Annotated in this window: 227 protein-coding genes and 3 pseudogenes (2 of these 230 only partly in view); 104 read left to right on the forward strand and 126 right to left on the reverse strand. The window is 71.7% G+C overall.

What is annotated here, in order from left to right:
• Together ACIBK5_RS08430 and ACIBK5_RS08435 are read right to left on the reverse strand one after the other, a co-directional pair.
• A protein-coding gene (locus tag ACIBK5_RS08430) for a DUF2267 domain-containing protein (RefSeq protein WP_399017500.1) crosses the window boundary here: on the reverse strand, window position 1 shows a 1-nt sliver of it. It extends 395 nt beyond the left edge of the window; just 1 of its 396 coding nucleotides falls inside the window; its start codon straddles the left edge of the window (only 1 of its three bases is visible, at window position 1); the stop codon falls past the left edge of the window.
• A 105-nt stretch (window positions 2-106) separates the two neighbouring features.
• The gene (locus ACIBK5_RS08435; RefSeq protein WP_399017502.1) at window positions 107-538 is read right to left on the reverse strand and encodes an Hsp20/alpha crystallin family protein; all 432 of its coding nucleotides are present in this window, start codon (window positions 536-538) and stop codon (window positions 107-109) included.
• Between the two features lie 125 nt (window positions 539-663).
• On the opposite strand from ACIBK5_RS08435, the gene ACIBK5_RS08440 reads away from it, so the two are divergent.
• A complete protein-coding gene (locus ACIBK5_RS08440; protein WP_399017504.1) occupies window positions 664-1,296 on the forward strand; it encodes a type III effector protein in 633 nt (210 codons plus the stop codon).
• Between the two features lie 338 nt (window positions 1,297-1,634).
• On the opposite strand, the pseudogene ACIBK5_RS08445 reads toward ACIBK5_RS08440, so the two are convergent.
• Both ACIBK5_RS08445 and ACIBK5_RS08450 read right to left on the reverse strand, forming a co-directional pair.
• Window positions 1,635-2,345, reverse strand: a pseudogene (locus ACIBK5_RS08445) (MFS transporter); the annotation flags it as partial.
• Between the two features lie 251 nt (window positions 2,346-2,596).
• The gene (locus tag ACIBK5_RS08450; RefSeq protein ID WP_399017505.1) at window positions 2,597-3,379 is read right to left on the reverse strand and encodes a TetR/AcrR family transcriptional regulator; all 783 of its coding nucleotides are present in this window, start codon (window positions 3,377-3,379) and stop codon (window positions 2,597-2,599) included.
• Between the two features lie 105 nt (window positions 3,380-3,484).
• Between ACIBK5_RS08450 and ACIBK5_RS08455 the strand changes: the two genes are divergently transcribed.
• The 3 genes from ACIBK5_RS08455 (at window position 3,485) to ACIBK5_RS08465 (ending at window position 6,825) form a co-directional block, all read left to right on the forward strand.
• Window positions 3,485-4,444: an ATP-binding cassette domain-containing protein gene (locus ACIBK5_RS08455; RefSeq protein ID WP_399017506.1), complete on the forward strand. Its 960-nt coding sequence runs from the start codon at window positions 3,485-3,487 to the stop codon at window positions 4,442-4,444.
• Entirely contained in the window at window positions 4,441-5,259 is an 819-nt protein-coding gene (locus ACIBK5_RS08460; protein ID WP_399017508.1) for an ABC transporter permease, read from the forward strand. Before ACIBK5_RS08455 ends, ACIBK5_RS08460 begins: the two co-directional genes overlap by 4 nt.
• 192 nt (window positions 5,260-5,451) lie before the next feature.
• On the forward strand, window positions 5,452-6,825 hold the full coding sequence (locus tag ACIBK5_RS08465; RefSeq protein WP_399017510.1) for a cellulase family glycosylhydrolase: 1,374 nt from the start codon (window positions 5,452-5,454) through the stop codon (window positions 6,823-6,825).
• A 13-nt stretch (window positions 6,826-6,838) separates the two neighbouring features.
• Here ACIBK5_RS08465 and ACIBK5_RS08470 read toward each other — a convergent pair whose 3' ends face one another.
• Entirely contained in the window at window positions 6,839-8,185 is a 1,347-nt protein-coding gene (locus ACIBK5_RS08470) for an RNA-guided endonuclease InsQ/TnpB family protein (protein ID WP_399017512.1), read from the reverse strand.
• Between the two features lie 479 nt (window positions 8,186-8,664).
• Between ACIBK5_RS08470 and ACIBK5_RS08475 the strand changes: the two genes are divergently transcribed.
• The 4 genes from ACIBK5_RS08475 (at window position 8,665) to ACIBK5_RS08490 (ending at window position 13,750) form a co-directional block, all read left to right on the forward strand.
• Window positions 8,665-9,324, forward strand: a complete 660-nt coding sequence (locus ACIBK5_RS08475) for a hypothetical protein (RefSeq protein ID WP_399017513.1) — start codon at window positions 8,665-8,667, stop codon at window positions 9,322-9,324.
• Window positions 9,324-11,507 (forward strand): bifunctional polysaccharide deacetylase/glycosyltransferase family 2 protein, encoded by a 2,184-nt coding sequence (locus ACIBK5_RS08480; protein ID WP_399017515.1) that lies wholly within the window; start codon window positions 9,324-9,326, stop codon window positions 11,505-11,507. Before ACIBK5_RS08475 ends, ACIBK5_RS08480 begins: the two co-directional genes overlap by 1 nt.
• A 101-nt stretch (window positions 11,508-11,608) precedes the next feature.
• Window positions 11,609-11,935, forward strand: a complete 327-nt coding sequence (locus tag ACIBK5_RS08485) for a hypothetical protein (RefSeq protein WP_399017517.1) — start codon at window positions 11,609-11,611, stop codon at window positions 11,933-11,935.
• A 216-nt stretch (window positions 11,936-12,151) separates the two neighbouring features.
• The gene (locus ACIBK5_RS08490) at window positions 12,152-13,750 is read left to right on the forward strand and encodes an alpha/beta hydrolase (RefSeq protein WP_399017519.1); all 1,599 of its coding nucleotides are present in this window, start codon (window positions 12,152-12,154) and stop codon (window positions 13,748-13,750) included.
• A 114-nt stretch (window positions 13,751-13,864) separates the two neighbouring features.
• Here ACIBK5_RS08490 and ACIBK5_RS08495 read toward each other — a convergent pair whose 3' ends face one another.
• A complete protein-coding gene (locus tag ACIBK5_RS08495; RefSeq protein ID WP_399017521.1) occupies window positions 13,865-14,461 on the reverse strand; it encodes a TetR/AcrR family transcriptional regulator in 597 nt (198 codons plus the stop codon).
• Window positions 14,462-14,552: 91 nt separating this feature from the next.
• Between ACIBK5_RS08495 and ACIBK5_RS08500 the strand changes: the two genes are divergently transcribed.
• Window positions 14,553-15,443 (forward strand): NAD(P)-dependent oxidoreductase, encoded by an 891-nt coding sequence (locus tag ACIBK5_RS08500; RefSeq protein WP_399018303.1) that lies wholly within the window; start codon window positions 14,553-14,555, stop codon window positions 15,441-15,443.
• Window positions 15,444-15,518: 75 nt separating this feature from the next.
• Here the strand turns inward: ACIBK5_RS08500 and serC are convergent, their stop codons facing one another.
• Window positions 15,519-16,637, reverse strand: a complete 1,119-nt coding sequence (gene serC, locus ACIBK5_RS08505; protein ID WP_399017523.1) for a phosphoserine transaminase — start codon at window positions 16,635-16,637, stop codon at window positions 15,519-15,521.
• 85 nt (window positions 16,638-16,722) lie between these two features.
• On the opposite strand from serC, the gene ACIBK5_RS08510 reads away from it, so the two are divergent.
• The 3 genes from ACIBK5_RS08510 (at window position 16,723) to ACIBK5_RS08520 (ending at window position 22,017) form a co-directional block, all read left to right on the forward strand.
• A complete protein-coding gene (locus ACIBK5_RS08510; protein WP_399017525.1) occupies window positions 16,723-19,635 on the forward strand; it encodes an FAD-binding and (Fe-S)-binding domain-containing protein in 2,913 nt (970 codons plus the stop codon).
• A 100-nt stretch (window positions 19,636-19,735) separates the two neighbouring features.
• Window positions 19,736-20,872 (forward strand): lipid II:glycine glycyltransferase FemX, encoded by a 1,137-nt coding sequence (locus tag ACIBK5_RS08515; RefSeq protein ID WP_399017527.1) that lies wholly within the window; start codon window positions 19,736-19,738, stop codon window positions 20,870-20,872.
• A 149-nt stretch (window positions 20,873-21,021) separates the two neighbouring features.
• The gene (locus tag ACIBK5_RS08520) at window positions 21,022-22,017 is read left to right on the forward strand and encodes an EamA family transporter (protein WP_399017528.1); all 996 of its coding nucleotides are present in this window, start codon (window positions 21,022-21,024) and stop codon (window positions 22,015-22,017) included.
• A 45-nt stretch (window positions 22,018-22,062) separates the two neighbouring features.
• On the opposite strand, the gene ACIBK5_RS08525 is transcribed toward ACIBK5_RS08520, so the two are convergent.
• From ACIBK5_RS08525 to ACIBK5_RS08540, 4 genes are all read right to left on the reverse strand, one after another.
• Complete coding sequence (locus ACIBK5_RS08525; RefSeq protein ID WP_399017530.1) at window positions 22,063-22,893, reverse strand: phosphotransferase enzyme family protein; 831 nt, start codon at window positions 22,891-22,893, stop codon at window positions 22,063-22,065.
• A gap of 93 nt (window positions 22,894-22,986) precedes the next feature.
• Window positions 22,987-23,667: a formylglycine-generating enzyme family protein gene (locus ACIBK5_RS08530; RefSeq protein ID WP_399017532.1), complete on the reverse strand. Its 681-nt coding sequence runs from the start codon at window positions 23,665-23,667 to the stop codon at window positions 22,987-22,989.
• Window positions 23,668-23,689: 22 nt separating this feature from the next.
• The gene (locus tag ACIBK5_RS08535; protein WP_399017534.1) at window positions 23,690-23,986 is read right to left on the reverse strand and encodes a DUF6415 family natural product biosynthesis protein; all 297 of its coding nucleotides are present in this window, start codon (window positions 23,984-23,986) and stop codon (window positions 23,690-23,692) included.
• On the reverse strand, window positions 23,983-24,126 hold the full coding sequence (locus ACIBK5_RS08540) for a hypothetical protein (RefSeq protein ID WP_399017536.1): 144 nt from the start codon (window positions 24,124-24,126) through the stop codon (window positions 23,983-23,985). The genes ACIBK5_RS08535 and ACIBK5_RS08540 overlap by 4 nt, the downstream gene beginning before the upstream one ends.
• A 48-nt stretch (window positions 24,127-24,174) precedes the next feature.
• On the opposite strand from ACIBK5_RS08540, the gene ACIBK5_RS08545 reads away from it, so the two are divergent.
• Both ACIBK5_RS08545 and ACIBK5_RS08550 read left to right on the forward strand, forming a co-directional pair.
• Window positions 24,175-24,396 carry a hypothetical protein gene (locus ACIBK5_RS08545; RefSeq protein ID WP_399017538.1) on the forward strand — a complete coding sequence of 74 codons (222 nt, stop codon included), beginning with the start codon at window positions 24,175-24,177 and terminating at the stop codon, window positions 24,394-24,396.
• 33 nt (window positions 24,397-24,429) lie between these two features.
• Window positions 24,430-24,888 carry a pyridoxamine 5'-phosphate oxidase family protein gene (locus ACIBK5_RS08550; protein ID WP_399017539.1) on the forward strand — a complete coding sequence of 153 codons (459 nt, stop codon included), beginning with the start codon at window positions 24,430-24,432 and terminating at the stop codon, window positions 24,886-24,888.
• Window positions 24,889-24,912: 24 nt separating this feature from the next.
• Here ACIBK5_RS08550 and ACIBK5_RS08555 read toward each other — a convergent pair whose 3' ends face one another.
• The gene (locus tag ACIBK5_RS08555; protein WP_399017540.1) at window positions 24,913-25,845 is read right to left on the reverse strand and encodes a DUF3824 domain-containing protein; all 933 of its coding nucleotides are present in this window, start codon (window positions 25,843-25,845) and stop codon (window positions 24,913-24,915) included.
• Window positions 25,846-26,045: 200 nt separating this feature from the next.
• On the opposite strand from ACIBK5_RS08555, the gene ACIBK5_RS08560 reads away from it, so the two are divergent.
• The 6 genes and pseudogenes from ACIBK5_RS08560 to ACIBK5_RS08585 form a co-directional block, all read left to right on the forward strand.
• On the forward strand, window positions 26,046-26,864 hold the full coding sequence (locus ACIBK5_RS08560) for a TIGR03084 family metal-binding protein (protein WP_399017542.1): 819 nt from the start codon (window positions 26,046-26,048) through the stop codon (window positions 26,862-26,864).
• The gene (locus ACIBK5_RS08565; RefSeq protein ID WP_399017544.1) at window positions 26,861-28,537 is read left to right on the forward strand and encodes an acyclic terpene utilization AtuA family protein; all 1,677 of its coding nucleotides are present in this window, start codon (window positions 26,861-26,863) and stop codon (window positions 28,535-28,537) included. The genes ACIBK5_RS08560 and ACIBK5_RS08565 overlap by 4 nt, the downstream gene beginning before the upstream one ends.
• Window positions 28,534-30,132 (forward strand): acyl-CoA carboxylase subunit beta, encoded by a 1,599-nt coding sequence (locus ACIBK5_RS08570; protein WP_399017546.1) that lies wholly within the window; start codon window positions 28,534-28,536, stop codon window positions 30,130-30,132. Before ACIBK5_RS08565 ends, ACIBK5_RS08570 begins: the two co-directional genes overlap by 4 nt.
• A gap of 4 nt (window positions 30,133-30,136) precedes the next feature.
• Entirely contained in the window at window positions 30,137-31,981 is a 1,845-nt protein-coding gene (locus ACIBK5_RS08575) for a biotin carboxylase N-terminal domain-containing protein (protein WP_399017548.1), read from the forward strand.
• Window positions 31,982-32,024: 43 nt separating this feature from the next.
• Complete coding sequence (locus tag ACIBK5_RS08580) at window positions 32,025-33,155, forward strand: acyl-CoA dehydrogenase family protein (protein ID WP_399017550.1); 1,131 nt, start codon at window positions 32,025-32,027, stop codon at window positions 33,153-33,155.
• A 33-nt stretch (window positions 33,156-33,188) separates the two neighbouring features.
• Window positions 33,189-33,866: pseudogene (locus ACIBK5_RS08585) on the forward strand (AMP-binding protein); the annotation flags it as partial.
• Window positions 33,867-33,948: 82 nt separating this feature from the next.
• Here ACIBK5_RS08585 and hemC read toward each other — a convergent pair.
• From hemC to ACIBK5_RS08610, 5 genes are read right to left on the reverse strand one after another with little or no spacing between them, the layout of a single operon-like run.
• Complete coding sequence (hemC, locus tag ACIBK5_RS08590; RefSeq protein ID WP_399017552.1) at window positions 33,949-34,923, reverse strand: hydroxymethylbilane synthase; 975 nt, start codon at window positions 34,921-34,923, stop codon at window positions 33,949-33,951.
• Entirely contained in the window at window positions 34,920-35,393 is a 474-nt protein-coding gene (locus ACIBK5_RS08595) for an NUDIX domain-containing protein (RefSeq protein WP_399017553.1), read from the reverse strand. Before ACIBK5_RS08595 ends, hemC begins: the two co-directional genes overlap by 4 nt.
• A 25-nt stretch (window positions 35,394-35,418) precedes the next feature.
• The gene (locus ACIBK5_RS08600; RefSeq protein ID WP_399017555.1) at window positions 35,419-35,733 is read right to left on the reverse strand and encodes a hypothetical protein; all 315 of its coding nucleotides are present in this window, start codon (window positions 35,731-35,733) and stop codon (window positions 35,419-35,421) included.
• Entirely contained in the window at window positions 35,733-36,212 is a 480-nt protein-coding gene (locus ACIBK5_RS08605) for a hypothetical protein (protein WP_399017557.1), read from the reverse strand. The genes ACIBK5_RS08600 and ACIBK5_RS08605 overlap by 1 nt, the downstream gene beginning before the upstream one ends.
• Window positions 36,209-36,577 carry an ATP-binding protein gene (locus tag ACIBK5_RS08610; protein ID WP_399017559.1) on the reverse strand — a complete coding sequence of 123 codons (369 nt, stop codon included), beginning with the start codon at window positions 36,575-36,577 and terminating at the stop codon, window positions 36,209-36,211. Before ACIBK5_RS08610 ends, ACIBK5_RS08605 begins: the two co-directional genes overlap by 4 nt.
• A 226-nt stretch (window positions 36,578-36,803) precedes the next feature.
• Here ACIBK5_RS08610 and ACIBK5_RS08615 point away from each other — a divergent pair, with 226 nt between their 5' ends.
• Window positions 36,804-38,153 carry a transcriptional regulator gene (locus tag ACIBK5_RS08615; RefSeq protein ID WP_399017561.1) on the forward strand — a complete coding sequence of 450 codons (1,350 nt, stop codon included), beginning with the start codon at window positions 36,804-36,806 and terminating at the stop codon, window positions 38,151-38,153.
• Between the two features lie 60 nt (window positions 38,154-38,213).
• On the opposite strand, the gene ACIBK5_RS08620 is transcribed toward ACIBK5_RS08615, so the two are convergent.
• The 47 genes from ACIBK5_RS08620 to ACIBK5_RS08850 all read right to left on the reverse strand — a co-directional run bounded on the left by ACIBK5_RS08620 (window position 38,214) and on the right by ACIBK5_RS08850 (window position 71,417).
• A complete protein-coding gene (locus tag ACIBK5_RS08620; RefSeq protein WP_359251885.1) occupies window positions 38,214-38,558 on the reverse strand; it encodes a hypothetical protein in 345 nt (114 codons plus the stop codon).
• Window positions 38,555-38,809, reverse strand: coding sequence for a hypothetical protein (locus ACIBK5_RS08625; protein ID WP_399017564.1), 255 nt, complete (start codon window positions 38,807-38,809; stop codon window positions 38,555-38,557). Before ACIBK5_RS08625 ends, ACIBK5_RS08620 begins: the two co-directional genes overlap by 4 nt.
• A gap of 80 nt (window positions 38,810-38,889) precedes the next feature.
• Window positions 38,890-39,834: an N-acetylmuramoyl-L-alanine amidase gene (locus ACIBK5_RS08630; protein ID WP_399017566.1), complete on the reverse strand. Its 945-nt coding sequence runs from the start codon at window positions 39,832-39,834 to the stop codon at window positions 38,890-38,892.
• A 69-nt stretch (window positions 39,835-39,903) separates the two neighbouring features.
• Window positions 39,904-41,520 (reverse strand): collagen-like protein, encoded by a 1,617-nt coding sequence (locus tag ACIBK5_RS08635; RefSeq protein ID WP_399017567.1) that lies wholly within the window; start codon window positions 41,518-41,520, stop codon window positions 39,904-39,906.
• A 183-nt stretch (window positions 41,521-41,703) separates the two neighbouring features.
• Complete coding sequence (locus ACIBK5_RS08640; protein ID WP_399017568.1) at window positions 41,704-42,444, reverse strand: hypothetical protein; 741 nt, start codon at window positions 42,442-42,444, stop codon at window positions 41,704-41,706.
• Window positions 42,444-43,541 carry a hypothetical protein gene (locus ACIBK5_RS08645; RefSeq protein ID WP_399017570.1) on the reverse strand — a complete coding sequence of 366 codons (1,098 nt, stop codon included), beginning with the start codon at window positions 43,539-43,541 and terminating at the stop codon, window positions 42,444-42,446. The genes ACIBK5_RS08640 and ACIBK5_RS08645 overlap by 1 nt, the downstream gene beginning before the upstream one ends.
• Before the next feature lie 11 nt (window positions 43,542-43,552).
• Window positions 43,553-44,560 carry a hypothetical protein gene (locus ACIBK5_RS08650; RefSeq protein ID WP_399017572.1) on the reverse strand — a complete coding sequence of 336 codons (1,008 nt, stop codon included), beginning with the start codon at window positions 44,558-44,560 and terminating at the stop codon, window positions 43,553-43,555.
• Window positions 44,561-44,573: 13 nt separating this feature from the next.
• Window positions 44,574-45,911, reverse strand: coding sequence for a phage distal tail protein (locus tag ACIBK5_RS08655; RefSeq protein WP_399017574.1), 1,338 nt, complete (start codon window positions 45,909-45,911; stop codon window positions 44,574-44,576).
• Window positions 45,912-45,913: 2 nt separating this feature from the next.
• Window positions 45,914-48,142 (reverse strand): phage tail tape measure protein, encoded by a 2,229-nt coding sequence (locus ACIBK5_RS08660; protein WP_399017576.1) that lies wholly within the window; start codon window positions 48,140-48,142, stop codon window positions 45,914-45,916.
• A 49-nt stretch (window positions 48,143-48,191) separates the two neighbouring features.
• Window positions 48,192-48,329, reverse strand: a complete 138-nt coding sequence (locus ACIBK5_RS08665; RefSeq protein WP_318319413.1) for a hypothetical protein — start codon at window positions 48,327-48,329, stop codon at window positions 48,192-48,194.
• 71 nt (window positions 48,330-48,400) lie between these two features.
• Window positions 48,401-48,886, reverse strand: coding sequence for a hypothetical protein (locus ACIBK5_RS08670; RefSeq protein ID WP_399017578.1), 486 nt, complete (start codon window positions 48,884-48,886; stop codon window positions 48,401-48,403).
• On the reverse strand, window positions 48,886-49,356 hold the full coding sequence (locus tag ACIBK5_RS08675) for a phage tail tube protein (RefSeq protein WP_399017579.1): 471 nt from the start codon (window positions 49,354-49,356) through the stop codon (window positions 48,886-48,888). Before ACIBK5_RS08675 ends, ACIBK5_RS08670 begins: the two co-directional genes overlap by 1 nt.
• A 13-nt stretch (window positions 49,357-49,369) precedes the next feature.
• Entirely contained in the window at window positions 49,370-49,786 is a 417-nt protein-coding gene (locus ACIBK5_RS08680) for a minor capsid protein (RefSeq protein WP_399017581.1), read from the reverse strand.
• Window positions 49,779-50,132 carry a hypothetical protein gene (locus tag ACIBK5_RS08685; RefSeq protein ID WP_359251908.1) on the reverse strand — a complete coding sequence of 118 codons (354 nt, stop codon included), beginning with the start codon at window positions 50,130-50,132 and terminating at the stop codon, window positions 49,779-49,781. The genes ACIBK5_RS08680 and ACIBK5_RS08685 overlap by 8 nt, the downstream gene beginning before the upstream one ends.
• Entirely contained in the window at window positions 50,129-50,446 is a 318-nt protein-coding gene (locus ACIBK5_RS08690) for a hypothetical protein (RefSeq protein ID WP_399017583.1), read from the reverse strand. Before ACIBK5_RS08690 ends, ACIBK5_RS08685 begins: the two co-directional genes overlap by 4 nt.
• On the reverse strand, window positions 50,443-50,832 hold the full coding sequence (locus ACIBK5_RS08695) for a hypothetical protein (protein WP_399017585.1): 390 nt from the start codon (window positions 50,830-50,832) through the stop codon (window positions 50,443-50,445). The genes ACIBK5_RS08690 and ACIBK5_RS08695 overlap by 4 nt, the downstream gene beginning before the upstream one ends.
• A 3-nt stretch (window positions 50,833-50,835) precedes the next feature.
• Entirely contained in the window at window positions 50,836-50,961 is a 126-nt protein-coding gene (locus ACIBK5_RS08700) for a hypothetical protein (RefSeq protein WP_388381402.1), read from the reverse strand.
• Between the two features lie 20 nt (window positions 50,962-50,981).
• Window positions 50,982-51,839, reverse strand: a complete 858-nt coding sequence (locus ACIBK5_RS08705) for a phage head protein (protein WP_359251914.1) — start codon at window positions 51,837-51,839, stop codon at window positions 50,982-50,984.
• Window positions 51,840-51,909: 70 nt separating this feature from the next.
• The gene (locus tag ACIBK5_RS08710) at window positions 51,910-52,665 is read right to left on the reverse strand and encodes a hypothetical protein (RefSeq protein WP_399017588.1); all 756 of its coding nucleotides are present in this window, start codon (window positions 52,663-52,665) and stop codon (window positions 51,910-51,912) included.
• A gap of 116 nt (window positions 52,666-52,781) precedes the next feature.
• A complete protein-coding gene (locus ACIBK5_RS08715) occupies window positions 52,782-52,961 on the reverse strand; it encodes an Rmf/CrpP fold protein (protein WP_399017590.1) in 180 nt (59 codons plus the stop codon).
• A gap of 4 nt (window positions 52,962-52,965) precedes the next feature.
• On the reverse strand, window positions 52,966-55,206 hold the full coding sequence (locus ACIBK5_RS08720; RefSeq protein ID WP_399017592.1) for a phage minor capsid protein: 2,241 nt from the start codon (window positions 55,204-55,206) through the stop codon (window positions 52,966-52,968).
• Between the two features lie 19 nt (window positions 55,207-55,225).
• Complete coding sequence (locus ACIBK5_RS08725; RefSeq protein ID WP_399017594.1) at window positions 55,226-56,701, reverse strand: phage portal protein; 1,476 nt, start codon at window positions 56,699-56,701, stop codon at window positions 55,226-55,228.
• On the reverse strand, window positions 56,688-56,912 hold the full coding sequence (locus ACIBK5_RS08730; RefSeq protein WP_399017596.1) for a hypothetical protein: 225 nt from the start codon (window positions 56,910-56,912) through the stop codon (window positions 56,688-56,690). Before ACIBK5_RS08730 ends, ACIBK5_RS08725 begins: the two co-directional genes overlap by 14 nt.
• 12 nt (window positions 56,913-56,924) lie before the next feature.
• Window positions 56,925-58,196: a PBSX family phage terminase large subunit gene (locus ACIBK5_RS08735; RefSeq protein WP_399017598.1), complete on the reverse strand. Its 1,272-nt coding sequence runs from the start codon at window positions 58,194-58,196 to the stop codon at window positions 56,925-56,927.
• Window positions 58,197-58,202: 6 nt separating this feature from the next.
• Complete coding sequence (locus ACIBK5_RS08740; protein WP_399017600.1) at window positions 58,203-58,736, reverse strand: helix-turn-helix domain-containing protein; 534 nt, start codon at window positions 58,734-58,736, stop codon at window positions 58,203-58,205.
• Between the two features lie 19 nt (window positions 58,737-58,755).
• The gene (locus tag ACIBK5_RS08745; protein WP_365127216.1) at window positions 58,756-58,947 is read right to left on the reverse strand and encodes a hypothetical protein; all 192 of its coding nucleotides are present in this window, start codon (window positions 58,945-58,947) and stop codon (window positions 58,756-58,758) included.
• Window positions 58,948-59,184: 237 nt separating this feature from the next.
• A complete protein-coding gene (locus ACIBK5_RS08750; RefSeq protein WP_399017601.1) occupies window positions 59,185-59,589 on the reverse strand; it encodes a hypothetical protein in 405 nt (134 codons plus the stop codon).
• Window positions 59,590-59,676: 87 nt separating this feature from the next.
• Window positions 59,677-60,120 carry a hypothetical protein gene (locus ACIBK5_RS08755; protein WP_399017603.1) on the reverse strand — a complete coding sequence of 148 codons (444 nt, stop codon included), beginning with the start codon at window positions 60,118-60,120 and terminating at the stop codon, window positions 59,677-59,679.
• A 59-nt stretch (window positions 60,121-60,179) separates the two neighbouring features.
• Window positions 60,180-61,379 carry a hypothetical protein gene (locus tag ACIBK5_RS08760; RefSeq protein ID WP_399017605.1) on the reverse strand — a complete coding sequence of 400 codons (1,200 nt, stop codon included), beginning with the start codon at window positions 61,377-61,379 and terminating at the stop codon, window positions 60,180-60,182.
• Window positions 61,380-61,583: 204 nt separating this feature from the next.
• Window positions 61,584-62,372 (reverse strand): hypothetical protein, encoded by a 789-nt coding sequence (locus ACIBK5_RS08765; protein WP_399017606.1) that lies wholly within the window; start codon window positions 62,370-62,372, stop codon window positions 61,584-61,586.
• Window positions 62,369-63,229 carry a hypothetical protein gene (locus tag ACIBK5_RS08770; protein ID WP_399017608.1) on the reverse strand — a complete coding sequence of 287 codons (861 nt, stop codon included), beginning with the start codon at window positions 63,227-63,229 and terminating at the stop codon, window positions 62,369-62,371. The genes ACIBK5_RS08765 and ACIBK5_RS08770 overlap by 4 nt, the downstream gene beginning before the upstream one ends.
• Window positions 63,226-63,369, reverse strand: a complete 144-nt coding sequence (locus tag ACIBK5_RS08775) for a hypothetical protein (RefSeq protein ID WP_399017610.1) — start codon at window positions 63,367-63,369, stop codon at window positions 63,226-63,228. The genes ACIBK5_RS08770 and ACIBK5_RS08775 overlap by 4 nt, the downstream gene beginning before the upstream one ends.
• Window positions 63,366-63,971, reverse strand: coding sequence for a hypothetical protein (locus tag ACIBK5_RS08780; protein ID WP_399017612.1), 606 nt, complete (start codon window positions 63,969-63,971; stop codon window positions 63,366-63,368). Before ACIBK5_RS08780 ends, ACIBK5_RS08775 begins: the two co-directional genes overlap by 4 nt.
• An 88-nt stretch (window positions 63,972-64,059) precedes the next feature.
• A complete protein-coding gene (locus ACIBK5_RS08785) occupies window positions 64,060-64,587 on the reverse strand; it encodes a single-stranded DNA-binding protein (protein ID WP_399017614.1) in 528 nt (175 codons plus the stop codon).
• A complete protein-coding gene (locus ACIBK5_RS08790) occupies window positions 64,587-65,099 on the reverse strand; it encodes an HNH endonuclease (protein WP_399017616.1) in 513 nt (170 codons plus the stop codon). The genes ACIBK5_RS08785 and ACIBK5_RS08790 overlap by 1 nt, the downstream gene beginning before the upstream one ends.
• Window positions 65,100-65,228: 129 nt before the next feature.
• A complete protein-coding gene (locus tag ACIBK5_RS08795) occupies window positions 65,229-65,369 on the reverse strand; it encodes a hypothetical protein (protein WP_359251943.1) in 141 nt (46 codons plus the stop codon).
• Complete coding sequence (locus ACIBK5_RS08800) at window positions 65,366-65,926, reverse strand: hypothetical protein (RefSeq protein WP_399017618.1); 561 nt, start codon at window positions 65,924-65,926, stop codon at window positions 65,366-65,368. The genes ACIBK5_RS08795 and ACIBK5_RS08800 overlap by 4 nt, the downstream gene beginning before the upstream one ends.
• A complete protein-coding gene (locus ACIBK5_RS08805) occupies window positions 65,923-66,645 on the reverse strand; it encodes a cell surface glycoprotein (RefSeq protein ID WP_399017619.1) in 723 nt (240 codons plus the stop codon). The genes ACIBK5_RS08800 and ACIBK5_RS08805 overlap by 4 nt, the downstream gene beginning before the upstream one ends.
• Window positions 66,642-67,538 (reverse strand): hypothetical protein, encoded by an 897-nt coding sequence (locus ACIBK5_RS08810; RefSeq protein WP_399017621.1) that lies wholly within the window; start codon window positions 67,536-67,538, stop codon window positions 66,642-66,644. Before ACIBK5_RS08810 ends, ACIBK5_RS08805 begins: the two co-directional genes overlap by 4 nt.
• A 70-nt stretch (window positions 67,539-67,608) precedes the next feature.
• A complete protein-coding gene (locus tag ACIBK5_RS08815) occupies window positions 67,609-67,755 on the reverse strand; it encodes a hypothetical protein (RefSeq protein ID WP_399017623.1) in 147 nt (48 codons plus the stop codon).
• On the reverse strand, window positions 67,752-68,507 hold the full coding sequence (locus tag ACIBK5_RS08820) for an SAM-dependent methyltransferase (RefSeq protein WP_399017625.1): 756 nt from the start codon (window positions 68,505-68,507) through the stop codon (window positions 67,752-67,754). The genes ACIBK5_RS08815 and ACIBK5_RS08820 overlap by 4 nt, the downstream gene beginning before the upstream one ends.
• The gene (locus ACIBK5_RS08825; RefSeq protein WP_399017628.1) at window positions 68,504-69,142 is read right to left on the reverse strand and encodes a hypothetical protein; all 639 of its coding nucleotides are present in this window, start codon (window positions 69,140-69,142) and stop codon (window positions 68,504-68,506) included. The genes ACIBK5_RS08820 and ACIBK5_RS08825 overlap by 4 nt, the downstream gene beginning before the upstream one ends.
• Window positions 69,139-70,185: an ERF family protein gene (locus ACIBK5_RS08830; protein ID WP_399017629.1), complete on the reverse strand. Its 1,047-nt coding sequence runs from the start codon at window positions 70,183-70,185 to the stop codon at window positions 69,139-69,141. The genes ACIBK5_RS08825 and ACIBK5_RS08830 overlap by 4 nt, the downstream gene beginning before the upstream one ends.
• The gene (locus ACIBK5_RS08835) at window positions 70,182-70,556 is read right to left on the reverse strand and encodes a hypothetical protein (protein ID WP_399017631.1); all 375 of its coding nucleotides are present in this window, start codon (window positions 70,554-70,556) and stop codon (window positions 70,182-70,184) included. The genes ACIBK5_RS08830 and ACIBK5_RS08835 overlap by 4 nt, the downstream gene beginning before the upstream one ends.
• Entirely contained in the window at window positions 70,553-70,939 is a 387-nt protein-coding gene (locus ACIBK5_RS08840; protein WP_399017633.1) for a hypothetical protein, read from the reverse strand. Before ACIBK5_RS08840 ends, ACIBK5_RS08835 begins: the two co-directional genes overlap by 4 nt.
• A gap of 68 nt (window positions 70,940-71,007) precedes the next feature.
• Window positions 71,008-71,199, reverse strand: coding sequence for a hypothetical protein (locus ACIBK5_RS08845; protein ID WP_399017634.1), 192 nt, complete (start codon window positions 71,197-71,199; stop codon window positions 71,008-71,010).
• Entirely contained in the window at window positions 71,196-71,417 is a 222-nt protein-coding gene (locus tag ACIBK5_RS08850) for a helix-turn-helix domain-containing protein (protein WP_399017636.1), read from the reverse strand. Before ACIBK5_RS08850 ends, ACIBK5_RS08845 begins: the two co-directional genes overlap by 4 nt.
• A gap of 266 nt (window positions 71,418-71,683) precedes the next feature.
• Here ACIBK5_RS08850 and ACIBK5_RS08855 point away from each other — a divergent pair, with 266 nt between their 5' ends.
• From ACIBK5_RS08855 to ACIBK5_RS08890, 8 genes and pseudogenes are all read left to right on the forward strand, one after another.
• Window positions 71,684-72,151, forward strand: a complete 468-nt coding sequence (locus tag ACIBK5_RS08855; protein WP_399017638.1) for a helix-turn-helix domain-containing protein — start codon at window positions 71,684-71,686, stop codon at window positions 72,149-72,151.
• 26 nt (window positions 72,152-72,177) lie between these two features.
• Window positions 72,178-72,585, forward strand: coding sequence for a hypothetical protein (locus tag ACIBK5_RS08860; protein WP_399017640.1), 408 nt, complete (start codon window positions 72,178-72,180; stop codon window positions 72,583-72,585).
• Window positions 72,582-74,237 carry a recombinase family protein gene (locus tag ACIBK5_RS08865; protein ID WP_399017641.1) on the forward strand — a complete coding sequence of 552 codons (1,656 nt, stop codon included), beginning with the start codon at window positions 72,582-72,584 and terminating at the stop codon, window positions 74,235-74,237. Before ACIBK5_RS08860 ends, ACIBK5_RS08865 begins: the two co-directional genes overlap by 4 nt.
• A 119-nt stretch (window positions 74,238-74,356) precedes the next feature.
• Window positions 74,357-75,259 (forward strand): annotated as a pseudogene (locus ACIBK5_RS08870) (AMP-binding protein); the annotation flags it as partial.
• Window positions 75,256-75,990: an enoyl-CoA hydratase family protein gene (locus tag ACIBK5_RS08875; protein WP_399017643.1), complete on the forward strand. Its 735-nt coding sequence runs from the start codon at window positions 75,256-75,258 to the stop codon at window positions 75,988-75,990. The pseudogene ACIBK5_RS08870 and the gene ACIBK5_RS08875, both read left to right, overlap by 4 nt.
• Window positions 75,978-76,589, forward strand: a complete 612-nt coding sequence (locus tag ACIBK5_RS08880) for a TetR/AcrR family transcriptional regulator (protein WP_399017644.1) — start codon at window positions 75,978-75,980, stop codon at window positions 76,587-76,589. The genes ACIBK5_RS08875 and ACIBK5_RS08880 overlap by 13 nt, the downstream gene beginning before the upstream one ends.
• Window positions 76,590-76,876: 287 nt before the next feature.
• The gene (locus tag ACIBK5_RS08885) at window positions 76,877-77,662 is read left to right on the forward strand and encodes an ABC transporter ATP-binding protein (protein WP_399017645.1); all 786 of its coding nucleotides are present in this window, start codon (window positions 76,877-76,879) and stop codon (window positions 77,660-77,662) included.
• Entirely contained in the window at window positions 77,638-79,206 is a 1,569-nt protein-coding gene (locus tag ACIBK5_RS08890; RefSeq protein WP_399017647.1) for a transporter, read from the forward strand. Before ACIBK5_RS08885 ends, ACIBK5_RS08890 begins: the two co-directional genes overlap by 25 nt.
• Window positions 79,207-79,304: 98 nt before the next feature.
• Here ACIBK5_RS08890 and pdxH read toward each other — a convergent pair whose 3' ends face one another.
• On the reverse strand, window positions 79,305-79,973 hold the full coding sequence (gene pdxH / locus ACIBK5_RS08895; protein WP_399017649.1) for a pyridoxamine 5'-phosphate oxidase: 669 nt from the start codon (window positions 79,971-79,973) through the stop codon (window positions 79,305-79,307).
• A gap of 284 nt (window positions 79,974-80,257) precedes the next feature.
• On the opposite strand from pdxH, the gene ACIBK5_RS08900 reads away from it, so the two are divergent.
• Both ACIBK5_RS08900 and ACIBK5_RS08905 read left to right on the forward strand, forming a co-directional pair.
• Window positions 80,258-81,358, forward strand: a complete 1,101-nt coding sequence (locus tag ACIBK5_RS08900) for a citrate synthase 2 (protein ID WP_399017651.1) — start codon at window positions 80,258-80,260, stop codon at window positions 81,356-81,358.
• Window positions 81,359-81,767: 409 nt separating this feature from the next.
• Window positions 81,768-83,228 carry a PAS domain-containing protein gene (locus ACIBK5_RS08905; protein WP_399017653.1) on the forward strand — a complete coding sequence of 487 codons (1,461 nt, stop codon included), beginning with the start codon at window positions 81,768-81,770 and terminating at the stop codon, window positions 83,226-83,228.
• 24 nt (window positions 83,229-83,252) lie between these two features.
• On the opposite strand, the gene ACIBK5_RS08910 is transcribed toward ACIBK5_RS08905, so the two are convergent.
• On the reverse strand, window positions 83,253-84,008 hold the full coding sequence (locus ACIBK5_RS08910; RefSeq protein ID WP_399017655.1) for an SIS domain-containing protein: 756 nt from the start codon (window positions 84,006-84,008) through the stop codon (window positions 83,253-83,255).
• 283 nt (window positions 84,009-84,291) lie between these two features.
• Between ACIBK5_RS08910 and ACIBK5_RS08915 the strand changes: the two genes are divergently transcribed.
• Both ACIBK5_RS08915 and ACIBK5_RS08920 read left to right on the forward strand, forming a co-directional pair.
• Window positions 84,292-84,984, forward strand: coding sequence for a metal-dependent transcriptional regulator (locus ACIBK5_RS08915; protein WP_399017657.1), 693 nt, complete (start codon window positions 84,292-84,294; stop codon window positions 84,982-84,984).
• Between the two features lie 526 nt (window positions 84,985-85,510).
• Entirely contained in the window at window positions 85,511-86,455 is a 945-nt protein-coding gene (locus tag ACIBK5_RS08920; protein WP_399017659.1) for an alpha/beta fold hydrolase, read from the forward strand.
• A 43-nt stretch (window positions 86,456-86,498) separates the two neighbouring features.
• Here ACIBK5_RS08920 and ACIBK5_RS08925 read toward each other — a convergent pair whose 3' ends face one another.
• The 3 genes from ACIBK5_RS08925 to ACIBK5_RS08935 form a co-directional block, all read right to left on the reverse strand.
• Window positions 86,499-88,091 carry a transporter gene (locus tag ACIBK5_RS08925; protein WP_399017661.1) on the reverse strand — a complete coding sequence of 531 codons (1,593 nt, stop codon included), beginning with the start codon at window positions 88,089-88,091 and terminating at the stop codon, window positions 86,499-86,501.
• Window positions 88,088-88,879: an ABC transporter ATP-binding protein gene (locus ACIBK5_RS08930; RefSeq protein ID WP_399017662.1), complete on the reverse strand. Its 792-nt coding sequence runs from the start codon at window positions 88,877-88,879 to the stop codon at window positions 88,088-88,090. Before ACIBK5_RS08930 ends, ACIBK5_RS08925 begins: the two co-directional genes overlap by 4 nt.
• Before the next feature lie 104 nt (window positions 88,880-88,983).
• On the reverse strand, window positions 88,984-89,646 hold the full coding sequence (locus ACIBK5_RS08935; RefSeq protein WP_097217294.1) for a bifunctional DNA primase/polymerase: 663 nt from the start codon (window positions 89,644-89,646) through the stop codon (window positions 88,984-88,986).
• 307 nt (window positions 89,647-89,953) lie between these two features.
• On the opposite strand from ACIBK5_RS08935, the gene ACIBK5_RS08940 reads away from it, so the two are divergent.
• Window positions 89,954-91,339: a transcriptional regulator gene (locus ACIBK5_RS08940; RefSeq protein WP_399017664.1), complete on the forward strand. Its 1,386-nt coding sequence runs from the start codon at window positions 89,954-89,956 to the stop codon at window positions 91,337-91,339.
• A gap of 201 nt (window positions 91,340-91,540) precedes the next feature.
• A complete protein-coding gene (locus ACIBK5_RS08945) occupies window positions 91,541-93,553 on the forward strand; it encodes a hypothetical protein (protein WP_399017666.1) in 2,013 nt (670 codons plus the stop codon).
• A gap of 46 nt (window positions 93,554-93,599) precedes the next feature.
• On the opposite strand, the gene ACIBK5_RS08950 is transcribed toward ACIBK5_RS08945, so the two are convergent.
• Window positions 93,600-94,910 (reverse strand): ABC transporter substrate-binding protein, encoded by a 1,311-nt coding sequence (locus ACIBK5_RS08950; RefSeq protein ID WP_399017668.1) that lies wholly within the window; start codon window positions 94,908-94,910, stop codon window positions 93,600-93,602.
• A gap of 117 nt (window positions 94,911-95,027) precedes the next feature.
• Here ACIBK5_RS08950 and ACIBK5_RS08955 point away from each other — a divergent pair, with 117 nt between their 5' ends.
• Window positions 95,028-95,528 (forward strand): hypothetical protein, encoded by a 501-nt coding sequence (locus tag ACIBK5_RS08955; RefSeq protein ID WP_399017670.1) that lies wholly within the window; start codon window positions 95,028-95,030, stop codon window positions 95,526-95,528.
• A 71-nt stretch (window positions 95,529-95,599) separates the two neighbouring features.
• Window positions 95,600-96,481, forward strand: a complete 882-nt coding sequence (gene purU, locus ACIBK5_RS08960) for a formyltetrahydrofolate deformylase (RefSeq protein WP_399017672.1) — start codon at window positions 95,600-95,602, stop codon at window positions 96,479-96,481.
• Between the two features lie 95 nt (window positions 96,482-96,576).
• Here the strand turns inward: purU and ACIBK5_RS08965 are convergent, their stop codons facing one another.
• Window positions 96,577-97,866 (reverse strand): zf-HC2 domain-containing protein, encoded by a 1,290-nt coding sequence (locus tag ACIBK5_RS08965; protein WP_399017674.1) that lies wholly within the window; start codon window positions 97,864-97,866, stop codon window positions 96,577-96,579.
• Complete coding sequence (locus ACIBK5_RS08970) at window positions 97,863-98,444, reverse strand: sigma-70 family RNA polymerase sigma factor (protein ID WP_399017676.1); 582 nt, start codon at window positions 98,442-98,444, stop codon at window positions 97,863-97,865. Before ACIBK5_RS08970 ends, ACIBK5_RS08965 begins: the two co-directional genes overlap by 4 nt.
• A gap of 327 nt (window positions 98,445-98,771) precedes the next feature.
• Between ACIBK5_RS08970 and ACIBK5_RS08975 the strand changes: the two genes are divergently transcribed.
• On the forward strand, window positions 98,772-99,152 hold the full coding sequence (locus ACIBK5_RS08975; protein WP_399017678.1) for an STAS domain-containing protein: 381 nt from the start codon (window positions 98,772-98,774) through the stop codon (window positions 99,150-99,152).
• 168 nt (window positions 99,153-99,320) lie between these two features.
• Window positions 99,321-99,833, forward strand: a complete 513-nt coding sequence (locus ACIBK5_RS08980) for an EF-hand domain-containing protein (protein WP_399017680.1) — start codon at window positions 99,321-99,323, stop codon at window positions 99,831-99,833.
• Window positions 99,834-99,963: 130 nt separating this feature from the next.
• On the opposite strand, the gene ACIBK5_RS08985 is transcribed toward ACIBK5_RS08980, so the two are convergent.
• On the reverse strand, window positions 99,964-101,466 hold the full coding sequence (locus tag ACIBK5_RS08985; RefSeq protein WP_399017682.1) for a class I adenylate-forming enzyme family protein: 1,503 nt from the start codon (window positions 101,464-101,466) through the stop codon (window positions 99,964-99,966).
• A gap of 90 nt (window positions 101,467-101,556) precedes the next feature.
• Between ACIBK5_RS08985 and ACIBK5_RS08990 the strand changes: the two genes are divergently transcribed.
• The 4 genes from ACIBK5_RS08990 (at window position 101,557) to ACIBK5_RS09005 (ending at window position 105,760) form a co-directional block, all read left to right on the forward strand.
• The gene (locus ACIBK5_RS08990; RefSeq protein WP_399017684.1) at window positions 101,557-102,753 is read left to right on the forward strand and encodes an amidohydrolase family protein; all 1,197 of its coding nucleotides are present in this window, start codon (window positions 101,557-101,559) and stop codon (window positions 102,751-102,753) included.
• Window positions 102,754-103,887: an acyl-CoA dehydrogenase family protein gene (locus ACIBK5_RS08995; RefSeq protein ID WP_399017686.1), complete on the forward strand. Its 1,134-nt coding sequence runs from the start codon at window positions 102,754-102,756 to the stop codon at window positions 103,885-103,887.
• Between the two features lie 2 nt (window positions 103,888-103,889).
• Window positions 103,890-104,771 carry an acyl-CoA dehydrogenase family protein gene (locus tag ACIBK5_RS09000; RefSeq protein ID WP_399018305.1) on the forward strand — a complete coding sequence of 294 codons (882 nt, stop codon included), beginning with the start codon at window positions 103,890-103,892 and terminating at the stop codon, window positions 104,769-104,771.
• A gap of 509 nt (window positions 104,772-105,280) precedes the next feature.
• Complete coding sequence (locus tag ACIBK5_RS09005) at window positions 105,281-105,760, forward strand: ATP-binding protein (RefSeq protein WP_399018308.1); 480 nt, start codon at window positions 105,281-105,283, stop codon at window positions 105,758-105,760.
• Between the two features lie 505 nt (window positions 105,761-106,265).
• Here the strand turns inward: ACIBK5_RS09005 and ACIBK5_RS09010 are convergent.
• A complete protein-coding gene (locus tag ACIBK5_RS09010; protein WP_399017688.1) occupies window positions 106,266-107,192 on the reverse strand; it encodes a cyclase family protein in 927 nt (308 codons plus the stop codon).
• A 104-nt stretch (window positions 107,193-107,296) separates the two neighbouring features.
• On the opposite strand from ACIBK5_RS09010, the gene ACIBK5_RS09015 reads away from it, so the two are divergent.
• The 3 genes from ACIBK5_RS09015 (at window position 107,297) to ACIBK5_RS09025 (ending at window position 110,511) form a co-directional block, all read left to right on the forward strand.
• Window positions 107,297-108,211 (forward strand): SDR family oxidoreductase, encoded by a 915-nt coding sequence (locus ACIBK5_RS09015; protein ID WP_399017690.1) that lies wholly within the window; start codon window positions 107,297-107,299, stop codon window positions 108,209-108,211.
• A 108-nt stretch (window positions 108,212-108,319) separates the two neighbouring features.
• Window positions 108,320-109,462, forward strand: coding sequence for an acyl-CoA dehydrogenase family protein (locus tag ACIBK5_RS09020; protein WP_399017692.1), 1,143 nt, complete (start codon window positions 108,320-108,322; stop codon window positions 109,460-109,462).
• Window positions 109,462-110,511, forward strand: a complete 1,050-nt coding sequence (locus ACIBK5_RS09025; protein WP_399017693.1) for a Zn-dependent alcohol dehydrogenase — start codon at window positions 109,462-109,464, stop codon at window positions 110,509-110,511. The genes ACIBK5_RS09020 and ACIBK5_RS09025 overlap by 1 nt, the downstream gene beginning before the upstream one ends.
• Here the strand turns inward: ACIBK5_RS09025 and ACIBK5_RS09030 are convergent.
• On the reverse strand, window positions 110,501-111,523 hold the full coding sequence (locus ACIBK5_RS09030) for a GlxA family transcriptional regulator (RefSeq protein ID WP_399017694.1): 1,023 nt from the start codon (window positions 111,521-111,523) through the stop codon (window positions 110,501-110,503). The genes ACIBK5_RS09025 and ACIBK5_RS09030 overlap by 11 nt on opposite strands.
• Window positions 111,524-111,595: 72 nt before the next feature.
• Between ACIBK5_RS09030 and ACIBK5_RS09035 the strand changes: the two genes are divergently transcribed.
• From ACIBK5_RS09035 to ACIBK5_RS09045, 3 genes are all read left to right on the forward strand, one after another.
• Window positions 111,596-112,897, forward strand: coding sequence for an MFS transporter (locus ACIBK5_RS09035; protein ID WP_399017695.1), 1,302 nt, complete (start codon window positions 111,596-111,598; stop codon window positions 112,895-112,897).
• A gap of 134 nt (window positions 112,898-113,031) precedes the next feature.
• Window positions 113,032-113,439 carry a YciI family protein gene (locus ACIBK5_RS09040; RefSeq protein WP_399017696.1) on the forward strand — a complete coding sequence of 136 codons (408 nt, stop codon included), beginning with the start codon at window positions 113,032-113,034 and terminating at the stop codon, window positions 113,437-113,439.
• A complete protein-coding gene (locus ACIBK5_RS09045) occupies window positions 113,436-114,602 on the forward strand; it encodes an RNA polymerase sigma factor (RefSeq protein ID WP_399017698.1) in 1,167 nt (388 codons plus the stop codon). The genes ACIBK5_RS09040 and ACIBK5_RS09045 overlap by 4 nt, the downstream gene beginning before the upstream one ends.
• Here ACIBK5_RS09045 and ACIBK5_RS09050 read toward each other — a convergent pair.
• Together ACIBK5_RS09050 and ACIBK5_RS09055 are read right to left on the reverse strand one after the other, a co-directional pair.
• The gene (locus ACIBK5_RS09050) at window positions 114,580-114,957 is read right to left on the reverse strand and encodes a hypothetical protein (protein ID WP_399017699.1); all 378 of its coding nucleotides are present in this window, start codon (window positions 114,955-114,957) and stop codon (window positions 114,580-114,582) included. The genes ACIBK5_RS09045 and ACIBK5_RS09050 overlap by 23 nt on opposite strands.
• The gene (locus tag ACIBK5_RS09055; protein ID WP_399017700.1) at window positions 114,954-115,475 is read right to left on the reverse strand and encodes a hypothetical protein; all 522 of its coding nucleotides are present in this window, start codon (window positions 115,473-115,475) and stop codon (window positions 114,954-114,956) included. The genes ACIBK5_RS09050 and ACIBK5_RS09055 overlap by 4 nt, the downstream gene beginning before the upstream one ends.
• Before the next feature lie 165 nt (window positions 115,476-115,640).
• Here ACIBK5_RS09055 and ACIBK5_RS09060 point away from each other — a divergent pair, with 165 nt between their 5' ends.
• From ACIBK5_RS09060 to ACIBK5_RS09075, 4 genes are all read left to right on the forward strand, one after another.
• A complete protein-coding gene (locus tag ACIBK5_RS09060; RefSeq protein WP_399017702.1) occupies window positions 115,641-116,855 on the forward strand; it encodes a helix-turn-helix domain-containing protein in 1,215 nt (404 codons plus the stop codon).
• Window positions 116,852-117,394, forward strand: a complete 543-nt coding sequence (locus ACIBK5_RS09065) for a flavoprotein (protein WP_399017704.1) — start codon at window positions 116,852-116,854, stop codon at window positions 117,392-117,394. Before ACIBK5_RS09060 ends, ACIBK5_RS09065 begins: the two co-directional genes overlap by 4 nt.
• Before the next feature lie 385 nt (window positions 117,395-117,779).
• Entirely contained in the window at window positions 117,780-118,634 is an 855-nt protein-coding gene (locus ACIBK5_RS09070) for an alpha/beta fold hydrolase (RefSeq protein ID WP_399017708.1), read from the forward strand.
• A 124-nt stretch (window positions 118,635-118,758) separates the two neighbouring features.
• A complete protein-coding gene (locus ACIBK5_RS09075) occupies window positions 118,759-119,880 on the forward strand; it encodes a methyltransferase (protein ID WP_399017710.1) in 1,122 nt (373 codons plus the stop codon).
• On the opposite strand, the gene ACIBK5_RS09080 is transcribed toward ACIBK5_RS09075, so the two are convergent.
• The 5 genes from ACIBK5_RS09080 to ACIBK5_RS09100 form a co-directional block, all read right to left on the reverse strand.
• Window positions 119,877-120,497, reverse strand: a complete 621-nt coding sequence (locus ACIBK5_RS09080; RefSeq protein WP_399017712.1) for a flavin reductase family protein — start codon at window positions 120,495-120,497, stop codon at window positions 119,877-119,879. The two genes, ACIBK5_RS09075 and ACIBK5_RS09080, sit on opposite strands and share 4 nt — an antisense overlap.
• Window positions 120,498-120,541: 44 nt before the next feature.
• Window positions 120,542-121,327 (reverse strand): enoyl-CoA hydratase/isomerase family protein, encoded by a 786-nt coding sequence (locus ACIBK5_RS09085; protein WP_399017714.1) that lies wholly within the window; start codon window positions 121,325-121,327, stop codon window positions 120,542-120,544.
• Complete coding sequence (locus ACIBK5_RS09090; protein WP_399017716.1) at window positions 121,327-123,552, reverse strand: acetate--CoA ligase family protein; 2,226 nt, start codon at window positions 123,550-123,552, stop codon at window positions 121,327-121,329. The genes ACIBK5_RS09085 and ACIBK5_RS09090 overlap by 1 nt, the downstream gene beginning before the upstream one ends.
• Before the next feature lie 142 nt (window positions 123,553-123,694).
• Window positions 123,695-124,879 (reverse strand): flavin-containing monooxygenase, encoded by a 1,185-nt coding sequence (locus ACIBK5_RS09095; RefSeq protein ID WP_399017718.1) that lies wholly within the window; start codon window positions 124,877-124,879, stop codon window positions 123,695-123,697.
• 229 nt (window positions 124,880-125,108) lie between these two features.
• On the reverse strand, window positions 125,109-126,653 hold the full coding sequence (locus ACIBK5_RS09100; RefSeq protein ID WP_399017720.1) for a subtype B tannase: 1,545 nt from the start codon (window positions 126,651-126,653) through the stop codon (window positions 125,109-125,111).
• Between the two features lie 153 nt (window positions 126,654-126,806).
• On the opposite strand from ACIBK5_RS09100, the gene ACIBK5_RS09105 reads away from it, so the two are divergent.
• From ACIBK5_RS09105 to ACIBK5_RS09135, 7 genes are all read left to right on the forward strand, one after another.
• Window positions 126,807-127,256, forward strand: a complete 450-nt coding sequence (locus ACIBK5_RS09105) for a DoxX family protein (RefSeq protein ID WP_399017721.1) — start codon at window positions 126,807-126,809, stop codon at window positions 127,254-127,256.
• Window positions 127,256-127,726 (forward strand): Zn-ribbon domain-containing OB-fold protein, encoded by a 471-nt coding sequence (locus tag ACIBK5_RS09110; RefSeq protein WP_399017723.1) that lies wholly within the window; start codon window positions 127,256-127,258, stop codon window positions 127,724-127,726. Before ACIBK5_RS09105 ends, ACIBK5_RS09110 begins: the two co-directional genes overlap by 1 nt.
• A 168-nt stretch (window positions 127,727-127,894) precedes the next feature.
• A complete protein-coding gene (locus tag ACIBK5_RS09115; RefSeq protein ID WP_399017725.1) occupies window positions 127,895-128,419 on the forward strand; it encodes a PadR family transcriptional regulator in 525 nt (174 codons plus the stop codon).
• Window positions 128,416-129,108 (forward strand): ABC transporter ATP-binding protein, encoded by a 693-nt coding sequence (locus tag ACIBK5_RS09120; protein ID WP_399017727.1) that lies wholly within the window; start codon window positions 128,416-128,418, stop codon window positions 129,106-129,108. Before ACIBK5_RS09115 ends, ACIBK5_RS09120 begins: the two co-directional genes overlap by 4 nt.
• Window positions 129,105-131,459 (forward strand): ABC transporter permease, encoded by a 2,355-nt coding sequence (locus ACIBK5_RS09125; RefSeq protein ID WP_399017729.1) that lies wholly within the window; start codon window positions 129,105-129,107, stop codon window positions 131,457-131,459. Before ACIBK5_RS09120 ends, ACIBK5_RS09125 begins: the two co-directional genes overlap by 4 nt.
• Before the next feature lie 126 nt (window positions 131,460-131,585).
• Entirely contained in the window at window positions 131,586-132,200 is a 615-nt protein-coding gene (locus tag ACIBK5_RS09130) for a GNAT family N-acetyltransferase (RefSeq protein ID WP_399017731.1), read from the forward strand.
• A gap of 40 nt (window positions 132,201-132,240) precedes the next feature.
• Window positions 132,241-133,098 (forward strand): GNAT family N-acetyltransferase, encoded by an 858-nt coding sequence (locus ACIBK5_RS09135; protein ID WP_399017732.1) that lies wholly within the window; start codon window positions 132,241-132,243, stop codon window positions 133,096-133,098.
• 11 nt (window positions 133,099-133,109) lie between these two features.
• Here ACIBK5_RS09135 and ACIBK5_RS09140 read toward each other — a convergent pair whose 3' ends face one another.
• Entirely contained in the window at window positions 133,110-134,210 is a 1,101-nt protein-coding gene (locus ACIBK5_RS09140) for a hypothetical protein (RefSeq protein ID WP_399017734.1), read from the reverse strand.
• Window positions 134,211-134,243: 33 nt separating this feature from the next.
• Between ACIBK5_RS09140 and ACIBK5_RS09145 the strand changes: the two genes are divergently transcribed.
• The gene (locus ACIBK5_RS09145) at window positions 134,244-134,921 is read left to right on the forward strand and encodes a hypothetical protein (RefSeq protein WP_399017736.1); all 678 of its coding nucleotides are present in this window, start codon (window positions 134,244-134,246) and stop codon (window positions 134,919-134,921) included.
• Between the two features lie 19 nt (window positions 134,922-134,940).
• Here the strand turns inward: ACIBK5_RS09145 and ACIBK5_RS09150 are convergent, their stop codons facing one another.
• The 3 genes from ACIBK5_RS09150 to ACIBK5_RS09160 all read right to left on the reverse strand — a co-directional run bounded on the left by ACIBK5_RS09150 (window position 134,941) and on the right by ACIBK5_RS09160 (window position 137,332).
• Complete coding sequence (locus ACIBK5_RS09150) at window positions 134,941-135,612, reverse strand: pyridoxal 5'-phosphate synthase (RefSeq protein ID WP_399017738.1); 672 nt, start codon at window positions 135,610-135,612, stop codon at window positions 134,941-134,943.
• Between the two features lie 47 nt (window positions 135,613-135,659).
• The gene (locus ACIBK5_RS09155; RefSeq protein ID WP_399017740.1) at window positions 135,660-136,085 is read right to left on the reverse strand and encodes a pyridoxamine 5'-phosphate oxidase family protein; all 426 of its coding nucleotides are present in this window, start codon (window positions 136,083-136,085) and stop codon (window positions 135,660-135,662) included.
• A gap of 77 nt (window positions 136,086-136,162) precedes the next feature.
• On the reverse strand, window positions 136,163-137,332 hold the full coding sequence (locus ACIBK5_RS09160) for a thiolase C-terminal domain-containing protein (RefSeq protein ID WP_399017741.1): 1,170 nt from the start codon (window positions 137,330-137,332) through the stop codon (window positions 136,163-136,165).
• Between the two features lie 109 nt (window positions 137,333-137,441).
• Here ACIBK5_RS09160 and ACIBK5_RS09165 point away from each other — a divergent pair, with 109 nt between their 5' ends.
• Complete coding sequence (locus ACIBK5_RS09165) at window positions 137,442-138,623, forward strand: acyl-CoA dehydrogenase family protein (protein ID WP_399017743.1); 1,182 nt, start codon at window positions 137,442-137,444, stop codon at window positions 138,621-138,623.
• The gene (locus ACIBK5_RS09170; protein WP_399017745.1) at window positions 138,620-139,093 is read left to right on the forward strand and encodes a nitroreductase family deazaflavin-dependent oxidoreductase; all 474 of its coding nucleotides are present in this window, start codon (window positions 138,620-138,622) and stop codon (window positions 139,091-139,093) included. Before ACIBK5_RS09165 ends, ACIBK5_RS09170 begins: the two co-directional genes overlap by 4 nt.
• A gap of 133 nt (window positions 139,094-139,226) precedes the next feature.
• Here ACIBK5_RS09170 and ACIBK5_RS09175 read toward each other — a convergent pair whose 3' ends face one another.
• The gene (locus ACIBK5_RS09175; RefSeq protein ID WP_376390461.1) at window positions 139,227-139,874 is read right to left on the reverse strand and encodes a TetR family transcriptional regulator; all 648 of its coding nucleotides are present in this window, start codon (window positions 139,872-139,874) and stop codon (window positions 139,227-139,229) included.
• Between the two features lie 122 nt (window positions 139,875-139,996).
• Here ACIBK5_RS09175 and ACIBK5_RS09180 point away from each other — a divergent pair, with 122 nt between their 5' ends.
• Together ACIBK5_RS09180 and ACIBK5_RS09185 are read left to right on the forward strand one after the other, a co-directional pair.
• Window positions 139,997-140,722: a VOC family protein gene (locus tag ACIBK5_RS09180; protein ID WP_399017746.1), complete on the forward strand. Its 726-nt coding sequence runs from the start codon at window positions 139,997-139,999 to the stop codon at window positions 140,720-140,722.
• 202 nt (window positions 140,723-140,924) lie between these two features.
• Complete coding sequence (locus ACIBK5_RS09185; RefSeq protein ID WP_399017748.1) at window positions 140,925-143,339, forward strand: PQQ-binding-like beta-propeller repeat protein; 2,415 nt, start codon at window positions 140,925-140,927, stop codon at window positions 143,337-143,339.
• 224 nt (window positions 143,340-143,563) lie between these two features.
• Here the strand turns inward: ACIBK5_RS09185 and ACIBK5_RS09190 are convergent, their stop codons facing one another.
• From ACIBK5_RS09190 to ACIBK5_RS09205, 4 genes are read right to left on the reverse strand one after another with little or no spacing between them, the layout of a single operon-like run.
• A complete protein-coding gene (locus ACIBK5_RS09190) occupies window positions 143,564-144,517 on the reverse strand; it encodes an alpha/beta fold hydrolase (protein WP_399018310.1) in 954 nt (317 codons plus the stop codon).
• A 52-nt stretch (window positions 144,518-144,569) separates the two neighbouring features.
• Window positions 144,570-145,343 (reverse strand): enoyl-CoA hydratase/isomerase family protein, encoded by a 774-nt coding sequence (locus ACIBK5_RS09195; RefSeq protein ID WP_399017750.1) that lies wholly within the window; start codon window positions 145,341-145,343, stop codon window positions 144,570-144,572.
• Window positions 145,340-145,753, reverse strand: coding sequence for a Zn-ribbon domain-containing OB-fold protein (locus tag ACIBK5_RS09200; protein WP_399017752.1), 414 nt, complete (start codon window positions 145,751-145,753; stop codon window positions 145,340-145,342). The genes ACIBK5_RS09195 and ACIBK5_RS09200 overlap by 4 nt, the downstream gene beginning before the upstream one ends.
• Window positions 145,754-145,763: 10 nt before the next feature.
• Window positions 145,764-146,924, reverse strand: coding sequence for a lipid-transfer protein (locus ACIBK5_RS09205; protein WP_399017754.1), 1,161 nt, complete (start codon window positions 146,922-146,924; stop codon window positions 145,764-145,766).
• A gap of 96 nt (window positions 146,925-147,020) precedes the next feature.
• Here ACIBK5_RS09205 and ACIBK5_RS09210 point away from each other — a divergent pair, with 96 nt between their 5' ends.
• Window positions 147,021-148,670, forward strand: coding sequence for a FadD3 family acyl-CoA ligase (locus ACIBK5_RS09210; RefSeq protein WP_399017756.1), 1,650 nt, complete (start codon window positions 147,021-147,023; stop codon window positions 148,668-148,670).
• On the opposite strand, the gene ACIBK5_RS09215 is transcribed toward ACIBK5_RS09210, so the two are convergent.
• On the reverse strand, window positions 148,613-149,542 hold the full coding sequence (locus ACIBK5_RS09215) for an SMP-30/gluconolactonase/LRE family protein (RefSeq protein ID WP_399017758.1): 930 nt from the start codon (window positions 149,540-149,542) through the stop codon (window positions 148,613-148,615). The two genes, ACIBK5_RS09210 and ACIBK5_RS09215, sit on opposite strands and share 58 nt — an antisense overlap.
• A gap of 330 nt (window positions 149,543-149,872) precedes the next feature.
• Between ACIBK5_RS09215 and ACIBK5_RS09220 the strand changes: the two genes are divergently transcribed.
• Both ACIBK5_RS09220 and ACIBK5_RS09225 read left to right on the forward strand, forming a co-directional pair.
• Entirely contained in the window at window positions 149,873-152,857 is a 2,985-nt protein-coding gene (locus ACIBK5_RS09220; protein ID WP_399017759.1) for a BTAD domain-containing putative transcriptional regulator, read from the forward strand.
• Between the two features lie 230 nt (window positions 152,858-153,087).
• The gene (locus ACIBK5_RS09225) at window positions 153,088-153,264 is read left to right on the forward strand and encodes a hypothetical protein (protein WP_399017761.1); all 177 of its coding nucleotides are present in this window, start codon (window positions 153,088-153,090) and stop codon (window positions 153,262-153,264) included.
• Between the two features lie 76 nt (window positions 153,265-153,340).
• On the opposite strand, the gene ACIBK5_RS09230 is transcribed toward ACIBK5_RS09225, so the two are convergent.
• The gene (locus tag ACIBK5_RS09230; RefSeq protein ID WP_399017762.1) at window positions 153,341-153,988 is read right to left on the reverse strand and encodes an ATP-binding protein; all 648 of its coding nucleotides are present in this window, start codon (window positions 153,986-153,988) and stop codon (window positions 153,341-153,343) included.
• Between the two features lie 122 nt (window positions 153,989-154,110).
• Here ACIBK5_RS09230 and ACIBK5_RS09235 point away from each other — a divergent pair, with 122 nt between their 5' ends.
• The 3 genes from ACIBK5_RS09235 to ACIBK5_RS09245 are packed head-to-tail and all read left to right on the forward strand — an operon-like array spanning window position 154,111 to window position 156,130.
• Window positions 154,111-154,962: a helix-turn-helix domain-containing protein gene (locus tag ACIBK5_RS09235; RefSeq protein ID WP_399017764.1), complete on the forward strand. Its 852-nt coding sequence runs from the start codon at window positions 154,111-154,113 to the stop codon at window positions 154,960-154,962.
• Window positions 154,943-155,146, forward strand: a complete 204-nt coding sequence (locus ACIBK5_RS09240; protein WP_399017765.1) for a DUF397 domain-containing protein — start codon at window positions 154,943-154,945, stop codon at window positions 155,144-155,146. The genes ACIBK5_RS09235 and ACIBK5_RS09240 overlap by 20 nt, the downstream gene beginning before the upstream one ends.
• A 57-nt stretch (window positions 155,147-155,203) precedes the next feature.
• Window positions 155,204-156,130: a hypothetical protein gene (locus ACIBK5_RS09245; protein ID WP_399017767.1), complete on the forward strand. Its 927-nt coding sequence runs from the start codon at window positions 155,204-155,206 to the stop codon at window positions 156,128-156,130.
• A gap of 264 nt (window positions 156,131-156,394) precedes the next feature.
• On the opposite strand, the gene ACIBK5_RS09250 is transcribed toward ACIBK5_RS09245, so the two are convergent.
• Window positions 156,395-156,802 carry a RidA family protein gene (locus tag ACIBK5_RS09250; protein ID WP_399017769.1) on the reverse strand — a complete coding sequence of 136 codons (408 nt, stop codon included), beginning with the start codon at window positions 156,800-156,802 and terminating at the stop codon, window positions 156,395-156,397.
• Between the two features lie 80 nt (window positions 156,803-156,882).
• On the opposite strand from ACIBK5_RS09250, the gene ACIBK5_RS09255 reads away from it, so the two are divergent.
• From ACIBK5_RS09255 to ACIBK5_RS09285, 7 genes are all read left to right on the forward strand, one after another.
• Window positions 156,883-157,536 (forward strand): TetR/AcrR family transcriptional regulator, encoded by a 654-nt coding sequence (locus ACIBK5_RS09255; protein ID WP_399017771.1) that lies wholly within the window; start codon window positions 156,883-156,885, stop codon window positions 157,534-157,536.
• 32 nt (window positions 157,537-157,568) lie between these two features.
• Window positions 157,569-158,816: an amidohydrolase family protein gene (locus ACIBK5_RS09260; protein ID WP_399017772.1), complete on the forward strand. Its 1,248-nt coding sequence runs from the start codon at window positions 157,569-157,571 to the stop codon at window positions 158,814-158,816.
• Window positions 158,817-158,830: 14 nt separating this feature from the next.
• Window positions 158,831-159,733, forward strand: a complete 903-nt coding sequence (locus tag ACIBK5_RS09265) for an LLM class F420-dependent oxidoreductase (protein ID WP_399017774.1) — start codon at window positions 158,831-158,833, stop codon at window positions 159,731-159,733.
• A gap of 8 nt (window positions 159,734-159,741) precedes the next feature.
• Complete coding sequence (locus ACIBK5_RS09270; RefSeq protein ID WP_399017776.1) at window positions 159,742-160,512, forward strand: SDR family NAD(P)-dependent oxidoreductase; 771 nt, start codon at window positions 159,742-159,744, stop codon at window positions 160,510-160,512.
• A 97-nt stretch (window positions 160,513-160,609) separates the two neighbouring features.
• A complete protein-coding gene (locus ACIBK5_RS09275; RefSeq protein ID WP_399017778.1) occupies window positions 160,610-161,728 on the forward strand; it encodes an LLM class flavin-dependent oxidoreductase in 1,119 nt (372 codons plus the stop codon).
• Window positions 161,729-161,818: 90 nt separating this feature from the next.
• A complete protein-coding gene (locus ACIBK5_RS09280) occupies window positions 161,819-163,549 on the forward strand; it encodes an amidohydrolase family protein (RefSeq protein WP_399017780.1) in 1,731 nt (576 codons plus the stop codon).
• Complete coding sequence (locus ACIBK5_RS09285) at window positions 163,546-165,009, forward strand: aldehyde dehydrogenase family protein (RefSeq protein ID WP_399017782.1); 1,464 nt, start codon at window positions 163,546-163,548, stop codon at window positions 165,007-165,009. Before ACIBK5_RS09280 ends, ACIBK5_RS09285 begins: the two co-directional genes overlap by 4 nt.
• A gap of 6 nt (window positions 165,010-165,015) precedes the next feature.
• On the opposite strand, the gene ACIBK5_RS09290 is transcribed toward ACIBK5_RS09285, so the two are convergent.
• The 4 genes from ACIBK5_RS09290 to ACIBK5_RS09305 form a co-directional block, all read right to left on the reverse strand.
• Window positions 165,016-165,408, reverse strand: coding sequence for a nitroreductase/quinone reductase family protein (locus tag ACIBK5_RS09290; RefSeq protein WP_399017784.1), 393 nt, complete (start codon window positions 165,406-165,408; stop codon window positions 165,016-165,018).
• 118 nt (window positions 165,409-165,526) lie between these two features.
• Entirely contained in the window at window positions 165,527-167,068 is a 1,542-nt protein-coding gene (locus ACIBK5_RS09295) for a CehA/McbA family metallohydrolase (RefSeq protein WP_399017786.1), read from the reverse strand.
• 137 nt (window positions 167,069-167,205) lie between these two features.
• A complete protein-coding gene (locus ACIBK5_RS09300; protein ID WP_399017787.1) occupies window positions 167,206-167,856 on the reverse strand; it encodes a response regulator in 651 nt (216 codons plus the stop codon).
• On the reverse strand, window positions 167,853-169,094 hold the full coding sequence (locus tag ACIBK5_RS09305; protein ID WP_399017789.1) for a sensor histidine kinase: 1,242 nt from the start codon (window positions 169,092-169,094) through the stop codon (window positions 167,853-167,855). Before ACIBK5_RS09305 ends, ACIBK5_RS09300 begins: the two co-directional genes overlap by 4 nt.
• 132 nt (window positions 169,095-169,226) lie before the next feature.
• Here ACIBK5_RS09305 and ACIBK5_RS09310 point away from each other — a divergent pair, with 132 nt between their 5' ends.
• The 6 genes from ACIBK5_RS09310 (at window position 169,227) to ACIBK5_RS09335 (ending at window position 174,886) form a co-directional block, all read left to right on the forward strand.
• Window positions 169,227-169,925: a class I SAM-dependent methyltransferase gene (locus tag ACIBK5_RS09310; protein ID WP_399017791.1), complete on the forward strand. Its 699-nt coding sequence runs from the start codon at window positions 169,227-169,229 to the stop codon at window positions 169,923-169,925.
• Window positions 169,922-170,428 (forward strand): DedA family protein, encoded by a 507-nt coding sequence (locus ACIBK5_RS09315; RefSeq protein ID WP_399017793.1) that lies wholly within the window; start codon window positions 169,922-169,924, stop codon window positions 170,426-170,428. Before ACIBK5_RS09310 ends, ACIBK5_RS09315 begins: the two co-directional genes overlap by 4 nt.
• A gap of 66 nt (window positions 170,429-170,494) precedes the next feature.
• Window positions 170,495-171,340 carry an LLM class F420-dependent oxidoreductase gene (locus tag ACIBK5_RS09320; protein ID WP_399017795.1) on the forward strand — a complete coding sequence of 282 codons (846 nt, stop codon included), beginning with the start codon at window positions 170,495-170,497 and terminating at the stop codon, window positions 171,338-171,340.
• Window positions 171,341-171,466: 126 nt separating this feature from the next.
• On the forward strand, window positions 171,467-171,925 hold the full coding sequence (locus ACIBK5_RS09325) for an RICIN domain-containing protein (RefSeq protein WP_399017797.1): 459 nt from the start codon (window positions 171,467-171,469) through the stop codon (window positions 171,923-171,925).
• A gap of 125 nt (window positions 171,926-172,050) precedes the next feature.
• Window positions 172,051-172,257, forward strand: a complete 207-nt coding sequence (locus ACIBK5_RS09330) for a hypothetical protein (protein WP_399017798.1) — start codon at window positions 172,051-172,053, stop codon at window positions 172,255-172,257.
• 43 nt (window positions 172,258-172,300) lie between these two features.
• Window positions 172,301-174,886, forward strand: a complete 2,586-nt coding sequence (locus ACIBK5_RS09335; RefSeq protein WP_399017800.1) for a bifunctional FO biosynthesis protein CofGH — start codon at window positions 172,301-172,303, stop codon at window positions 174,884-174,886.
• 4 nt (window positions 174,887-174,890) lie between these two features.
• Here ACIBK5_RS09335 and ACIBK5_RS09340 read toward each other — a convergent pair whose 3' ends face one another.
• Complete coding sequence (locus tag ACIBK5_RS09340; protein WP_399017802.1) at window positions 174,891-176,303, reverse strand: hypothetical protein; 1,413 nt, start codon at window positions 176,301-176,303, stop codon at window positions 174,891-174,893.
• An 18-nt stretch (window positions 176,304-176,321) separates the two neighbouring features.
• Window positions 176,322-176,792 carry a GtrA family protein gene (locus tag ACIBK5_RS09345; protein WP_399017803.1) on the reverse strand — a complete coding sequence of 157 codons (471 nt, stop codon included), beginning with the start codon at window positions 176,790-176,792 and terminating at the stop codon, window positions 176,322-176,324.
• Window positions 176,793-176,888: 96 nt separating this feature from the next.
• On the opposite strand from ACIBK5_RS09345, the gene ACIBK5_RS09350 reads away from it, so the two are divergent.
• Both ACIBK5_RS09350 and ACIBK5_RS09355 read left to right on the forward strand, forming a co-directional pair.
• On the forward strand, window positions 176,889-177,872 hold the full coding sequence (locus ACIBK5_RS09350; protein WP_399017805.1) for a glycosyltransferase family 2 protein: 984 nt from the start codon (window positions 176,889-176,891) through the stop codon (window positions 177,870-177,872).
• Between the two features lie 87 nt (window positions 177,873-177,959).
• The gene (locus ACIBK5_RS09355) at window positions 177,960-178,520 is read left to right on the forward strand and encodes a hypothetical protein (protein WP_399017807.1); all 561 of its coding nucleotides are present in this window, start codon (window positions 177,960-177,962) and stop codon (window positions 178,518-178,520) included.
• A 9-nt stretch (window positions 178,521-178,529) separates the two neighbouring features.
• On the opposite strand, the gene ACIBK5_RS09360 is transcribed toward ACIBK5_RS09355, so the two are convergent.
• The gene (locus ACIBK5_RS09360; protein WP_399017809.1) at window positions 178,530-179,042 is read right to left on the reverse strand and encodes a DUF2165 domain-containing protein; all 513 of its coding nucleotides are present in this window, start codon (window positions 179,040-179,042) and stop codon (window positions 178,530-178,532) included.
• A gap of 164 nt (window positions 179,043-179,206) precedes the next feature.
• On the opposite strand from ACIBK5_RS09360, the gene ACIBK5_RS09365 reads away from it, so the two are divergent.
• The 3 genes from ACIBK5_RS09365 to ACIBK5_RS09375 all read left to right on the forward strand — a co-directional run bounded on the left by ACIBK5_RS09365 (window position 179,207) and on the right by ACIBK5_RS09375 (window position 182,360).
• Window positions 179,207-180,136 (forward strand): ABC transporter ATP-binding protein, encoded by a 930-nt coding sequence (locus ACIBK5_RS09365; protein WP_399017811.1) that lies wholly within the window; start codon window positions 179,207-179,209, stop codon window positions 180,134-180,136.
• A complete protein-coding gene (locus tag ACIBK5_RS09370; RefSeq protein ID WP_399017813.1) occupies window positions 180,133-180,984 on the forward strand; it encodes an ABC transporter permease in 852 nt (283 codons plus the stop codon). The genes ACIBK5_RS09365 and ACIBK5_RS09370 overlap by 4 nt, the downstream gene beginning before the upstream one ends.
• Window positions 180,985-181,100: 116 nt before the next feature.
• A complete protein-coding gene (locus ACIBK5_RS09375; protein ID WP_399017815.1) occupies window positions 181,101-182,360 on the forward strand; it encodes a serine hydrolase domain-containing protein in 1,260 nt (419 codons plus the stop codon).
• On the opposite strand, the gene ACIBK5_RS09380 is transcribed toward ACIBK5_RS09375, so the two are convergent.
• The 3 genes from ACIBK5_RS09380 to ACIBK5_RS09390 are packed head-to-tail and all read right to left on the reverse strand — an operon-like array spanning window position 182,251 to window position 183,949.
• Window positions 182,251-182,937, reverse strand: a complete 687-nt coding sequence (locus ACIBK5_RS09380) for a hypothetical protein (RefSeq protein WP_399017816.1) — start codon at window positions 182,935-182,937, stop codon at window positions 182,251-182,253. The genes ACIBK5_RS09375 and ACIBK5_RS09380 overlap by 110 nt on opposite strands.
• On the reverse strand, window positions 182,934-183,140 hold the full coding sequence (locus tag ACIBK5_RS09385) for a DUF397 domain-containing protein (RefSeq protein WP_399017818.1): 207 nt from the start codon (window positions 183,138-183,140) through the stop codon (window positions 182,934-182,936). The genes ACIBK5_RS09380 and ACIBK5_RS09385 overlap by 4 nt, the downstream gene beginning before the upstream one ends.
• The gene (locus ACIBK5_RS09390; protein ID WP_399017820.1) at window positions 183,137-183,949 is read right to left on the reverse strand and encodes a Scr1 family TA system antitoxin-like transcriptional regulator; all 813 of its coding nucleotides are present in this window, start codon (window positions 183,947-183,949) and stop codon (window positions 183,137-183,139) included. The genes ACIBK5_RS09385 and ACIBK5_RS09390 overlap by 4 nt, the downstream gene beginning before the upstream one ends.
• A gap of 113 nt (window positions 183,950-184,062) precedes the next feature.
• Here ACIBK5_RS09390 and ACIBK5_RS09395 point away from each other — a divergent pair, with 113 nt between their 5' ends.
• The 4 genes from ACIBK5_RS09395 to ACIBK5_RS09410 all read left to right on the forward strand — a co-directional run bounded on the left by ACIBK5_RS09395 (window position 184,063) and on the right by ACIBK5_RS09410 (window position 186,427).
• Complete coding sequence (locus tag ACIBK5_RS09395) at window positions 184,063-184,497, forward strand: ATP-binding protein (protein WP_399017822.1); 435 nt, start codon at window positions 184,063-184,065, stop codon at window positions 184,495-184,497.
• A complete protein-coding gene (locus ACIBK5_RS09400) occupies window positions 184,497-185,093 on the forward strand; it encodes a hypothetical protein (protein WP_399017823.1) in 597 nt (198 codons plus the stop codon). The genes ACIBK5_RS09395 and ACIBK5_RS09400 overlap by 1 nt, the downstream gene beginning before the upstream one ends.
• Window positions 185,094-185,318: 225 nt before the next feature.
• Window positions 185,319-186,101 carry a helix-turn-helix domain-containing protein gene (locus ACIBK5_RS09405; protein WP_399017825.1) on the forward strand — a complete coding sequence of 261 codons (783 nt, stop codon included), beginning with the start codon at window positions 185,319-185,321 and terminating at the stop codon, window positions 186,099-186,101.
• A 20-nt stretch (window positions 186,102-186,121) separates the two neighbouring features.
• Window positions 186,122-186,427: a hypothetical protein gene (locus tag ACIBK5_RS09410; RefSeq protein ID WP_399017827.1), complete on the forward strand. Its 306-nt coding sequence runs from the start codon at window positions 186,122-186,124 to the stop codon at window positions 186,425-186,427.
• Between the two features lie 15 nt (window positions 186,428-186,442).
• On the opposite strand, the gene ACIBK5_RS09415 is transcribed toward ACIBK5_RS09410, so the two are convergent.
• On the reverse strand, window positions 186,443-186,958 hold the full coding sequence (locus tag ACIBK5_RS09415; RefSeq protein ID WP_399017829.1) for a GNAT family N-acetyltransferase: 516 nt from the start codon (window positions 186,956-186,958) through the stop codon (window positions 186,443-186,445).
• Between the two features lie 156 nt (window positions 186,959-187,114).
• Between ACIBK5_RS09415 and ACIBK5_RS09420 the strand changes: the two genes are divergently transcribed.
• Complete coding sequence (locus ACIBK5_RS09420) at window positions 187,115-188,230, forward strand: ADP-ribosylglycohydrolase family protein (RefSeq protein WP_399017831.1); 1,116 nt, start codon at window positions 187,115-187,117, stop codon at window positions 188,228-188,230.
• A 9-nt stretch (window positions 188,231-188,239) separates the two neighbouring features.
• On the opposite strand, the gene ACIBK5_RS09425 is transcribed toward ACIBK5_RS09420, so the two are convergent.
• Complete coding sequence (locus ACIBK5_RS09425) at window positions 188,240-189,811, reverse strand: sodium:solute symporter family protein (RefSeq protein ID WP_399017832.1); 1,572 nt, start codon at window positions 189,809-189,811, stop codon at window positions 188,240-188,242.
• Window positions 189,812-189,949: 138 nt separating this feature from the next.
• A complete protein-coding gene (locus tag ACIBK5_RS09430) occupies window positions 189,950-190,735 on the reverse strand; it encodes an SDR family oxidoreductase (protein ID WP_399017834.1) in 786 nt (261 codons plus the stop codon).
• A gap of 78 nt (window positions 190,736-190,813) precedes the next feature.
• On the opposite strand from ACIBK5_RS09430, the gene ACIBK5_RS09435 reads away from it, so the two are divergent.
• Window positions 190,814-191,674 (forward strand): hypothetical protein, encoded by an 861-nt coding sequence (locus tag ACIBK5_RS09435; protein WP_399017836.1) that lies wholly within the window; start codon window positions 190,814-190,816, stop codon window positions 191,672-191,674.
• A 12-nt stretch (window positions 191,675-191,686) separates the two neighbouring features.
• Here ACIBK5_RS09435 and ACIBK5_RS09440 read toward each other — a convergent pair whose 3' ends face one another.
• Both ACIBK5_RS09440 and ACIBK5_RS09445 read right to left on the reverse strand, forming a co-directional pair.
• Window positions 191,687-193,552 carry an MFS transporter gene (locus ACIBK5_RS09440; RefSeq protein ID WP_399017838.1) on the reverse strand — a complete coding sequence of 622 codons (1,866 nt, stop codon included), beginning with the start codon at window positions 193,550-193,552 and terminating at the stop codon, window positions 191,687-191,689.
• A 196-nt stretch (window positions 193,553-193,748) separates the two neighbouring features.
• Window positions 193,749-196,661, reverse strand: coding sequence for a D-alanyl-D-alanine carboxypeptidase (locus ACIBK5_RS09445; protein WP_399017840.1), 2,913 nt, complete (start codon window positions 196,659-196,661; stop codon window positions 193,749-193,751).
• Between the two features lie 236 nt (window positions 196,662-196,897).
• Here ACIBK5_RS09445 and ACIBK5_RS09450 point away from each other — a divergent pair, with 236 nt between their 5' ends.
• The 3 genes from ACIBK5_RS09450 to ACIBK5_RS09460 all read left to right on the forward strand — a co-directional run bounded on the left by ACIBK5_RS09450 (window position 196,898) and on the right by ACIBK5_RS09460 (window position 199,169).
• Entirely contained in the window at window positions 196,898-197,653 is a 756-nt protein-coding gene (locus ACIBK5_RS09450; protein WP_399017842.1) for a GPP34 family phosphoprotein, read from the forward strand.
• Between the two features lie 269 nt (window positions 197,654-197,922).
• A complete protein-coding gene (locus tag ACIBK5_RS09455) occupies window positions 197,923-198,798 on the forward strand; it encodes a helix-turn-helix domain-containing protein (RefSeq protein WP_382495483.1) in 876 nt (291 codons plus the stop codon).
• Between the two features lie 179 nt (window positions 198,799-198,977).
• Window positions 198,978-199,169, forward strand: coding sequence for a DUF397 domain-containing protein (locus ACIBK5_RS09460; protein WP_382495485.1), 192 nt, complete (start codon window positions 198,978-198,980; stop codon window positions 199,167-199,169).
• A 102-nt stretch (window positions 199,170-199,271) separates the two neighbouring features.
• On the opposite strand, the gene ACIBK5_RS09465 is transcribed toward ACIBK5_RS09460, so the two are convergent.
• The 3 genes from ACIBK5_RS09465 to ACIBK5_RS09475 all read right to left on the reverse strand — a co-directional run bounded on the left by ACIBK5_RS09465 (window position 199,272) and on the right by ACIBK5_RS09475 (window position 201,738).
• Window positions 199,272-200,153: a MerR family transcriptional regulator gene (locus ACIBK5_RS09465; RefSeq protein WP_399017844.1), complete on the reverse strand. Its 882-nt coding sequence runs from the start codon at window positions 200,151-200,153 to the stop codon at window positions 199,272-199,274.
• A 70-nt stretch (window positions 200,154-200,223) separates the two neighbouring features.
• A complete protein-coding gene (locus ACIBK5_RS09470; RefSeq protein WP_399017846.1) occupies window positions 200,224-200,736 on the reverse strand; it encodes a glutathione peroxidase in 513 nt (170 codons plus the stop codon).
• A gap of 9 nt (window positions 200,737-200,745) precedes the next feature.
• Window positions 200,746-201,738, reverse strand: a complete 993-nt coding sequence (locus ACIBK5_RS09475; RefSeq protein ID WP_399017848.1) for an ArsR family transcriptional regulator — start codon at window positions 201,736-201,738, stop codon at window positions 200,746-200,748.
• 79 nt (window positions 201,739-201,817) lie between these two features.
• Here ACIBK5_RS09475 and ACIBK5_RS09480 point away from each other — a divergent pair, with 79 nt between their 5' ends.
• Window positions 201,818-203,008 carry an MFS transporter gene (locus ACIBK5_RS09480; RefSeq protein WP_399017850.1) on the forward strand — a complete coding sequence of 397 codons (1,191 nt, stop codon included), beginning with the start codon at window positions 201,818-201,820 and terminating at the stop codon, window positions 203,006-203,008.
• A 16-nt stretch (window positions 203,009-203,024) separates the two neighbouring features.
• Here ACIBK5_RS09480 and ACIBK5_RS09485 read toward each other — a convergent pair whose 3' ends face one another.
• From ACIBK5_RS09485 to ACIBK5_RS09500, 4 genes are all read right to left on the reverse strand, one after another.
• Entirely contained in the window at window positions 203,025-203,498 is a 474-nt protein-coding gene (locus tag ACIBK5_RS09485; protein WP_399017853.1) for a MarR family winged helix-turn-helix transcriptional regulator, read from the reverse strand.
• Window positions 203,499-203,553: 55 nt separating this feature from the next.
• Window positions 203,554-204,237: a nucleotidyl transferase AbiEii/AbiGii toxin family protein gene (locus ACIBK5_RS09490; RefSeq protein WP_399017855.1), complete on the reverse strand. Its 684-nt coding sequence runs from the start codon at window positions 204,235-204,237 to the stop codon at window positions 203,554-203,556.
• A gap of 142 nt (window positions 204,238-204,379) precedes the next feature.
• Window positions 204,380-205,174: an SAM-dependent methyltransferase gene (locus ACIBK5_RS09495; RefSeq protein WP_399017857.1), complete on the reverse strand. Its 795-nt coding sequence runs from the start codon at window positions 205,172-205,174 to the stop codon at window positions 204,380-204,382.
• Window positions 205,175-205,305: 131 nt separating this feature from the next.
• Window positions 205,306-205,782: a hypothetical protein gene (locus ACIBK5_RS09500; protein WP_399017859.1), complete on the reverse strand. Its 477-nt coding sequence runs from the start codon at window positions 205,780-205,782 to the stop codon at window positions 205,306-205,308.
• A gap of 202 nt (window positions 205,783-205,984) precedes the next feature.
• Here ACIBK5_RS09500 and ACIBK5_RS09505 point away from each other — a divergent pair, with 202 nt between their 5' ends.
• Complete coding sequence (locus ACIBK5_RS09505; RefSeq protein WP_399018312.1) at window positions 205,985-206,614, forward strand: class I SAM-dependent methyltransferase; 630 nt, start codon at window positions 205,985-205,987, stop codon at window positions 206,612-206,614.
• 110 nt (window positions 206,615-206,724) lie between these two features.
• Here the strand turns inward: ACIBK5_RS09505 and ACIBK5_RS09510 are convergent, their stop codons facing one another.
• The 6 genes from ACIBK5_RS09510 to ACIBK5_RS09535 form a co-directional block, all read right to left on the reverse strand.
• Window positions 206,725-207,210, reverse strand: a complete 486-nt coding sequence (locus ACIBK5_RS09510; RefSeq protein ID WP_399017861.1) for an integrase — start codon at window positions 207,208-207,210, stop codon at window positions 206,725-206,727.
• 146 nt (window positions 207,211-207,356) lie between these two features.
• On the reverse strand, window positions 207,357-208,031 hold the full coding sequence (locus ACIBK5_RS09515; protein ID WP_399017863.1) for a glycoside hydrolase family 11 protein: 675 nt from the start codon (window positions 208,029-208,031) through the stop codon (window positions 207,357-207,359).
• 279 nt (window positions 208,032-208,310) lie between these two features.
• Complete coding sequence (locus tag ACIBK5_RS09520) at window positions 208,311-209,657, reverse strand: DUF4407 domain-containing protein (protein WP_399017865.1); 1,347 nt, start codon at window positions 209,655-209,657, stop codon at window positions 208,311-208,313.
• Window positions 209,647-211,143 (reverse strand): hypothetical protein, encoded by a 1,497-nt coding sequence (locus tag ACIBK5_RS09525; RefSeq protein WP_399017867.1) that lies wholly within the window; start codon window positions 211,141-211,143, stop codon window positions 209,647-209,649. The genes ACIBK5_RS09520 and ACIBK5_RS09525 overlap by 11 nt, the downstream gene beginning before the upstream one ends.
• Before the next feature lie 5 nt (window positions 211,144-211,148).
• Window positions 211,149-213,263, reverse strand: a complete 2,115-nt coding sequence (locus ACIBK5_RS09530) for a hypothetical protein (RefSeq protein WP_399017868.1) — start codon at window positions 213,261-213,263, stop codon at window positions 211,149-211,151.
• Window positions 213,264-213,281: 18 nt separating this feature from the next.
• On the reverse strand, window positions 213,282-214,049 hold the full coding sequence (locus ACIBK5_RS09535) for a hypothetical protein (RefSeq protein ID WP_399017870.1): 768 nt from the start codon (window positions 214,047-214,049) through the stop codon (window positions 213,282-213,284).
• 331 nt (window positions 214,050-214,380) lie between these two features.
• Here ACIBK5_RS09535 and ACIBK5_RS09540 point away from each other — a divergent pair, with 331 nt between their 5' ends.
• Complete coding sequence (locus ACIBK5_RS09540) at window positions 214,381-214,905, forward strand: Pycsar system effector family protein (protein ID WP_399017872.1); 525 nt, start codon at window positions 214,381-214,383, stop codon at window positions 214,903-214,905.
• Between the two features lie 62 nt (window positions 214,906-214,967).
• On the opposite strand, the gene ACIBK5_RS09545 is transcribed toward ACIBK5_RS09540, so the two are convergent.
• Window positions 214,968-215,666: a Crp/Fnr family transcriptional regulator gene (locus tag ACIBK5_RS09545; protein WP_399017874.1), complete on the reverse strand. Its 699-nt coding sequence runs from the start codon at window positions 215,664-215,666 to the stop codon at window positions 214,968-214,970.
• A gap of 160 nt (window positions 215,667-215,826) precedes the next feature.
• On the opposite strand from ACIBK5_RS09545, the gene ACIBK5_RS09550 reads away from it, so the two are divergent.
• Window positions 215,827-216,411, forward strand: a complete 585-nt coding sequence (locus ACIBK5_RS09550; protein ID WP_399017876.1) for a DUF7010 family protein — start codon at window positions 215,827-215,829, stop codon at window positions 216,409-216,411.
• A gap of 14 nt (window positions 216,412-216,425) precedes the next feature.
• Here the strand turns inward: ACIBK5_RS09550 and ACIBK5_RS09555 are convergent, their stop codons facing one another.
• Entirely contained in the window at window positions 216,426-217,385 is a 960-nt protein-coding gene (locus ACIBK5_RS09555) for an aminoglycoside phosphotransferase family protein (protein WP_399017878.1), read from the reverse strand.
• Between the two features lie 332 nt (window positions 217,386-217,717).
• Here ACIBK5_RS09555 and ACIBK5_RS09560 point away from each other — a divergent pair, with 332 nt between their 5' ends.
• Window positions 217,718-218,899: a M20 family metallopeptidase gene (locus ACIBK5_RS09560; RefSeq protein ID WP_399017879.1), complete on the forward strand. Its 1,182-nt coding sequence runs from the start codon at window positions 217,718-217,720 to the stop codon at window positions 218,897-218,899.
• On the opposite strand, the gene ACIBK5_RS09565 is transcribed toward ACIBK5_RS09560, so the two are convergent.
• Entirely contained in the window at window positions 218,874-219,494 is a 621-nt protein-coding gene (locus ACIBK5_RS09565) for a LysE family translocator (RefSeq protein ID WP_399017881.1), read from the reverse strand. The genes ACIBK5_RS09560 and ACIBK5_RS09565 overlap by 26 nt on opposite strands.
• 54 nt (window positions 219,495-219,548) lie before the next feature.
• Window positions 219,549-221,249, reverse strand: a complete 1,701-nt coding sequence (locus ACIBK5_RS09570; RefSeq protein ID WP_399018314.1) for a CocE/NonD family hydrolase — start codon at window positions 221,247-221,249, stop codon at window positions 219,549-219,551.
• A 189-nt stretch (window positions 221,250-221,438) separates the two neighbouring features.
• Here ACIBK5_RS09570 and ACIBK5_RS09575 point away from each other — a divergent pair, with 189 nt between their 5' ends.
• Window positions 221,439-222,106, forward strand: the 5' portion of a protein-coding gene (locus ACIBK5_RS09575; protein WP_399018316.1) for a TetR/AcrR family transcriptional regulator. 49 nt of this gene lie beyond the right edge of the window; 668 of the gene's 717 nt are visible here — the first part of the coding sequence; the start codon lies at window positions 221,439-221,441; its stop codon lies beyond the right edge, outside the window.

Consider the following 222,106-nt stretch of genomic DNA (forward strand, 5'->3'; position numbering starts at 1 on the left):
TCACGGCGGCCCCCTTATTCATCATTCATCGGACTGTCCGCGGGGGTGCGGAGAGCGGGGTGAGGGGGAGACCAGGTGCCCACCCTCCGCACCCGTCCGGCCGGTGTCAGCCGGAGATCTCCTTGTGGCCGGATCCGACGCCGATGGAGATCTTGCGGGGCTTGGCGCGCTCGGCGATCGGGATGCGCAGGGTGAGCACGCCCGCGTCGTAGTCGGCCTGGATGTGCTCGGTGTCGAGGGTGTCGGCGAGCACGATCTGGCGGGAGAAGACGCCCAGCGGCCGCTCGGACAGTTCCATCTGCACGTTGTCGGCCTTCGTCACCGGCCGGCGCTCGGCCTTGACAGTGAGCATGTTCCGCTCGACGTCGATGTCGATCGCGTCCGCGGTGACACCGGGAAGGTCGAAGGCCACTACGTACTCGTCGCCCTCGCGGTAGGCGTCCATCGGCATCGCCGACGGACGAGACCAGGTACCCGGGCCCATCAGCTGCTGCGTCAGCCGGTCCAGCTCACGGAAGGGGTCAGTGCGCATCAACATCGTGAAAACACCTCCAGCAGGTTTCAGGCAGTTGCTGCCAATGCGCTCACTGACACCGTTGTAGCATGTCATCCAATGGATGACAAACACGGTGTCGTCTACATGATGACGACCAGGAGGTGTCAGTGACTGCAGCCGACCAGCCGTCCACGACCAGCGCGAACGCCCATAGCCCGGAGTCGTTCCTCGCCGCCGTGGCGGCCCTGAACGCCATAGACGACGCCCTGCGCGGCGCCCAGCTGGACTCTCCGGACCTGCCTGACAGTCCGGGTCCCGGGCCGGAGCAGGCGCTGGCTTCCCTGATGCTGCTGCGGCAGGTGCGCGAGCAGCTCGCGGGATGGGAGACCGGCCTGATCGAAACCGCCCGCGATGCGGGCGCCAGCTGGGCCGACCTCGCCCACCCCCTCGGTGTCGCCAGCCGTCAGGCAGCCGAACGCCGCTATCTACGCGGCCGCCCCGGCCCCGCCGGGACCACCGGCGAGCAGCGCGTGACGGCCACCCGCCAGGCCCGGGCCGCCGAACGCACCACCGCCACCTGGGCCCGCGCCAACGCCGCCGACCTACGCCGCATCGCGGGCCAGATCACCGCCCTCACCGACCTGCCCGCCGCCGCCCGCCACCCGCTCAACAAGCTCCACGCGGCCCTCGCCCATGACGACCCCGCCGACCTCATCGTCCCCCTGGCCGCCACCCGCCCCTACCTGGCCGTCACCCACCCCACCCTCGCCGCCCGGCTCGACACCCTCACACCCCCCTGAATCCACCCACCCTGGACGTCGCGGAGAATCGGCGACGCGGCTGTGCACCTGCCGACTGCGCCCAGGAACTCACGCCCCTGCTGCGCCGCTTCGACTCACGGCCCTTGGCCTCCGGGCCGCCCCGGGGCTCTCCTCCGGGGCGGCCCGGAGGCCAAAGACGGTGAGGTCTTCCGGTAGAGGATCCGCGTGGTCGTGGACCGTGGACCACGCTCCCGCCCTGCGCTTCTCGCGCCGCCGGGGCTCCTGCCCGACGCGCCTGGCGGGCGATCCGGCGGAGGCCGGTGCCCGTCGCTCCGGCGGGGCGTCCCCGGCGATCCAGTGGGCGCCCCGCCGGCGATCTAGCGGGTGGACCCGGTGTGCTCCCGCGCAGTCGCCGCCTCGCTCGCCGTTGTCACGGCCCCCAGCTCGGCGCTCTGCTTCGCGAACCCGCGCCGGCCCGGCAGGACCGCGAGGACGATCAGGGTTCCGGCGGCCATGATGATCCCGCCGATGAGGCTGGTCTGGGCGACTTCGTGGGCGAAGGCCTGGTGGACGGCGTCCACGGCGGCCTGGGCCTGCTGGGGCCCGGCGGAGGGATCCTGCGCGACCCGCTCCGCGACGGCCAGGCCGGCGCCGACCGAGTCCTTGGCGATGTCCATCGCCTCCACCGGGAGCCGGTTGCCCACCAGGTCGGTCAGCTCGTCGCGGTAGGCCGTGCCCAGCAGCGAGCCCAGCGCCGCGATGCCCAGCGCCCCGCCCAGCTCCAGCGCGGTGTCGTTGACACCGCCGCCGACGCCCAACTCGGACTCGGGGAAAGAGCCCATGATCGTGTGGGTCGCCGGGGAGATACTCAGCCCGAGCGCGAGGCCCAGCATCATCAGCGGCGCCAGGAAGTCCCCGTACGTCGACCCCTTGTCGATCTGGGTGAGCAGGAACATGCCCGCCGTGCCGACGGCCATGCCGGTCACGACCATCACCCTCACCCCCAGCTTCGGGGCGAGCACCCCGGTCACCGCGGACCCGAGGAACACCGCACCGCCCAGCGGCAGCAGCCGTACACCCGTGTCCAGCCACGTTCGCCAGTGGTGGTGTGGCGATCGCCTGCGGCCCACGGGAGTGGATGGACGCCACGCCACGTGCCCGGCAGGCCGACCGCCATCAGGGTGACCCATTGCATCCGGTCCCGGCCCTCGGACCTTGACACCTCTGATCGGCCGTGGTGCTGACGCCGACGAGTAGAACGTCGGCGAGCGATACGGCGAAGCCCGTGGACGCTCGGTTTCCGTCGCAAAGTCCTGCCCGATGATTCGAACGAGATGCTCTAGGGGGCCGACTCGCCGCGCCGCTCCACCAGGACTTCGAGCCCGTCCAGGATCCGCTGGAGCCCGAACTCGAAGTGGTCGAAGTCGGACCCGAAGCTGTCCTCCGAGAGCGAGGCCATGACCGGGTAGCGGCCCGAAGCCATGGCCTTCTCCAGGACCGGGAACTGCGCCTGCCAGAACTCGGCGTCCGTCAGGCCCGTCCGGCGCTCCGCCTCCCGCTCGTACAGCTGCGTGCGCGCGGCTCCGACGACGTACCCGTCGATCATGAGGACCGCGGAGACCAGCTCGGGGTGGGTCAGCCCCATCGGGAGGATCCGGGTGAGGATCTTCTCCATGCCGTCGACGGCGCTCGGGCCGAGCACCGGGCGGGACTGGTTGACGTGGAGCAGCCAGGGGTGGCGGCGGTAGAGGGCGAGGGTCGTGCGGCCCAGGGCCTCCAGGGCGGCGCGCCAGCCGCCGTCGCCGAGGTCGGACGGGTCGTCGGAGCGGCGCTGCACCCGGTCCAGCATGAGATCGAGCAGCTCGCCCTTGCCGGGGACGTACCGGTACAGCGACATGGTGCCCATGCCGAGTTCGGCGGCGACGCGGCGCATGGACAGTCCGCCGAGTCCCTCCGCGTCCGCGACCTGGACGGCGGCTTCCACGATCCGGTCCAGGGTCAGGGTCGGCTTGGGGCCCCGGCTGGGGCGCCGGCCGGTGTCCCACAGCAGTTCGAGGGTGCGGGCGATATCGCCGCTGCCGCTGGTCTCCGTACTGCCCGCACCACTCGTCCCGCTCGTCATGGGCCCAGCTTAGAGGCCGCGGCAAAAACTGGGTACTGTGTACGCGTAATCGGGTACGCTGTACTCAGTTCAAGGTCGGCGAAGGACGGGCACGGGAGGGGCGGCATGGACGGATACGCGGTACGGGCCGAGGGGCTGGAGAAGCGGTACGGCGAGAAACGCGCTCTCGACGGCTTCGACCTGGCCGTGCGGGAGGGCACGGTGCACGGCCTGCTCGGGCCGAACGGGGCGGGCAAGACCACCGCCGTGCGCATCCTGTCCACGCTGATCCGGCTGGACGGGGGCAGCGCGACGGTCGCCGGTCTCGACGTGGCCCGGCCGCCGCGCGAGGTCCGGGCCCGGATCGGGCTCACCGGGCAGTACGCGGCGGTGGACGAGGTGCTCACCGGCCGGCAGAACCTGGAGATGTTCGGCCGGCTGTTCCACCTGGGCGGCAAGCGGGCCAGGGTCCGGGCCGGTGAACTGCTGGAACAGTTCGACCTGGCCGACGCCGCCGACAAGGGCGTGGGCAAGTACAGCGGCGGCATGCGGCGCCGCCTCGACCTCGCCGCGTCGATGATCCTCGCCCCGGCCGTGCTCTTCCTGGACGAGCCGACGACGGGCCTGGATCCCCGCAGCCGGGGCGAGGTCTGGGAGTCCGTACGGGCGCTGGTGGCGGGCGGTACGACGGTGCTGCTGACCACGCAGTATCTGGAGGAGGCCGACAAGCTGGCCTCGCGCATCACCGTCATCGACCAGGGGCGGGCCATCGCCGACGACACCCCGGACGGGCTGAAGAACCTGGTCGGCGGCGACCGGATCGAGGTCGTGGTCGCCGAGCGGGCCGAGATCCCACGGGTGGTGAAGGTGGTCGCCCGGGTCACGGACGGCGAACCCGAGGCGGACGAGACCGAGTTGCGGGTGCACGCCCCGGTCACCGACCGGGTCACGGCGCTCACCGAGGTGGCGCGGACCCTTCAGGACGAGGGCGTCCGCGTCGAGGACATCGGGCTGCGCAGGCCGAGCCTCGACGACGTGTTCCTGCGCCTGACCGGACACCGCACCGAGAAGGAGGCCACGGCGTGAGCGCCATCGACCTGAGTACGCCGAGCACCCGGAGCGGTACGTACTGGCTGCTCTCCGACTGCTGGAACATCGTCCGCCGCGGCCTGACCCACTACCAGCGCCAGCCCGTCAACATCGCCTGGCAGCTGGGCTTCCCGATCCTGTCGGTGCTGCTCTACGGCTATGTCTTCGGCAGCGCCATGAAGGTCCCGGGCGGCGGGGACTACCAGGACTTCCTGATGCCCGGCATGTTCGCGATGACCATGGCGTTCGGCTTCATCAACACGGCGACCGTCGTGGTCTACGACTCCACCAAGGGCGTCATCGACCGCTTCCGCTCCATGCCGATGTCGTCCTCGGCGGTGGTGGCCGGACGTGGCGTCACCGATCTGATCATCGCCTGCGCCGAGTTGGCGATCATGATGCTCACCGCGCTCGCCATGGGCTGGCGTCCGGACGGCGGCCTGGGCTTCCTCGGCGCGTTCGGGCTGCTGCTGTGGCTGCGTTTCTCGCTGATCTGGATCGGTGTGTGGCTCGGCCTGATCGTGCCCAACCCGGAGGCGGCCGGTGGCCTCTTCGCGGTCGCCTTCCCCTTCACGATGATCTCCAGCATCTTCGTCGCGCCGCAGCTGATGCCCGACTGGCTGGGCTGGGTGGCGATGTGGAACCCGATCTCCTCCACGGCGGCGGCGACCCGCGAGCTGTTCGGCACGCCGGTCGGCGGTGACACCTGGGTCGAGCAGCACGCGCTGCTGATGGCCGGGGTGTGGCCGGTGATCCTGACGGTGATCTTCCTGCCGCTCGCGGTACGGCGGTTCAAGAAGCTGAGCCGGTAGGGGTGCGGCGGCGGTTCGAGAAGCTCGGCCGGTAGCGCGGGCGACGCGCACCTCCCGAGGGCTTGACGTGTTCATGGTGCGTCAGTTTCCTGGGAGGTGCGCGGCGTTATGGGAGCGCTCCCATTCTGCTCTCGTTCGGTTCCGGGGCCGCGCCTCCCCCCCTCCCAGAGGAACCCGAGAGGAAGCAGCCACATGTTCCGCACTCTGCGCAGAGCGCTGTGTGTTGCCGCGGCGCTCCTGTTACCGCTGGCCGGCACCGCGTCGGCCCGCGTCGATGCCGACACCGAGGTGAAGGCCGGCGCCGGCTACTGGCACACCAGCGGGCGTCAGATCCTGGACGCGGCCGGAGCGCCCGTCCGGATCGCCGGCGTCAACTGGTTCGGCTTCGAGACCGCCAACCACGTCGTCCACGGCCTGTGGGCCCGCGACTACAAGAGCATGATCGACCAGATGAAGTCGCTGGGCTACAACACCATCCGGATGCCCTACAGCGACGACATCCTCAAGTCCGGCACCATGCCCGACAGCATCAACCACGACGGCAAGAACACCGACCTGCGCGGGCTGACCTCGCTCCAGGTCCTGGACAGGATCGTGGCGTACGCCGGACAGGCCGGACTCAAGATCGTCCTCGACCGGCACCGCCCGGACGCGGCCGGACAGTCGGCCCTCTGGTACACGGCGTCGGTCCCCGAGTCGACCTGGATCGCCAACCTCAAGGCCCTGGCCACGCGCTACAAGGGCAACTCCACGGTCGTCGGCATCGACCTGCACAACGAGCCCCACGACCCGGCCTGCTGGGGCTGCGGCGACACCGCCCGCGACTGGCGCCTGGCCGCCCAGCGCGCGGGCAACGCCGTGCTGTCGGTCAACCCCGAGCTGCTGATCATGGTCGAGGGCGTGCAGTCGTACAACGGCACGAACGGCTGGTGGGGCGGCAACCTCATGGGCGTGGCCCAGTACCCGGTCCAGCTCGACGTGCCGAACCGGCTGGTGTACTCGGCCCACGACTACGCCACGTCGGTGGCCCAGCAGCCGTGGTTCAGCGACCCGTCCTTCCCCGCCAACATGCCGGGGATCTGGGACAAGTACTGGGGCTACATCTTCAAGCAGAACATCGCCCCGGTGTGGCTCGGCGAGTTCGGTACGACGCTCCAGTCGACGGTGGACCAGCGGTGGCTGTCCGCGCTGGTGACGTACCTGCGGTCGACGTCGGCGAACGGCGCCGACAGCTTCCACTGGACGTTCTGGTCCTGGAACCCCAACTCCGGCGACACGGGCGGCATCCTGAAGGACGACTGGCAGACCGTGGACACCGCGAAGGACGGCTACCTCAAGGCGATCAAGGCGCCGGGCTTCGCGGGAGGCGGTTCCGGGCCGGACCCCGGCGGGCCGGGTGAACCCGGTGGCGGGGCCGCCTGTACCGCCGCCTACACGGTGAGCAGCGACTGGGGCGGCGGCTTCAACGCCGAGGTGAAGGTGACCAACACGGGCGGCACGCCGCTGACCTCGTGGAAGGTCACCTGGACGTGGAGCGGGGCGTCGCAGAAGGTCACCAGCATTTGACATCCTCCCCCTCTCAAGAGAGGGGGATTCCAGCCCATGTGGGCTGAGGTTCACGGGCGCTCGAACGGCGGGTGGCCGTTGTCACCCCTCCGGCACCGGCTGACTGCCGGGGGCGGGGAATCCCGCCCTGTCCTGCCGCGACGTTGATACTCGCGTTGGTGTCCGCGTTGCAGGTGAAGCCGCAGGAGGAACAGACGAACTCGGCTTGGCTCTTGCGCGAGTTCTTGTCGATCCATCCGCAGGCACTGCACCGCAGAGACGTGTAGGGAGCGGGGACGTCTTCGACCCGGCCGGGGGCCTTGTGCCCGGTGCGCTGCCGCAGCAGGCCCCACCCCTGGGCGAGGATGCCCCGGTTCAGCCCGGCCTTGGCCGCCCGGCCGTTCTTGAGGTACTGGCCGGGCTGGCCGGGGTCGGGCTTCGCCTTCGCCCTGGCGGTCATCGTCTTGATGTTCAGCTTCTCGAACCGCACCAGGTCATAGGAGCGGGCGAGCATGGTCGAGGTCTTCTCGCACCAGTCCTTACGCCGGTTCGCCTCACTGGCCTTGAGCCTGGCCATCTTCGCGTATTCGGCCGTCTTGCGCTCGCTGCCCTTGGGGGCGCGGGCGGCGCGGCGCTGGTGCTTGCGGACTTGGGCCCGTTCCCGGGTGGTGAGCTGCGGGCAGGTGAGGGTGCGGCCGTCGGAGAGCGCGGCGGTGATGGTCACGCCCCGGTCGATGCCGATGGCCTCGCCCGTGCCCGGCTTGTCGATCGGGTCGGGGATGACAGCGAACGCGGCGTGCCACTGGCCGTTCTTGAGGGTGACGCGGTACGTCTTCGCCGCGGGAAGCCGGGCACCCTTGCCCTTGGCACTGAGGCGGAAGCGGACCCATCCACATCCCGGTACCTTCACCTGCGCCCAGCGACGGTTGAGTTTCTGCACGGTGACGGCGCGGCCCATGACCTGCTTGCCGGTCTTGGGGTTGATAAGCGGCCGGCCGTCCGGCTCGTACTCGGGTACACGGTCGTCGCCGATGACACGGAAGCCCTCGTGCACGAACTTCTTGCGCCAGGTCGGTTCACCGAAACCGGACGTGAAACGCGCGGCCTTGGCCTTGGCGAAGTCCTTCAGCGCCTGTGCCTGGACGGTCTGGTTCCCGGCGCGCAGCCACTCGCTGGCCGCGCGGGCCTCGGTGAGCTGACGGCACTGCTCAGCGAACGAGGGAGCTCCGTTGCGCTTGCCGTCGGGGCGGTGGTGCGCCTTGTCCCGGCGCCAGTGCGCGTGCTGCTCGACCGCGAGGTTCCACACGTACCGGGCATGCGCGCAGTGCAGCAGCATCTGCTGCTCCTGCCCGCTCGTCGGATACATCCGAAACCGTGCCACACCGCGAACCTAGACCACACATTCCCCCACCGCGCACACCATCGATCACACTCACCCGCACGAGTGACCACACCACGCCGGGACCAGCAACCAACCCCAGGACCCCCAACCCCGTCACCATCACCGGTCCAGGGGACGGCCTCGGGATCTGGAAAATGGAACGCCTCGTACACGCACAGCGGGGCGAGTGTGACGGCGGTGAACGCCGCGCACAACGGAGCCTGCCGCTGGGAGGTTCGGCGAGCCTCGGCCTGGGCGGAGCGACCGGGGGGCGAGGCGGTGCCGACTGCGAGCTGTACGGCGACCTGAGGGTTGTGTGATAGGGGCGCCCGGTGCTCGCCGGGCGCCCCTCCTGACCGACGGCCCGGTGGCGGTGTCGGGTGTGTGCCTTGTGGCTGCCTGAGGGGGCGACGGTGGTGCCCGTCGAGACCGGGCGCCTCGTCCGACCGGCGGCCCCGTAGCGGCGTACGCTGACATTTATGGCGCCTGACCGTGCCAATGGAGGGCACACAGGGCAGGAACCGTCGAGCGATCCGCGCCTTCCGGTGTTCGTCGACTCCTCCGGCCGACGTGCGCGCAATCTCCGGCGGGCCGGCTACGGACTGGCCGGCTGTGCGGCGGCCTATATGGCCGTGCTGGGGCTGAGTCTGATGGGCGCGACGCCCTTCGCCCCGGGGGCGCTGCTCCCCGGGGACGTGGCGGCGCCCGCCGCGCCGCAGGACCGGACCCCGGGCAGGGCGCCCCTGGCACCGCCCGGCGACGCCTCGGACGCCGCCGGCCCCAGCGCCCTGCTCGTCCCGGGGCTCACCGGGCCCGGCCCCTCCCTGGACCCGTCTCTGGTGCCAGGGAGCCCACAGGCACCGTCCGACACCGGCGCACCTGAACCGCAGGCCCCGGCATCTCAGGAGCCACCCGCACCGGAAGAGCCCGCGGACCCCGACGATCCCGCCGCTCCGACCGCTGAACCGGACCCGGACACCACCGCGCCCCCGGACCCGCCCTCGCCCGCTCCGCCCACCACTGACCCATCCGCCCCTCCGGCACCTGAGCCCCCAGATCCGGCGCCCAGCCCCTCGGCACCGTCCGGTGTCGCGGAGCCGCCCCCGCCCGCCGACCCCACGGTGGCCGAGGCCCCCTGATGCGGCGGCGCCCCGACCGGTCACCCGACCGCTCATCGAGGTCGCCCGGTCCGCGGCGGACCCGAGCGCCCCTGGCGCCGCGGCATCGCTTCCGCGTCGTCGTCCCCCTGGTCCTGCTGGCCTTCGTCGCCTCGGTCCTCCTGGTCGAGGGCTACACCACCAGGGGCTTCGCCGGTGACCAGGAGGGGCGCGACCGGCGACCGGCCACCGGCGTCCCCCGCTCGATCTCGGGCGGCGGCCCGGTCGTCGACACCACCGACGACCACCTGCGCACCTATCGCACGCCGGACAAGACCGTCGTCCTGACCTTCGACGACGGCCCCGACCCCACCTGGACGCCCCGCATCCAGGCCGTCCTCGACCGCTACGGCACGCCCGGAACCTTCTTCGTCACCGGGCAGCAGACCGCCCGGTACCCGGACGTGCTGCGCCGGGTGGTGCGCTCCGGGCACGAGATCGGCGTGCACACCTTCTCCCACCCGGACCTGACCACCCGGTCCGCGAGTGACCTCGACCGTGAGCTGTCCCTGACCCAGCTCGCCCTCGCCGGGGCCGCGGGCATCCACACCTCACTGATGCGGATGCCCTACTCCTCGACCCCCGCCGCCCTGGACGCCCCGGAGTGGTCCCTGGTCCGGAGCCTGGGCGACAAGGGCTACGTCCTGGCGTTCATCGACCGGGACACCAACGACTGGCGGCGGCCGGGTGCCCGGGAGATCGCCGACGCGGCCACCCCGACCGCGGGCAGGGGCGCGGTGGTCCTCCTGCACGACGCGGGAGGGGACAGGTCGCAGACGGTCGAGGCCCTCAATACCCTGATCCCCCGGCTGCAGGCCCAGGGCTATCGCTTCACCACGCTCGCCGAGCTGGTCGGCGCCGAGACCTTGAGCAGCCCCGTCGGCACGGTGGACCGGTGGAGCGGCCGCGTCTTCGTGGCCGCCGTCGCCGTGTCGTCGACAGCGGTCACGGCCGTCAGCGCGCTGCTGCTGGTGGTCGGTTCGCTCGTCCTCGCCCGGTGTGTGCTGCTGCTCTTCCTGGCCCGTCACCACGCCCGCCGCCGGCGGCGCCCCGGCACCGGCGGGCCAGGGCCCGTGACCCGGCCCGTCAGCGTCGTCATCCCCGCCTACAACGAGAAGCTGTGCATCCCCAAGACGCTCCGGTCCCTCGCCGCGAGCGACCACCCCGTCGAGATCATCGTCGTGGACGACGGTTCCCGCGACGGCACCGCCGACCTCGCGGAGTCACTCGCCCTCGACAACGTCACCGTCGTCCGGCAGCCCAACAGCGGCAAGCCCGCCGCCCTCAACACCGGTGTCCTGCGGGCCTCCCACGACCTCGTCGTCATGCTGGACGCCGACACCGTCTTCGCCCCCTCGACGATCGGCCGCCTCGTCCAGCCGTTCGCCGACCCCCGCGTCGGCGCGGTCGCCGGCAACGCCAAGGTCGGCAACCGGCGGCGGCTGCTCGGCCGGTGGCAGCACATCGAGTACGTCATGGGCTTCAACCTCGACCGCCGCATGTACGACCTGCTGCACTGCATGCCCACCATTCCCGGTGCCGTCGGGGCGTTCCGCGCCGGGGCCCTGCGGGACGCCGGGATGGTGAGCGCGGACACCCTCGCCGAGGACACCGACCTCACCATGGCCCTGCACCGGGCCGGGTGGGAGATCCGCTACGTGCCGGACGCGCTCGCCTGGACCGAGGCGCCGTCCTCGCTGCGGGAACTGTGGCGCCAGCGCTACCGATGGAGCTACGGCACGATGCAGGCCGCGTGGAAGCACCGGCACGCGCTGGTCGAACGCGGCACCGCGGGCCGCTTCGGCCGCCGCGGTCTGCCCCTGCTGGCCGTCTTCCAGATCCTCACCCCGCTGCTCGCCCCGCTGATCGACATCCTGGCCCTCTACGGCCTGGTGTTCGGGAACCCGCTCACCACCGTGCTCGCGTGGTGCGGTGTGCTGGCGGTGCAGGCCGTCTGTGCCGCGTACGCCTTCCATCTCGACGGCGAGCGGCTCCGGCCCCTGTGGGCGCTCCCCCTTCAGCAGGTCGTCTATCGCCAGGTGATGTACCTGGTCCTCACCCAGGCCTGCCTGACCGCGATCAACGGCTACCGGCTGCCCTGGCAGCGGCTCAAGCGCAGCGGCGATGTGATGCTGCCTCCGCAGCCCTCGACCCGCCGGACGTGAGCGGTGGCGGCGTGCGGTTGCGGGCGGCCGTTCGGGTTCAGTTGCCCGGCCGAGGGGCCGTCAGCCTTCCTCCTGGGCGCTTTTCCGCTCAAGGTGTGATCATGAAAAATCAGCGTTTGTACCGTATGCCTCGATCCCTGGCGCACTCGGCCGGTGCTGCCGTCATCATCCTCGCGGCGGCCCTGACTTCCGCCGCGCCCGTCGCGGCCCAGAGCGCTGCGCCGTCTGACGGCGGCAAGAACCAGAGTTACTCGTGCAAGACGTCCAACACGCAGAGGCAGGGGCTCGAGACCATCGTCTGGTCCGTCCTGTTCGGCCCCCAGAACAATACGACGGAGACCCGGTGCGACGGCGACGGCGACGGCGACGAAGCGAAGGAGGAGCAGGAGGAGGCGCCCGGCTTCCTTCGCTCCCTTCCCGGCTCCTGACCTGCTCCTTGTAAGTCCTGACCCGCGCGGCGGGAGGGGTGTTTGGGCGTTGATGGCCCAAACTCCCCTCTTTTAAGGTGTTTTGAGCGCAGGGAATGACTCGATTCGGTCAAGTCTCGGTCGAATATGTATGTGCATGGCGTGCTCTTCCGAAACGATGCGGCACGGCCCGTGTTGACGCGGGCCTGACCCCCCTCACCGTTCTGAGAGAACTCCATGAGAAGAAGCGCAGCCGTACTGTGCGGTGCGACCGTCGTCCTGGCCGGGACCCTCACCGCCGCTCCCGCCAGCGCCGAGGCGCCGCACTCCGCGACCACCGCCCAGGCCGCGAAGGTCACTTGGAAGAAGTGCGCCACGGACGACTCCCCGACGATGCAGTGCGCGTCGGTGAAGGTGCCGCTCGACTACGCGAAGCCGCAGGGGAAGCAGATCACGCTGGCGCTCTCCCGCGTGCCGCACACCGCCTCGACGTACCAGGGCCCGCTGCTGGTCAACCCCGGCGGCCCCGGCGGCAGCGGTCTGTCGCTGGCCGGTTTCGTCGCCTCCTCCCTGCCCAAGGAGGTCGCGGCCCAGTACGACGTCATCGGCTTCGACCCCCGCGGCGTGGGCGAGAGCAAGCCCGCCCTGGACTGCAAGCCGGGCCACTTCGACCCGGTGCGCCCCGACTCCGTGCCCAGCACGCCCGCGATCGAGAAGGCCAACCTCGCCCGCGCCAAGGCGTTCGCCCAGGCCTGCGGCACCAAGTACAAGGACGTCCTGCCGTACATCAACACGGTCAGCGCCGTGAAGGACATGGACTCCATCCGCAAGGCCCTCGGCGCGAAGAAGATCAACTACTTCGGCTACTCGTACGGCACCTACCTCGGCGCGGTCTACGCCAAGCTGTACCCCGAGCGGGTGCGGCGCCTGGTGCTGGACTCCATCGTCGACCCGACCGGGGTCTGGTACGACGCCAACATCAAGCAGGACTACGCCTTCGACAAGCGCCACAAGGCGCTGATGGCCTGGATAGCCAAGTACGACTCCACGTACAAGCTCGGCACCGATCCGAAGAAGATCGAGGCCAAGTGGTACGCCATGCGGGCGGCCCTCGCCAAGAAGCCGGCCGGCGGAAAGGTGGGCGCCTCCGAACTGGAGGACATCTTCATACCCGGCGGCTACAACAACGCCTACTGGCCCACCCTGGCCCAGACGTTCGCGGCCTACGTCAACAAGAAGGACACCGCCGCGCTGGTCAAGGCGTACGACGACATCGCGGCCATCGACGCCTCCGGCGACAACGGCTACAGCGTCTACACCTCCGTGCAGTGCCGTGACGCCTCCTGGCCGCGCGACTGGAAGCAGTGGCGCAAGGACAACTGGGCCGTGTACGAGAAGGCCCCCTTCATGGCCTGGAACAACGCCTGGTACAACGCACCGTGCGCGTTCTGGCCGACGAAGACGCTGAAGCCGGTGAACGTCGCCAACTCCAAGCTCCCGCCGGTCCTGCTGTTCCAGGCGACGGACGACGCGGCCACCCCGTACCAGGGCGGCGTCACCATGCACCGTCTGCTGAAGGGCTCCAGCCTGGTCGTCGAGCAGGGCGGCGGCAACCACGGCATCTCGCTGGGCGGCAACGCCTGCCTCGACAAGCACCTGGCGACCTACCTCACCAACGGCAAGGTGCCGCACGGCAGCGGCACGGCCGACGCCGTCTGCAAGAAGCTGGCCGACCCGAAGCCGCAGGCCACGGCGGAGAAGACCCCGGGCACGGCCAAGTCGACCGTCGCGACGGTCGGCAAGACCCTGAGCGGGATCCTGGGCTACGGCGGCTGAACACGCCCGCCTGAGCCTCGGACCGTGTGAGAAGAAGGGCGCCCGGTGCTCGTCACCGGGCGCCCTTCGGCGTCCGGGCGCGGCCGGATGCCGGGGTCCCCGGCCACCCGAGGGTCATCGGTACGACGCGATCAAGCGCGCCAGATGACGCCCCGCCGCCTCCAGAGGTACCTCGCTGCGGGCGACCTGGGACGCCAGTTCGGCACCCTCCAGGGTGGCGATCACCGTGTGGGCCAGATCCTCGGCGTCCGTCTCGGCGAAGCCCGCCGCGACCAGGTTCTCGGCGACCACCGTCCGCCAGCGTGCGAACGCCTCGGCGGCCGCCTGCTGGATGCCGGGGGCGCTGGCCGCCGTGCCCACGACGGTGGACGTGACCGGGCAGCCGTCGAGCCAGTCGGAGTCGCGCAGGCCCTCGGCCAGGGACGCGGTGAGGGCGAGAAGGGCCTTCTCCGGTTCCGGCTCCGCGCCGAGCGCCTCGCGCAGCAGCTCGGTGAACTCCTCGTCGCCGAGCCGTACGGCGGCCGTGCCGAGCTCCTGCTTGCCGCCCGGGAAGAAGTGGTAGAGGGAGCCGAGCGTCGCCCCGGCCTCGAGGGAGATCTGCTTGATGCCGGTGCCCTCGTAGCCCTGGCGCTGCATCAGGCGTGAGGCCGTACGGACGATCCGCTCACGGGTGCCGGCGGTCTCGAGGTCGTGCGGGGCCTTGGTCTTCACGCCGCCACTGTACCGAGCTGGAGCGATCGCTCTAGACGCTGTGCTAGATTCCTCACTGGATAGAGCGTTCGTTCTAGTCCTCGCCTCAGAGATCTTAGGGGAGATATCTGTGAGCACTTCCGTCACTGTCATCGGTCTCGGGCCCATGGGCCGCGCGATGGCCGGTGCCTACCTGGACGCCGGCTACCGGGTCACCGTCTGGAACCGCACCGCGAGCCGCGCCGACGAACTGGTGGCCGCCGGCGCGGTTCGCGCCGCCACCGTCGAGGAGGCGCTGGCGGCCAACGAGGTCGTCCTGCTGAGCCTCACCGACTACGACGCGATGTACGCCGTACTGGAGTCCGCCACCGCGGCGCTGGAGGGCCGCGTCCTGGTCAACCTCAGCTCGGACACCCCGGGCCGGGCCCGCGAGGGGGCCGCCTGGGCGGCGAAGCACGGGGCACACCATCTCACCGGCGGCGTGCAGACACCGCCGTCCGGCATCGGGTCGCAGGAGTTCGACACCTTCTACAGCGGTCCCCGGGACCTCTTCGAGCAGTACGAGGATGTCCTGAAGGTCATCACGGGCACCGACTACCGTGGTGCGGACCCGGGCCTGGCCGCGCTCTACTACCAGCTCCAGATGGACCTGTTCTGGACGACGCTGACCGCCTGGCTGCACATGCTGGCGCTGGCGGACGCGAACGGCATCAGGGCCTCGGAGATCACGCCGTACGCGGCCGGAACGCTGGGCGGGATGGGCCAGTTCCTCGACTTCTACACGCCACGGATCGAGGCCGGGCGGCACTCCGGTGACGTCGAGCGGATCTCGATGGCCGTGGCGAGCCTGGACCACGTCGTGCACACGACGCGCGACTCGGGCGTGGACCCGGCGCTGCCCGCCGCGGTGCTGGAGACGTTCCGGCGCGGGGCGGCGGAAGGCTTCGAAGAGGACAGCCTGACCCGGCTGTTCGAGGTGTTCGGGCGGGGCGCGGCCGCCTGAGCACGAGAGAGGGCGCCCCGCGGTGATCCGCCGGGCGCCCCTCGATGACGTACGGGACTCACGTACGCGAGAAGGTCAGAGCTTCTCGATCACGTAGTCGACGCACTTCGTGAGCGCCTCGACGTCCGCCGGGTCGATCGCCGGGAACATCGCGACGCGCAGCTGGTTGCGGCCGAGCTTGCGGTAGGGCTCGGTGTCGACGATGCCGTTGGCGCGCAGGACCTTGGCGACGGCGGCCGCGTCGACCTCGTCGCTGAAGTCGATCGTGCCGATGACCTGCGAGCGCTTGGCCGGGTCGGTGACGAACGGGTTCGCGAACTTGACGTCCTCGGCCCAGCCGTACAGCGTCCGCGCGGACGTGGCCGTGCGGCGGACCGACCAGTCCAGGCCGCCCTGGCCGTTGATCCACTCCAGCTGGTCGTTGAGGAGGAACAGCGTGGCGAGGCCCGGGGTGTTGTACGTCTGGTTCTTGCGGGAGTTGTCGATCGCCGTGGGCAGCGAGAAGAACTCCGGAACGTGCCGGCCGGACGCGTGGATACGCTCCGCGCGCTCGATCGCCGCCGGGGAGAAGACGCCGATCCACAGGCCGCCGTCGGAGGCGAAGGACTTCTGCGGGGCGAAGTAGTAGACGTCCGTCTCGGCGATGTCGACGGGCAGGCCGCCGGCGCCGGAGGTGGCGTCGACCAGGACGAGGGAACCCTCGTCGGCACCCGGCACCCGCTTGATGGGGGCGGCGACACCCGTGGAGGTCTCGTTGTGCGTGAACGCGTACACGTCGACGCCCGCCTCGGCCTGCGGCTCCGGGTGCGTGCCGGGGTCGGAGGAGATGACGGTGGGCTCGGCGAGCCAGGGGGCGAGCTTGGACGCCTTGGCGAACTTGGAGGAGAACTCGCCGAAGCTGAGGTGCTGCGACTTGTTCTCGATCAGGCCGTGCGTCGCGACGTCCCAGAACGCGGTGGAGCCGCCGTTGCCGAGGATCACCTCGTAGCCGTCGGGGAGCTGGAACAGCTCGCGGACGCCCTCGCGCACCTTGCCGACCAGGTTCTTGACCGGGGCCTGCCGGTGGGAGGTGCCAATGAGGGAGGTGCCGGTCGCGGCGAGCGCGTCCAGCGCTTCCGTCCGCACCTTGGAGGGGCCCGCGCCGAAACGTCCGTCGGCGGGCTTGATGTCAGCGGGAATCTGGATCTCAGCCACGGACGGAGCGTAGCCGTTTCCAGAAACCTGGGCGAAACCTCGTCCGTCGGGTGAGACGGGGTCGCTCTGGGTATGGGATGGACGCATGTCGAAGTTTGAGGCGGATCTTCGCGGGGCCGTCCGCGGCGAGGTCGGGTTCGATGTCACCTCCCGGGCGCTGGTCACCATGGACGCGTCCAACTACCGGCGGGTCCCCCGCGGCGTCGTCGCGCCCGTGGACGCCGGCGACGTGGCCGCCGCCCTGGCCGTCTGCCGGGAGCACGGCGTGCCCGTCGTGGCCCGCGGCGGGGGTACCTCCATCGCCGGGCAGGCCACCGGCACGGGCGTGGTCCTGGACTTCACCCGGCACATGAACCGGCTGGTGTCGCTGGACCCCGAGGCGCGTACGGCCGTCGTGCAGCCGGGGCTGGTGCTCGACCGGCTCCAGGAGGCCGCCGCTCCGCACGGGCTGCGGTTCGGCCCTGATCCGTCCACGCACAGCCGGTGCACGCTCGGCGGCATGATCGGCAACAACTCGTGCGGCTCCCACTCGGTGGCGTGGGGGACCACCGCGGACAGCGTGCGCGAGCTGGACGTGGTCACGGCGCGGGGGCGGCGGCTGCGGCTCGGGCAGGACTGGGCGGGGGCGCCGGACGGGCTGCGGACCCTGGTGGAGGGCGAGCTGTCCCGGTTGCGTACGGGCTTCCCTGAGCTGCCCCGCCGCATCTCCGGGTATGCGCTGGACGCCCTGCTGCCCGAGCGGGGCGCCGACGTGGCCCGCTCCTTCTGCGGCTCCGAGGGCACGCTGGGGGTGCTGACGGAGGCGGTCGTACGACTGGTCGAAGCACCACGCGCGCGTGCGCTGGCCGTGCTGGGCTACGCCGACGAGGGCGCGGCGGCGGAAGCGGCCGCCGGGCTGCTGCCGTTCGGGCCGCTGACGGTGGAGGGGATGGCGGCGGATCTGGTGCCGTCCGCCGCGGCCCTGCCGAAGGGCGCGGCCTGGCTCTTCGTGGAGACCGGCGGGGAGTCGGCGGGGGAGGCACGCGCGCGTGCGGAGGCGATCGTGCGGGCGGCCGATGTCGTGGACGCCCTGGTGGTCACCGACCCGGCGGGGCAGCGGGCGCTGTGGCGGATCCGGGAGGACGCGAGCGGTACGGCGACGCGGATGCCGGACGGCAGAGAGGCCTGGCCGGGGTGGGAGGACTGCGCGGTGCCGCCCGCCCGGCTCGGGGCGTATCTGCGGGACTTCCGGGCGCTGCTCACCGCGCACGGGCTGCGCGGCACGCCGTACGGGCACTTCGGGGACGGCTGCATCCACGTCCGGATCGACTTCGACCTGCTGACCGAGCCCGGAGTCGCCCGCTTCCGCCGCTTCTCGGAGGAGCTCGCGGAGCTGGTGGTGGCGCACGGCGGATCGCTGTCCGGGGAGCACGGCGACGGGCAGGCGAGGGCGGAGCTGCTGCCCCGGATGTACGGCGAGGAGATGGTGGGCCTCTTCGAGCGCGCGAAGGGCGTCTGGGACCCCGACGACCTGCTCAACCCCGGCATGCTCGTACGCCCCGCGCCCCTCGACACCGGCCTGCGTTTCTCCGTCCTGCCCCGCGAACCGGTCGACGTCGCCTTCGGCTACCCCTCCGACGGCGGCGACTTCTCGGCGGCGGTACGGCGCTGCGTGGGTGTCGCCAAGTGCCGTACGACATCGGTGTCCGGCTCCTCCGTGATGTGCCCGTCCTTCCGGGCGACCGGCGCGGAGGAGCACTCCACGCGCGGACGGGCCCGGCTGCTGCACGAGATGCTCGCGGGTGAGGTCGTGACCGACGGCTGGCGCTCCACCGAGGTACGGGACGCGCTGGACCTGTGTCTGTCCTGCAAGGGCTGCCGCTCGGACTGCCCGGTCGGGGTCGACATGGCCACGTACAAGGCGGAGTTCCTCCACCACCACTACGCGGGGCGCCGCCGGCCCGCCGCGCACCACTCGATGGGACGGCTCCCGGTGTGGCTCCGGGCGGTGTCCCGCACGCGCACGGCATGGCTGGCCAACGCGCTCTCGGGGATACGGCCCCTGGCACGGGCGGCGAAACGGCTGGGCGGGATCGCGCCCGAACGTGACATCCCGCGGGTGGCGAGGAGGACGTTCAGCCGGTGGTGGGAGCGGCGCCGGGGACAGGTGGTTCCCGGTTCGGGCGACCTGGTCATCCTGTGGCCCGACACCTTCACCGAGCACCTCTCGCCCTCCGTCGGACAGGCCGCCGTGCGGGTGCTGGAGGCGGCCGGGCTGCGGGTGGGGCTGCCGCCGACGCTGCGGCTGGTGAGACCGCCGGTGGGTGACGGCAGGACGGTCGCTCTCGACCCCCTGTCCCTGCTGCGGGGCCGGGGGCGGGTCTGCTGCGGGCTGACGTATGTGTCGACGGGCCAGCTGGACCGCGCCCGAACCGTCATGCGCCGCACGCTCGACCTGATGGAACCGGTGCTGGAGACCGGCGCCCCGGTCGTGGTCCTGGAGCCGAGCTGCGCCGCCGCCCTGCGCACCGACGTCCCCGAGCTGCTGCACGACGACCCGCGTGCGGCCCGCCTCGCCGCGAAGGTCCTCACCTTCGCGGAGACACTGGAACGCCACGCCCCCGACTGGACGCCGCCGCGCCTGGACCGCCCGGTGGCCGGGCAGACCCACTGCCACCAGCACGCGGTGCTGGGCGACGCGGCCGACCGCCGGCTGCGTCAAGCCGCTCTGCTCTCCGGCGAACTGAGCGGCGGCTGCTGCGGACTCGCGGGAAACTTCGGTTTCGAGAAGGGCCACTACGAGGTGTCCGCCGCGTGCGCGGAGGAACACCTCCTGCCGTCGGTGCGGGACGCCCCGGACGGCACGGTGGTCCTGGCGGACGGCTTCTCCTGCCGCACGCAGCTCGAACAGCTGGCGGGGGTGCGGGGGAGGCATCTGGCGGAAGTGCTGGCGGCGGCGCTGGAGGGGGATCAGGAAGGAGGGGGAGCCGCCCCCAGGGACGAACGTGGACGCCCTTGAGGCGTTCGGGCCACGCGGCGGGCGGACCCGAGTGTCTGAGCCGGAGGAGGGCCGGGGCCGCTCCTAGGCTCGCGGGACAGCCACTCGAAGGAGCCCGCGTATGAGCGTCCGCGTCAAGCCGATCACCCGTGAGGAGCACCTCGCGTTCGTCGCGGCCCGCCCCTCCGCCAGCCACACCCAGGTCCCGTCCTGGGGCGAGGTGAAGCCCGACTGGCGGGCGGAGAGCCTGGGTTGGTTCGACGCGGTCGGGCGGCTCGTCGGCGCGGGGCTCGTCCTGCTGCGCCCGCTGCCCGGGCCGCACCTGCCCGGGCTGCGGAGATACCTCGCGTATCTGCCCGAGGGCCCGCTCGTCGACTGGCACGAGCCCGGCCTTGAGCGGCTGCTGGAGCCGATGCTGGCGCATCTGAGACGGCGGGGCGCCTTCGCTGTGCGGATGGGGCCGCCGGTCGTGGTGCGCCGCTGGAGCGCCGAGGCGGTCAAGGCGGGGATCGCGGACCCGGCCGCAGCGCGGCTGCGGGACGTGCGGGCGACGTCGTACGACCCACGGGCCGGCCGGATCGCGGGCGATCTGTGCCGCATGGGCTGGCGGCAGACCGAGGCCGGCGGCGAGGGCGGCTTCGCCGCGGGGCAGCCCCGGTACGTCTTCCAGGTGCCGTTCGCGGGCCGGTCACTGGACGACATCCACAGCGGCCTGAACCAGCAGTGGCGGCGCAACATCAAGAAGGCGGAGAAGGCCGGCGTGAAGGTCGTACGCGGCGACCTCGAGGATCTGCCGGCCTTCCACGAGCTCTACGGCGAGACCGCCGAGCGGGACCGGTTCATCCCGCGCCCGCTGTCCTACTTCCAGGGCATGTGGAGGGCGCTCACCGCCGAACACCCCGACCGTATGCGGCTCTACCTCGCCTACCACGACGGTGAGGTGCTCGCCGCCGCGACCATGCTGACCGTCGGCGACCACGTCTGGTACTCCTACGGCGCCTCCACCAGCCGCCGGCGCGAGGTCCAGCCGAGCAGCGCCGTGCAGTGGCGCATGATGACCGACGCCCATGAACTCGGCGCGGCCGTCTACGACCTGCGCGGCATCACCGACACCCTGGAGGAGTCCAGCGACCTGCTGGGCCTGCTCCGCTTCAAGGTGGGCACCGGCGGCGAGGCCGTCGAGTATCTCGGCGAATGGGAGTACCCCCTCAACCGGCTGCTGTACAAGGCGTTCAACCTCTATCTGTCCCGGCGCTGACGTCTCAGAGCCCGAGACAGAGGCAAAAGGGCTTCACGCACCTGACTGAGTCCATTACTCTGGACTGGCAAGTACATCAGGATGCACGCGGAGTGCAGGCCGGTGTACGCACAGCCCGCACCCGGAGCCCGACCAGCACAGGACCGCCCGTGACCACCCCCGCCAGCTCTGCCAGCCCTGCCAGCGCCATCACGCCCCAGTCCGCGACGGCCGCCACGCCCTCCCCGTCCGGCGGCCTTGGCGGTCCCGGCCGTTTCGGGTCCCTCGGGCCCGTGGGGCTGGTGCTCGCGGGCGGTGTCTCCGTGCAGTTCGGCGGCGCGCTGGCGGTGACCCTGATGCCGAGGGCGGGTGCCCTCGGGGTGGTGGCGCTGCGCCTGCTCGTGGCGGCGGTCGTCCTGCTGCTGGTCTGCCGCCCGCGACTGCGTGGCCACTCGCGCACCGACTGGGGCACGGTCGTCGTCTTCGGCATCACCATGGCCGCGATGAACGGCCTCTTCTACCAGGCCGTCGCCCGTATCCCGCTGGGCCCCGCGGTCACGCTGGAGGTCCTCGGCCCGCTCGCCCTCTCGGTCCTGGCATCCCGCCGCGCGATCAACTTCGTCTGGGCGGGCCTCGCCCTCGCCGGTGTCTTCCTCCTCGGCGGCGGGGGCTTCAGCGGCCTCGACCCCGCGGGAGCGGCCTTCGCCCTGGGTGCCGGCGCCATGTGGGCGGCGTACATCGTCTTCAGTGCCCGCACGGGCCGCCGCTTCCCGCAGGCGGACGGGCTGGCCCTGGCGATGGCGGTCGGCGCGGTGCTGTTCCTGCCGTTGGGCATCGCCGAGGCGGGTACGAAGCTGCTGGACCCGGTGACGCTGGGGCTGGGCGCGGCGGTGGCCCTGCTCTCCTCGGTCCTGCCCTACACCCTCGAACTCCTCGCCCTGCGCCGCCTGCCCGCCTCCACCTTCGCGATCCTGATGAGCCTGGAGCCGGCCATCGCCGCGACGGCCGGCTTCCTCATCCTCGACCAGGCCCTCTCCGCCATGGAGGCCGCCGCGATCGCCCTCGTCGTCGCGGCGAGCATGGGCGCGGTGCGCACACAGGTGGGCCGGGGGCGCCGCGGGCGCGAGAAGACGGCGGCGCTGGAGAGCACGGGGCTTGAGGGCTAGAGCTAGAGCTAGAGCTAGAGCTAGAGCTAGAGCTAGGGCTGGAGGCTAAGGCTCGAGCGTTGCCCGGAGCTGGCCGAGCCACTCCTCACCCAGCCGACGCCCGTTCGGGAGCTGATCGTCTCGATCCCAGCGCCATGTCGTGATCACCGCCAGCACGAGGATCCGGCACTGGCGCAGCAACTCCTTGTCGACCCCCGGGTAATGCTCGGCGACGTCCTCGGGCGCATGGGCGAGGTCCCATTCGACGGGCCCACGGCAGCACGTCTCCAGGTCGATGAACAGCAGCCCGTTCCCCGTGCTGAGCAGATTCCCCGGATGCGGCTCGCCGTGCAGCAACTGCTCGGCGCCGCCACGCTCGCCGATCACGCGCCTCATACGTCGTAACGTGTCGCTGAGCAGCTCCCGGTCCGCGTCGGCGAGGGCCGGAGTGCGGTCGCGGTCCGCCACGAGACGCTGAGCCTGCTCGACCCGGTCCGTGAAGTGCGGCGTCGGGACGCCGAGTTCGCGCATGCCGGCATGCAGCCGCGCGAGCGCGTGGGCGTAGTCGACCGGTGAGACCTCGCTCGGCGTCACGGGTTCGTAGTAGGTCCACAGCGTGATGACGAAGCCGTCACGCTCATACGGCCGTGGCTCCACTCGCGGCTCCAGAGCAGCGACCGGGCACCCGGCTCCGGCGAACCGCTGAGCCAGCTCGACCTCGACCCCGGCGATCTGATCCGCCACCGGCGCCACCCGGGCCAGGACGTCGCAGGGCAGCAGACGCAGGGTGAGCTTGTTCGAGTCATGAAGAACGACCGCGTCGTCGGCGGCCAGGCCGAGTGCTGAGGCGGTCGACATGGCCGCGGCCATCGCACGCCGCACCTCTGCTGCCTGCATAGTCGCTTGCTCCTTCTCCTCTGGGCGTGACCGAGCACCACACACCGAACCACTGCTCGGCGCCGTACTCCTGCGCACCTGCGTCCCCCCGGCTCACGCCACCGCCGACCGCGCGACGCGGAACCCCACATCGTCGATCCGGAACGTCGGATGGCTACGGCGCCGCACCGAGGCCCGGCAGCTCCAGTGTTCGTCGGACCAGCCGCCGCCCCGCAACACCCGGTACGTGCCGTAGACCTCGGCGTCGTAGAGGTCCCAGCACCAGTCCCAGACGTTGCCCAGCATGTCGTACAGGCCCCAGGCGTTGGCCTGCTTGCCGCCCACGGTGTGGATCCGCTCGTCCGAGTTCCCCCGGTACCAGGCGACCTCGTCGAGCGGGCCGTAACGCGGCCCGGCACTGCCGGCGCGGCAGGCGTACTCCCACTCGGCCTCGGTCGGCAGCCGGTACCCGTCGGCGGAGGCGTCCCACTCGACGGCCTCGGCCTCGACGCCGATGCGATACGCGGGTGTCAGACCCTCCGCCACCGAGAGGGCGTTGCAGAAGGCGACCGCGTCCCACCACGACACACCCTCGACAGGCAGCCGCTCTCCCCGAGCGGTACCGGGCCGCTCACCGGTGACCTGGGCGTACCACTCCTGAGTGACGTGGAACGCCGACATCCGGAACGCCGCGACATCGACGGTCCAACTGCGCTGCGTCCGCCGGTCGGACAGCGTCACGGTCCCGGCCGGGACGGCGACCATCTCGTTTCCCACGTCTACGCCAACTCCCATGCGGGGGAAGCCTATCCGCAGATCACTGCCGCCGTACTGACGGCGTTCCTCCTGCGGCGTGCTCGGCGCCACTCCTCGTACAGCCGCTCGGCGGCGCGGCATTCAGAGGGGGCCGAGGGGCGACATGCCTGGCATCCGGGCGGATGAGTTCCTCGACCGCGGGGGCGAGCAGCTCGATGTGTTCACGCAGTCGGCGGATGAGCGCGGGCAGTTCCTGGTCCGAGGGTGTCCCGGTGTCGGAGGCGAGGAGGAGGTCCGCTGTCGCGCGCATCGCCACCGTGTCCGCCGGCGGTGGAAGGCGGGTGACGGTCGCGGTCACGATGCGTCCTCCTCGTCACCGGACCGGCAGCCGCCAGCCAGCACGAGGGCCAGGACATCCGCGGCCTTGCAGCCTTCGCGCACCTCCACAAGGAGCCCCTGCGGCAGAGCCTCGCCGGCATCCTGGCCACGCAGATCCATGACGGGAAGAAGGCCTTCACCGCCGCCTGCTTCCACAGCGGCGAGCAGTTGCGTGACGAGGTGGCCGCGGCCGGTTTCGACGGCGCAGAGGTGTACGGCATCGAAGGCCCGGCCTGGTCCATGCTCGCAGCGGCCGAGCGCAACACCGGCCAGTCGTTCGGCGATACGGCACTGTTCGAGTCGGCGCTGACGGCGGCACGCATGGCCGAGGCCTATCCGGAGCTGCTGGCAGCGAGTTCCCACCTGCTCGCGATCGGGCGCCGTCCCTGAAATATCCGAGCGGACACCACAGTTGACCCGTCCATGACTCAACGCCCCGGCCCCCGCCCCCTGTCCGACGAAGCCCTCTCCGACCTCCTCGGCAAGCAGCAGTTCGGCACGCTCGCCAGTGTCAAGCGTGATGGCCGGCCCCATCTGACGACCATGGTCTACAGCTGGGACCCCGAAGCTCGTATCGTGCGATTCTCGACGACCGCCGAGCGCGTCAAGGTCAAGCACCTGAGACGCGACCCGCGTGCGGCACTGCATGTGCAGGGCGGCGACGTGTGGTCGTTCGCCGTCGCGGAGGGCGAGGCCGAGGTCTCCGAGGTCACGGCGATTCCCGGTGACGCGGTCGGGCGGGAACTGCTCGGGATGATCCCGCAGGGCGCGAAGCCGGAGGACGAGGACGCCTTCCTGGAGGAACTGGTCGCCGAACGCCGGGTGGTCGTCCGGCTGCGGGTGGACCGGCTGTACGGGACGGCGCTCGACATCACCGGATAGACGGGCCGGGCCCCCGAGCCGCCCTCAGCGCGCGCGGATCCCGCCCACGGTGATCCCGTACCGCACCCGCAGTCGGCGCAGCTCCCACAACCCGACCGCCGTCACGGACACCGGGGCCCCGAGCAGGAACACCAACCGCACCGGCCCCGGCACGCCCGCGTACGCCCCCGTGAACACGTCGATCAGGGTCATCTCCCACACCAGCGTCATCGCGAGCAGCGGCGGAATGGTCTGGTGGATGTCGGCGGTGCGGAACACGTGCAGCAGCGCCAGGCCGACGCCCCAGGCGATGAAGGGCAGCACCCACACCATGACGAGCGCGACGACCACCCAGGTGACCACGGTCATCGCCGGGTTGGTGGCGAACCGCCCGTCGACGAAGCCGGTGAGCACCATCAGTGGGAACACGAAGACCGCGGCGATCAGGGCCACCATCGCCCCGAACGGCTTCGCGGCCCGGCGCAGCAGGTCCCGCCGGGCCGACGGGGCGGTCAGCGCCACCAGGACGCCCACGACCACCGGGAACGTCACCGACAGCACCAGCACGCTGTTCCACGACTGGTCGAGACGGTCGTCGGCGACGTCCCGCAAGGAGCTGCTGACCTTGTAGCTCACCGACACCCACACCACCGCGCACAGTCCCACCAGCGTGCGGATCTTCTGCATTCGGGCTACGAAGGCGTCCTCGACGAGGTCCGGCCGGGACGGCTTGAAGACCCTGCGCGCGGTGTGGATGGGACCGATCCGCCGCCGCAGGCGCGTGAAGGGGCCGGGCGGTGGTGCCTGCGGTGGCATCGGGTGGGGGACGTGGGGTGTGTAGGGGTGGGGGATGTGGGGCGGATAGCCACCCTGGGGCGGGTAACCGGCCCCCTGTGGGGGATACCCGGCGCCCGGCGGCTGCGGAGGCCGGCCGTGTGGGTCGTACGGCGGCTGCCCGCCCGGATTCCAGGTGCTCATTCTGGTTTCTCCCCCGATGGCCGACCAATGGAACGAGCGCGACTGGGAGTGTAGTGATCGCGCCGCTGGAGGGCACGCTTTCAGCCATCACACATTCTCATGCAAGCATGCTTGATTGTTTCTGACCCCGCTGCCATGCTCCTCAGCACGCCGCACGACTTCGCACCACCCCGCACACCGCCGTGCCCCAGGGAGCGCCCGTGTCCGATCCGACGTCCGTGATCGACGACCTGCGCGAGGAGAGCGAGGAACTCGACCGACTCGTCGCCGGGGCGGGCCCGCAGCGCTGGGCGCTGGCCACCCCCGCCCCCGGCTGGACCGTCGCGCACCAGATCGCTCACCTCGCCTGGACCGACCGCTCGTCCCTGCTCGCCGTCACGGACGCCGAAGGCTTCCGCGCCCTGGTCGAGAAGGCCCTCACCGCACCGGGCTCCTTCGTCGACGAGGGCGCCGAGGAGGGCGCCGTGCTCCCGCCAGCCGAACTGCTCGCCCGCTGGCGTGCGGGCCGTACGGCGCTGGAGAAGGCGCTGCGGGCCGCCCCGCCCAAGGCGCGCTTCCCCTGGTACGGCCCGCCTATGTCGGCCGCATCCATGGCGACGGCCCGTCTTATGGAGACCTGGGCCCACGGCCAGGACGTGGCCGAGGCCCTGGGTGTGGTGCGCCCACCCACCGACCGGCTGCGGCATGTGGCCTGGCTCGGGGTACGGACCCGGGACTTCGCCTACGGCGCGCACGGGCTGACCCCGCCGGCCGACCCCTTCCGCGTAGAACTCCGCTCACCAGCCGACGACTTGTGGGCGTACGGCCCCGAGGACGCCCCGCAACGCGTCACCGGCCCCGCCCTCGACTTCTGCCTCCTGGTCACCCAGCGCGCCCACCGCGCCGACCTCGCCCTGCGTGCCGAAGGACCCGACGCCGACCGCTGGCTGGACCTCGCCCAGGCCTTCGCCGGACCGCCGGGCAGTGGACGCCCGCCGAAGAGGGCTGCCCAGGGCCCCTCGGACGAGGCCTCCTCATGACGGCCCTGCGCATCGGCAACGCCTCCGGCTTCTACGGCGACCGCTTCGACGCCCTGCGCGAGATGCTCACCGGCGGCGAACTGAACGTCCTCACCGGTGACTACCTCGCCGAACTGACGATGCTGATCCTCGGCCGCGACCGGCTGAAGGACCCGGCCGCGGGATACGCCCGCACGTTCCTGCGGCAGTTGGAGGACTGCCTGGGGATCGCCCACGAGCGGGGCGTGAAGATCGTCACCAACGCCGGCGGGCTCAACCCGGCCGGACTCGCCGACGCCGTACGGCACTTGGCCGACCGGCTCGGCATCCCCGTACGCGTCGCGCATGTGGAAGGCGACGATCTCACCTCCCACCACCCGGGCAGTCTCGCCGCCCACGCCTACCTCGGCGGGTTCGGTATCGCGGAGTGTCTGCGAGCGGGGGCCGATGTCGTCGTCACCGGGCGGGTGACGGACGCGGCCCTCGTCACCGGGCCCGCCGCCGCCCACTTCGGGTGGAGCGGAACGGACTACGACCGGCTCGCGGGTGCCGTCGTCGCCGGGCACGTCCTGGAGTGCGGAGCGCAGGCCACCGGCGGCAACTACGCCTTCTTCCATGAGAACGGCGCCGATCTGAGACGCCCCGGCTTCCCGCTCGCCGAGCTGCACGAGGACGGCAGCTGCGTCATCACCAAGCACCCCGGCACCGGCGGCTTCGTCGACATCGGCACCGTCACCGCCCAGTTGCTGTACGAGACGGCCGGTGCCCGGTACGCGGGGCCCGACGTCACCACCCGGTTGGACACCGTACGGCTCGGCCAGGACGGGCCCGACCGGGTGCGGATCGACGGCGTGCGCGGAGAGGCGCCCCCGCCCACCCTCAAGGTCGGGCTCAACAAGCTCGGCGGCTTCCGCAACGAGGTCGTCTTCGTGCTCACAGGCCTCGATATCGAGGCCAAGGCCGCGCTGGTGCGGGAGCAGCTGGAACCCGCCCTGGGCAAGGCCGCCGACGTGCGCTGGGAACTGGTCCGCACCGACCGGCCCGACGCTCCGAGCGAAGAGACGGCGAGCGCGCTGCTGCGGCTCGTCGTACGGGACCCGGACCAGGGAGTCGTCGGGCGGGAGCTGAGCGGGGCGGCCGTGGAGCTGGCGCTCGCCAGTTATCCCGGCTTCCATGTGCTCGCACCACCTGGAAAGGGCTCGCCCTATGGGGTCTTCGAGGATGTGTACGTCCCCCATGGCGGAGTCGACCATGTGGCTGTCCTCCACGACGGACGCCGCATCCCCGTGCCCCCGGCCCACGACACCGCCGTACTCGACGCCGTACCGGAACCGCCTCTGCCGGAGCCGCCGGCGCCCGGGCCCACCCGGCGCGCCCCTCTCGGCCTTGTCGCGGGTGCCCGCAGCGGCGACAAGGGCGGCAACGCCAACGTCGGGGTGTGGGCCCGCACGGACGACGCCTGGCGGTGGCTCGCACACGAGCTGACAACTGACAGATTCCAGCAGTTGATCCCCGAGAGCCGCGAGCTGAAGGTCACCCGGCACCTCCTGCCCCGGCTCCGCGCCCTCAACTTCGTCGTCGAGGGCATCCTCGGCGCGGGCGTCGCCGACCGGCACCGCTTCGACCCGCAGGCCAAGGCCCTCGGCGAATGGCTGCGCTCCCGCCACCTGGACATACCGGAGGCCCTCCTGTGACCGTCCTGACCTCCGCGCTCGACCCCAACAGCCCCGACCACCGGGACAACCGCGAGGCGATGCTCGCCAAGCTGGACGAGCTGACCGCCGAGCACGCCAAGGCCCTCGCGGGAGGCGGCGAGAAGTACGTGGCGCGGCACCGCAAACGCGGCAAGCTCCTCGCCCGCGAGCGCATCGAGCTGCTCCTCGACCCGGACACGCCGTTCCTGGAGCTGTCCCCGCTGGCCGCCTGGGGCAGTGAGTACGCCGTCGGCGCCTCCCTCGTCACCGGCATCGGTGTCGTCGAGGGCGTGGAGTGCCTGATCACCGCCAACGACCCGACCGTGCGCGGGGGAGCGAGCAACCCCTGGTCGCTGAAGAAGGCCCTGCGCGCGAACGACATCGCCCTCGCCAACCGGCTGCCCTGCATCAGCCTGGTGGAGTCCGGCGGAGCCGATCTGCCGTCCCAGAAGGAGATCTTCATCCCCGGCGGCGCGATCTTCCGGGACCTGACCCGGCTGTCGGCGGCCGGCATCCCGACCGTCGCCGTCGTCTTCGGCAACTCCACCGCTGGTGGCGCCTACATCCCCGGCATGTCCGACCACGTGATCATGGTCAAGGAGCGGGCGAAGGTGTTCCTCGGCGGCCCGCCGCTGGTGAAGATGGCCACGGGGGAGGAGAGCGACGACGAGTCCCTGGGCGGCGCCGAGATGCACGCGCGCACCTCCGGCCTCGCCGACCACTTCGCCGTCGACGAGCCCGACGCGCTCCGCCAGGCCCGGCGCGTGGTCGCCCGCCTCAACCACCGCAAGGCGTACGGCGATCCGGGCCCGGCCGAGCCCCCCAAGTACTCCGCCGACGAACTCCTCGGCATCGTCCCCGGCGACCTGAAGAGCCCCTTCGACCCGCGCGAGGTCATCGCCCGTATCGTCGACGCCTCCGACTTCGACGAGTTCAAGCCGCTCTACGGCACCAGCCTGACCACCGGCTGGGCCGCCCTGCACGGCTATCCGGTCGGCATCCTGGCGAACGCCCAGGGCGTGCTGTTCAGCGAGGAGTCCCAGAAGGCCGCCCAGTTCATCCAGCTCGCCAACCAGCGCGACATCCCGCTGCTCTTCCTGCACAACACCACCGGCTACATGGTCGGCAGGGAGTACGAGCAGGGCGGCATCATCAAGCACGGCGCGATGATGATCAACGCCGTCAGCAACAGCCGCGTCCCTCACCTCTCCGTCCTGCTGGGCGCCTCCTACGGCGCCGGCCACTACGGCATGTGCGGACGGGCCTACGACCCCCGCTTCCTCTTCGCCTGGCCCAGCGCCAAGTCGGCCGTCATGGGCCCGCAGCAGCTCGCGGGCGTGCTGTCGATCGTCGCCCGGCAGTCCGCGGCCGCGAAGGGACAGCCGTACGACGAGGAGGCGGACGCGGCGCTGCGCGCCATGGTGGAGCAGCAGATCGAGTCGGAGTCGCTGCCGATGTTCCTGTCGGGGCGGCTGTACGACGACGGCGTCATCGACCCGCGCGACACCCGCACCGTCCTCGGTATGTGCCTGTCCGCCATCCACACGGCCCCCTACGAGGGCGCACGCGGTGGCTTCGGCGTCTTCCGGATGTGAGGCAATGATTACTTCTGTTCTGGTGGCGAACCGGGGCGAGATCGCCTGCCGCGTCTTCCGCACCTGCCGTGAGCTGGGAATCCGGACGGTGGCCGTGCACTCGGACGCCGACGCGAACGCCCTCCACGCGCGCGTGGCCGACGCGAGCGTACGACTTCCGGGGGAGGCGCCAGCCGACACCTATCTGCGCGGCGACCTGATCGTGAAGGCCGCCGTCGCGTCCGGCGCGGACGCCGTGCACCCCGGATACGGCTTCCTCTCCGAGAACGCCGACTTCGCCCGGGCCGTCCGGGACGCGGGCCTTCTCTGGATCGGCCCGCCGCCCGAGGCCATCGAGGCGATGGCGTCCAAGACCCGCGCCAAGCAGCTCATGGGCATCCAGCCCCTCACCCACGTCACCGAAGCCGACCTGCCCGTGCTGGTGAAGGCGGCGGCGGGCGGCGGCGGACGCGGCATGCGCGTCGTACGGCATCTGGCGGACCTGGACGCCGAACTGGCCTCCGCGCGCGCCGAAGCCGCGAGCGCCTTCGGCGACGGCGAGGTCTTCGTCGAGCCGTACGTCGAGAACGGCCGCCATGTCGAGGTCCAGATCCTCGCCGACACCCACGGCACGGTCCTGCCGCTCGGCACCCGCGACTGCTCCCTCCAGCGCCGCCACCAGAAGGTCGTGGAGGAGGCCCCGGCACCCGGACTCCCCGAGGAACTCCAGGAGGAGCTGAGCACCCTCGCCGTACGGGCCGCCCGAGCCGTCGATTATGTGGGCGCCGGCACGGTCGAGTTCCTCGTCGCCGACGGCAGGGCGCACTTCCTGGAGATGAACACCCGCCTCCAGGTCGAGCACCCCGTGACGGAGGCGGTGTTCGGCCTCGACCTGGTCGCCGAGCAGATCCGCGTCGCCGAAGGCCACCCCCTCGACGACGCGCCTCCACGCGCGCGTGGCCACGCCGTCGAGGCCCGCCTGTATGCCGAGGACCCCTCCCGCGACTGGGCCCCGCAGACCGGCCGTCTGCACCGGCTGTCCGTACCGGAGGGCGTCCGCCTGGACACCGGCTACACCGACGGCGACGACATCGGCGTCCACTACGACCCCATGCTCGCCAAGGTCGTGGCCCACGCCCCCACGCGCGCGGAGGCCCTCCGCAAGCTCGCCTCCGCTCTGGAACGAGCCGTGATCCACGGCCCCGTCACCAACCGCGGCCTCCTGGTCCGCTCACTGCGCCACCCCGAGTTCACCGCGGCTCGCATGGACACCGGCTTCTACGACCGCCACCTGCCGGAACTGACCGCCCCCGCCACCGACAGGCACGCCCCGCTCGCCGCGGCCCTCGCCGACGCCCGCACCGGCTCCCGCTTCGGCGGCTGGCGCAACGTCCCCTCGCAGCCGCAGGTCAAGCGCTACGAGATGGCGGGCGAGGAACACGAGGTCCACTACCAGTACACGAGGCAGGGCCTGGAGGCGGAGGGGGTGCGGGTGGTGCACTCCGACCCGGGTCTGGTCGTACTCGAAGTGGACGGAGTGCGGCGCCGGTTCACCGTGACCCGCCACGACGACCACGTCTACGTCAACAACACGGCCCTGACGGCCCTGCCCCGCTTCCCCGACCCGACGGCCCAGCACGCCCCGGGCTCCCTCCTGGCCCCCATGCCCGGCACGGTCGTCCGAGTGGCCGACGGCCTCACCACAGGGACCCCCGTCAAGGCCGGCGACCCCCTCCTCTGGCTGGAGGCGATGAAGATGCAGCACAAGATCACAGCGCCCGTGACGGGAACGCTGAGCGAGCTGCACGCCGTACCCGGCCAGCAGGTGGAGCCGGGGATGCTCCTGGCAGTGGTGAAGGAGACCTCCTAAGGGGCGCGGGGAACTGCGCGACCAGCCACGACGAAGGAGTCACATGCCCACGATCGAAACCGATGAGCACAAGGCCCTCCGCTCGGCCGTAGCGGCACTGGGCAAACGCCACGGCCGCACCTACGACCGGGAGGCACTCTGGTCCGAGGCGGGCAAACTCGGCTACCTCGGCGTCAACCTGCCGGAGGCGTACGGCGGCGGAGGCGGCGGAATCGCCGAACTCTCCGTCGTGCTCGAAGAACTGGGCGCTGCCGGCTGCCCGCTCCTGATGATGGTCGTCTCACCCGCCATCTGCGGCACGGTCATCGCCCGCTTCGGCACGGCAGAACAGAAACAGCACTGGCTCCCGGGCCTCGCCGACGGCACCCGCACCATGGCCTTCGGTATCACCGAGCCCGACGCCGGCTCCAATGCGCACCGCATCACGACCACGGCTCACCGTGACGGAGCCGACTGGATCCTCACCGGCCGCAAGGTCTTCATCTCCGGCGTGGACATCGCGGACGCGACCCTCATCGTCGGCCGCACCGAGGACGCCCGCACCGGCACCCTCAAACCCTGCCTGTTCATCGTCCCGCGCGACACCCTCGGGTTCGAACGCCGCCCCATCGACATGGAACTCAACGCCGCCGAGAAGCAGTTCGAGCTGACCCTCGACGACGTACGGCTGCCCGCCGACGCCCTGGTCGGCGACGAGGACGCGGGCCTGCTGCAACTCTTCGCCGGCCTCAACCCCGAGCGCGTCATGACGGCCGCCTTCGCGATCGGCATGGGCCGCTACGCGCTCGCGCGGGCCATCGAGTACGCCCGCGACCGGCAGGTCTGGAAGACCCCCATCGGCGCCCACCAGGCCATCGCCCACCCCCTGGCCCAGGCGCACATCGAGCTCGAACTCGCCCGCCTGATGACGCAGAAGGCCGCCCACCTCTACGACGCGGGCGACGACACCGGCGCCGGAGAGGCCGCCAACATGGCGAAGTACGCCGCCGGGGAGGCCTGCGTGAGGGCCGTGGACCAGGCCGTGCACACCCTCGGCGGCAACGGTCTCACCCGCGAGTACGGCCTGGCCCAGCTGATAACGGCCGCGCGCGTGGCTCGTATCGCACCGGTGAGCCGGGAGATGATTCTCAACTACGTCTCCCACCAGACCCTGGGCCTGCCCAAGTCGTACTGAGACGGCCGAAGACGGCCCGCGCGAGGAGGAACCATGTTCCGCAGCGAGTACGCAGACGTCCCGCCCGTCGACCTGCCCATCCACGACGCGGTCCTGGCCCGGGCCGCGGAGTTCGGCGGCATCCCGGCGCTGATCGACGGCACCGACGGCACCACCCTCTCCTACGAGCAGGTCGACCGCTTCCACCGGCGCGTCGCCGCCGGACTCGCCGAGGCCGGGGTGCGCAAGGGCGACGTCCTCGCGCTGCACAGCCCCAACACCATCGCCTTCCCCACCGCCTTCTACGCCGCCACGCGCGCGGGCGCCACCGTCACCACCGTGCACCCGCTCGCCACCGCCCAGGAGTTCGCCAAGCAGCTCACGGACTCGGCGGCCCGCTGGATCGTCACCGTCTCACCGCTGCTCGACATCGCCCGCCGGGCCGCCGAGCTCGCCGGCGGCGTACGCGAGATCTTCGTGTGCGACAGCGCCACCGGCCACCGGTCCCTGATCGACATGCTGGCCTCCGCCGCCCCCGAGCCGGTGATCGACATCGACCCCGCCGAGGACGTGGCGGCCCTCCCGTACTCCTCCGGGACCACCGGCACACCCAAGGGCGTGCTGCTCACCCACCGGCAGATCGCCACCAACCTCGCCCAGCTCGACGGGGCGATACCCGCGGGCCCCGGCGACCGCATCCTCGCCGTCCTGCCGTTCTTCCACGACAGTGGCTCTAAAGGACAGCGAGCAGAGAACGGCCCCGGTACCTCACGGTAGGTACCGGGGCCGTTCCGCTCGGCCGACGTGGTGCCTGTTAGTGCGGGATGCCGTCGATGATCCCGCGGGCCCCCTGCCGAAGCAGTTCGGCACCCACACGGGCGCCGAGTACCGCCGGATCGTTCAGGGACTCGCCCCAGAACTGCGCGTGAACGAATTTGGAACCGTCGCGCGAGAAGACCATGCCGCGCAAGCTGAGCTGTCCGTCGGGGTCCGTGATGCAGTGACCCGCAATGGGGCTGTTGCAGTGCCCTCGCAGGTTGTGCAACATCACGCGCTCGGCCGTGATCTCGGTCATGGTGCGTTCGTGGTTGACCTGCTGGAGCAGGTAGGCGACTGCGTCGTCGTCCTTCTTGCATTCGAGGCCGAGCGCGCCCGCGCCGACGGCCGGCAGCATCTCGCCGACCTCGAACACCTGCCGAGCGCGGTCGCCGAGGTCGAGGCGTTCCAGTCCTGCCAGGGCGAGGACCATCGCGTCGAGCTTGTGGTCGATGGGCTTACGTCCGTCGAGCTTGTCGATACGCGTACCGACCAGACCGCGGACACGCACGACGTTGAGGTCAGGGCGCACGCGGTTGATCTGGGCCTTACGGCGCACGGCGGACGTGGCGACGGACGCGCCGGACGGGAGATCGGCGAGCGTCTGCACGTCGGACCCCTCGGGTACGAGCAGGACGTCGCGCACGTCGTCGCGGGGGAGGTAGGCGGCGAAGATCAGGCCGCGCGGCATGGGGACGTCGCCCGGCACGTCCTTGATGCAGTGGACGGCCATGTCTACCTGTCCGCGCTGCAACATCTGATCGATTTCCCGGACGAACAGGCCCTTCCCGCCGAGCTGGGCCAAGTCACCCTGCCAGTGGTCCGCCTCGGTGGTGACCGGCACGACCTCGATATCGAGGTCAGGCTCGATCTTGCGCAGCAGGCCCGACACCTGCTCGACCTGGGCAAGGGCAAGCGGTGAGCTACGCGTACCGATGCGCAGCTTTCGGGCGGGGAAGTCGTTGGAGGTCATAACGTCCCTTCGTGTCTGGTTTCACGGTAGACCGTGCTGCCGGGGGTCTGGAGCGGCCCCACGATCCGCACGGCTATTGCGGGGTGCAGCAGCTCTTGAGCCTCAGCGCGGGGCGCCCAGCGCCACGCGTCGAGTTCGGCGCGCTGCAAGGTGATGCGGTCGGTGTCGGCCTTGGTGAAAACGGGGCCGGCGAACAGGAACGCCAACCGGTCGCGGCGACCGGGGCGGGTGGCTTGCAGCCACTCGACGGCGAACAGGTCGTGTTCCGTAACGTCGAGGTCGTCGAGGCCGAGTTCTTCGCGCACCTCTCGGCGAACGGCGTCGACGGGGGATTCGCCCTGCTCGACGATGCCGCCGGGCAGATGCCACGGGGCGCCGGCCTTGGCCGGGTGAACGATGAACAGGTCGTCGTCTGGATTGGTGATCAGAACTGAGGCTGTCACCGGGTGGCCGGGGGCCAGTGGTGGCATGGCGCGTCCCTTCGGCGTAGGTGGCTCACAACAGGCGGGCGATCGAGGGCGGCATGAACAGGTCGCGTGCCCGGTGCTGGGCCCATACGAGGGCCGCGTCGCCGTCGTCCCGGCGGGCGTACTCCGTGCACAGCTCGCAGCCGTCGAGGTGCTGGTGTGGCACGTCCTCGGGGTGGTCCGCGGCTATGTGGCGGGCCACCTGCAACTGTTCCCAGAAACACCCCTCGGGGGCGTCCCAGGTGCGTGCGAGCCTTAGCAGCCACCGTACGCACTCGCGGCACGCCCACATGAACGGCGGCGGTATGGGCCGTTCGCCGACGTCGCTCCGGTCCTCGTACATCAGCGAGTCCGGAGGGTTGTCGCGCCCATGTACGCCCGATTGGTGGCGACGACGCGTTCGAGGTACTGCTCGACCATGTCGGGGCCGGCGCCCGGCGGGACAGGGTCAAGGCCGATCGTCACGCACGCGGGACGTCCGGCGGCGACGTGCCGGCGCCACGGGTCGCCCGGGGTCGGCAACCGCATGACGAATGAGGGGTGCCCGTAGTCGAGGGCGACGAAGGGGCCGCGGATCAGCAGACGTGCGCCGACGATCGGCACGCGCTCGGCGGCCGGGCGTAAGTTCATGGCGTCGACCATGCCCATCAGGCCGTCCTCGACCGTCTCGGCCGTCTCCCCGGGGCGCCGCGGGGGTGCGTGGCCGATCAGGACGTACGCGACGGGGGGCGCGAGGGCGCCCGCGTGCACCCAGGTTGACACCGTGCAGCCGGCGGCGAATCCGGGGCCGGGCACGGCCCGGAACGATACTTCGGTCGTCACCTGTCTACCTCCGCCCATACGGCTTTCCCGAACGGTCTGTCGTCGACGTTCCACCGCGCCGCGAGGGCGTCGACGATGTGCAGGCCCCGGCCGCGGGCCCGCGCCCCCGATTCGTTGCGCATGTGGGGGCGCCTGCGGCGGGGGTCGTGCACCTCGATACGCACGAGCTTCGGGGTCGTCAGGACGGCGACGAGTAGCTTCTCGTCTGGTTCCGTTCCGTAGCGGTAGGCGTTCGTGACCAGCTCCGCGACGATCAATAAGACGTCGTCGCGCTTCGCCTCGACGAGTGGTTCGTCGTCGCGCGCCAGGACCTCGCGCACATATGCGCGGGCCTGCGCCGACGATTCGGGGCGCGCGGGGAACATCGCTTGCGCTGGGGGCGCGCTAGGTGATGGGGCGCAGGGGGCCAGCTCCCGCGGTGGTTCGGTCATGCCTAACCCCTTCGGGCAGCCGCGACGGGGGTTTCGCGGCTGCTTCACGAGCGAATGAGTTTGCCTGACTAGGCAACACGCGTAACGAAACCGGGGGTACCGTCGAGGGGGGTGTCGAAGGGTGTCGCTTTCGTCGCCCACGGTCGCGGAGGTGCGGGGAATGAAGACGCCGAACGACGAACTTGCGTACTGGGTCGGACGCTCGGGCATCAGCCGTAAGGAACTGGCGCGGCGCGTGCAATCGAAGGCGCGGGAGTGGGGGCAACCGAACATCGCCCCGAACGCGACCAGCGTCCGCCGCTGGTTGGAAGGTGAAACGCCCCGCGCCCCGGTTCCCGACATTCTGGCCGGGGTGTTCTCCGATCACTTCGGATGGCGCATCACGACGTACGACCTTGGCCTCGGGGAGGGAAGTTCGGCCGAGGCCGGCCTCGCCTACGACCCATCGTTCGCGGCTACCGTGGAAGTAGTCGCCGACCTTGGGAGGGCCGACGTGGACCGTCGACAGTTCCTTGCAGCAGCGCCGTTCGCCGCGGTGGCCGGTGTCGGTCCCTCGCGGGACTGGCTGTTGAACACCCTCGACCAGGAACCGGAACCGGGCCCGCGGGTGAGGCTGGAAGACGTCTTGGCCGTGAAGAACATGTTCGGGACGTTCCAGAAAATGGACGTCCTACAGGGCGGCGGGTCCGGGCGCCTGGTGCTCGCCGAGTACATGAACCATCACGTCTACCCGCTGTTGCGGCGGTCGCATGACGACCAAGTGCGGCGCGCACTGTGCGAGGCTGCGGCCGAACAGACGTACCTACTCGGCTGGATGGCCTATGACAACGGCGAACACTCCGTCGCGCAGCGCTACTTGATTCAGTCGCTACGCCTCGCCGAGGAGTCGCACAATCCGGCGCTTGGCGCGCACGTTCTCGCGGGCATGGCCGATCAGGCGACGCTACTCGGCGACCCTGCCGAGGGGCGTCGCCTGGCACAGGCCGGCCGTCAAGGTCTGGCGCGAGCACACTCGCCGGCCTGCCTCGCGGACCTGTGGTGTCTGGAGGCGCGCGCGCTCGCCCTGCTCGGCGACAAGTCGGCGGCGACGCGGGCGGTCGTTCAGTCGGAACGGGCGTACGCGCGGGCAGACCTCGCCGAGGAACCCGACTGGGCGGCGTTCATCGACCCTGCGTACCTGCACGGCGAGCACGCCAACACCATGCGCGACCTGGGCGACGCTGCGGCGGCCGAGGAACACGCGGCCCGCTCGATCGAACATGCGAAGATGCAGAACCGGGCCCGCCGGGGCGCCATGTCTCACGCTGCGCTCGCCGTGTCCCACCTGCAACGGAAGGATCTCGACCAGGCGTATTCGGTCGGTCTGCGGACGCTGAAGCTGTCCGGACAGGTGCGGTCCTCGCGGGCGGTCGAGGCCGTGCAAGACCTGCAACGGCGGATGCAGCCCTTCGGCGGGCGCCTAGTCGCCGACTTCTCCGAACGGGCCCGCGAGCTGGTCGCCGCGGCGTAGGCGCCGGAACGCAGAGAACGCCCCCCGCAACGGCCACAGACGGCCGTGCGGGGGGCGTTCTCACGTGCGGGTGGCGAGCTGCCACAGGGAGATGATGAGGCCGCACAGGGCGACCAGGGCGGCGAGGGACGGGAGCGGCCACCGTGCCCGTTCGAGGTCGGCGAGGCGGGTGTCGTTGCGCTTCTGCCGCTCGGTGTCGCCCCGTTCGAGGGTGTCGAGCCGGCCGTCGTGGGCGTCGAGCCGCGTCGAGTGGTCCTTGATCTGCATGTCGGTCTGGTCGTGGCGCTGCATGAGCAGGGCGAGGGCGCCGTCGGTGCGGGTGAACCCGACCTCGATCGTGCGCCGGATGCGTTCCAGCTCGACGGCGACCGCGGCCGGGTCCGACGGCGGCGGATTGGTGGTCACTCGGCGGTGCCTCCGTCGTCGACCAGGCCGAGACCGAACCGGTCGAGCAGGGCCTCGACGGCGGGGCTCGCCATGATCCGGGCCACGATGCCGGCGACGCCCGCGGCGGACACGGCGGCGCCCACGATCCACGGGGCGGCGACGGCGAGGTCGGAGTCGGCGAGCAGGGCGGCGAGGGCGGGGAGGACGGCGGCGACCGCGGCGAGGGTCTGGAGCGCGGTACGGATGGCGCGCTTGTTCTTGACGTTCATGGGGGGTGCTCCTGTTCGTGCGGGCCCGCCCCGCGGCGCGGTGCCGCGGGGCGGGGCGGGATGGGGGTGTCGAGCGGGGCCTACTTGTCGTAGGCGAGGCGGTGCAGGTACGCCCACCCCTGCGGGCCGATGGCCGGGTCGGACGTCTTACCGGCGGCGCGGTACTTCGGGTAGGCGTTGTGGAACTTGACGACCGCGGCCTCGGTCTTCGGGCCGTAGTTGTCTGCCTCGACGACCGACTTCGCCATGAATCCCGCGGCCTTGAGCGCGCGCTGAAGCGGCTTCGCCGACGGCGAGGTCTTGCCCGGGGCGAGGCCGGCCGGGAACGCGGGCGGGCTGTACGGCTTCGGCGTGGTCGCGGCCTTGAGCTTGAGGACTTCGCCGGCGCGGATGACGTACGGGGCCTTGATGCCGTTCAGCGTGGCGAGGGTCTGCCACGCGACGCCCACCTTCGCCCCGATGCCGGACAGGGTGTCGCCGTCCTTCACGGTGTACGTGCTCGACGTGCTGCCTCCGCCGGTGCTGGCGCCGGTGAGCTTCTTCGCGCGGGCGACGATCTCGGCGAGCTGGGCGACGATCCGCGTACCGGGGCAGGACGTGTGTCCGCCCCACGCGCTACCGCCCATCGCGTGGTACCCGAGACCCTTGCCCGACGGGGAGTTCGTCACCTGGAGAGGGACGCCGTAGGTCTTGTGGGCCCATGCCAGCACTTCGGCGACGCGGTCGAGCTGGGCGTCGGTGAGGGAGTCGCCCCCCTGCCCCTCGTTCTCGACGCTGAGCCAGGACGTGTTGCCGCTGGCCTGCGCCCATGCGCGGTCGCTGGTGTCGACCCACTGGCGGAGCTTGCCGGTCTTGCTGGTGCCGAAGTGGCTCGACGCTCGGGCCTTGCTGTTGCGGAACCAACTGTCGGTCCCCTCGAACGTGCCGGCCATGATGTGGACGACGACGCCCCGCACTTCGGCCTGCCCGTTGTTGGTGAAGTTGACGGCGATCGGGCGCCACTCGGCGCCGGGCATACGTGCCATGGGTGGTGTCTCCAGACATGAAAAAACGCCCGCGGCGCGGTGCCGGGGCGTACGGGTGGTGTGGGGTGATCAGGCGGCGAGTGCCACGATCGGGATGTCGTGGTCGGCGAGCGCGGTCGAGGCCGTCGGGCTGACGGTGGTGGGGAGCGTGCTCTGTGCCGCGATGTACCAGGCGCGCGGGAAGAAACTCGTCGTCATAGCGAAGTTGGCCGTAGCGACCGGGGACTCGTTCTGCACGTGGAAGAACGAGAAATCGGCCGTGCCGCCCACGGTCATCAGCCACGCCACCCAGTACCGGCCGGGGGTGAGCGTGGTCGAGGTGAAGCTGAGCGGGACGGCTCCGATGTGGTTCGAGACCATGGCGGGGAGCGATCCGGTCTCCTGGCCGGCCTGGTTGAGGGCGACAGCACTCGATGCGACGACGCGTGTTCCGTCCTCGCGGTAGATGCCGGCCATGTACCGGTTGGTGGACACTCCGCCGTACCCGCGGGCGAACATCACGGCCTTGGTGACCGTGGTCGACTCCGTGATGTTGATGCCGGTCAGGTACAGGCGCTGCGGGCTGAGGTACTTCGCGGCCGGGTTGGCGACGGCGTACGGGTCGCACGACCAGGCGGCGAACCCGAGGGCCTGCGGCGTCCATACGTTTTTGGGGACCGCGGTCGGCATCTGCGTGATGGGGAGTCGCGTCGTCGCGTCGAGGCTGGCAACGCCGGATGCGGCGCCGCGCGCGGTGGTGGCGAGGGCGCCAACGTCGGCGGCAGCAAGGACGACGGCCCCGGTCTTGGTGTTGACGGACGTTACCGGCGCGGTGCCTCCGCCGGCGCCGAGGGTGAATGCCGTTCCGTCGGACTGCCGTACCCGCAACGTGCCGCCCTCGGACCACAGCAGGGCGCCCGCGGGGTTCGTCGTGGGCGGGGTGGTGGCGTTGGCGAACGCGAGGACTCCGCCGGCTCCTCCGCCGAGCGTGGCGCCCGTGCCGCCGATTCGCGCGTCGGTGAACGTGGCGGTCGCGTTGGTGACTAGTTCCGCGTTCTTGTTGACGGCGGTGTACTTCGCCTGTGCCGCATCCGACGCCTTGAAAACGTCGGCCTGAGTGCCGGCGTAGACGACGTGCAACGTGCCGTCCATGCGGCTGTATCCGCCGTTGTTGGCCACGGCTCCCACGTCCGCGGCGGCGAGGACGACCGCGGCCTGAGACTTGCCGTTGACGGACTGCACGACTCCCGGGGCGCCGGTCGGGCCCTGGGCTCCGGTGTCGCCCTTGACGCCCTGGGCGCCGGCCGGGCCGGTCGCTCCTGTGTCGCCCTTGACGCCCTGGGCGCCGACAAGGGACGCGAGCCACTGGGCGACCGTGCCGACGAAACCGGCCTTCACCGCGACCTCGTACGCGGAGTCACCGCGCACGGCGACGTAGGTCGGCGTCGTCGGGTCGGTGGGCGCGATGTCGGCGATGTCGACGGCCGGGGATTCCGCGGGTAGCAACACCTGATAGACGCGGTTCATCTGTACGCCGGCGAGCTGTTCGGCCACGCTGTACGACCAGCCGGTCGGGTTCATGCCGGGGGCGTTGGTGGCTGGGATGGTGACGGCGAACGCGCCCTGAGCGTCGAGGGGCGCGGTAACGGGCCCGCCGAGGATCACGTCGGAGTCGGGGAAGGTGATCAGGCTGGGGGCCCGGAACACGACTTGCCCACTGAGGGGGGTTCCGTCAGGGAGGAGATACCGGCCCGTCACCCGGACTGTGGGAATCGACTCGGGCAGGGGCATCGGTGGCGGCCTCCAACTTCGGCGGGGTCATGGTCATGGGGTCGCGGCCCGGAGCGGGCAGGAAGCCGCTCGACTCCGGGTCCGGGGCGGTGGGTGTGCTCACTGGGGGGCCTCCGACGCGCTGAAGGTGTTCCGGGTGTAGACACCGAGACAGTTCGTGCGGATGGCGCCGGAACCGGTCTTGACGTTGTGCTTCAACCGGTAGTTGCGGTGGTCGAAGAACTTGCCGCGCACGGGCTTGGTGATCTCGTGAGCGGTCCAGCCGTTCGAGGTGTTGGCCGTCCATGACTCGATCACGCCGTCGTTGTCCTCGAACTGCACAGTGGCGGTGACGCCCGCGGGGGTGTACGTCTCGAACGAGGCATACAGGACGGCATTCATCAGGCGCGTTGCGCCGGTCCATGCGGTCGTCAGGGCGGTGTTACTGGTCTCTTGGCCGGCGGTCGACTGCATCGGGATCGGCATGGACGGCCGGCCGAGGAACTGGTCGGCGAAACCGTCGTCCATCACGATCACGTCGGACTCGTTGCCTTCGGCGCGGTTCCACATGCGGATCATTTGGCCGGCGACGCCGGACTCGTCGCCCACGGTCAGGGCGGGGGTGCCTCCGGTGGCGCGGGCCATGCCGACGGCCCAGTCGCCTTCCGGTGTCTGGCCGGTCATGAAGATGCGCGTTCCGTCGGGGGCCTCGCAGATCAGGCGCCCGCCCTCGCCGATCCGGACGTCGCCGGCGAGGATCTGGTTCATGGCGGGGCGTATCTGCGCTCGGCCACGGAGGGTGCGCACCTCGCGTTCGAGGGCGGCGAGGCGGTCGAGGACGTCTTGCGGGACGTACGCCATCAGGCGGCTACCTCCAAGTAGAGCTTGGCCGTCTCGGGGCGGCCTCGCTCGGGCGGGTTGATGGACATGCCGACGACGCGGTATCGGGCGTCGAGGACGTCGGGGTGCCACAGGTCGCGGATGCGGACGCGGACGGTCGCGCCGAGCAGGGCGGGCGTGATGTTGCTGCCGAGCAACACCTCGACCTCGGGGATTTGCACGGGGCGCCGGGCGGCGTTCCAGTCGGCGCGCGCGTGCTCGTCGAGGGTGGTCTGTTGCTCCACGGTGGTGTAGTCGGACGATCCGTCGAGGCGCGGCCACCCTGCGGCGAGGTCGTCGTCGGCGACCAGGCGCTCGGAAATGAGCGGGTACGACTCGGCGGCCTGGTTGCCGTTGATGGTCGCGCCGCGGGACTGCCATCCGTTGGCGAGGCCGGACGCGTCGTGCGGCCACGTGTACGTGAGGATCGGGCCCGGGTGGTCGAGCACGATCTCGGCGGCCCCGGTGCGGATGACGGGGTGTCCCAGGATCAGGCGCTTGACTCGGCGTCCGTCGTTGTCGCGGTAGCTGGCGATACGCCACTCGAAACCGCCCTCGACGGCGGCGAGCTGGTCGACCAGGTCGCCGACCCATGGCAGGTCGAACCGGGAGAACTCGCGGTCGCGGGCGACGCCGGACGGCTCGCCGTCGTACGTGATCCCGATGTTCCCGCCGGGGGTCGACTGCACGTAGTCGAGCAGGCCGCGCACGATGTCGAACTGGTCGACTTGCTGGGCGACTTGGGTGTCGAGCAACAGGCGACGGTACAGGTAGGACTCCCACCCGCCGCACTGGATGGCGGCGGTAAGGAATCCCCGGGGCGAGCTGGACAGGGACAGTGTCCACAGGATGCCGCCCCACCAGATCTCGCGCCCGCGCTCGACCCACACCCCGGTACGGCCGGGGAGCAGGGCGCGGCGGGCACGCTCGGCGATCTCGCGGTTCGGTATGGGGATGTTGCCGGTGAGCCGGCCGGTCTTGCCTATGTAGTCGTCGAGGGCGACGCCCTGGACGTGCAGCGCGTCGACGACCTGGTCGGACCGTAGGTCGGTGAACAGGAACCGGTACGGGGTCTGCACGCGCGGCCCCCCTACTGCACGAACGTCGCGGAGATCCGCAAGTTCGTGTCCTTTTCGAGGGCGTTGTCGGTGCGGGTCGGTCCGCCTCCGGCCCATGAACGTATGGTCATCAGGCCGTCGGCCCCGACGGCGCACGCGCCGACGCCGTACCCGTTCGCGGCGGTCGCCTCGACCAGCAGGACCGGGCGCCACCCGGTGGGCAGCGTGGCGACCAGGGTGTCGGCGAGGTTGGGGTTTGCGAGCAGGGTCGCCCCGGTGCGCGACCACGTGCCGAGGATCTGCACCACCCCGTTCCGGCGGCGGGCGTTGAAGGAACTGAGCGACCAGCCGCTCGCCGTGGTCAGTCCGCCGCTGGTCGTCTCGACGGCGCGCTCGGGCGGCCGGTAGGTCTCCCATACGTCGGTGGTGGCGTTCCAGCGTTCGAGGGTGCCGTCGGCGTCCCGGAACTGCCCCTCGTACGCGCCGTCGAACGACAGTCCCCAACCCTGCGGCAGGATGCCGCCCACGGCGGCGGTGAACCGTCGCCGGTCGGCGAGGGCGCTTGTCCAGTTGATCCCGCCCACGCCCGCGGACGCGCCGGCGGGCACGGTGACGTCCCACAGGCGCAGCGAGCAGGCGGGCAGGGTCGGCGCGGTCGGGGTGGCGGTGGCTTCGCCCTGCACGATCTCGATGCGGGCGAGGGCGTTGTCGCTCTGGTCGAACAGGCCGTCGTACACGCGCAGGATCACGGAGTCGATTCGCGCGAACTGGGCGCTCCCGTCGGTGAACGTGACGGTCTCGGGGGCGTCGACGGCGACGGGGTACGCGCCCTGCGCGGTCGTGCCCTGTACGGCGGCGCGGCCGATACCCACCTGTAGGGACATGGCGCCGGCGCCGGTTGCGGCGAACGGGTTCCCGCCGGGGATCACTCCGTCGCGGGTGCGTATCTCGTTCTCGGGCGACCACGTGCCGACGGGCGCGAGCCGCGTGTCTTCTCTGGTCTGCCCCAGGGGCAGCAGCCATGCGGGGCGCACGGTCACGGGCGGTGTCTCCTTACCAGTAGGCGGCGCGGTAGCGCACGGCGACGGACGCGGCCGGGTCGTTGCTGCCGGGCGCGGCGCGGAACATCAGGGGGGTGGTGCCGGGCGGGAACGTGAACGTCTGCTCGGGGACCGACCTGCTCGTCGCGGTGTAGAGCCGCGAGGCGGTGCTGTTGAGCGTCACCGTGCCGGCCTGCGTGTCGACGACCAGGACGTCGCCGGCGGCGAGGGGAAGGTCGTATTCGAGAACGTCGCCGGTCGTGATGTTCGTCAGGCTCGGCATGGCGACCGGGCCCCGGAACTCGACGACCGGGTGAGTCTCCGCGGTGCCGGTGTTGACGGCGGACAGGCGGCCGGTGCTGCCTGGGGTGCCGAAGTTGAGCGGCCACGCGAGCACACCCGCCGTGGTGCTGATGCGTAGCGAGGACGTTCCGACCGTGACCGGTGCGGCGAGGGCGGCGGGGAAGGTGACGACCGGTTGTACGAACGCGGCGCCGGGCGGGGCGGCGGCGGTGAACACTGCGGCGCCCGACGCGCTGGTCGAGTCGGCGACGTGCGCGCCGGCCGCGGTCCACCACCGAAGGGTGATCAGGGCGGCCGTCCGGGCGGCGAGGTCCGCGGCGAACGTCACCTCTTGCCCGGCGGCGACGGCCCATCCGTAGTTGCTGGCCTCCGCGGACCACACCAGTTCGCCGGCGGCGGTGAGCGGCTGCACGGACACGGGGCCCGTGCCGTTCCCGGTGATGACCGGATCGCCGTCGGACCACCATCGCCAGACCTCGCCGATACCGTCGGCCTGGTCGTCGGGCAGTACCTCGACCTCCGCGGCCTCCCACTTCAGGCCGTCCTCGGACACGGGGAGCATGGCCCGTACGGACTGCTCGGCGAGGGCGTACCGGCGGGGGTCGGTGGCGACCCACTCGATCGCCCCGCCCGTGATCGTCCCGACCCGGTATCCGAGCGTCGTTGGGACGGCCCGCCGGGTCGCTCGGGCGAACGCGAGCAGGGGCCCGCGCTCGTCGAGCCACGCCACGAGAGGGATCTCGTCGAGGCGCGGCGCGGTCGCCGCGGACAGGGCGCCGACGACCTCGCCGATCTGCGCGCGCGGGGCGCGCACCATCAGGCCGTCGACGCCCACCGTGCGGGACTGAGCGAGCAACTGCCCGGGGAACGCCCCGTGCGCGTCGGCCCGCTCGACCGTGCCTGAGTCGAGCGGCGGGAGGTCTTCCCACCCGGTGAGCGTCTTCCACCGGTACGGCGTGCCGGGGCCGAGCAGCAGGTCGCCGTACTGGACATGGCCGGGGCGGGTGACCAGGGCGCCCGCGGCGCTGAACGCTGCAAGTTCAGCCATGGTCACCCCCTTGCCTTGGCGAGCCACGCAAGGGCCTTCGCGTTGTCGTCCGGTGAGCCGTTCTCGGCGGCGTGCCAGTGCTCGATGTGCACTCCGCTCGACGGCGCGGCGAGGGCGCCCGCGGGGGCGCCGGCGAGGGCCGGGACGGCGGGCGGGGTGATCAGGTTGGACATGGTCCGGTCGAGGGCGGCCTGTCCCCACCGGATGCCCTTGACGACGCCGGCGGGAATCCAGCGGCCAACGCTCTTGGCCATGACCTTGGACGGCGAGTGAATTCCGAGTGCCTTTGCAATCGGCCCCGGAATCAGGTCCTTAGCCCAACTGATCAACGTGGATTTGAGCCACGATCCCATGGACTTAATGCCGTTCCATAGGCCGCGTACGACGTCGGTTCCCTTGTCGTACAGCAGTTGCTTTAGCGATCCGATTCCGTCGGAAATCCGCTTCGGCAGACCGCGCACCCACGTGACCATTTCCCCGGCCTTATTGACCGTGGCCGTTTTGATCGCGGACCAATGCTTGATGATCAGGCCGAGCAACGTCCAGTTGAGGAAGGCGTTATACAGCCACCCCGGAACGCCCTTGACCCAATTCACTACGGCATTCCATCCGGCAATGGCGCCGGATTTGATAGTCGCCCAATGCTTGATCAGTAGACCGATAAGCGTGAAGTTCAGGAAGGCGTTAATCGCCATATCCTTAGCCCAAACGATCTTATCGACGAACCAATCCCACAGGGCGAGCGTCCACTTTTTGACGTCGTCCCAATAGGCGACGATCAGGACGACCAGGGCGGCGATAGCGAGGCCGACCCATCCGATCGGGCCCATGGCGACGATCCACGCTTGCGCCATCTGCGCGCCCGCAATGAGCGACTGAATTCCGAGTGCGGTGATCACCGGAATCACAACGGCGGCGATTACCGCGGCGAGGGCGGTAAAAACCCCTGAGTGCTCGCTCACGAACGAGAACAGGGAGGACAGGACAGGCAGAACGGTGCCACCGATGAACTCGGTGAGCGTCTGCATGGCGCCCCGTTTGAACGCCTCGATCTTGGCGCCCGCGTTGTCGCGCAGGCTGTCGCCCATCTTGCCCGCGGCGCCCCCGACCTGCCCCAGGGTGTCGACTGCCTTGGACGGGTCCAGCGCGTACAGCGCTGCTTGCATGTCCTCGGACTTGGTCTTGAAAAGCGATACGGCAAGGGCGTTGCGCTCGGCCGGGTCCTTGATCTGCCGCATGGCGTCAAAGACCTTGTCGAGCGCTGCCGACGCTTTCGGCCCGCCCTCCGTAAAGGCGGCCTGCATTTCCTTGCCGTTCAGGCCGATGGACGCGAAAGCCTTATCGACGTCCGGCCCGCCGGCCTGAACGGTCAGCAGGAATTCTTTAAGGCTGTCCGCGACGACGTCGGTATCGCGCGCGCCCGCCTGTAGACCCTGCGACATAAGGCCCGTGGCCGTTGTCGCGTCAAGGCCGATGTTCCGGAAAATCGTCGAATACTCGTTGAACGTATCCGCGATATCGTCGGCCCGCGGGCCCATGTTTTGCAGACCCTTGGTCAGTACGTCAAGGGCCTCCGTGCCGTTCTTCGCAAGTCCGGTCTTGAGCATCTGCCCGACCGCATTCGCGGTCTGGCCGAGATCCAGCTCGAACGTGCTCGAAAGGTCACTGACCTTCGTTGCGATGCTCTGGATTTGCGCATTGGTCGCGCCCGGCGGGGCGATACCCGCGCGCATGGTCGCCGATATCGCGTCGGCTGCACCCTGGAAATCCTCGGTGACGGCGTCGGCGTACATCGCGCCGGCTATCTCGCCGTACTTCTTGGCCTCCGCCGGGGTGGCGCCGAGCTGGGCGCCGAGTCGGCCGGTGATCTGCCCCTGTTCGAGGGCCTGGCCGAAGCCAGTCATCAGCAGGGCGCCCGCGGCTACGCCGATTCCGGCGAGGCCGACTTTCAGGCTCGACGACAGGCGTTCCCGGAGACTTCCGCCGGTCGCCTCGCCGACGTCTCCGCCGGCGTCGACCACGTCTCCGCCGGCGTCGCGCACTGCGCTTGCGGCGGTCGTGGCGAGGCCGTCGCCGAGTGCGTCGCCGGCCTGGCGGCCTGCGCGCTCGGCGTCGGATGAAATGGTCGTCGCGGACGCGCGTACGGCCTGCTCGGCGCGAGACAGGCCGCCCTCGACCCCGGACTCGTCAACGGTGATCGTGGCGAGCAGTTCGCCCACGGTCAACGCCACGGCCTCACCTCCTTGGGTGGTGCCGGCCGTGGTGCCGGGCGTGCGGGTGCTACTGGGCCGGTAGGCCCGTGATCCGGGCTATGTCCTCGGGGGAGTCGGCGCGGCGCGGTGTGCGTCGCCACGCGCGGGCGAACCGGGAGTCGGGAGACAGGGCGCCGACCAGGGCGACGAACCGGCGGGTCGTCATGGCGGCCAACTCATCGGCGCGCACCTGGTGTTCGCGGGACAGGTCGCCCTCGATGGCGCCCCAGTGGCGGACTACCGCTTGCCAGAACTCCGCCGCTTCCCGTTCTTCGGCTTCGCCCTGCGCGCCGCCCGGTTCGGCGCCGGGGCTTTTCCCGCGGCGCGGGCGCGCTCCTGGTCGTCGTGCAGCTCGGCGGCGCGCTCCATGGTCACGCTGCCCGGGGTGCGCACGTTGGCGGCCGAGTAGATGAGCACGATCCCGAACTGTCGGTCGGTCATGCCGGCCTCGGCCCACACGTCGAGGGTGTCGCCCCCGAACAGGGTCCCCAGCATCTTGCGGACGTCCGCGGGGTCGTTGCTGTCCTGCACGCGCTCGGCCTGCAAGGTGAACATCAGGGGCAGGGAGTCGGGGAGCACGTAGCGGGTGCCGTACAGGGTGAACGCCTGCCGGGGACGGCTGGTGTCCTGCTCGGCGAAAAACGCGTCGAAGTCGGCGGGGTCGCCAACGGCCGGCGCCTGCTCGTCGAGGTCGTCGTCGTACGCCGTGGTGTCGGTCGTCATCAGCCGGACACCGCCGCGGTGGTCGGGGCTCCGCAACGGGTGATCGTCGCCGACCAACTCGTCTTCTCGTTGGTCCCTCCGCCCTGCTCGCCGGGCGTGACGGTGGCCTCCCACACGACCCACTGGGTCTGTGTCTCGTGCCGCCACCGGACGGCGTTCCGCGAGTCGATGCCGAGTCGCTGGGACCATTCGCCGTCGACATACGCCTGTCCGGCGTCCTGGGCCTTGGTGGTCTTGTCGATGCGGAACTGTCCTTCGAGTTCGAGGGTCGCGCCGCGCTGCATGACGTCCTGCTCGTAGTGGCCTTCCGAGTCGAACGCGGTCGTGTCGGCCGTCTCCTCGTTCTCGCCCGGGTTGTGCGTGAACGTGGTGAGTCCGGCGATCGGAAGCCACGTTTCCTGGGTGGCTCCGGTGTCCTCGACCTGGAAAATCCAGCCGCGGGCGTCAATGGGCCTGCTCGTGCCTGCCATGGGGCGGGCCTCCTTACGGGGTGTCGGTGGGGCCGGTCACGTCGAGGTCGAAATTCACGACGTGCTCGTGCCGGCCGGTGCTGTCGGTCCCCATCGGGGCCGGGGTGCCGCGGGCCGCGGCGAGGACTAGGTGTGTGCCGTCGGGCAGCTCGACGCCGGCGAGGCCGTGCAGCGCGCGGTACAGGGCCGTACAGCGGGCGCGGGAGACGCGGGGGTCGGCGGTGCCGCGTACGCGCACCTGTAGGCGGGGGGTGTCGGCGTCGTCGCGGGCCTGCGGCGGGGTGCCGTCGTACAGGGACAGGGCGACGGCCTGGTCGGGGCTGGGCGGCATCGTCTCGACGAACGTGTCGCCGGCGAGGCCGGTCGAGTCGTAGGTGAGCAGGTCGAGGCCGTGCAGATACCGGGCGAGGCCGTCGAGCAGGTCAGCCACGGAGCGACCTCCGCACCTGGGCCGCGATGATCTCCTCGACGGCGCCGGCTTCCTCGGTCAAGGGGTCTTCGAGGAACTTCGCGGTGCGCCCGGAGTCGTGCCGCAACGTCATGTCCTCGTGCTGGCGGACGGCGTACGGGGTGTCGAAACTGACGCCGGCCGTCAGGGACGACTCGTCGACGGATGCGACTCCGGAGCGTTCGAGGGTGCCCTCTTCGATCGGCACGCGGGCGCGGGCGCGTTCGAGCACGTGCTCGGCGGCGAGGCGTAGGCCGCGGACGGCGCCGGCGCGGGTGCCGCGGACGGCGGCGGCGGTGTTCCACGTGAGGCGGGCGCGGGCGGTCACTCGCACATCACCTCCGTACAGGCGGGCACGGGCAGTCCCGGCGCGGTGTGGTGGGCGACGCTGATTGCCGTGGTGGTCCGGCCGTCGTGCAGGGTGAGGCGTGAGCGTGCCGGACAGTCGAGGTCCGGGGCGGCGATCACCTGGGCCGTGCTGAGTACCTGGGCGCCGGTGCTGTCCCGGGTGACCTTGCGGGCCCCGGACACCAGGGCGGGCACGTCCGCGACGGGCGGCCCGTACTGCGGCCCGTACGCGCCGTCGCCGAGATACGGCTCGACGGTGACCCGGTGACGGAGCAGGTAGGCGGGGACCCTCACCAGATCACCCCCGGGAGCAGGCCGGCGCGGCGGAGCGCGCGGTGTGCGCGGGGGGCGAGGTCGAGGTCGCCGACGGCGGCCGGGGCGTCCCGGCGGTCGCCGAGCGACACGGGGCCGATAGAGACGCTGCCCCATCGGCCGGCCGCTCCGGTGCCGTCATCACCCGTGGCGAGCTGGTACTCGACCTGCGCGCACGTGGCGTCCGCGAGGGCCTGCACGACGGCCGGGTCGGTCGCCATGCCTGCCGCGTCCGTGACATAGACGGCGCACAACAGGGCGTCGTCGACGTCCTCGCTCGCACGGGCGAGCAGGCGCTCGGCGCCCTCCGGTGCCGGCTGCCCGGTCCACGCGCTCAGTTGCTCGGGCGTCGCGTAGATCCGGGGCACGGCCTAGTCCTCCTTCTTGGTCCGGGAACGCGAACGCCCCGCGGGCTTGTCTGCCTGCGGGGCGTCGGTCTCGGTCTCCGTGCCGTCCGGATCGTCGTCCGGCGGCTGGTGGTAGCGGCGCAGCATCACGGCGGTGCCCTCCTTCCTGATCAGGTGGTGGCGAGGGTGCCGACCGCGACGCCCTTGTCGTCCAGTCGCTTGACGGCGTAGTGCAGGGTCGTGGTCACGACGTTGGAGCGCGCGAGGATGTCGCGGTCGGACTCGACCAGCGGCCGGCGCTTGTAGAGCAGGCCGAGCGCGCCGTTCTTCATGAGCAGGAACTTGCCCGCGGCGACGCGGTTCGTCAGGAAGACGGACACGCCACCGATACGGCCGATGCTGCCGGTCACCGCGGCGGACGCGCCGTTGCCGAGCTTGGCGGCGTTCACGAACTGGTCGTCGGCGAGCGCGTCGGCGTACTGCGCGCTGTTCAGGTACAGGCCGGCGAAGTCGGACGGCTCCCACTCGTCGCCGAACATGGCGATCGTCGGGACGACGGCGCCGAGCCACGAGAACTTGGTGACGCCGGCGCCCGCGTTGAAGCGGAGCGGGTTCGCCCCGCCGAGCGCGGTCTCGTCGGCCTGGGCCTGGGTGATCAGGTCGGCGTCGACCTTGCGCGCGGCCAGTACGCCGAACTGCCGGCGGGCCTCGGCCTCCGGGTCGCCGAGACTGACCAGCTTGGCCTTGTCGGTGATCTCGACGGCCTTACCGACCTCCTTGATCACGGCCTTGGCCGAGCTGGTCGACATGGCCACGGGGGTCATGGGGGTTGCCTCGTCGAGTTCGTCGAGGTCGCCGAGCGCACCCCACTTCGGAAACTCGATCTCCTCGCCGGGGGCACCCTCAAGGGTGTTGTCCTCGACGACGGCGGACGATCCGGCGACGCGGACCTTCCCGACGAACTGGGCCTGTGCCATGTCGCCCCAGACCTCGGGGACGATCATCGCGGCACTGGTGGTCTTGGCCATGGGTGTCAGTGCTCACTCTCTCCGGCGCGGTCGCCGGGCGGTTGGGGGCCCGGCGTGGTCGCCGGGCGGGTCAGGAACCGGCGAGGCGCCGGTACGTCTCGGGGTCGGACTGGTGGAGGTCGACGCGCTCGGCGTACGACATGGCGGCGAACTGCTCGGCCGTGACGGCTCCGGGGCCCGGGGTGCCGAAGTCGGCGCCACCCTTCGGCGCGGTCTGCGGGACCGCGGCGAGGTGCTGGTGAGTGGTGAGCACGCCCTCGATCGCCTGCTTCACCGCGGCGGGGTCGGCCGGGTTGATGGCAGCGAGCGCGCGCATAGCGGCCTGCGAGTCGAGCAGGCGGGAGACGTCGGCGCCCGCGGCCGGGGCGGCGGCGATCACGGCCGTCTGCAAGGCGAGCTGCTGCGCTGCGCCCTGTCCGTCGGTCACGGCTCGCTGCGCCCACTGCGGGAGTCGGGCGACGTCGCCGTCGGCCGCGGGCGCCGACTGCTGCGGAACGGGCGCGGCCGGGGCCTGCGGTGCGGCCGGCTGCTGGGGCTGGGCGGCCTGGTAGCGGGTGCGGTAGTCCGCGGCTTCGGCGCGGGTGTCCCGGATGATCTTCTGGGCCCACTCGGGAAGCGACGCGACGTCCTGCGGCTCGCCCCCCGGCGCGGCCGGGGTCTGCGGGGCGGGAGTCTGCGGGGCGCCCTGCTGCGGGGCCTGCGCGGGCGCCTGGGGCGTCTGCGGCTGCTGCGGGGCCTGGGGTGCCTGGGGTGTCTGCGGGGCGCCCTGCGGGGCAGTCTGCGGCGCGGCCGGGGCGGCGGGAGCGGCGGGGGTGGGAGTCGACACGGGTCCTCCTGGGACGGTGTCAGGGGCCGTGCGCGCCTGGCGCCGGCCGGATGCGGGCAACGAAAAAGGGGGCCCGCTCCTGGCGGGCCCCCTCCGGGGTGGTGCTCGGTGTTCAGCTAGTCGGCGACGTCCTGGTCGACCTCGTCGGCGACGGGTCGCGCGCGGGCGTATCCGCGTATCCACGCGGTCCGCAGCGTCGACGTTCCGGGGTGCGGGCACACGGTCGGTGGGTCGCCCCGCTCGCCGGCCTCGCGGCCGTCGGCGGTGGCTTTCACGATGTCCTCGCGCGCGCCCATGGGGTCACCTCTTGTTCTGGTGGTCGGACTCGTTCTTACGGGCGCCGTCGGCCCATCGCTGGGCCTTGCCGGTCACCTGCTCGATGAACTCGGCCTGTGTGAGACGCCCGTGTTCGGCCCACCACTCTTTCAGCTCGTCCGACGCGCGCGCGTACGCGATGCGGGCCGGACCGCTGAACAGCGTTGCCGGGTTGTGGCCGGCGGCTTGGGCGGCCTTGTTGAGCAGGTACCCGTTTGTGGCGTCCTCGGCGGCGAGGTACTGCCGATACACGTACTCGTCATACAGGGCGCGGGCCTCGCGGCGGGTGATCTTGTGCCGCTCGTCGTGGTCGCCGTCGTCCCGGTACAGGCGGGCGGCGGCCCGTTTCAGGTCGTCCCAGAATGACGCGTCGGCGGCCGGCGGTGGGGTGTCGTCGAGGGCGCCCCATGCGTCCGGGTCTGGGGTGCGCTCGCCCATGGTCTCGGCGAGGGCGTCGCGGTCGGCGAGCAGGTCGTCGACGGCGTTCCCGGTGGCGGCCGGCGGCGGTAGCTCGATGCGGTCGCGGCGGTCCATCTCGCCGGCGATGCGCAACAGTTCGCGCTCGTCGGCGTACTGCATGGCCCATGCGAGGTCGTCGTCGCCGGCGGCGGCGAGGTCGTCGAGCAGGTTCCCGCCGGGGAACAGGCGGCCGAGCAGGTCGCGGCGCGCGGCCTCCCTGGCAATCGCTGCGCCCTCCGGTCCGTCGCCGGCGGCGCGGTAGCGGGCGGCGAGCTGTTCGTCGGACAGACCGACCAGGTCGGGCCGGACGTCGGGGAGTTGGCCGGCGCGGTCGCGACGGTCGGTCTCCGCCATGATCCGCACACGGTCGCGGTCGTCGACGTGCGACCACACGCGGGCGAGGTCGTCGTCGGACAGGCCGAGCAGGTCGTCGGCCAGACGTCCGCCGGGGGCGGCGCGGTCGAGCAGGGCCTCGGTATCGCGGCGGTCTGCCTCGGCCTCGATCCGCCGGCGGGCGCGGTCGTCGAGCGGCGTCCGCAGCGCGGCGGCGAGCTGGTCGTCGTCCATCTCGCGCAACGTGCGTTCGTCGCCCGACCACACGCGGGCGCGCTCGACCTGCTCGGGCGCAAGCGGCGGGCGCTTCTCGGGGAGGTTCCCCGCCCCGGGCTGCTCGCGGTGCCTGAGCCTGCGCAAGTCGGGATGGTCGGCGAGGTGCTGGCGCATGTTGCCTTGCCACGCCCGCACCTTGGCGGCGGCGGCGCGCTTCTCGGCCGGGCTGGTGGCGACGGCCTCGCGGCGCTTCCACTTGCGTATGTTCCGCTCGATGGCGCGCTGTCGCTGTCCGGCCTCGTATCCCTCGGGGTCCGGCTCGGCGTCCTCCACCGTGGTCAGACCCGGGGTGTACGCGGACACGCTGTGCCGGCAGTTGGGGTGTTGCAGCCCTCGGGCGCGCGCTTCGTCGAGGCTGCCGGCGACGTCCACGCGGACCATGCGGCCGTCCTCGACGGCGTGCTCGACCTCGACCGTCCGCGGCCCGGACGGGCCACCGATCGTCAGTACGGTGCGCTCCCACGGTCGGCAGAGTGGGCACTCGCGCGGCGAGTTGGAGACGACGACCAGGTCGACGCCGTGCTCGGCGAGCGTGCGCATGTGCGCTTCGGTCGCGGCCCGTGCGGTCGCCGTCCGTACGGCCATCTCGGCGTACGAGGGGAGCGACCAGCGGCGGCCGGCCTTGTCGACGAACGCCCGGATACCGGCGTCGGCGAACTGGCGCAGCGCGTCTTGCACGGCTTGCCGGCGGGTGCCGGTGCCGAGCAGGGGCGTAGCGGCGACGCGGGAGACGACGGCGCGGAAGGTGTCGACGACGGCCCGCAGGATGCCGCGGTGCGTCGCGGTGACGACGTCGACGGCTTCCTGTGCGAGGCGGTCGACGGCCTGCGCGTTCGGCAAGCGGTCGTCGACCAGGCGGCGGGCGTCGTCGGACAGGGCGCCGACTTCGGCGACCGCGGACCGGTGCCCGACGTTGTACGCCTCGGCGACCGCGTCGAACACTTCGAGGGTGGTCGCCTTGGCCAACTCGTCGACGACGGCCTGCGAGGCGCGGCGCACCTGCTGCACGGCGGCGAGCTTGGCCTCGACCCACCCGGGCGCTTCGAGGCCGGCGGCGAGCTGCTGCGCGATGATGCTCAACAGCCGTTCCTCGGCGCCCGCGTACAGGTCGCGCGTCGTCGAGGCCAGATCCTCGACCATGCCCGGGTGAATCGGCACGGCTCACCCCCCGGTCGTCCTACGCGGCGAGGGGGTACGTCCCGCCGGGGTCGGCCATGTCCGCGGCGCCGGTCTCGCGCAGGATCGCGGCGACCTCGGCGTCGACCTGTCCGTCTTCCCACTCGGGGTGCAGCCATCGGACCTTGGTCGCGGTCGACACGGCCCCGGCGCGCTGCAACAGTTCGAGCGTGGTCGCCGTGTTCTGCTCGGACTCCGCGACCCCGTCGCCGAACGCCACCGTTGGGCGCTCGGGCGTGATGCGCTGCCCGAAGTGCACGGCGTCGAGCTGCAACTGAACGTGCAGGCTGTGCGCGAGGGGGTTCCGCCAATACCCGGTCTTCTTCTTTCGGGTCACCATGGACCGAGCGTCGCGGCTGTCGACCTCGGTCGCGGTGATCGGCTGACCTCCGCCGTCGAGGCCGAACGACTGGGCGCTGTAGCCGGCGGACTGGGCGGCCTGCCGCATGAGCGCTTCGGCGCTGCGCTGGTGCTCGTCGACTCGGATTTCGAACTGGTTCAGCGTGATGCCGTTGCCCTCGGTGGGCGGCATGCGCAGCGAGTGCCAGACCTCGCGGTCGTCGTCGAACGATGCTCCCTGTCCGGCCCCGTAGTCACGGAGGTACCCGTCAGGGACGATCAGCCGCGCGCGGGCGAGGCGAATGTCGCGCATCCATGACGTCCACACGTCGTCAAGCGAGGCGAACAGGTCGCGGATGCCCTGGAAGTCGCTACGCCCCATGGGGCTTGCCCGGTGCAGCCGGTTGGGCCCGATGTTCGGAACGTAGCTGATCGTCAGGTCGCGGATGCCCGTGTCGACGCTCACCCCGTCCGGGCCGAGACTTCCGACCAGGTCGGCCGTCTCGGGGTGCTCGGACAGGGGAACGGCACGCCCCAAGTTGTCGGGGGTGCCCACGTACAGGCCGTGCAGGATGCGCCCGACCTCGTGCCGCTCGACGTGTCGGAAGATCGTCGAGGCGGTCGAGCCGGGGAGGTCACGCCACAGGGTGGCGGCGCGCAGCATCCCCCATCGGAACTCGGGGGCGACGTTGTCGGGCTGCACGACGGACAGGATCGGCCGGTCGACTAGGTCGCGGTCCCACGTGGAACGCAGGTAGACCCCGGACAGGGCGGAACCCTGCTCGGCTCCGCCGTGCAAGACCTGCTGCAACTGCCCTTCGTCGACCAGGACGTCGAGGCGTTCCTGAGTCGTCTTGTCCGTGACCTTAATCGTCGGCATGTCGCCGAACAGCAGGTCGGCGGACGTCGAGGCGATATCCGACGGCATCGGCACGTGCAGCCGGTGCCGGGTCCGGCGCGGCTGCTCGCGGCGACGGTTCCACGGGCCCCGGCGGTGCTGCGCCGTTTCCTCCTCGCCGCACGCGCGGGCGATCCGGCGGCGGTCCCCGGAGTACCAGGCGTCATCGGTGCGCATCTCGGCGTAGTACGGCGCCCACTGCGGGGGCGGCCACGCTGCGCCGGCGTCAGGCAGTGCCATCGGTGCTCACCTCCTGGTCGTCGTCCTCGTCGGGCCGGGAGTCGGCGGCGGCGACCAGGGCGTCGGCGAGGTCGCGCAGTGCGTCGGCGACCTGCGGCCATGTGGGCTTGCCGGTGTCGAGTTCGATCGTTCCGACTTCGGCCACGTGGCCGGCGACGTCGAGGCGTACGGGGAGGTGCACGACGGTGGACAGGGGCGGGGTGGATGCCACGGCGGCGACCTCCTAGGCGGCTTGGGCGAGTAGGTGCCGCCACTCGTGGGCGGTCGAGTGGATCACGTAGCGCAGCGCGTCGACGGAATGGTCGTCGACCTTCAACGGGGCGTCTTCGCCGCGCTCGCTCGCCTTGGGGTCCCATGAGTAACCGGGCAGTTCGCCGAGCAGTCCCTCGCAGGACCGGTGTACGAGCAACAGGTCGGCGGCGAACAGGGCGGCCACGGATCGGATGCCGTCGGCGACCGTGTTGTCGGCGCGCGCTACGCCCTGGTGGTCGTCGTGCCAAAGCTGGGTACTGAACGACTTCGCGCTCGGGTCAACGAACGTCCACTCGGGCATCACGCCCTTGCCGGCCCCGGGGCCCGCGTCGGGCGGCCGGTAGTCGGCGAGCCACTTCCGGACGGCGGCGCTGTACTGCGCGTCGGTCATGGACCGGTGCGCGGTGCGGGAGTCGAATCGCCACTCGGCCACGGCGTACAGGCGGTCGTCGTCGCCCATGCCGAGCAGGACGGCCGAGAACGGGTTCGTCGTGCCGTAGTCGATACCGAGGAAGTGCCGGCGCATGGTGGGCAGTTGGTCGACGACGTGCCGGTCTTCGTCCCACTCGCTGTAGATGGCGCCCTCTGCAACCACCCACGCGCCCTCGATCATGCGCTTTCGCCACAGACCGGTGTACTCCGCGGCGAGCGCTGCGACGTACTCGGGCGACAAGCTGGGGTTGTCCGCCAACTTGAAGTGCCACGCCCGCATGTCCAGTTCGGCGAGGCGGTCGAGGTATCCGACCTTCAACCAGTGGCGCGGCGAGTCGGGGTTCGTCGTGGCGTACAGGCGCGCGCCGGGCACGGACAGGCGGGCGAGTAGCTGGGTCCAAAACGCTTCGGGCAACAGGGTTGCCTCGTCGACGTAGGCGAGCTGGGCGGTAAGGCCACGTAGCCGGCCCTCGGCGCGGGCGTCGGCGGCGCCGATCAGGTGGACGGTGCGCCCCAGGATCACGGCCGTCGTGGCGCCCCGGGTGTGCACGATGTGCCGGGCGAGGGGCCCGAACAACGCGCGGTCCTGTAGGGGCTCCAACACGTTGCGCTCGATCGTCTGGAGCGACCGACCGACCACGATGATCAGGCCGGACGGTCCGGCCGTGGCGACGGCGATCACGAACGCCAGTAGCGAGGCGATCGTCTTCCCGCTCCGGACGCTGCCGTGCCACAGGTTGATACGGGCGGTCGCCTGCCCGATGCTGCGGAGTTGCTTACGGGACAGGGGCAACCGGTCGAGGTCGAGCAACGCGGCTCACCCCCCGGCGGCGCCCCCGTCGTCGTCGTGGGCCTGGTCGTCGTTGGCGGCCTGCGTCAGTGCCTCGCCGAGCGCGCCCAACATGCTGCGCACCTGCTCGGCGTTCTCTCCACCCTCGGCCGGCGCGAGGCGCAGCGAGGTACCGACGGCGGTCTGTACCGACGCGATGATCTGGCGTTGGTCGACGAACCGCGGCTGTTCGAGGTTGACGTGTTGCCAGTGCCCCTCTTTGCCGGCGAACTCGCCGTAGATGGTCGGCGACCAGAGCTGTCCGCGTAGACGCTCGGCGTCGTCCTGTAGGGCGGACGCGAGGGCGGCGCGGCGCGCGGCGAGGTCGGCGGTACGGACGCGGGTCGCGGCCTCGACCTGCGGGGCGCGGTCGAACGAGAGGGGCGGGTCGCACGCGGCGGCGATCTTCGACACGGTCGAGGGCGACCGGTTGATCTCGCGGGCGATCTCGTTCCGGCTCTTGTCCTGCGCGTGCAGCTCGCGGACGCGGCGGCGGTCGTCGTCGGTGATGGGGCGGGCCATGGCTCACCCCCTGCTCGGTCTACGCGTTCAACTCGACGCGGTGCCGTACGGCCTCGGCGGCGAGCGACCACGCGTTCTGTACGGGGCGGGTCAGCTCGACCCACGGGGGCAGTTCCTCGCCGCTCACGGACCGGTTCTCTACGGCCGTCGCGTACGCCTCGTAGGCGTCCTGGCCGAGTCGGGCGGTGTCGGGGCGAACTTTGAAGATCACGCGGAGCCTCCCGGATGCGGGCATGAAAAAACGCCCCGCGGCGGTGGGCCTGCGGGGCGTCGGGGTCGTCTGTCTCCGGGCACGCCGAAGACGCGGCCAACAATAGGTCACGGAAAGGTCACGGCGCAACTCGCGCGCGTGGGCGGGCCCGCGACCGGTCGGCGCGGCTGCTGACGGCTGCGCCCCGCCTGCCGACGAACGGGCGGACGGGGCGCGCTGCTGCTGCTCGCGCGTCGGCTACGGGCGGACGGGCTGTCGGCCGGCCTGCTGACGCTGCGGCGGCCGGGGCGGCTGTTGCTGCCGACGGGCGTCATCAGTGCTGGTCTGCCTGCTGCTGAGCGTCCACGTGGGGCCGTTGTGGTCGACCGTGGGCAGGGACGGCGGGCCGACGAACGGCGGCTTCTCCACGAACTTGTACGGGCCGAGCGTCGGCGCGGTGCCGACGGGCACGATCTCGTAGTGCCACGCGGTCCGGTACATGTTCGCCACGATGCCGACGGCTGTCCGCATGGCGGTCGTCAGATCGTCGCCGGTCTGCATGAGAACGGCGAGGTCTCGGGCGAACTGCTCGTCGAGGCGGACGGTCGGTCGAGTGCCGGCAATCGGGCGTGCTCGGCGCTGGGTACGCTGCTCGGTAGCCATCGGGGTTGGGTCGCTCCTTCTCTGGATGGCGAGGGCCCGCCCATACGGTTTGTGAGGAACCGGGCGGGCCCGCTTTCGTGTGCGGGCCTACGGGGTGGCGAGGCGCTGCTTTTCCTCGCGGATGAACTGAGTGATCCGGCTCGCGGTGTATCCGGTCTCGGCGGCGATCTGGTCGGGGCTCATGCCCTTCACGCGGGCGGCGAGGGCAATCCGGCCCATGGCGGCCTGTACGGCGGCGGTGGCCGTTCGTAGGGCCCGCACGTCGTCGAGGTGGAAGTCTTCCGCGAGGTTGTCGAGGAACTGGTCGAGGGCGCCGGGGTCCTTGCTGGCGCGGGCCGCTTCGTACTCGTTCGTGAGGCCGTGCACGTCCTCGTAGGGGGCGAGGTCGTACGGGTTGGTGTCACCCTTGGCGGCGCGGGCGGCGGCCGTCTCGCGCTCGTACTTGTTGAACAGGCCGAGCATGTCGGCGACCAGGCGGTCGCTGGCCGTTTCGGGCGGCGGCTGCTCGCTGGGGGTCTGCTCGTTGCTCATCTGCGGTGCTCCTGTCGGGTCGGGGCCCGCCCTCGGGCGAGGGCGGGCCGATCGGGTGGTCAGTGGGCGGCGCGGCCCTCGAACAGGGCGCCCTGTTCCGCGGCCCGGTCGACGTCGAACAGGGCGTCGGCGGCCTGGTGCTCGCCGATCCATGCGCCCTGCCATGTGCCCTCGGTGGCCTCGGCCTCGGTGACCAACTGGGCGGCGTACAGGGCTTCGGCGTCCTCGACGATCTCGACGGCGGCCTCGACCTGCTCGGCGTGCTCGACGGCGTCGACGGCACGCGCGGTGCGGTCGAACTGCTCGTCGACCTCGGCCTCGACCTGGTCGAGGTGAGCCTCGGCGGCGAGGGCCTGCTCGGCGTCGCGGGCCTTGATGCGGGCGGCGTAGGCCGTCAACAGGGCGGCCTCGGCCTTGTGGTCGAGGCCGTTCGACGTGTAGCCGCGGGCCTGCGCGTCGCGGCGGGCCGTGGCGCGGTGCTCCGTAATACCGGCGGCCTGCTCCAACGCCTCGACACGGCGGCCGTGCGGCTCGCGGGCAGGCTTACCGGCGCGGGTGACGCATCGGGCGCCCGTGGACACGTGGCACGTCGGGCACGCGACGGTGACGGCGAGGGCTTCGAAAGAGGGGAGTTCGGCGGCGGCCTGGTCGTCATCCTGGACGGGGTTCGGGGCGTGGCCGGCGCGCTCGATCCACTGGCGGGCGGCGGCGCGCTGGGCGCGGGTGGTGCCGGGAATGTCGAGCAGGTGCTCGGCGGCGCGGCTGATGGTGTGCAGGACGGCGACGGTCCGCGGCTTGATGATCAGGGTCCGGCCGCGACCGCGGCGGGCGTCGTCGAGGGTGGCGCGGGTGTCGGCGTCGGCCGGGGCCTCGGCGGTGAGGTGGTCGGCGAGGGCGCCGGGAACGACGACTTCACCGGCGCGCGGCGCGGCGGGCGCGGGGGTCTGCTCGGCGGGGTACGCCTCGGCGAGGGCCTGGTCGAGGTCGAGCCGGCCGTCGTCGGCGGGGCGCATGGTGCCGTACTGGGCGCGCAGGAACGCCCACGCCTTTGGAGTGAGGAAGTAGCCGGCGCGACCGTTGGCGTCGACGCCGAGACCGACCAGGCCACGGCGGACAAGGGCGCCGTGCGTGCCTCCGCCACGGCCGTTGTTCGTGCGGGCGGTGCTGCCCTGGGGGTTCGTCTTGGCGTAGAAGTGCAGCGCGTCGAGCATCCGCGAGGACAGATCGTCGGCCATGCGAAGTGCGGTGTAGACGTTCACAGTGTCGCTCCTGTGTCGGCGGGTGGTGCGCCGGGTGAGGTCCGGCGTTCCTGCCGGGGTGAGGGCCCGTCAGGAATCCCTACAGTAGCGGTTGCAGCAATCATTGCAGCAATGATTACGGCGAGCGTTACCGAACCGTGATCGGGTGTGGTGATGCCCCCGGGCCGAGCGCTCCCCGGGGGCATGTACGGCCGTCTGCCGGGCTTACGCGGGCACGGTGCGCCGGGCGTTGATCGCGACCCACAACGCGACCAGGTCGGCCCCCCGCCACGCCCTACGGCCCCGTTCGGTGTCCACGGGCGCCGGGCACACGGGCCCGGTCGAGCAGGTCGCCACGGCGGCGCGCGGGTCCCCTCCGCCGTTGTGCACGGTGATCGTGCCGCCCTTACAGAACGGGCACCGGTCGTCGAGCGTGAGCGTCCGCCCCTCGCGGCCGAGCGCGGTCTCGACGCGGCGGCGCGCGGCCCCGGCCATGGCGACGATCTGGTCGAGCAGGGGCGCGGGCGTGATCCGGAACAGCTCTCCGTCGGGCTCGGACAGGGCGCGGCCGGCGAGGTAGACGCATGCCCAGTGCAGCCCGTGCGCGCGGGAACCGACGCGGTCGACGATCCGGTCGGCGCCGTGCCTCCACTCCGCGGCGCGCACGGTGGGCAGGCTCCACAGTCGGGCGTCGGTGCGGGCGACGGTGCGCTGTACGCGCTCGGCGACGGCGTCGCACATGGCGAACACCTCGGCCTCGACGGCGAGGGCAGCGTCGAGGGCGCGCAGATTGGCCGGCGCCGGGTGCTCGCGCACGACCAGGGGCAGGCGGCCGACGGCCGGCTCGTCGGCGGCGCGATCCTCCGCGGCGACCTGGTCGAGGAATCCGCGGCGCTCGTACGGCATCCATTCGGCCGGGCGCGGCGGCTCGGATATCGCGGCGAGCAGGTCGCCCCACTGCTCACGGACGGCGGCGAGGTCGTCGGCGGCCTGCTGGCCTCGGTCGGTCGTCATGCGTGCTGCTCCTGGTGCTCAGTGCTGGCGCTGCGCTGGTCGTCGGCGAGGGCCTGCTCGATGCGGTCGGCGTAGATGGCGGCGACACCCTGGGGCGAGCCGGCGCGCATGCGGGCCGCGAGGGCGCGCACACGCTCGACGGCCTGGGCGAGGGGCAACTCGGCGGCCATGGCGGCGCGGTCGGCGCGGCGGTCCCGGCGGGCGGCGGTCCATGCGGTCCGGTAGCGGTCGGCCCGGTGGTCGGCGGCGAGGGCGTGCCGTTGCCACCCGGTACCGCGGCGGTGCTCGGTGGCGAGGGCGACCTCGTGCTCGCGCTGCTGCTCGGCGAGGCGGGCCTCGACGGTGTCGGCCTGGTCGAGGATGCGGGCGTGCATCCGGGCGGCGGCCGGGGACAGGCCGTCGTGTTCGGCGACGGCGGCGAGCGCGTCGCCGAGTGACTGGGCGTGGCGAACGCGGGCGAGGACGGCGAGCACCTGGTCGACGCGGGCGCGCTGCTCGGCGAGGGCGTCGCGGTGCTGCCTGCGCTGGGCGAACGCCTCGCGCGCGGTCTGGTTGATGCCGTCGTGCATGGCCTCGACGGTGCGGGCGAGGCGGTCGCGCTCGTCTTCCAACCGGCGAATCTCGGTGTCGGCGGCCTCGCGGTGCCGTTCGAGGGCCTGCGTCGTCCCGGCCATGGCGCGGCGGTTCTCGTCGGCGACGCGCTGTTCCTCGCGCACGTGCTCGGCGAGTAGGGCGCCCTCCGCCGGGGACAGGGCGCCTCGCTGCGCACGGGCGAGCAGGACGTCGAGGACGGCCCGCCGGTCGGTGCGGTCGCGGGTGCTGCCCTTGGGCGCGCGCTGAGTGGTGCGGGTGCTCACGGGGTGGGCTCCTGGTCTTCCTGGGCGTGGTGGGCGCGGCCGGGCTCGCCGGACAGGGCCCACGCGATAAGGCGGGACCCGGCGGCGAGCAGGACGGCGGCGACGGCGAGGTTCGCGACGACCGCGGCGGTCTGGCTCACGGCTTGGTCTGGTCGGCTGCTGCGCCCTCGGCGAGGGCCTGCTCGTCGGCGAGGCCGTCGGCGTACGCGGTGACGATCTTCCGGGCGCCCTCGTACCCGGTGAGCAGGCCGCGGGTCGAGCGGGTGAGTCCCCATCGGGTCCGGGTGGCGCTGTAGTGCGCCTCGACCAGGGCGGCTATCTGGCGGGCGTGCGCGTCGAGCAGGATTCGAGCGGCGGCGAGGGCTTCCTCGGGGCCGCGGGGAACGTCGACGTCGAGCAGGACGTCGCGCAGCGAGGCGAGCACCTGGTCGGCGCGGCCGGCGTTGAAGTCGAGGGCGGCGCGCACGTCGGACGGGTCGAGGGGCATCGTCGGACGGCGGTCGTCGGCCTGCGCGCGCGATCGGGGCGCGTCGTGCACGGGGCACGGCCGGCCGGTGATGAGCGCGGTTGCGCAGCGTCCGGCCTCGCTGTCGAGGCTGTCGGCGAGCTGGCGCAGGATGTCGGCGGCGACGGGGCGCGGGAGGTTGCACGACACCTCCGCGGGTCCCTCGTTCGGGACGGCGACGATCAGGCGGTGCGTGTCGAGCGAGGCGACGGCGACGGCGTCGGGAATGCGGGTCATGGCGTGGGCCCTCCGGGGTGTCAGTGGTGGGGTGTATCCGCGTGCGGGCGCGCGCATGGGCGGCCCGCGTCCGGTCGCGGCGAGGACGTCAGAAGGGGGGTTCGTTCACTGCGCTGCCCCACTGGCCTGCGGCGGACTGGCCGTTGGCCCACGGGTCGCCCTGCGGTGCGCCGTAGGACTGCTGGGCGGCCTGCTGGCCGTATCCCTGGCTCTGTCCCTGCTGGCGGTACTGCTGGCCGTTCTGGGCGCCGTTCTGGCTGTTCTTGGTCACGGCGGCGGACGCGTTGCGCAGCGAGGGGGCGACCTCGTCGGCCTGGATCTCGTACGACGAACGGCGCTCGCCGTCCTTTTCGTACTGGCGCTGCGTGAGTCGACCGACGACGATCACGCGGTCGCCGCGGCGGATGGACTCGGCGACGTTCTCGGCCTGCTGGCGCCACACGCTCACCCCCAGGAACAGGGGGTCGCCGTCCTTCCACTCGTTGGTGTCGCGGTTGAACGTGCGGGGGGTGTTGGCGATACGGAAGTTCGCCACGGCGGCGCCGGACGGGGTGAACTTCAGCTCGGGGTCGGCAACGACGTTGCCCATAACGGTGATGACGGTCTCGCCTGCCATTACGCGGCGGTCCTCTCGGGGTGGTTGACGGTGGGGAGTTGGGCGACGGGGGCGAGCTGCTGCTCGCGCGGACGTCGAGCGCGGTCGCGGGCGCACGCCCGGCACTTGCGCATGCCGTTGGGGTGCGACGGGGGGTAGCTGATGTGGACGACCGCGGGGTCGGTGAGGTCGTGGCCGTTCACGCACCGTTTGCGGCGGGCGTTGACGGCCGACGGGCCGGTCGAGCGCAGGACGTTGGTCCGGTGGTCAACGGGTTCGAGGTGGTCGTCGGCGACGCATCGGCGGACGCTGCACAGGTGGTCGAGTTCGAGGCCGGCGCCGACGGGGCCGCGGGCCTGCTCGTAGCCGTAGCGGTGGGCGGGGACGTACCGGCCGTCGAGCCAGAAACGGCCGTAACCGTCGCGGTCGAGGGCGGTCTCGGGCCAGAGGCGGCAGGGAGTCGACAGGGCGGCGGGCACGGGGCCGGTGGTCGTCTTGGCGGCGAACCGTTCGGCCGGGGTGCTACGGGCCATGTGGACGTACCTCCGGGGGATGTGCGGCGCCTACGGGAAGTTTCTTTCAAGGCAGGTAAATACCTGCCGAGATAGAAAGTTAGCAGGCAAGGGGGCGCCCTGTCTCCGGGGATGCGCCCCCCTGTCCCGCTACGCGCTGGGGGCGAGCGTCCACCCCTCGGCCAGTAGTTCGGCCTCGATCCGGGCGACGACTTCCTCGACCTGGTCGACGTCGTCGCGCTGCGCGTTCTCGACGGCGGCCCGGACGACGGCGAGGGCGGCGGGAATCATCGCTGCGCCCCGGTGATGTGCCGGGCGCGCTGCCGGTTCTCGGGCCGGACGATCGCCGGCGCGCTCATGAGGGACCGGGCGTGCCGGCTCGCCTCCGCGGCGAGGCGTCGGCGGCGGGCGTCGGCCTCGGCCTGCTCGCGCGCGGCCTGCTCGGCGGTGCGGCGGTCGCTCTCGGCGCGGGCGTCCATCCATGCGAGCCACGTCCGGTGACGGTCCTCGGCGTCCGGCCGGTACGCCGGCGGGGTCGGCGGGTGTCCGGCGGCGGCGAGGGCCTGCTCGGCGTCGCGTTCGGCGACCAGGGCGGCCCCGTCGACCTCGCGCACGGTGCGCCACGTGTCCCACCCGGTGTGCTCTTGGAAGATCACGTATGCGCCCTTGCCCGCGAGGTCGTCGACCGTGCGGCGGGCGCGCTTCTTGTCCGAGGTGCGGAACACGACCGGGTCGTCGGGCCGGTGGTCCCAACTGGCCTCGACGCGCCACAGGGTGACGTTCTTCGTCCGGTCGCCGGCCACGGCCTTGCGGCGGTGCTGGCGGGCCTGCTTCGGGGTGGGGCTCATGCGTGTGCCTCCTGGCGGTTGCGGCGGGCGAGGTGGGCGGCGGTCGCGTCCTCGACGCGGCAGGGGTGGGGCTTGCCCATCGGGCGGTAACGGGTCTGCTGGTTACGGGGGTTGATGGAACGGCCACGGCAGGGATCGCCCTCCGGGGCGCTGCACCACGTGCACGCGACGGTGAGCGGGTCGGGCGCGTCCTCGCGGGCGAGGCGTTCGCGCTCGGCGCGCTGCGGCCGGTACGCGGCGAGGGCCTGGGCGACGGTGCGCGGCATGTACTCGCCGAGTGCGGCGAGGCGGCGCTCGACCTCGGCGGCGGCCGGGCCCGCGGTGAGGGCGCGGTGCGAGGTCGGGGCCTGCTGGCCGGACGCGATGGCGAGGCGTTCGGAGCGCAGCGCGGCGACGTAGGCGTTTCCGAACTGGTCGTCGGGGTCGACCTCGGGGTGTGCGGTCGGCTCGAACGTGCCCACGTGCCGGGACATGGCGTCGGCCTTGTGGGCGTGCCACGGCCGGGACACGTCCGACGGCTGAATGCGGTACGGGTTGCGGGCGATGTAGTCGCGGGCGACGCGGGCCGCGTCCCACCCGTGGGCGGTCGCCGGCACGTCGCTGAGCAGGTCGCACCACTGGGCGAGGCGTTCGCCGGCGGCGGCCTGGTCGTCGAGGGACATACGGGGGTCGAGCTTCACGACGTAGGCGAGCAGGGCGGCAACTTCACGGGGGGTCACTGCTGGGCCTCCATGGCGGCGAGGGCTTCGGCGAGGTAGTCGGCGGACTGGGCGACGCGGCCGGTCCCGGCAGTACCGGGGAACGGGACGACGTTCGAGCCGCGGGCGGGTCCGGTCGGGGCGGCGGCCGGGACGGTTCCGGGCGCTGGGGCGGGCGGTAGGGCCTGCCACGCCCGCAGGAAGTACCGGGCGTGAGTGACACCGTTCCGGGCCCGTTGAGCGGCCTGCACGGCGGCGGCGGCGAGCATGTCGGCGCCGGATCGCTTGATCAGGGCGTGCACCATGACCCACTCGCCCGGGGCGAGCGTCCACGCGGGGTAGATCTGGGCGGCCGTGATCTGGTCGACCAGGGGGCGAGCGAACTCCGGGATCACTGCGACCTCGCGCCCGCGCTCCCTCACTCCTTCACTCACTCCCTCTATGGGTGAGTGATGGGGGCCGGAATCCGGTCCCATAGGGGGCCGAATCTCGGTCCCAAAGAGGGTGTCGGGCATCTCCTCGGCGGGACCGGATTCCGGTCCGGTAGAGGGGCCGGAATCCGGCCCGGTAGCCGGTAGGGGGCCGGATTTCGGTCCGGTTGATTCCGGGGCTATGGGGCCGGATTCCGGTCCCCTACCGCGGACGTAGCCGACGGCTCCGGGGATGACGTACTTCGTCGCACGGCTGCCCTTGGCCGGCTCCTCCTCGACCAGTTCCTTACTGGCGAGGGCGGCGTCGACGGCGGCCCGCGCGGTCGAGCGGGAGACGTTCAGGCGGCGCATGAACTCGGCCGTGCCCATGCGCGTGGTGGCGTCCGGGCCGGTCGTCGCGTCGGCGACGGCGAGCAGGACTAGGCGGGCGTTCCCGCGCGACTTCGCGCGGGTCCACACCCAATCCATGGCGTCGAGGGTCACGGGGTGTCGCTCCTGTCGGGGGTGGGCGCCCGGGGCGAGGGCGCGGTCGGTCTCCTCGCCCCGGGGCCGGTCACGGGGTCGTGCGGCGGTGGGTGCGGGCCGGCTGGTGCTCGTCGCACTTCCAGCCGCACGGGTAGAACCGGGCGGGCTGGGCGTGGCACCGGGGGCGGCCGTACTCGCAGGACGGCGGCGGCTTGTCCTCGCGCGGCGCGCTCATGCGGCGGCCCCGTGGCGCTCGGCGAGGATGTGCTCGGCGGCCTGGGCACCGAGAAACTGGGCGTACGCGGGCGGGATGGCCTCGCGCAGACCGTCGCGGCTCGCCCACGGCATGCCCATGATTTCCCGGGCGAGGTCAGCGCCCGTGAAGTTGCCAACGATGTGCATGAACTCGCCGGGGCGCACGGCCCGGCCCATCTTGGCGACGGGGGCGAGGTGGCGCGGGTGCAGCCGCGTTCCAAGGGGGAGCGGGGATTCGAACTGCCGGTGCCGGTAGGTCCGCATCCCGAACATGGCGCCGCACAACAGCACTGCGTCGAGCAGGGGCGCCCCCTGCACGTTCTCGATGATGTACGGGCGCCCGGTGGACTTCATGGCCTCGCGGGTCGGCGCGACCAGGTCGGGGTGTTCCCGGCCCTGGATGACCTGGGCGCGGGTGTAGCGCTGGCACGGCGGCGATCCGGCTATCAGGTCGTACTCGTGGCCGTGGGCGAGGATGTACTCGACCGCGTCGCCCTGGATGAACGGGAACGGGTAGCGGGGCTGGTTCTCCTTGTCCACGCCGATCACGTCGAATCCGGCGAGGTAGTACCCCATCGACGCCCCGCCCTGGCAACAGAACACGTCGAGGACGGTCAAGCCGTTCCACGGGCGGGCGGGGAGCGGGAAACCGGTCCGGCTCGACGCCTGAGAGTGGTCCAACTGTCCGGGCACGTGGACGGTGCCCGGACGGTCGAGGACGGCGGCCGTCACTCTTCGGCCTCCGCGGTGACCGGTGCGGCGGGGGCGAGGGCGGGCAGATGCTCGACCAGGGCGCCCGCGCGCCACGCGGCGGCGACCAGGTCGCGCCCGCCGGCCGGCTGTGCCTTGCTGCCGCGGGTGTAGGTGAGCCGGTGCGAGGCGGCCCGCGACGGCTTCAACTCGACCCCGGGCACGTCGTGCACCTCGCCCGTGCCCGCGTCGACGTACTTCGCTGTCCCGGCGGCGGTCGCCTCGGCGAGCACCTTCCCCGCGAAACCGGGGCGCACGGTGGTGACCACCTGGGCGGGCACGAACTCGACGACGTGCTCGGTCGGGAAGGTGTCCCGGACCCATACGCGGAACGCCTCGGCGTCGACGACCTGGGCCTCGCGCTCGCCCCCCTGCCGGGACGACGAACCGACCTTCGTCCCGTCGGGAAGCAACGCGTCGAACTTCGTCGTGCCGCCCGCCCTGTACGCCTTGTCGAGCAGGTCGTCGGCGGCGGTCTTGGCGTCCTTGTACGCGCTCTTGACCTCGTCGAGCAGGGCGCCGAGCACTGCCTGACGGGTCACGGCGTCGCGGACGACGACCGGGTCGGGCGCGGTCGGCTTGCCCTCGGTCTGCTGGGGCTCGGTCTGCTCGGTCACCGGGCGCCCCCGTTCTCGATCACGGCGCGGAACGCGTCGAGCTGCTGGGCGCCGGCCTGGGCGATCGGCAGTCCGTGCACGCGCTCGAAATCGGCGTCGAGGGTGGGGAGGTTCGCACGGGACGCGGCGAGCCTGAGCGCGTTCTCGGCCTCCGCGGCGGCGACCTCCGGAGACTTGGGCACGCTCGGCGGCGGGGCCTGCTCGCCCTGCTGCGGGGGCGTCTGCTGCTGCCCCTGCTGCCCCTGGGCGGCGCCCCGCTTGCGCGCGGCGACGGCGTCGAGCTGGGCGAGGTAGTCGGCCGGGGCGCCGGCCTGTACGGCGGCGGCCCTGATCTTGTCGAACTGCTCGGGGGAATTGGCGCGCTCGGCGTGCGCGAGGTAGTCGGTCCGCTGGGGCTGCTGCTGGTTCTGCTGCGGCTGCTCCCATGGGCCCGGTTCGGCGCGGTTGCTGCGGCGCGGCTGCTGCTGGCGCTGCCCGCGCTGCTGCTGGCGCTGCTGCCGTTCGGCGCGGTGCTCCGGGGTCGGCTCGACCGGGTGGTCGCGGTCGCCGTCGTCGACCGATCGGCCGTCCACGGGGATCATGAACAGGGTGAAGAGTAGGTATTTCAGGGCCGCGCTCTGGGCCTTGTTGGTGGCCTTGTCGGCGAAGTCGCTCGCCTCGCCCGGCACTTCGGCCGTGAGGCAGTCACCCGCGGGCCCGTAGACGTGATACCGCATGGTGATCGTGACGTGCGTCATCTTCTCGCCGCGGCGCTCGGCGTGGTGGGCGGCGATCGTCGGCAGGATGAACACGCCGTGCGCGCGGAGCGGGCCCGCCATGGCGGACATGACGTCGTCGATACCGCGGAACTTGTAGCGCTGCTGGGTGTTCTCCTTGTCCTTCGCAACCGGCATCACGTCGCGCATCACGGCGGCGATGGCACCGAACACGTTGGGCGTGCCCTCGGCGGGGCCGACGGGCGCGGGCTGGTAGATCGGGGCCGCGACCGCGGCGGCCGTCGGGACGGCCGGGAGGTTGGGCAGGGGCAGGGCGGTGACGGTCACGGGCGGGTGGTTCCTTCCGGGGCGGTGCGGTGGCGGATGGCGGCGGCGAATCGAGTGATGCGGCCGGCGAGGGTGATCGCGTCGTCGGGGGCGTACGTCGGGTCGACCTGCGGCGGCAGTTCGTCGAGCAGGGCCTCGCGGGTGCCGTCGGCCTCCGCGGCGCGCATGGCGCGGCCGTAGTCCGTCGCGGTCTCGCTGCACGCGGCGAAGTCGAGGGCGAGGACGGCGGCGGCGTGCCCGGCGAGCAGGCGACCGACGGTGTCGGGGTCGGCGGCGTACGCGATGGCGAGGTCGTCGACCAGGGGGTCGACGTGCTCGGCGAGAGGGAGGCGGACGGCCGTCCCGTCGGTGGTGAGCTGGGGCCGGATCACGCGCGGGCCTCCGGGGTGTCGAGGCCGAGCGCGACCGGGGCGGTCGGTTCGTCGACGGAGAGTTCGCCGGTCCGGGCGTCGTAGGTGCGGGCGACGTTCCAGTCGGCGCCCGGGAACGCTCGGGTGAGCAGGCCGTACGCGGCGCGGTGGGCCTCGCGGTCGGCGCCGACCGGACCGTTCGCCGAGTCGAGGACGACCCACGTGCGACGGCGGCCGTCGCGGGTGACGGGGACGACGCGCACGCGGACGGTGCCGGGGGCGATCTGGTCGAGCTGTCGGGCGACGACCTCGACGAACTCGACGCGTCGGCGGGCGGCGGCGGCGCCCTTCAACGCGTGGGCGGCTCGGGGGGCGCGGGACTCGGTACGCTTGGGGGTGTTCACGATCGTTGCCTTTCGAGGTCGGTCGAGAGGGGCCGTCCGGGTCGCATCCGGGCGGCCCTTTCGCGTGTTCAGGCGGCGGTGCGCTCGACGGGGGCGGCGGCGCGGTTGCGGCGCTGCTGGCGTTCGAGGCGGCGAATGATCAGGTCGTGCTCGGGGGAGAGGCGGCCGGCGGCGCGGTCGCGGGCGATCCGGAGGCGGGCGCGGTCGAGGACGGCGCGGGCGTCGGCTATCGCCTGGTCGCGGGGGATCACGCTGTTCATGCGGCGGCCCCGGCGGCGCGGTGGTAGAGGCTCGACGCGGAGATCCCGACGACGTCGGCGACGCGGTCGGCGTGGTCGCCGCGGGGAGCGCCTACGCCGTTCCAGATGCGCCACGCGGTGGGGACGGACAGGCCGGCCTCGCGGGCGAGTTGGGACGGGGTCTTGATGCCGCGGATGCTGGCGGCGGAGTGCAAGAGGGCGCGGTCGTACGGAGGCACGGAAGGCACCGTTCCTTTCGGTCTCGGCAGCTATCTGCCAGGACTGAAAGCTAACACCTTTCTTTCAAGTTCGAAAGTTAGCTGTCAGTGACCGATCGGGAATGCGCGTTGACACGTGGTGACTGGCGTACAAGAATCGCTCAGACGTACGAACCGAAGGGGAAGGTTCCGACGTCAGCCATACGCTAAGGGGGGCGATATGGGGCAAAGCAGCGTGTCTAGAACTTGGCGTGTCCATCCAATGGTTCTCGCGCTACATTTCAACCATGAAAAACAGCAAGCGCGGTACAACCCCTGCGCCCGTTCATGCGTCTACAGACCCGGCCGACTTCGGCGACTGGCTAACTGCCAGGCTCGAAAGTCTCGGCTTCAACCTGTCCGGCCCTCGCAGCGGCGGACGCTCCGCGTTCGCTGAAAAGTCGGGGCTCAGCGCTTCCACGGTGACCCGCCTACTCAGGGGCGAGATGCCCACGGATACGCGCATCCTGCGGACGCTCGCTGAGGCAATCCGGGTGCCGTATCCCGAGGTGCTTGTGAGGGCTGGCGTCCTGACCCCCGACGAACTCGCGGCAGTCCAACGACCTACCGCGCCCCCGGGCGGGCGCCTTACTCCAGAGCAGGCCGCCGACGAACTCGGCATCACCGATCCGGCCGAACGCAAGGTGTTCGTGAACATGGCGCAGACCTTGCGCCGGACCGCACCAGACGAAGGCGAGCAACAACTCGCCGAATGAACGCACAGCACGGAGGACACCCGCACATGACCCCGCTCGCACGTCGCCTTTACGCTCCGTCCGTCGCCGCCCTGGTTCTCGGCGCCACGACCGCGATACACGGGGTCCTCCGAGATCACTACGACGGCTTTCGCCTCGGTCTGGTCGTGCTGATCACCGCTATCCCCGCGCTCTGCTACTGCATCGCCTACCGCGCCACCCAGGCGAGCGACGACCAGCTCGCCGAAACGCACAGCGCCGGCTACCGGCTCGCGCTGCAACACGTACACATGGGACTCCTCGACCCCCCGGAAGCACCGCGCGACGGGGGCGAGGGCGCCGAGGGAGAAGACACGCAAGGAATCTCCATCATCCGAATCGCGGATCTTCCCGGCAACGTGCGACCGATCCGGCCGCTCGACGAAGAAGAGGACGACGACAGGAAAGCCGTATGACACCAGCGGACACCCCCGCTACCTTTCACGGCTCGCTCGCCATCGGCGGCGAGCCGTGGCTCGGTTACATCCGAGTCTCAACCTGGCGAGAGGAGAAGATCAGCCCAGAGCTGCAACAGTCGGCCATCGAGTCATGGGCGGCCCGTACGGGGCGCCGGATCATCGACTGGATCATCGACCTTGACGCGACCGGCCGGAACTTCAAGCGCAAGATCATGGGCGGTATCCAGCGCGTCGAGGACCGCGAGGCCGTCGGCATCGGCGTATGGAAGTTCAGCCGCTTCGGTCGGAACGACCTCGGTATCGCGATCAACCTCGCACGGCTCGAACACGCCGGCGGGCAACTCGCATCGGCCACGGAAGAAGTCGACGCCCGCACGGCCGTCGGACGCTTCAACCGCGCCATCCTGTTTGACCTCGCCGTGTTCGAGTCGGACCGCGCCGGCGAACAGTGGAAGGAGACGCACGCCCACCGACGAGCGTTGCAGCTCCCTGCCACAGGCCGCCCCCGATTCGGGTACATCTGGCACCCGCGACGCGTGCCCGACCCATCGGCGCCCAACGGCGTACGGCTGCAAGAGGAACGCTACGAACGGCACCCCGACGTGTCGCCCGTCGCGGCCGAGCTGTACGAGCGCAAGCTCGCCGGGCAGGGGTTCGCCATGCTCGCGCACTGGCTGAACGACGAACTACTGATTCCCACCACCCGCGGGAACCGATGGGGCGTCAACACCGTTCAGAGGTACCTCGACTCAGGGTTCGCCGCCGGCCTGCTGCGCGTCCACGACCCGGAGTGCCGTTGCAAGCTGGGGCAGGAGCACTTTTCGGGGTGCAAGGAAGGCCGCATGTTGTGGCTCCCCGGGGCCCAACCGGCACTCATCACCCCCGACCAGTGGAAGGAGTACGAGGGACACCGCAAGGAGACGAAGAAGACGCCCCCGCGGGCCCGCCGCGCCACCTACGCGACCACCGGGATCATGCGTCACGGACACTGCCGCGGGACGACCGTCGCCCGATCCGGACGCGACCCCAACGGCGGATACATCCCCGGCCACACGTTCGTTTGCTTCAACCACAAGAACAAGGGCAAGTCCGCCTGTGAACCGGGCGTGTACGTGCGCCGCGACGAAGTCGAGGCCGAGGTGAGGAAGTGGCTCGCCGACAACGTCGCCGAGGAAATCGACACCGCGCCGTCCCTGCCCGAGCAGCGCACCGCGCCAGCCACCGCGCCGGACCCTCGCGCACGACTGGTCGAGGAACGGGCGCGCACGGAAGCCGAGATAGCCAGGATCGACGCCGCCCTCGACCGCCTGGTGACCGAGAACGCGATGGACCCGGAGAAGTACCCGGCCGATTCGTTCGCGCGTGTCCGCGACCAGTTCCTCGGCCAGAAAGCCAATCTCGTCAAGCACTTGCAGTCGCTTAGCGAGGTCGAGGCCACGCCCACGCGCGAGGAGTTCCGACCCCTGATCGTCGGACTCATGGCGGAGTGGGAAGCCTTGCACGCGGTCGAGCAGAACGCCATGCTGCGCCGCCTGCTGCGCCGCATCGTGATCAACAGCCGCAAGAGCGACCAGGGCGCACAGTGGAGTCTCGTGCGCACCTACGAGTTCCACCCTGTGTGGGAGCCCGACCCTTGGGCCGACGCCTAGAGCCCGAACCATGCAGGCACGCTTGATTGTTTCCGCGCCTGCTGCCACCCTCTGAAAACCGCACCTCAGTGCAGCGAGAGGGGGTTCCGATGCTCGGCTGTCCTTTAGAGACTTTGTCCCACATCTACGGCCTCACGGCCCTGATGAACGCGCCCCTCAGAAAGGGCGCCACCGTCGTCGTCCTGCCCCGCTTCGACCTGGAACAGTTCCTCGCGGCCATCCAGAACCACCGCATCACCGGCCTCTACGTGGCCCCGCCGATCGTCCTGGCCCTCGCCAAGCATCCGGCCGTCGCCCAGTACGACCTGTCGTCCCTGAAGTACATCCTCAGCGCCGCCGCACCCCTGGACGCGACGCTCGCCGCCGCCTGCTCCGAGCGGCTCGGCCTGCCGCCCGTCGGCCAGGCCTACGGCATGACGGAACTGTCGCCCGGCACCCACGTCGTCCCGCTGGACGCGATGGGCGCCGCGCCGCCCGGAACCGTGGGCAAGCTCATCGCCGGCACCGAGATGCGCATCGTCTCCCTGGACGACCCCGGCAAGGACCTCCCGGCCGGCGAGTCCGGCGAGATCCTCATCCGCGGTCCCCAGGTCATGAAGGGCTACCTCGGCCGCCCCGACGCCACCGCCGCGATGATCGACCCCGACGGCTGGCTGCACACCGGAGACGTAGGCCATACCGACTCCGACGGCTGGCTCTTCGTCGTCGACCGCGTCAAGGAACTCATCAAGTACAAGGGCTTCCAGGTGGCCCCCGCCGAACTGGAGGCCCTCCTCCTCACCCACCCGGGCATCGCCGACGCCGCCGTCATCGGCAGGTACGACGACGACGGCAACGAGGTCCCGCACGCGTACGTGGTCCGCCAGCCGGCCGCCACCGGCCTGTCGGAGGCGGAGGTCATGATGTTCGTCGCCGAACGGGTCGCCCCCTACAAGCGGATCCGGCACGTCACCTTCATCGTCGGCGTCCCCCGCGCGGCCTCCGGCAAGATCCTCCGCCGACAGCTCAGGGAGCGCGCATGAGCCTCGTCACCCGCACGCGCGCGCGTGCGGTCGAGACCCTCACCCTCGACTCACCGCACAACCGCAACGCCCTGTCGGCGGCCCTCGTCGCCGAGCTGGCCGACGCCCTCACCGACACCGGCAAGGACAGCGGCGTCCGCGCGATCGTCCTCACCCACACCGGCAACACCTTCAGCGCCGGAGCCGACCTCAAGGACCCGCCGCCCCCGGACGCACTGGTCGCCCTGCTCCGGCAGATCATCGAACTGCCCAAGCCGGTCGTCGCCCGTGTCACCGGCCACGTCCGCGCGGGCGGCCTCGGCCTGCTGGCGGCCTGCGACATCGCGGCCGCCTCCACCGAGGCCACCTTCGCCTTCACGGAGGTCCGCATCGGCGTCGCCCCGGCGGTCATCTCGCTGCCGCTGCTCCCACGCACCGACCCACGCGCCCTGGCCCGCTACTACCTCACGGGCGAGCGCTTCGACGCGGCGGAGGCACAGCGCACAGGCCTGCTCACCACACACGCGGACGAGGTCGACGGGGCCCTCGCGCCCATCCTGGACGGCCTGCGCAAATCCGCCCCCGACGCCCTGAGCGAGACGAAACGGCTGCTCACGGCTAGGGTGCTGGAAGCCTTCGACCGGGACGCGACCGACCTGACCGCGCTCTCGGCCCGGCTGTTCTCCTCCCCGCAGGCCCGCGAGGGGATGACGGCCTTCCTCGAACGACGGGATGCGGCATGGGTGGTGTGAGCACGGCCGACCGTGCGGAGAGAGTCCCCAAGCAGGACCGCAGCCGGGCCACCCGGCAGCGGCTCCTGGAAGCCGCCGTGGCCTGCCTCGCGGAACACGGCTGGGCCGGCTCCACCGTCTCCGTGGTCGCCGAACGCGCCGGCGTCTCCCGCGGCGCCGCCCAGCACCACTTCCCGACCCGCGAGGACCTCTTCACGGCGGCCGTCGAGTACGTCGCCGAGGAACGCTCGACCGCTCTGCGCGCCCTCTTCCCCGAGGGCGCGTCCGGAGACCGCCACGCGGTCGTCGCCGCCCTGGTCGACCTCTACACCGGCCCCCTCTTCCGCGCCGCCCTCCACCTCTGGGTCGCCGCCTCCAACGAGGACCAGCTCCGCCCCCGTGTCACCGAACTCGAATCCCGCGTCGGCCGCGAGACCCACCGCATAGCGGTCGACCTCCTCGCCGCCGACGAATCCGTCCCCGGCGTCCGCGAGACGGTCCAGGGCCTCCTCGACATGGCCCGAGGCCTCGGCCTCGCCAACCTCCTCACCGACGACCGGGCCCGCCGGGAGCGGGTCGTCGTCCAGTGGGCGGCACTGCTGGACGCGGCACTGGACTGAGAGAGCGGACTGAGAGAGCGTCCGTCTCCCGGGCCTCGCTCACGGAAGCACGCGGGCTGGCACCGACCGCTGACGGCACCCGCACCCGCTCCCGCCCGGCCGCACACCGCTCCGGAACTCCGCACGGCCCTGGCCACCGTGCTCGCCGAGGTCTGCCACGCGGCCGGCATCGACGCCTCGGCCCCCTTCAGAAACCTCCGGTCCCCGGCGGTCCCCAGCCCGTGACCGCCCACATCCCCCACAACGGGCCGCCCGCCCCCACAGCGGGCAGAGAAAGGAGTGACACCGTGACATCGTCAGCCGCCGTCGAAGTGCGCGGCCTACGGAAGGCGTTCGAGGACAAGGTCGCTGTCGACGGAGTCGAACTGACCGTCCCCAGAGGCAGTTTCTACGGTCTCGTCGGCCCCAACGGGGCGGGCAAGACCACCAGCCTCTCCATGATCACCGGTCTGCTGCGCCCGGACGCGGGCACCGTCTCCGTCGCCGGCCACGACGTCTGGCAGAACGCGTACGAGGCCAAGGAACGCATCGGCATCCTCCCCGAGGGCCTGAGGCTCTTCGAGCGCCTCGGCGGACGGGAACTGCTCGCCTACACCGGCCGGTTGCGCGGGCTGTCCGGAGCCGAGACGGACGAGCGGGCCGACCAGCTGCTCGACGTCCTTGGCCTGACCGAGGCCGCGGACAAACTGGTGGTCGACTACTCGACCGGTATGCGCAAGAAGATCGGCCTGGCGGCGGCCCTGCTGCACAACCCGCCGGTGCTGTTCCTCGACGAACCCTTCGAGAGCGTCGACCCCGTCTCCGCGCAGACCATCCGCGAAGTGCTCCGCAGCTACACCGAGTCCGGCTCCACCGTGGTCTTCTCCAGCCATGTGATGGAACTGGTCCAGGCCCTGTGCAGCCATGTGGCGATCATGGCGGACGGCCGGATCGTCACCGCCGGAACCGTCGACGAGGTGCGCGGCGGGCGCAGCCTCAACGACGCCTTCATGGAACTCGTCGGCTCGCCCCTCACCACCGGCAAGACCAAGGGGAAGGGGGCGCTGCAGTGGTTGGGCTCTTCGTCCGCCTGAAACTGGCCCTGCTCAGGGGAAGCCTGCGCCGCAGCCCCTCCCGGGCCACCGGCTTCGTCGTCGGGGCGCTGGCGGCGCTGACCGCCGCCGGTCTCACCGCCGCCCGACTCGCCCAGCGGCACGGCGAACCCGCCGCTGCCGACCTCGTCGTCCTCACCTACGCCGGTCTGCTGATCGGCTGGGTCGTGCTGCCGCTCTCCGCGGGCTCCGGCACGGGAGACGAGAGCGCCGACCCCACCCGGCTCGCCGTACTCCCCATCCGCCCCCGGCCGCTCATCATCGGTTCCACCGCCGCCGCACTGGTCGGCCCCGGCCCGCTGGTCACCCTGGTGGTGCTCGCCGGCGCCACGGCCGCCGTGACCGGCACGGGGGCCGCCCTCGCGATCGCGCTTCCGGCCGCCCTGCTCGCCCTGCTGCTGTGCGTGGTCACCTCCCGGGCCGTCATCGCCGCCTACGCGCGTGCTCTGACCAGCCGACGGGGCAAGGACATCGCGGCCTTGGGCGGACTGCTCGTCGCCGTGGTCTCCTTCACCGCGTATCTGCTGCTCTCGTCGGCGGGGACGCCCGAACTGAGCGTCCCGCCCGTCGTGTCCGAGGTGCTGCGCTGGACGCCCCCGGGCTGGGTCGCCGACGCACCGCACGCCGCCACCGAGGGCCGGTACGGCGTCGCCCTCGCCGAACTCGGCGCGACCGCCCTGCTGATCCTGCTCCTGATGGGGTGGTGGCACCGCTCCCTGGTGCGGCTCATGACCACCAGCGACCGGTCCACCGCCCAGTCGGCCGGCTCCCGCTCCACCTACGCGGGCGTCCTGGCGCGGCTGGCCTCCCGCAGCCGCACCCTCCTCATCACCCACCACCAGCTGCGCTCCTTCGCCCGGGCACCCCGGCACCGCATGCTGATGGTCACCTCGCTGGCCTACTCCTCGATCTTCCCGCTCGTCCTGGTGGCGGTGGCCATCAAGAACCCGTACGTCGCCGTGGGCGGGGCCTGGGTGTTCGCGCTGAGCTCCCCGTCGATGCTGTTCACCATGGACGGCTCCGCCGTCTGGACGAACGTCGCCACCACCCGCAGCGTCGCCCACGCTCGCGCCGAGGTGACCGGCCGCTTCCTCGCCCAGCTCCTCGTGGCCGTGCCCTGGCTGACCGCGATCACCGTCGTGACCGGACTGGCCACCGGGACGACGGCGCAGATCCCCGAAGTCCTGGGCCTGGTCTACGCGCTGCTCGGCGTCACCTTCTCGATGGGCGCGGTCATCAGCGTCCGCTGGCCCTACGCGTTCGAGCACGACTCGATCCTCGCCGGGGTGCCCGGACAGGGCGGCACCTACCACCTGATGAACTTCGTCGCCTCGATCGCCGGCCCCCTGGCCACCACCCCCCTGGTGGTGGGCGCGGTCCTGCTGCACGGCACGGGATCCGCCTGGCTGCTGCTGCCCGCGGGGCTCGGCTACGGCCTGCTCGTGACCTTCGTCGTCCTGCGACGCACGGGCACCCGCCTGTTCCACACCTACCCGGACGTACTCAACGCCCTTCGCCTGGGCTGACAAGGGACTCGACGTGCCCATGCTCTACCAGCAGCTCTACGTCAAGAAGTGATCATGCAGGGGCGGCTCGCCGGATGACGGGGGGCCGCCCGGCCCGTTCACGGACTCAGCCGCTCCACCCGCCAGCTCCCGTCCGGCCGCTCCACGTACCGCAACCGGTCGTGCAGCCGGTTCTCGCGGCCCTGCCAGAACTCCACCGTCTGCGGGGCCACCCGGAAGCCGCCCCAGTTCGGCGGCACGGGCACCTGCTCGCCCTCCGGATAGCGGGCGGCCAGTTCGGCGTACGCGCGGTCGACGTCGGCACGCGTGGAGATCACCGAGGACTGGGCGCTGGCCCACGCCCCCAGCTGTGAGCCGTGCGGCCGGGTCCGGAAGTACGCCGCCGTCTCGTCCCGGCCGGTGCGCCGCGCGAGACCGGTGACGAGGACCTGCCGGGCCATCGGATGCCAGGGGAACAACAGCGAGACGTACGGGTTCTCCGCCAGGTCGCGGGCCTTGCGGGAGCCGTAGTTCGTGTAGAAGACGAAACCCTGCTCGTCGAAGTGCTTCAGCAGAACGGTGCGGGCGCTGACCCGCCCCTCGGCGTCGGCCGTCGAGACGACCATGGCGTTCGGCTCGAACAGCCCGCCGTCCGTCGCGGCCTGCTTGAACCAGCGCGCGAACTGCTCGACGGGGGTGGCGGCCAGCTCGGTCTCGGAGAGCCCCTCGGCCCGGTACTGCTTGCGCATCGAGGCCAGATCGAAGGGGACGGCGTCGCGGTCGGTCACCCGGTCATCTTGCCGTATGGACGGTGTCCTTCGTCACTGAGTGGCACTGAGTGCCGTGAACCCTCCCCAACGGTGGCACTCGGGGATATCGTTCTGATGCCGTTCGGTTTGGGTGACCGCCAGCCGCACGGGGCATCACAGGGGAGACCGGCCAGGACCGCGAGTCGCCGCGACGACCGTGGATCCCCCGGACGGCCGCCCGCTTCGCAAGCTGACTGACACATGGTTCACACGTCTCACCCCACCAGACACCATCTGTCACTTACATCACGAGGAGCCGCCTGATGTCCGACTTCGTACCCGGGCTCGAGGGAGTAGTCGCGTTCGAGACGGAGATCGCCGAACCGGATAAGGAGGGCGGCGCACTCCGGTACCGGGGCGTCGACATCGAGGACCTCGTCGGCCATGTCTCCTTCGGCAACGTCTGGGGCCTGCTCGTCGACGGCGCCTTCAACCCCGGCCTGCCGCCCGCCGAGCCGTTCCCCATCCCCGTCCACTCCGGTGACATCCGCGTCGACGTCCAGTCGGCCCTGGCCATGCTGGCCCCGGTCTGGGGCCTCAAACCGCTCCTCGACATCGACGAGGAGCAGGCCCGCGCCGACCTGGCCCGCGCCGCCGTCATGGCCCTCTCCTACGTCGCCCAGTCGGCCCGCGGCCAGGGCCTGCCCATGGTCCCGCAGCGGGAGATCGACAAGGCGCAGTCCGTCGTCGAACGCTTCATGATCCGCTGGCGCGGCGAGCCGGACCCCAAGCACGTAGCGGCGGTGGACGCGTACTGGACGAGCGCGGCCGAGCACGGCATGAACGCGTCCACGTTCACGGCCCGGGTGATCGCGTCCACGGGCGCGGATGTGGCGGCGGCCCTCTCCGGCGCCGTGGGAGCCATGTCCGGCCCGCTGCACGGCGGCGCCCCCTCCCGCGTCCTCGGCATGATCGAGGAGATCGAGCGCACGGGCGACGCCGAGGCCTACGTCAGGAACGCGCTCGACAACGGCGAGCGCCTCATGGGCTTCGGCCACCGCGTCTACCGCGCCGAGGACCCCCGCGCCCGGGTCCTGCGCCGCACCGCCCGCGAACTGGGTGCCCCCCGCTTCGAGGTCGCCGAGGCCCTGGAGAAGGCGGCCCTCGCGGAACTCCACGCCCGCCGCCCCGACCGCGTCCTCGCGACGAACGTCGAGTTCTGGGCGGCCATCGTCCTGGACTTCGCGGAGGTCCCGGCGCACATGTTCACGTCCATGTTCACCTGTGCCCGCACGGCCGGCTGGTCCGCCCACATCCTCGAACAGAAGCGCACGGGCCGCCTGGTCCGCCCCTCGGCCCGCTACGTCGGCCCGGGCACCCGCGACCCCCGCGAGATCGAGGGCTACGGGGACATCGCCCACTGACGCGAGGACGGTCGCGGAACGCAGACGACCCGCGAGCCTGGTCCTCCTGAGGAGGGCCGGCCGGACGTACCGGCGGCTCGCGGGTCGGGTGACTGCTGGAGATTGGGCCGGCTGCGCGCTTCGCTCACGCGCTGGTCCGGCACCGCACTGTGTGTGGTGACGGGCCGCTAGCCCGCAGCCACCTCACGCGTCCGGTTCTCATACATCTGCCGAACCACCTCCTCTCTCGTGTACCTGGAACCCTAGGAAACGGATCGGCCTCGGATCAACCGTTTTTCTGAGACCTTGACGCGGGGCCGCGCCGGAGGAGGCGGGGTGTTCGTTGGCGGATGACGTGGGGAATGCCCTCGTACAACGATTCCTTCAATGTTGTGGGAACACGGTGTGCGCTGGGTCACGTTCCAGTTGAATGATTGCAAGTAGCGAACCGACGTGCGGTACGTACGGACGCAGCCTGCAGGGGGTCCAGGTGAGTGCTTCCCGGCGTAGTGGGACCACCGACGAGCTGGGGCCCGACGAGCCCGAGCGGGACGGTGCGGACGGGTCCGATCTGCTTGCCGCGTTGCTTGACGGGATGGACGCGGCACTGTGTGCGTTCGACGCCGACGGTGTCGTGACGCACTGGAACCGTGAGGCTGAGCGGATTCTCGGCTGGAGCGCGGACGAGGCGGTGGGCCGGCGAGGCCTGGCCGGGTGGGCCGTGCGCAGCGCGGACGCCGAGGAGGTCGAGAGCCGGCTGCTGTCCGCGATGCACGCCCCGGGCCGGCAGGTGAACGAGTTCGCGCTGCTGACCAAGGACGGCGGGCGGGTGCTCGTACGGACCCAGTCGGCGGCCGTGCGAGGGCCTGACGGGAAGCCGGCGGGTGTGTACTGCGCCTTCAGCGAGGTGCACGCGCAGATCGATCTGGAGCGGTCGATCGCGCTCAGCGAGGCGCTGTTCGAGGACGCCAGCTGGGGCGTCGTGCTCGTGGATGTCGACCTGCGGCCGGCCGTGGTGAACGCGCACGCGGCCAAGGCGCTGGGTACGGGCCGTACGTCCGTGCTCGGCCGCCCGCTCGGGGATCTGCTGTCGCAGGGCGTGGAGGAGCTGGAGAGCGCGCTGCAGCATGTGCTGGCGGAGGGTGCGCCGCCCGCGCCCGCCGAGGTGTGGGTGGGCGTGCGCATGCCGGAGGGGGAGCGGCGGCGGTGCTGGCGCAGCGGCTTCGTACGGTTGGCCTCGCCGCTCGCGGAGGAGCCGGTTCCGCTGGGTGTGGGGTGGCTGTTCCAGGACGTGACGGAGGCCAAGCAGAGCGAGCAGGAGGCGTCGCTGCTGCGGTTCCGTACGCAGCAGCTGTACCGGGCCTCGCGGGCCGCGGCCGAGTGCGAGGACCCGGCGGAGGCGGCGACGGTCCACCTGGACTTCGCCCTGGCCGGGTTCGCCGACCACGCGTTGATCGACCGGGTGGCGGGCGGCGCGCTCGTCGACGCGCCGAGCGAGGGGCCGGTACGGCTGGTGCGGGTCGCCGCCACCCCGTCCGGCGCCCCGGGGCCGAGCAAGCTCTCCGGCCACGCGGGCCTGCCCGCGCGGTACGCGGAGGGGCATCCGGCCCTGCAGTGCGTGGAGCGGGTCGGTGCCCTGAGGGCGAGTGCGGGGGCCGCGGCGCCCGAGGAGGCCCGGCTGTGGGCCGAGGCCCGGCAGTGGCCGCCGGACGCGGTGCACGCCCTGTGCGCGGTGCTGCGCAGCCGGGGGCGGACGCTGGGTGTGGTGACGTTCCTGCGGGGTGCCGGGCGCAGCGCGTTCGAGCGGTCCGACGCGATGTACGCGGAGGACGTGGCGGTGCGGATCGCGGCGTCACTGGATCTCGCGGGGCTGTCCGGCGAGCAGTCCTGAACCGGCGGGTGTCCCGCCGTCGCCTCAGTGCCGGTAGAAGATCCGGTCCCGGTACCGCTCCATCACGCGGCCGTTCCAGTCGTGCCCGCCGTCGACGTTCCCGGAGCGCAGGAGCGGAGGCTCCAGGCCGCGGTCGGCGAGGGTGGCGGCCGTGGTGGCCATGACGGCCTGGAGGAGGGCCGAGGTGACGACCGTGGAGGCGGGGGCGAAGGGGGCCGGGACGTTGTCGAGGGTGAGTTCGGCGTCGCCGACCGCGATCTTCGAGTCGAGGACGAGATCGCAGTGGTCCTTCAGATACGTCCCCGAGCTGTGCCGCGACTCGGTCTCGGAGGCGTAGGCGACCGAGGTCACGCCGATGACCCGTACGCCCCGGGCGCGGGCGTGCATGGCCATTTCCACGGGGAGGGCGTTGCGTCCCGACAGGGAGACGATCAGCAGGGCGTCGCCCGCGCGGAGCGGGGAGCTGTCCAGGACAGCGCTGGCGAGGCCGTCGACGCGTTCCAGGGCGGAGCCGAGCGGTGCGGGCCTGACGTCGACGCCGACGACGCCCGGCACGGCGAGCAGGTTCATGAGGGCGAGGCCCCCGGCGCGGTAGACGAGGTCCTGCGCGGCGAGGGAGGAGTGCCCGGCGCCGAAGGCGAAGAGGCGTCCTCCGCTCTCGACGGTGTCGGCGAGGAGTGTGCCGGCGGCCGTGACGCTGTCGGCCTCCTCGTCGCGGACCCGCCGCAGCAGGTCGATCGCGGCGTCGAGGAACTGGCCGGCCGGCGCGCGGTCGCTCATACGGGGTCCCTTCAGGATGGCCTCGGTGGGCGCGTGTCGCGCATCACGGTGCGGTCTGGACCAGTGCGGTGTCAATACGGTCGTGGCGGCCGGGCCAAGGGTGCTCCGCGGTGCTCCGGGGGCCCCGCGGAGGGGAACTCCGTACCCTTCCCCCGGGCCGCGCAACCCCCTGGTTTCCCTCCGACGGCACGGTTGTCGGTGGTATCCGGCAGAATTGGGTGCAGGGCCAGCGCACGCGCCGGTGAGCCGTCCAGCCTCCGGCAGATCTCATCGAGGGGCACGTATGTCCGGACTGATCGACACCACGGAGATGTATCTCCGCACCATCCTCGAGCTGGAGGAAGAGGGTGTGGTCCCCATGCGCGCCCGTATCGCCGAGCGGCTGGACCAGAGCGGGCCGACCGTCAGCCAGACCGTGGCGCGGATGGAGCGCGACGGTCTGGTGTCCGTCGCCAGCGACCGGCACCTGGAGCTCACCGACGAGGGCCGCCGTCTCGCCACGCGCGTGATGCGCAAGCACCGGCTCGCCGAGTGTCTGCTCGTCGACGTGATCGGTCTGGAGTGGGAGCAGGTCCACGCCGAGGCGTGCCGCTGGGAGCACGTGATGAGCGAGGCCGTGGAGCGCCGCGTGCTGGAGTTGCTGCGGCACCCGACGGAGTCGCCGTACGGCAATCCGATCCCGGGGCTGGAGGAGCTCGGCGAGAAGGACGGCGCCGACCCGTTCCTGGACGAGGGGATGGTGTCGCTGGCCACTCTGGACCCGGGCGCCGAGGGCAAGACGGTCGTGGTGCGCCGCATCGGCGAGCCGATCCAGACGGACGCGCAGCTGATGTACACGCTGCGGCGGGCGGGGGTGCAGCCCGGCTCGGTGGTCAGCGTGACCGAGGCGGCGGGCGGTGTGCTGGTGGGCAGCGGGGGCGAGGCGGCCGAACTGGAGTCGGAGGTCGCCTCCCACGTGTTCGTCGCGAAGCCCTGAGCCCGGCCGGATCGGCCGCGCCGGCGGTGTTGGCGTGATCCCGCCGTATCCGGGATTCAGTCCGGCGAATGGCAGCGCTCGTCCGCTTCCCGTGCGACGCTGTCGCGTGAGGCATATGACCTGAGGGCTCTTGGCCGTGGCTCGACAGCGATGTCGCCCGGCCGGGGAGGGGGCGGGAGGATGTGCCGTGGAGATGTGGAGGGCCCCGGCGCCTTGCGGCGCCGGGGCCTGTCCTCCCCTGTGCTGACCTGGAGCCCCGAGCTCTCAAGGTCATCCCCCACGGACCGGTTTCCCCGAGCGGTCCGCCTCCCGCTGAAGATCTCCCCTCGGCAGCGGCTATCAATCCCCGAGGGTGGTCACTCGAACGAGGGGTGTTGTCCGCGAGAACGGCATCCTCGAATGGGCATTCGATAGTGTGCGGGTGACGCACGGCACGGCAACAAGGCGCAGCAGGCAGAACACGGTTCACAGGACCGAACGGCCGGAGACGACCACGGTCCGCGCGAAGCTTGGGGGGTGCCAGGACATGGCGCGACGCATCGACGTGACCGGGACGGGCGGCGTACGCCTCGCGGCCTGGGAGTTCGGAGACCCGCCCAAGACCGATCCGGCGCACGAACCGCACGATCAGCACGACCCGCATGACCCGAAGCACCGGCTCGACCCGCAGCGCACGCCCGGCGCGGGTACCGCGCCGAACGGCACCCCGGGCGTCCTGTTACTGCACGGCCTGATGGGCCGCGCCTCGCACTGGGCGTCCACCGCCCGCTGGCTCTCCGGCCGGTACCGCGCCGTCGCTCTCGACCAGCGCGGCCACGGCCGCAGCGAGAAGCCCCCGCAGGGAGCCTTCTCCCGTGACGCCTACGTCGACGACGTCGAGGCCGCTCTGGAACAGCTCGGCCTCCACCCGGTCGTTCTCATCGGCCACGCCATGGGCGCCCTTACCGCCTGGCAGCTCGCCGCCAAGCGCCCGGACCTGGTCCGTGGGCTGATCATCTGCGATATGCGGGCCTCCGCGCTCGGCGCGGCCTCGCAGCGCGAGTGGGACCAGTGGTTCCGCTCCTGGCCGCTGCCCTTCGCCACGCTGGCCGACGTCCGCAAGTGGTTCGGCGAGGACGACCCCTGGGTGGAGCGGCCCAACCCGGCCCGCGGCGCGTTCTACGCCGAGGTGATGGCCGAGTCCTCGGACGGCTGGCGCCCCGTCTTCGAACCGGAACAGATGCTTCGCTCCCGCGAGACCTGGGTGTACGACGCGCACTGGGAGGAGCTGACCCAGGTCCTCTGCCCCGCCCTGGTCGTGCGCGGCCTCGACGGCGAGCTGGGCCGCGCCGAGGCCCAGGAGATGGTCCGCGTCCTGCCCCGCGGCCAGTACGCGGAGGTCGCCGACGCCGGTCACCTGGTGCACTACGACCAGCCGGAGGCCTGGCGCGCGGCGATCGAGCCGTTCCTGGACGTCCTCAGCGCGAACTGAGGACGGACAGGCCGTCCTGAACCGGGACGGACGGCTGGACGGCTCACCCCTTGCTGACCGCCACCAGGATCTCCGGCAGCCGCCGGGCCGTCCGCGGAGCCGCCAGCCGCAGCCCCACCACCGTGAGCGCGGCCCCGTACGCCGTGCCCGCCGGCAGCAGCAGCCACGTCCAGTCGTCGCCCCCGGCGCTCACGTTCAGCCAGATCGTGAGCGCGATGACGGGCGCGCACAGGACGGCGGCGGCGACCATCCCGCCGAAGATGGAGATCCAGGCGAGCCCGGTCTGCCCGGGGGCGACGTTCTTGTAGCCCTCCTGCGGGATGGAGTAGGGGAAGCGGGCGGACGTCCACGCCCCGGTCGCGAGCATCGCTCCGAGCAGCGCGAAGGACAGCCCCAGCGCCTCGGGCAGCCGCCGCCAGTCGCCGAGCATCGCGGTCGTCACCACGGTGACGAGCGTGGCGTACGGCAGAGTGATCAGCAGCAGGGCCAGCGCGCGGGCGCGCAGCTCGACGTAGGCGTCCCGGCGCGAGGAGATCGTCATGGCGACCATCCAGAACGCGGAGGTGTCCTGCCCGAACTGGTTGTACATCTGGATGCCGAGCATCCCGGCGGCGAAGCACGCGAAGTACACGGACCCGGTGCCCTGCCAGGCGTTGAACACCGGCACGATCAGCCCGATGGCCAGCGAGGTCACCCAGGCGGCCTTGGTCTTGGGGTCGCGCCACACATACCGCAGGCTGCGCTCCATGACCGTGCCCGTACGCCCCGCGGGCAGCAGCCGCCCGAGCCCGCTCGACGACCGCTCCCGGGCGGCCGTCTCGGCGGTGGGCAGCGTGGATCCGTCGGGCGAGGTCATCAGGCGCGTCAGATGCCGCGACCACACCGCGAGCAGCGTCACCAGCGCACCCGCGGTCAGTGCCAGTTGGGCGGCGGCGAGACCGTACGACCCCTCGCCCACCGCGTGCACGGCGCCGATCGCCGACGCCGGCGGCACCCACTGGACCACGTCCGCGACCGGGTCCAGCTCGCCCAGACCCGCCGAACCGAGCCGCTGCGCGCCGAAGTTGACGACCTGCGCCCCGACGGCGATGACGAGCCCGCTCAGCACCGCGAGGTCGCGGCCCTTGCGGCTGCTCAGCAGCCGTACGTTGGCGGCGGCGACGGCCCGTGCGAACGCCACGCACACCAACAGCGCCAGGGCGACCGCGACGACCCCCACCGCGAACGCCGCCCCGCCCCGGGCCACCGCGATCACGGAACCCACCAGCAGGCACAGCGTGAACAGCGGCCCGATGCCGACCAGCGACGCCGTGAGCAGCGCCCGCACCAGCGGCCGGGGCCGCAGCGGCAGCATCACCAGACGGGTCGGGTCCAGCGTCTCGTCACCACTGGGGAAGAACAGCGGCATCACCGCCCAGCCGAGCCCCAGCACCGCCACGGCCAGCACGGCCAGGGACTCGACGTGCGCGTGCCCGCGCAGCGCGATCAGGCCGAGCAGTTGCAGCGCGGCGAAGAGCAGAGCGAAGACGGCCGACGCGATGTAGGCGGCCTTGCGCCCGCCGGACTGCTTCAGCCCGTTGCGCAGCAGCGACAGCTTCAGCCGTACGACGACGGGGGTGAGGGCGGGCGCACTCACCGGGCCCCGCCGCCCAGCCAGTCGAGGTCGGACCCGGCGTCCCGGCTCTGCGCCCCGACGAGTTGGAGGAACGCCTGCTGCAGCGAGGGCGCGTCACCGCGTACCTCGGCGAGGGTCCCGGTGGCCCGGATCCGCCCGGCGGCCATGACGGCCACCCAGTCGCACAGCGACTCGACGAGCTCCATGACGTGGGAGGAGAACACGACGGTGGCGCCCGAGGCGGTGTACCGCTCCAGCACGCCCCGGATGGTCTGGGCGGAGACGGGGTCGACGCCCTCGAACGGCTCGTCCAGGAAGAGCACTTCGGGATTGTGGAGGAGAGCGGTGGCCAGCCCGATCTTCTTGCGCATGCCGGTCGAGTAGTCGACGACGAGCTTGTGCTGGGAGCCGGCCAGATCCAGAACGTCGAGGAGCTGCGTGGCCCGCTTGTCGACCTCGGCACCGGGCAGTCCCCGCAACCGCCCGCTGTACGCCAGCAGTTCCCGCCCCGACAGCCGCTCGAACAGCCGCAGCCCCTCGGGCAGCACCCCGATGCGGGCCTTCACCTCGACAGGGTCTTGCCACACGTCGTGCCCGACCACCTCGACGGTTCCGTGATCGGGCCTGAGCAGCCCGGTCACCATCGACAAGGTGGTGGTCTTCCCGGCCCCGTTCGGCCCGACGAGCCCGATGAACTTGCCCGCGGGCAACTCAAGATCGACCCCGGCAACAGCGACCTGCTGCCCGAACCGCTTCCAGAGCCCCTGCACCCGTACAGCACTGGATCCCACCGCGTCTCCCTCCGTCACCTTGCACCCTACGGTGGCGTCTTTCAGGGGCGCGGGGAACTGCGCGATCAACCACGGACAACCCGCAGCCGCCGACGAAGCGGAACCACGCAGACGATCAGGCGCTACCGATCCCGCCCACACGCATACGCAAGCGGCGAGATCAACTCCTCCGCATCCGGCAACCACCGATTCGCGGGCGTAGGCCGGCAGGCCCACTGCACAGCCCCCCGCGACCCGAACCGCGTGGGCGGCGCGGCCACGTACGCCCCTTCCCCAAGCACGGTCAGATCCAGCGACGACACCGACCACCCCAGCTTCCGCACCAGGTCAGGCACCTTCACCCCGGCCCCCGGCAGCACGAAGAACTCCATCCGCCGGTCCGGCGTGAGCGTCACCGGCCCGAGCGTCAGCTCCATCCGCTCCATCCGGGCCAAGGCCAGAAACCCCGCCGTCTCCGGCACGGAGATCGCGTCGAACGTCCGCCCCGTCGGCAGCAGGATCGACGCGGTGGGCTGCTTCTGCCACATCCGTCGCGCGACGGTCGCGCTGCCCGTCGCCTGCGTCGCCCAGTCCGGGCGCGCCGGGTGCGATCCGGGTGCCGGACACGCGGCGTCACCGCAGGAGCACCGCTGACTTCCGTCGACGGCTTCCAGCCAGGTGCCGGGGAACACGTCCCAGTGGCGCTCCTCGGCGTAGCGGACGGCGGTCTCCAGCAGCGATTCCCCGCGCTGCTTCGGGATCTGAGCGGCTTCGGTGCCGGCGATCGTCTCTTCCACGATGAACACAACTCTGGTCGTCACCAGGGGTTACGCCCGCCCGTGTGCGCGGGGGAGAGCATCGCCCCTGTTCTCGGGGCGCATGGGTGCATGTGCGGGGGCGCGCAGGAGGATCGGTGGCCGGAGCTGGGTAGCCACGAGTGGGGCCGGCAACAGCCGTTACCCCGGCATTCCTCACATGCCTCGCATTTTCGCCTGGTCGGCGGGGCATTGATCTTCACGGCCGGATCTTTTCGCCGGGACGTGAGGGAGTTCGGCCGCGGAAGACACGTCAACTCGGTGCGTGGGCAGGCACCGCAGCCACAGGGGGTACGCCATGGCCGCAAGGCCGCTCGTCGCTCGGCAGCCGAACGAACGGCTCCAGGCGCTCATCCAGGAAGCCGGCTGCTCCAACGCCGGCCTCGCCCGCCGGGTCAACATGTGCGGTGCCGAGCACGGCCTCGACCTGCGCTACGACAAGACGTCGGTGGCGCGCTGGCTGCGCGGGCAGCAGCCGCGGGGCCGGGCCCCGGCGATCATCGCCGAGGCGCTGGGCCGCAAACTCGGCCGTACGGTCACGATCGACGAGATCGGCATGGCCAACGGCAAGAACCTCGCCTCGGGCGTGGGTCTCCAGTTCTCGCCGACGGTACTGGGGGCCATCGAGCAGGTCTGCGAGCTGTGGCGCAGCGACGTGGGGCGGCGGGACTTCCTGTCCGGCTCCTCCGTCGCCGCGTCCGCGCTGGTCGAGCCCAGCCGTGACTGGCTGATCTCCGCACCCGACGGCCAGGTGTCGCGCTCGGCCGGACCGCGCGTGGGGCAGTCCGACGTGGGGGCGGTCCTCGCCATGACGCAGGCGCTGGTGGATCTCGACCACCAGTACGGCAGCGGGCATGTGCGCCCGGTCGTCGTGCACTACCTCAACAGCGTGGTCTCGGGGCTGCTGGCGGGGTCGTACCGGGAGGCGGTGGGGCGGGACCTGTTCGCCGCCGTGGCGCGGCTGACGGAGCTCGCCGGATACATGGCCGTGGACACCGGGCAGCCCGGTCTGGCGCAGCGCTACTACATCCAGGCGCTGCGGCTGGCCCAGGCGGCCGGGGACCGCGGCTACGGCGGCTATGTGCTGGCCGCCTCCATGAGTCATCTCGCCGCGCAGCTCGGGAACCCGCGGGAGATCGCGCAGTTGGCGAGGGCGGCGCAGGAAGGGGCGCGGGGGCGCGTGTCACCGCGCGCGGAGTCGATGTTCTACGCGGCGGAGGCGCGCGGGCACGCCCTGATGGGCGATGTGCGCGCCACCCAGTCGGCGGCCGGGCGCGCGGTGAGCGCCCTGGAGGCGGCCGACCCGGCCGCCGGGGACGACCCGGTGTGGATCGCGCACTTCGACGAGGCCTATCTCGCCGACGAGTTGGCCCACTGCCACCGGGACCTGGGGCAGGCCGACGCGGCGGCGCGGTGCGCGCGGGAGTCGCTGGACGGGCATCCCGAGACGCGGGCGCGCCGCCGGGCCATCGGTTATGTGCTGTTGGCCACGGCGCAGGTGCAGCAGCGCGAGGTCGAAGAGGCGTGCAGTACGGGCATGAAGGCCGTGGAACTGCTGGAGGGGCTGCGGTCCAACCGGGGCGCCGAGTATCTGGAGGACTTCCAGCAGCGGCTGGAGCCGTACCGGGACGAAGCGGTGGTCAGGGAGTTCGGGGCGCGCCTTGACCTCCAGGCGGCGGCGTGAACACAGGGTCTGCGAATGCGTGAACGTGCGGGAAACGGCCGCCGCGCGCGCAGGAGGTGACATGAACAGCGTGCCGTGACTTGGTTGTGTTACCGCGCTCACAGGGCTCGAGGTCGGGCCCTGTGCTGCGTGGCACGGGGCTCTGGGGACCCGGTAGCGTGACCCGACGATTCACAAGGTCCCCCATAAGTAGGAGTCCCGGTGACGCAGAGTGGACAGGGCGAGGAGCCCTCGGCGCGCCAAGCGCGCGAAGGCATCGTGCTGCCCTCCGACGGTGGCGAACCCCTGCTGCCGGGGATGACGGGCGGACCCGGTGACGCCTCGGCAGGCCGCCTGACCGGCCCGGCCCCGACCGGCCAGACCCCGGCCTCCGCTCCCGCCGGGGGCCAGACCTGGGGCCAGCCGTGGGGCCCCGACCAACAGGCCCCGCCCCCGCCGCAGGACAACAGCTGGCAGTCCCCGCAGCCTCAGCAGTCCCAGCAGTGGACCACCCCGGAGCCTCCGGCGTGGGACGCGCAGCACCACGCGCCGGGCGCGCTCCCCCAGGAGGGCACCCAGCCCTCCAACCCGTACGCCGGCTACGGCACTCCGCCCGACGCTTCCCAACTGCCCCCGGCCCCGGGCCCGTACGGCACCCCGCCGCCACAGCCCACGGACGGCTACGGCTCCCCCGCCGGGGGCGGCCTGCCGCCGGCCTCCGACACGTACGGCTCCGCCGCCGCGAGCGGCTATGGCTCCCCGGCCGGGGGTGCCCCGATGCCCCAGGCGGCGGACGGCTACGGCGCTCCTGCCGGAGGCGGCTTGCCGTCCGGCTCCGATGCGTACGGCTCCGCCGCGGGCGGCTACGGCTCCCCGGCTGGAGGCGCCCCGCTGCCGCAAGCGGGTGTCGGCGGACATGGCGCCGGACCTGCCGGCGCCCCGCTGCCGCAGGCGACGGACGGCTACGGTGCTCCCGCCGGAGGCGGTCTGCCGCGGTCCTCCGACGGCTACGGCGCTCCTGCCGGAGGCGGTCTGCCGCAGTCCTCCGACGGGTACGGCTCCGCCGCCGCGGGCGGTTCGCCGCCGTCCGCCGCCGGGGTGTACGGCGCTCCCGCCGGAGGTGCCCCGCTGCCGCCCGCGACGGACGGGTACGGGTCTCCCTCCTCGTCCGCACCGCTGCCCGCTCCCGCGGACGAGGGCGCGACCCAGTTCCTGCCGCCGGTCGCCGCGGCGCCCGACGAGGGGGCGACGCAGTACATACCCCCGGTGGGCCCGGGTGCGCTGCCGCCCGAGACGCCCACCGGTCACGACCCCGAGGCGACCACGTTCCTGGGCACCGCACCCCGGGCCGGGGCCGGGCCGTTGCCGCCCGCCTCGAATCCGGACGCCGAGGCGACGCAGTACATCGCGCCGGTGCCCGGCGGGGACAAGCAGCCGCCCGCCGAGTTCGACAACCTCTTCCGCAGCGACCACGGCGCCGAGAGCCCGGCCGCGTCCACGCAGCAGATGCCCCGCTTCGAGCAGCCCCAGGCCCACCAACCCCAGCCCCAGTCCTACGCCCCGCCCAACCACTCCGGCGGCGGGCGGGGCGGTCGCGGCGGCCGTGCCGGCTCGCGCGTGCCGGTCATCGCGGCCGTCGGCATCGGCATCGCCGTCCTCGGCGTCGGCGCCGGCGCGCTGCTCGCCGCCGGCGGCGGTGACGACGGCGGCGGCGACAACAACAAGACCGTGGCCGCCTCGGCGCCCGCGACGGACGACTCCGCCTCGCCCTCCGCCGACCCGGCCCGCGCGCAGGCGGTCGAGCTGGACAAGCTGCTCGCCGACAGCGGCGACAGCCGCACCACCGTGATCACCTCCGTCGCCGACGTCAAGCGCTGCGACAACCTGCCCCAGGCGGCCAAGAACCTGCGCGACGCGGCCAAGCAGCGCACCGAGCTGGTCACCCGGCTCTCCGGCATCACGGTCGACCAGCTGCCCCAGCACGCCGCGCTGACCACCGCCCTCACCAAGGCGTGGCAGGCCTCGGCCTCGGCCGACAACCACTACGCGGCCTGGGCCGACCAGACCGCGGGCAAGAAGGGCTGCCGGAAGGGCCAGGCCCGTGCCACCGGCCAGACGCAGGCCGGCAACCGCGCCAGCGGCGTCGCGAGCACCGAGAAGACCAAGGCGGCCGGGCTGTGGAACGCGATAGCGAAGACGTACGGCCTGACCGAGCGTCAGCCGACGCAGCTGTGACGTGAGGTGACGTGGTCCGGTCCGGGCGTGAACCGCTGAGCGCGGCTCAGTAGTTCACGTCGGCGTCCTGCAGCGTCTTCGTCGTGTCGACGAAGCCCTTCCGCGCCGACACCAGCCGCCCTTCCCGCACCACCTGAAGGGTCACGTTCGCATTGACCAGGCGCGGGAAGCCGACGGCGGCGAGCTTGTCCTGGAACTGCCACCGCAGCGTCGGCGTGAGCCCGCCCGTGCCGACGCTGAGGCCGTCGTCGAGGGCCTCCGTCACCGTGTCGGCGCTCACCTCGCCGCCACCGAGCGACTCGACGACCTTCTTGAACACGGTGTAGGCGATCCAGGTGGTCTGCACTCCGGCGTCCGCGGCGTCGATGCGGTTGTCGCCGAAGGCCTCCTCCTTGATCACCTGCTTCATCCCGTTCCAGCGGGCATCGCTCTCCACCGGGTACCAGCCGGTGATGTACGAGCCCTCATACGGCCCCGAGGCCCCGCCGGTCGCGTCGATCACGGTCTGGTCGACGCTGCCGAGCACGGTGGCCGTCCGGACGTCGGGATAGTCCTCGCGGGAGCGCCGGAAGGAGTCCATGAAGGTGCCGTTGCGGTCCCCGAGCGCGGGCACCACACACCCCTCGGTCCCGGGGGCGGAGGTCGTCGTCTCCAGCGCCCGCTCGGCCTGGCCGTCGTACTCGGTGGCGTCCTCCGCCGCCCGCTGGTCCCGCGCGGCCCGGTGCCCGCCCGCCTTCAGGCCGGAGTCGAGCAGCGGCGGCAGCTGGTCGCCCGCGATGGTGTCGGGCCGCACCAGGGCGACGGGCCCGCAGCCGGCGAGAGACCTGCCGAGACCGGCCAGCAGCGCGGGCTGGCCGCCGTTGACGGGATAGGACAGGGGACTGGTGAACTCGGCGTTGGTGATGCCGTAGCCGCCTATGTACGGGATGCCCGCGCCCTCCAGGGACGGGAAGAAGGAGTCGGCGTACTGGCTGTAGGATCCTACGACCGCGACCACGTTCTCCTTGGCGGCCCGTCGGGCGCACTTGGCGGCGGCCACGCTGTCGTTGTGGTCGTTGCAGGTCAGCACGTTGAGCTTGCGGCCGTTGATCCCGCCCTTGGCGTTGATCCAGCGGGCGTAGGCGTGGGCGAAGGCGGGCATTCCGGGCTTGTTGGTGGCCTTGGTGTCCTGCGGCGCCCACGTCATGACGGTGATCGGATCGTCCCCGGCATCCCCCGTGGTGCCGGGGACGACCCCGCAGCCGGCGAGGAGCGACGCGCACGCGGCCGCCGTGCCCGCGGAGAGGACGCCTTTCCTGGCGTGACGGGTGAGGGGGCCGGGGAGGAATGTGCTGCGGGTGCGTCGCCTGCCGGTCATGGTTCCGCACGATTCCGCCACATGGCCAACCCGAGAGTGATCTCGGCTCAACAATGGGTGACGCCCAGGTGAATTGCGGGGGCCAGGGTGACCGATGTGGAGGGGAACGTACGATCGATGACCGTGCAAGCTTCGGAGAACTCTTCCCGTCGTGGCCGTCGCTCATCCACCATGGGCGGCATGCCTGTCAACGACATGCCGTGGTGGCGCTGGCGCAGCAATGTGCGCTCGGCGCTGCACATGCTCTCCGATCCCGGGTTCCAGCGGGACGTCTGGCTGGCCGGCGTGGACGGCTACGGCGACGTGACCGACGCGGTGTACCGGCTGGTCGAGGACACCTGGCTGGATCACTGGTCCGCCGAGAAGTACGTCGGCACGATCTTCCGTGACTCGCAGGAGGCGGCCCTCGTGGACACCGCCGTGCTGCGGGTGCTGCGGATCATGCACCAGGTCGGGCCGGACGCCCCGGTCACCGCGTACCTCGAGAACCAGGCGTGGCCCGAGGCGATCCAGGCGGCCCGGGACGCGCATGTGCGGCTCGCCACGAGCGACGGCGAGGAGCCGGACACGCCGCCGCGCAGCCTGGAGGTCCTACGGCTCATGACCAGGTCCGCCTAGGGCTTCGCCCAGGGGGTCCGTACAGCGGGACGATTGCGGGCGGTGTGGCTGCCTGTGGGAACCTGTCCTGCATGAACGAGCAGTCCACCACCACCGCGACCCCGCCCGACCAGTACGTCCTCACCCTTTCCTGCCCGGACAGGAAAGGCATCGTGCACGCCGTGTCGAGCTACCTCTTCATGACCGGCTGCAACATCGAGGACAGCCAGCAGTTCGGCGACCACGACACGGGACTGTTCTTCATGCGCGTCCACTTCTCGGCGGACGCGCCGGTGTCCGTGGAGAAGCTGCGGGCCAGCTTCGCGGCGATCGGTGACTCCTTCCAGATGGAGTGGCAGATCAACCGGGGCGACCAGAAGATGCGCATCCTGCTCATGGTCAGCAAGTTCGGGCACTGCCTGAACGACCTGCTGTTCCGGGCGCGGACCGGGGCGCTGCCGGTGGAGATCGCCGGGGTGGTGTCCAACCACACGGACTTCGCCGAGCTCGTGGGCTCGTACGACATCCCCTTCCACCACATTCCGGTGACGCGGGACACGAAGGCCGAGGCGGAGGGGCGGCTGCTCGACATCGTGCGTGAGGAGGGTGTCGAGCTGGTCGTTCTCGCCCGGTACATGCAGGTGCTGTCGGACGACCTGTGCAAGGCGCTGTCCGGGCGGATCATCAATATCCACCACTCGTTCCTGCCGAGCTTCAAGGGTGCGAAGCCGTATCACCAGGCTCATGCGCGGGGTGTGAAGCTGATCGGGGCGACGGCGCACTATGTGACGGCTGATCTCGATGAGGGGCCGATCATCGAGCAGGAGGTCGAGCGGGTCGGGCATGACGTGACGCCGGAGGGGCTGGTCGCGATCGGGCGTGACGTGGAGTGTCAGGCGCTGGCGCGGGCGGTCAAGTGGCATGCCGAGCGGCGGATTCTGCCCAATGGGCGGCGGACGGTTATTTTCGCCTAGGAGCTCGGGGCGTCCCGTTTGGTGGCGGGTGCGGGTTGTGTGTGGTTGTTCGCGCAGTTCCCCGCGCCCCTAGGAGCGTGCCCCTGCTGTGGGTTTTACATCCTGCTCAGTGAAGCCGCCGCGAAGAGGACGTCTCTGATCGCCTCTCTGTCTCCTACCTGGCCCGCTGCCGCTTCCTGCGGGGGTACGTGGCCTGCTGCCAGGCGGCAGAATTCGACGCCGTCCAGGGCTACGTGGGCCACCTCGTGTTCCGCGGAGCCCTTGGCCGCGGGGGAGTCGAGGGGGATCAGCCACTCGCCGCCGCCGAGGCCCTCGATCTCCAGGCGGAGGCTGCGGCCCGGTTCGCCCGCCGCGACGAGGTGGCGGTGATGGGCGGGTGTCGCGAGGCCGGCGCGGCGGCGGTGCGCCAGGGCCGTCGGCAGCATGCGGGCCGCCAGGTCGATCATGCGGTGCAGATGGCGCGGCGAGGGCGGGTCGTAGGGGTAGTCGACGGCGTCCGCGATGTCCTCCGCGTGCACCCAGCACTCGAAGGCCCGGTCGAGCATCGCGTCGTGCAGGGGCAGCGCGAAGTCGCCGTACGGCACGGGCATCTTCCCGGCGCCGCCGCCCGTGAAGGACACCGTGCGGACGAGGTTGTGGCTCTGTTCCCGCCAGGGCGCCCGCACGGCCCGGGTGGGCGGGAAGTGGGAGGCCTGCCAGTACGCCTCGGTGCGGGACGCCGGAGTCGGCTGCCGGGACGTGACATCGCCCAGCGGGTCGTCCAGGCCCAGCGCGAGCGCGACAAGACCGTCGACGCTGAGCAGATGCGCGATGACCCCGGCGACGGTCGTACGGCGGCTCGTCGCTTCGTCGGCCCGGAACCAGCGCAGCCGTACCGGCGCGTGCCACTCGGCGTCGCCGAAGTCCTGGAGCAGGGCGTCCAGGCGCGCGGTCTCGGCGTCGTAGGCGGCGGCCCAGTCCGGCACCGGGATGCGCGGCGGGCGGCGCTCCAGGCAGGTCTCCAGGACCCGGGTGCGCAGGGACGGGTCCAGGTCGAGGCTCTCGGGCCGTTGCAGCAGCCCGACCGCCTCGCGCAGCCGCCGCGCCTCGTCGGCGCACTGCCCGCACTCGCCGAGATGCTCCTCGACGGCCACCGCCTCCTCGGCCGAGCAGGCGGCCAGCGCCCAGGCGCCGAGCAGGGCCTTCAGCACGGGGTGCTCCAGCACCGGCCGTACGGGAGGGGGCGCGGTGTCACCCAGGTCCTCCAGTGCGGGCAGCGGCTGCCCGCTGTCCTCGACGGAGGCCCGGGGCGGGGGGATCCGCGGCGGCTTCCCCGGCTCGTGCCCGGCGTCCGGTTCGGGCCCGTCCGGCTCGCCCGGGCCCGAGAGGAACTCGGAGCCGCTCACACCGCACCCCCGTCTCCGGGCGGTGCGCCGGGTGGCTCGGTCTCGTGGGCGGTGGACAGAAGCTGGAGGCCCAGGCGCAGCCGGCGGCGGGCCTCGTCCTCGGTGATGCCGAGGTCGGTGGCGGTCTGGCGGTAGTCGCGGCGCTGGAAGTAGGCCCGCTCCAGGGCCGAGCGCAGCGGGACCGGCATGGACTGCACGATGTAGTCGGCGCGGGCGGCGACCGAGGCGCGGCGCACCCTGTGCTCCAGTTCCTCCGCGGTGCCGGAGCCGTCGCGGGCGAGGGCCGCGGTCTCGGTGGCGCGCAGGCGCTGCACGGCCAGGCGGTGGGTCAGCGTGGCGACCCAGGTGCGCAGCGGACCCTGTCTGGGGTCGTAGGAGTCCGGGTGTTCCCAGACGTGGACGAAGACCTCGCGGGTGATGCCGTCGGCGGCGCGTTCGTCACCGAGGACGCGGTGGGCGAGGCCGTGCACGAGTGAGGCGAACCGGTCGTAGAGCTCACCGAGGGCGGCGGCCTCCCCGCGGGCGAGCCGCTGCTGCATCTTGCGGTCCCAGCGGGGCGGTACGTCCTTTTTCGCCATGCGGCCCCCTCACCCCCTGCTCGTGTCCCGCGCCCGTGCCCTGTCCAGCGTGTGCCTGATGTCTCCTCGAATGTAGTCGGCACGTCCGGTAGCGCACGCCCCTTTGTGGCAATGTGCGCCCCCTGAACGGCCGCAGGTGGTAGGGGCGCCTACCCCTCCGCCGGCCGATCAGACCTGACCGAAGGCGATCGAACAGGATCGAAGCCGACTAAAACAAGCCTGATTCGACGGGGATCCGTTTTTCGGGTTGTGTTTCAGGGAACGGCCGCTGGGCAGCCGCGCTGCAAGGAAGCGTAGGCACTGCTTCCGTTTTGGCGATCGAAGGGCGTGGTGGTGACCTTCAAAGTGACCGGCGACGAGCAGGGCGAATGGGCCGTGCTCCAGGTGTCCGGCGAACTGGATCTGGTGACCTCGCCGGTGCTGCGTCAGCGTGTGCACGACGTAGTGGCCGAGGGGCACCACTGTCTTGTCCTCGACCTGTCCGACGTGTTCTTCTGCGATTCCAGCGGTGTCGGTGTGCTGATCGCCGCGCGCCGGCTGATCCGCTCCTGCCAGGGCCGCCTGCGCCTGGTGCTGCCCGCCCGGGGCGCGGCCGACGGGTCCCACGTCAACCGGGTCCTCGGCGCGCTCGGCGTTCGCAGGCTGTTCGACGTGTACGGCGATGTGGACGCGGCCCTGGGTGACGAGGGCGAACCCCTGTCCGCGTGACGGACCGATGACGCACGGTAGGGCGACTGTTGCCGTTCTGACACGCTGTTGTCCCGGAATTCCCCCGGTCTTGGCGCAAGTGACGTTTTCCCGCGCCCGAACGGCCCCCTCCGTCGTACGCTCCGAGCGAGACGCACCCCACCTGACGTAAGGCGGCCTGAAAGAGACATGGTCAGCAGCGAGTACGAGCGCAGGATCGCCGCCCGGTTCGCCATCTTCGACCAGGACGGCAACGGCTACATCGACCGCGAGGACTTCTTCGGGGCGGCCAAGGCGCTGCTCACGGAGTTCGCCGTAGCGGCCCGGTCCGACAAGGGACAGGCGCTGTACGGCGGCGCGGAGGCGTTCTGGCAGGGCATGGCGGGCATCGCGGACCGCGACGGCGACCAGCGCATCACGCGCGAGGAGTTCGTGGGCGGCGCGGTCAAGCGCCTGCGCGACAACCCCGACCGGTTCGCCGAGATCGCCCGCCCCTTCCTGCACGCGGCACTGGACATCGCCGACACGGACGGTGACGGCGCGGCGACGATCGAGGAGGTGTCCCGCGTCCTCACATGCCTCGGCGCCCCCGAGGACGTCGCCCGCACGGCCGCCGGCGCACTCGACGCGGACGAGGACGGCAAGGTCGGCGAGGCCGAGGTCGTACCGGCCTTCGCCCGCTACTTCACGGTGCCCGAGTAGGGCCACGCGTCCGCGCCGTGGGATTTCGGCGCCCCTTCGCCGTAAGGGTTGTCCTCGGACGGGCGGCTGCGGGCTGTCCGTGGTCACTCGCGCAGTTCCCCGCGCCCCTGAAGAACCTGCCCGCAGCGCGTCACGTGCCCGAGTAGCGTTCGCGCAGCTTGTACTTGAGCACCTTCCGCAGGGTCTCGCCCCGCGGAAGGGCGTCCACGACCTCGAGTCGTTCCGGCAGCTTGTGGACGGAGAGACCCTCCGCGCGCAGGTGGGCGGTCGCCGTCGCCAGGGTCAAGGGCTCGGCGCCCGGCGGCTGTTCCACCACCGCGCACACCAGCTCGCCGCGCGCCGCGTCCGGCAGGCCGATCACCGCCACGTCCCCGACCGCCGGATGCCGGTGCAGAAGGTCCTCGATCTCCTGGGCCGAGATGTTCTCGCCCTTGCGGATGATGACGTCCTTGAGGCGGCCGGTGAGGACCAGATGCCCGGTCTCCGTCAGGTGCCCGAGGTCGCCGGTGCGCAGGAAGCCGTCCGCGTCGAAGGCCTCCGCCGTCTGCCCGGGATCCAGATACCCCTGGCACACCGCCTCCCCGCGCAGCCGCACCTCCCCGTCCACGATCCGTATCTCCATACCCTCCGGCGGCCGTCCCTCGGTCGTCGCCAGCAGCTCCGGGGTGTCGTCCGGGTCGCCCATGGTGATCATCGGTACCTCGGTCATGCCGTAGCCGTGGGTGAGCTGTACGCCCATCTCGCTGACTACGGCGTAATAGAGCTCCGGCGGCTTCGGCGCCCCGCCGCCCGCCAGCAGCCGTAGCGTCGGCACCACCGGGGTCCCGGGCCGCTTCCGCTGCTCCGTCAGGAACATCGAGTAGAACGCCGTGGACCCGCCCGCCATGGTCACCCCGTGCCGGCGGTAGGACTCCAGCGCGTCCGGCAGCGCGAACTGCTCGAACAGCACCGCCGGGAAGCCGTACAGCAGCAGCATCACCGTGTAGTCGGGCCCGCCGATATGGGCGTACGGGAAGGCGATCGACCCCACGTCGTCCCCCGAGGGCCGCAGGGCGTGCGCGAGGCAGGAGCCGCCCGCGATCAGGGAACGGTCCGTGTGCAGCACGCCCTTGGGGTCGGAGGTCGTGCCGGACGTCCAGTAGATCCAGCGGACCGCGGTGCCGTCGGCGGGCGGGGGAGGCAGGACGGAGGGATCGCCGTCGGGCAGGTCGTCGTACGCCTCGAAGACACCCTTCGCACCCAGGCGCCGGGCCATCTCCGCGTGGTCGAAGCCGCGCCACTCGCCCGGCACCGCGAAGAACTCCGCCCTCGACTCGCGCAGCGCGAAGCCCACTTCGCGGTCCCGGTAGAAGGGGATGACCGGCGTCTGCACGGCGCCGAGGCGGGCCAGCGCGAAGGACAGCAGGGCCGTCTCGATCCGGGTGGGCAGCTGCCAGGCGACCACCGTGCCGGGGCGGACACCCATGCCGTACAGCCCGGCCGCGACCCGCTCGGCCCGCGTGCGCAGAGCGCCGAAGGTGAGCCTGCGGCCGCCTTCCAGGAAGAGCGGCCGGTCCGGGGTGACGGCGGCGCGGCGGGCGACCAGCTCCCACAGCGTGCGGGACGAACTCAGGGCGTGCGGGGTCTCGTTCACGACTGCCCCCTGCTGCTTGGCTGACGGGTCGTCAGGTGGGATGCTATCTGACGCTGCATCAGATAAGCATCAGTCCGGCGGAGGGGACCCATGGCGACCGAACTGCCCCGCATCATCAGCGTCGACGACCACGTGATCGAGCCCGCCCACCTCTTCGAGACGTGGCTGCCGGCCAAGTACCGCGACCGCGGACCCAGGCCCCTGACCGCGGGCATCGGTGAACTCGCCTACGTCGGCGGCAAGTACCGGATCACGATGGACCCGGACGGCCCGCCCACCGACTGGTGGATCTACGAGGACCTGAAGTTCCCGTACAAGCGCAACATCGCCGCCGTCGGCTTCGACCGGGACGAGATGACCCTGGAGGGCATCACCCGGGAGGAGATGCGGCGCGGCTGCTGGGACCCGAAGGCCCGTCTGGAGGACATGGACCTCAACCATGTCGAGGCGTCCCTCTGCTTCCCGTCCTTCCCCCGCTTCTGCGGCCAGACCTTCGCCGAGGCGCACGACAAGGAGGTCGCCCTGGCCTGTGTGCGCGCCTACAACGACTGGATGGTCGAGGAGTGGTGCGGGGGCAGCGGCGGGCGGCTCATCCCGCTCTGCCTGATCCCGCTGTGGGACGTCGGGCTGGCGGTCGCGGAGATCCGGCGCAACGCCGAGCGCGGGGTACGGGCGGTGACCTTCTCCGAGATCCCCACGCACCTCGGGCTGCCGTCCATCCACTCCGGCTACTGGGACCCGTTCTTCGCGGTCTGCCAGGAGACCGGGACGGTCGTCAACATGCACATCGGGTCCTCGTCCCAGATGCCCGCCGCCTCCCCGGACGCACCGCCCGCCGTCCAGGCCTCGCTCAGCTTCAACAACGCGATGGCCTCGATGATGGACTTCCTCTTCAGCGGCGTGCTGGTGCGGTTCCCGCGCCTCAAACTCGCCTACTCCGAGGGCCAGATGGGCTGGGTCCCCTACGCCCTGGAGCGCGCCGACGACGTCTGGGAGGAACACCGCGCCTGGGGCGGGGTGAGGGACACCATCCCCGAGCCGCCGTCCACCTACTACTACCGGCAGATCTTCTGCTGCTTCTTCCGCGACAAGCACGGCGTGGCCTCGCTCGACGTCGTCGGCCGCGACAACGCCACGTTCGAGACCGACTACCCGCACGTCGACTCGACCTTCCCGCACACCAAGGAAGTCGCCCTCGACCACGTCAAGGGCCTCGACGACGAGACGGTCTACAAGCTGATGCGCGGCAACGCGATCCGCATGCTCGACCTGGACCTCGACAAATAGATGGACCTCACGTACAGCCCCGAGGAAGAGGAGTTCCGGGCGCGCCTGCGGGAGTGGCTCGGCACGGTGCTGCCCACGCTGCCGCCCAAGCCGCCCCCCGACGACTGGCCCGCCCGACGCGCCCACGACCTCGGCTGGCAGCGCAGGCTCCACGACGCCGGATACGCCGACGTCCACTGGGGCGCCTCGCCCACCATCCGGCTGATCTTCCTGGAGGAGACAGAGAAGGCGGGCGCGCCCTACGTGGGGGCCAACTTCGTGGGGCTGCTGCACGCCGGGCCGACCATCGCCGCCGAGGGCACGGACGAGCAGCGGGCGCGCTGGCTGGCGCCGATCCTGCGCGGCGAGGAGGTCTGGTGCCAGGGCTTCAGCGAACCGGAGGCCGGCTCCGACCTCGCGGCCCTGCGCACCCGCGCGCGGCGCGACGGCGACCACTACGTGGTGACCGGCTCCAAGATCTGGACCTCCCACGCGGAAGTCGCCGACTGGTGCGAGCTGTTGGTCCGCACGGACCCCGCGGTGCCCAAGCACCGGGGCATCACCTGGCTGGCCATGCCCATGGACGCGCCCGGCATCACCGTACGGCCGCTGCGGACCCTGGCCGGTTCGGCGGAGTTCGCCGAGATGTTCCTGGACGAGGTGCGGGTGCCGGTCGCGAACCGGGTCGGGGACGAGAACGACGGCTGGCGCGTGACGATGGTGACGCTGTCCTTCGAACGCGGCACGGCCTTCGCCGGCGAGGTCGTCGCCTGCCGCCGCGTCCTGGGCGAACTGGCCGTCGAGGCCCGCGAGAACGGCCGCTGGGACGACCCGGTGCTGCGGCGCCGGCTGGGCAGGCTCAACGCCGAGTTCCGGGCCCTGTGGCGGCTCACGCAGTGGAACGTCAGCGCGGCGGAGACCTCGGGCGGGGTGCCCGGGACCGCGGGCTCGGTCTTCAAGCTGCGGTACTCGCACGCCCGCCAGGAGCTCTACGACGCCGCCGCCGAGGTGCTGGGCCCCGACTGCCTCGACCTGGACCGGCCCTGGACCCTCGACCGCCTCTCGTCCCTCTCGTACACCATCGCGGCCGGTACCTCGCAGATCCAGCACAGCATCGTCGCCGAGCGGATCCTCGGCCTGCCGAAGGGACGGTGACCGTGCGTTTCCGGTTGACGGACGACCAGCGGGCGTTGCGCGAGGGGATGCGGCAGCTGCTGGCCCGGCGTTTCGACGCGGAGGCGCTGCGGGCCGCCGCACGGGGCCCGGCGCGCCTGGACCGGGCGCTGTGGCGGGCCCTGGGCGACGCCGGGTTCTTCGCGCTGCGGCTGCCGGAGGCGGACGGCGGGGTCGGACTGGGGCTCCCCGAGGCGGTGTTGGTGTTCGAGGAGACGGGGCGGGCGCTGCTGCCCGGGCCGCTGGCCGCCACCCACCTCGCGGCCGGTGCCGTACCGGGCGCGGCCACGGGGGAGACCGTCGTGACGGCCGTCGACGGCGGCCTCGCGGAGTGGCTGACGGAGGCCGACGTCGTACGCGGCGACACCGCCGGCGCCGTGCCGCTGCGCTCCCTGGACCCGCTGACACCGCTGCACCGCGTTCCCGGGGGCGCGACGGCCGCCCCGGACCCCGTCGCCGTCCTCCTCACCGCCGCCGAGCAGCTCGGCACGGCGGTCCGCGTCTGCGAGCTGGCGGCGCAACACGCCCGGGCCCGCGAACAGTTCGGACGGCCCATAGGGGCCTTCCAGGCGGTGGCGCACCTGTGCGCGGGGATGCTGGTCCGGGCGGAGACGGCCCGCGCCGCGGTGTACGCGGCCGCCGTCACCGCCGACCCGGCCGATATCGCAGCCGCCCGTCTGCTCGCCGACGAGGCCGCCGTACGCGGCGCCCGCGACTGTCTCCAGGTGCACGGCGGCATGGGCTTCACCTGGGAGTCCGAGGTCCATCTGCATCTGAAACGCGCATGGGTTCGAACCCAACGTGCGGGTGGAGTCACGGAGAGTGAGGAACTCCTCGCGGCCGATCTGGCGGCCGGAACGGCCTGACGGGCCGTCTGGCTGCGACATTGCCGACGATGCCCGCAGAGATGTCGCGGATTGTGGCATGCCGGAATTACGGAGAGTTGATACCGGGTCGTATCCGATGCGTGACTCGTAACAGCCCGGAGTCGGCGGTCCGCTCCGGTACCTTGTGTGAGATGCGAGTGGTCCTGAACACGCGCCGCGCCGCAGTCGCCCCCGGGACGACTGCGGATCCGACGATGCGCGCCGCTGCTTGCCCCGCAGTGCGGCCCCGCTTCGCCGCCTGTTCGACTCCCCGCGGCGAGCGTCGCACAGTATCCCGCAGGGGTACTCCTTCGCGCTGGAATATGCCCGAAGCGCTTGTTGGGGTGACTGTACGTCAACCATGCTGTCCCACAAGGGATTCACGTTCCGTGATCCTTGTCCCGGCCGTTGTTCTGGCCATGCAGAAAATGGCTACGATCGTGGCCCTCGTGAGGCGCGAGCCTAAGTGTCCGCCGGTTCGGATGGTGTGAGCGGTGCAGGTGCTTCAAGTGCAGCTGGAGATCCGGCCCGACCCCGCAGAGGTGGGGCGTGCCAGGCGGTGGGCCCGCTCGCGCCTGGCCGGGTCGGGCATACAGGCCGACGAACCGCTCGCCGAGACGCTGATCCTGCTGGTCTCCGAACTCGTCACCAACGCCGTGGTGCACACCGGCTGTCCCGCGGTGCTGCTGCTGTCGCTGCCGCACGCGGTGACGGACGAGTCCACGGTCCGCCTCGAGGTCGCCGACCGCAGCGGCCGGGCCCCCGTGCCCCGGTGCGCTGACGACGACGCGACCGGCGGCCGGGGTCTCGCCCTCGTCGACGGCCTCGCCGACCGCTGGGGCTGGAGCGTCGAGAGCACCGGCAAGCGCATCTGGTGCGAGCTGGACCGGTGCGCGAAGTCCGGTGAGGTCACGGCGTCGTGCGGAGGGGGCGCGGCGGCGTACGGCGGCGGGACGTCGTTCGAGGGGCTGGCGTACGAGGCGGTGTAGGGCCGGCGGGTCGGGCTGGGGCCCGGTCCTTCCGCGTGCGCGTCCTTGCCAGTCCTTGCTCGTCCTTGCTCGTCCGTGTCCGCCGGGCGCGTGGAACGCGAGGCATGGTGGACGGCGGCACATGCCGCGGGGTCTTGCGGCGAAGGCCGGGGCGTGGGTGCACGGCGGCCGGCCGGTTCCGTCAGGGCATGCGGTGATGCGCCGGGATGTGCTTCCGTGCGCGCCCGCGGCACACCCCGCATAAGCGACAAATCACCGAACCGGATGTTGACGCGTCGTGTCCGTTTGCTCACGCTGGTGGGCAGCGATTCGCCGTGAGGGGACGGCGAGGGCATCGGTGACGGCGGCCCTCGGCGAGTGTGAGTCGTGATTCGGCGTCGGCTTCCCTCAGGGCCAGGGGAGCCGGGGCGGGAGCGCCGGAGTCGGGTGGCGGCGCGCGCTGCCGTGCTCGGGGCGAGCAGCGCGGCGCCGCCATCCTGCTGGGCAGGCCCAGGGGGGCGATGCCCTAGAGGACGGCGACCGGCGCCACCGGAGATCCGGTCGCCCCGGCGAACGGCTCGGGCGTCGCCGTCAGCAGGAAGGCGGAGCGGCCCACTTCTCCACAGGCTGTGGACAACTTTTCGAGATTCCAGTTCTGGCCCTGCGGCATTCCCATCTCCACGAGGTCGAGGGCGTGCACCGGCAGCCACAGGCCGTCCACCTCGGGCGGGAACACCTCGAAGGTCAGGGTGTCGTTGGCGACGGCCGCGACATCGCGCGCGTGGAACCACTCCGGCGTCCGGATCGACAGCCCCGGCGACGGAAAGGCGTACGCGTGCCGGTCCCCGGCCAGACAGACCTGGACCTGCCCGGTTCGTACGAGCACGATGTCGCCGGCCCGTACGCGCGTCCCGGCCAGTTCCTCGGCGGCGTCCAGGTCCTCGGGGGTGACGGCGTACCCGCCGTCGAGCCGGTCCGTGCCCCGGGCCCGGGCGACATCGAGCAGGACCCCGCGCGAGACGAGGTGCCGGACCGTGCCGATGCCGCTGAACCCGGCGCCGCCGTGTGCCGTGACGGAGCCGGCCGGGCGGCCGTTGTAGATCCGGCCCGAGTGCGAGACATGGGGCAGCGCGTCCCAGTGGGTGGCCGCCTGCAGCCCCATGGTCACGGCGTCGTCGCTGCACGCGACCGTGCCCGGGCCGAACAGCTCCTGGTTGATCTGCACCATGACGTGCAGGGGGTTGACGCGGCCCGGGATCATCCCGGTCTGCACGCCGTCCTGCCGGAGGGGCAGTGCGAGTGGGATACGGCGGCCGGTGCGGACGGTGGCCGCGGCTTCCCTTACGACCTCGTCGGTGATCAGGTTCAGCGTGCCGAGTTCGTCGTCGGCACCCCAACGGCCCCAGTTGTTCACGCGCTTGGCGATGTCATGGAACGCGTCCGGCAGCGACATGAGTCCTCCCCGGGGCTTGTCTTCCCGTATCTGACGGGTCGTAGAATTCGGGAACCTGAAATCTAACGGTCCGTCAGAAACCGTGGGACGGGAAGGGGCCGGGCGTGGGGAACTTCTTGGCAGGGAAGGTCGTCGCCGTCACCGGCGCCGGGCGGGGCATCGGCCGGGCGGTCGCGCTCGCGGCCGCGGCCGAGGGGGCGAAGGTCGTCGTCAACGACTACGGCGTCTCCGTCGACGGTGCCTCGCCGACCAGCGAGATCGCCGAGGCCGTGGTCAAGGAGATCGAGGCGGCCGGCGGGGCCGCGGTGGCGGTCGCCGACGACATCTCCACCATGGCGGGCGGACAGCGGGTCGTCGACGTGGCGCTGTCGTCGTACGGGCGGCTCGACGGAGTGGTCTGTGTGGCCGGGATCCTGCGTGAGCGGATGCTGTTCAACATGACCGAGGAGGAGTGGGACCCGGTCGTCGCGACCCATCTGAAGGGCACGTTCACGGTGTTCCGGGCGGCGTCCGCGGTGATGCGGAAGCAGCGGTCCGGGACGTTGATCGGGTTCACGAGCGGGAATCACCAGGGGTCGGTCTCGCAGGCGAACTACAGCGCGGCCAAGGGCGGGATCATCTCGCTGGTGCGGAGCGCGGCGCTGGGGCTGCACAAGTACGGGGTGACCGCGAACGCGGTGGCGCCGGTCGCGCGGACGCGGATGTCGGCGGGTGTGCCGACGGAGCTGGCGGAGATCGGGGAGCCGGAGGACGTCGCCGCGCTGGTGGTGTATCTGCTGTCCGACGCCGCCTCCCGGGAGGGGATCACCGGGCAGGTGTACACGGTGGCCGGGGCGAAGATCGCGGTGTGGGCGCAGCCGCGGGAGCTGCGTGCGGCGTATTCATCCGGCGGTTGGACCGTGGAGGGGGTCGCGGAGGTTCTGTCGGGGTCGGTGGGGGTGGATCCGATGCCGTTGCTGGAGCGCGTGCGGGAGATGGAGAGGGCGGCGCGGGAAGGGGAGCGGCCCAACGCCCTGTAGCTCGGGGGCCTTGGGCCTTTTCGGCGGGTGCGGGTGCGTTGTGGCTTGTCGCGCAGTTCCCCGCGCCCCTGGGGAATCCGCCCCTGCGGCATCGAGAGGAGCACCCTGATGGACTTCGACTTCGGGCCGGAGGACGACGCGTTCCGCAGCGAAGCTCGTGCCTGGCTCGCTGTGCGTGCCGACGGCGTCTCGGACCGCCGTGCCTGGGAGCGCACCCTCGGTGCCGCCGGGTGGATCGGGCTCGGTTGGGGTGAGGGCGGCTACGGGAACCGCACGGCCACCCTCACCCAGCAGGTCGTCTGGGCCGAGGAGTACGCGCGGTCGGGGGCGCCCCCGCGCTCCGGGCACATCGGGGAGAACCTGCTCGCGCCCACGCTCATAGTCCACGGCACCGAGGAGCAGAAGGCCCGCTTTCTGCCTCCCGTCGCCGCCGGGGACGAACTCTGGTGCCAGGGCTACAGCGAACCCGGTGCCGGTTCGGACCTGGCCGGGGTCCGTACCGCGGCCGTACGCGACGGCGGTACCTACCGTGTGAGCGGGCAGAAGATCTGGACGTCGCTCGCGCACGAGGCCGACTGGTGCTTCGTGCTCGCCCGTACCGAAGCCGGGTCCCTCAGGCACCACGGGCTGACCTTTCTCCTCGTCCCCATGGACCAGCCGGGCCGTGTCGAGGTCCGTCCCATCCGGCAGCTGACCGGCACCAGCGACTTCAACGAGGTCTATTTCGACGGCGCGTACGCGGAGCAGGTCGTCGGGGGTGAGGGCAACGGCTGGCGCGTCGCCATGAGCCTGCTCGGCTTCGAGCGGGGCGTGTCCACGCTGGCCCAGCAGATCGGGTTCGCCCAGGAGCTCGAGGACGTCGTGCGGGCGGCCCAGGAGTCGGGTGCGGCGCGGGATCCCGTCGTACGGGAGCGGCTCGTACGGCTGTGGGCCGAGCTGCGCACCATGCGCTGGAACGCCCTGCGCACGCTGGGCGGTTCGGGCGACGCGGGGGCGCCGAGCGTGGCGAAGCTGCTGTGGGCCGGCTGGCATCAGCGGCTGGGGGAGCTGGCGGTGCTGGTGCGGGGGGCGGCGGCGGGTGTGGGTCCCGTCGGCTGGTCGGCCTCGGCGCCGTACGAACTGGACGCGGCACAGCACCTGTTCCTGTTCTCCCGGGCCGACACCATCTACGGCGGCTCGGACCAGATCCAGCGCACGATCATCGCCGAGCGCGTGCTCGGCCTGCCCAGGGAGCCCAAGGGAGCCGTGTGATGCGAGGCGTGATCTTCGACGGGAAGCAGGTCCGGGTCGTGACGGATCTGGAGGTGCGGGAGCCGGGGCCCGGTGAGGTCCTGGTCGCGATCCGGGCGGCCGGGCTGTGCCACAGCGATCTGTCGGTGGTGGACGGGACCATACCCTTCCCCGTTCCTGTGGTGCTGGGCCATGAGGGGGCCGGGGTCGTGGAGGCGGTGGGTGTGGGCGTCACCCATGTGGCGCCCGGTGACCATGTGGCCCTGTCCACACTGGCCAACTGCGGGACGTGCGCGGAGTGCGACCGGGGGCGGCCGACGATGTGCCGGGGCGCGATCGGGCGCCCGGGCCGGCCGTTCAGCCACGACGGCCTGCCGGTGTACCAGTTCGCGTCGAACTCGGCCTTCGCGGAGCGCACGGTGGTGAAGGCCGTGCAGGCCGTCCGTATCCCCGGGGACATCCCCATGACGTCGGCGGCGCTCATCGGGTGCGGGGTGCTGACGGGGGTGGGCGCCGTACTGAACCGGGCGCGGGTGGACCGGGGCGACAGCGTGCTGGTGATCGGGACGGGCGGCATCGGGCTGAACGTGTTGCAGGGGGCGCGGCTGGCGGGCGCCCTGCGGATCGTGGCCGTCGACGCCAACCCGGCGAAGGAGGAGGTGGCACGGCGTTTCGGCGCGACGGACTTCCTCACCTCGACCGAGGGCGTGCGGGACGTCCTCCCCACGGGCGCGGACCACGCCTTCGAGTGCGTCGGCCGGGTGGAGCTGATCCGCCAGGCGATCGACGCGCTGGACCGGCACGGCCAGGCGATCCTCCTCGGCGTGCCCCCGGCCACGGCCGAGGCGTCCTTCCGCGTCTCGTCGATGTACCTGGACAAGTCCGTCCTGGGCTGCCGCTACGGCTCCTCCCGCCCGCAGCGCGACATCGCCCTGTACGCCGACCTCTATCGCGAGGGCCGGCTGTTGCTGGACGAACTCGTCACCCGGACCTATCCGGTCGAGGAGTTCGAGAAGGCGGCGGCGGACGCGGAGGCGGGGCGGGTGGCGCGGGGGGTGCTCATGTTCTGACGGCCGCCGTCCGGTCCCTTTCGGCCCGGAAGGTCCGCCGGTAGGCGGTGGGGGTGACGCCGAGCGCCGTCTGGAGGTGCTGGCGCATCGACTGGGCCGTGCCGAACCCGGCGTCGTGGGCCACCTGGTCGACGGAGCGGGAGGTGGACTCCAGCAGATGCCGGGCCCGCTCCACACGCTGCTGGGTGAGCCACTGGCCCGGGCTGACGCCGGTCTCCTCGCGGAAGCGGCGGGTGAAGGTACGGACCGACATGGACTCCTGGGCGGCCATGTCGCGCAGCTGGATCGGCTCGTGGAGGCGGCCCAGGGCCCAGGCGCGGGCGGCGGTGGTGGACGCCTGCTGCGGATCGGGCACCGGGCGCTCGATGTACTGCGCCTGCCCGCCGTCGCGGTGGGGCGGCACGACCGTACGGCGGGCCACGTCGTTGGCGACGGCGGCGCCGTGGTCACGGCGCACCATGTGCAGGCACAGGTCGAGGCCGGCCGCGACGCCCGCGGAGGTCAGCACGTCGCCGTCGTCGATGAACAGCACGTCCGGGTCGACCTCGACCTGCGGGAAGAGCCGCTGGAGGCGTTCGGAGTCTGCCCAGTGGGTGGTGGCGGGGCGGCCGTCGAGCAGGCCCGCGGCGGCGAGGACGTAGACGCCGGTGCAGATGGAGGCCAGCCGGGTGCCGGGCCTGAGGTGGGCGAGGGCGGCGGCGAGTTCGGCGGTCAGCACGCCGTCCTCGTAGACCGGGCCGAGTTCGTACGACGCCGGGACGATCACCGTGTCGGCGGTGGCCAGGGCCTCCGGGCCATGGGCGACGTGGATGTCGAAGTCGGCGTCCGTCACGACCGGGCCGGGCGGGCGGACCGAGCAGGTCACGACCTCGTACAGATGCCGTCCCCGGGCGTCCTTGGGGCGGCCGAAGATGCGGTGCGGGATGCCGAGTTCGAAGGGGAGCAGTCCGTCGAGGGCCAGGACGACGACCCGGTGGGGCCGGAAACCGGAGTCTGCTGCGCTCACTGCCATGGCCCGATCCTAACGAATGCTGTCCTTCGGGCCACTCGCTGCGTCCCGGGCGCGGATCGGAAGCTCTATGACGTGACCCAGACAAGCCAAGCCCCCGCAGTGGAGCAGCCGTCGAAACCGAACCGCGGGCGTGTGCACCGCGCCTGGTTCGTCGCCGCTGTCACCTTTGTGACGATCATCGGCGCCGCGGCCTTCCGTTCCGTACCGGGTCTGCTCATCGACCCGCTGCACAACGAGTTCGACTGGTCGCGCGGCACGATCGGGGCCGCGGTCTCCGTCAATCTCGCGCTGTACGGTCTGACGGCCCCGTTCGCGGCGGCCCTGATGGACCGCTTCGGCATCCGCCGGGTCGTCGCGGTCGCCCTGACCGTCATCGCCCTCGGTTCCGGCCTGACCGTGTGGATGACGGCGGCCTGGCAGCTGATGCTGTGCTGGGGCCTGCTGGTCGGCCTCGGCTCCGGCTCCATGGCGCTGGCGTTCGCGGCGACCGTCACCAACCGCTGGTTCACCGAGCGGCGCGGCCTGGTCAGCGGCATCCTGACCGCCGCGTCGGCCTCGGGCCAGCTGATCTTCCTGCCGTTGCTGTCCTGGATCATCGACCGCTACGACTGGCGTCCGGCGGCCGTGACGGTCGCGCTCGCGGCGCTCGCGGTCGTCCCGTTCGTATGGCTCTTGTTGCACGACCACCCGGCCGACGTCGGCCAGAAGCCCTACGGAGCGACGGAGTTCGTACCGAAGCCGGCCCCCGTGGTGGGCGCCGCGCGCCGCGCCGTGTCCGTCCTGTTCTCGGCCGCCCGCACCGGCCCGTTCTGGCTGCTCGCCGGTACCTTCGCGATCTGCGGGGCCTCCACCAACGGCCTGATCCAGACCCACTTCGTGCCCGCCTCCCACGACCACGGCATGCCCATCACGGCCGCGGCCTCGCTGCTCGCGGTCATCGGGATCTTCGACGTCGTCGGCACGATCGCCTCCGGCTGGTTCACGGACCGCTTCGACGCGCGCCGCCTGCTCGCGGTGTACTACGCGCTGCGCGGCGTCTCGCTCCTCTTCCTCCCCCTGCTGCTGGCGCCCTCGGTCCACCCGCCGATGATCTTCTTCATCGTCTTCTACGGCCTCGACTGGGTCGCCACCGTCCCGCCCACCCTCGCCCTGTGCCGTGAGCAGTACGGCGAGGACAGTGCGATCGTCTTCGGCTGGGTCCTCGCCTCCCACCAGGTGGGCGCCGCCCTGGTCGCCTTCCTCGGCGGAGTCGCCCGCGACACGTTCGGCTCGTACGACGTGGTCTGGTACGCGTCGGGGGCGCTGTGCGCGGTGGCTGCGCTGATGGCGCTGGTGATCCGGCGGCGGGCGGGGGACGTGCCGGCGACGGTGTGAGGCCTCCGACGTTTGAGACCTCTTTCCATGAGAGCCCGAAAAAAGTCGGACGGGGATGTCGAGAAGCCGCGTCCGGCTCCGTCCCCGGTGTGAACGCGACCACAATGGGTCGCACGAGCACCGAGGAGACCATCATGGCGAAGTACCTGCTGCTGAAGCATTACCGCGGCGCCCCGGCTCCGGTCAACAACGTCCCGATGGACCAGTGGAGCCCCGAGGAGATCTCGGCGCACATGCAGTACATGAACGACTTCGCGGCCCGCCTGGAGAAGACCGGCGAGTTCGTCGACGGCCAGGCGCTCGCCCCCGAGGGAGCGTGGGTCCGCTACGACGGTGAGGGGCGCCCGCCGGTCACCGACGGACCGTTCGCCGAGACCAAGGACCTCATCGCCGGCTGGATGATCATCGACGTCGACAGCTACGAGCGCGCCGTCGAGCTGGCCGGGGAACTGTCCGCCGCCCCCGGTGCGGGCGGCAAGCCCATCCACGAGTGGCTGGAGGTGCGCCCGTTCTACGGCGTGCGGACCACCATCACGGAGTGAGGCCACAGGTGTCCGCGAAGGACGAGGTTCTGCTCAGGAGCCTCACGCCGAGCGTGCTCACCGTCCTCGTCCGCCGCGGAGCCGACTTCGCGGCGGCCGAGGACGCCGTGCAGGACGCTCTGGTCGAGGCGCTCCGCGTCTGGCCGGCCGACCCGCCGCGGGATGCCAAGGGCTGGCTGGTCACCGTGGCCTGGCGCAAGTTCCTCGACGCCACCCGGTCGGACCTCGCCCGCCGCCGGCGCGAGGACCGGGTCGAGGAGGAGCCGGCGCCCGGCCCGGCCCCCGCGCTGGACGACACGCTCCAGCTCTACTTCCTCTGTGCCCACCCGTCGCTGACCCCGGCATCGGCGGTCGCGCTCACGCTGCGCGCCGTCGGCGGCCTCACCACCCGGCAGATCGCCGAGGCCTACCTCGTACCCGAGGCGACCATGGCGCAGCGCATCAGCCGGGCCAAGCGCACGGTCTCCGGTGTGCGGTTCGACCAGCCCGGGGACGTGGCCACCGTCCTCCGCGTCCTCTACCTGGTCTTCAACGAGGGCTACTCCGGCGATGTCGACCTCGCCTCGGAGGCCATCCGGCTCACCCGGCAGCTCGCGGCCGCGATCGACCACCCCGAGGTGGCCGGGCTGCTCGCCCTCATGCTCCTCCACCACGCCCGGCGTGCCGCCCGCACCGCGTCCGACGGCAGCCTGGTGCCGCTCGCCGAGCAGGACCGGGGCCGGTGGGACACCGCGTCGATCGCCGAGGGCGTCGGGATCCTCCAGGGGGCCCTCGCCCGTGACCGGCTGGGCGAGTTCCAGGCCCAGGCCGCCGTCGCCGCCCTCCACGCCGACGCGCCCACCGCCGAGGAGACCGACTGGGTGCAGATCGTGGAGTGGTACGACGAGCTCGCACGCCTGACCGACAGCCCGGTCGTCCGGCTGAACCGCGCGGTCGCCGTGGGGGAGGCCGACGGACCACGCGCCGGGCTGGCGGCGCTCGCGGCGGTCGACGACTCCGTGCCGCGTCATGCGGCGGTGGCGGCGTATCTCCACGAGAGTGACGGTGACTTGGTCACGGCGGCCCGGTTGTACGCCGAGGCGGCCCGGCTGGCCCCCAACCTTGCCGAACGCGACCATCTGACACGGCAGGCGGCGCGGCTCAACGCGGGCCGGGGCCGGTGACGGGCCGCGTCGTCTGATCCTGGTCGGGGGTGAGTTCGCCGGGGCGTTCGAGCAGACCCAGCAGCGCACGGGCGGTGACACCGGCGTCGTGCAGCCGCCTTGCGGGATCGCCTGATGCCGTGCCGCTGTCGAGGAGTTCAGTCGCATGCCGCAGGACGATCCGGGCGGTGGCCCTCATGCTGTCCCGCAGCCGCGGCATGAGCTTCGACAGCTCGGGCGCCAGCAGCCGTACGTACCCCTCCATCTCCTGGAGCCGGGCCCGTTGCTCGGCCGGCTGCCCGCCGGGGCCCCACAGTGCCTCCTCGCAACGTCGCCGGATCCGCGCCGCGTCGTAGGGAGCTGCCGTGCCGCTCACGCTTCCGGCTCCGTGGTCAGGCAGTGCCGGGCGGCGGCGATCAGCCGGGCGACCTTCAAGGGCCTGCACAGGGCAGCGGACGAGGCCATCGGCACCGACCAGTAGGTGGCGCGAGCGCGGCTGCATGCCACGGCGTCCGCCCTGGGGACTCCGAGGTAGCTGCCGAGGCCCAGGCAGTCCACGTCCAGAGGCCTCCAGTCGTCGACGGCCTGACGCCACGTCCTCGGCATGCTCGCGGGTACCAGGGCGTAGTACCGCAGATGGCGCGGATCGCAGATGACCGGGCCGTCGTCGAGGGCTTGGCGCATGAACTCGTCGAGCTCCGACGGCTCGGCGCTGTCCGCCAGGGCGAGTACGAGGCGGCCGGGGATACGTACGGCGGAGAAGCTGATGCCGAGCGGGAGCATGGTTACGGCGTGCTGCTGCCATTCCAGGCGGGCGCGGTCGCGGCTGGGTGCGGGGAGTGTGGTCAGGAGCCAGTGCTCGGCTGCTGACCGTGGGTCCGCGATGGGGTGCACACGTTCTTCGGGGTCGGCTGCGACGGGCTGTAAGCCCCGTTGGTTGTGATCGCTCAGCACCATGCGTCTCCCCGCTCACGTGTGTTCCGTTTCACACAACTGACGCTAAGGCGCGGTACAACAGTGGCGGCACGCAAAGTGCGTGCCTTGGCTCGGGGGCACGCGATGGACACTTCTGGAATCGGCCGACGCATCGCATACTGGCGAGATCGTCGGGGCTTCACCCAGACTGACTTTGGCCAGCTCATGGGGCAGACGAAGCGCTGGGTGCAGGACGTCGAGGGCGGCAAACGCCAACAAGACCCGCGTCTTTCTGTACTGGTGCGCGCGGCAGAAGTTCTGCGCGTCCCCCTGGAGCAGTTGCTGACCGACACCCCGTCCGATTCACCCGCGGCCAGTGCCCCGCCTACCGGAGCCCTCGGCATCATCGACGCCTTGTACAGACCCGCCCTCGATGCCGAGCTGCCCGCGCCGACCGTCCTGCAACGGCGCCTGGCCTACTGCTGCGAAGCGTTTCAGGCCTGCCACTACGGCACACTCGCCCGCGAGCTACCCGCGCTGATCGCAGGCGCCGGCCAAGCAGTGCACAACGCACCCGCGGGGGCGCAATCCGATGCGCAGGCCCTGCTGTCCCGCGTCTACCAGTTGGTGACGTCATACCTGCACAAGTACGGGGAAGCGACGGCGATCCCTGCTGCCCTCGCCGCGGACCGGGCGATCGCCGCTGCGGAACGCTCCGGCAACCCGGTCCAGGTCGGCGCTGCGGCTCGCAGGGTGGCCAAGAGCCTCGTCCATCAGCAGCGACCTCAGACGGCCATGGAGTTCGCGATCGCCGCCGCGCGTCGGCTCGGAAGTGAGCTCGCCGAGCAGGGGCCTCTCGGGCTGTCGACCCTCGGCATGCTGTATCTGTCCGCTGCCCTCGCGGCCTCGTCGCAAGCGCGTACCACTGCGCGAGTGCGCGCGGCCACGGACCTCGTGTCCGAAGCCGGGGAGATCGCAGACCGGCAGGGAGCGGACCTCAACGAGGATTGGACCATGTTCGGCCCTACGAACGTCGGGCTGCACCGGGTGGACGTGCTGCTGCGCTTTGAGGACGGCTGGTCGGCGCTCGAAGCCGCCAACGAGCTGAGCTCAGAAGCTCTCGGCAGGATGACCCGAGAGCGTCAAGCCGGACACCACGTCGCCTTGGCACGCGCTTCGCTCATGACACGGCGCAAGGGCGATGCCGCGAAGGAACTCCTGGAGGCCGAAAGGCTGGCGCCGGAGGAGGTGCGGGGGAGGCGGGACACGGTGAACCTGGTCAAGGACATCGTGGGCGCAACCCCCGACCCCGGGGGCGAGTTGCGTGCGCTGGCCGGACGTTGTGGACTCCGTGCATGACGAAGCCGGCCCTGTATCTGATCGCCTGTGCCGCGGGTCCTGCCCAGTACATCGACGACGGTGTGCGTGCTGCACGGGCCGACGGGTGGGACGTGTGCCTCATCCTCACCCCGTCTGCGGCAAGTTGGTGGGAGCCGCGTATGGGGGAACTCGTGGAACTCACCGGTCACCCTGTGCGGTCTCGGTACAAGCTGCCTTGGGAGGAGGACGTGCTGCCGAAAGCGGACGCGATGCTGGTGGCGCCCATGTCGTGTACGACGCTGAACAAGTGGGGCGCGGGGATCGCGGACACCGTCGCGATCGGCATCCCGTCGGAGGCGGTGCACATGGGCGTGCCGGTGACAGCGATGCCGTACTTCAACCAGGCACAGGGTGCGCAACCCGCGGTGGCGCGTTCGATCGCCGTGCTGCGCGAGCAGGGCGTCATCGTCCTTGACGGCCCGGACGGATACGAGTCGCACCCTCCGAAGAGGGGGAACCCGGGGGCGTTTCCCTGGGGGAAGGCTCTCGCCGCCGTTCGGCGTCAGATCGGTGCCTGATGGGATGCGTCTGGCCGCTGCGCGTCTGACTGCTGTACGTCACTGAGTAACTGTCGGGGCCGCCCGCTTCTTTGGCAGTGTCGTGTTTCCACGGCCTGCGTCAAGGGCGCTGCGCGTCGCCTTCGGCGATCGGCCTGCGGCCGACCCTTGACTCAGGCCGTTCCAGCACGGGGGAGAAGCGAGCGGGCGGCCCGGGGAGGCGGGTGGCCAAGCAGCTCTGTTGCGGGCTTTGGCCCGTTGGTTCGCTGAGCGGCGTCAGCGGGCGCGGTCGGGTCTTGCAGGGGCGCCGGGTGGGTTCAGCGGTGATCGGTGAGTGGGGGTGGGGCGCCCGTGCGGCGTAATTCGGTGTTCGGGAGGGTGTGGGGCGGCCTACCGTGAGGGTCATATGACTCTCCTGCATGCGCATGACTATGGGGGCGATGGCCCGCAACTGGTTCTTCTCCACGGGTTCGGGCGGTCGCTGGTCGACTGGAGTGCCTCGGCGGCTCAGCTCTGCGACGGGTATCGGGTTCTCGGCGTCGATCTGCCCGGGCACGGGCGTTCTCCCGACAGCGCACCCTGGGCGCTTTCCACCGTGGTGCGGGACATCACCGACACGCTCGACGCGCACGGTGTGACCGAGGCCGTCGTGGTGGGGCATTCGCTCGGAGGGCTGGTCGCCGTCGAGTACGCCCGGGCGTATCCGGAGCGTGCGCGTGCCGCCGTGAATCTCGACGGGTTCTGGTGGCGGCGGGAGTATCCCGGTGCCGAAAAGGTGACTGAGGGGCTGCTGGCGTCGGTCGGGGCCGTCGCGTCGGAAGGGTATGTCGAGCAGCAGGTCGCCAACTCCGCGCGGTTCGGGGTGCCCGCCGAGCGTGCGGAGGCCGCTGCCCGTGCGGCGGCGCGGCCGTTGCCCGACGGCACCTGGCAGACGCTGCCGGAGCGGGCGGCGGCGCTGGAGATCGTCGACGAGCTCCACCGGCTCGGCGCGCACGGTGTCGCCGCGTGGCTGGACGGGGTGGACCGTCCGCTGCTGCTGGTGCAGGCCGGGCGACGGCTGCCGCCCGCGCCGGGCATGGAGTGGTTCGACGAGTTCAGCGCCCGGTTCGCCCGAGAGGTCTCGGACGAGCTGGCCGTGGTCTCCCGTACCCGGCCGTCGATCAGCGTCCAGCGCATCGACGCCACCCACCCCATGATCCTGGAGACCCCGGAGGCCGTCGCGAGGCTGGTCGCCGGCTTCGTTCGCGCACTGCCCGGCTGAGAATCCGGCACACTCGGCACAACTGCTTCGAAAGGCTCGGCGATGACACTCGGAATGGTCCTCGGAGACGTGGACGTCGTGACCCAGCGCGCTCGTTCACGCTCGAACCTCCGAGGAGTATGCCGTGTCCACGATCCACTGGACCGAGACTCAACCCCGTTCCGCCCGCTGGCATTCTGAGTCCGGGCTGCCCCTGCCCCGCCGGGTCGTCGTCGCCGACGACCGTATGCGGGCCGCCGTCGCCTACCGGCTGGCCTGCGAGGGAACCGCGTTGCTGTGGCGCGGGGACTTTCACCAGGCGCGGCAGTTGCTGCGTGCCCTGGACCGTCGTGTCGGGCGTACCGCGCCCAGTGGGGTCGGCACCCCGGCCGAGGTGTTTCACCTTCAGCGCCGGTTCCGCGCCCACCGCGCCCGTGTGCTCGGCAAGGTGCTCGTCCTGCTGGAGCAGGATCACGTCCTGGCGCTGCGCCGGGCGCCTGATGTGCGCCGGGCTTGCGACGAGGCGTACGGGCCGTCCGAAGGGCCTGTCGTCGTCGCCCTCACGGAGCTCTTGGGGGTGATCAGCGCCCGGCAGTGGCGGGAGAAGGGCGTCCATGTCCCGGCGCTGGGGGCACGGGTGCACCCGCATTACGGGGTGTTCGCGCCGACCAGGAGCGAGTACGTCGATCTCGTCGCGCGGGCTCCGCTGCCGCGTGGCGGTGACGTACGTGTCGCCTTCGACCTGGGCACCGGCACCGGTGTGCTCGCGGCCGTGCTGGCGCGGCGGGGTGTCGGGCGGGTCGTGGCGAGCGACGTCAGTGCGCGGGCGCGGGCGTGTGCGCGGGACAATGTGGGGCGGCTGGGGCTCTCGGGGGTGGTCCGGGTGGTGACCGGGCCCGAGCTGTATCCCCCGGGGCGCGCCGACCTGGTCGTGTGCAACCCGCCCTGGATTCCCGGCCGTCCCGCCTCCGACCTCGACCTCGGTGTCTACGACGCGGGCGGCGGCATGCTCCACGGTTTCCTGAGCGGGCTCGCCGGGCGGCTGGAACCCGGTGGTGAGGGCTGGCTCGTGTTGTCCGACCTCGCCGAGCGGCTCGGGCTGCGCAGCAGGGAGCAGTTGATGACCGCCGTGGAAGGGGCCGGACTGCGGGTGGTCGGCCGGTTGGACGCCCGACCGCGTCATGCCCGTGCGCGGGACGCGGACGATCCGCTGCACGCCGTACGGGCCGCCGAGGTCACGTCACTGTGGCGGCTGGCTGTCGGCTAGCCCTCCGTCAGCCGCGCGAAGCGCCCTCGGTGGAACAGCAGCGGTCCGGCCGGATCGTCCGTGCCCGTGCCGAGGGCGTTCACCCGGCCGACCACGATCAGGTGGTCGCCGCCGGTGTGGACGGCGTGGATCGCGCAGTCGATCCAGGCGACCGCGCCGGAGAGGCGGGGTGAGCCGGAGACGGGAGCCGCGTCGTACGCCACGCCCGTGAACTTGTCCGCGCCGCTCACCGCGAAGGAGCGGCACAACTCGCCCTGCCCGGCCGCCAGGACGTTGACGCAGAAGACGCCCGCGCGGGCGATCCGGGGCCACGTCGTGGATGTGCGGCCGACCATGAAGGCGACGAGCGGCGGGTCTAGGGAGAGGGAGCTGAAGGACTGGCAGGCGAAGCCCGCGGGGGCGGTGTCGGGGGTGGCCGGGGGTGCCGTCACGATCGTCACTCCCGTCGCGAAGCGGCCCATGACGTTCCGGAACTCGCCCTGGTCCAGGGGAGCGCGCTCGTCGTCGCCCACGCAGCGCAACTCCGGGCGCGGCAGCGCATCCACGGGCCCCGGGGCCGGGGCGCGGGGCGACCTGAGGTAGCGGACGGCGGCTTCCGCCATTCCTGCTTGTCCCATCACACCTACGATTGAAGCTGACGGTGTATCAGATTGGAAGCCTTTCAGCGGCCCCTGTACACCGCGTTCCGCCGCTCCACGAAGCTCCGTACCCCCTCCTGCGCGTCCGCCGTCGTCATGTTGATCTCCTGCGCCGCGGCCTCGGCGGCGAAGGCGGTCGCACGGTCGGTGTCCAGGGAGGCGTTCACGAGCTGCTTGGTCAGGGCGAGGGCACGGGTCGGGCCGGTGGCGAGGCGTTCGGCCCACGCCCGGGCCGTCTTCTCCAGCTCCTCGTCCGGAACGACCCGGTTGACCAGGCCCAACTCCTCCGCCTCCGTCGCCGTGAGCGCGTCGCCGAAGAACATCAGCTCCTTCGCATGCCGCGGGCCGACCAGGCGGGGGAGCAGATACGCGCCGCCGCCGTCGGGGACCAGCCCTCGCCGTACGAACACCTCGATGAACCTGGCCGACTCGGCGGCCAGGACGAGATCGCAGGCGAGCGCCAGATGGGCTCCGAGACCGGCCGCCGTGCCGTTGACCGCCGCGATCACCGGCTTCTCGCAGTCGAGGACGGCGGCGATCAGGCGCTGCGCGCCGGTGCGGAGGGTGCGGGCGACGTCTCCGGCGCTACGTTCGCCGGTCGTGGCGGCGCCCCGGAGATCCGCGCCCGCGCAGAAGCCCCGGCCCGTTCCCGTGATGACGACCGCCCGGATGTCGGTCGTCGCGGACGCCGCAGACAGGAGCTCGACGACCTCGTCCCGCTGCTCCGGTGTGAGGGCGTTGAGCGTCTCGGGCCGGTTCAGGGTGATGGAGAGGACCTGGCCGGCCGTCGTGTGCAGCACGGTCGGCATCAGCGGCACACCGCCAGCGCGTCCAGCGCCACCGCGCCCTGCCCCTGCTCCAGCACCATCAGCGGATTGATGTCCAACTCCGCCAGCTGGTGTCCCAGTTCCAGTGCCATGCGCTGTACTCGCAGCACGACCTCGACCAGGGCGTCCAGGTCGGCCGGCGGGCGGCCTCGGACTCCGTCGAGCAGGGCCCGGCCGCGCAGGCCGGTGAGCATGTCCCGCGCCTGCTCCTCACCGAAGGGCGGTACGGCTACGGCGGTGTCGCGCAGGACCTCGACCAGCACTCCGCCGAGCCCCACGGTCACCGTCGGGCCGAAGAGGTCGTCGTGCGTGACACCGACGACCATCTCGACGCCCTGCTCGACCATCTGGCAGACCAGTACGCCGTCCAGGGAGACATCCTCGTAGCGGGCGATGTCGGTCAGCTCCCGGTAGGCGTCGCGGACCTGGCTCGCCGAGGTCAGGCCGATCTTCACCAGGCCCAGTTCCGTCTTGTGGGCGATCCGGGCGCCCGAGGCCTTCATCACCACCGGATAGCCCACCAGCCCGGCGGCCCGGACCGCTGCCGCCGCGCTGGTCACCAGTTGCTCGCGTGGAACGCGGATGCCGTACGCCCGCAGCAGTTGCTTCGCGGCGTGCTCGCTGAGTTGCTCGCCGGGGTGCATGAGCGCCTGGGCCTTGCGGCAGGACGGGGAAGGGGTGCGCGGGGCCTCGTCGAAGGGGGAGCGGTAGGCGGTCGTGAAGCGGTGGTGGGTGAGGTAGGCGCGGACGGCGGTGAGGCAGTTGCCGACCGTGCGGAAGGTGGCCACGCGGGAGGAGCCGAGGAGGACCTCGCGGTAGGCCGGTTCCGTGCCGACCGGCGATCCCCATACGACGCACACCAGCTTGTCCGTCTGCTCGGCCGCGTCGACCAGGTCCCGTACGAGCCGGTCGCTCAGGGGCGGGAAGGGGCCGGTGATCGGGCAGATCAGCACGCCGACCTCGGGGTCGGCGAGGATCGCGTCGATGATCTTCCGGCCGCGTGCGTCCCCGACCGGATGCCCGCCGTTGTCGACGGGGTTGGCGACGCTCAGGTACCCGGGTATCCACTGGTGCAGCTCGGCCTGTCTGGCCTCGGACAGCACCGGCAGTCGCAGGCCCGCCTCGGTCGCCAGGTCGGCGACGTGCGCGCCCGTGCCGCCCGAGATGGAGTAGACGACGACGCCGTCCGCGCGGGGCGGCCGGGCCCGGGCCAGCAGGGCCGCGGTGTCCTGGAGTTCGTCGAGGCCGTCGACACGGATCACGCCGTACTGGCGCAGTGCCGCGTCCACCACCGTGTCCGCGCCGGTCAGTTTGCCGGTGTGGGAGGCGGCCGTGCGGGCGCCGGTCTCGGTGCGGCCCACCTTGACGGCGACGACCGGGACTCCGCGCCGGGCGGCCCGGTCGGCGGCGAGGAGGAAGGAGCGGCCGTCCTTCAGCCCTTCCAGATAGCAGGCGATGGCGCCGATCCCGGGCTGCTCGGCGAAGTAGGAGAGGAAGTCCGCGGTCTCCAGGTCGGCCTCGTTCCCGGTGGGCGCCCAGTGGGAGAGGCGGATGCCGAGTTCCTGGAGGGCGAAGACGGGGCGGCCCTGGTGGCCGGACTGGGTGATCAGGGCGATCGCGGGGCCGTCGAGGTCGTCGCGGAAGTGCTCGAAGGCGTTGAGGTTGGTGTTGGGGCCCAGCAGCCGCAGCCCGGAGCATTCGACCGCGGCGGCCAGGCGCTGCTGGGCGGCCTCGCCCTCGGGGCCGGTCTCCGCGAACCCGGAGGCGAAGACGACCGCGAACCGCGCCTTGGCCTCGGCCAGTTCCTCGAGCACGGGGAGGGGGTCGCCGACGAGCACGACCGCCAGGTCGACCTGCTCGGGCAGGTCGGCGACGGAGGGCGAGCAGGGGAGGCCGAAGACGGACGGCCTGCTCGGATGCACGGGGTACAGCCGGGCGCCGACCCGGTCGGCCCAGTCGGCCAGTTGCCGTGTGATCCCGGTGTTCGGGCGCCCCTCGGCGTCCGAGGCGCCGATCACGGCGACGGACCGGGGCCGGAAGAAGTGGTCGAGATCGGGTACGTCGGCGTGCAGCGGGCGCCCGCTGACATCGAAGTCGCCCTCCTGGGCCGGCCTGCCGTGCACGGCAGGACCCGGTCGCTCGCCACAGGCGATGGCCCGGGCCCGGCGGGAGTCGGTGGTGAGGGTGCCGTGGGTCGATCCAAGCATCGTTTCCGCCCGCTCCCTGTGAGACAGCCGCTAACTGACGCTCTGTCAGATTACTGAATCGATGCGACGTCAGGAATGGCCGTGCAGGCAAAGCCGTCGAGCGGGGGCGCCAGGAGGCGGGTCGGCCGGGACCGAATGCCGCCTACACCGAACTGTTCCGCGCGATGGCCTTCGCGATGCTCGCCGCGTCGAGGGCCAGTTCGCGCAGATTGCCGCTGATCGGGTTGGTGAAGCCGGTGAAGTACAGGCCGGGGGCCGTCCTCGGGCTGCGGGCGCCGTGCACGACCGGCTTGCCGCCGGCGTCGAGCACATCGAGGTGGCCGACCAGGTCCTCCAGGGCACGGACGTAACCCGTGGCGGCGATCACGGCGTCCGGCTCGACGAAGGTGCCGTCGGCGAGGGCGACCTTCCCGCCGCCCTCGAAGGACTCCACGGCGGCCACGATCTCGACTCTGCCCTTGCGCACGGCGTCGATCAGGCCCACGTCCTGCACCGGGATCGCGCCCTGCTTCACCCGGGTGTACAGGCCGGTGTCGGGGCGGGGTAGTCCGTGGGCCGACAGGTCGGGGATCGCCACCTTCGCCTGCGCCCGGGAGATCCGGTCGACGAGGCCGACCGGCAGATGGCGTACCAGGACACCGCTGTACTGGGCGGCCCAGCCGGCGGTCGAACGGCGCACGATGTGCGGGACGGTGCGCACGGCCAGCCGGACCCGGGAGGCGCCGCTCTCCACCAGGTCCACGGCGATCTCGGCGCCGGTGTTCCCGATGCCGACGACGAGGACGTCCCGGCCGGCGTAGGGCTCGCCGTTGCGGTACTCCCCGGCGTGCAGGAACTCGCCGGTGAAGGCCTCGCGGCCGGGCCAGTCCGGCAGCCGTGGGGTGTGGTTGTAGCCGGTCGCGACGACCACCGCCGAGCCGGTCAGCTCCCGGCCGCCGGTGGCGTGCAGCAGCCAGCCCGTGCCGTCGGGCGCGCGCTCGATCCGGGACACCTCGACGCCGGTGACGATCTCCAGGCGGTGGTGCTCGGCGTACTTCTCCAGGTACCGCACCACGTTGTCCCGGGACACCCACCGCCCGAACCGGCGCGGCATCGGCAGTCCGGGCAGGGCCGACAGGCGGCGGGTGGTGTGCAGGTGCAGCCGGTCGTAGTGGCGGCGCCAGGACGCCCCGACGCGGTCGGACTTCTCCAGGACGACGGCCCGTATGCCCCGGGCGCGCAGCGCGTACGCGGCGGCGAGTCCGCCGGGGCCGCCGCCGATGACGTAGACGGGGCGGTCCGGTGTGGGGTGCGCGGAGGAGTGTGGGGAGGGCGTGGAGTCGGCCATGAGCGGGAGCGTAATCCCGAGCCCGCTTGATGGGTCTCGGTCAAGACCGGAATTGGTTGCGGATTGATCACGGCTGTAGGAGGAGAGGGTGGGGCTCGTGGCGTAGGGCGCCCGGTTGTGGTGAGCCGGTGATCACTCCTGACCGGTGATCACTCCTGACATGTGGCCGGTGGGCACGGCCTCCGGTGACAGACGGGAAGGCCGGAGGCCGTGCCGGTCGGGAGGCGGCCTACTTGCCGCGCTGGTAGCCGGTCACCTTGGCGATCCACCTGAGGAAGTCGCCGGGGTCGGTGTTCGCCCCGTGCCCCTCGTCCCAGTAGTAGAGGTGGCTGACGTCGTCGCCCAGCGCGGCCGCGGCGGCGGCGAGGTTCGCGGAGACCGTGTGCGAGGTGTCGGTGTCCTTGGTGCCGAGGCGGATCCACCAGTGCCTGCTGCGGTGGCTGTTGGGCTTCCCGGTCAGAAACGGCATCGGGTTCATCAGCCGCAGCTTCGCGGGGATGTCGCCGTCGAGCCGTGTGCCGGCGTCGCCGGTGGTGTCGTGCTTCAGGCCGTACGCGGTGAAGTGGCGGGTCCCGGTCGTGCCCGTGCCGAAGAGGTTGTTCTCGCCGGTGGACAGGTCGAAGGCGTCGAAGGACGGGGCGGTCTTCTTGCGGGCGCCGACGTGGGTGAGGAAGTCGGCCCAGCTGAAGCGTGCCGTGCCGTTCTTCCAGGTGATGAAGGTGTGGCCGGCCAGGTAGGCGGCGCGGTCGGTGTCCGACAGGGCCTTGAGGCAGGCGGTGGCCGAGGGTTCCATGTACCGCTTGAGCAGGTACGTGTCGTAGTTGCGGGCGGTGAGCGCGCCGAAGCCGCCGAGGCCGCGCAGCTTCAACGAGGCCTGGTACTCGGCGAACTGCGAGACCAGTTCCCTCGACACCGTCGGGTCGACGGCCTTGCCGGTGCCCTGGACGGCGTTGGTGCCCCAGTTCCACTCGTAGGCGCCGTCGGCGTGCTCCAGGTCGGTGATCGGGCACCAGGCGCCGGTGGCGAAGACGGCGTCGGAGGCGTCGGCCGCGCCGAGTTCCCTCAGGTACTTCTCGTACAGGGGGCTGTCGCCGGAGGCGCCGAGCAGCGAGGACAGGGCGCCGCCCGCGCTGGTGCCGGAGGAGACGATCCGGTCGGTGTCGCCCGGGATACGGCCCTGGTTGGCGCGGACGTACCGGACGGCGGCCTTCAGGTCGACGATGGCGGCCGGGGCGGTGCCGTAGTACTCGCCCGCCGAGTTCTTCAGGGTCCGGCCGCGGGCGCCCGGCTCGACCACGACATACCCGGCGGCCAGCGCCAGCTTCGGCAGACTGACCATCTTGCCCCCGCCTCCGGGAGGCATGCCGGTCCCTCCTCCGCCGCCCACGCCGGTGGCGTCCGCGACGGACGAGGGCATGTAGCCGCCGACGGAGTTGGCGAAGAGGACGGGCGCGCCGCTCGCGTCCACGGGCTTGCCGTCGATCTTCACGGGCGCGCTGACGTTCAGGCTCTGGTACTTCTCGTCGACCGGCGCGGCGACATAGGTGACGGCCTTCCAGAAGCGGTAGACGACCTCGTGGTCGTCACCGTTCGCGTCGGTGATCGTGGTCGTCTGCTCCGTGTAGCCGTCCTTGTCGAAGACCAGGCCCCTGGAGGCGGACCCCGACCCGCTCGACGCCTGTGCGTTCAGGGCGATACCGCCGACAGCGGCGGCACCGGCCGTCGCCCCGATCCCCCATATGACGCTCCTGCGCCTGACTGCCCTGTGCTTCACGTTGACGCCCTCCGTGGACTCGATCCGGGCTTGCCTCAGCGAACGTAGCCAGTCGCTGACAAAATTGCCAACAATTCTGTCGGACTCATTGTGAACGCATAGCTTCACCGTGAGGTCTTGCGGATCCAGGAATCTGACGTACCGTCAGATCGCATGGACACGATCTGGCTCGGCGGAGCGGAGTGGCTGGCCGTACTGCGGATCGGGCTCGGGCTGTGGTGGCTGGAGAGCTGGCGGCACAAGGACCGCGGGGCCTGGTTCGAGCGGGGCACCGGCATCAAGTGGGCGGCCGGGATAGCGGCCGAGCACCGCTGGAGCGCCGTCCGTTCGGGATTCGGCGCGGTCGTCGCACCCCACCCGCGGGTGATGGCGTACGTCGTCGTCTACGCGGAACTCGCCCTGGGTCTGGGCCTGATCGCCGGCTTCCTCACCCCGATCGCCCTGGCCGGCGGGTTCCTCCTCAACTCCCTCTACCTCACGCTCATGATCCACGACGTCGCCGAGCAGGGGCAGAACTCGATGATGGCGCTGATGTCCGTGGTCGGGCTGTTCGGGATGTCCTGGCAGACGTGGTCGCTGGACAGTGCGCTGGGGCTGTTCTGATGACCGGGCGTTTCGACCTGCCCGAACCCGACGCCTTCACCCGGACGTACTGGGACGCGGCCGCCGAGGGCCGGCTGCTCATCCGCCGCTGCCATGCCTGCGGACGGGCCCACCACTACCCGCGCGAGTTCTGTCCCCGCTGCTGGAGCGAGGACGTCACCTGGGAGGTCGCGAGCGGCCGGGCCACCCTCTACACCTGGTCCGTCGTCCACCGCAACGACCTGCCGCCCTTCGCGGAACGCACGCCGTACGTCGCCGCCGTGGTCGATCTGGCCGAGGGGCCGCGGATGATGACGGAGGTGGTGGGGGAGCGGGGGCAGCCCGGGAGGGAACTGTCCGGGATGCAACTGTCTGGGAGGGGACTGCCCGGGAGGCAGCTGTCCGGGAGGCAGCTGTCCGTCGGGGCGGACCTGGAAGTGGCCTTCCGGGAAGGAGTCCCGGTGTTCCGGATCGTGCCCGGTGCCCGTTGAGGGTCTGTTCTTGCCGCGGCGCCGGCGTCCGCCCCTTCTCCGAACTGTGACGATCGGGACTGCCGGCTCCCTCACCTGCACTCCCGTACACCCCGCCACGGCCCGCGCACTCCGTGTATGCATGGCGTGTATACACGTTGCGTATACACAGTGTGTAGAGTGCTCGGCATGTCCATCGGTCACACTCTCCTGGGACTCCTGGAGTCCGGCCCGCGGCACGGTTACGACCTGAAGCGGGCCTTCGACGAGAAGTTCGGTCACGACCGGCCGCTCCACTACGGCCAGGTCTACTCGACGATGTCCCGCCTGCTGAAGAACGGGCTCGTCGAGGTCGACGGCATCGAGGCGGGCGACGGGCCCGAGCGCAAGCGGTACGCGATCACCGAGGCCGGCATCACCGACGTCGAGCGCTGGCTCGCGACCCCGGAGAAGCCGGAGCCGTACCTCCAGTCGGCCCTCTACACCAAGGTCGTCCTCGCGCTGCTCACCCACCGCGACGCCGCCGACATCCTCGACACCCAGCGCTCGGAGCATCTGCGCAGCATGCGGATCCTCACCGACCGCAAACGCAAGGGCGACCTGGCCGACCAGCTCGTCTGCGACCACGCCCTGTTCCACCTGGAGGCCGACCTGCGCTGGCTGGAACTGACCGCCGCCCGACTCGACAGACTCCGTGAGGCTCTGACCCGATGACGACTCTTCCCCCTGATTCCCTGCTCGCCGCCCGGGACCTGCGCAAGGCGTACGGCCCGACCACCGCTCTCGACGGCGCCGAGTTCTCCATCCACCCCGGCGAGGTCGTCGCCATCATGGGCCCCTCCGGGTCCGGCAAGTCCACGCTGCTGCACTGCCTCGCCGGGATCGTGCCGCCCGACTCCGGGTCGATCACCTACAACGGGCGTGAACTGACGAAGATGAGCGATGCCCAGCGCAGCGCGCTGCGCCGCTCCGAGTTCGGGTTCGTGTTCCAGTTCGGTCAGTTGGTGCCCGAGCTGACCTGTGTGGAGAACGTCGCCCTGCCGCTGCGGCTGAACGGCTCCTCCCGCAAGGACGCCGAGCGGACCGCACTGGCGTGGATGGAGCGCCTGGAGGTCGACGACCTCAAGGCCAAGCGTCCCGGAGAGGTCTCCGGCGGTCAGGGGCAGCGGGTCGCCGTGGCCCGCGCGCTGGTCACCGGACCGCGCCTGCTGTTCGCCGACGAACCCACCGGCGCGCTCGACTCCTTCAACGGCGAACGCGTGATGGAACTGCTGACCGAAGCGGCCCGCTCGACCAACGCCGCCGTCGTCCTCGTCACCCACGAGACCCGCGTGGCCGCCTACTCCGACCGCGAGATCGTCGTCCGCGACGGCAGGTCCCGCGCCATGGAGCGCGCCGTATGAGTCCTCGACAGTGGGCCGCGGACCTGGCCATGGGGGCACGCTTCGCCGTCACCGGCGGACGCGAGGGCTGGGTCCGGATGACGCTCACCGCCGTCGGCGTCGGCCTCGGCGTGGCACTGCTCCTGCTGTGCACCGCCCTGCCCAACGTGTTCGCCGCCCGCGGCAAGGTGGAGGACGCCCGCTACGACTACAGCTACTCCGACAAGGCACCGCCGAAGGCCGACAACACCGTCCTGATCGCCGGCACCGACACCACCTGGCACGACGACGACATCCGCGGCCGGCTCGTCGAGCCCGAGGGCGAGCGGGCACCGCTGCCCCCAGGGGTCGAAAGCTTCCCGGGCAAGGGCGAGATGGTGGTCTCCCCGGCGCTCAAGGACCTGCTCGCCTCGGACGACGCCAAGCTGCTGCGTGAGCGGCTGCCCTACAAGATCACCGGCACGATCGGCGAGAGCGGACTCATCGGCTCCCACGAACTCGCCTACTACGCGGGCGCCTCGGGGCTGAAACTCACGGAGCTCTCCCCCGTGCACCGGCTGACCGGATACGGCAGACCGGACGCGGACGTGGCACCCGAGAAGACCGACCCGGTGCTGCTGCTCATGATCCTGGTCGTGTTCGTGGTGCTGCTGACCCCGGTCGCCGTGTTCATCGCCGCCGCCGTCCGCTTCGGCGGCGAGCGCCGGGACCGCCGGCTGGCCGCGCTGCGCCTGGTCGGCTCGGACAGCCACATGACCCGGCGGATCGCGGCGGGCGAAGCACTCGCCGGAGCCCTGCTCGGCCTGGTCGTCGGCACCGGCTTCTTCCTCCTCGGCCGTCAGACGCTGGGCTCCACCGAGGTGCTGGGCCTGAGCGTCTGGCCCAGCTACCTCGATCCCTCCCCCGCGCTCGCCGCTCTGGTCGCGGTGGCGGTCCCGGTCGCCGCCGTACTCGTCACCCTGCTCGCGATGCGCGGCGTGGTGGTGGAACCGCTCGGCGTCGTGCGCGCGACCACACAGCGCCGCCGCCGGCTGTGGTGGCGGCTGCTGCCGCCGCTGGCCGGCCTCGCGATGCTCTACCCGATGATCGGCAAGGGCCGCGAGAACGGCGCCTTCAACCAGTACTACGTCATCGGCGGCGTGCTGCTGCTGCTGATCGGCATCACCGCGCTGCTCCCCTGGGCCGTGGAGGCGGTCGTCGTCCGCCTCGGCAAGGGCGCGCTGTCCTGGCAGCTCGCGGTACGAAGGCTCCAGCTGAGCAGCGGAACCGCCGCACGCATGGTCAACGGCATCGCCGTCGCCGTGGCCGGAGCCATCGCCCTGCAGATGCTGTTCACGGGAACGCAGAGCCAGTACACCAAGGCCACCGGCCAGGACCCCGGCCGGGTCGGGATACAGGTCGAGTTCAGCGACCGCGAGCCCCTGTCGGGTGTCGAGCGCGAGTTCACCGGCACCAAGGGGGTACGGGCCGCGGTGTCCCTGGCCAACCTGGAGTACGGGCAGACGCGTCTCGATCCGGAGCACAGCGGCGGCCTGACCGTGGGCAACTGCACCGCCCTGCGCGAACTCGCCACGCTTCCCTCCTGCGAGGACGGCGACGTGTTCGTCACGCGGACGAGGAACCACTACGAAGACCCCAGCAACGCCGCCGAGATCGCGGTGGTGAAGCCCGGCCGGAAGCTCTACCTCGACCCGTCGTACGGCGACTCGACCGAACGCGGTATGGAGGCGCCCTGGACCGTTCCGGCGAACGTGCGGGTGGTGGACGCGCGCAAGGACTCACTGGTGGAGACCAACAGCCTGCTGGTCACCCCCGCGGCCCTGCCCGCCGAGGCCGCGCCCGCGCTGGTCTCGGAGGGGGTCTACCTGCGTCTGGACCCGTCGGTGCCGGACTCACGGGAGTACGTACGCAACGTCGCCGCCCGGATCGACCCCCTGACCAGCACCTACACCTGGGTGGCGACCCAGGAGGACGCCAAGTACGCCTCCATTCGCACCGGCCTGTTCGTCGGCTCCGCCTTTGTGCTGGCACTCATCGGCGCGAGTCTGCTGGTCTCCCAGCTGGAGCAACTGCGCGAGCGCAGGAAGCTGCTCTCCGCGCTGGTCGCCTTCGGCACCCGGCGCCGCACACTGAGCCTGTCGGTGCTGTGGCAGACGGCCCTCCCGGTCGGTCTCGGCCTGGTACTGGCCACGACGGTGGGTGTCACCCTCGGCTCGGTGCTGCTGAAGATGACCGATACACCGGTGGCCATGGACTGGGAGAGCGTCCTGACCATGACCGGCGTGGGCGCGGCCGTGGTCGGCGTGGTCACGCTGCTCAGCCTGCCGCCCCTGCTGCGGATGATGCGCCCGGAAGGCCTGCGCACGGAATAGCGCACGGAATAGCGCACGGAATAGCCCCTCACCCGTCCGCGAAGTGGGCTCCTCCAGCCAGGAGGAGCCCACTTCGGCATCACAAAGGGAGGTGACCCCTCCTTCCCCACGGGCTTGAATGGCCCCATGGCCCCCATACGCGACCCGTTCTCGACCGCTCTGCCCGAACTCCGCGGCCACGGCCTCCGTCTTCGCCCCTGGGACGCCACGTCCGGCGCCGACGTCGAGACATGGCTGCGCGGCATGCGGGATCCGGAGTTCCGGCGCTGGAACACCCCGCTGCGGCTGGTCACGGACCGGACGAGCGCGCGGGAGTCGCTGCTCGCGCGGGCGCAGAGTGCCGTGGAGGGCACGTCGGTGTCGTTCCGGGTCGCGGACGCGCGCAGCGATACACCCCTGGGGCACATCGGCGTCAACGAGATCAAGTACCACCTGAAGGTCGCCCGCGTCGGCTACTGGGTGCTCCCCGAGGCCCGCGGCCAAGGCGTCGCCACCCGGTCCCTGCTGCTCGCCACCCGCTGGGCCTTCGCCGAACTCGGCCTGCACCGGCTGGAGCTGGACCACGCGGTCGGTCACGACGTGTCGTGCCGGATAGCCGAGAGATGCGGTTTCCCGTACGAGGGAACCCTGCGCGGGGCGATCTTCGAGGAGGACCGGCACGACGCGTTCCGCGACGCCCATCTGCACGCGCGGCTGGCGACGGACCCGGAACCGGAGGCGGGAGTGGACACCCGGGCGTAATTCGGAGGTGCCGGCGGGGGCGCGGGCGGCACCATGGGGCATGCGTACCGACGACTGGCACCTCACCCAGGACCTCGACGACTTCCTCGCCCGCGCGGAACCCTTCCTCCGCTCCCAACCTGCCTTGCACACCGTCCCGTTGAACGTCACGGAGACGCTGCGCACCCGTGGACGGCACGTCTACGGCGAGGGGGTGCCGGAGTTCGGCGTACTGGAGCGGGAGGGGGCCGTCCGGGCGTCGTTCTTCCGCACTCCGCCCCACTGGCTGAACCTCACCGCCCTCACCCCCGAGGAAGCCGACACCCTCGCGGCGCGCCTGGCCGCTCTCGGGCAGCGACTGCCCGGTGTGAACGCCGACCGCGACACCGCCGCCGCCTTCACCGAGGCCTGGCAGCGGCACACGGGCGCCACGGCCACGCTCCGTCAGCGCCAGCGGCTCTACCGCCTCGGCACCCTGACCGTGCCCGACCCCGCACCGCCCGGCGTTCCCCGGACCGCCGTCGAGGCGGACCGTGCCCTGCTCGTCCGCTGGCACGCGGAGTTCAGCGCCGCGATCGGCATGGGCACCATCAGCGACGCGGACGAGTGGGTGGATGCCCGCCTCGAACAGGGCGGCATCACCCTCTGGGAGGCCCCGGACGGCACGCCCGTCGCCATGGCCGGCAGGACCCCTCCGGTCGCCGGCCAGACCCGCGTCGCCCCGGTCTACACCCCGCCCCACCTCCGCGGCCGCGGCTACGCGGGCGCCGCCACGGCCGAGACCAGCCGCACCGCCCTCGCCTCCGGCGCCCAGGAGGTCCTGCTCTTCACCGACCTGGCGAACCCGACCAGCAACGGGCTGTACCAGCGGATCGGGTACCGGGCGGTCGCGGACTTCGCGGTGTACGACTTCGGATAGCGCCACGGGTCTCACCAGAACGTGAACGTCAGCTTGAACCAGGCGACGCCCTCCCGGTCGGTGTTCTCGGCGTCCAGCGTCTCGGTCGCCAGTGCGGCGAAAGCCCGCTCCTGGAGTCCGAGGTACGCCCGTACGATCGCGCACTCCGGGGCGTCGCCCCCGAGCACGCGCTCGGCGGTGGCCTCGTCGAGCCTGCCCAGGTTCCAGAGGAGCTCGACGATCGGGGCGGCCCGCTCGCCTCCGCGCTCGGTGACGAAACCGCCCACGAAGCTCTTGGCGATGTCCTTCGCGAACGGGTTGAGGTTCGCCATCCACTCTCTGCGCAGCCACAGTTCCGCACGGGTCACCCGCTCACGCGCGTCCAGGTCGAGCACGAGGTCCACGTGTTCCTGAAAGCCACCGGTCTTGAGGCGCACCTTCGTTCCGTCCGCCTCGGTCGTACGGCCGTCCGCCGTCTCCCGCACGTGGAAGAAGTCGAAGAAGTCGCCGCCCCGCAGATCCGCGTACGGCACGAGGGTGGGCTCCCCGGAGAGGTCGCCCCACTCCGAGGGCCACAGGAAGGCCGCGAAGACGACTTTGGCGAGATCGGCCCTGGAGATGACCCAGCCGTTCCCGTGCTCCACCGCGTTCACCCCCGCGGCGTTGTGCTCGCGGCACAGCAGGGAGCGGCCCGGCCAGGGATCGTGGAAGAGGACTGAATCGACGTCGGCGGCCAGCAGGTTGATGCAGTGTCCGGAGCGGCCGTCGTACACCTGAACGGCGGTCCCCCCGGCGTCCCCCGTGATGAGGGCCTGGGCCAGGAGGTCGACCAGGGCGGCCGGAGGGAAGACGATCACGCGCTCGATCGCGGCGGTCGGGACCTCGGGTCGCCCTGCCGCGAGAAGGCAGATGGGACGCATGCCGGACAGCAGACCGTAAGTGCGCCAGGTCTGTTCCAGCGTGGCGCCCCGGTGCGGGTCGCCGTAGAGTTCCCGCCCCTCCGGGGTGCCGGTCAGTTGCGCGAACGCCGCTTCCAGGATCTCGACACCCAGCGAACGGGGCACGGCGCGGGCACGTGCCTCGTCCGGCTCTTGTCGGCCCGGTCCGGCGCCGGAGAACAGAATTTCTTCCATCTAAATACGTTACTCAGCACATAACATGAAAGTGTGTCAGATCCGACGGTTCCCATCGCCCGCATTCAGCAGTACACCGTGGAGCGGTGCCCCCACTGCGCCGAGCGGCACCGGTTCGCACTGGGCTTCGGCCGACGTGCCGTTCTCACCTTCGGAGGCGCCGCGGCCGGCGCCGGCCTGACCTGCCCGACGACGGGTGGGCCCATCGTCGTCGAGCTGGAACTCCGCGAGAACGAGACCTACTTGGGCCCCGTCGACCCTTCGGCGGGCGCCACCGTGACCGTCGCGCTTCCCGAGCCCGCGGCCGCGGGGGAAGCGGTGGCACCGGACGGCGGCGGTGAACGTGCCGAATGGCAGAAGGCGTCACGTACGACGGCACTCGACTTCTGCCGGACCATGCTGGCCACCAGCAGTGGCGCCATCCCCGTCTATACGGCGGTGCTCAACTACGTGGGAATCAAGGGGATCTCGGGTTCCTTCGCCGGGCGGCTGAGCGTGCTGCCCATGATCCTCTTTCTGCTCGCCGGCGTGGCGTTCATCCTGGCACTGGTGCCCACCCTCGCCACCGTGAGCGACGAGAGGGGCTTCCGCGAGTTCCGCGACCGGCGGCTGCGTCTCCTCGACCGGTACATCTGGACGGGCGTCACGCTGTTCGTGGCGGCCATGGCGTTCTCCGTCTACTTCCTGTTCTCCGCCCTGGGCACGGTCTGACGGAGACCCCGGCAGCCCCTCAAGGCCACAGCAGCTCCCGCGCCCACCCGTCCTTCTCCTCCGCACGCCGGTAGCGCAGGCGTACGTGTCGTCGCTGTTCGTCGCCCTGGAAGAACTCCACCTCCTCCGGCCGCAGCCGGTACAGGGTCCAGGACGGTACGGGAGCCTCCGGCTCGCCGCGGGCCCGTTCCCAGGCCGCTTCGGATGCCCGGGCCAGGTCCTCCACCGAGTCCAGGAGCTCGCTCTGGCGGCCGGTCAGCGCGGCTGCCAGGGCGCCTGTCGAGCGGGCGTGCAGGTCGCCCTGGGCGTCGGCGGACGGGGCGGCCGTCACCGGGCCGCGGACCCGGACCTGGCGGCCCAGCACCGGCCAGTAGAAGCCGAGCGCGGCGTACGGGCGGGCGGCGAGGTGCCGGCCCTTGCGGCTGCCGGCGTGGGACGCGAAGGACCAGCCGGTCTCGTCCGCGCCGTGCAGCATGACGATCCGTACGTCGGGCAGGCCTGACTCGTCCGAGGTCGCCAGGGACATGGTGTGCGGCTCGCTCTGCCCGGCTGCCACCGCCGCCGCGAACCACTCGGTGAAGAGCGGCAGCGGGGTCGCGGGGGCGGCGGCCGGGTCGAAGGGCGGCAGGTGTGTGGACTGCGGGTCCCAGACGCGAAGTGACCTCAGCAGCTCGTGAAGATCGGGTGCCATGGGCCGATTGTCACCCGGGGGTGCTTGTGGGTGCTTGTGGGTGCTTGTCAAACCTGTCCCAGGTCCGACGACACCCACCGCTCGGGCCGCATCCGCAGCACCAGCTGTTCTCCGTGGTTCTTCCAGGCGAAGTCGACATAGCCGTCGACCTTGTCCGCCGGGAGGTAGCGGGCCGAGAGCTCTCGGAGTCCGTCGAGGGTCGCGGGGGCCGTGTCGACGACCGGGCCCTCGACCGACACGTAGCGGATCGTGGGTTCGAGCCGGTCCACCATCAGCGAGAACCGGCCCGCCGCGCTGATCAGCTCGTTCTTGCGGGAGTCCTGGCCGGTCATGATCCAGATGTCGCCGCCGGGCTCGTACTGGTACCAGATCGGCACCGTGAGCGGGGCGCGGCCCGCGCCCGCGTCGACCGCGAGTGCGGCGATATGCGGCTCGGACAGGAACTGTTCGCGCTCTTCGCGGGTCAGGGCCATTGCGGGTCTCCTCCAGCGGCTCGCTCAGATCCTTATGACGAACCCAACACCGGCTTCGGCGCCCGTGTTCCCTGCCCTCACCCCGCCCCCAGCACCACCGTCCCCGACGAGCAGAACCAGCCCCCCGTCCCCGACGCCACCGTCAGCCGCGGCAGGGAGCCGTCGCCGCGTCGCACCTGCCGGTCTCCGCACTCGCCCCGTAGCTGGCGCACCGCCTCCACCAGCAGGAACAGACCCCGCATCCCGGGGTGCTGGGCCGACAGACCGCCCCCGTCGGTGTTCACCGGCAGCTCGCCGCCCTCGACCCGCAGCCGGCCCTTCTCCACGAACGCCCCGCCCTCGCCCTTGGCGCAGAACCCGAGGTCCTCCAGCGTCACCAGGGTCATATAGGTGAACGCGTCGTAGATCTCGGCGAAGTCGATCTCCGAGGGCCGGACGCCCGCCCGTTCGAAGGCCAGCCGTCCGCTCACCGCCGCCGGCGACACCGTGAAGTCCGGCCACTCGGACATCGCCGAGTGCGACACGGACTCCCCGCTCCCCAGCACCCACACCGGCGGCCTGCGGCAGTCCCGTACGTACTCCTCCGCCGCCAGCAGCACCGCCGCCCCGCCGTCCGAACGGAGACAGCAGTGCAGCTTGGTGAAGGGGTCCGCGATCATCGGGCCGGAGGCGATCTCGTCCGGCGTGATCGGCGTGCGGAACATCGCCTCCGGGTTCAGGGCCGCGTTGGCCCGGGCCTGGACCGCGACCTCCGCGAGCTGCTCGATCGTCGTGCCGTACTCGATCATGTGGCGGCGGGCCGCCATGGCGTACTTGGCGATCAGGGTGTGGCCGTAGGGGGCCTCGAACTGGAGGGGGCCGCGGGTGCCGAAGGACAGCGTCCCGGTGCGGCGGCCCGCCTTCACGTCCGCGCGGGCCGTCGAGCCGTAGGCGAGCAGCACCACACGCGCGTGCCCGGCCGCGATCGCGTCCGCCGCGTGGGCCGCCATGACCTCCCAGGTGGAGCCGCCGACGGAGGTGGAGTCGACCCAGGTGGGGCGCAGCCCCAGGTACTCGGCGACCTCGACGGGGGCCAGCGTGCCCAGGCCCGCCGAGGCGAAGCCGTCGACCAGCGACCGGTCCAGGCCCGCGTCGGCCAGGGCGCGGCGGGCCGCCTGGGCGTGCAGGGCGTACGGGGTCGCGTCGTCCACGCGGCCGCAGTCCGAGAGGGCCACGCCGACGACGGCCACTTTCCTCCAGGCCACCATGAATCTGACGGTACATCAGATATCCCGTGCGGGGGAGCGCCGGAACTCTGGGCATCCCCACCCCGGCGGCCTAATATGACGCACCGTCAGATGCGGAGGTGGTTCCCTCATGGACGCCCGCTTCACCCCCGAACAGGACGAGATCCGCCGCACCCTGCGCGAACTCCTCCACAAGAGGTGCGGCCCCGTGGAACTGCGGGCCGCCCTCGACACCCCGGACGGACACGACCCGGCCCTGTGGACCGCCCTCGCCGGCCGGCTCGGCCTCCCCGGGCTGGCCCTCCCCGAGGCCTACGGCGGTGTCGGCTGCTCGGTCACCGAGCTGGCCCTGGCCTGCGAGGAGACGGGCCGGGCCCTCGCCCCCTCACCCCTGCTCGCCACGGCCGTCCTCACGGCCCCGCTGCTCCTCGCCCTCGGCACCGACGCCCAGCGGGCCGACCTCCTCCCGCGCATCGCCTCCGGCGCCCTCACCGCCGCCCTGGCCGTACCGGGACCCGCCCTCACCACCGCCCTCGCACTCACCGGGGACGACCGGCACGGGGCGTGGGCCGGCGGCGGACGGGCCGGGGGAGTGCAGGCCCGGTGGACGGACGGCGGCTGGCGGCTGTACGGGGAGGCCGGGCAGGTCCTCGACGGGCACAGCGCGGGACTGCTCCTGGTCGCCGCGCACACCGGGGGGTTCGCCCGTTCCCGCGTCCTGCTCTTCCTCGTGCGGGCGGACGCCGCCGGGCTCACCCGCACACGGCTGACCGCGCTGGACGCGACCCGTCCGCAAGCACGAATTCAACTGCGCGATGTGGAAGCCCAGTTGCTGGGGCGCGACGGCGGTGACGTCCTCGCCGCCCTCGCCCGGCTCGGCGACACCGCCGCCGTCTGTCTCGCCGCAGAGGCCGTGGGGGCCGCCGGCCGGGTGCTGGAGCGGACCGTGGAGTACGTGGGGCGGCGCGAGCAGTTCGGTCGGCCGGTCGGCTCCTTCCAGGCGGTCAAGCACCGGCTGGCCGACGCGTACGTCCAGGTGCAGGCGGCCCGCTCGGCCGCGTACTACGCGGCCTGCGCCGCCACCCACGAGGAGACCGTCGGCGGCCTCGCCCTCGCCCAGGCGCTCGAAGCCCTGCGCGGGGCCGCCGCCGAGGGGATCCAGCTGCACGGCGGCATCGGATTCACCTGGGAGCACGACACACAGCTGTACTTCAAGCGCGCCGCGGGGGACGAGCTGCTGTTCGGGCCGGTGCACCGGCTGCGGGCGCGGGCCGCCGACGCGGCGCATGTCTTCGAGGAGGCCGGCCGATGAGGGGCGTGCGGTTCGTGCAGAAGGTGTCCTCCACCCCGGGGTTCGCGCGGGTGGCACCCCATGTGTTCCCGGCCCTGGACCGGGCCGTGCACCGGCTCACCCGGGGAAAGGTGCTGCTCAGCGCGCAGCTGCTGCCGGGCGTGGTGCTGACCTCCACCGGGGCGCGCAGCGGGCTGGCTCGCCGGACGCCGCTGGCCTGCATGCCGGAGGGCGACGGTGAGCGCGGCTGGGTCCTGGTCGGGTCCAACTTCGGGCGCTCGGGGCACCCCGCCTGGAGTCACAATCTGCTGGCCCATCCGGGAGCCGAGATCAGCTGGAAGGGCCAGGACATCCCGGTCACGGCCCGGCTGCTGGAGGGGGAGGAGCGGGCGGCGGCGTGGAAGGCGGTGCTGGAGTTCTGGCCGCCGTACGCCGCGTACCAGGCGCGGGTGGCGCGGGAGATACGGCTCTTCAGAATCGTACGGAGGTAGACATCACACAGGGGGCGCGAAAGCGTGACAGGCGGCGCGCGGAAAGCGCGACAGGCGGCGGTCCACCCGGGTGGACCGCCGCCTGCCAGACAGGACTTGGGAAGGGAAAAGGGCCGGACGCGCGCCGGGGCGGCTACTTCGTCGGCTTTCTGCCGGTGACGCCCAGGTGCACCAACAGCGCGAGGTTCGGCTTCAGTTCGGCCTGCTTCACGCCCCAGGAGGTGAAGCCCTTCTGGTGCGAGGCCACGGCCGCGAGCATCGCGACCAGCGAGCCCGCGACGGCCGCCGGGTTCACGTCCTTGTCGACCCTGCCCTTGGCCTGGAGCTCGGCGACGGCGTCCGCGAGGGAGTTGTTCACCGAGTTGAGGATCTTCATACGGAGTTTGTAGAAGCGCTTGTCGCCCTCGGCGGCGCCGAGATCGACGACCCGGAGGATGGCGTCGTTCTTGCGCCAGAACTCCAGGAACCCGTCGACGAGTTCCTGGGCCGTCTGCCAGCCGGCCTTGCCGGCCCAGGAGCGGCCCTGGAGGAGCTCGGTCAACGCGGCGCCCTCGGTCGCCATTTGCTCGGCGATCTCCAGGACGGCGCCCTCGACGTCCGGGAAGTACTGGTAGAAGGTCGCGGGCGAAGTTCCCGCCTTCCGGGCGACATCGATGACTTTGACATCCCGGTACGGGGAGGAGCTGAGCATCTCGCTGAGGCAGTCGAGCAGCTTCTGCCGGGTCGCCTGCCCACGCCGGCCGGCCACACGGCCGTCGACGGTACGCACTTGTCCTGTCATGACGTCAGCTTACCGAGGCGGGATCGAGGCGCGATTCGGCCGACTGCAAATGGGGTGTGAGGGAGCGCGGAGGCTGGTGTGCCTGGTCTGCGGGCCGCGGCCGTCGCGGTTACGTTGGCCGCATGGCCGAAAACAGGGCATCGGTGTACGCAGAGGGCGTCCCCTGCTGGGTGGACGCGCAGCTTCGCGACGTCGAGGCGGGCAAGCGGTTCTACGGTGAACTTTTCGGGTGGACCTTCGAGGACGAGTGGTTCGGCTCCTTCACCGAGGCGCTGAAGGACGGCGAACCCGTGGCCGCCCTGGTCCGCAAGGTGGACGGCCGGCTGCCCACCGTCTGGACCGTGTACTTCGCGACCCCGGACGCCGTGGCGCTGGTGAGGCGCATCCGGTCGGCTGGCGGGCAGGTCGTCTCGGCGCCGGTACCGGCCGGTGACCTGGGCGTCACCGCCCTGGTCACCGACCCGGAGGGGGCCGTCTTCGCCCTGTGGCAGCCGGACGAGCACCTCGGCTTCGGTGCGCGGCACGAGCCGGGCACCTTCGCCTGGGCCGAGCTGTACGCGCGGGACACCGAGGCGGCCAACGACTTCTACGGCGATCTCTTCCAGGAGGCCCTGTTCGGGCCGGACGCCGAGCCCGACTTCGGCCGCGCCCCCGTCTCCGACCGTTTCCCGGCCGAGATGCCGCCCCATTTCCTGGTCCACTTCGCCGTCGAGGACGTACCGGCCGCGCTGGAGGACGTCACCCGGCTCGGCGGCCGCGTCCAGGTCCCGCCGTTCGAGACCTCGTACGGCACGGTGGCCGTCGTCACGGACGATCAGGGGGCCTCCTTCGCTCTGCTGCGCCGCTGACCAGGCGGTGGCGTAGGCCCTATGGTCATCTTTTGCCCCTGTGTGTACGGAGACACCCCATTCGTCGCCGGGTTCGCCACCACGGCTCCGGCCAGGAAGAATCGGGGTGCGTGCCGCCATGGCGGTGCGGTGGTGAGACGCTGCACGGGGTCGCGTGGAACATGTGGCTTGGCGCGGCTCGTACGGGGAGGTGGCAGGCAGAGTGGTGGATCAGCTGACGCAGCACGATCCGCGGCGGATCGGGCCGTTCGAGGTGCTGGGACGGCTGGGTGCCGGCGGCATGGGGCTGGTCTATCTCGCGCGCTCGGCGTCGGGCCGGCGTGTGGCGATCAAGACCGTCCGCACGGAGCTGGCCGAGGACCAGCTGTTCCGGGTCCGCTTCACGCGTGAGGTGGAGGCGGCCCGGGCGGTCTCCGGCTTCTACACGGCCGCGGTCGTGGACGCCGACCCGCGCGCCGCCGTGCCCTGGCTGGCCACCGCCTACGTCCCCGCGCCCTCCCTCGAGGAGATAGTGAACGACTGCGGGCCGCTCCCGGCCCAGGCGGTGCGCTGGCTCGCGGCGGGCGTGGCCGAGGCGCTCCAGTCCATCCACGGCGCGGGGCTCGTCCACCGCGACCTCAAGCCCTCCAACGTCCTCGTCGTCGAGGACGGCCCCCGGGTGATCGACTTCGGTATCGCCTCCGGCGTATCGAACACACGTTTGACGATGACGAACGTCGCCGTCGGCACACCCGCCTACATGTCGCCCGAGCAGGCCAAGGACTCCCGGAGCGTCACGGGTGCCTCCGACGTCTTCTCCCTCGGCTCCATGCTGGTCTTCGCCGCCACCGGACACCCGCCCTTCCACGGCGCCAACCCGGTCGAGACGGTCTTCATGCTGCTGCGCGAGGGCCCGGACCTGGAGGGCCTCCCGGAGGAGCTGCGTCCGCTCATCGAGTCCTGTATGCAGATGGAGGCGACGGGCCGCCCCAACCCGGCCGACCTCCAGGCCCAGCTCGCTCCCCACCTCTTCGGCTCCGGCTCCGACGACAGCGGCACCGCCTCCGCGTGGCTGCCCGAGCGGGCCGTGAGCCTGATCGAGTCCCGCCGCAACGGCCGCCCGGCCGGCAAGCCCGCCCCCGGCGCCGGCCGCAGCGGCGGCGGGCGCCCCGCCCCGGTCCCGGCCCCCGGCCCGGCGCCCATCCCGCCCCCGCCCTCGCACGACCCCGTCGTCCCGGCGCCCGCGTCCGTTGCGGCGCCCGCTTCCGTGGCCGCTCCCGTGGGCGGCGGCCCCGACACCGGCCCCGTCCGGCTGGCCGGCGCCCAGGTGCCCATCGGCCCGGGCCCGCGCGTCGCCGACGTCCGTGCCGCCGCCGTCAAGGCACCCCCTCCGGAGGCCGCCCTCGCCGCCTCCTGGTCCAAGCCCCGCCCCGGCGTCAACGGCACGGACCCGGCCGTGGGCCCCGCCGTCGCAGCGCCCCCGGCCCCGGCCGTGCCGCCCGAGGCGAGCGGCTGGCGGCCCTGGCGCTTCCGTATGTCGAACGACGTCTGGGGCACCCCCTCCGTCGACGGCGACCTCGTCTACGTCACCTCCTTCGAGGTGCACGCCCTGGACGTGGGCACCGGCCGCCGCCGCTTCAAGACCCGGGACGTCGCCTGGTCCATGGCGGTCGCCGACGGGCGTATCCACGCCTCCGACGGGCCCACGCTGTTCGCCCTGGACGCCCGTGAGGGCGCCGACCTGTGGCGCCTTCAGACGGACGCCTGGGTCTACGCGCTCCAGGCAGGCCGCGGCACCGTCGTCACCGGCACCCGGGGCGGCGGCGTCCAGGGCTGGGAGGCATCGGCCGGCCAGAAGCTCTGGGAGATCACCGGCTGCCAGACCGACTTCGAGTCCCCCGAGGCCGGACCCGCCCTGCACGACGGCACGGTCTACGTGTGGCAGGACGCCCGGCTGCGCGCCCTGGACGCCCGCACCGGGGACGAGCGCTGGTCGTACCCGATCGGCGACGCGGCCTCCTGCGGCGGCGTCCCGGTCCGGGTCACCCCGGCGTCCGACGGCTACGTGTACGTCTGCGCCGGCACCCGCGTCCTGGCCCTCGACACGGCCGCCGGACATGTGAAGTGGCACTTCGAGGCCCCGGCGGCCTTCCTCTCGCCGCCCACCTTCGTCCCCGGCCCGGCCGTCACCGGCGGCGGCATCTACCTGGCCGACTACCTCGGCACGGTCTACGCCCTCGACGCCACCGACGGCCGCGACCGCTGGCGCATCGCCACCGAGTCCCGCGCCTCCGTCGAGCCCGTCCTGGTCGCCGCCGGTCATGTCCACGTGGGCAGCGGCAAGGGCCTCTACACCCTCGACGCGGTCACCGGCACACCCAAGTGGCGCTTCCAGGCGGGCGGCGACATCGTGGGCGCCCCCTCGGTGGCCGAGGGCCGCATCCACTTCGGCTCCACCGACCATCTCCTCTACACCCTCAAGGCCGACGACGGCCGGCTGCGCTGGAAGCTCGCCACCGGCGGCGAGATCACCGGCTCCCCGGTCGTCCGGGACGGGGTGGTGTACGCGTGCAGCAAGGACCGCTGTGTGTACGCGCTGGACGCGGAGAAGGGCACGGGCACGGCACGCACCGCGTGACGCGTCCGGGACGGCCGTCGTACCGGCGCACGGAAGGGTTCCAGACGGCGGCCGTCGCTACGGGGAGCGGTTCGCTTCGGGAAGGCAGCCCGATCACCGCTCTCACCCAAGACGCTACGCCGGGTACGCGCCGGTCGCCACGCGGTGGCCGGCCGTGACGGACGGTCCGGGCCCGGCGGCCGGCCATGGTGAGACCGGCCGCCCGACCCGCGTCCCAGGGGCTCTCAGCCCCGCAGTTCCGTCAGAAAGTCGATCAGTGCCTCGTTCACCTCGGCGGGCCGCTCCTGCTGCGTCCAGTGGCCGCAGCCCGGCAGCACGACCGGCTTGCGCCGCAGGTTCGGCATCAACTCCGGGAGGGCCTCGATCAGTTCGGGCGTGCCCGGGAAGGCCGGGACCAGGTCGCGGTCGCCGTACACGTACAGCGCGGGCGGGGACACCACCGCGCCCTGCCAGGGGGCGGTCAGCTCCCAGTTGCGGTCCAGGTTGCGGTACCAGTTGAGCGCGCCGGTGAAGCCCGGCTCGAAGCTCTCGGTGAGGGTGTCGAGGTCCGCCTCGGTGAGCCAGTCGGGCAGCACCTCGGGGTTCGGGGAGTCCGCGAGCCAGCCGCGCTCCAGGTCCTCGACCAGGGCCTGCTCCGGGCGGCCGGCGTTCGGCGCGTCACCCGATGCGGAGTACAGCAGCTTGCGCAGGGCGGTGCGGGTGTCGGCGCCGAACTCGGCGTCCGCGACGCCGGGCTCCTCGAAGTAGTTCCAGTAGAAGTGCCCGCCGAACCGCTCCCGCATGGTCTTCAGCGGCGGCTGCCCGCCACGGAAGGGCGGCGGCACGCTCAGCCCGGCCACCCCGCGCACCACGTCGGGCCGCAGCAGCGCGGTGTGCCAGGCCACCGGCGCCCCCCAGTCGTGCCCGACGACGAACGCCTGCTCCTCGCCCAGCGCGTGGATCAGCCCGACCACATCGCCCACCAGGTGGAAGATGCTGTACGCGGACACGTCCTCGGGCCGGTCACTGCCGCCGTACCCGCGCTGGTCGGGCGCGACCACCCGGAAACCGGCCTCGGCCAGCGGCCCGAACTGGTGCCGCCAGGAGTGCCAGGACTCCGGGAAACCGTGCAGCAGCACCACGAGCGGGCCCTCGCCCTGCTCCGCGATGTGCAGTTGTATGCCGTTCACGTCGATCATCCGATGCTCAACCACGGGTCGAGCATACGCGTGTATGAGTAAACGACTTTTACTACCGCAACCGGTGCGCATGCCCCCGCCCGGCGAACAGCCGGGCCTGCCGCTCACCCGCCGCGTTCCCGAGCGCGATGAGATGCGGCGCCTGCGCGAACCCCTGCTCCCGCCCCGCCGCACTCGCCGCCCACAACGCCCGCACGGTCCCCTGCACGGCCTCCGTCGGATGCCCGGCGATCACGGCCGCACACGCGATCGCCGCCGCCGTCGCCCCGCCCTCCGGGGCGAGTTCGGAGACCAGCCCCACCTCGTACGCCCGCCGCGCGGAGATCCGCTCCGCCGACCCCGTCAACGCCATCCGCGCGACCTCCCCGTAGGGCATGCGCTGCGCCATGAGGACGGACTCGTAGGCGCTGACCATGCCGTACGTGGTGTGCGGGTCGAAGAAGGTCGCGGTGGTGTCGGCGACGATGAACTCCGCCTCGCCGAGCAGGTAGAAGGCGCCCCCGCAGGCCATCCCGCGCACGGCGGCGACGACCGGCTTCCACAGGTCGTTCGCCTTCGGCCCGACGCCCAGCAGCGGATCGTCCTGCGCGTAGGGCGAGTTCGGCTGCGGCACCACGGTGTCCCGGTCGATACCGGTGCAGAAGGCGCGCTCCCCGGCCCCCGTGAGTACGACGGCCCGTACGGTGTCGTCGAACCGCAACTCCCGCCAGACGTCGACGAGCCGGTCGGCCGTCTCCAGGTCGATCGCGTTGAGCCGGTCGGGCCGGTTGAGGGTGACGACAGCCACCCCGCTGTCCTTGTCCCCGCTGACGAGCACGCTGCTCATGACCGCTCCAGGACCCACCGCGGCAGGCCCTCGTCGAAGACGACCCGCACCCGGGCTCCGATACGGATCCCCTCCACCGGGAGCGAGTCGATCGGCTCACCGGGTCCGGCGACCAGATTGCCGACGAGCCGGACGCGCGGCGCCTCGTCCAGCTCGACGACGACCACGTTGTACGGCGCCAGCTCCGCATAGTCGGGCAGCAGGGGCGGATGCGGAACGACGTACGACCAGACACGGCCGCCGCCCGAGACGAGGCGCCACTCGGACGCGAAGGACTGGCAGTGCGGGCAGCACGGCCGGGGCGGGAAGCGGAGTTCGCCGCAGCCGGCGCAGGCCTGGACGCGGAGTTCGCCCCGGGCGGCGTACTCCCAGAAGGGGGCGCCGTCGGGGTCGGTGACGGGACGCAGCATCGGCAACTCCTCAGTTCCTCAGCAGAAGGGCGGAGGTCGGGACCCCCTCACCCGCCGTGACCAGACAGACGGAGGCGTCAGGCACCTGCGCGGTACTGGTCCCGCGCAGCTGCTTCACCCCCTCGTTGATGAGGTTGAAGCCGTGCACATAGGCCTCGGACAGGCCGCCCCCGCCGGTGTTCACGGGCAGCAGCCCGCCGGTCTCCAGCGCGCCGCCCTCGGTGAACGCCCCGCCCTCGCCGCGCCCGCAGAAGCCGTAGCCCTCCAGGGAGAGCAGGACCAGGGGAGTGAAGGCGTCGTAGATCTGGGCGACGTCCACGTCCTCGGGGGCCAGGTCGGAGTGCTTCCACAGATGCCGCGCGGCGGTCCAGGCGGGGCCGGTGAGGGGGTCGTCGTTCCAGTAGTTGACCATGCCGTGGTGCTGGGCGGGGAGCGACTGGGCGGCGGAGTGGACGTAGACGGGTTCCCGGCGGCAGTCCCGGGCCCGCTCGGCGGAGACGACCACACAGGCCAGCGCCCCGTCCGTCTCCAGGCAGTTGTCGAAGAGGCAGAGCGGCTCGCTGACCCAGCGGGACGTCATGTACATCTCGCGGGTGAGAGGGCGGTCGTACATGATCGCGGCGGGGTTCTGGTTGGCGCGGTTGCGGCAGGCCAGGGCGACGTTGAACAGGTGGTCGCGGGTGGCACCGTACTCGTGCAGATAGCGCCGGGCGAGCATGGCGATCTCGTCGACGGGTCTGAGCAGCCCGTACGGCCGGGTCCACTGGGCCGGGGTCGGGAGCTGGACGGCCGTGTTGGTCCACGGCCGGGGCCCGCTGCCCCGCTTGCGCGACCGCCAGGCGACCCCGACGTTCGCCTGCCCGGCGGCTATGGCGGCGGCGAGATGGCCGACCGTGGCACACGAACCCCCGCCGCCGAAGCCGACCTTGCTGAAGAAGGTGAGGTCCCCGAAGCCGCAGGCCTTGGCCAGCTCGACCTCGTCCGTCTCCTCCATGGTGTAGGAGGCGAGGGCGTCGACCTCGCCGGGCGCGATCCCGGCGTCGTCGAGTGCGGCCAGCACGGCCCGGCAGGCGAGGGTGCGTTCGTCCTCGGGGAGCCGCTTGGCGAAGGGGGTCTGGCCTATGCCGACGATGGCGGTGGCGTCCTTGAGGCCACCCGATCCTGCTGCCATGGTGCGCGCACCTCCGGGCCGAGCCGTCGCTGACAGAGTGTCAGATTACCGATAATCTGACGGTCAGTCAGCTCCTCTTTCCTCGGGAGGCGTACGGTGCGAGCGGATACGGCATGGGCAAGCGTTCCGGACCTGGTCAGGACGGCGGCCGAGCGGTACGCGGGCACGGAGGCGGTCGTCGAGGGCCGCACCCGGATCACCTACGCCGAGCTGGGCGCCCGCGTGGAGCGCGCGGCGGCGGCCTGCCTCGCGAACGGGGTGGAGCCCGGTGACCGGGTCGGCATCTGGGCGCCGAACACCCTCGACTGGATCGTCAGCGCCCTGGGCGCCGTCTCGGCGGGCGCGGTCCTCGTGCCGCTCAACACCCGGTTCAAGGGCGCGGAGGCGGCGGACGTCCTGCGGCGCGGCGGAGCGCGGCTGCTGTTCGTGACGGGCACGTTCCTCGGCACGTCGTACGTGGCGTCGCTGCGGCGAGCGGCGGGGCAGGGCCCGGGCGCCGGCCCGCTGCCCGGCCTGCCGGCCCTGGAGCGCGTCGTCGTGCTCTCCGAGGACGCCCCGGCCGACTTCCTCACCTGGAAGGACTTCCTGGCGAGCGGGGAGGGCGTGGGTCAGGGCGAGGTCCGGGACCGGGCGAGGGCGATACAGGCCTCCTGGCCGTCGGACATCATCTTCACCTCGGGCACGACGGGCCGCCCCAAGGGCGCGGTCATCACCCACGCCCAGACCTTGCGGGCGTACGACAGCTGGAGCGAGCTGGCGGGCCTGGCCGAAGGCGACCGGTACCTCATCGTCAACCCCTTCTTCCACACCTTCGGCTACAAGGCCGGGGTGATCGCCTGCCTGATGCGGGGCGCGACGATGATCCCCCAGCCGGTGTTCGGCGTGAACACGGTCCTGGCCAACATCGCCGCGGAACGCGTCTCCGTACTCCCCGGCCCGCCGACCCTCCTCCAGTCCCTCCTGGACCACCCGGCACGCGACGCGCACGACCTGTCGGCCCTGCGCCTGGTGGTGACGGGAGCGGCGGTGGTGCCGCTGCGGCTCGTCGAGCGCCTGCGCGCCGAACTCGGCATCGGCACGGTCCTGACCGCGTACGGCCTCTCCGAGGCGAGCGGCGTCGTCACGATGTGCCGGCGCGGCGACGACCCGACGGTGATCGCGTCGACGTCGGGCCGGGCCATCCCCGGCACGGAGGTACAGGTCGTGGACCCGAGGGGGCGGCCCCTGGAACCCGGGGCGCCGGGCGAGGTCCTGGTCCGCGGCTTCCACGTCATGACCGGCTACTACGAGGACGAATCGGCCACCGCCGAGGTGCTGTCGGAGGACGGCTGGCTGCGCACGGGCGATGTCGGCGTCCTGGACCCGGAGGGCAACCTGCGCATCACCGACCGCCTCAAGGACATGTTCATCGTCGGCGGCTTCAACGCCTACCCCGCCGAGATAGAGCAGCTCCTGGGCCTGCACCCGGACGTGGCGGACGTCGCGGTGATCGGCGTACCGGACGCCCGGCTCGGGGAGGTCGGCAGGGCGTATGTCGTAAGGCGCCCGGGGGCGTTGGTCACGGGGGACGACCTGATCGCCTGGTCACGCCGGGAGATGGCGAACTACAAGGTCCCGCGGGCGGTGGAGTTCGTGGCGGAACTGCCGAGGAACGCGAGCGGGAAGGTCCTGAAGGGGGCGCTGCGGGCTCAGGGGCGGACCGGCGGCAGGGCCGGGGTCCCGGTCACGGACATGACGAGGGAGTAGAGGGTGGTGTCGGCGGCGATGAACATCCGGTTCCGCCGGGCGCTGCCGAAGCGGATGTTGGCGACGGTGCCGGGGACCAGGACACGGCCGAGGAGGGTGCCGTCGGGGTCGTAGCAGTGCACGCCCCCGTGCATGGCACCGGCCCAGAGCCGCCCCGCGTCGTCGAACCGGATGTTGTCGAAGCTGCCGTTCGCGCACTCGGCGAAGACCTCGCCGCCGGTCAGGCCGGTCCCGTCGTCCTGGACGTCGAAGACGCGGATGTGGTTGGCGAGGCTGTCCGACACGTACAGCCGGTGCTCGCCGGGGTCGAACACGAGCCCGTTGGGCCCCTGGAAGCCGTCGGCCACCAGCCGCACCTCGCCGCTGCCGGGGTCGACGCGGTAGACGTTCCGGGCGCCGATCTCGCTCTCGCCCCGATGGCCCTCGTAGTCGCTCGAGATCCCGAACTCGGGGTCGGAGAACCACACCGACCCGTCGGACTTCACGACGGCGTCGTTCGGGCTGTTGAGCCGCTTCCCCCGGAACCGCTCGGCGATCACGGTGACCGACCCGTCGTGCTCGGTCCGGGTCACCCGCCGATCGCCCTGCTCGCAGGTGATGAGCCGGCCCTGCCCGTCCAGGGTGTTGCCGTTCGGATACCCGGCCGGGGAGCGGAAGACGCCGACGGCCCCGGTGGTCTCGTCCCACCGCAGCAGCCGGTCGTTGGGAATGTCGCTCCAGAGCAGATACCGCCCGGCGGGCACGTACACCGGCCCCTCGGCCCACCGGCACCCCTCGTACAGCACCTCCAGCCGCGAATCCCCGGCCTGACACCGGCCGCTCCGGAACCGCTCGTCGAGGGTCTCGTACAACTGGGGCTGCTCGCCGGGCATGCGGCCACCTTCGCGTCTGAGTCGGCTGGTGCTGATCTGGCGGACCCCATTCTGACGCCCCGTCCGCGGCCACGCCCCGGAGACGCAACCCGTCAACTGGAGCATCTGGGCACTCCTGCCACGTCCTGACCTGGGCACGGCGCTTGGGCAGCGCGCCCAAAGGCTCCAACTCCCCTTCAAAAACGGCCCCTGCTCCTTCAGGTGCGGAGAGAGTGTGCGGACCTTGTGGACTCCCGTGCGTCGCCCTGTGATCGGTGTCTCCCACGGCTGACGTATCCGCCGTGCACAAGGCAAACTGGCGTGGTTGCTCAGGATGTCTAGGGGGACTGCATGAACGGTGTACCGGACGGTGTGCCGCGCGTACCGGAGCAGCGGCGTCCGGACTCCTCGCAGGAGCCGGCGGAACCGGTGGCCTCGACGACGCTGCGCTTCGGCGTGCTCGGACCGGTACGCGCCTCGCGCGGCGACACGCCGATCACCACCGGCTCCCCCCAGCAACGCGCCCTGCTCGCCGCCCTGCTGCTGCGCGAGGGCCGTACGGCCACGGCCGCGGAGCTGATCGACGCCCTGTGGGGCGAGGAACCGCCCTCGCAGGCCCTGGCGGCGCTGCGGACGTACGCCTCCCGGCTGCGCAAGGTGCTCGACCCGGGCGTCCTGGTCAGCGAGTCCGGCGGCTACGCGGTACGCGGTCTCGCCGAGGGCGCCCTCGACCTGGCCGTCGCCCAGGACCTGGCGACCGAGGCGGAGAAGGCCAGGTCGGCGGGCGACCTCTGCCACGCCCGCGACACACTGCGGCGCGCCCTCGCCTTGTGGGACGGGGAGACCCTGGCCGGCGTACCGGGCCCGTACGCCGAGGCGCAGCGCGTCCGCCTGGAGGAATGGCGGCTCCAGCTCCTCGAGTCCCGCCTGGACATGGACCTGGAGCAGGGCTGCCACGCGGAGGCCGTCTCGGAGCTCACGGCCCTCACCGCCGACCATCCCCTGCGCGAGCGGCTCCGCGAGCTGCTGATGCTGGCGCTGTACCGCAGCGGCCGTCAGGCGGAGGCCCTCGCGGTGTACGCCGACACGCGTCGCCTGCTCGCCGACGAACTGGGCGTGGACCCGCGCCCCGGCCTGAGCGAGCTGCAACAGCGCATCCTCCAGGCGGACCCGGGCCTCGCGGAGCCCTCCTCCCCGGCCGCCGAGCCCGCCTCCGTCCCGGTCCGCCCGGCCCAGCTGCCTGCGACGGTGCCGGACTTCACCGGCCGCTCCGGCTTCGTCCGCGAGCTCGGCGAGATCCTGACCGCCGCCGAGGGCCGCGTCATGGCGGTCTCGGCCCTGGCCGGCATCGGCGGCGTGGGCAAGACGACCCTCGCCGTGCACGTGGCCCACCAGGCGCGCGCTGCGTTCCCGGACGGGCAGCTGTACGTCGACCTCCAGGGCGCGGGCGCCCGGTCGGCGGAGCCGGAGACGGTCCTCGGCTCGTTCCTGCGCGCGCTCGGCACTGCCGACTCGGCGATCCCCGACTCCCTGGAGGAACGCGCGGCGCTCTACCGCTCGGTCCTGGCCGGCCGCCGCGTCCTGGTCCTGCTGGACAACGCCCGCGACGCCGCCCAGATACGCCCCCTGCTGCCCGGCACGGACGGCTGCGCCGCGCTGGTCACTTCCCGGGTGCGGATGGTGGACCTGGCGGGCGCCCATCTGATCGACCTGGACGTGATGTCCCCGGACGAGGCGCTGGCACTGTTCACGAAGATCGTGGGCGAGGAGCGGGTGGCCTCCGAGCGGAAGGCGGCCCTGGACGTGGTCGCGGCCTGCGGATTCCTGCCGCTGGCGATCCGCATCGCGGCGTCCCGGCTGGCGGCCCGCCGTACCTGGACGGTGTCGGTGCTCGCGGCGAAGCTCGCCGACGAACGCCGCCGCCTGGACGAACTCCAGGCCGGTGACCTGGCCGTGAAGGCCACCTTCGAGCTGGGCTACGGCCAGCTGGAGCCCGCCCAGGCCCGCGCCTTCCGCCTGCTGGGCCTGGCCGACGGCCCGGACATGTCCCTCCCGGCGGCTGCCGCGGTCCTGGACCTGCCCGTCGAGGACACGGAGGACCTTCTGGAGTCCCTCGTCGACACGTCCCTGCTGGAGTCCGCGGCTCCGGGCCGCTACCGCTTCCACGACCTGGTGCGGCTCTACGCGCGTGCGTGCGCGGAACGCGACGAGTGGCCGCCGAGCGAGCGGACGGCGGCGATGTCGCGGCTGCTGGACTTCTATCTGGCGTCCGCGGCGGGCGTGTACGCGCTCGAGCGGCCGGGCGACCGGCTGGTGGACCACCTCGAACCGGCCTCGTATCCGGGGCTGCGGTTCGAGAACCGGCATGCCGCGCAGGACTGGCTGTACACCGAGGCCATCTGCGTCCTCGCGTGCGTACGGCAGTCCGCGGGGCAGGCGGAGACGCTTCCCCGGGCGATCGATCTGCTGTGGGCCGCGCACGACCTCTCCGAGTCCGGAGCCAACTCCAGGGAGTACGAGGCGACGGCCGAGGCCCTGCTGGACGCGGCCCGGCAGCAGGACATCAGACGGGCGGAGGCCCGGGCCCTGACGACGGTCGTCATCGTCCACCACATGAGCGGCCGTTTCGAACGGGCCGACCAGGAGGCCGAACGGGCCATCCACCTCGCCCAGGAGGCCGACGACCTGCTGCCCGTCTGCTGGGCCCGCAACGCGCGCGGCATCATCGCGCTGTACCAGAACCGGCACGAGGACGGCGAGGAGCATCTCTCCCGGGCCATCGAGCACTTCCGTGCCCTGGGCGACCGGCCCGGTGAGGCCGCCGCGCTGTGCAACCTGTCCCGGATCCATCTCGCGACCGGGCGGACCCAGAGCGCGGTCGCGCTGGCCCAGGAGGGCATCGCCATCTACGACGCCATGGGCAACTCCATGCGCGGGGCGAACGCCCGCTACGCCCTCGGCCTCGCGCTCACCCAGAGCGGCGACCTGGGCGACGCGGCCGGCCGGCTCCAGGAGGCGCTGGAGGTGTTCCGCGACAGCAGGCAGCGCCTCTGGGAGGGCATGAGCCTGTTCCGGCTGGCGGAGCTGGACCTCGCCGCCCGACGCCCCACGCAGGCCGCTTCGAACGCCGAGATGGCACTCACCGTGCTCCGCGGCATCGGCGGGGAGTGGCGGCGCGGCAACGTCCTCACCGTCCTCGGCCGCGCGCTCAGCGGCATCGGGCAGACGGGCAGGGCGCAGGTCTGCTGGCAGGAAGCGGCCGGGATCTACGAGGAGCTGGGCTCGCCCGAGGCCGCCGAGGTGCGCGCGCTGCTGTCCCCGGTGCAGGCGGCCTGACGGCAGGTCCCGGGGCCGGCCGGCCGCGTTCATCGTTCGTTTATCGCTCCCCGCCATGATTGACGTAGTCGATCCGTCGCGTCGGGGGGCAGACGGGTCGCCGCACTGGGTCGCACACCGGCTGACTAGGGTGAGCGGCTCGGATGGGCCCGCCCGGTCGGACTCGGGGGAGTGACCGGGCGGGCCCGCGCACCTCACTACTCGACCCACGCCAAGGAGAGTTGACGATCATGGGCGACGAGCTCAAGCCGCAGGACCTGCACGCGACGGACGAGCCGCTGGGGACCGAGGACCTGCACGCCACCGACGAGAACGCCGTCAAGAAGCAGGACCTCCACGCCACGGACGAGCCGCTGGAGACCAAGGACCTGCACGCCACGTCGGAGCCGTTCAAGCCGACGAAGTAAGCCACTCCACACGGGGTTCGGCCGCGGCGGCGCGGAGGGGGAGCCGTCGCGGCCGATGCATGTCCGCAACCGCCGATCAGGTCGCTGCGGGCTCGTCCCCCGCCAGTTCACACCACACCGTCTTGCCCGCCTCACCCTGCTCGACGCCCCACCGCAACGCCACCGCGTCGAGAAGGGCCAGGCCGCGCCCGGTCTCGTCGTCGGCCCTGGCGTGCCGCAGGACGGGCAGGGCGCGGGCGTCGGAGTCGCTGACCTCCACACGGGTCCGGCCGCAGGAACGCGCCACGCGCACCCTCACCGGGGCACCCTGCCCGACGTGCCGGATGACATTGCCGACCAGTTCCGTGACGCACAACTGCACGTCGGCGCAGGGGACACCCAGGCACGCCCGTAGCGTGCGACGCAGTTCGGGTACGACCTCGGGTGTGACGAGCAGATCGAGATCCAGCAGCACGGAACCGTCGGCCCGGCCGGCTCCCCACAACGCGGAGACCAGCTTCCGCGCCGTCTCCGTGCTGCAGTTGCCGAGCGCGACCAGTCCCGCTGTCCTTCCGTACGCGCCCGCGAAGGTCGGCACGTCGACGCACAGGGACGGCAGTGAGATGCCGTGTACGGCGAGGGCGGACTTCAGGTCGTCCACGCACAGGTCCGTCTCGTCGCCGAGGGTGACGGAGGGCGTGTTGGAGGAGGTGGCGCTCGAAGTGGCGGCTCGGGCGTTGCGCATGAGGGCCCTTCCCTTGATCGCATGCGGTCTGTGACGAATCAGTCACACAGTGCCGCCAAGTCCCCTACTGTGGGAGCGCTTTCGACTGCGCAAGAGCAACTGGCAAACGGCGGTGATGAGCTGTGCCCTCACGCAAGGACCCCGACGCGTCGGCCAACGTTCCCTCCTTCTACGGCGCCGAGTTGCGCTACCAGCGGGAGCTGGCGGGCCTGACCCTGGAGCAGTTGACGGAAGGGAGTTTTCGCGGTGTGCCGTTCCTGAGCCAGATCGAGCGCGGCGAGCGGCGTATGCCGCTGGATCTGGCCCGGCACGTCGACAAGGTGCTGAAGACGGACGGCTTCTTCGAGCGGCGCTGCGAAGACGCCCGCCGGGCACGGCAGTCGGGGCATGCGGAGTACTTCGCGGACGTGGCGGAGATGGAGCGGCACGCGGAGACGATCGAGGAGTGGGCGCCGATGCTGGTGCCCGGACTGTTGCAGACCAAGGCCTACGCGGAGGCGGTGGTCCACACGTCGCTTCCCTGGCTCGCCCCCGAGACGGTCGACAAGCAGGTCCGTGCCCGTCTGGGGCGGGCGGAGATCTGGGCGGGCGGGGAACACCCGGCGTTCTGGGCGATCCTGCACGAGGGTCTGGTCCGCAAGCCCCTGCTCCCTCCGGGGGAGATGGCCGCGCAGTTGGAGCACATCGCGCACGTGGTCCGCTCCACGCAGGGCGTTCTGCAGATCGTCCCGGAAACGGCTCACGCCCACCCCTGCATGATGGGCATGATGAAGATCATGACGTTCCCGGACGCCCCGCCGGTGGCCTACACGGAGGGCCTCCACAATGGCCAACTCATCGATTATCCGCCCCTCGTGAAGAACTACCGCCGGTCGTACGATCTGCTCAGGGCCGCGGCACTCCCGCCAGAGGCGTCCCTGACCATGATCGAACAAGCGGCAGAGGACTACCGAGATGGCAATCACCGCAGGTGACCTGGGCACGGTTGTGTGGCGCAGGAGCAGTTACAGCAACGGCAGCGGCGGCGACTGCGTCGAGGTCGCGGACGGGCAGCCCGGCGTGCTGCCGGTCCGGGACTCGAAGGCCTCGGAGACCGGACCGGTGCTTCTCTTCCGGACTCCCGCCTGGACCGCCTTCCTCACCTCCCTGAAGGGCTGAGCCCGGGAGTTATCCACAGGCGCAAACGCCTGCCGTGTTTCCTGCGATCTTGGCGGCATGGGAGAACGAACGGCGCTGCGGGAACTGGCGCAGGGCGGCGTACTGCTCACCTGCCGTGCTCTTCGGGCCGGCTGGCCCGCGCGGAGCCTCACCTGTGCCCTCCGGGCGGAGGGCTGGGGCCGGCTTCATGCCGGGGCCTGGCTGGAACCGGGGCGGGTCGCGGACCTTCCTGCCCGGCTCCGAGCCGTTCAACTCCTCACCCCCCGGCTCGTGGTGAGCCACCGTTCCGCTGCCGCCCTGTGGTGGATCGAGACCCTCGCCCCGACCAGCGAGGCGCCCTTGGAGTTCATCGATCCGGCCCTGAGTTTCCGCGGGAAGGCCAAGGGCGTGCGCGTGCGGCGGATGCTCCTCGAACCCGGGGACGTGGCGTTGCGGCAGGGCCTGCGGCTCACCAGCCCCGTGCGGACGCTCACCGACCTGCTTCGCTCCCTGCCGAGGGACGACGCGCTCGTCGCCCTGGAGTCGGCGGTGACCTACCGGAGGGTCGGCGGGGTGCGGAGGGCGCCGCTTGTGGAACTGGAGGCGGTGGCAGAGGTCCTGGCCCTCCCCTCGCAGGGATCGGCGAGAGCCCGCCGCCGGCTCGGGTCGTGCGACCCCCGGGCCGGGTCACCGGCGGAGACGATAGCCCGCCTGCGCATGGGCGACGCCGGTCTCCGGCCCGAGAGCCAGATCGAATTGTTCACCCCGGCCGGCCGCCGGGTCGTCCTCGATTTCCTCTTCCGGCGTGAGGGGCTGGCGGTCGAGATCGAGGGGTACGCCTACCACGGCACCCGCGAGGCGCACCGCCAGGACGTCTCCCGCTTCAATCAGGTCCTCCAGTGCCCCGAGGTGCGCAGTCTGCTGCGCTTCACCGCCCAGGACGTGTTCCGGGAGCCCGACCGAATGATCGCGGAGATCCGGGCGGCACTGATCACCTTGAGGTGACGGCCGAGCCGGACTTGGAGCAGATGGGCGAGAGGGGTGCGGGCGTGCCCAGCTGTGAGGATGTGGACGGTGCCCGAACGCTCCAGTTGTCGGTGCTCGCCACCTGGGGCCTGTCTCTCCGATCATGCAGAGTGATCGCGCCACCGGCCGCACCAGTTGTTGCTCACCGGCAAAAGCGGCTCCACCACTGCCCACTCGCCGTCCGTCAGATCCCCCCGACTCGGCATCGTCAGCCCCGGAGTCTCCCTGCTCCTGGTGCTACGGCTATTCGATGACCGCAGTGGCTTCGACCTCGACCAAAAGGTCCGGTTCCCCCAGCGCCGCGACTCCCAGCAGCGTGATCGGCTTGACCGGATCGATGCCGAGTTTCGCTGCCGCCCGGCCCACCCCCTCACCCAGCAGCGGCATCTTGTCGGCACTCCAGTCGACGACGTAGACGGTCAGCTTCGCCACGTCGTCGAAGGAACCGCCGATCGCGGTCAAAGCAGTGCTGATGTTGAGATAGCACTGTTCGACCTGAGCGGCGAAGTCCCCTTGGCCCACGGGCCGGCCGTCGGCGTCGCGGGCGACCTGCCCCGCGAGGAACACCAGCTTCGATCCGGTGGCGACCGACAGCTGTCGGTAGACCTCGGGCTTCGGCAATCCCTCGGGATTGAACAACGTCACAGACATGAACGGCCTCTTCCTCATGGCGTCGGGAGCGGCAAGATCAGCACTCATCAAAGCATAGCGACGCTATGTATTGTGAGGCCATGGCGAGGACGAAAGATCCAGCGGTCCGCTCCCTGCTGCTCGACCGGGCCGCACAGATGCTGCGGACAAGGCAACCGGTCACACTGCGCGCCCTGGTCGCCGGAACCGGCGTGTCAACGATGGCTGTCTACACCTACTTCGGCGGCATGGACGGCCTCTGGAAAGCAATGCGGCAAGAAGGCTTCACTCGCCTGACCGCCCGGCTCGCCGCCGTCAAGAAGTCCGCGGACCCGGTACGAGACCTCGCCGCACTGGGCGCCGCCTACCTGGCCAACGCCCTGGAGAACCCCGACCTCTACCGCGTCATGTTCGACGCGGGCTTCGACCTCGAAGACACCGGCGCCGCCGACGAAACCCTGCACCGTCTTGTCCAGGCCATCGAACGGGCCAAGGTGAACGGCCGCTTCCGCGACGAGGTCGACCCGCTGGAACTGGCCACACAGAGCTGGACCATCGGCCACGGACTCGCGTCCCTCGTCGCCACCGGCCCCCTGCCGCACGAAGCGCTGGCTCACGGCGCACCCATGCTGACCGCACTGTTCGCTGGTGCGGGAGACGAACCCGACCGATGTCGCCAGTCGGTTGAGCGCGGCTGGGGCCGGCCCGCCCGAGCCCGGCCCAACTCTCGCGGTCGGAGAGACAGGGCTAGCTGACGATCCGTCAGATCAGCGCTACCGTGAGCGCCATGGACACCCACGACAGCTCGTTTCCGCTGATCATCTCCGTGGACGACCACACCGTGGAGCCCGCGACCGTCTGGCAGGACCGGCTTCCGGAGAAGTACCGGGGCGTCGGACCCCGGATCGTCCGGGCGCCCGTGAAGGAGATGACCTTCCTCGGCGGGCGCTTCAGGCCCGTGATGGGACAGCCCGGCGACGACGGCCCGGTCGGTGACTGGTGGGTCTACGAGGACCTCCGCCGCCCGCTGACCCGCCTCGACACCGCCGTGGGGTACGACAGGGACGAGATCAAGCTCGAGGTCATCACGTACGAGCAGATGCGCCCCGGCTCCTACGACGTCCCGGCCCGGCTCGCCGACATGGACGTCAACCACGTCCAGTCCGCCCTGTGCTTCCCGACCTTCCCGCGCTTCTGCGGCCAGACCTTCACCGAGGCCAAGGACCACGAGCTGGGCCTGCTCTGCGTCCGCGCCTACAACGACTGGATGCTGGAGGAGTGGTGCGGCCCGGCCGCGCAGGGGCGGCTCATCCCCCTGCCCCTCATACCCCTGTGGGACGCCGAGCTCGCGGCGGCCGAGGTCCGGCGCAACGCCGCGCGCGGGGCCCGCGCCGTCGCCTTCTCCGAGATACCGCCCTACCTCGGGCTCCCCTCCATCCACACCGACGGCTGGGACCCCTTCCTCGCCGCCTGCGCCGAGACCGGCACGGTCGTCGCCATGCACATCGGCTCCTCCAGCCGTATGCCGTCCACCTCCGCCGACGCCCCGCCCGCCGTGGGCTCCACCATCACCTACGCCAACTGCTGCTTCTCGATGGTCGACTGGCTGATGAGCGGCAAGTTCGAGCAGTTCCCGGGCCTCAAGGTCATGTACGCCGAGGGGCAGATCGGCTGGATCCCCTACATCCTGGAGCGGGCCGACGTGGTGTGGGAGGAGAACCGGGGCTGGGGCGGCGTCGCCGACAAGGTGCACCGGCCGCCGTCCGAGCTGTTCGCCGAGCACGTCTACGGCTGCTTCTTCGACGACGCCTTCGGGTTGAAAAACCTGGACGCGATAGGCGTCGGAAACGTGTTGTACGAGACCGACTACCCGCACTCCGACAGCACCTGGCCCAAGTCCCGCGAGGTCGGCGAGGCGCAGATGGGGCATCTGGAGCCGGAGGTCGTGGAGCGGATCGTGCGGGGGAACGCCATCGAGCTGCTCGGGCTCACGGAGGAAGGGCTGTGGCCGGGCGGCGCCGGTGGTGCGCGGTGAGCCTGCGGTACGGGATGCAGCTTCCCGTCCAGTCGCAGAGCACCCTCTACGCGGAGGGGTGGGAGGCCGAGGCCGGGCCGGACGACCTGCTGGAGATCGCCCGCGCCGCCGACCGCTCCGGGTTCGACTATCTCGCGGGCTGCGACCACGTCGGCATCCCGCGCAGGCTGGCCGCCGCGATGAGCACGATCTGGTACGACCCCGTCGCCACGCTCTCCTTCCTGGCCGCCGCCACCGAACGCGTCCGGCTGCTCAGCCATGTCGCGATCGTCGGGCTGCGGCACCCCCTGCTCACCGCCAAGCAGTACGCCACGCTCGACCACCTCAGCGGAGGCCGGCTGGTCCTCGGGGTCGGCGCCGGACACGTCCAGGAGGAGTTCGAGGCCCTGGGCGTGGACTTCCGGCAGCGCGGGGCCGTGCTCGACGAGTCGATCGACGCCCTGCGCGCCGCCCTGGGGCCGGAGGAGTTCCCGGAGCACCACGGCAAGCTGTACGACTTCGAGGGGCTCGGCCAGCGGCCCCGCCCGGCACAGGGCCGCGTCCCTCTGTGGGTCGGCGGCTCCTCGCCCGCCGCCGTGCGACGGGCCGCGCTCAAGGGCGACGGCTGGCTGCCGCAGGGGGATCCGAGGGACCGGCTGCCCGCGCAGATCACACGGATCAGGGAGCTGCGCGAGAAGTCCCATACGCGGGGCGGGTTCACCGTCGGCGCCATCACCGAGCCGCTGTACGTGGGCGCGCCCCGCTGGGACGTGGGCCGCCGGACCCTCTCCGGCGGTCCGCAGGAGCTCGCCGAGTCGCTGCGGGCCTACCGGGCGATGGGTGTGCACCAGATCCAGGTGCGGTTCCGGAGTCGGAGCCGGACCGAACTCACCGACCAGATCGCGGCGTTCGGCGCCGAGGTCGCCCCCCATCTGTGAGGAGAGCCATGGGCAAGCTCGACGGACGGGTCGTCATCGTCACCGGCGCCGCGCGCGGCCAGGGCGAGCAGGAGGCCAGGCTGTTCGCCGCCGAGGGGGCACGTGTGGTCGTCGCCGACGTACTGGACGACCAGGGCGAGGCCCTCGCGAAGGAGATCGGCGCCCGGTACGTCCATCTCGACGTGGGCCGGGAGGACGACTGGCAGGCCGCCGTAGCGGCGGCGAAGGAGGTCTACGGGCATGTCGACGGGCTCGTCAACAACGCCGGCATCCTGCGCTTCAACTCCCTCCTCGACACGCCCCTCGAGGAGTTCATTCAGGTCGTCCAGGTCAACCAGGTGGGCTGCTTCCTCGGCATCAGGGCGGTCGCCCCGGAGATGGCCGACGGGGGCACGATCGTCAACACCGCCTCCTACACGGGCCTGACCGGGATGGCGGCCGTGGGTGCCTACGCGGCGAGCAAGCACGCCGTTCTCGGGCTGACCCGGGTCGCCGCGCTGGAGCTGGCCGGGCGGGGGATACGCGTCAACGCCGTCTGCCCGGGCGCCATCGACACGGCGATGTCCAACCCGGCCCGGCTGGACCCGGACGCCGATCTCAAGGAGACGGCGAAGGGCGTCGACCGGCTCTACCGCAAGCTCGTGCCGCTGGGGCGGGTCGGGCAGCCGGAGGAGGTGGCCCGGCTCGCCCTGTTCCTCACCTCGGAGGACTCGTCGTACATCACGGGGCAGCCGTTCGTGATCGACGGCGGGTGGCTGGCCGGGGTGACCATTATCTGACGCACCGTCAGCTATTGACGCTCCCGGGGGCCGGTGGAACAGTCGGAGTCACGCATCTGACGGATCGTCAGAACTAGTACCGGGGCGGTGAACCTCCTTGGAATTCGGCATCTTCGTACAGGGATACGTCGGCAAGCGGGCCGAGACCGACCCGCTCGCGGAGCACAAGGCGCTGATGGAGGAGACCGAGTACGTCATCCAGGCGGACAGGTCCGGCTTCAAGTACGCCTGGGCCTCCGAGCACCACTTCCTGGAGGAGTACTCGCACCTCTCCGCCAACGACGTCTTCCTCGGGTACCTGGCGCACGCGACCGAGCGGATCCATCTCGGCTCGGGGATCTTCAACCCGCTCGCCCCGGTCAACCACCCGGTGAAGGTCGCCGAGAAGGTCGCCATGCTCGACCATCTCAGCGAGGGGCGGTTCGAGTTCGGCAGCGGGCGGGGCGCCGGGTCGCACGAGATCCTCGGGTTCCTGCCGGGCATCACCGACATGAACCACACCAAGGAACTCTGGGAAGAGACCATCGCCGAGTTCCCGAAGATGTGGCTCCAGGACGAGTACGCCGGCTTCCAGGGCAAGCACTGGTCGCTGCCGCCGAGGAAGATCCTGCCGAAGCCGTACGGGAAGTCCCACCCGGCGATGTGGTACGCGGCCGGGTCGCCGCCGTCGTACGCCATGGCCGCGAGGAAGGGGCTCGGCGTGCTCGGCTTCAGCGTGCAGAAGGTCTCCGACATGGAGTGGGTGCTGGAGCAGTACAAGTCGGCGATCGTGGACGCGGAGCCGGTGGGTGACTTCGTCAACGACAACGTGATGGTGACGACCACGGCGATCTGTGCGCCGACCCATGCGGAGGCCGTGCGGATCGCGGCGAGCGGCGGGCTGCACTATCTGCCCTCGCTGGTGTTCCGGTACCACGACACGTTTCCGCGGCCCGAGGGATTTCCGGTGTGGCCCGAGACGCTGCCGGAGTACACCGAGGAGTTCGTGGAGGTGCTCATCGAGGAGGAGCTGCTGATCTGCGGGGATCCGGACGAGGTGCGTCGGCAGTGTGAGCGGTGGGAGCGGGCCGGGGCGGATCAGTTGAGCTTCGGGTTGCCGGTGGGGGTGCCGAAGGAGGAGACGTTGCAGACGATCCGGCTGGTCGGGGAGTACGTGATTCCCAAGATCGATACGGATCCTGTGCATCGGACTTCGCGGTTCCGCGGTGCTGCCTGATCGCCGTTGGCGGGTGCGGGTGCGTCGTGGCTTGTCGCGCAGTTCCCCGCGCCCCTGAGAAGGCAACGGACTCAAGGGAGTTGAGTGCTCATGCTCGATCACGTCATCAAGGGCGCGACCGTCGTGGACGGGACCGGTGCGCCCGGCTTCACCGCCGACATCGGTATACGGGACGGTCGTATCGCTGCCATCGGGACGACAACCGAAGAGGCGAGGACCACCGAGGACGCTACCGGCCTCGTCCTCGCGCCCGGGTTCGTCGATCCGCACACCCACTACGACGCCCAGCTCTTCTGGGATCCGTACGCCACGCCCTCGCTCAACCACGGTGTCACCACCGTCGCGGGCGGGAACTGCGGGTTCACGCTCGCGCCGCTGAACCCCGACCGCCCCGAGGACGCCGACTACACGCGCCGCATGATGTCCAAGGTCGAGGGCATGGCGCTGGTGGCGCTGGAGGAGGGGGCGCCGTGGAGCTGGCATTCCTTCGGGGAGTATCTGGACGCCCTGGAGGGGCGGATCGCGGTCAACGCCGGGTTCATGGTGGGGCACTGCGCGCTGCGGCGGTATGTGATGGGGCCGGAGGCGGTGGGCGGGCAGCCGAGTGCGGAGCAGCTCGCCGAGATGGTGCGGTTGCTGCGCGAGGCCATGGACGCCGGGGCGTGGGGGTTCTCCACCACCCAGTCGACCAGTCACTCGGACGGCGACGGGCGGCCGGTCGCCTCGCGGCACGCGGGGCCGGCCGAACTGCTGGCACTCGCGCGGGCCGTCGGTGAGCACGAGGGCACACAGATCGAGGCGATCGTCGCGGGCTGTCTGGATCAGTTCAGCGACGCCGAGATCGATCTGTTCGTGGAGATGAGCGCGGTGGCGGGGCGGCCGCTGAACTGGAACGTGCTGACGGTCGACGCGTCCGTTCCCGAGCGCGTGCCCCGGCAGCTCCTCGCCAGCGAGCAGGCGCGGAAGGCGGGCGGCCGGGTCGTGGCGCTGACCATGCCGATCCTCACGCCGATGAACATGTCACTGGGTACGTTCTGCGCGCTCAATCTCATCCCCGGATGGGGTCCGGTGCTCGCGCTGCCCGTGCCCGAGCGGATCGAGAAGCTGCGCGATCCGGACGTGCGGGCGGAGCTGCTGCGCCGGGCCACCTCCAAGGAGGCGGGCGTCTTCCGGCGGCTGTCGAACTTCGGGCGGTACGTCATCGGCGACACCTACAGCGACGCGAACGCCGGGCTGACCGGGCGCGTGGTGAAGGACATCGCCGAGGAGCGCGGCCAGGAGCCCTTCGAGTGCCTGGTGGAGATCTGCGCCGCCGATGAACTGCGTACCGTGCTGTGGCCGATGCCGACCGACAACGACCCGGCGTCCTGGGCGCTGCGGGCGGAGACCTGGCAGCACGAGGACGTGCTGCTCGGCGGGTCCGACGCGGGCGCCCATCTGGACCGGATGTGCGGGGCGCCGTACACGACCCGGTTCCTCGGGGACTGTCTGCGGGGCCGGAAACTGGTCGGTCTGGAGCAGGCGGTGCGGATGCTGACCGACGACCCGGCCCGGCTCTTCGGCCTGCGGGAGCGGGGGCGGGTGCGGGAGGGCTGGCACGCGGACCTCGTCCTGTTCGACCCGGAGCGGATCGACGCGGGCCCGGCCACCCTGGTGCACGATCTGCCGGGTGACAGCCCCCGGCTGGACTCCCGGGCGCTGGGTGTACGGGCCGTGTGGGTCAACGGGGTCGAGGCGATCCGGGACGACGTGGTGACGGGCGCCGTACCGGGGCGCGTGCTGCGCTCGGGCCGGGACACGGAGACGGTGAGCACCAGGTGACGACAGGGGCGACGGCACGCCAGGTGTTGTTCGTCGGCGGTTCCTGGGCGGAGCCGGACGGTGGGCACTACGCGGTGATCGACCCGGCGACCGAGGAGACCGCCGGGTGGGCGCCGGAGGCCTCGCGGGACCAGGTGCTCGCGGCCTGTGCCGCGGCCCGCGAGGCCTTCGGGCCGTGGTCACGGACCTCGCCGGAGGAACGGGCGGCGGTCCTCGGCCGGGCGGCGGACGTCATCCGGGAACGTCTCGTGCCGTACGCGGAGCTGGCCCGGGCGGAGACCGGCGCGACCACGGCCACCGCACGCGCCATGCAGGTCGGGGTCGCCGCCGCCCGCTTCCGGCGCTACGCGCGCGTGGAGCCCGCCGAGTGGGCGATCCCGCCCCAGATCAACGAGGCCGGACCCATGGGCAGGGCGGGTGTGATGGGCGCGTTGGCCGTCCGTCAGCCCGTCGGGGTCGTCACCTGCGTCACCTCGTACAACAACCCCTGGGCCAACGCGGCAGGCAAGGTCGCCCCGGCCCTGGCCATGGGCAACACGGTGGTGGTGAAACCCGCCCCGCAGGACCCGCTGTCGGTCTACCGGATGGCGGAGGCGCTTCAGGAGGCGGGCGTGCCGCCGGGCGTGGTGAACGTGGTCAGCGGATCGCGTACGGAGGTCGGCGAGGCGGCCGTGGGGTCGCCGGACGTCGACATGGTCAGCTTCACCGGCTCCACGGCCGTCGGGCAGCGCATCGCCGAGGTGTGCGGGCGCGGTATGAAACGGCAGTTGATGGAGCTGGGCGGCAAGGGCGCGGCGATCGTCTTCGACGACGCGGACCTCGGCTCGGCCGTGGCCGGGATCGGGACCACCTTCTCCTTCTACAGCGGCCAGATCTGCACGGCACCGACGCGGGTGCTGGCGCAGCGCGGCGTCTACGACCGGCTGGTGGATCAACTTGCCGTCTACGCCCGGCGTTTGAAGGTCGGGCACCCCGGCGAGCCGGACACCGTCGTCGGGCCGGTGATCTCGGCGGCGCACCGGGACCGCGTGGAGTCGTACGTCGAACTGGGCCGCAAGGAAGGCGCGGTGGTCGTGGTCGGCGGCGAACGCCCTGCCCTCTCCCCGGGCTTCTACATCGCCCCGACCCTCCTCGCCGACTGCACCAACGACATGCGCGTGGCCCGCGAGGAGATCTTCGGCCCGGTCGTGGCCGTCATCCCCTTCGACGACGAGGAGGAGGGTGTGGAACTGGCCAACGACACCGACTACGGCCTCATCGACTACGTCTGGTCGGGGGACGTGGCCCGCGCCTTCCGGGTGGCCCGGCGACTGCGGGCCGGCGGGGTCGGGGTCAACACCGTCGGCCGCAACATGGAGGCACCCTTCGGAGGCTTCAAGAGGAGCGGGGTCGGCCGGGACGTCGGCTCCTACGCCCTGCACGCCTACAGCGAGGTGCAGGCGATCGTGTGGCCGGGGTGACGTCTCTCAGGTGTCCAGATCCACCCGCACCGTCAGCAGGTTCGTGCCGAACGCCCGCACTCCCAGGCCGTTGAGGCGGGGCAGTCGCCGTAGCCGGGTCACCGGGTCGTCGTCCGGCATCAGCCGGGCGGTTCCCGTGTGCCAACGTCCCCGGACCCGTACCCGTACCCGCGGATCGGCCTTGATGTTGCGGATGTACTGCGACCGTTCGCCGAACTCCGACACCAGCCAGAAGGTGTCGCCGACGCGCCGCCCGCCCACCGGTGTCTGCCGGGGCAGCCCGGAGACGCGGCCCCTGGTCTCGATGACCGTCTGGAGGGGGAGGCGGCGCAGGAGTGGATTGATGCGGCGCTGGAAGGCGGTGGCGGCGCGGAACCTGGCGTCGGCGAGGCGGGACATCGTCAGCGGACTCCTTCGCACATGACTGCGGGCAGGGGGTACATCTGATCACCGCTCCAGACCGGCCACCACCGGCGCGACGGTCCGGGCGCCGAGCCCGGACCGTCGCAGAACGTCGCTAACGCCCCAGGAAAACCGGGTTCGTGAACGCGGCCAGCGGCCCGGGGATCGGCCCCGCCGCCGCCTCGTGCCGTACCTCGGCCCGTACGTACGCCGCGTAGGACGGCGTCGAGCGCCACTCCACGACCCCCGCACCCGCCACCGGCAGCGGCGCGCTCGTGTGCACCACGCCCTGGTCGGTGACGAAGCGGACCGTGCAGCGCGGGGCGCCCGTGACCTCCAGGCGGACGGTGACCGGGGTGTCGCGGCCGACGGTGAGCCGCTCGCCGATGCCGGCGTGTTCGCCGCGCCCGCCGGACGCCCGGAAGGACAGCGAGACCCTGGCGGACTCGGCGACGTAGGACCGCCCCGCCCGGATGCCCTCCTGGATCGCCTCCCGGGTCAGGTCGTCGGCCAGGACGACCGTCTGGGGGCTGCCGACGGGGTCCGGGTCGCGGTGGGCGTCGCTGCTGCCCATCGCCGGGATCCAGCCGCGTTCGCCCCGCACCGACGCCACGAGCATGCTGTCCCAGTCGGCCAGCGTCACCTCGTCGTCGGGCGTGTAGGGGCCGTTCCACACCTCCACCGCGTCCGCCTCGCCGAAGCCGAACTTCCAGTTGCAGCCGACGCAGGTGGCGTGCGGATGGGCCGGCACGACCAGGCCCCCGGCGCGGCGGATCTGGCGGGCGAACCGGCCGAAGCGGTTGTCGCGGGCCCGGTAGCGCCAGTCGACGAAGGTGCCGGGGTCGGTGCCGATCGCCACCACGTGACCGTTCCGCGTGGTGATCTCCTCGCCCAGCATGACCAGCAGGTCGTCCCCGGCCACCTCCGCCCAGTGCGCGTGCGCCGAGTGCGTGTTGTGCTCGGAGGAGTTGATGAAGTCCAGTCCCGCGGCCCGCGCCAGGGCCCCGATCTCGGCGGGAGTGCGGCGGCCGTCGGAGTACCAGGAGTGCAGATGGCAGTCGCCCCGGTACCAGGCACGCCCCCGCCCCCTGGCCCGCTCGGGCGGATACACCGGCCGGACGGCCTCGCCCGGCTCGCCGTACGTCAGCGTGATCGTGATCTCGTACGACAGGCCCTGCGGGGCGACCGTGTACGGGCCGAGCGCGATGTGCCACGTGCCCTCGCGCACCGGGCCCGGGAGGTAGCCGGGCGTCGCGTCGTCGGCGCGGACGAAGAACTCGGTACGTGCGCCGCCCGACCAGCCCCTGAAGCCCCGGCCGCCGAGATCGGTGCCCCGGTCGTCGAAGATGCCGATGTCGAGGGCGTTGCCCGTCGTGCCGGCCGGGACGGACGGACGGTCGTAGGTGTAGGAGACCTTGATCTCCCGGACCCCGGCCGGGACCTCGACGGGCACGTACACGAAGTCGGGGGAGCCGGGCGGCAGCGTGCCGCGCAGCGTCCTGCTCTCCTGACCGCCCTCGGCGGCTGCGGCGAAGCTCACGCTTCCCAACGTAAGCGCGGCGGCTGCTCCCGTCACGAACAGAGCCCGCCGGGCGAGCCCGCCCCGGCCGTCCTCGTGGCTGTCCTCGTGGTGGTCCTCGTGGTGGTCCTCGCACATGCTGCTGCTCCCAAGGTGTCGTCGGTGACGTGGCATGGGTGGTGCGCGTGGTGCGTGCAACCGTTGTATTCAGCCGTGAACCGCCGGGCAAGGGAAGGGAATTGGACGGCGGGGAACAGGAGAACAGGTCGCCGGGGTCAGGCCGTCAGCCCCGCGTCGCGGGCCAGCAGGGCCGCCTGCACCCGGTTGGTGACCTCCAGCGCGGTGAGGATGCGGCTGACGTGGGCCTTGACGGTGCTCTCGCGCATGCCGAGCCGGGCGGCGATGTCGGCGTTGGTCTCCCCCTGGGCGAGCAGGGCCAGCACGTCGCGTTCCCGGGGAGTGAGCCGGTCGAGCCCGGCCCGGGCGGCGGTCGCCTGCGGCCCGCCCGACCGGTGGTAGCGGTCGATGAGACGGCGTGCGGCGCTGGGGTGGAGCATCGCCGAGCCGGCGGCGACGAGGTGGACGGCGCGCAGGATCTCGGCCGGATCGGTGTCCTTCAGCAGGAAGCCGTCGGCCCCGGCCGCGAGGGCGTCGTAGACGTACTCGTCGAGATCGAAGGTCGTCAGCGTGATCACCCTCGGCGGGTGGGGCAGGGCGCGCAGCCGGGCGGTGGCCGTGATGCCGTCCATGCGGGGCATGCGTACGTCGACCAGGGCGACGTCGACGCGGTGCGCGGTGGCCTGTTCGACGGCGTGCAGTCCGTCGGACGCCTGGGCGACGACCTCGATGCCCGGGTCCCCGTCGAGGAGGTCGGCCAGGCCCAGGCGGACGAGGGCGTCGTCGTCGGCGATCATGACGCGGATCATGCGGGGGTGCCGTTCTGGTCGGGGGGCTTGGAGGACTCGGAGGGCTCGGAGGTCGCGGAATTCGCGGAGGACTCGGAGGCCGCGGAAGACTCGTGGGACTTGGTGGACTCGGCGAGCGCCGGGGAGGGGTGGGGGATACGGGCCGCCAGTCGCCAGCTGCCGGCCCCGCCCGGGCCCGCGTGCAGATGGCCGCCGAGGGCGGTGACGCGTTCGCGCAGACCGACCAGCCCGAAACCGGAGGCGACGGCGTGCACGGCCGGGCTGCCGGGCGCGTTGGTGACATCCACGGTGGTGGCGGGCGGCAGGTAGCCGAGGTGGATGCGCACCGGGGCACCCCCGGCGTGCTTACGGGCGTTGGTCAGCGCCTCCTGGACGAGGCGGTAGACGGCCAGCCGGTGCGCGGCCGGAGCCTGCTCGGGCCGGCCCTCGACCCGCAGCTCGGCCCGTTGTCCCGCTGTCCGCGCCTGCTCGACCAGCTCGTCCACATCGCGCAGGACGGGGACGGGAGCGGCTTCGGCGCGCTCGGCCCCGGGATCGCGCAGGGCCCCGAGAATGTCGCGGAGATCGGCCAGGGCCTCGGTGGAGGCGGTGCGCAGCAGGGTCAGACGGGCCGCGACCGGCTCGGGCAACTGCTCGTTCCTGGTCGTCAGGACGCCGGTGTGCAGGGCGATCAGGCTCAGCCGGTGCGCCAGTACGTCGTGCATCTCCGCCGCGATCCGGGACCGTTCGGCGGACCGGGCCGCCTCCTCGCGCAACTCCCGCTCGATCCGCAGATGCTTGACCTGGTCGCCCAGCGCCTCCAGCAGCCGCCGGCGACTGCCCGCCCACATCCCGCCCACCAGGGCCAGCAGCACGAACAGGGTGGAGCCGTACTGCTGTGGGGTCCACAGCGAGATCGCCGGAGGGATGAGCAGGTTGGCGCTCAGCGCGGCCCCGGCGCAGCCCGCCGCCACCCGGGCCCGCCGGTGCGCCGACAGGTCGAACAGCGCGACGAGCAGCAGCGGCAGCAGCGGCCACCCCCACAGCCCGGTCGCCACGGTGGCCGGCACGGCCGACGCGTACCAGGGCGACCGGCGCACCAGCAGGGCCAGTCCGCACAGCACGGCCAGGACGGTGGATGGCGTCAGATACCGGCCGCCGGCGGTGGAGGCGCTGTTCAGCACGGCGAGGGCGGTCAGCAGCACGACCAGGCACCAGCGCCCGCAGGTGCTCCACCGGAAGCTTTCTCTCCGTATCACTCCCGGGATCCTAGGCGGGCCCGGCAGGCCGGTCGTCCGACCCCGGTCTCATGCGACCCCCTACTTTCGTAGGGGAGGACGGCCGCACAAGGAGTGATCTCCGGGCGTGGCCTCGTTCCTAGCGTCGAAACCATGGATCTACGCACCATGGACTGGACGTTCCTCACCGAAGCGGCACGCGATCCGCGCACCACCGGCGCCGTCGCCCCCAGCGGGCGGGCCCTGGCCCGGGCGCTGACCGAACCGGTGCGCACCCTGGCCCCTCGGCCGCTGACCGTTCTGGAGGCGGGGGCCGGGACCGGCGCGGTCACCCGCGCCCTCATCCACCGGCTGTCCCCGGGCAGCCGTCTGGACGTCGTCGAGGCCAACCCGCGCTTCGCCGACCGGCTGTGCCGGCTCGTCGACACCCACCCCCGGCTGGCGGGCGAGCCCGAGCGGGTCCGGGTGCACCGCTCCTACGTCGAGGACCTGCCCGGCGCGGGCCGCTACGACGTGATCGTCGCCGGCCTGCCCCTGACCAACTTCACCCCCGACCGGGCCGACGCGATCATGGCCCGCCTGCTGGAGCTGCTGCACCCGGGCGGCACCCTGACCTACTTCGCCTACCTGGGCACCGGGCAGGCCCGCACCCTGCTCTCCTCCCGTGCCGAGGCCCGTCGGCACCACGCCGTCCAGGAGGTCATGGACGGCTACCAGCGTCGCTACGCCACCGGCCGCTGGTCGGTGTGGGCGAACCTTCCTCCGGCCAGGGTCTGGCAGCTGCGGAGCCCGCTCCGTGACGCGCAGGACATGCGAGACGAGCCGTACGCGGTCGTCGGAGCCGGCCGGTGACCGTCCCCTCGGACCTTCTCGGCCAGGTCTCCGCCACCGCCGCCTACGCGGTGCTGGTGGCCGCGGTCCTGGCCGAGTCCGTGCTGCTGGTCGGCGCCTTCGTCCCCACGCTCGGCCTGCTGCTGGCGGCCGGGGCGCTGGCCCGAACCGGACATCTGAGCCTGCCCCTCGTCATCGGTGCCGCCGCCGTCGCGGCGGTGGCCGGCGACTTCCTCGCCCACCGCACCGGTGCCCTGCTCGGCGACCGCCTGCGCACGGGGCGCCTGGGCAGCCGGGTCCCGGCCGCCGCCTGGCGGAACGCCGAGGACCTGATGGACCGCCGCGGCGGCCGGGCCGTGTTCCTGGCCCGCTTCGTCCCGGTGCTCCGCACCCTCGCCCCGCACCTCGCGGGCGCCACCCGCCTTCCCTACCACCGCATCGCCCCCTACAGCGGTGCCGCCGCGGCCCTGTGGGCCACCGCCGAGGCCGGAAGCGGCTTCGCGGCGCTCGCGACGGTCGTGTGAGTGCCGACGGATGAAGCCCGACCGGTTGGTATGGACGACTGGGTCACCCTCGGGTAGAGATAGGCCATGCGTATCGCCGTAACGATCTTCCTCACCGACGAGACGATCACCCCCACCCGGCTCGCCCGCGAGCTGGAGGGACGCGGTTTCGCCGGGCTGTATCTGCCCGAGCACACGCACATCCCCGTCGAGCGGACCACTCCGTGGCCGGCGGGCGGCGAGCTGCCGCGCGAGTACGGCCGTACCCTCGACCCGTTCGTGGCGCTCGGCCAGGCCGCCGCCGTCACCGAGCGGCTCGGTCTCGGCACGGGCATCACGCTCGTCGCCCAGCACGATCCGATCGACCTGGCCAAGCAGGTCGCGACCCTGGACCACCTCTCCGGCGGCCGGTTCACCCTCGGGGTCGGCTTCGGCTGGAACGTCGAGGAGGCCGCCGACCACGGCGTACGGTGGCGCACGCGGCGCGAGCTGGGCCGGGACCGGATGGCGCTGATGCGGGCGCTGTGGTCGGAGGAACCGGTCGCGTACGAGGGGGAGTTCGGCAGCGTCCGGGCCAGTCACGCGCACCCCAAGCCGGTGCGGAAGCCGCGCGGCCCGGTCGTGGGTCCGCGCACGCTGCTCGGCGGTGCCGCCGGGCCCAAGCTGTTCGCCCACATCTGTGAGTACGCCGACGGCTGGCTGCCCATCGGCGGCCGCGGCCTCTCCGAATCCCTGCCCAGGCTGCGCACCGCCTGGACCGAGGCGGGCCGCGACCCCGAGGCCCTCCAGGTCGTCCCCTACGCCGTCCACCCGACCCCGGGCAAGCTCGCCCACTACGCCGGCCTCGGCATCGAGGAGGTCGTGGTGCAGTTGCCTCCGGCGGGCGAGGCGGAGGTGCTGAAGGCGGTGGACGCGTACCAGGAGTACCTCTGACAACTCCCCTGCCAGGGAGGCGAGTTCACCGCTTGTGGAACAGCTGTACAGGTGTGTCCGCTCCGGCCTCTCCGAGGCCGTGGCTGGGTAGCCCCTGGGCGGAACTCACCGACCGGAGGGGGACTCATGAATCTGACCAGGCTGGCCGCCGTGGGTGCGGTCGTCGGGCTCGCGTTGGGCCTGAGCAGTGCGCCGGCGAGCGCGGCACCGAGGACCAGCGCCTTCGAGAACCAGGCGCCGGCAGGGGCGTGCCTGGACTTCCGGGCCGACTACGGCCCGTACGTCTTCAACTGCAACGGCACCGACTACCAGAAGTGGCACTGGAACGACGAGATCCGGCTCACCGCGCTCCGGCAGGTGGCCACGAAGCTCTGCCTCACCCTGCGCAACGGCGAGCTGACCATGAAGCCCTGTGCCGCCGCCGACGAGGCCGCGCTGTGGTCCGTCGACACGCAGTCACCCGGGGGTGCGCTGATCCAGAACAACGTGAACCACAAGTGCCTCGCGCGCGGGGCGAACGACCGTGTCTCCACGGCGTTGTGCACCGGCGGCCCCTCCCAGCGCTGGCTCGTCTGGGCCGCCTAGCCGCCGGACCGGAGCGATTATTAGGCTCCGGGTGAGAAGACCGGGTGGAGCACCGGTGCGCGACTGACCATCGCGGCCGACAGGTGTGACCCCGCCCGGTTCGGAGTCGCCCACGGGGGAGCGTCATGAGATTCGCCTGGTTGTCCTGGCTTGTCCGTCATTTCAGTGAATACGGCTACAGCCAGGGGCTGTTGCGGGCGGCGATCGGCACGCTGGCCGTGCTCGTGACCGCCGCGCTGGTCTGGTTCGCGCTGCACCGCAACAGGCCGGCGGCCGTGGTCGCCGCCGGGCTCACCTCCGCCCTGGGCATCGGCTGGCTGGCCTTCCACTGACGGGGCTCACCCGGGTTGATCAGCGCACTCGTATGCTCGAAGGATGACGACTTCCGCGACCTCCGGAACGGGACCCACCGAGAACTCCATGCGTCGCGCCCTGAAACGGGCCAGGGACGGCGTCTCCCTCGACGTCGCCGAGGCGGCGGTGCTCCTCCAGGCCCGGGGTGGGCAGCTGGAGGACCTGTCGGCCTCGGCCGCCCGGGTCCGGGACGCCGGTCTGGAGGCGGCCGGCCGGCCCGGTGTCATCACGTACTCGAAGAGCGTCTTCATCCCCCTGACCCGGCTGTGCCGGGACAAGTGCCACTACTGCACGTTCGTCACCGTCCCCGGCAGGCTGCGCCGCGAGGGCCACGGGATGTTCATGTCCCCGGACGAGGTCCTGGACATCGCCCGCAAGGGCGCCGCCCTCGGCTGCAAGGAAGCCCTCATCACCCTCGGCGACAAGCCCGAGGACCGCTGGCCCGAGGCGCGTGAGTGGCTCGACGCGCACGGCTACGACGACACCCTCGCCTACGTACGGGCCATCTCCATCCGGATCCTGGAGGAGACGGGCCTGCTGCCCCACCTCAACCCGGGCGTCATGAGCTGGACCGACTTCCAGCGTCTGAAGCCGGTGGCCCCGTCGATGGGCATGATGCTGGAGACGACCGCGACCCGGCTCTGGTCGGAGCCGGGCGGTCCCCATCACGGCTCTCCCGACAAGGAGCCCGCCGTGCGGCTGCGGGTGCTGGAGGACGCCGGGCGTTCGTCCGTCCCCTTCACCAGCGGGGTCCTGATAGGCATCGGGGAGAACTACGAGGAGCGCGCCGAATCGCTGTTCGCGCTGCGCAAGGTGACCCGGGCCTACCACGGCGTCCAGGAGCTCATCATCCAGAACTTCCGCGCCAAGCCGGACACGGCCATGCGCGGCATGCCCGACGCGGAACTGGACGAACTGGTCGCCACGGTGGCCGTCGCCCGGCTGCTCATGGGCCCGTCGGGCTGCATCCAGGCCCCGCCCAACCTCGTCGACGACGAGTACGAGCGGCTGATCGGGGCCGGTATCGACGACTGGGGCGGGGTGTCCCCGCTGACCATCGACCACGTCAACCCCGAGCGCCCCTGGCCGCAGATCGAGCAGCTCGCCGAGAAGTCCCGGGCCGCCGGCTTCGAGCTGCGGGAACGCCTCTGCGTGTACCCGGAGTTCGTACGGCGCGGCGAGCCCTGGCTGGACCCGCGGCTGCGCCCGCACGTGGCGGCGCTGGCCGACCCGGAGACCGGTCTGGCCCGCCCCGACGCGCAGCCGCAGGGCCTGCCGTGGCAGGAGCCGGAGGAGGTCTTCACGGCCTCCGGCCGCACCGACCTGCACTCCGCGATCGACACCGAGGGCCGTACCTCCGACCGCCGGGACGACTTCGACGAGGTGTACGGCGACTGGGGCGCCCTGCGCGAGGCCGCCGCCCCGGGCATGGCACCGCAGCGCATCGACACCGACGTACGCGAGGCCCTGCGCACCGCGGCCGACGACCCCACGCGGCTCACCGACGACGAGGCGCTGGCCCTGCTGCACGCGGACGGCCCCGCGCTGGACGCCCTCGCCCGGGTCGCCGACGACGTACGCAGGTCGGCCGTCGGCGACGACGTCACCTACATCGTCACCCGCAACATCAACTTCACCAACGTCTGCTACACCGGCTGCCGCTTCTGCGCCTTCGCCCAGCGCCGCACGGACGCCGACGCCTACACCCTCTCCCTGGACCAGGTCGCCGACCGGGCCCAGCAGGCGTGGGACGTCGGCGCGGTGGAGGTCTGTATGCAGGGCGGCATCCACCCGGACCTGCCCGGCACGGCGTACTTCGACATCGCGAAGGCGGTGAAGGAACGCGTCCCGGGCATGCATGTGCACGCCTTCTCGCCGATGGAGGTCGTCAACGGCGCGACCCGCACGGGCATGTCGATCCGCGAGTGGCTGACCGCCGCCAAGGAGGCGGGTCTGGACACCATCCCGGGCACGGCCGCCGAGATCCTCGACGACGAGGTCCGCTGGATCCTGACCAAGGGCAAGCTGCCCGCCGCCGACTGGATCGAGGTCGTCAGCACGGCCCACGAGCTGGGCATCCGCTCGTCCTCGACGATGATGTACGGGCACGTCGACCAGCCCCGCCACTGGCTGGGGCACCTGCGCACCCTCGCGGGTATCCAGCAGCGCACGGGCGGCTTCACCGAGTTCGTGACGCTGCCGTTCGTGCACACCAACGCGCCGGTGTACCTGGCCGGGATCGCCCGCCCGGGCCCCACCATGCGGGACAACCGCGCGGTCACGGCCATGGCCCGGCTGCTGCTGCACCCGCACATCCCCAACATCCAGACCAGCTGGGTGAAGCTCGGCACCGAGGGCGCGGCCGAGATGCTCCGCTCCGGCGCGAACGACCTCGGCGGCACGCTGATGGAGGAGACGATCTCCCGTATGGCGGGCTCGTCGTACGGCTCGTACAAGTCGGTCAAGGACCTCATCGCGGTGGCGGACGCGGCCGGGCGTCCCGCCAAGGCCCGGAACACCCTCTACGGGGAGGTCCCCGAGGAGCGGCAGCGGGCGGCGGCGGCCTCCGACGGCCATCTGCCGGAGCTGCTGCCGGTGCTCGACTGACGCTCTACCGGCCCCCGGTGTCCGCCGGCTGATGTGCCGTCACGGCACGGTCGGCGGCGGCGCCGGGGCTCTTCGGCGGCGGGGGAGCCGTGCCCCGGCCCAGCCAGAACAGCAGCAGGCCGAGGGAGCAGGCGATCGCCGGCCAGTAGACGTAGCGGAAGTCCGTCGCGGGCATGATCGGCAGATAGCCCAGGATGTAGGCCGCCGAGCTGATGCCCAGCGCCCGGACCGGCATCGAGAACACGCCCTTGCCCGGGCGGACGGCCAGCACCAGCGCCACGGCGAGCCAGAACCAGCCCCGGAACAGCCACCGCAGGTCCCCGGCCACACCGTCGACGTAGGTGCCGAGCATGTCCTCCAGGCGGGGATGCGCCACCTCGATGCCCAGGTCGTTGCGGGTGATCCCCGCCTTGTAGTGATAGCCGGTGTCGAACAGCAGACTCGCGAAGAGCCGCAGCCGGTACTGGAGATAGCCGGGGACGTGCCCGCTCATCTCGTCCAGCCACAGGGACGTGATCTCGCCCGAGTCCCCGCGCAGCCCGTCCGCCGGGCGGGCGTAGCAGGCCCAGTAGGCGTCCGACAGGGCGCCGACGCGTCGGCACTCCTCGGCGGCTGACACCAGCCGGTCCCTGAGGCCGGGTGACACGTCCGCCGACCGGAGTTCGTCCACCCTCAGGACGTGGACCAGGTCGTCGAGCATGATCTGCGCGCCCTGCTTCGTCTCCAGGGGCCGGGCGAACAGGGAGATGGCTGCGGCCGGTACGACCAGGGCGGCCACGAGCGCCGCCGAGCACATCACCCACGTACGGCGTCCGGGAGCGCGCCACAGCGCCAGGACCAGCAGGACGAAGACGGGAATCGCGGCGAAGAAGGCGTTCTTGCGCACCAGCATGGCGTACGCGAGGAACAGCACGCCCAGCCCGAGCAGCCCCCACCGCAGGGCGGGGCGGCGCAGGTCCCGGTCCCGCAGCCGCAGCCCGGTGAACGCGACCGCGCACGCGGCGAGCAGCGCGAACGCCGCGTGGACGTCCTTCCACACCACTCCGACGAACGTCAGCACGAAGGGGGTCAGCCCGAGACCGAGCACGGCGAGCGAACCGGCGCGCCTCCCGGTCAGCGCCCACACGCACCAGGACAGCACTCCCAGTGCGCCCCAGAAGATGAGGCACTGGAGGACGAGCATCGACGCGATCGAGCCGGTCACGGCGATCAGCGCACGCCACACCAGACTCAGCACGGGCGGGTGCCAGTCCGTCAGGGGCAGCTTTCCCTCGGCCTGCCTGAGCTGGTCGAGACTGTCGGGGCTCAGATAGCCGGGGGCGAAGACGAGGATCGTGCCCAGGCAGCAGACGGCGGCGACGGCGGCCAGTACCCAGACCCAGCGCTGCACACGCGGCATCCATCCCATTTGTCCCATAAGTCGGATGCTAACGGCTCAGGGTGCGACGAAGACGTAGCGCCGATAGGCGTAGAAGCGGAACAGGGTCGCGAGCACCCAGCCGAAGATCCGGGCGGTGTTGTCGCTGAGCGCCGAGTCGAGCCCGAGCAGCTGCCGGGAGGCGAAGACCGTGCCCGCGGTGATGGCGAGCCCGACTCCGTTCGCCACCAGGAACAGGACGAGTTCGTGGGTCACCTTCTCGCGGTGCTGGTCACGGTAGGTCCAGTAGCGGTTCCCGACCCAGCTGAAGAGCGCGGCCGCCGCCGTCGCGATGACGGACGCCTGCACCGGGGAGGCCCGCAGCGGCCCGCCCTGCGCGCCGCCGGGCAGGCCGAAGACCAGCAGGTTGTAGCCGCCGTTGTCCACGACGAAGGCCAGGGCCCCGATGACGCCGAACTTGGCGGCCTCCCGCCAGATGCCCTTGACGGCGTCACGCGCGCGCAGCGCGGCAGATGCGAGGACCGGCACACGGTGAGCGTAACGACCCGGCGCGCCCTCACCACCCAGACCCGCCCATATCGCATGATTTTCGTCATATTCGGTACCGGTCCGGGAGGAGCAGCCGTGCAACCGACGATCGCGTGTGTCGTGCCGTGCCACAACGAGGAGGCGGCCATCGGCAAGGTGGTCCGCGACCTGCGGGCGGCCCTCCCCGAGGCCGTCGTCTACGTGTACGACAACGCCTCCACCGACCGCACGGTGGAGATCGCCCGGGAAGCGGGCGCGATCGTCCGGGAGGAGCCCCGCAAGGGCAAGGGCAATGTCATCCGGCGTGCCTTCGCCGACGTCGACGCCGACGCGCTGCTCCTGATCGACGGTGACGACACCTATGACGCCGCACGCGCCCGGGACCTGGTGGACCTGCTCTTCGAAGGGCCCTACGACCAGGTCGTCGGCGCCCGCCGGGTGACGGTCGACGGGGCCTACCGGGCGGGACACGCGGCCGGCAACAAGCTGCTCACCGGGGCCGTGCGGTCCCTGTTCGGCAACGACGTGACCGACATGCTCAGCGGCTACCGGGTCTTCTCGCGGCGCTTCGTGAAGTCCTTCCCGGCGCTGGCGAGGGAGTTCGAGACGGAAACCGAGATGACGATCCACGCCCTCCACCTCCGCCTCCCCACCGCCGAGGTCGTCGTGGACTACCGGGAACGGCCCGCCGGCGGCCAGAGCAAACTCCGCACCTACCGGGACGGCTGGCGCATCCTGCGGGTCATCCTCGACCTGGCGCGACGCGAGCGCCCCTCGCTCGTCCACACCGTGGTCGCGGGCGTGCTGGCCCTGGTCTCGGTCATCCTCGGCATCCCCGTCATCGCCGACTTCGTCGAGACGGGCACCGTGCCCCGGGTCCCCACGGCCATCCTCGCCGCCGCCATCATGACCATCGCGGCGCTCGTCCTGCTCGTGGGCTACATCCTCGAGTCCCTCATGCACATGCGCCAGGAACAGTCCCGGCTCGTGCACCTCTCCTACCCGGCCCCGGCCCGCGCGCCCCACTACACGGCCCACGGCGCCGGCACCGGCCCGGTACCGGTCCGCAAGACCCCCTGAGGCCGCCGGGAGAGGGGCATGCTCGCAGTACGATGATCGGGCCCCCGATGTCCGTGCGGGGTCCCGTGACTGAGGAGATGCGTGCCCGTGCCTGCCCGACTTCCTTCGTGGGCCTGGACGACCGGGCTGACCGTGGGAGCGATAGCCGCGGTGACGGTCCTGGCCGTGCAGGCGGACCGGGGCCCGCACCCCACCGCCACCTCGGCCAAGCCGAGCAGCGCGGCGTCGGCGGGCGTGCGGCCCACCCCCTCCGCGTCCGTCCCGACCCGGGTGCCCGACGGCTCCGGCACCGGCAGGCGCGTCGTCTACTCACTCGGCGAGAAGCGGGTGTGGCTGGTCGACGCGAGCGAGGGCAGCCGCCGTACGTTCACGGTCTGGCCGGGCACGGTCAGCCCCGACCCCGGCTCGTACACGGTGTCGTCGCGCAACGAGGGCACGACCGGCTCGGACGGCGTCCAGATCGAGCACATCCTGTACTTCGCCGCGCAGGACGGTGTCTCCGTCGCCTTCTCCAACGCGGTCGACGGGGCATCGCCGCCGCCCGCCGCCTCCGGCACGAAGACGGGCGGGGTCCGGATGCGGAAGGCGGACGGCACGGCACTGTGGGCGTTCGGCACGGTCGGTACGACCGTGGCGGTCGTCAAGTAGAGGTCGTGGTCAGGTAGCGGGAGTCTGCGTCCCCCGGTCCGGCAGCTGGTTGACGATCAGCACGACACCGCTGAACAGGAAGACCCGGGTCGCCGCGTCCAGCCCGTTCCAGCTCTTCGACTGCCACATCGAGAACCACTCGCCGCCGATCCCGATGAACCCGGCCCCGAACAGCAGCATCACCATCAGCAGCCCGTACGTCGACAACTGCCGGGCACGTTGCTGATCGCGTCTGGCCCACAGCCAGCTCCCGGCTATGAGGGCGAACGCGGCGACGGTCTCCCACGCGATGATCGCGATGTAGGCGGCGTCCTGAAGGGTTTCGCTCGTGACGGCCCGCCACATCAGGTCCTCGTCCTTGAACGTGGTGTCCATGGCCAGCACATGCCGGACGAACTGCTGGTTGGTGCCGAAGTCGGTGATGTTCCCGAAGGCGACGAGCGCCATGTAGAGGGCGATGGTGGCGGTGAGCAGCATGGCGGCAAGAGGCAGCACGCCGCGTGAAGTTGGGGAGGTGGCCATGCCGATCATTCTCCCCGGAGGCCGGGGCGGGCGCGACACCTCGAACCGACCCTGCTCAGCGCCGACTTGGTTACTCAGCCGCACGAACGCTCGGTAATGTGTTGGTCAAGGGAGAGCCCGACCGGGCTGCTCCCGGCGCACACAAGTCGCCCGGGGGGACGCGGATGACGAACACTCACGCCTTGGCCGAGGTCGGGAGCGGCAGCCCGCCACCGGACGGCGACGCCGTCATCGCCGTACGCGATCTGCGCATGCGCTACCGCAGCCATGACGTGCTGAAGGGCGTCGGGTTCACGGCCCGGCGAGGCGAAGTGGTCGTGCTGCTCGGACCGAACGGCGCCGGCAAGACGACCACCATCGAGGTCCTGGAAGGCTTCCGGATGCGCTCGGACGGTGACGTGACCGTCCTCGGCACGGATCCGGCTCGCGGGGACGAACGGTGGCGGGCGCGCCTGGGCATCGTCTTGCAGTCCTGGCGGGACCACGGCAAGTGGCGGGTGCGGGAACTGCTGGCCCATCTCGGCTCGTACTACGCGCCCTACTCCACCGTCACCATGCGGCGCCCGTGGGACGTTGCCGAACTCCTGGCCGCAGTGGGGCTGACCGAGCAGGGGGACAAGCGGGTCGGGACGCTGTCCGGCGGGCAGCGCAGGCGTCTCGACGTGGCCATCGGCATCGTCGGCCGGCCCGAGCTGCTGTTCCTGGACGAGCCGACGGCCGGTCTGGACCCGGAGGCCAGGAACGAGTTCCACGGCCTGGTGCGCGGTCTCGCGGACGAGAACACCACGGTCCTGATGACCACGCACGACCTCGCCGAGGCGGAGAAGCTCGCCGACCGGATCCTCATCCTGGCCGGTGGCCGCATCGTGGCCGACGGCTCGGCCGAGGAACTGTCCCGGCAGGCGTCGGCCGAGGCCACGGTGCGCTGGACGCTGGACGGACGGTCCTTCGAGGAGGCGACGGCAGAGCCCACCCCGTTCGTCCGTGAGCTGTTCCAGGAGCACGGCGAGGCGATCGGCGGGCTGGAAGTGCGCCGGGCGAGCCTGGAGGACACCTACCTGACGATGGTGCGAGAGCTGGAGGCATCCCGATGAGCCCGGTGTGGCACGCGGCCGGAGCAGGAGTCCGGCGCGGCTGGACGGAACTCCGGCAGACCTTCACCACCGGCCAGGACGTGTTCGGCTACGTGCTCTGGACGGTCCTGCTCATGGTGCCGCTGTTCCTGCTCAGGGACGATCCGCTGAAGGGCGCGGGTATCTCGACCGGCGCGTTCATGCTGCCGAGCATGCTGGGGATGACACTCGCGTTCACCGGCATGATGACCACGGCGCAGCTGCTCGCCACCGAGCGGGAGGACGGCACGCTGTTGCGGGCCAAGGCCGTGCCCCACGGCATGGTCGGTCACCTGGTCGGCAAGATCATCATGGTGTCGGGTACGGCCTTGGCCTCCATGGCACTTCCCTTCGCCGCCGGCATGTTCCTGGTGGACGGGGTCGCCCGGCAGGGCGGCGGAGCGTTGCTGACGCTGCTGTGGGCGATCCCGCTGGGACTCCTGGCCACCCTCCCGATCGGAGCCGTCATCGGCTCGCTCGTCAACAGCCCGCGCACCGTCGGATTGCTGATGCTCCCGGTGATGGGACTCGTCGTGATCTCCGGTATCTACTTCCCGCTGTCGGAACTGCCCGAGTGGCTGCGGACCGTCGGGCAGATCTTCCCCGTGTACTGGGTCGGCCTCGCTCTGCGCTCCGCACTGCTGCCGGCCGACGCGGTCGCCGCCGAGATCGACGCGTCCTGGCGGCTTCTGGAGACAGCGGGTGTCCTGGGCGTGTGGACGGTCGCCGGTCTGCTCCTCGCCCCGAGTGTCCTGCGCAGAATGGCCCGCCGCGAGTCGGGGGCCGCCATGGCGGAACGGCACCGGAAGGCGATGCAGCGGGTCGGTTAGCGTCCCGCCGCGAACTCGCGCTGAAGCAGGAACGCGATGGTGTACATGGGGCCACCCCGGAGACGGAGGACAGCCGGAGCGAGAATCACCGCCCCTCCCCCGTAGCGTCCTGAGCCATGAAGATCCCTGCCTTACTCCTGGCCCTTCTCGCAGGCGTCGGTGTCACCGCCCCGGCGGCAGCCGCGGCACCCCGGGACTGCGGCGCTCCTCCGGGACTGCGACACGCACTGGACCAGCTCACCGGGAGACACCGACTCGCCGGAGCGGCGGTCGAAGTGGCCGACCCGGAGTGCGGCCGGTGGACCTACGCCGCCGGCCAGGCCGACCTTCGCACCGGACGGCCGATGAGCGCCCAGGACCGTCTCCGTATCGGCAGCATCACCAAGACGTTCACGGCTGCCGCGGTCCTGCAACTCGCGGACAGGGGACGCCTTTCTCTCGACGAGTCCGTGGACCACTATCTCCCCGGACTCGTCCGCGACAACGGCTACGACGGCCGCCGCATCACCGTCCGGCAGCTTCTCCAGCACACCAGCGGACTGCCCGACCACAGCGACTCGCTCGCCGGTGCCGACATCGACTGGCTGCGCCATCACCGGTTCACACCCCGGGAACTGGTGAAACGGGCACTGGAACTGCCGCCCCCCAAAGGCCCGTGGCACTACTCCACCACGAACTACATCCTGGCCGGCCTCGTCATCGAAAAGGTCACGGGCCACTCGGCGGAAACGGAGATCTCACGCCGGATCACCAAGCCACTGAAACTGCGCGACACCTACTGGCCCGGCAACTCCGAGCACATCCGAGGCCGCCACTCCCGCAGCTACTTCACGACCGAGCGCGACGGAACGACCGAGCGCGTGGACGGCACCGAGTGGAACACCTCGGCGGGTGGTGTGGGCGGCGCACTGATCTCCACGCCCCGGGACGTGAACAAGTTCTTCGCGGCCCTGCTGAACGGGCGTCTGCTCTCCGGCCCCCGGCTGGCCGAGATGCGGAGCACGGTGCCGGGCGACCCTGACCGACTCGGCCCGGACGGCCGCTACGGACTGGGCCTGATCACCTCGCCCCTGTCCTGCGGAGGCCAGTGGACCGGCCACACCGGCTCCGTACGGGGCGGCCACAACAACCTCGCAGCCGTCGCCCCCGACGGCCGTCAAGTGACCCTCGCCATCAACGAGTCCCCGACCACCGACGCGAGCACCACGGCCCTCATCGCAGCGGTCGACACGGCACTCTGCGCCAATCGCGCATCCGCCCCAGGGATCAGTGCACGCGTTCCCCGCACTCCGCCGGAAGCAGGGTGGCGCCGGACGGCAGGCCACCCGGAGGCCGCCCCGGCACCCGCAGGCATGCCTCGCCGGAGCCGTCCGTAGGCGGGTACTCGAGGGCAACGCCGTCCAGGACGGTGAACTCACAGGCAAGGTGCAGTTCCGCCGCCTGCGGGCCATCCGGGAAGCAGCCTGCCAAAGCTCCGAAGACTGCCGTGTCATCGCCGTCGTCAACGCACTCCCGGACCTCGAAGCGCCAGTGCTCGGCGGCATCGGCGAGCAGCGCCTTGCCCCTCTTGCCCAGCCCGGCAAGGAGAACGGTGCGGGCACGCAGGTGCTGGGCGATGGCGCAGCAGATCGGGTCCGCTGTGCCGTGCGGTGTCGTCACCCGCGTGTACCCGGCGTGGGGGTAGCACGACAGGGCCTCGTCGAGCAGCCCCAACGCGGTGTCCCTTGCCGCCGGGTGACCCTGCTGGACGATGTCCAGAAGCAGCGGCGCCGCGACGGCGGCCGCTGGGAACACCGCGGCACTGTGGCCGTGGACGATTCCGCCACCGCCGAGCAGCGAGCCGGCCTCGGCTGCCTGTACCAGGTTCGCCGCATCCGCCAGGGCGCTTAGGCCCTCGGCGACCCGAGCCGGTTCGTACCAGCGGGGATGGCCCGGTATGGCGCCCCAGTTCACGCCGTCGCTCTCCCAGCCGCAGCAGCGCGCATCTGCCCCAGGAACTCGGACCAGGCGTCTCCGGTGAACGCCAGCCGGGCGCCGTTCTTGTTCTTGGAGTCGCGGATGTGGATGGTGGGGGTGGATATGGCGACCTCGACGCAGTCCGGCCCGTCGTTGCCGCTGTAGCTGCTCTTGACCCAGGTCAGAGGGGTGGGCGTCATGTCTCTTCTCCCAGCACTTTTTCGATGAAGGTCAGCGACTCGCGGGGCGAGAGGGCCTGCGCCCGGATCATGCCATAGCGCATATCGAGGACTTGGACGTCCTTCGGATCGCTGATCACCCGGTCGTAGAGCTGGCTCTCCGTGTGGCCGAGTGCCTTGCCGTCCTGGAGCTTCAGCAGGCGGAACGAGCCCATCACGGACGCGTGGTCCTCCCGGTTCATGGGCATCACCTGGATCTCGACGTGCCGCAACCCGGCGATCTCCAACAGGTGTTCGAGCTGTCGGCGCAGCACCATTCTGCCTCCGAAGGGCCGCCGAAGTGTCATCTCTTCCTGGACAAAGGTGACCAGCGGCCGCGGGACCCGATCGAAGACGGCCTTCCGTGCCATCCGCGCTGCCACGTGGCGCTCGATGTCGTCCTCCGCGTAGGCCGGCCGCCGCATCGCGTACAGCGCCTGGGCGTACTCGGGCGTCTGCAGCAGCCCGTGGACGTGCAGGGCCGCGTATGCGCCGAGTTCGACGGCCTGGTCCTCCAGCTTGGCCAGGTCCCGCACGGTCTTCGGATACCGAGCCTTCTCCACGTCCTCCTTCATCGCGGAGAGCTTGCCGCCCGCGCCGAGCACCTCGTCGGCCTTGTCGAGAAAGTCCGGCTTGGGAACGCGCCGCGCCCGTTCCACGGACGAGACCATCTCCTCCCCGTACCCGATGGCCGCCCCCAACTCCGCCTGCTTCAGCCCGGCCGCCTCGCGCCACATCCTGATCTGCCGTCCGACCGTCCTGAGCACGGCCGCCGCTTCCTCGTCCTCCACGCCTTCCCCTCCTGACGTACCAGCCGTACGACCCCGTGAGGTGTCCGGACAGTCACGCTCCGTACCGGGGTCATTGCTGTTCAGGGTAGGGACGGACGACCACGCTGGGTGACATGAGTCAGAAATCCCCCACGCAGATCCCGCTCCTCACCCGCCACTTCACGATCCAGCTGTCCGCCACGCGAAGAGGCGCCCGACTGGCTCGCCTGCTCACCGAACGCCAACTCGACGAGTGGGGTGAGCCCTACGAGGCTGCCGCGCAGGTGGTGGCGGAGCTGGCGTCCAACGCCGTGCTGCACGGCAGGGTCCGCGGCAGGGACTTCCGCCTCGGCCTGAAGCTGCACGCCGACCGCACGCTCCGCATCGAGGTCACCGACGCCCGGGGCGACCGGATCCCACGGGTCCCGGACCCGGTAGCGGAGGACGCGGAGGGCGGCCGCGGCCTGCGGATCGTCTCGGCGTACGCGGACCGCTGGGGCGTGGCGGAGGCACCGGCCCACGCCAAGACGGTCTGGGCCGAACTGAGGCTGGGTTCTAGGGTGACTTGATGGACGTGGGGGCGGTCTTGATAGCGGTGGCCGGTGTGGCGGGAACGCTCGGGGGCGCGCTGCTCACTCAACGGGCCGCCGAGAAGGCCAAGCGGCGCGAGCTGGAGATGGCCCAGGCCATCCAGGAGGTTCGCGAAGACCGCGAGCTGCGGCGCCGCTGCTACACGGAACTCCACCGCGACGCCCGCCAGTTCTGCACAGCACTCAGCCGACAGCTGTACGTCCTGCGGGACCGCACCCCCGGCGACGAGGACATCAAGTCCCTGGAGGCCGCCAAGGACACCTACCGCGACCGCTGGTCCGAGGCGCTGATGATCGCGCCGGATGCGGTGCTGACACCGGCCGGGGAGGTGAACCGAGCCCTGAACGCGGTCTACGGCCGGGTCAAACGCCTGGAGCAGGGGAACCCGCGACCCGGTGAATCCCTGCACGCGGCCGCTGTGGCGCAGCACGGCATCTGGTCTCTGATCGCCGCCGCGAGGGAAGCGATGCGGCGGGATCTGGACGTGACGGGCTCCGGGGTGCGACTGCGCTCATCCGACGGCCCAGAGGCCGTCACCCGCGACTTCGAGGAGCCGGATCGCGGCCCCTCATGACCCGGCCGGTCCCGACGTCAAGAACCAAAGAACCGGGGAAAGAACCAACCCGCCCCCACCGCCCCCGCAGCTCACCCGCAGGGGTGAACATCGCCAACTCGGCTGGCGTGGAGGGCAGTCGATGGTGCAGCGTCAGCGCAGACAACCCCACAAACGCATACGGCCCCCGCCGGGACTGCCATCCCGCTGCGAGGGCCTCATCACCTAGGAAGCGAACCCTTCCCGATGACTGACAAGAACCCTAGCGCGCCCGCACGCGCACAGTCCGGCACTTCCGGTGTCCAGCACGTGACGGAACGCCACGAGGACAACTTCACGGTGGTCGGCAACCACCTGGCCCAGCACCCGGACCTCTCACTCACCGCGATCGGCCTGGCTGTCCACATCCAGTCGCTCCCCGCCGGATCCCCGATCGGCATCAAGGCACTGACGGCCAAGTTCCAGGAGGGCGAGATCCGGATCGCCGCAGCCTTGCGGGAACTGGAGACCCACGGTTACCTCACGCGTGCCAGGGAGCGTCTTCAATCCGGCCGAGTCGTAACCCGCACGGTCGCGTACAACAAGCCCCGGACGACGATCCCCGAGCACCGCCCGGCCTCCCCGCCGCCCCGGACGGAACCCCCGGCCCCGAAGCCCCACCGCACCGCCGCCGACCTCCTCACCGGTCTGCGCGCGGCCGACTCCCGTCTGCTGCTGAGCGAGCGCGACGTGCACCGCCTGGCCCCGCAGGTGTCGGCCTGGCTGGAGCGGGGCGTCCCCGCCACGGTGGTGGAACGGACCCTGACGTCGGGTCTGCCCCACGACCCGATCAAGCACCCGGCGGCCCTCCTCGCCCACCGCCTGACCACCCTCCTCCCACCGCCCCTCCCCACGGCCCCAGCCCACCCAGCACCCACCCCCCGCCCGTCCCCGCTCCAGACCTGCGACGGCTGCGAACGAGCCTTCCGATCAGCGAACCCCGGCGGCCGGTGCCGCGACTGCCGCCCTGCCGAGCGGGACGCGGCCTGAGCGTGCGACCGCTGATCCCCATGCCTCAGCTGACCCCGGACGCGCTGCGTGATGCCGTCGCCCGGATCGCCCCGAGTCGGCTGCCCACGCTCACGCAGCACCTTTTCGAGGCCACGACCAACGCACAGCAGACCCAGAGTCTCGCCCCCCTGCGCGCCTTCGTGCACTCCTGGGCGGTCTTCGTCGCGATCGAACGACACCCCGCGCGGGCCGAGCGGCTGCGAGATCTGGAGCGGATCGTGGACGTCGGCGAAGAGGACCCCTCCGACGCCATCGCCGAGATCCGCGCCATCCGGGAGGCCGCAGCGGCGGAGGCAGGGCTGTGACGTCTGGTCCTGGGACTACGCCCCGAGCTCCTTCTCCAGCAGCGTGAACGACTTGGGTGCACCACCCGGCTGCGGCTTGCCCTCCTTGTGGCCCACGACGCGGTACCCGGCGGCCCGGTAGTAGGTGGTGAGCGGGGCGTTGCCCGCCAGGCAGTCCAGGCGTACATGGGTCCGTCCGTTCGCGGCCACGCGGTCTTCCGCGGAGCGCAGCAGCAGCAGCCCCGTCCCGGGCGGGGCAGTGACGCGATCCACCATGAGCCGGTGCACGTACCCGGCCACGGGCGGCTGCGGGCCCCAGGCGGCTTCGTCCTCCCACCACAGTTCCCAGGCGCCGGCGACATGCCCGCCGGTCTCCGCGAGCCAGACCTCGCCCTGGGTCATGACCCGGCGGAAGTGGGACTCGTCGAGCTCTCCCGGCTGCCACTGCCCGGTGATGCCCCGGGCCAGCATCCAGCGGGCCGCGTCGTCGCGGAGGCGGACGAGGGTGGACAGGTCGGCTTCGGTGGCCGGGCGGGCGTGTAGATCATTCACGCGGGGATCCTCGCACACCAGTCCGATGCGCCGGGTGCTCAGAGCGACGGTCCGTACGCCGGCCGTGAAGACGCCGTTCCGTCCGCTGAACCCACCGTCCCCGTTCGATTACAGTGCTGGGCGTCGTACGTATGGACGGTTCCCTGGGAGGTCAAGGTGGGTGCGACTGCCGGTGCCGTCTGGGGCCGTACGGAGCAGCAGGACTTCCGCAGCCGGGTGCGCGGGACGCTGCTCGGCGTGGCCGTGGGCGACGCGCTGGGCACGCCCGTGGACGGCCTGGGGATCGACGGGATCAGGGAGGCGCACGGGGCCGAGGGGCTGGTCGATCTGGCCCCCGCCTACGGCAGACGCGGAGCTGTCACGCACATCACGCAGCTCACCCTGTTCTCCGTGGACGGACTGATCCGGGCCCAGGTGCGCCGGGACACCGGAGCCTGGCACCCCCCGACCGATGTGCACCGGGCGTATCTGCGCTGGGCCGCCACCCAGCGGGACTGGGGGCCCGACGAGCGCCGCAAGGACGACGGCTGGCTCGCGCGGGAGGAATGGCTGTACGCACGGCGGGACCCCCACCGCTCCCTGCTGCTGGGGCTCGGCGACGAGATCATGGGCACCCCGGACACCCCCAAGAACCCTGGTGAGGCCGGGCCCGAGGCCGCCACCCGGTCCGCCCCGTTCGGACTGCTCGTGGGCTGGGAGCCGCAGCTGGTCGCGCAGCTCGCCGTCGAGTGCGCGGCGCAGACCCACGGGCACCCCGCGGCCTCGCTCGCGGCGGGCGCGTACGCCGTGATCGTGCACGCCCTCGCCCTCGGGGAGAGCCTCGACGGTGCCGTGCAGCGCGCCTTCGCGATGCTGGCCGCCCGGCCCGGGCACCAGCCCGTCTCGGACGCCCTCCAGCACGCGCTGGGCGCCGTACGGCAGGGGATGCCAGGCCCGGAGCGCGTGAGCGAGCTGTGCGGGGCCGGTACGGCGGAGAGCCTCGTCGGCGCCGCCGTGTACTGCGCCCTCGTCGCCGCCGACGTCCGGCACGGGCTGTGTCTCGCCGTCAACCACGACGGCCCGTCCGCCGCCACCGGCGCGCTGACCGGCGGCCTGCTCGGCGCCCTGCACGGGGAAACGGCCCTCCCCCCGGCCTGGCTGGCCGAGCTGGAGGGCCGTCCCACCGTCCTGGAGCTGGCCGACGACTTCGCCATGGAGATGACCCAGGGGCCCGCCCTGCACGGGCCCGGGGGGTCGTCGCCGGGGTGGCTCGCCCGCTATCCGAGGGCCTGAGCCCGCGCTTCAGTCCTTGACCGTCGTCCGCACCACGTCGTCGGAGGGCCCGGCCGGTGTCGGAATCGCGGCCGCCGCCGCCCCGTCCCCGTCCGTGTTGAGCTTCTCGATCAGCGCCAGCCGCTCCGGGGTGTCCTCCGGCTTGATGTAGCCGACGAGGACGTAGAGGACCAGGGAGACCGCCAGCGGTATCGAGACCTGGTACTGGAGCGGGACACCGCCCTCGACGTTCCAGTTGATCGGGTAGTTCACCAGCCAGAACGCGAGCAGGCCCATCGACCAGCTGACGAGTGCCGCCGTCGGGCCGGAGCGGCGGAACGCGCGCAGCAGGCCCAGCATCATCGGGATGGCCATCGGGCCCATCAGACCGGCCACCCACTTGATGACGACCGTGATGATGTCCTTGAACGCGGGGGAGTTGACCTGGGTCGCCGCCGCCATGGACAGGCCGAGGAAGACGACCGTCGCGATCCGGGCGACCCGCAGGCCCTGCCCCTGGTTCCAGGTCCGTGCCCTGGCCCAGATCACCGGCGCGCAGTCTCGGGTGAACACCGCCGCGATGGCGTTGGCGTCCGAGGAGCACATGGCCATCGTGTGCGAGAAGAAGCCGACGATGACCAGGCCCAGCAGGCCGTGCGGGAGGAGCTGTTCGGTCATCAGGGCGTAGGAGTCGGAGCCGTCCGGCTTCTGCGACTCGACCAGCAGCGGCGACATCCACATCGGGAAGAAGAGGACCAGGGGCCAGACCAGCCAGAGGATCGCCGAGAGGCGTGCCGAGCGCTCGGCCTCCTTGGCGTTCGGCGTGGCCATGTAGCGCTGGGCCTGGTTGAGCATGCCGCCGTTGTACTCGAAGAGCTTGATGAAGAGGAACGCGAGCAGGAAGACCGTGCCGTACGGGCCGACCAGCGGCTTCTCATGGCCCTGGAGTTCGGGGGAGTCCCAGACGCCGAAGAAGCCCCCGTGGTCGTCGAGCCGTACGAAGACGGCCACGAACATCGCGATGCCGGCCAGCAACTGGATGATGAACTGGCCGAGTTCGGTCAGCGCGTCCGCCCACAGGCCGCCGATCGTGCAGTAGATCGCCGTGATGCCGCCGGTGATGAGGATGCCCTGGTTCAGGGAGATCCCCGTGAAGACCGACAGCAGCGTCGCGATCGCCGCCCACTTCGCGCCCACGTCCACGATCTTCAGCAGCATGCCCGACCAGGCCAGCGCCTGCTGGGTCTTCAGGTCGTAACGGTTCTTCAGGTACTCCAGCGGGGAGGCCACATGCAGGCGCGAGCGCAGTCGGTTGATGCGCGGCGCGAACAGCTTCGACCCGATGGCGATGCCGAGGGCGATCGGGAAGGACCAGGTGACGAAGGAGGTGACGCCGTAGGTGTAGGCGATGCCCGCGTACCCGGTGAACATCACCGCGCTGTAGCCCGACATGTGGTGGGAGATACCGGAGAGCCACCACGGCATCTTGCCGCCGGCGGTGAAGAAGTCGCTGACGTTGTCCACACGTTTGTGCGACCAGACGCCGATCGCGACCATCACGGCGAAATAGCCTAAAAGCACGGCCCAGTCGAGACCGTTCATGTGCGCCCTCCCAGGGGTCGGCCCAGCGATCAGCCCGGCGCTCATCGTGGGCGCTGCCGCGTGAACACGACAAGTGACGGTCAGGTCAAGGAGGGGTAAAAATGTTCGATGTGATGGCCTTGGTTCATCTACATGAACTCATCGCATCAACTCCCCTGCGTTGACCAGCAACGACTGTCCGGTGATCGACCGGGCCCGGTCCGACGCCAGGAACACCGCCGCGTCGGCCACATCCGAGTCCGCCGCCAGCTCGGGCAGCGCCGTCCGCCCGGTCAGCCGCTCCAGGACCGCCGCCTCGGACACACCCTCCGTCTGTGCCGTGAACCGCACATACGCCTGCACCGGCGGCCCCCACATCCAGCCCGGCAGCACGGTGTTGACCCGGATCCGGTACGGCCCCAGCTCCCGCGCCAGCGAGTACATCGCGCTCGTCAGCGCTCCCTTCGACGCCGCGTACGCCGCCTGCCGCACCTGGGAGGGAGCCGCCACCGCCGACTGCGTCCCGATGAACACGACGGATCCGCCGCCTTGTTTGAGCGACGGCAGACAGGCCCGGGTCATCCGCAGCGTGCCCAGCAGGTTCACGTCCAGCACGGAGCGCCAGCTCTCGAAGTCCGCGTCCTCGACACCGCCGAAGTAGCTGTCCAGCGCGGCCACATGCACCACCGCGTCGATCCCCCCGAACCGCTCCGCCGCCAGCCCCGCCAGCGCCTCGCACTGCGCCTCGTCGGCGATGTCGGTCGCCCGGTACGCCGTGCGGGCCCCGTCCGGATCGAGCTCGGCGGCCGTCTTCGCCAGGTTCGCCTCCGTCCGGGCACCGAGCACGGCACACCCGCCGTCCCGTACGACGGCCGCCGCGACCTGCCGTCCAAGACCGGCCCCGACCCCCGACACCACGACCGTCTTCCCCGCGAGCAGTGACATCGAGACCTCCCGGAACCCTGGCGTTCTATCTGACGGAGCGTCAGAGTATGGGCCTGTCACCGACGAAGGGGAAGGGTCATGAGCGACGACACCCGCAGCGAAACAGACGGCACCCGCAGCGAGCTGTACGCCGAACTGGCCGCCGTCGGCCCCTACGGCACCCACCCCGGCCACGCCCTGATCACCATGGTCGAACCGCACCCGGGCCACGAGTACGCCTACAACCGCTGGTACGAGGACGACCACTACTACGCCGGCGCGATGGCCATGCCCTGGATGTACGCGGGCCGCCGCTGGGTGGCCACCCGGGACCTGCAACTCCTGCGCTACCCCGAGAAGTCGGCGATCGCCCAGCCCGTCACCACGGGCTGCTACCTCTCCACCTACTGGATCACCGACGGCCGCTACGACGACCACATGCGCTGGACGGTCTCCATCAACAAGCGCCTCAACCGCGACGGCCGCGTCTACCAGGACCGCACCCACGTCCTCACCGCGTTCCAGGACCACGAGGCGACCGTGTACCGCGACGGCGCGGCGGGCCCGAGGGACCGGCACGCCCTCGACCACCCCTACGCCGGTCTGGTCCTCCAGGTCGTCGAGGCCGACACCCCCGAGCAGCGCGCCGACCTCCTGGAATGGCTGCGCTCCCGCCACCTCCCCAAACGCCTCGCGGGCTCCCCGGCGGCGATGGTGACGGCCTTCCGCCCGACCCCGCTCCCCGGCGACCGCATGACCTACGTCAAGCAGGTCGAGGGCGTCGACACCCGCCTGACCCTGCTGTGGTTCCTCCAGACCGACCCGAGGGAGTGCTGGGAGGCCCACTTCACGGGCCTCGACGCGGCGCTGGCGGAGTCGGGACTGGGCAGGGTGGAACTGGTGGCACCGTTCATCCCGACGGTGCCGGGCACGGACACCTACGTGGACCGGCTCCGCTGAGAACCCGGCCGGTCAGCGCAGTTCCTGCGGGCAGGGCAGCCCCCTGGGGAACTGGTACGGCGCGGCCAGCCGGTACGTGCCCGCCTTCGGGGCGAGCAGCTCCGTCCAGCGCACGCCCTGCTCGTCCTCCTCCGTGTCCATCAGGCAGCCGTTGACGTTGACGTATGTCTTCGGCTCGCCCTCGGGCCGGTTCCTGGACTCCTCCGTCTCCCGCGGCGGCTTCAGGCTCTTGCCCTCGGAGTCGACGACGCTGAGCCACGGCGTGTACGGGATACGGACCAGGATCCGGCCCGGCTTCTTCACCCGGAGCACCATCTCGCCCTGCTCGGCCCGCTCGACGACCGTGTTCGGCTCGGCCAGCGGGGTGGGGTCGGTGACCTTGAAGAGCTGCCAGTTGGCGTCGCCCCAGACCTGGGTGAGATACGGCAGCCCGCGCTGCACCAGCGCCCGCTCCCGCACCCCGCCGTCGCCGTCCGGCTCACCCTTGGGCAGCACGACGTAGTGCACGCCCCAGCGCCGCAGCCACTCGCGGTAGTTCGCCGAGTTGAGCGTGTCGTCGTAGAAGAGGGGATTGCGCTCCATGTCGGCCTGACGCATCCAGCCGCGGGCCAGGTTGACGTACGGGGCGAGCGCGGCGGCCTCCCGGTGGGAGCGGGCGGGGACGACCTCGACCCGGCCCTTCTCGGCGCCGACCTCCTGCAACTCGTTGAGCAGCGGCGCCAGCTCACGCGACCAGGACGCCGCCGGGGCGGTGTGCACGATGTCGTCGACCGTCTTGAAGCCGATCCATCCGGTGAAGGCGACCATCGCGACCACGGCCGTGTACCACCTGCGGCCGCGCGGCACCGTGTACGGCAGCGCGGCCACCAGCGCCACCCCGGCGAACAGCATCGCGAGACGCGTGATGTTGGACCCGATCTGCGAGCTGATCAGCCACACCAGCACCACGCCCAGCCCGTACACCGCCGCCGTCAGCCGGACCGTCTTCCAGTCCTTCGGCACGAGGAAGTAGGCACAGGCCGAGAACGCGACCGGCAGGATCACCGAGCCGAATATCATCGGCTGTGTCCCCGAGAAGGGGAACAGCAGCGCCGACACGCCCACCACCGCACTCGGCGCCAGCCCCAGCGCCCACGCGCCCGGCCGCCGCTTCTGCAGGAACAGCGCGACCGCCACCAGGCCCACGAACAGACCCGCGACGGGCGACGCCATGGTGGCCAGCGCGGCCAGCGGCGCCGCGCACAGGGCCTTCGCCCAGCGCTTGTAACGCCACCTGTACGGCCAGCAGAACACGACGGCGACCGCGCCGAGCGCGAACATCATGCCGAGGCCGAACGTCACCCGGCCGGACACCGCGTTGCAGAACAGCCCGAACACGCCCGCCAGCGACGCCCACAGGGGGTTGCGGACGGACCTGCTGCGCAGCAGGAGCAGTGTCAGCAGCCCGGCCGACACCGTCCCCGCGATCATCATCGTCGTCCGCACGCCGAGCACCGACATCAGATACGGCGACACGACGCTGTACGACACCGGGTGCATCCCGCCGTACCAGGCGAGGTTGTACGCCGAGTCCGGGTGCCGGCCGACGAACTCGGCCCACGCGTCCTGCGCGGCGAGATCGCCGCCACTGTTCGCGAACGTGAAGAACCAGACGACGTGGAGCACCCCGGCGAGGCCGGTGACGGACAGGACCGGGTGGCGCAGCATGCGCTCACGCAGCGTCAGTACGGCGGTCCGCAGCCGGGTGTCGCGCTCACGGGCGGTCGTGCCGTCAGCGTCCCGCTCGTCGGTCTCCCGCGTCGTGGGCATGCCTATTCGCGGGCCGGATACCGGGCCCGGATCGGCGTTCTCGGTGCGTGTCGGCTCCGCAGTGGCCACTGAAAGGCACTCCCCGTGTCCCGTCTTCTGTTCTCAGCTTCTGCTTCCCGGCCGCGTACCGTTCACCCTCGGTTCGCGACCGCGCCGCCGCGGACGGCGACCTGCCCCGATTCGGGACGCTAGCACGCACCCCGCCGGGCGGAGCCCGGACGGGCCGCGACCGGCGGGGTGCGGTGGTGCTGGTGGGCGTCCCGGCTCAGCCGATGCGCGTGAGCTTGTCCGCGAAGCCCGGCTCCACGAGGTCCTCCTGGAGGGCGACCGGAACCTTGACGGCGCTGCTGCTGCCGTCACCGACGGTGAGCGTGCCCACCTTCTTGCCGGCCTTGGCCGTGTGCGGCAACTCGTCCGCGGCGAACGTCAGCTTGACGGACAGGCCCGCCCAGCCGACGGCCGTGACGTCCTCCGTGACGGCGACCGGCGTACGCCCGCCGAGACCGTCGTCGGCGTACCCGACGACGTCGCCCTTCTTCAGGATCGTCGCCGACTCCAGCGCGCCCTGCGCGGCCCGGATCAGCTTGTCGCCCTCGTGCAGCGCGGCGCCCAGGATCGTGTTGTCCGGACCGCCGGCGGGCTGGCGCACCACGGCGCCGATGACCCGGTGGGTCTCGCCGTCGACGTCCTTCTTCGCCGAGAAGACGAGGTTGCCGAGCGCCGACGTGGTGGTGCCGGTCTTGATGCCGGTGACGTCGTTGTAGCCGACCAGACGGTTCCAGTTGTCGTGCTTGGTGCCCTTGTAGTCGACGTACGACATCATCGCCGCGACCTCGCGGAAGGCGGGCTGCTCCATGGCGGCCCGGGCGAGCTTCACCTGGTCCACGGCCGTGGACACGGTGGTGTTGTTCAGGCCCGACGGGTCGGTGTACGTCGAGTTCTTCATGCCGAGGTCCTCGGCGGCGTCGTTCATCTTCTGCACGAACGCCTTCTCCGACCCCGCGTCCCAGCGGGCGAGCAGCCGCGCCACGTTGTTCGCGGACGCGATCAGGATGCTCTCCAGAGCCTCCCGCTGGGTGATCTTGTCGCCCTTCGTCACATCGACGGTGGACTCCTGGCCGGCGTCGGACTGGTCCTCGGCCGCCTGGTCGATCCCGATCTTCGGCCCGTCCTCGCCGCTCTTCAGCGGGTGCTCACGCAGGATCACATAGGCGGTCATGACCTTGGCGACACTCGCGATCGGCACGGGCTTCTGCTCGCCGGACGAGCCGAACGTCCCGATGCCCTGCACGTCCAGCGCGGCCTGGCCGTCGGCCGGCCAGGGGATGTCGACCTTGCCGCCCTCGAAGGTGTAGCTGTCCTTCGCGGTGAGCTCGAGCGTGGGCGTCGGCAGCGGGCGCACGCTCTGCACGACCGCGAAGACGATCACCAGCAGCAGCGCCAGCGGCGTCCAGATCTTCACCCGCCGTACGGCCGTCCGCAGCGGGGTGTCCGGGGGCGGCGGGGTGTTCGTCAGCTCGGCCAGCATGTCGAGCGGCGGCCGCGGCGGCAACGGCTGCTGCGTGGTCCGCTCGGGGCTGACGGTGGGGACGGGGGCGGTGGCTTCGGCGGGGGCCGGGGCGGATGCGGCGGCCGGTGCGGCGGCCGGTGCGGTCGGCTTCCGCGTGGCCGGGTCGTCCAGCTGCTTGAGCGCGACGAACTTGCTGGTCCGCTCGGCGTCCCTCTCGGGAGCGTCCTTGCCCTTGGCCGCGCCCCCGATCTTCAGCATCGTGGTCGGCTGGTCGACCGCGGGCCGCGGCGCCTTGAAGACGGCGGTGGGCTGATCGACGACAGGCTCGGCGGGGCTGTCGCCGTCGTCCGACTCCGGATCCTTCTCCTGAGCCTTGCCGGTGCCGGTGCCGGTGCCGGTGCCGGTGCCGTCGCCGTCGCCCTCGGCGTCGGAGTCGGAGCCGTCGGGCTCGGCGTCGGGGGAGCCGCCCTCGGCGTCGGCCTCGGCGGCGTCGGCCTCGTCGTCGGTGTCGGGGGAGGTGCGCGGGTCCTTGGGCTTGGTTGCCTTGTGGTCGGTGTCGGCCGTGTCGTCGGCGTCGTCGGGCTTCGACACGGCCTCGGCCTCGTCGGAGGCGCGGGGGTCCTTGGGCTTGGCGGTCTTGTCGTCGGTGTCCGCCGCGCTGTCGGCCTTCGTGGTGCCGGCGGTGTCGCTCGCCGTGCCGTCGTCCTCGTCGGGCTTCGTGCCGGCCTCGGACACGGCGGTGTCCGGCTCGCTGTCGGTGTCGATGTCGGCGTCGGTGTCGGCCTCGGGGGCGTCCGTGTCCGTGCCGTCGGCGGTGGCGGAACGGTCCGCCTCGTCCTCGTCCCGGCTCGCCTCAGCGCCCTCGGAGGCCTTCTCTGCGGCTTCCTGGGCCTCAGGGGCGTCCGCAGGCTCGTCAGGGCTCTCGTCGGCGCTCTCGGCGGCCTCCTGGCCGTCCCGGGCGTCCGTGTCGGCCTCCGCGGGCTCGTCCGAGCTCCCGGCCTCCTGGTCGGCAGCCTCGCCCGTCTCGGCCTTCGTGGGCTCGTCGGTGCTCTCGGCGGCCTCCCGGCCGTCCGTGGAGTCTTTCCCGGCGCTCTCGGCCGCCTCCCGGCCGTCCGTGGAGTCCTTCCCGGCGCTCTCGGCGCTCTCGGGGCGCTCGTCCCGTTCCTCGGTGGCGACGGGCTCCTTGTCGTCGTCCGCGTCCGCGTCCGCCGACGCCACCCACGCGGCCACCGCGTCCCGCAGCCGTCCGTCACTGCCCGCGGTGTCGTCACCCCGACCGGAGCCGGCATCGCCGTCGGCGTCCCCGTCGGCGTCCTCGTCGGCACCTTCCGCGGACGCCTCCGCAGGCTCCCGGGACTCGTCGCCCGCCGCGTCCTGCTCGGCGTCAGGCGTCGCGTCCGTGGGCTGCTTGGGATCGGCGGCCTCGGGCGGCGTGTCCGTCGGCCCGTCCGTCGGCTCGTCCGGTGTGCGTACGGAGAACACGCGGGTCGCCGTATCGACGCCACCGCGTGCGGAGGACTTCTCCGCGTCCCGGGCCACCGCGAGGCGCGGGTCGCGGGCCTCCGCGGCCGCCTCGCTCCTGGCTTCCGGAACCGGACTCGCGCTCCCCGACGTCTCTTGTGCCGACGACTCGCGCTGCTTCGACCTGTCGGGGGACTCGCCCGCCACCGATGCCTCCTCCTCGCGCCGCACACCCCGCGTACGCGTAACGAACCGTGAACCGCCGCCGTGACACCGCTCCCCGGCGCTGTCCGAACCATGTACCAGTGTCCTGTGTACGGGTCGAACCGATCCGGTAGACGAGAACGACATACCTACTGGTTCCACTACGAACCGGTCACGCACCCTCGACAGACCAATGTGAGAGGGGTCACCCTGTCTTTCATCCACGCGGGGAGGCATGGATGGGCAGGAGCCGCAGAACACTTCCGGAAGAGCTTCTGCTGCTGGCATTGGACCCGACCACGGGTACCACTGCACAGCCGCAGTCGCTCGACCTCGGTCTGGCCGGAGCACAGCTAGTAGAGCTGGCGCTGGCCGGACGGATAGCCCCGGACGGGGATCGTATCGCCGTGGTGGCACCACGGCCGACTGGAGATCCAACACTGGACTGTGCATTGGAGTTGCTGCGAAGGCGTGGCGCTCCCGTGCGGGCCGTCCACTGGATCGGCGGGCCGCGTCTCGGGCTGCGCCAGACCTACCTCTCGCATCTGGAGCGGTGCGGCATGGTGCATGCCGTGGCCGGCCAGATGTGCGGAGTGCTGCCGACGACTCGCTACCAGGCGACGGACACCGAAATCAGCCGGGAGATCAGGGCCAGGCTGGATTCCGCGATCCGCACCGGCGTACCGCCGGACCCGCGGACCGCCGCGCTCGCCGCCCTGGCACACGCGGTCGGCCTCGGCAAGCACCTGTATCCGGGGAACGAGGGACGTTCGTCCCGGTCCCGGCTGCGGGACCTGATCAGGCACGACCCCATGGGCGGTCTCGTCGCGCACGCAGTGATGGACGTCCAGAACGGCGTGGCCGCGCAGCCGCGCCGCAACCCGGCACCGCCCGGCCGTCAGGCCGCCGGCGGAGCCAGGTCCGCACCGGAACCCGCCCGCGGTGTTCCGATGCAGCCGCACCGCGGAAGCATGGCCCGCGTCCCGGCCCACTGAGCCGCGCCGCACCACCGGGACGACGCCGCACCACCGGGACGACGCCACACCACAGGCACGCCGCCGCACCCACGACCCGGTCACGGGAGCCGCTGTCCGAGCGGGGCGGGGAGAGCACACACTCTCCCCGCCCCGCTCGGCGTGCCTGTCCGAACTGGCGTGTACCCGTCGCATATCCACCGTTTCCCAGCGGTAGTAAGCACCTTGGTGGCAGTCTGCTCAACAGCAGATACGCAAAGTAGAGGCACGCAGCCGGAGGTGCACGTCCCGTGGCGTCCAATGTCAATCCCACCGTCAGGCGGCGCCGGCTGGGCCAGGAGCTCCGCAGGCTCCGTGAGCTCAAGGGCATGACGGCCGAAGAGGTCGCCGAGCGGCTGCTGGTGTCGCAGTCGAAGATCAGCAGGCTGGAGAACGGCCGGCGCAGCATCAGCCAGCGTGACGTGCGCGATCTGTGCGGGGTCTACGAGGTCGAGGACCAGCGCATCGTCGACTCGCTGATGCAGATGGCCAAGGACTCGCGGCAGCAGGGCTGGTGGCACGCGTTCGGGGACATCCCCTACAGCGTCTACATCGGCCTGGAGACGGACGCCGAGTCGCTCAGAGTCTACGAACCCCAGATCATCACTGGCCTGTTGCAGACACGCGCGTACGCCGACGCCATCATCCGGGGCGGCTCGCCCGAGGCGTCGGAGGCGGACAACGACAAGCGCGTCGAGGTCCGGCTGCGCCGGCAGGGCCGTATCACCGCCGAGACGGACCCGCTGCGGCTGTGGGTGGTCCTGGACGAGGCGTCACTGCACCGGATCGTCGGGAGCCGCCCGGTGATGCGCGAGCAGCTGGAGCACCTCGTCGAGATGTCCCAGCTGCCCCACATCACCGTGCAGGTCCTGCCGTTCGAGGTCGGTGCGCACGCCGGGATCAACGGCCAGTACTCGATCCTGGAGTTCGCCGACGCGGCCGACTCGAGCGTGGTGTACATCGAGGGCGTCACCAGCGACCTGTACCTGGAGAAGCCGCTCGACGTGCAGAAGTACACGGTGATGTACGAGCATCTGCGCGCCCAGTCGCTGAACGTGGACCAGTCGCGGCAGCTCATCGAGCGGGTGGCGAAGGAGTACGCGCGGGGCTGGACCGGGGAGAAGTGACCTTCCGTCGGGCAAAGCGCGGGATGTTACACCCCTGACACGCCTGACTGGAAGTCTCCCCTGGAATATGCCATCCGGTCGAGTGAATGGCTGCTCCGAACGAGGATGTTGGCGAGTAGCGTCGATCACGCCAACCACCAGCACGGGTTGGCGTAAACGCAACTGGCTACGGAGCGAACATGGCAATTCGTCTGGGCGCCACGGAAACGTGGACGACGTCCTCCTACACCAACAACAACGGCGCCTGCGTGATGGTCAGGTCGACCGTCGAAGCGGCCCTGGAGCTCGGGGACACCAAGATCCCCGAGGGCCCCAAGCTGGCGTTTCCCGCCGACGCGTGGAACGCCTTCGTGACCTCGGTCAAGGCCTGACGTCGCGCTCGACAACCGCACAAGCACCACCGACAGAGCCCTCTCGACCAGCATCGCCGTCCTTGCCGAGAGGGCTCCGCTCGTGCCCGGACCCCAGAGGGCTCAGCTCACCGGGAACGCCACGTCACACACCGGGTCCTGTGCCCCGGCACCGTCCCAGTCCTCCACGAAGTACACCTCGCGGCACGGGCCCGCCTGCTCCAGGCCCTCCCGGGTGATCCACTCCTCCACGGCCTCGAAGGCCGCCAGGATCTGCGGATGCGCCACCTGGGCCTTGGTGATCCGGGTGTAGGCGAGACGCCGGGCCGGCTCCACCCGTACCTTCGCCTCCCAGGTACGGCCGTGCCGCTCGGCCCACGCCCGGGCCGCCGCCTCGTCGGCCACGGGCACACAGGACTCGGCGGGGCCGTCGCTCTCCATCGACACCTCGGAGTGGTAGACGACGAACGGCGCCGCCGTGATGCCGCCGCACTCCCGGGCCGCCGACGCCAGCCGGCCCAGTGACGCCCCGATCCACGCGGGCAGCTCGCCCGCCAGCACATGCCGCGTCTCGGTGATCACCACTTGCCCGGGCACGTCCACCGTCTCGACCGCGAACTTCTCGTACATCTCGGAGCTCCTCCCCGACAGCCGTCCACGGAGGTACTCGGCGAGCGTCCGCTGCCCCGCGACCCGTGCCTCGACGTCCGCCCAGTACGCGCCGAGCAGGGCGGCCGCCGTGGGCCCGTCGTCCGCCGCGACCACCTCGGCGATCCGGGCGAGCGGCATGTCCAGCTGCCGCAGCATGGCCACGAGCCGGGCCCGTTCGACCTGGCCGGCACGGTAGTAGCGGTAGCCGGTGGCTTCGTCGACATGCGCCGGGGCGAGCAGCCCCAGCCGGTCGTACAGCCGCAGGGCCTTGGCCGAGAGCCGGGCGCGCGCGGCGAACGACCCGATGGTGAGCAGTTCCCGGTCCGGTACGTCCACCACGGCATCCTCCGTCACCGGGCGGCTCTTCCGCCCGGTGACGAGGACACTCGGGCCTGCCCCAGGGGCAAGGTCAACCGGGTCGGGCTCAGCCCAGCTGGGCCTCCACGGCCGTCACGACCTCGGCCGACTCCGGCTCGGTCTGCGGCGAGAAGCGGGCGACCACCTGGCCGTCCCGGCCGATGAGGAACTTCTCGAAGTTCCAGCGGATGTCGCCGCTGTGCCCCTCGGCGTCGGCGAAGCCGGTCAGGCGGTCGTACAGCGGGTGCCGGTCGTCGCCGTTGACCTCGACCTTCTCGGTCAGCGGGAAGGTCACGCCGTACGTCGCCGAGCAGAACTCGGCGATCTCCTCGGCGCTGCCGGGCTCCTGCCCGAGGAACTGGTTGCAGGGCACGCCGAGGACGGTGAAGCCGCGCTCCGCGTACTGCTCCTGGAGCTTCTCGAGCCCCGTGTACTGCGGGGTCAGGCCGCACTTGGAGGCGACGTTCACCACGAGGACGGCCTTGCCCGCGTACTGGGACAGGTCGGCGGAACCGCCCTGCAGCGCACCGATCTCGACGTCGAGGGGAGAGGAACCGTTGGAGCCGTTGGTAGTCGTCATGCCCGGAGCCTAGCTCCGGCGGCTGCCGGCCCGGTGCCTGGCCTCCACCGCGTCCACCAGGACCTGCCCCGCCGCCGTCCGCGAGTACAGCACCGACCTGCCCGCCCGCCGCCGCTCCACCAGGCCGGCGTCCAGCAGCACCCGCAGATGCCGCCCCACCGAGCCGAGCCCCTGCCCCGTCACGGCGACCAGCTGGCTGGTGCTCAAGGGGGAGCCGAGCCGGACCAGCACACCGGCGCGGGCCGTGCCGAGCAGCGCGCCGAGACTCGCGGGCACGGGCCTGCCGCCGGGGTCGGCGAGCGCGCCCGCGCACGCGTAGACCACCGCGTACCGGTCGGGCTCCTCCCAGGACACCCAGCCGGTCCTCTGGGTGACCGGCACGAACAGCAGCTCGGCGCCCGAGATCTCGCGCGGCGGGTACTCGTGCGGATTCACCTGGAGCCGGTTGTCGCCCAGCCACCGGGTCCGGCCCGGCCGCAGCGTGTCCAGCGCCGCCGCCCAGCCGCCCCGGCTCACCTGCGCGGTCCGGGCGACCACGTCCGCCTCCAGCACCCGCCGGCGCCGGTCCCAGTCCGGTCGTACGGTCTCGGTCCAGACGTAGGACAGCAGGCCGGCCGCCCGCTCCGGGAGGTCGTCCCGGTCCAGGGCCGCGGGAAGCGGGCCGGCCAGGGAGATCCGCAGATTGGCCCGGGACTCGCCGGGACGGGCCGCCCGCACCCGTGCCACCCCCTCCTCGAAGGTCTCCCCGCTCCTCGGGGTCGGCGTGAGGAAGTCGGCGATCCAGGACCGGCCCAGTCCGGCGCGGACGAGCAGCGCGGTCACGGGGTCGGCGGCCAGACGGGCCCGGTAGCCGGGCAGATGGTCGCGCAGCCAGGCCCGCTCGCCGGGGTGCGCGGGTGTGCCCCGGTGCAGCAGCTGGAGGCAGGCGAAGGTCTCGGCGAGCGGGGAGAGCACGAACCGGCTCCCGGCCAGCGTGTCGGCGTTGATCTGCCACCAGCCCACGCACACCCCCGAGGTCCCCGTTGTTTCGCACTCGCGCGAAACATTAACCACCCCGTACGAGCCGCCACAGACTCCCCGCATGCGCAGCTACCGCGAACTGTTCCGCACTCCCGAGTTCACCCCGTTCTTCCTCGCCGCGTCCGCCCAGACGGTGGCCCAGACCATGGGCGGCCTGGCCCTGGGCACCCTGGTGTACCGGGCGACCGAGTCGCCGCTGCTGTCCGCGGTGAGCATGTTCGGCTCGTCGCTGGTGCAGGTGCTGGGTGCGACGTTCCTGCTCTCGGCGGCCGACCGCCTGCCCCCGCGCGCGGCCCTGACGGCCCTGCCCCTGCTCTTCGCGGCGGCCACGGCCGCCCTGGCGCTGCCCGGGCTGCCGGTCTGGGCGCTCTTCGTGATCGTGGTGGCCAAGGGGCTGGTGGAGTCGGTGGGCGGGGGAGTGCGCTGGGGGCTGCTGAACGAGATCCTCTCCAAGGACGGCTATCTGCTCGGCCGCTCGGTCTTCAACATGATGAGCGGCCTGATGCAGATCGCCGGCTACGCGACCGGCGGCGCCCTGGTCGCGCTGCTGTCCCCGCGGGTGTCCCTGCTGGTGGCCGCCGCGCTGTACGCCGTGGCGGCGGCGGTCGTCCGCCTGGGCCTCACCCGCCGTCCGCCCCGTACGACGGGCCGCCCCTCGGTCGCGGCGACCTGGCGCGCCAACGCGCTGCTGTGGTCGTCCGCTCCCCGCCGCCAGGTCTATCTGGCCCTGTGGATCCCCAACGGCCTGATCGTCGGCTGCGAATCCCTCTACGTCTCCTACGCCCCCGCCTCCGCTGGCACCCTGTTCGCCTGTGCCGCGCTGGGCATGCTGGCCGGGGACGTGCTGGTGGGCCGCCTGGTCCCACCGCGCCTGCGCCCCCGCCTCGGCTTTCCGCTCCTCCTTCTCCTGGCCGTCCCGTACGTGCCCTTCCTCCTGCACCCGCGGCCTCCGCTCGCGGCCGCCGCGGTCACGCTCGCCTCCGTCGGCTTCGGCGCGAGCCTCGTGCAGCAGGAGCGCCTGGTGGCCCTGACCCCCGACGCCCTGACGGGCCATGCCCTGGGCCTGCACTCGGCGGGCATGCTCACGATGCAGGGCGTGGCAGCCGCGCTCGCGGGCTCCGTGGCCCAACTGACCTCTCCGGCGGTGGCGATGACGGCGATGGCCACGGTGTCGACGGCGGTGACGCTGACCCTGATGGCGGCGGGCCGGCGCGAGGAGCGGGCGGTCGTACCCATGGCTCGGGAGGCATGACCCCGAGGGATCTCGGCTACTCGGCGCCGAGGCCCCTCTCCGCCTCCGCGAACACCTCCGGAACCTCGTTGTCGACGACGACCCGCGACAGCAGCACGGCCAGCCGCTCCCGCTCGACGCCGTTGAGCCCCGACGGCAGGGCCTCCATGCGGCGCACGGTCTCGGCGTAGAACCTCCCGGCGAGCGAGGCGCCCTCCTCCGTCAACCCCACCCGCACGGCCCGGCCGTCCCGGGGGTCGGCCTCCCGCCGTACCAGCCCCCGCCGCACCGTCCGGTCCACAAGACCGGTCAGGCTCGACTTCGCCAGCCCGAGCATCTCCCCGAGCTCCCCCATCCCGTACGGCTGCGGCATCAGCACGCACAGCAGCTGTCCCTGCTGGGGCGTCAGCCCGTACGCCCGGCTGGCCTCCGCGTAGACACCGTCCACCAGGAACGCCGCCCGCACCAGCGCGGCGACGACACCCACCTGCCCGCCTGCCCCGTTCCCCATCGGGTCAGGGTACCGAGCGGTCGGACAGCCCTCGGCCGGTTCGGTGGCGTACCGGTCACTCCTCCTCCGGGGCCTCTCCCTCGATGAGCCGTTCCGCGATGTCGTCGGCCCACTCCTGCGCCCAGCGGCGCAGTCCGGCGACGGCGGAGACCTCCAGACCATGGACGGTGAACGCCCGGTCGTCGATCCAGTCCGTGCCGGTCAGCCGGGCCTGGAGGTCGGTGAGGTCGAAGGTGTCGGGTGCGTGGCGGCGCCCGAGTTCCTCGAGCTCGGGGTGGCTCCAGCGGGCCGCGGCGGCGTGCACGTCGACCAGGTCGCGGGCGAGTCCGCGGTCGGCCAGGTCCCGCACCCGGGTGCCGACGAGGTCGTCGAGGGAGAGCGCTGGCCCGAGCTCCGTCAGCACGGGCGGGCGCCACAGCACCTCTTTGTGGACGCCGACGTCGTACTCCTGCCCGGTCGCCGCGTCCGTGACGAGGAACTGGGCGGACAGCGGCTCGGTCTCCCGGGTCTGCACGAGCCAGCCCCGCGCCACCAGCCCGGCCCGGACGGCGTCGGCGATGGCCTCCATCCCGGCGGGGTCCTCGGTCGCCACGTCCACATCCGACCCGGCCCGCTCCACCAGCCCGTGCGCCAGCATCGCGTACCCGCCCGAGAGCACGAGCGAGTACGCCTCACCCACCCCGAGAAGATCCCCGACCAGACGGCTGCGCGGCTCGGGGGCGGGGGGTTGGTAGGGCATGCCCTGATTATCGAGTGTGGGGTGAGGAGGGCTTAGGGCGATCGGCCCGTATGGGTGAAGGGGGGAGGCGGACCTGCCCTGCTTGGGGGCGCGGGGAACTGCGCGACCAGCCCCCACGGCGCCGCACTGGACCACGAACCCGCTACAGCTTGCGCCCGACGCCGCAATACGCATCCACGGCCACACCGAGGTCGGACGACGGCTCAGGCCGCCACTCCGAAACCCGCACCACCCCCGGCCGCACCAGCTCCAGCCCGTCGAAGAACCCGGCGATCTCGGCAACGGGCCGGACGTAATACGGCACCGCCCCACTCGAGTTGTACGCCTCCGACGCCGCGATCATGCCCTCGCTCGTCGCCGTACTGTCGCTGATCACCAGGTGGCTGCCGGCCGGCAACCCCGCCATCAGCCGCCGCACCAGCTCACGCGCCCGCTCGTACTCGGCGACATGCCCCAGCGTGTTGAGGATCATCAGCGCGACCGGCCGTGACAGGTCGAGCGTGCCCGCCGCGGCCTCCAGGACGGCCTCGGGGTCGTACAGGTCGGCGTCCAGATACGCGGTCCTGCCCTCGGGCGTGCTGGTGAGCAGCGCGTTGGCGTGGGCCAGCACGATGGGGTCGTTGTCGACGTACACGATCCGGGCGTCCGGTGCGACGCGCTGGGCGACCTCGTGCGTGTTGTCGGCGGTCGGCAACCCCGTGCCTATGTCCAGGAACTGCCGGATGCCCTGCTCCTCGGCGAGATGCCGGACGGCCCGTCCCAGGAAGTGACGGCTCGTGACCGCCACGTCGACCAGACCCGGAAAGATCGACTTGATCTGGTCGCCGATCTCGCGGTCGACCTCGTAGTTGTCCTTGCCGCCGACGAAGTAGTTCCAGAAGCGGGCCGAGTGCGGCTTGGAGGTGTCGATACGGGCACGCACGCTGTCGTCGAGCACGGCAGGGCCTCCTGGGGGGTGGGGAAGGGGGTCCGGTTCACCAACCTAGGCGAATCACCTGTCCGGACAGTGCAGTTGTCCGCTCCCCGCCACTCACCACCATGGCGTTTCGGCCACCCGGCCCGGCCGGGTCACACGCCGTGCGGCGAGACCCCGCCGAGGCGCCCGGACCCGCCGTCGCCGCCCCCGTGCCCCCGCGTGGCCAGCCACACGCCCCGTCCCACGGCCCACAGCAGCAGCCCGGCGGCGACCGGCGTACCGAAGATGATCAGCATCCCGGCTCCGATGTTGGCGCCGACCACCCCCGCGGTCAGAACCCTCCACCCCACACCGGCCAGGAGCCCGACGACCACGAGCGGCCCGAGCACCCCCCACCAGCGCCGGTCCAGCGCCCCACGCCGCGCCGCCCGCACGAGCACCGCGGCACCGGCCCCCGCCAGCACCAGGGCGAGCCCGCCGACGAGCGCCGCGACACCGTCCCCGATGCCCCACGGCTGGTAGGCGTAGTCGAGCTCACTCGCCGGCAACCCGTCGTAGTTCTGCTGCCCCATCAGCCCCCAGGCGGCCACAGGCACACCAAGAACGAGCGCGACCCCTGCGGAAACCATTCCCCGATTCTTCATACGTCCATGGTCACGGGGGCGGGGCGGGCCCGTCATGAGCACGCGTACTCAAGTACCAGGGCCTACCGCTTCTCCGAACTACCGAGGCGTCCCGTGGTCAGGTGACAGGACGATCAGTCCTGCGGAGAAGGGGCCGGTATGGGCCCGGAGAACTGCTGTGAACGGCTCGGGTGTTAGCTTCCTGCCCGTGTTAAAACACCAGGACGAGACCAGGGCGGCCTATGACGGGGTCGTCGAACTGTATGCGTCGATGTTCGCTAATCGGTTGGAGACGCAGCCGTTCGCGCGGAACATGATCGGCACCTTCGCCGAGCTCGTGCGTGGCACGGGGAACCTGCGGGCAGCCGACGTCGGGTGCGGACCCGGCCATTTGACGGGCATGCTGCACGACTTGGGGTTGGATGCCTTCGGGCTCGACCTCTCCCCGGCTATGGTCGCCCACGCCCGGCGGGCCCATCCGGCGCTGCGGTTCGACGAAGCACGAATGGAGGCCCTGCCGGTCGAGGACGGCGCGCTCGGCGGAGTGCTGGCCCACTACTCGATGATCCATACCCCACCAGAAGAATTGCCCGCGCTGCTCGCTGAGCAGGTGCGTGTCCTGGCACCAGGGGGCCTGCTCCTGGCGTCTTTCTTTGGAACCGAGGGGCCGGAGCCTGTCCGTTTCGACCACAAGGTGGCGCCTGCCTATAGCTGGCCGGCGGAGCAGTTTGCCGAGTTGCTGGCCGGGGCCGGACTCGTCACGGTGGCTCGGTTGCTCCACGACCCAGCGTCCGAGCGGGGCTTCCTCGACACCCACCTGCTGGCCCGCCGCCCGTAGAACGTGGCCCGTGGCCGGGGTGGTGTAGATCATCCGCGTGGATGAAGCTCGTCCAAGCGCCGCGTTCTGTGGCGGTGTCCGCTGAGCACGCCGGAGTGACAGCCGTTCAGTCACGCAGGCCCCGGCGGGGTGGCCGCCGCAGTGGTGCGAGCAACGATCTCCCGGAAGGTAGGAATTCCCAGGTCGACAGACTCCTGCTTCCGGGAGATCTGGGCGTCGCGTTGGTCAAGCTTCTCCTCGGCGTGGGTCAGGCTGCTCTGCAGCCCCTCGATCTCGCCGAGCCAGCCTTCCCTTTCGGCTTCCAAGATGCGCGTGAGGAGGTTGTCGCGGATTTCGACAAGCCGGGGACGCTCTGTCGCGTGGACGATCAGGACGGGGCATCTGACACAAGCGTGTTCGTGAGCACAGTCAGTTCCGTATGCGCGGCCGCAGTCGCCCAGGGCGAGCTTGCGGCGCTCAAAGTGCCCGAGAAACTCTCCCCATTCCTCAGGAGTGACGGTGCGGTATTCATCGGCAGGCCGCAGAGCCCGGCGTCGGGCGATGAACGCTCGATGTGCCTCGATGGCATCAGTGGAGTAGATCGCGGCGTATCCCATCGTCGTTCCGATGTGGTCGTGGCCAGCGATGAGGCCCCCTCAGCCGGGCGCCACCGCACGCCCCGTCCGTGGGGAGATCATGCTGAGTGCAGCTGCTGCCGTCAGGAGGGCGGTCAGCAGCGCGACGCGTGTTGTGGCGGTCATCGTCAGCGCACCGTGATGGTGGAGCTGCCGCTGCTCTGGTAACCCTCGGTTGCCATGATCATGTAGTACTTGAAGTTGCCCAGGGGCATCCCGGCCCGGGCCCAGGCGTCGAAGTGGTTGCCCGTGGTGATCGTGCCGCCCGTCCGCTTCGACTGCCGCACGCTCCAGTACTGGTCGAAGGTCTTGGTGCCCTCGACGGACGGGGCGTTGTAGCGCGTGGTCTTGTAGATGTCGTACGTGCCGCCGTCGCTGGTGACGGTGCCCTTGTACGTTCCCGTGGGCCGGTACGTGCCCCAGTTGTCGACGATGTAGTACTCGATGAGCGGGTTCGCCGTCCAGCCGTAGAGGGTCAGATAGGAGTTGCCGGACGGGTTGAAGGTGCCGGAGTAGGTGACGCTGCGGCGGGCGCCGGTGGCCCAGCCCTTGCCGGCGACGAAGTTCCCGGTGTTCCGCCATGACGTGCTGTAACTGCCGCCGGTGGACAGGTTCATGGAGACCGTGCCCTGGCTGTCGGTCCAGAACGAGTAGTAGTAGCCGTTGTGGGTGCCGGTCTGGTTCCTGTTGACGACCGTGTCGGCGTGGGCGGTGCCCGGCAGGGCCAGGAGGGCCAGCGCGACCAGCACCATCGTGCAGGCGCTGCTGATGAGCAGCCGTAAGCGGCTGAGTGCGTTGCTCATGGGTGTGCTTCCTCCATCGTCCTCGTGGGGTGGACGGGGGTGCTCTGTCACCCGGGAGTGTTGGCTTGACCCTGTCAACTGTCAATGGTTTCGGTGATTGTTGCGAAAGGTTCGCCGGATGGTGGAGTGGGATGGCGGCGTATTTCCGCTGGTGGATGGCCAGTTGGGGGTGCGGTGAGCCGGGTGCGATGGAGGAAGCGGTGACCTTCCGGCCGGATTAACAGATTCCGCTACTCGAATCTTTCGAACCGTTTCCGGATCAAGCAGGCCTCAGACCCCTCACACCCCTCGCGCCCGCATGATCCGCCCCATCCTCGCCTCGAGCTCCGCCCGTTCCTGGGCCGCCCGCTCGGCCTGGGCCCGCTGGTGCTCCTGTTCCAGACGGCGCATGCGGTCGTTCGTGTCCCACTCCACCCGGTGGCGCTGGACGTCGTGTTCCATGCGGGCGCAGGTGTGCTGGACCTGGAGCTCCTCGGCGTACAGCTTGCGGCTCGCCCGGTGGCGGGCGCCGAGAAGGGTGTCGTAGGTCGTGGCGCCGCTGAGGACCTTGGCCAGGACGGGCATGGCGTCCAGGCAGAGCAGGAGCAGGTGCAGCACGATCGTCAGGAAGAGGGCGAAGCCGTCCGACTCGGCGACCTGCTTGAGGCCGGCCGCCCGGGTGAGGATGCCGTCGGTGTCCAGATCGGCGGCCCGCTGCCGGGTCTTGTCGTCGACGGCCTTCTGGAGCAGCGGCTGGTAGTCGTCGGCGGCTCCGTCCTTCCGGGCGGCCAGCTTCTGCCCCTGGGCGACCAGGCCCTCCAGCTGCTTCTCGTACGTCTCGACCTTGCTGTTCTCCTTGTAGTCCGAGGTCGCCTTCCGGGCCCGCTCGCAGGTGATGGTGACGTCGCGGACACCGCCCCGCCAGATCCAGTACTTCGGGCCGCACAGGCGCTGCTCGGTGGACTGCTTGGCGCTGAGGGTCTTGTTGATGGCGGCGACCTGGGTGCTCAGGGTCTTGACGCGGTCGCCGTTGCTCTTGATCTGACGGGCCAGTTCGGCGGGGGAGCCCGCCACCTTCAGCTGGTAGCGGGCGCACTCGGGGCGGCCGGTGGTGGCGGCGCCGTCGGTGGGATTGCAGGAGACGAGCATGCCCCGGTAGTCCGCGACCTTCTGCTCGTTGCCGACGGCTATCGACTGGCGGATCTCCTTGTCGAAGATCTGGAAGAGGATCGGCTCGGCGATGAACAGGCCGAGCAGCACCGAGAGGAGGAAGCGCACCAGCAGCGTCCACTTGCGGACCGTCGTGCCGTGGGTGCTGGAGACCAGCCAGCTGTCCAGGGCCAGGACCACCCAGAACCAGACGACGGCGACACCGACGGCCGCCGCGAGGGGCAGGTCGGAGCGGAAGCTGGAGAGCGCCAGGACCATGGAGATCGCGCCCAGCAGGGCCGTGTTGACGACGAGCGCGCCGTACCAGGTGTAGCGGGCACGCTCCTCCGGCACCCAGTCCAGCAGCGGTTCGTCGATGCCGATCAGCCGGCGCAGCCGGGGTGTCCATCCCGAGGCGGGCGGCGCCGGGCGCGACTGGCTCCGGTTCTCGTCGAAGGCCGCGCTGTCGGCCGGGCGGAGCGGGGTGTCAGTTGCCAAGGCTCCCCTCCTGGTTCGCGGGGTCGAAGTCGTCGGCGTCATCGCCGTCGGCCGGAGCGGGCGGGGCTTCGGCGGTCCGCCCGGGCGCCCGGCGCAGCTCGCCCTTCGCCCCGCCCTTCAGCTCCCCCTGTGGCGAGGTCGGGGTGGGCGGGACGTCGCCGACGCTGTTGATGAAGGCACCCGCGTCGTACATGGTGCTGTCGAACAGGCCCCGGTCGATGGCCTGTTTGCCCAGCGTGGCCCGGACGCTGAGCTGCTGCTTCGCCAACTCGTGCTGGTCCCGCTGGTGTTCCTTGGCGTCCTCGCGCTTCTCCTGCCGCTGCCGCAGCCGGTCCTGGTGATCCAGGTCCCAGCGCCGGGCCTCCTCGTGACGTTGGGCGGCGGTCTCCTCCCGCCCCTCGCTGCGGGTCAGCTCCTGGCGCCGGTCCTCACGCTCGACCTGCCAGCGCAGATCGTCCCGGTCCAGGCCGCGGCGCGTCATCTCGTAGTCGCGGTCGAGCCGGAGGCGGTCGTCCTTGCGCGAGTCCCAGCGCTCCTCGGCAGCGTGCAGCCGCTTGGACAGCTCGTCGGCGCTGATGTCGCCGTTGCGCCAGGCGAGATAGTCGGCGGCGACCGGGTCCGAGCCGATCAGCTTGATGTCGTCCTCGATCTCGGCCCGGGTGAAACGGTTGCGCCGGCGCTCGATCTCCAGCTCGTAGTCCTGCCGCTCGGCACCGGCGCCGCGTTCGTAGCCCGTGCGCAGCGTCTCCTCCTCCTGCCGGTTGCGCTCCTTGCGCATCGCCTGGAGGTTGCGGATCTCCTCGTGCTTCAGCTCCAGTTCGGCCTCGCGCAGGGCCCGGTCAAGGGCCGCCTGCTGCTCCATCTCCGCCTGGTGGCGTTGGCGCGTGCGATCCAGACGGGCCTGCTCCAACTCCTTGACGTGCGCCGACATCTCCTCGGGCGTCAGGACCTCGATCGTCCCGTGCCGGGCCCGGATCCCCGACACCAGGGACGGCCGCATCTCGTGGTACGCGGTGAGCCGGGCGTCGATCCGGGCACGTACGGCGGCCGTGTCGACGACGGGCAGGTCGCTGCCGTCCTCGGTGAGCCCCGGTACCTCGCGCAGCCGGGCGAGCAGCAGCGCCTCCACATCGGTGACGCCGTCCCGCACGACCGCGCTCGGATCGGTGACCGTGCAGTAGAAGCAGGCCCGTACGGTGAAGTCGCCCGCCTCGGCCGACGGGATCCGCGTCTCCACGACGACGGGCACCTCGATCCGCCGGTCCACGACCGTGACCGAGCTGGCCCCGGTCACCACCGGGTCGTCGGCGCGCAGCTGCCCGTGGTCCTCGACGTACTCCTCGCCGACCCGGAACACCCGCACATGGTGGGCGGCCACCCTGGGCAGCTCGTCGTCGCCGCGCGTCACCCGCCTGCGCCAGATGCCGCCGCGCCTGTCCGGTCGCCCGTACTCCCGCTGCTCGACGAGCGGGTATTTCTCAGCCATGGCTGTCAGTCCTCCGTGCTCAGTACGGCGGTAAGGAAGATCTCGACGAGGGCGACGGCGGCGTCGTCGGCGCGGGCGGCGACCTGCCGCAGGGCCGCGGCCAGCGGCGGACCGTCGTCCGGGGGAAGGACCTCGCCCAGGGCCCTGCCGAACCGTTCGGCCACCCGCTCGGGCCGTTCCGACACGGCCGGCAGCTCGCGCAGGGTGGTGTTCAGGGCCGCCAGGGCCCGCCCCCGGCGCGGCAGGTTGTCCAGCACGCCCGCCCACAGCTCGCCGATGGTGGCGGTCTGCCGGTCGTCCCGCTCCATCAGCGACGCGCACACCAGCCGCCCGGTCCGCGCGTCACGGGCCCGCAGGACGGTCAGCGTGGCACCGAGGACGTTCTCCTTGTGCTGCCCGGTCAGCGTTTCGCGCTGCTGCCGCAGCCGGTACGCCAGCGGCCGGAACACCGCGCCCGTGTCCTGCCCGCACTCCGCGAGCACCGCGACCAGACCGGCCAGCGCGATCGCCGCGTCCACGGACCGGCCGCCGCCGCGGACCATCCGGAGCAGGTTGGTGACCGCGTCCGTGGGGAAGCGCACGCCGAGCGCCCCGCTGAACGCCGCCGCCCCGGTCGACCGCAGCACCGGGTCGTAGGAGCGGGCCCAGCCGCGGGCCACGCCCAGCGCGGTGGCGGCGAGGCTCTCGTCCAGGCACATGCACTGCAGCACCAGCACGGCCGTCGACTGCCCGGCCGGACCGGCCGCGCCGCCCGCCCAGGGGTGCAGGTAGTTGTCGGCGACCTCGTCGAAGGCGGGCCGGGTGAGCAGCGCGAGCCCCTGCGCGACGGACAGCTGGAGCCCGAGCCCCGGCTGGGCGGCGACCAGTTCGGTGAGCCAGTCCCGGACGCCGTTCCAGTACGGCGTGGAGCGCTTGGTCCACAGCTCCTCCAGCGCCCACTGCCGGTACTGGGGGTGGGGGAAGACCAGCGCGGTGCGGGTGAGCGCGCCGTTCTTCCGCTGCTCAGCGGAGATCAGTTTGTTCCGGGACAGCGACAGCCTGCGGTCGACGGCACGCCGGGCCGCCTCGGCCTGCTCCTCCTCGGTGACGGGCTCCGGGAACGCCGGGGCCACCCAGCCCTCCAGCCGCTCCTGGCAGGTCTCGAAGTCGCGGTAGCCGGCGCCGTTGACGAAGGCCAGCGTGGTGACCTCGGCCCACTCCTGCGGCGTACGGTCCCGCTCGAACCACTCGCGCACGGGCTGTGCCGCGCTGCTGCCGTAGTCCTGCCAGACCTCGTCCGGCGCCGCGCCGCCCGCGATCCGCTCGGCGGCCACCGCGACCTCCGCGATCCGGCACCCGCCGGGCATCAGCGACACGGCCCGCTCCACGGCGTCCTGCGCACACCCGGCCCGCACCAGCCGCACACGCAGTACGGCGGTGAGGTCCGGGAGCCGCCACGGCACGTGCCGTACGGACTCGACGACCCCGCTCTCGACCGGGCGTACGGTCGTGACGACCAGGTGGGCGTCGTGCTCGCGGACGGTGTCGCGCACCCGCCGCCAGTCGAAGTCCGCCGTCTGGGAGCTGTCCTCGCTCATCCGGTCGAGCAGGACGTAGCCGACGCCCTTCTCGAAGGCGACCTTCCCGCTCGCCAGGTCGTCCAGGCTCCGGCCGGGGGAGAGCACGACGTACTCCGACCCCTCCGCGAGGGCGTCGACCAGCGCCACGGCCCCGGACCGCTTGCCCGTACCCGGAGGCGCGACCAGGACCACGACCCCGTCCTGTTCGAGTGCGAGCACGGCCTGCTCGAAGCAGGCGGGCTTGACGTAGGGCGCGAGGATCGCTTCCGCCTCGCCCGCGTCGAGACGGCCCACGGCGCGGCGCCTGGCGTTGTCGGAACCGGCGGTGCCGATGCCGAACTGGGCGCCGGAGGCGTCGAGTTCCCCGTAGAAGTACTGGTTGACGTTGTTGTGATGGACCTGCTCCGAAGAGGGGGCAGGGCCGGCAGGGGCCGCCGTCTCCTCGGGCGCTTCGGGCTGGTTCTGGTTCTGGTTCTTGGACTGCGGTTCGTCCGCGTGGTGCGCCTCCGCGGGTGCGTCCTGGGCGCGCTGCTCGCTGTGTTCCTCGTGTTCCTCGTTCATCCTCGGCCGTCACTCAGGTCACTTGGAGATCCCGAAGACGGCACCCTGGGCATGGACGGTTCCGGTGATGACCTGAACCACCGTGTCGCCAGGAGCAGTTGGGGCGCTCAGGGGGCGCGCACCAACCGCTGTCGCGCCCCCTGTGTCCCCCGCGCCCCCTGCGCTGCCCCCTGCGCCGGGCTGTTCGGTCTCTCCGAGGTCCAGGGCCGCCACGTCGTACCCCGGGACCCGGATCCACGCCCGCCCCGCGTACTCCTTCTCCGCGATCCGCACCTCGCGGAACTCCTGCGGCTGGATCGTCGTGTACGCCTCGCCGATCACGTCGTTGAAGACCGTCGCGGAGACCGCGAGCGCCAGCTGAGCGGCCGGCGCCGCGGCGAGCGCCGCCTTCAGCACACGGCTGTCCAGCATCCGGCCGATCTCGACCGGCGCGCGCCCCTCGAAGCCGTTGGCCGCGGGTGAGGCGGTCCCGAAGTGCACGGCGGCCCGCAGCCGCAGCCGGGCCTCGTCGCGCCGGTTGCGGTTGAAGGTGCGCAGACCGGCCTCCAGATGGCGCATGAACGGGTCCACGAGGTCCGGTTCCGACGCCCCCTTCGGCAGGACCGCGAAGACCGAGTCCCCGCCGACCTGCGTCGCCCACTGCTCCCAGTCGAGCCCGGCCGCGCCGGCCGCCTCCTCGAGCAGTCGCCGGATCGCCTCCTGCCACTCGCGCTGCGTCACCACGTCGACGCCGCCGTATCCCTTCGCGTCGACCGCCAGCAGCAGTCTGCGACCGAACGTTCCCATGCCTGAACTCCCCGCTCACTGAAGTGGAGCCGCACCCCGGGATCGGATCCGGGCGGGGGCGCACTCCGGCAGACACCGGCGTCCGCTCCCCTCGCGCGGACGCCGGTAGGCCAGTCCTACACGCGCCGTCCGCCGCGAACCCCGTCGAAATACGGGATGCGGAAAGGTGCGGAAACATACTGCGGTAGCCGCACGTTACGGACGGGTTCGGGAACTTGCTGCGGACCGTGGCCGATCGACGTCCGCAATCCCGCAGAAATCCCAGGTTCCCTGGCCGGTTCCGGGGCGTACTTGAGGCATGGAACAGCCCACCGGCCCCAGAAGGAGCAGCATGCCGTCGTCCACCGGTGCCCGCCCCGACAGCCGTCCCGCGCAGTTCATGTTCACCGCCCTGCAGACCACCCACCAGCACGCCGACACCAAGGCCGGGATCCTCGCCGCGGCCCAGGCCGCCCTCGTCGGCACGGCCGGCTACTGGTCACCTCCGGCCCTGCGCTCCGCGTCCGCGGGCGGCCCGGCGGGCATACTCGCCGCCACCCTGCTCGCCCTGTTCCTCTGCGCGATGTTCGGCGGCGCGGGCTTCCTGGCCGGCACCCTGCGCCCCCGGGTGCTGCGCCCCGGCGCCGCCAACCGCTACAGCTTCGTCCACCTCGCCTCGGGCCCCGACATCCTGCCCGCCCGCGACCCGGCCGAGGGCGACCCGGAGCGAGAGCGCGCGGAGTTGTCCCAGACGATCCGGTTCCTGTCCCAGGTGGCGGTGCGCAAGTACCGGTGCGTGACGGCAGCGGTGGGGTGTACGGCGGTGATGGGGGTGAGCGCGGGCCTGCTGGTCGTGCTGCGGCCGGTGCTGAACTGACCTGCGAGGCCCGGCGGTCCGTCTTCGGAGAGGAGCCCGTTCAGGCCCCGGAGCGGGGCCGGTCAGTCCTCGGGAGCGAGGTCCCCGATCTCCCTGAGCCGTTCCAGGTCGCGGATGACCGTGGATCCGTACCCGGTCTCCAGCAGCCCGTCCCGGCGCAGCTCCGCCAGTCCCTTGTGGACGGTGGTCTCGGCGGCCCCGGTGAGCGCGGCCAGCTCGGGCTGGGTCAGCCGGCAGCCGAGCACCATGCCGCCCTCGCCAGGACGACCGTAGGAGGTGGCGAGTTCCACCAGGAGCCGGGCCAGCCGTACCTTCGCCGGGTAGCCCTTGAAGTCGAGACGCCTGCGGTTGGCCCAGCGCAGCCGCTGGGCGATGATCCCGGTCAGCGCCAGATGCACCTCCGGGCGGCGTAACAACAGGGCGTGCAGCGGGCCCGGTTGCACCAGCCGCGCGGTGAGCGGACCGCACGCCGTCACGGTCGCCGAGCGCGGTGCACCGTCGAACGCGGCCATCTCACCGACACTGTCCCCGCCGACCCGCACCGCGAGCAGCGACTCCTCGCCGTTCTCCACCCGTGCGGTCACCTTGGCGAAGCCGGACAGCAGCACCAGCACATGCCGGTCCAGAGCGCCCTCGCTCAGCAGCACCTTCCCGGCCTCGAACCGCGCCGGCACGCCCAGTTCGAGCAACTCGGCGCGCGCTTCCGGCGGTACGGCCCCCAGCAGACTGCGGGCGGGCCACTCCGCGGAGCTGTACGGCATGGCAGGCTCCCCCCGGCCGGTCGGTCACTCGACACCACGAGTCACCTGAATCCTGCCCGCTGCGGGGGCCCGTAGGTGGGGTACTCACGGGTATACCCGGTGCGCATCGAGATGAGCGGAAGCCGTAGAGGGGCGGCGACGGCCGACGTATTCTCCGCACATGACGTCCACGTCCCCGACCTCGTCCGCCACGGAAGGCGAGTGCGTCGCGCTCACCCATGCCCTGCGGCGCCGCGGCACCCTCGTGCTCGCCGTGTTCGCGCTGGTGTGGGCCGTCGCGGCGGCCTCCGGGGCCGGTGCGGCGACGGACCCCGCCCCGCTGGGCATCGAGGGGGCGGCCGTGCTGCTCACGGCGGTGGCGCTCTACCTGGGATACCGCAAGGACGCCGCGCCCTCGCCCCGTTCGGTGAGCCTGCCGGCGAACTGGTCGCGCGGTGTCGGCATCGTCAACACCGTCGAACTGCTGGCCGTCTTCGCCGTCATCGCCGCGTCCAACGCCGCCGGCCGGCCCGAGGCCGTCCCGGCCGGTATCGCCCTCGTCGTGGGACTGCACTTCTTCCCGCTCGCCCGCCTGTACGACCAGTGGCAGTACCGGTGGACGGCGGCGCTGCTGAGCGCCGTCGCGGTCGTCGGGTTCGTCCTCGTCGCGGCGGGCCTCACGAGCGAGACCGTACGGATCGTGGTCGGCCTGGGCAGCGCGGTGGTGCTGTGGGGTTCGGCGTACCACCTGGCCGTACGAGGCTGAGCGCGACAGTCCGCTCAGGTCGCCCAGTCCGCCCAGTCCGCCCAGTCCGCCCAGGTCGAGCGGTCGTGGTCGGCCAGGACATCCTCGATGACGCGACGATGGACGGCGGCTTGCCCCGCAGTAGTGCCGAGATCGGTGTCGATGTCCTGCGCCAGGCAGATCAGAGCCTTCCACAGGGCCCACCCGCGGGCCCGGGCCCAGGCCGGGTCGTCCTGGCCCACGGCACGGCGGAACGCCTCGCGGCTGTCGCCGGAGAACATCGTCCAGGCGATCACCAGGTCGCAGGCCGGGTCGCCGACGCCGGAGGTCCCGAAGTCGAGGACGGCGGTCAACCGGCCATCCTCGACCAGCAGGTTGTTGGCGGCGATGTCTCCGTGGAACCAGACCGGCGGGCCCTGCCAGGTCGCCCGCAGCGCCGCGTCCCACACCCCGGCCGCCCGGTCGGTGTCTATACGTCCGGTGAGCGCTGCCAGGGCCCTTCGGGTCTCGCCGTCGTAGTGGGCCGGCGGCGCTCCCCGGTAGAAGCTGTGCGCTCCGGCGGCCGGTCCGCCCGTGGCGTCGATGCCCTGCAGCGCGCGCACGAACCCGGCCACCGACTCCGCGAAGCGCGGCATGTCGTCGATGCGTTCGGGGCGGGCCAGGTCACCGTCCAGCCAGCCGCGGATCGACCACTCGAAGGGATAGCCCTCCCCGGGCTCCCCCCGCCCCACGATGGGCGGAACGGGGACGGGCAGCGACGGCGCGAGCACCGGAAGCCAGCGGTCTTCCTTGGCGATCGCGGGGACGTAGGCCTCGTCGGTGGGCAGTCGTACGGTCATCGTCTCGCCGAGCCGGTAGGTCCGGTTGTCCCAGCCGTCGATCTCGACCGGTGCGACGCTCAGATGGCTCCACCGAGGGAACTGCGCGGCGATCAGCCTTCTCACCAAGGCGGCGTCGATCCCGGCCCGGCCGTCGGCGTGGGGAGGGGTGGTCATGCCGGAATGGTGCCCGTGGGCCCCGGGGCCGGGCAACGGAATTCCCGGGCACCGCAGAGAACGGGGACGGGGGTGTTCCCCACCCACGAGCGGTGGTTCGCCGGATGGGCGGCGGCCCGTGCTTGGGGTGATCGTGTACGGACGGGTTTCCCGCTCGCCGGGGAACCACTTGACGACCACGAGGGGGAACAGTGAAGCGACCTACGGAGCACGCTCTCGCGCGACGGACTCTGCTGGCCGGAACGGCGGCGGCGCTCGGCGCGGGAACGGTGTGGGGTACCGCGGGGACGGCCGCCGCCGGGGGGCGGAGGGGGCCGTTGGGGCAGGGACCGGTGGCTGCCGAGGTGGCGCGCCTGGAGCGTGGGCTGATCGAACTGAGACGGGACATCCACCGGCATCCCGAGCTGCCGGGGGAGGAGCGTCGTACGGCGGGCGTGGTCGCCCGGGAGCTGCGGGCGGCCGGGCTGGCCGTCACCACGGGAGTGGGCGGTCACGGGGTGGTCGGGATCCTGCGCGGTGCGCGTCCCGGCCGGACGGTCGCGTACCGGGCGGACATGGACGCCGTACCGCCGAAGGACATCGTCGGAGGCGGCCAGGCAGCGGCCCACCTCTGCGGGCACGACATCCACACGACCGTGGCCCTCGGCGTCGCGAAGGTCCTGGCGCGGCTGCGGCGGCAGCTGAGCGGCACGGTGGTGTTCCTCTTCCAGCCCGCCGAGGAGAGCCTTTCCGGAGCTCGCGCCATGATCGAGGCGGGTGTGCTGGAGCGCACCCGGGTCGAGGAGATCCACGCGCTGCACTGCGGGCCCTTCCCTGTAGGCCGGTTCGCGGTGACGCCGGGCTACGGGATGCCGGGACAGGACAAGGCGGAGGTGACCCTCCAGGGCCCGGACGCACCCGACGCCGCGCGGCGACTGGCCGCCGAGATCGGCGCGCTCGCCACCGTGACGCCCCCGCAGACACCCGCGGACCTCGAACGGATGATCACCGACGCCCAGACCCCGGACGGCCCGCTGGCCCGTTTCGTGGCCCTCCGGGCCTCGGCGCAGGAGGCCAAGGTGAGCGCGTCCTACCGCTGTTGGCCGCAGGAGCGGTACACGGAGGTGCGCGAGAACATCAACCGGCTGGCCGAGTCATACCCGGGAACCGAGGTCCGCTTCCCCGCCGAGCCTTTCCCCGCCATGGTCTGCCCGGCACCGGACGCCCAGGCACTCGCCCGTCATCTGCGCCGCGGACTGGGCACGGACGCGGTCACCACACTCCGGTCCGCGTTCCCGCCCTTCAGCGGCGAGGACTACGCCCTCTACCTGGGCCGCGTCCCCGGCACCTACACCTTCCTCGGTGTCCGCACCCCCGACGCCCCCATCACCACCAGCTATCCCCACTTCACGGACTTCGCCCCGGACGAGCGGGCCATCGGCATCGGGGTACGGGCGATGGCGGGGTGGATTGCGGAGCGGGCCTGGGAGCCGGCCTGGGAGCCGGCCGTCAGGGCTGCGTCGCCGCGACCTTGACACCGAAGCCGATCAGGACGACTCCGGTCACCCGGTCCATGGCCCGGCGCACGGCGGGCCGTTCGAAGAAGGTACGGGCCTTGGACAGCAGCGCCACATAGCCGCTGAGCCAAACGACGGTGAGCCCCGCGTGCAGCAGCACCAGAAGTGCCATACCGGCGTGGGGAGACAGCCCGGTGGGAGCGAGCGTCGGCAGCAGGCCGGTGTAGAAGACGGCGATCTTGGGATTGAAGACGTTGCTGACCAGCCCCGTCCGCCAGGGATTCCCCGCCGGTGCCGGTGCCGCTCCCCCTTGTCCACCCGCCCGCCTCTTCCGGCTGCCGAGCAGCGACTGGACCCCGAGGACGACGAGATACGCGGCCCCGACCAGCTTGACCACGGTGTAGGCCGTGGCGGACGCCGCCAGGACGGCCGCCAGTCCGACCACCGTGAGCACGCCCCAGACGAGCAGTCCGGCCGTGATACCCCCGACCGTCCGCAGACCGTCCCGCCAGCCGCAGGCCACCGCCCGCTTCGTCACGACCGCCATGTCCGGCCCGGGAACCATCGTCAGGACGGCGAGCACGCCGACCGCCGCGAGCAGCTGTACGAACATGCCCCCATGCTCGCACCCGCATGCGAATGGTCGGACGGCGTGCTGCCCCGGCGTTCACACGGTCCGGGACCCGTCGGGCAGCTCCAGGACGGAGCCGTCGTGCAGCGTGACGCGTATCGCCGTGAAGTCGACGGCCTCCGCCCCCGACTTTCCGGTCCCCGGATTGCGCGCGTACCGCGGATGCGCACCCCCGCTGATCTGCCAGCGGATCCGGTGCCCGGCCGGGAATCGGTAGGCGGTGGAGCTCATCGGAACGGTGACCTCCGAGGGCTCTTCCCCGACCGTCGCCACCTGGGCCAGCCCGTCGCAGACGTTGGTGGAGCGGCCCCGCGCGTCCACATCGCACAGGCGGCTGAAGACGTCGGCGTACCCGGTGTCCGTGGAGACACTCAGCCGCGCGGAGACCGGACCGAGGACGTCCACGGCCTCGGCCAGCGGAGGGCTGGTGAACGTCAGAACGTCCTCCCGCCCCTCCAGAGCGCTGTTGTCACGGGCGCCGGCCGTCCGGGACAGCAGGGGGCCGCCGATGGACGGCGTGGGATCGGCCGGGTCGTAGCGGAGGGACGCGAGGGGCGCGGACCCCGCGCCGCCGGTGGGAGCCGTAGCCGCTCGCTGGTCGAGACGCCCGTCCGCCGCCGGAACCCATGAGGGGGCTACGGGGGAGGAGAAGGAGGGGGTGACGGAGGAGGAGAGGGAAGGGGTGACAGGGGACGAGAGGGAAGGGGTGACAGGGGACGAGAGGGACGGCCAGTCGTCGAGGTCCCGCCATACGTCCTCGCCGCCGACGTGGACGCGCACCCGCGTGGGACGGAGCCCGGAGGGATCACCGCACAGGTGCGCACGCAGCCACGCGAGGCTCTCGGCGAAGACCTCGGGCCAGCCCTGCTGCATCGCCGAGGTATGTGTCCAGGGGCCGACCAGCAGGGCGGTGTCGCATCCGGCCGCACGCAGCCGGGCGTACTGCTCGAAGGTCTGGTCGGCCAGGGCGTCGTGCCACCCGGTGACCAGACTCGTGGGGACGCTAAGCCCCTCGGCCGCCCGCGCCAGGGACGCGCCGTCCCAGTACGGGGCGTCGGCGTCCGGGTGCGCCATCACGTCGTCCAGCCACGGCACGTCCCCTAGGGCGGAGGCGTACGCCCCGCGCAGCGGCCGCGCCGTGACGATGTCGCGCATCCGGCGCTGCAGCCGCAGTGTCGCCTTGGCGACGGGCATGATCCCCTGGTGCTGGTACGTCATGCCCAGGCCCACCAGCAGGGCGTTCTCCAGCCGCAGGGCACCGTCCGCGTAGAACAGGGCGTACGGGTCGTGCAGCCCGACCTGCACCACCATCGCCTTCAGTCCCGGCGGATCCAGGGCGAGGGCCCACTGCACGTACCCCAGGTAGCTGGGCCCGATGGTCCCCAGCGTCCCGTTGAACCAGGGCTGTTCGCGCAGCCAGGCCACGGTGGCCCTGCCGTCGGCGGCCTCGTTGCGCCACAGATCGAACGCACCGCCCGAGCCGCCGGTGCCGCGGCAGCTCTGCAGGACCACATGGAAGCCCTGCTCGGCGAAGAGGATGCCGTACTGCGGGGACCAGGGCAGACCCCTGCCGTACGGCGAGCGCACCAGCAGGGTGGGGAACTCGCCGTCCGTTTCCGTTCGGGGGAAGTAGTGGTCCGTGACCAGCGCACTTCCATCGGCGGCCGGCACCTCCAGTCCAGGCTCCCACCCGACGTCGTACCGCTTCTCCGGGAGCCCGCGCCAGATCGCCCTCATCATCCGCGAGGACAGCGGCGGCTTCCGGGCGGACTGCCGGGCGGACGGCGTCCGGGCCGGCCTTGCGGCGGGGTCGTGGGTGCGTGCAGCCATGGGCGGTTCCCCTCCTCGACTTTCCGTACGTTGTACGAGAATAGAGGATGCTTGGATACGACGACAGCGGCCCTCGGTGAACAGGAGTACGCGACGGTGACGCGTGAGGACGGTTCCGGCACCCCGGGCCATGACCCGCAGCAGCTGTGGCTGAGCCCCGGTCAGCCCCGCAGGGGCCGCAAGCCCGCCTTCAGCCGGGAAGCGATCACGACGGCCGCGGTGGCCCTGGCGGACGCGGAAGGCCTGGAAGCGGTCACCATGCGGCGCGTCGCCGCACAGGTCGGCGCCGGAGTCATGTCGCTCTACAGCTACGCCCCCGACAAGGACACGCTGCTGGAACTGATGGTCGACCACGTCAGCGGCGAACTACCCACGTCGGCCGACCTCACCGGCGACTGGCGCACCGACCTGAAGACCATCGCCCGCCTCCAGCGCGCCAACATGCTGCGCCACCCCTGGCTGCCCGCCGCCCTGTCCACCCGCCGCAGCCTCGGCCCCCACACCCTGGCCTTCCTGGAACACGCCCTCGCCGCCCTGCGCCCCACGGGCCTGGACGGCGCGGCCAAGCTGGAGATCTTCGCCCAGCTCACGGCCTTCGTCGCCGGACACGTCAGCCACGAACTCACCCAGGCGGCAGCCGCCGGCTCCCCCGACCGGGCCGCGGCCGAGGCCCGTTACCTCGCGACCGTCGCCGCGGACGGCCACCACCCGGAACTAGCCGAGGCCCTCGCGGCCCCCGCCCGCCCCCTCACCCCCGAAGCCAC

The organism is Streptomyces sp. NPDC050546, from assembly GCF_044457425.1.
Taxonomy (GTDB): Bacteria; Actinomycetota; Actinomycetes; order Streptomycetales; family Streptomycetaceae; genus Streptomyces.

Coding starts and splice junctions, on each gene's coding strand:
- ACIBK5_RS08480 (WP_399017515.1), top strand. CDS start 9,324: ATGCGGCGGCGCCCCGACCGGTCACCCGACCGCTCATCGAGGTCGCCC.
- ACIBK5_RS09435 (WP_399017836.1), top strand. CDS start 190,814: ATGAGCGACGACACCCGCAGCGAAACAGACGGCACCCGCAGCGAGCTG.
- ACIBK5_RS08515 (WP_399017527.1), top strand. CDS start 19,736: ATGAGCGTCCGCGTCAAGCCGATCACCCGTGAGGAGCACCTCGCGTTC.
- ACIBK5_RS09360 (WP_399017809.1), bottom strand. CDS start 179,042: ATGGCCACCTCCCCAACTTCACGCGGCGTGCTGCCTCTTGCCGCCATG.
- ACIBK5_RS09430 (WP_399017834.1), bottom strand. CDS start 190,735: ATGTCACTGCTCGCGGGGAAGACGGTCGTGGTGTCGGGGGTCGGGGCC.
- ACIBK5_RS08550 (WP_399017539.1), top strand. CDS start 24,430: ATGACTCAACGCCCCGGCCCCCGCCCCCTGTCCGACGAAGCCCTCTCC.
- ACIBK5_RS09200 (WP_399017752.1), bottom strand. CDS start 145,753: ATGCTGCGTCCCGTCACCGACCCCGACGGCGCCCCCTTCTGGGAGTAC.
- ACIBK5_RS08955 (WP_399017670.1), top strand. CDS start 95,028: ATGACCGTGCAAGCTTCGGAGAACTCTTCCCGTCGTGGCCGTCGCTCA.
- ACIBK5_RS09525 (WP_399017867.1), bottom strand. CDS start 211,143: ATGGCTGAGAAATACCCGCTCGTCGAGCAGCGGGAGTACGGGCGACCG.
- ACIBK5_RS09025 (WP_399017693.1), top strand. CDS start 109,462: ATGCGAGGCGTGATCTTCGACGGGAAGCAGGTCCGGGTCGTGACGGAT.
- ACIBK5_RS09170 (WP_399017745.1), top strand. CDS start 138,620: ATGAGGGGCGTGCGGTTCGTGCAGAAGGTGTCCTCCACCCCGGGGTTC.
- ACIBK5_RS08705 (WP_359251914.1), bottom strand. CDS start 51,839: ATGGCCAAGACCACCAGTGCCGCGATGATCGTCCCCGAGGTCTGGGGC.
- ACIBK5_RS08910 (WP_399017655.1), bottom strand. CDS start 84,008: ATGAGCGACCGCGCGCCGGCCGGCCAGTTCCTCGACGCCGCGATCGAC.
- ACIBK5_RS08875 (WP_399017643.1), top strand. CDS start 75,256: ATGAGCCTCGTCACCCGCACGCGCGCGCGTGCGGTCGAGACCCTCACC.
- ACIBK5_RS09255 (WP_399017771.1), top strand. CDS start 156,883: ATGGCGAGGACGAAAGATCCAGCGGTCCGCTCCCTGCTGCTCGACCGG.
- ACIBK5_RS09410 (WP_399017827.1), top strand. CDS start 186,122: ATGCCTCAGCTGACCCCGGACGCGCTGCGTGATGCCGTCGCCCGGATC.
- ACIBK5_RS09330 (WP_399017798.1), top strand. CDS start 172,051: ATGAGATTCGCCTGGTTGTCCTGGCTTGTCCGTCATTTCAGTGAATAC.
- ACIBK5_RS09375 (WP_399017815.1), top strand. CDS start 181,101: ATGAAGATCCCTGCCTTACTCCTGGCCCTTCTCGCAGGCGTCGGTGTC.
- ACIBK5_RS09125 (WP_399017729.1), top strand. CDS start 129,105: ATGAGTCCTCGACAGTGGGCCGCGGACCTGGCCATGGGGGCACGCTTC.
- ACIBK5_RS09105 (WP_399017721.1), top strand. CDS start 126,807: ATGGACACGATCTGGCTCGGCGGAGCGGAGTGGCTGGCCGTACTGCGG.
- ACIBK5_RS08725 (WP_399017594.1), bottom strand. CDS start 56,701: ATGGCACTGCCTGACGCCGGCGCAGCGTGGCCGCCCCCGCAGTGGGCG.
- ACIBK5_RS09260 (WP_399017772.1), top strand. CDS start 157,569: ATGGACACCCACGACAGCTCGTTTCCGCTGATCATCTCCGTGGACGAC.
- ACIBK5_RS09535 (WP_399017870.1), bottom strand. CDS start 214,049: ATGGGAACGTTCGGTCGCAGACTGCTGCTGGCGGTCGACGCGAAGGGA.
- ACIBK5_RS09550 (WP_399017876.1), top strand. CDS start 215,827: ATGACGTCCACGTCCCCGACCTCGTCCGCCACGGAAGGCGAGTGCGTC.
- ACIBK5_RS09405 (WP_399017825.1), top strand. CDS start 185,319: ATGACTGACAAGAACCCTAGCGCGCCCGCACGCGCACAGTCCGGCACT.
- ACIBK5_RS08600 (WP_399017555.1), bottom strand. CDS start 35,733: ATGTACGAGGACCGGAGCGACGTCGGCGAACGGCCCATACCGCCGCCG.
- ACIBK5_RS08455 (WP_399017506.1), top strand. CDS start 3,485: ATGGACGGATACGCGGTACGGGCCGAGGGGCTGGAGAAGCGGTACGGC.
- ACIBK5_RS09325 (WP_399017797.1), top strand. CDS start 171,467: ATGAATCTGACCAGGCTGGCCGCCGTGGGTGCGGTCGTCGGGCTCGCG.
- ACIBK5_RS09480 (WP_399017850.1), top strand. CDS start 201,818: ATGCGCAGCTACCGCGAACTGTTCCGCACTCCCGAGTTCACCCCGTTC.
- ACIBK5_RS08525 (WP_399017530.1), bottom strand. CDS start 22,893: ATGCAGGCAGCAGAGGTGCGGCGTGCGATGGCCGCGGCCATGTCGACC.
- ACIBK5_RS09530 (WP_399017868.1), bottom strand. CDS start 213,263: ATGAACGAGGAACACGAGGAACACAGCGAGCAGCGCGCCCAGGACGCA.
- ACIBK5_RS09070 (WP_399017708.1), top strand. CDS start 117,780: ATGACTCTCCTGCATGCGCATGACTATGGGGGCGATGGCCCGCAACTG.
- ACIBK5_RS08450 (WP_399017505.1), bottom strand. CDS start 3,379: ATGACGAGCGGGACGAGTGGTGCGGGCAGTACGGAGACCAGCGGCAGC.
- ACIBK5_RS08990 (WP_399017684.1), top strand. CDS start 101,557: ATGGCGACCGAACTGCCCCGCATCATCAGCGTCGACGACCACGTGATC.
- ACIBK5_RS09080 (WP_399017712.1), bottom strand. CDS start 120,497: ATGGGACAAGCAGGAATGGCGGAAGCCGCCGTCCGCTACCTCAGGTCG.
- ACIBK5_RS08800 (WP_399017618.1), bottom strand. CDS start 65,926: ATGAGCCCCACCCCGAAGCAGGCCCGCCAGCACCGCCGCAAGGCCGTG.
- ACIBK5_RS09565 (WP_399017881.1), bottom strand. CDS start 219,494: ATGTTCGTACAGCTGCTCGCGGCGGTCGGCGTGCTCGCCGTCCTGACG.
- purU (WP_399017672.1), top strand. CDS start 95,600: ATGAACGAGCAGTCCACCACCACCGCGACCCCGCCCGACCAGTACGTC.
- ACIBK5_RS08785 (WP_399017614.1), bottom strand. CDS start 64,587: ATGGCAGGCGAGACCGTCATCACCGTTATGGGCAACGTCGTTGCCGAC.
- ACIBK5_RS09245 (WP_399017767.1), top strand. CDS start 155,204: ATGGGAGAACGAACGGCGCTGCGGGAACTGGCGCAGGGCGGCGTACTG.
- ACIBK5_RS09155 (WP_399017740.1), bottom strand. CDS start 136,085: ATGGCCCTGACCCGCGAAGAGCGCGAACAGTTCCTGTCCGAGCCGCAT.
- ACIBK5_RS09030 (WP_399017694.1), bottom strand. CDS start 111,523: ATGGCAGTGAGCGCAGCAGACTCCGGTTTCCGGCCCCACCGGGTCGTC.
- ACIBK5_RS09385 (WP_399017818.1), bottom strand. CDS start 183,140: ATGACGCCCACCCCTCTGACCTGGGTCAAGAGCAGCTACAGCGGCAAC.
- ACIBK5_RS08900 (WP_399017651.1), top strand. CDS start 80,258: ATGTCCGACTTCGTACCCGGGCTCGAGGGAGTAGTCGCGTTCGAGACG.
- ACIBK5_RS09395 (WP_399017822.1), top strand. CDS start 184,063: ATGAGTCAGAAATCCCCCACGCAGATCCCGCTCCTCACCCGCCACTTC.
- ACIBK5_RS09225 (WP_399017761.1), top strand. CDS start 153,088: ATGGGCGACGAGCTCAAGCCGCAGGACCTGCACGCGACGGACGAGCCG.
- ACIBK5_RS09140 (WP_399017734.1), bottom strand. CDS start 134,210: ATGGAAGAAATTCTGTTCTCCGGCGCCGGACCGGGCCGACAAGAGCCG.
- ACIBK5_RS09450 (WP_399017842.1), top strand. CDS start 196,898: ATGGGCAGGAGCCGCAGAACACTTCCGGAAGAGCTTCTGCTGCTGGCA.
- ACIBK5_RS09460 (WP_382495485.1), top strand. CDS start 198,978: ATGGCAATTCGTCTGGGCGCCACGGAAACGTGGACGACGTCCTCCTAC.
- ACIBK5_RS09290 (WP_399017784.1), bottom strand. CDS start 165,408: ATGTCCCGCCTCGCCGACGCCAGGTTCCGCGCCGCCACCGCCTTCCAG.
- hemC (WP_399017552.1), bottom strand. CDS start 34,923: ATGACCTCCAACGACTTCCCCGCCCGAAAGCTGCGCATCGGTACGCGT.
- ACIBK5_RS08915 (WP_399017657.1), top strand. CDS start 84,292: ATGTCCGGACTGATCGACACCACGGAGATGTATCTCCGCACCATCCTC.
- ACIBK5_RS08665 (WP_318319413.1), bottom strand. CDS start 48,329: ATGACGACCCGCCGGTTCGTCGCCCTGGTCGGCGCCCTGTCTCCCGAC.
- ACIBK5_RS09135 (WP_399017732.1), top strand. CDS start 132,241: ATGCGTACCGACGACTGGCACCTCACCCAGGACCTCGACGACTTCCTC.
- ACIBK5_RS09545 (WP_399017874.1), bottom strand. CDS start 215,666: ATGCCGTACAGCTCCGCGGAGTGGCCCGCCCGCAGTCTGCTGGGGGCC.
- ACIBK5_RS08880 (WP_399017644.1), top strand. CDS start 75,978: ATGGGTGGTGTGAGCACGGCCGACCGTGCGGAGAGAGTCCCCAAGCAG.
- ACIBK5_RS08740 (WP_399017600.1), bottom strand. CDS start 58,736: ATGGCCCGCCCCATCACCGACGACGACCGCCGCCGCGTCCGCGAGCTG.
- ACIBK5_RS08530 (WP_399017532.1), bottom strand. CDS start 23,667: ATGGGAGTTGGCGTAGACGTGGGAAACGAGATGGTCGCCGTCCCGGCC.
- ACIBK5_RS08715 (WP_399017590.1), bottom strand. CDS start 52,961: ATGGGCGCGCGCGAGGACATCGTGAAAGCCACCGCCGACGGCCGCGAG.
- ACIBK5_RS08755 (WP_399017603.1), bottom strand. CDS start 60,120: ATGAGCAACGAGCAGACCCCCAGCGAGCAGCCGCCGCCCGAAACGGCC.
- ACIBK5_RS08845 (WP_399017634.1), bottom strand. CDS start 71,199: ATGAACAGCGTGATCCCCCGCGACCAGGCGATAGCCGACGCCCGCGCC.
- ACIBK5_RS08615 (WP_399017561.1), top strand. CDS start 36,804: ATGAAGACGCCGAACGACGAACTTGCGTACTGGGTCGGACGCTCGGGC.
- ACIBK5_RS09150 (WP_399017738.1), bottom strand. CDS start 135,612: ATGGCACCCGATCTTCACGAGCTGCTGAGGTCACTTCGCGTCTGGGAC.
- ACIBK5_RS08435 (WP_399017502.1), bottom strand. CDS start 538: ATGTTGATGCGCACTGACCCCTTCCGTGAGCTGGACCGGCTGACGCAG.
- ACIBK5_RS09230 (WP_399017762.1), bottom strand. CDS start 153,988: ATGCGCAACGCCCGAGCCGCCACTTCGAGCGCCACCTCCTCCAACACG.
- ACIBK5_RS08475 (WP_399017513.1), top strand. CDS start 8,665: ATGGCGCCTGACCGTGCCAATGGAGGGCACACAGGGCAGGAACCGTCG.
- ACIBK5_RS09555 (WP_399017878.1), bottom strand. CDS start 217,385: ATGACCACCCCTCCCCACGCCGACGGCCGGGCCGGGATCGACGCCGCC.
- ACIBK5_RS08640 (WP_399017568.1), bottom strand. CDS start 42,444: ATGGCGTACGTCCCGCAAGACGTCCTCGACCGCCTCGCCGCCCTCGAA.
- ACIBK5_RS09300 (WP_399017787.1), bottom strand. CDS start 167,856: ATGATCCGCGTCATGATCGCCGACGACGACGCCCTCGTCCGCCTGGGC.
- ACIBK5_RS09485 (WP_399017853.1), bottom strand. CDS start 203,498: ATGGGGAACGGGGCAGGCGGGCAGGTGGGTGTCGTCGCCGCGCTGGTG.
- ACIBK5_RS09110 (WP_399017723.1), top strand. CDS start 127,256: ATGACCGGGCGTTTCGACCTGCCCGAACCCGACGCCTTCACCCGGACG.
- ACIBK5_RS09320 (WP_399017795.1), top strand. CDS start 170,495: ATGCGTATCGCCGTAACGATCTTCCTCACCGACGAGACGATCACCCCC.
- ACIBK5_RS08815 (WP_399017623.1), bottom strand. CDS start 67,755: ATGAGCGCGCCGCGCGAGGACAAGCCGCCGCCGTCCTGCGAGTACGGC.
- ACIBK5_RS08980 (WP_399017680.1), top strand. CDS start 99,321: ATGGTCAGCAGCGAGTACGAGCGCAGGATCGCCGCCCGGTTCGCCATC.
- ACIBK5_RS08995 (WP_399017686.1), top strand. CDS start 102,754: ATGGACCTCACGTACAGCCCCGAGGAAGAGGAGTTCCGGGCGCGCCTG.
- ACIBK5_RS08630 (WP_399017566.1), bottom strand. CDS start 39,834: ATGGCACGTATGCCCGGCGCCGAGTGGCGCCCGATCGCCGTCAACTTC.
- ACIBK5_RS09195 (WP_399017750.1), bottom strand. CDS start 145,343: ATGAGCAGCGTGCTCGTCAGCGGGGACAAGGACAGCGGGGTGGCTGTC.
- ACIBK5_RS09335 (WP_399017800.1), top strand. CDS start 172,301: ATGACGACTTCCGCGACCTCCGGAACGGGACCCACCGAGAACTCCATG.
- ACIBK5_RS08565 (WP_399017544.1), top strand. CDS start 26,861: ATGACGGCCCTGCGCATCGGCAACGCCTCCGGCTTCTACGGCGACCGC.
- ACIBK5_RS08940 (WP_399017664.1), top strand. CDS start 89,954: ATGGCCGCAAGGCCGCTCGTCGCTCGGCAGCCGAACGAACGGCTCCAG.
- ACIBK5_RS09175 (WP_376390461.1), bottom strand. CDS start 139,874: ATGACAGGACAAGTGCGTACCGTCGACGGCCGTGTGGCCGGCCGGCGT.
- ACIBK5_RS09250 (WP_399017769.1), bottom strand. CDS start 156,802: ATGTCTGTGACGTTGTTCAATCCCGAGGGATTGCCGAAGCCCGAGGTC.
- ACIBK5_RS08795 (WP_359251943.1), bottom strand. CDS start 65,369: ATGATTCCCGCCGCCCTCGCCGTCGTCCGGGCCGCCGTCGAGAACGCG.
- ACIBK5_RS09160 (WP_399017741.1), bottom strand. CDS start 137,332: ATGGTGGCCTGGAGGAAAGTGGCCGTCGTCGGCGTGGCCCTCTCGGAC.
- ACIBK5_RS09240 (WP_399017765.1), top strand. CDS start 154,943: ATGGCAATCACCGCAGGTGACCTGGGCACGGTTGTGTGGCGCAGGAGC.
- ACIBK5_RS09010 (WP_399017688.1), bottom strand. CDS start 107,192: ATGTCGCTGCCGGACGCGTTCCATGACATCGCCAAGCGCGTGAACAAC.
- ACIBK5_RS08555 (WP_399017540.1), bottom strand. CDS start 25,845: ATGAGCACCTGGAATCCGGGCGGGCAGCCGCCGTACGACCCACACGGC.
- ACIBK5_RS09490 (WP_399017855.1), bottom strand. CDS start 204,237: ATGCCCTACCAACCCCCCGCCCCCGAGCCGCGCAGCCGTCTGGTCGGG.
- ACIBK5_RS08670 (WP_399017578.1), bottom strand. CDS start 48,886: ATGACGACCGACACCACGGCGTACGACGACGACCTCGACGAGCAGGCG.
- ACIBK5_RS08970 (WP_399017676.1), bottom strand. CDS start 98,444: ATGGCGAAAAAGGACGTACCGCCCCGCTGGGACCGCAAGATGCAGCAG.
- ACIBK5_RS09265 (WP_399017774.1), top strand. CDS start 158,831: ATGCAGCTTCCCGTCCAGTCGCAGAGCACCCTCTACGCGGAGGGGTGG.
- ACIBK5_RS09470 (WP_399017846.1), bottom strand. CDS start 200,736: ATGACGACTACCAACGGCTCCAACGGTTCCTCTCCCCTCGACGTCGAG.
- ACIBK5_RS08675 (WP_399017579.1), bottom strand. CDS start 49,356: ATGGCAGGCACGAGCAGGCCCATTGACGCCCGCGGCTGGATTTTCCAG.
- ACIBK5_RS09040 (WP_399017696.1), top strand. CDS start 113,032: ATGGCGAAGTACCTGCTGCTGAAGCATTACCGCGGCGCCCCGGCTCCG.
- ACIBK5_RS09020 (WP_399017692.1), top strand. CDS start 108,320: ATGGACTTCGACTTCGGGCCGGAGGACGACGCGTTCCGCAGCGAAGCT.
- ACIBK5_RS09310 (WP_399017791.1), top strand. CDS start 169,227: ATGGATCTACGCACCATGGACTGGACGTTCCTCACCGAAGCGGCACGC.
- ACIBK5_RS08510 (WP_399017525.1), top strand. CDS start 16,723: ATGTCGAAGTTTGAGGCGGATCTTCGCGGGGCCGTCCGCGGCGAGGTC.
- ACIBK5_RS09515 (WP_399017863.1), bottom strand. CDS start 208,031: ATGAGCAACGCACTCAGCCGCTTACGGCTGCTCATCAGCAGCGCCTGC.
- ACIBK5_RS08625 (WP_399017564.1), bottom strand. CDS start 38,809: ATGAACGTCAAGAACAAGCGCGCCATCCGTACCGCGCTCCAGACCCTC.
- ACIBK5_RS08540 (WP_399017536.1), bottom strand. CDS start 24,126: ATGGATCTGCGTGGCCAGGATGCCGGCGAGGCTCTGCCGCAGGGGCTC.
- ACIBK5_RS09130 (WP_399017731.1), top strand. CDS start 131,586: ATGGCCCCCATACGCGACCCGTTCTCGACCGCTCTGCCCGAACTCCGC.
- ACIBK5_RS08865 (WP_399017641.1), top strand. CDS start 72,582: ATGACACCAGCGGACACCCCCGCTACCTTTCACGGCTCGCTCGCCATC.
- ACIBK5_RS09400 (WP_399017823.1), top strand. CDS start 184,497: ATGGACGTGGGGGCGGTCTTGATAGCGGTGGCCGGTGTGGCGGGAACG.
- ACIBK5_RS08610 (WP_399017559.1), bottom strand. CDS start 36,577: ATGTTCCCCGCGCGCCCCGAATCGTCGGCGCAGGCCCGCGCATATGTG.
- ACIBK5_RS08790 (WP_399017616.1), bottom strand. CDS start 65,099: ATGGCCCGTAGCACCCCGGCCGAACGGTTCGCCGCCAAGACGACCACC.
- ACIBK5_RS08485 (WP_399017517.1), top strand. CDS start 11,609: ATGAAAAATCAGCGTTTGTACCGTATGCCTCGATCCCTGGCGCACTCG.
- ACIBK5_RS09280 (WP_399017780.1), top strand. CDS start 161,819: ATGCTCGATCACGTCATCAAGGGCGCGACCGTCGTGGACGGGACCGGT.
- ACIBK5_RS09270 (WP_399017776.1), top strand. CDS start 159,742: ATGGGCAAGCTCGACGGACGGGTCGTCATCGTCACCGGCGCCGCGCGC.
- ACIBK5_RS08575 (WP_399017548.1), top strand. CDS start 30,137: ATGATTACTTCTGTTCTGGTGGCGAACCGGGGCGAGATCGCCTGCCGC.
- ACIBK5_RS08855 (WP_399017638.1), top strand. CDS start 71,684: ATGAAAAACAGCAAGCGCGGTACAACCCCTGCGCCCGTTCATGCGTCT.
- ACIBK5_RS09095 (WP_399017718.1), bottom strand. CDS start 124,879: ATGGCCGACTCCACGCCCTCCCCACACTCCTCCGCGCACCCCACACCG.
- ACIBK5_RS08950 (WP_399017668.1), bottom strand. CDS start 94,910: ATGACCGGCAGGCGACGCACCCGCAGCACATTCCTCCCCGGCCCCCTC.
- ACIBK5_RS09295 (WP_399017786.1), bottom strand. CDS start 167,068: ATGTGCGAGGACCACCACGAGGACCACCACGAGGACAGCCACGAGGAC.
- ACIBK5_RS09120 (WP_399017727.1), top strand. CDS start 128,416: ATGACGACTCTTCCCCCTGATTCCCTGCTCGCCGCCCGGGACCTGCGC.
- ACIBK5_RS09180 (WP_399017746.1), top strand. CDS start 139,997: ATGGCCGAAAACAGGGCATCGGTGTACGCAGAGGGCGTCCCCTGCTGG.
- ACIBK5_RS09510 (WP_399017861.1), bottom strand. CDS start 207,210: ATGGGATACGCCGCGATCTACTCCACTGATGCCATCGAGGCACATCGA.
- ACIBK5_RS08920 (WP_399017659.1), top strand. CDS start 85,511: ATGGCGCGACGCATCGACGTGACCGGGACGGGCGGCGTACGCCTCGCG.
- ACIBK5_RS08905 (WP_399017653.1), top strand. CDS start 81,768: ATGATTGCAAGTAGCGAACCGACGTGCGGTACGTACGGACGCAGCCTG.
- ACIBK5_RS08465 (WP_399017510.1), top strand. CDS start 5,452: ATGTTCCGCACTCTGCGCAGAGCGCTGTGTGTTGCCGCGGCGCTCCTG.
- ACIBK5_RS09365 (WP_399017811.1), top strand. CDS start 179,207: ATGACGAACACTCACGCCTTGGCCGAGGTCGGGAGCGGCAGCCCGCCA.
- ACIBK5_RS09065 (WP_399017704.1), top strand. CDS start 116,852: ATGACGAAGCCGGCCCTGTATCTGATCGCCTGTGCCGCGGGTCCTGCC.
- ACIBK5_RS09205 (WP_399017754.1), bottom strand. CDS start 146,924: ATGGCAGCAGGATCGGGTGGCCTCAAGGACGCCACCGCCATCGTCGGC.
- ACIBK5_RS09215 (WP_399017758.1), bottom strand. CDS start 149,542: ATGCCCGGCGAGCAGCCCCAGTTGTACGAGACCCTCGACGAGCGGTTC.
- ACIBK5_RS09115 (WP_399017725.1), top strand. CDS start 127,895: ATGTCCATCGGTCACACTCTCCTGGGACTCCTGGAGTCCGGCCCGCGG.
- ACIBK5_RS09370 (WP_399017813.1), top strand. CDS start 180,133: ATGAGCCCGGTGTGGCACGCGGCCGGAGCAGGAGTCCGGCGCGGCTGG.
- ACIBK5_RS09165 (WP_399017743.1), top strand. CDS start 137,442: ATGGACGCCCGCTTCACCCCCGAACAGGACGAGATCCGCCGCACCCTG.
- ACIBK5_RS08490 (WP_399017519.1), top strand. CDS start 12,152: ATGAGAAGAAGCGCAGCCGTACTGTGCGGTGCGACCGTCGTCCTGGCC.
- ACIBK5_RS08750 (WP_399017601.1), bottom strand. CDS start 59,589: ATGGCTACCGAGCAGCGTACCCAGCGCCGAGCACGCCCGATTGCCGGC.
- ACIBK5_RS09425 (WP_399017832.1), bottom strand. CDS start 189,811: ATGAACGGTCTCGACTGGGCCGTGCTTTTAGGCTATTTCGCCGTGATG.
- ACIBK5_RS09085 (WP_399017714.1), bottom strand. CDS start 121,327: ATGCCGACCGTGCTGCACACGACGGCCGGCCAGGTCCTCTCCATCACC.
- ACIBK5_RS09090 (WP_399017716.1), bottom strand. CDS start 123,552: ATGCTTGGATCGACCCACGGCACCCTCACCACCGACTCCCGCCGGGCC.
- ACIBK5_RS09570 (WP_399018314.1), bottom strand. CDS start 221,249: ATGAGGGCGATCTGGCGCGGGCTCCCGGAGAAGCGGTACGACGTCGGG.
- ACIBK5_RS08595 (WP_399017553.1), bottom strand. CDS start 35,393: ATGCCACCACTGGCCCCCGGCCACCCGGTGACAGCCTCAGTTCTGATC.
- ACIBK5_RS09060 (WP_399017702.1), top strand. CDS start 115,641: ATGGACACTTCTGGAATCGGCCGACGCATCGCATACTGGCGAGATCGT.
- ACIBK5_RS09500 (WP_399017859.1), bottom strand. CDS start 205,782: ATGGTTTCCGCAGGGGTCGCGCTCGTTCTTGGTGTGCCTGTGGCCGCC.
- ACIBK5_RS09540 (WP_399017872.1), top strand. CDS start 214,381: ATGCCGTCGTCCACCGGTGCCCGCCCCGACAGCCGTCCCGCGCAGTTC.
- ACIBK5_RS09340 (WP_399017802.1), bottom strand. CDS start 176,303: ATGGGACAAATGGGATGGATGCCGCGTGTGCAGCGCTGGGTCTGGGTA.
- ACIBK5_RS08655 (WP_399017574.1), bottom strand. CDS start 45,911: ATGGCTGAACTTGCAGCGTTCAGCGCCGCGGGCGCCCTGGTCACCCGC.
- ACIBK5_RS09190 (WP_399018310.1), bottom strand. CDS start 144,517: ATGATCGACGTGAACGGCATACAACTGCACATCGCGGAGCAGGGCGAG.
- ACIBK5_RS08860 (WP_399017640.1), top strand. CDS start 72,178: ATGACCCCGCTCGCACGTCGCCTTTACGCTCCGTCCGTCGCCGCCCTG.
- ACIBK5_RS09220 (WP_399017759.1), top strand. CDS start 149,873: ATGAACGGTGTACCGGACGGTGTGCCGCGCGTACCGGAGCAGCGGCGT.
- ACIBK5_RS08780 (WP_399017612.1), bottom strand. CDS start 63,971: ATGACCCGCATTCCCGACGCCGTCGCCGTCGCCTCGCTCGACACGCAC.
- ACIBK5_RS08765 (WP_399017606.1), bottom strand. CDS start 62,372: ATGACGACCGACCGAGGCCAGCAGGCCGCCGACGACCTCGCCGCCGTC.
- ACIBK5_RS08580 (WP_399017550.1), top strand. CDS start 32,025: ATGCCCACGATCGAAACCGATGAGCACAAGGCCCTCCGCTCGGCCGTA.